163 protein-coding genes, 2 tRNA genes and 5 pseudogenes (2 of these 170 running past the window's edge) are annotated in these 230,686 nt (G+C 72.3%); 99 read left to right on the plus strand and 71 right to left on the minus strand.

Going from position 1 to position 230,686, the window contains the following annotated elements; translation table 11 throughout:
• From JJJ15_RS10045 to JJJ15_RS10070, 5 genes are all read left to right on the plus strand, one after another.
• Positions 1-72, plus strand: partial view of an electron transfer flavoprotein subunit alpha/FixB family protein gene (locus JJJ15_RS10045; RefSeq protein ID WP_200510642.1) — the 3' end only. Its footprint begins 933 nt before the window's first position; the window shows 72 of its 1,005 coding nt (coding positions 934-1,005); the start codon falls outside the window, past its left edge; its stop codon occupies positions 70-72.
• Between the two features lie 21 nt (positions 73-93).
• Positions 94-1,272 carry an AAA family ATPase gene (locus JJJ15_RS10050; protein WP_246742015.1) on the plus strand — a complete coding sequence of 393 codons (1,179 nt, stop codon included), beginning with the start codon at positions 94-96 and terminating at the stop codon, positions 1,270-1,272.
• 140 nt (positions 1,273-1,412) lie between these two features.
• Positions 1,413-4,073: a DUF5682 family protein gene (locus tag JJJ15_RS10055; RefSeq protein WP_246742016.1), complete on the plus strand. Its 2,661-nt coding sequence runs from the start codon at positions 1,413-1,415 to the stop codon at positions 4,071-4,073.
• Positions 4,070-5,344, plus strand: a complete 1,275-nt coding sequence (locus tag JJJ15_RS10065) for a VWA domain-containing protein (protein ID WP_246742017.1) — start codon at positions 4,070-4,072, stop codon at positions 5,342-5,344. Before JJJ15_RS10055 ends, JJJ15_RS10065 begins: the two co-directional genes overlap by 4 nt.
• On the plus strand, positions 5,341-7,485 hold the full coding sequence (locus JJJ15_RS10070) for a hypothetical protein (RefSeq protein ID WP_200510643.1): 2,145 nt from the start codon (positions 5,341-5,343) through the stop codon (positions 7,483-7,485). The genes JJJ15_RS10065 and JJJ15_RS10070 overlap by 4 nt, the downstream gene beginning before the upstream one ends.
• A gap of 132 nt (positions 7,486-7,617) precedes the next feature.
• Here JJJ15_RS10070 and JJJ15_RS10075 read toward each other — a convergent pair whose 3' ends face one another.
• Complete coding sequence (locus tag JJJ15_RS10075) at positions 7,618-9,774, minus strand: hypothetical protein (protein ID WP_200510644.1); 2,157 nt, start codon at positions 9,772-9,774, stop codon at positions 7,618-7,620.
• 414 nt (positions 9,775-10,188) lie between these two features.
• Here JJJ15_RS10075 and JJJ15_RS10080 point away from each other — a divergent pair, with 414 nt between their 5' ends.
• From JJJ15_RS10080 to JJJ15_RS10095, 4 genes are all read left to right on the plus strand, one after another.
• Positions 10,189-12,138, plus strand: coding sequence for a hypothetical protein (locus tag JJJ15_RS10080; RefSeq protein ID WP_106110522.1), 1,950 nt, complete (start codon positions 10,189-10,191; stop codon positions 12,136-12,138).
• Positions 12,087-13,844, plus strand: a complete 1,758-nt coding sequence (locus tag JJJ15_RS10085; protein ID WP_246742020.1) for a DUF4132 domain-containing protein — start codon at positions 12,087-12,089, stop codon at positions 13,842-13,844. The genes JJJ15_RS10080 and JJJ15_RS10085 overlap by 52 nt, the downstream gene beginning before the upstream one ends.
• A gap of 137 nt (positions 13,845-13,981) precedes the next feature.
• Entirely contained in the window at positions 13,982-17,602 is a 3,621-nt protein-coding gene (locus JJJ15_RS10090) for a DUF4132 domain-containing protein (RefSeq protein ID WP_246742021.1), read from the plus strand.
• Positions 17,599-20,859, plus strand: a complete 3,261-nt coding sequence (locus JJJ15_RS10095) for a DUF4132 domain-containing protein (RefSeq protein ID WP_348641474.1) — start codon at positions 17,599-17,601, stop codon at positions 20,857-20,859. Before JJJ15_RS10090 ends, JJJ15_RS10095 begins: the two co-directional genes overlap by 4 nt.
• A 195-nt stretch (positions 20,860-21,054) precedes the next feature.
• On the opposite strand, the gene mnmA is transcribed toward JJJ15_RS10095, so the two are convergent.
• Together mnmA and JJJ15_RS10105 are read right to left on the minus strand one after the other, a co-directional pair.
• Complete coding sequence (gene mnmA / locus JJJ15_RS10100; RefSeq protein WP_200510646.1) at positions 21,055-22,173, minus strand: tRNA 2-thiouridine(34) synthase MnmA; 1,119 nt, start codon at positions 22,171-22,173, stop codon at positions 21,055-21,057.
• A gap of 22 nt (positions 22,174-22,195) precedes the next feature.
• The gene (locus JJJ15_RS10105) at positions 22,196-23,278 is read right to left on the minus strand and encodes an acyltransferase (RefSeq protein WP_200510647.1); all 1,083 of its coding nucleotides are present in this window, start codon (positions 23,276-23,278) and stop codon (positions 22,196-22,198) included.
• 725 nt (positions 23,279-24,003) lie between these two features.
• Between JJJ15_RS10105 and ileS the strand changes: the two genes are divergently transcribed.
• Positions 24,004-27,357 (plus strand): isoleucine--tRNA ligase, encoded by a 3,354-nt coding sequence (ileS, locus tag JJJ15_RS10110; protein ID WP_200510648.1) that lies wholly within the window; start codon positions 24,004-24,006, stop codon positions 27,355-27,357.
• A 280-nt stretch (positions 27,358-27,637) separates the two neighbouring features.
• Here the strand turns inward: ileS and JJJ15_RS10115 are convergent, their stop codons facing one another.
• Positions 27,638-28,132, minus strand: coding sequence for a DUF2505 domain-containing protein (locus tag JJJ15_RS10115; protein WP_106110527.1), 495 nt, complete (start codon positions 28,130-28,132; stop codon positions 27,638-27,640).
• Positions 28,133-28,258: 126 nt separating this feature from the next.
• Here JJJ15_RS10115 and JJJ15_RS10120 point away from each other — a divergent pair, with 126 nt between their 5' ends.
• Positions 28,259-29,722, plus strand: coding sequence for a sensor histidine kinase (locus JJJ15_RS10120; RefSeq protein ID WP_200510649.1), 1,464 nt, complete (start codon positions 28,259-28,261; stop codon positions 29,720-29,722).
• 657 nt (positions 29,723-30,379) lie between these two features.
• Here the strand turns inward: JJJ15_RS10120 and JJJ15_RS10125 are convergent.
• Positions 30,380-30,628, minus strand: a complete 249-nt coding sequence (locus JJJ15_RS10125) for a WhiB family transcriptional regulator (RefSeq protein WP_106110529.1) — start codon at positions 30,626-30,628, stop codon at positions 30,380-30,382.
• Between the two features lie 247 nt (positions 30,629-30,875).
• Positions 30,876-34,808 (minus strand): FtsK/SpoIIIE domain-containing protein, encoded by a 3,933-nt coding sequence (locus JJJ15_RS10130; RefSeq protein ID WP_200510650.1) that lies wholly within the window; start codon positions 34,806-34,808, stop codon positions 30,876-30,878.
• 152 nt (positions 34,809-34,960) lie between these two features.
• Here JJJ15_RS10130 and JJJ15_RS10135 point away from each other — a divergent pair, with 152 nt between their 5' ends.
• Both JJJ15_RS10135 and ligA read left to right on the plus strand, forming a co-directional pair.
• The gene (locus JJJ15_RS10135) at positions 34,961-35,824 is read left to right on the plus strand and encodes an SOS response-associated peptidase (protein WP_200510651.1); all 864 of its coding nucleotides are present in this window, start codon (positions 34,961-34,963) and stop codon (positions 35,822-35,824) included.
• Between the two features lie 519 nt (positions 35,825-36,343).
• A complete protein-coding gene (ligA, locus tag JJJ15_RS10140) occupies positions 36,344-38,770 on the plus strand; it encodes an NAD-dependent DNA ligase LigA (protein WP_246742022.1) in 2,427 nt (808 codons plus the stop codon).
• 268 nt (positions 38,771-39,038) lie between these two features.
• Here the strand turns inward: ligA and JJJ15_RS10145 are convergent, their stop codons facing one another.
• A complete protein-coding gene (locus JJJ15_RS10145) occupies positions 39,039-40,622 on the minus strand; it encodes an LmeA family phospholipid-binding protein (RefSeq protein WP_200510653.1) in 1,584 nt (527 codons plus the stop codon).
• A gap of 929 nt (positions 40,623-41,551) precedes the next feature.
• Here JJJ15_RS10145 and JJJ15_RS13530 point away from each other — a divergent pair.
• From JJJ15_RS13530 to JJJ15_RS10175, 6 genes and pseudogenes are all read left to right on the plus strand, one after another.
• Positions 41,552-41,866, plus strand: a pseudogene (locus tag JJJ15_RS13530) (heme-binding beta-barrel domain-containing protein); the annotation flags it as partial.
• A 123-nt stretch (positions 41,867-41,989) separates the two neighbouring features.
• The gene (locus tag JJJ15_RS13535; protein WP_281433044.1) at positions 41,990-42,550 is read left to right on the plus strand and encodes a heme-binding beta-barrel domain-containing protein; all 561 of its coding nucleotides are present in this window, start codon (positions 41,990-41,992) and stop codon (positions 42,548-42,550) included.
• A gap of 11 nt (positions 42,551-42,561) precedes the next feature.
• On the plus strand, positions 42,562-43,749 hold the full coding sequence (locus JJJ15_RS10160; RefSeq protein WP_200510654.1) for a folate-binding protein YgfZ: 1,188 nt from the start codon (positions 42,562-42,564) through the stop codon (positions 43,747-43,749).
• Positions 43,750-43,792: 43 nt separating this feature from the next.
• Positions 43,793-44,206 carry a DUF2516 family protein gene (locus tag JJJ15_RS10165; RefSeq protein ID WP_200510655.1) on the plus strand — a complete coding sequence of 138 codons (414 nt, stop codon included), beginning with the start codon at positions 43,793-43,795 and terminating at the stop codon, positions 44,204-44,206.
• Positions 44,206-44,664, plus strand: coding sequence for a D-aminoacyl-tRNA deacylase (gene dtd / locus JJJ15_RS10170; protein ID WP_106110535.1), 459 nt, complete (start codon positions 44,206-44,208; stop codon positions 44,662-44,664). Before JJJ15_RS10165 ends, dtd begins: the two co-directional genes overlap by 1 nt.
• Positions 44,665-44,803: 139 nt before the next feature.
• Positions 44,804-45,439: an O-acetyl-ADP-ribose deacetylase gene (locus JJJ15_RS10175; RefSeq protein ID WP_246742024.1), complete on the plus strand. Its 636-nt coding sequence runs from the start codon at positions 44,804-44,806 to the stop codon at positions 45,437-45,439.
• 221 nt (positions 45,440-45,660) lie between these two features.
• On the opposite strand, the gene JJJ15_RS10180 is transcribed toward JJJ15_RS10175, so the two are convergent.
• From JJJ15_RS10180 to JJJ15_RS10190, 3 genes are all read right to left on the minus strand, one after another.
• A complete protein-coding gene (locus tag JJJ15_RS10180) occupies positions 45,661-46,803 on the minus strand; it encodes a permease prefix domain 1-containing protein (protein WP_200510656.1) in 1,143 nt (380 codons plus the stop codon).
• The gene (locus JJJ15_RS10185; protein ID WP_106110538.1) at positions 46,803-47,132 is read right to left on the minus strand and encodes a PadR family transcriptional regulator; all 330 of its coding nucleotides are present in this window, start codon (positions 47,130-47,132) and stop codon (positions 46,803-46,805) included. The genes JJJ15_RS10180 and JJJ15_RS10185 overlap by 1 nt, the downstream gene beginning before the upstream one ends.
• A gap of 305 nt (positions 47,133-47,437) precedes the next feature.
• Positions 47,438-47,587 carry a hypothetical protein gene (locus JJJ15_RS10190; protein WP_200510657.1) on the minus strand — a complete coding sequence of 50 codons (150 nt, stop codon included), beginning with the start codon at positions 47,585-47,587 and terminating at the stop codon, positions 47,438-47,440.
• Positions 47,588-47,906: 319 nt separating this feature from the next.
• On the opposite strand from JJJ15_RS10190, the gene JJJ15_RS10195 reads away from it, so the two are divergent.
• Complete coding sequence (locus JJJ15_RS10195; RefSeq protein WP_106110540.1) at positions 47,907-50,450, plus strand: ATP-dependent Clp protease ATP-binding subunit; 2,544 nt, start codon at positions 47,907-47,909, stop codon at positions 50,448-50,450.
• A gap of 57 nt (positions 50,451-50,507) precedes the next feature.
• Here the strand turns inward: JJJ15_RS10195 and JJJ15_RS10200 are convergent, their stop codons facing one another.
• Entirely contained in the window at positions 50,508-50,717 is a 210-nt protein-coding gene (locus tag JJJ15_RS10200; RefSeq protein WP_200510658.1) for a hypothetical protein, read from the minus strand.
• A gap of 213 nt (positions 50,718-50,930) precedes the next feature.
• Here JJJ15_RS10200 and JJJ15_RS10205 point away from each other — a divergent pair, with 213 nt between their 5' ends.
• The 3 genes and pseudogenes from JJJ15_RS10205 (at position 50,931) to JJJ15_RS10215 (ending at position 53,403) form a co-directional block, all read left to right on the plus strand.
• The gene (locus JJJ15_RS10205) at positions 50,931-52,343 is read left to right on the plus strand and encodes an MFS transporter (protein ID WP_106110542.1); all 1,413 of its coding nucleotides are present in this window, start codon (positions 50,931-50,933) and stop codon (positions 52,341-52,343) included.
• A gap of 28 nt (positions 52,344-52,371) precedes the next feature.
• Positions 52,372-52,821: pseudogene (locus JJJ15_RS10210) on the plus strand (universal stress protein); the annotation flags it as partial.
• A 309-nt stretch (positions 52,822-53,130) separates the two neighbouring features.
• Positions 53,131-53,403 carry a hypothetical protein gene (locus tag JJJ15_RS10215; RefSeq protein WP_246742025.1) on the plus strand — a complete coding sequence of 91 codons (273 nt, stop codon included), beginning with the start codon at positions 53,131-53,133 and terminating at the stop codon, positions 53,401-53,403.
• Between the two features lie 56 nt (positions 53,404-53,459).
• Here the strand turns inward: JJJ15_RS10215 and JJJ15_RS10220 are convergent, their stop codons facing one another.
• Both JJJ15_RS10220 and JJJ15_RS10225 read right to left on the minus strand, forming a co-directional pair.
• The gene (locus JJJ15_RS10220) at positions 53,460-54,389 is read right to left on the minus strand and encodes a TPM domain-containing protein (protein ID WP_200510659.1); all 930 of its coding nucleotides are present in this window, start codon (positions 54,387-54,389) and stop codon (positions 53,460-53,462) included.
• Between the two features lie 9 nt (positions 54,390-54,398).
• On the minus strand, positions 54,399-55,748 hold the full coding sequence (locus JJJ15_RS10225) for a hypothetical protein (protein WP_200510660.1): 1,350 nt from the start codon (positions 55,746-55,748) through the stop codon (positions 54,399-54,401).
• Between the two features lie 404 nt (positions 55,749-56,152).
• On the opposite strand from JJJ15_RS10225, the gene JJJ15_RS13540 reads away from it, so the two are divergent.
• From JJJ15_RS13540 to JJJ15_RS10260, 7 genes are all read left to right on the plus strand, one after another.
• Complete coding sequence (locus JJJ15_RS13540) at positions 56,153-57,457, plus strand: SPFH domain-containing protein (RefSeq protein WP_200510661.1); 1,305 nt, start codon at positions 56,153-56,155, stop codon at positions 57,455-57,457.
• 365 nt (positions 57,458-57,822) lie between these two features.
• Complete coding sequence (gene ppdK, locus JJJ15_RS10235; protein ID WP_200510662.1) at positions 57,823-60,519, plus strand: pyruvate, phosphate dikinase; 2,697 nt, start codon at positions 57,823-57,825, stop codon at positions 60,517-60,519.
• A gap of 144 nt (positions 60,520-60,663) precedes the next feature.
• Positions 60,664-66,657, plus strand: a complete 5,994-nt coding sequence (locus tag JJJ15_RS10240) for an Ig-like domain-containing protein (RefSeq protein WP_246742026.1) — start codon at positions 60,664-60,666, stop codon at positions 66,655-66,657.
• 43 nt (positions 66,658-66,700) lie between these two features.
• Positions 66,701-67,666 (plus strand): MoxR family ATPase, encoded by a 966-nt coding sequence (locus JJJ15_RS10245; protein WP_200510663.1) that lies wholly within the window; start codon positions 66,701-66,703, stop codon positions 67,664-67,666.
• Entirely contained in the window at positions 67,663-68,898 is a 1,236-nt protein-coding gene (locus tag JJJ15_RS13545) for a DUF58 domain-containing protein (protein ID WP_200510664.1), read from the plus strand. Before JJJ15_RS10245 ends, JJJ15_RS13545 begins: the two co-directional genes overlap by 4 nt.
• Positions 68,895-71,927: a transglutaminase domain-containing protein gene (locus JJJ15_RS10255; RefSeq protein ID WP_200510665.1), complete on the plus strand. Its 3,033-nt coding sequence runs from the start codon at positions 68,895-68,897 to the stop codon at positions 71,925-71,927. Before JJJ15_RS13545 ends, JJJ15_RS10255 begins: the two co-directional genes overlap by 4 nt.
• Positions 71,924-73,513 (plus strand): serine/threonine-protein kinase, encoded by a 1,590-nt coding sequence (locus JJJ15_RS10260; RefSeq protein ID WP_200510666.1) that lies wholly within the window; start codon positions 71,924-71,926, stop codon positions 73,511-73,513. Before JJJ15_RS10255 ends, JJJ15_RS10260 begins: the two co-directional genes overlap by 4 nt.
• A gap of 318 nt (positions 73,514-73,831) precedes the next feature.
• Here JJJ15_RS10260 and JJJ15_RS10265 read toward each other — a convergent pair whose 3' ends face one another.
• The 3 genes from JJJ15_RS10265 to eccD form a co-directional block, all read right to left on the minus strand.
• Entirely contained in the window at positions 73,832-75,283 is a 1,452-nt protein-coding gene (locus JJJ15_RS10265; protein ID WP_200510667.1) for a S8 family serine peptidase, read from the minus strand.
• A 236-nt stretch (positions 75,284-75,519) separates the two neighbouring features.
• Positions 75,520-77,028: a type VII secretion protein EccB gene (gene eccB / locus JJJ15_RS10270; protein WP_200510668.1), complete on the minus strand. Its 1,509-nt coding sequence runs from the start codon at positions 77,026-77,028 to the stop codon at positions 75,520-75,522.
• On the minus strand, positions 77,028-78,338 hold the full coding sequence (gene eccD, locus JJJ15_RS10275) for a type VII secretion integral membrane protein EccD (protein WP_200510669.1): 1,311 nt from the start codon (positions 78,336-78,338) through the stop codon (positions 77,028-77,030). The genes eccB and eccD overlap by 1 nt, the downstream gene beginning before the upstream one ends.
• 1,172 nt (positions 78,339-79,510) lie before the next feature.
• Here eccD and JJJ15_RS10280 point away from each other — a divergent pair.
• The 3 genes from JJJ15_RS10280 (at position 79,511) to JJJ15_RS10290 (ending at position 81,120) form a co-directional block, all read left to right on the plus strand.
• Entirely contained in the window at positions 79,511-80,002 is a 492-nt protein-coding gene (locus JJJ15_RS10280) for a hypothetical protein (protein WP_200510670.1), read from the plus strand.
• 496 nt (positions 80,003-80,498) lie between these two features.
• Entirely contained in the window at positions 80,499-80,810 is a 312-nt protein-coding gene (locus JJJ15_RS10285) for a WXG100 family type VII secretion target (RefSeq protein WP_246742027.1), read from the plus strand.
• 25 nt (positions 80,811-80,835) lie between these two features.
• Complete coding sequence (locus tag JJJ15_RS10290) at positions 80,836-81,120, plus strand: WXG100 family type VII secretion target (protein ID WP_106108572.1); 285 nt, start codon at positions 80,836-80,838, stop codon at positions 81,118-81,120.
• A 138-nt stretch (positions 81,121-81,258) separates the two neighbouring features.
• Here JJJ15_RS10290 and JJJ15_RS10295 read toward each other — a convergent pair whose 3' ends face one another.
• Together JJJ15_RS10295 and JJJ15_RS10300 are read right to left on the minus strand one after the other, a co-directional pair.
• Positions 81,259-83,106 (minus strand): FHA domain-containing protein, encoded by a 1,848-nt coding sequence (locus JJJ15_RS10295; protein ID WP_200510672.1) that lies wholly within the window; start codon positions 83,104-83,106, stop codon positions 81,259-81,261.
• Positions 83,103-84,443 (minus strand): hypothetical protein, encoded by a 1,341-nt coding sequence (locus tag JJJ15_RS10300; protein WP_200510673.1) that lies wholly within the window; start codon positions 84,441-84,443, stop codon positions 83,103-83,105. Before JJJ15_RS10300 ends, JJJ15_RS10295 begins: the two co-directional genes overlap by 4 nt.
• Before the next feature lie 157 nt (positions 84,444-84,600).
• On the opposite strand from JJJ15_RS10300, the gene eccCa reads away from it, so the two are divergent.
• Positions 84,601-88,635 carry a type VII secretion protein EccCa gene (gene eccCa, locus JJJ15_RS10305; protein ID WP_106108576.1) on the plus strand — a complete coding sequence of 1,345 codons (4,035 nt, stop codon included), beginning with the start codon at positions 84,601-84,603 and terminating at the stop codon, positions 88,633-88,635.
• Between the two features lie 35 nt (positions 88,636-88,670).
• Here the strand turns inward: eccCa and JJJ15_RS10310 are convergent, their stop codons facing one another.
• From JJJ15_RS10310 to JJJ15_RS10335, 5 genes are all read right to left on the minus strand, one after another.
• The gene (locus JJJ15_RS10310) at positions 88,671-90,122 is read right to left on the minus strand and encodes a hypothetical protein (RefSeq protein WP_200510674.1); all 1,452 of its coding nucleotides are present in this window, start codon (positions 90,120-90,122) and stop codon (positions 88,671-88,673) included.
• Between the two features lie 123 nt (positions 90,123-90,245).
• Positions 90,246-90,734 carry a hypothetical protein gene (locus tag JJJ15_RS10315; protein ID WP_200510675.1) on the minus strand — a complete coding sequence of 163 codons (489 nt, stop codon included), beginning with the start codon at positions 90,732-90,734 and terminating at the stop codon, positions 90,246-90,248.
• Between the two features lie 298 nt (positions 90,735-91,032).
• On the minus strand, positions 91,033-91,383 hold the full coding sequence (locus JJJ15_RS10320) for a hypothetical protein (protein ID WP_200510676.1): 351 nt from the start codon (positions 91,381-91,383) through the stop codon (positions 91,033-91,035).
• 1,047 nt (positions 91,384-92,430) lie between these two features.
• Positions 92,431-93,966 (minus strand): alpha/beta hydrolase, encoded by a 1,536-nt coding sequence (locus tag JJJ15_RS10330; RefSeq protein ID WP_200510678.1) that lies wholly within the window; start codon positions 93,964-93,966, stop codon positions 92,431-92,433.
• A 185-nt stretch (positions 93,967-94,151) separates the two neighbouring features.
• The gene (locus tag JJJ15_RS10335) at positions 94,152-94,529 is read right to left on the minus strand and encodes a hypothetical protein (protein WP_200510679.1); all 378 of its coding nucleotides are present in this window, start codon (positions 94,527-94,529) and stop codon (positions 94,152-94,154) included.
• Between the two features lie 212 nt (positions 94,530-94,741).
• On the opposite strand from JJJ15_RS10335, the gene JJJ15_RS10340 reads away from it, so the two are divergent.
• Both JJJ15_RS10340 and JJJ15_RS10345 read left to right on the plus strand, forming a co-directional pair.
• The gene (locus JJJ15_RS10340) at positions 94,742-95,605 is read left to right on the plus strand and encodes a protein phosphatase 2C domain-containing protein (protein ID WP_106108584.1); all 864 of its coding nucleotides are present in this window, start codon (positions 94,742-94,744) and stop codon (positions 95,603-95,605) included.
• Between the two features lie 1,622 nt (positions 95,606-97,227).
• Positions 97,228-97,608 (plus strand): annotated as a pseudogene (locus JJJ15_RS10345) (FHA domain-containing protein); the annotation flags it as partial.
• A 95-nt stretch (positions 97,609-97,703) separates the two neighbouring features.
• Here JJJ15_RS10345 and JJJ15_RS10350 read toward each other — a convergent pair.
• Positions 97,704-98,048 carry a hypothetical protein gene (locus JJJ15_RS10350; RefSeq protein ID WP_200510680.1) on the minus strand — a complete coding sequence of 115 codons (345 nt, stop codon included), beginning with the start codon at positions 98,046-98,048 and terminating at the stop codon, positions 97,704-97,706.
• Between the two features lie 376 nt (positions 98,049-98,424).
• On the opposite strand from JJJ15_RS10350, the pseudogene JJJ15_RS10355 reads away from it, so the two are divergent.
• Positions 98,425-98,883 (plus strand): annotated as a pseudogene (locus JJJ15_RS10355) (ribonuclease H); the annotation flags it as partial.
• Between the two features lie 438 nt (positions 98,884-99,321).
• On the opposite strand, the gene JJJ15_RS10360 reads toward JJJ15_RS10355, so the two are convergent.
• The 10 genes from JJJ15_RS10360 to JJJ15_RS10410 all read right to left on the minus strand — a co-directional run bounded on the left by JJJ15_RS10360 (position 99,322) and on the right by JJJ15_RS10410 (position 113,015).
• Positions 99,322-99,990 (minus strand): response regulator transcription factor, encoded by a 669-nt coding sequence (locus JJJ15_RS10360; RefSeq protein ID WP_246742028.1) that lies wholly within the window; start codon positions 99,988-99,990, stop codon positions 99,322-99,324.
• On the minus strand, positions 99,987-101,663 hold the full coding sequence (locus tag JJJ15_RS10365; RefSeq protein WP_200510682.1) for a histidine kinase: 1,677 nt from the start codon (positions 101,661-101,663) through the stop codon (positions 99,987-99,989). Before JJJ15_RS10365 ends, JJJ15_RS10360 begins: the two co-directional genes overlap by 4 nt.
• On the minus strand, positions 101,660-102,295 hold the full coding sequence (locus JJJ15_RS10370; protein ID WP_174714732.1) for an ABC transporter permease: 636 nt from the start codon (positions 102,293-102,295) through the stop codon (positions 101,660-101,662). The genes JJJ15_RS10365 and JJJ15_RS10370 overlap by 4 nt, the downstream gene beginning before the upstream one ends.
• A gap of 194 nt (positions 102,296-102,489) precedes the next feature.
• Positions 102,490-103,266, minus strand: coding sequence for an ABC transporter permease (locus JJJ15_RS10375; protein ID WP_200510683.1), 777 nt, complete (start codon positions 103,264-103,266; stop codon positions 102,490-102,492).
• Positions 103,263-104,198, minus strand: coding sequence for an ABC transporter ATP-binding protein (locus JJJ15_RS10380; protein WP_200512041.1), 936 nt, complete (start codon positions 104,196-104,198; stop codon positions 103,263-103,265). The genes JJJ15_RS10375 and JJJ15_RS10380 overlap by 4 nt, the downstream gene beginning before the upstream one ends.
• Before the next feature lie 324 nt (positions 104,199-104,522).
• Positions 104,523-105,707, minus strand: a complete 1,185-nt coding sequence (locus JJJ15_RS10385) for an acetate kinase (protein ID WP_200510684.1) — start codon at positions 105,705-105,707, stop codon at positions 104,523-104,525.
• A gap of 338 nt (positions 105,708-106,045) precedes the next feature.
• The gene (gene pta / locus JJJ15_RS10390; protein WP_106108591.1) at positions 106,046-108,100 is read right to left on the minus strand and encodes a phosphate acetyltransferase; all 2,055 of its coding nucleotides are present in this window, start codon (positions 108,098-108,100) and stop codon (positions 106,046-106,048) included.
• Between the two features lie 537 nt (positions 108,101-108,637).
• A complete protein-coding gene (locus JJJ15_RS13270; protein WP_246742029.1) occupies positions 108,638-109,843 on the minus strand; it encodes an EamA family transporter in 1,206 nt (401 codons plus the stop codon).
• 49 nt (positions 109,844-109,892) lie between these two features.
• The gene (locus JJJ15_RS10405; RefSeq protein ID WP_200510685.1) at positions 109,893-111,203 is read right to left on the minus strand and encodes a LacI family DNA-binding transcriptional regulator; all 1,311 of its coding nucleotides are present in this window, start codon (positions 111,201-111,203) and stop codon (positions 109,893-109,895) included.
• A gap of 150 nt (positions 111,204-111,353) precedes the next feature.
• Entirely contained in the window at positions 111,354-113,015 is a 1,662-nt protein-coding gene (locus JJJ15_RS10410) for an MFS transporter (RefSeq protein WP_200510686.1), read from the minus strand.
• A gap of 186 nt (positions 113,016-113,201) precedes the next feature.
• Between JJJ15_RS10410 and guaA the strand changes: the two genes are divergently transcribed.
• The 5 genes and pseudogenes from guaA (at position 113,202) to JJJ15_RS10430 (ending at position 117,558) form a co-directional block, all read left to right on the plus strand.
• Entirely contained in the window at positions 113,202-114,794 is a 1,593-nt protein-coding gene (gene guaA, locus JJJ15_RS10415; RefSeq protein WP_200510687.1) for a glutamine-hydrolyzing GMP synthase, read from the plus strand.
• 225 nt (positions 114,795-115,019) lie between these two features.
• Positions 115,020-115,247: a type II toxin-antitoxin system prevent-host-death family antitoxin gene (locus tag JJJ15_RS10420; RefSeq protein ID WP_246742030.1), complete on the plus strand. Its 228-nt coding sequence runs from the start codon at positions 115,020-115,022 to the stop codon at positions 115,245-115,247.
• Positions 115,238-115,474: pseudogene (locus JJJ15_RS13610) on the plus strand (type II toxin-antitoxin system VapC family toxin); the annotation flags it as partial. The gene JJJ15_RS10420 and the pseudogene JJJ15_RS13610, both read left to right, overlap by 10 nt.
• 58 nt (positions 115,475-115,532) lie before the next feature.
• A complete protein-coding gene (locus JJJ15_RS10425) occupies positions 115,533-116,138 on the plus strand; it encodes a GrpB family protein (protein ID WP_200510689.1) in 606 nt (201 codons plus the stop codon).
• Positions 116,139-116,400: 262 nt separating this feature from the next.
• Positions 116,401-117,558, plus strand: a complete 1,158-nt coding sequence (locus JJJ15_RS10430) for a DUF2974 domain-containing protein (protein ID WP_246742031.1) — start codon at positions 116,401-116,403, stop codon at positions 117,556-117,558.
• A gap of 170 nt (positions 117,559-117,728) precedes the next feature.
• Here the strand turns inward: JJJ15_RS10430 and JJJ15_RS10435 are convergent, their stop codons facing one another.
• The 4 genes from JJJ15_RS10435 to JJJ15_RS10450 form a co-directional block, all read right to left on the minus strand.
• The gene (locus tag JJJ15_RS10435) at positions 117,729-118,238 is read right to left on the minus strand and encodes a GNAT family protein (protein WP_200510690.1); all 510 of its coding nucleotides are present in this window, start codon (positions 118,236-118,238) and stop codon (positions 117,729-117,731) included.
• A 256-nt stretch (positions 118,239-118,494) separates the two neighbouring features.
• Positions 118,495-119,676: an ABC transporter permease gene (locus JJJ15_RS10440; RefSeq protein ID WP_200510691.1), complete on the minus strand. Its 1,182-nt coding sequence runs from the start codon at positions 119,674-119,676 to the stop codon at positions 118,495-118,497.
• Positions 119,663-120,805 (minus strand): ABC transporter permease, encoded by a 1,143-nt coding sequence (locus JJJ15_RS10445; protein WP_200510692.1) that lies wholly within the window; start codon positions 120,803-120,805, stop codon positions 119,663-119,665. The genes JJJ15_RS10440 and JJJ15_RS10445 overlap by 14 nt, the downstream gene beginning before the upstream one ends.
• A gap of 1 nt (position 120,806) precedes the next feature.
• A complete protein-coding gene (locus JJJ15_RS10450; RefSeq protein ID WP_200510693.1) occupies positions 120,807-121,802 on the minus strand; it encodes an ABC transporter ATP-binding protein in 996 nt (331 codons plus the stop codon).
• Between the two features lie 357 nt (positions 121,803-122,159).
• Here JJJ15_RS10450 and JJJ15_RS10455 point away from each other — a divergent pair, with 357 nt between their 5' ends.
• The 6 genes from JJJ15_RS10455 to JJJ15_RS10480 all read left to right on the plus strand — a co-directional run bounded on the left by JJJ15_RS10455 (position 122,160) and on the right by JJJ15_RS10480 (position 127,547).
• A complete protein-coding gene (locus JJJ15_RS10455) occupies positions 122,160-123,338 on the plus strand; it encodes a histidine kinase (RefSeq protein ID WP_246742032.1) in 1,179 nt (392 codons plus the stop codon).
• 2 nt (positions 123,339-123,340) lie between these two features.
• Positions 123,341-123,982, plus strand: a complete 642-nt coding sequence (locus tag JJJ15_RS10460) for a response regulator transcription factor (RefSeq protein ID WP_200510694.1) — start codon at positions 123,341-123,343, stop codon at positions 123,980-123,982.
• A 363-nt stretch (positions 123,983-124,345) separates the two neighbouring features.
• The gene (locus JJJ15_RS10465; RefSeq protein ID WP_246742033.1) at positions 124,346-125,578 is read left to right on the plus strand and encodes a DUF4143 domain-containing protein; all 1,233 of its coding nucleotides are present in this window, start codon (positions 124,346-124,348) and stop codon (positions 125,576-125,578) included.
• Positions 125,579-125,783: 205 nt separating this feature from the next.
• Positions 125,784-126,803: an aldo/keto reductase gene (locus tag JJJ15_RS10470; RefSeq protein WP_200510696.1), complete on the plus strand. Its 1,020-nt coding sequence runs from the start codon at positions 125,784-125,786 to the stop codon at positions 126,801-126,803.
• A gap of 193 nt (positions 126,804-126,996) precedes the next feature.
• Positions 126,997-127,272, plus strand: a complete 276-nt coding sequence (locus tag JJJ15_RS10475) for a type II toxin-antitoxin system RelB/DinJ family antitoxin (protein WP_200510697.1) — start codon at positions 126,997-126,999, stop codon at positions 127,270-127,272.
• Positions 127,272-127,547 (plus strand): type II toxin-antitoxin system YafQ family toxin, encoded by a 276-nt coding sequence (locus tag JJJ15_RS10480; RefSeq protein ID WP_200510698.1) that lies wholly within the window; start codon positions 127,272-127,274, stop codon positions 127,545-127,547. Before JJJ15_RS10475 ends, JJJ15_RS10480 begins: the two co-directional genes overlap by 1 nt.
• A 68-nt stretch (positions 127,548-127,615) precedes the next feature.
• Here the strand turns inward: JJJ15_RS10480 and JJJ15_RS10485 are convergent, their stop codons facing one another.
• Positions 127,616-128,464: an aldo/keto reductase gene (locus JJJ15_RS10485; protein ID WP_200510699.1), complete on the minus strand. Its 849-nt coding sequence runs from the start codon at positions 128,462-128,464 to the stop codon at positions 127,616-127,618.
• A 35-nt stretch (positions 128,465-128,499) separates the two neighbouring features.
• Entirely contained in the window at positions 128,500-128,829 is a 330-nt protein-coding gene (locus JJJ15_RS10490) for a helix-turn-helix transcriptional regulator (protein ID WP_246742034.1), read from the minus strand.
• A 119-nt stretch (positions 128,830-128,948) separates the two neighbouring features.
• Here JJJ15_RS10490 and JJJ15_RS10495 point away from each other — a divergent pair, with 119 nt between their 5' ends.
• From JJJ15_RS10495 to JJJ15_RS10505, 3 genes are all read left to right on the plus strand, one after another.
• Positions 128,949-130,379 (plus strand): DHA2 family efflux MFS transporter permease subunit, encoded by a 1,431-nt coding sequence (locus JJJ15_RS10495; RefSeq protein WP_106110556.1) that lies wholly within the window; start codon positions 128,949-128,951, stop codon positions 130,377-130,379.
• A 61-nt stretch (positions 130,380-130,440) separates the two neighbouring features.
• Positions 130,441-131,679 carry a low temperature requirement protein A gene (locus tag JJJ15_RS10500; RefSeq protein WP_165271554.1) on the plus strand — a complete coding sequence of 413 codons (1,239 nt, stop codon included), beginning with the start codon at positions 130,441-130,443 and terminating at the stop codon, positions 131,677-131,679.
• A gap of 330 nt (positions 131,680-132,009) precedes the next feature.
• Positions 132,010-132,825, plus strand: a complete 816-nt coding sequence (locus JJJ15_RS10505) for a nucleotidyltransferase domain-containing protein (protein WP_106108607.1) — start codon at positions 132,010-132,012, stop codon at positions 132,823-132,825.
• Positions 132,826-132,906: 81 nt separating this feature from the next.
• Here JJJ15_RS10505 and JJJ15_RS10510 read toward each other — a convergent pair whose 3' ends face one another.
• Positions 132,907-133,122 (minus strand): DUF3107 domain-containing protein, encoded by a 216-nt coding sequence (locus JJJ15_RS10510; RefSeq protein ID WP_106108608.1) that lies wholly within the window; start codon positions 133,120-133,122, stop codon positions 132,907-132,909.
• Positions 133,123-133,459: 337 nt separating this feature from the next.
• Between JJJ15_RS10510 and JJJ15_RS10515 the strand changes: the two genes are divergently transcribed.
• The 3 genes from JJJ15_RS10515 to JJJ15_RS10530 all read left to right on the plus strand — a co-directional run bounded on the left by JJJ15_RS10515 (position 133,460) and on the right by JJJ15_RS10530 (position 141,351).
• Positions 133,460-137,185, plus strand: coding sequence for a PD-(D/E)XK nuclease family protein (locus JJJ15_RS10515; RefSeq protein WP_200510700.1), 3,726 nt, complete (start codon positions 133,460-133,462; stop codon positions 137,183-137,185).
• Positions 137,182-140,931, plus strand: coding sequence for an ATP-dependent DNA helicase (locus JJJ15_RS10520; RefSeq protein ID WP_246742035.1), 3,750 nt, complete (start codon positions 137,182-137,184; stop codon positions 140,929-140,931). The genes JJJ15_RS10515 and JJJ15_RS10520 overlap by 4 nt, the downstream gene beginning before the upstream one ends.
• Positions 140,932-141,054: 123 nt before the next feature.
• Entirely contained in the window at positions 141,055-141,351 is a 297-nt protein-coding gene (locus JJJ15_RS10530) for a MerR family DNA-binding transcriptional regulator (protein ID WP_200510701.1), read from the plus strand.
• Between the two features lie 302 nt (positions 141,352-141,653).
• Here the strand turns inward: JJJ15_RS10530 and JJJ15_RS10535 are convergent, their stop codons facing one another.
• Positions 141,654-142,868, minus strand: coding sequence for a phosphotransferase (locus JJJ15_RS10535; protein ID WP_246742036.1), 1,215 nt, complete (start codon positions 142,866-142,868; stop codon positions 141,654-141,656).
• A gap of 243 nt (positions 142,869-143,111) precedes the next feature.
• Here JJJ15_RS10535 and JJJ15_RS10540 point away from each other — a divergent pair, with 243 nt between their 5' ends.
• The 7 genes from JJJ15_RS10540 to JJJ15_RS13275 all read left to right on the plus strand — a co-directional run bounded on the left by JJJ15_RS10540 (position 143,112) and on the right by JJJ15_RS13275 (position 148,229).
• Entirely contained in the window at positions 143,112-144,374 is a 1,263-nt protein-coding gene (locus JJJ15_RS10540) for an ATPase, T2SS/T4P/T4SS family (protein WP_200510703.1), read from the plus strand.
• Positions 144,374-145,225, plus strand: coding sequence for a type II secretion system F family protein (locus JJJ15_RS10545; RefSeq protein WP_200510704.1), 852 nt, complete (start codon positions 144,374-144,376; stop codon positions 145,223-145,225). Before JJJ15_RS10540 ends, JJJ15_RS10545 begins: the two co-directional genes overlap by 1 nt.
• The gene (locus JJJ15_RS10550) at positions 145,222-146,151 is read left to right on the plus strand and encodes a type II secretion system F family protein (protein ID WP_200510705.1); all 930 of its coding nucleotides are present in this window, start codon (positions 145,222-145,224) and stop codon (positions 146,149-146,151) included. The genes JJJ15_RS10545 and JJJ15_RS10550 overlap by 4 nt, the downstream gene beginning before the upstream one ends.
• 29 nt (positions 146,152-146,180) lie before the next feature.
• Positions 146,181-146,369, plus strand: coding sequence for a hypothetical protein (locus tag JJJ15_RS10555; RefSeq protein WP_200510706.1), 189 nt, complete (start codon positions 146,181-146,183; stop codon positions 146,367-146,369).
• 190 nt (positions 146,370-146,559) lie between these two features.
• On the plus strand, positions 146,560-146,970 hold the full coding sequence (locus JJJ15_RS10560) for a TadE/TadG family type IV pilus assembly protein (RefSeq protein WP_246742037.1): 411 nt from the start codon (positions 146,560-146,562) through the stop codon (positions 146,968-146,970).
• A gap of 140 nt (positions 146,971-147,110) precedes the next feature.
• A complete protein-coding gene (locus JJJ15_RS10565) occupies positions 147,111-147,485 on the plus strand; it encodes a peptidase T4 (RefSeq protein WP_200510707.1) in 375 nt (124 codons plus the stop codon).
• A gap of 588 nt (positions 147,486-148,073) precedes the next feature.
• Positions 148,074-148,229 (plus strand): hypothetical protein, encoded by a 156-nt coding sequence (locus JJJ15_RS13275; RefSeq protein WP_246742038.1) that lies wholly within the window; start codon positions 148,074-148,076, stop codon positions 148,227-148,229.
• Between the two features lie 139 nt (positions 148,230-148,368).
• Here JJJ15_RS13275 and JJJ15_RS10575 read toward each other — a convergent pair whose 3' ends face one another.
• On the minus strand, positions 148,369-148,716 hold the full coding sequence (locus tag JJJ15_RS10575; protein ID WP_200510708.1) for a hypothetical protein: 348 nt from the start codon (positions 148,714-148,716) through the stop codon (positions 148,369-148,371).
• Positions 148,717-148,788: 72 nt separating this feature from the next.
• Here JJJ15_RS10575 and JJJ15_RS10580 point away from each other — a divergent pair, with 72 nt between their 5' ends.
• The 5 genes from JJJ15_RS10580 to JJJ15_RS10600 all read left to right on the plus strand — a co-directional run bounded on the left by JJJ15_RS10580 (position 148,789) and on the right by JJJ15_RS10600 (position 156,597).
• Positions 148,789-149,700, plus strand: coding sequence for a LysR family transcriptional regulator (locus tag JJJ15_RS10580; protein WP_200510709.1), 912 nt, complete (start codon positions 148,789-148,791; stop codon positions 149,698-149,700).
• Between the two features lie 237 nt (positions 149,701-149,937).
• Entirely contained in the window at positions 149,938-151,059 is a 1,122-nt protein-coding gene (gene prfB / locus JJJ15_RS10585) for a peptide chain release factor 2 (RefSeq protein WP_106108619.1), read from the plus strand.
• A gap of 277 nt (positions 151,060-151,336) precedes the next feature.
• On the plus strand, positions 151,337-153,007 hold the full coding sequence (locus JJJ15_RS10590) for a hypothetical protein (protein ID WP_200510710.1): 1,671 nt from the start codon (positions 151,337-151,339) through the stop codon (positions 153,005-153,007).
• 319 nt (positions 153,008-153,326) lie between these two features.
• Positions 153,327-155,009 (plus strand): energy-dependent translational throttle protein EttA, encoded by a 1,683-nt coding sequence (ettA, locus tag JJJ15_RS10595; RefSeq protein ID WP_200510711.1) that lies wholly within the window; start codon positions 153,327-153,329, stop codon positions 155,007-155,009.
• Between the two features lie 835 nt (positions 155,010-155,844).
• Positions 155,845-156,597 carry a hypothetical protein gene (locus tag JJJ15_RS10600; protein WP_200510712.1) on the plus strand — a complete coding sequence of 251 codons (753 nt, stop codon included), beginning with the start codon at positions 155,845-155,847 and terminating at the stop codon, positions 156,595-156,597.
• Between the two features lie 169 nt (positions 156,598-156,766).
• Here the strand turns inward: JJJ15_RS10600 and JJJ15_RS10605 are convergent, their stop codons facing one another.
• The 7 genes from JJJ15_RS10605 to ptsP all read right to left on the minus strand — a co-directional run bounded on the left by JJJ15_RS10605 (position 156,767) and on the right by ptsP (position 166,795).
• Positions 156,767-159,175 (minus strand): ABC transporter permease, encoded by a 2,409-nt coding sequence (locus JJJ15_RS10605; protein ID WP_246742039.1) that lies wholly within the window; start codon positions 159,173-159,175, stop codon positions 156,767-156,769.
• A gap of 2 nt (positions 159,176-159,177) precedes the next feature.
• Positions 159,178-159,948 carry an ABC transporter ATP-binding protein gene (locus JJJ15_RS10610; RefSeq protein ID WP_200510713.1) on the minus strand — a complete coding sequence of 257 codons (771 nt, stop codon included), beginning with the start codon at positions 159,946-159,948 and terminating at the stop codon, positions 159,178-159,180.
• A 212-nt stretch (positions 159,949-160,160) separates the two neighbouring features.
• Entirely contained in the window at positions 160,161-161,438 is a 1,278-nt protein-coding gene (locus JJJ15_RS10615) for a HAMP domain-containing sensor histidine kinase (protein ID WP_200510714.1), read from the minus strand.
• Positions 161,438-162,145 (minus strand): response regulator transcription factor, encoded by a 708-nt coding sequence (locus JJJ15_RS10620; protein WP_200510715.1) that lies wholly within the window; start codon positions 162,143-162,145, stop codon positions 161,438-161,440. Before JJJ15_RS10620 ends, JJJ15_RS10615 begins: the two co-directional genes overlap by 1 nt.
• A gap of 213 nt (positions 162,146-162,358) precedes the next feature.
• Entirely contained in the window at positions 162,359-163,783 is a 1,425-nt protein-coding gene (locus tag JJJ15_RS10625; RefSeq protein ID WP_200510716.1) for an Ig-like domain-containing protein, read from the minus strand.
• A gap of 193 nt (positions 163,784-163,976) precedes the next feature.
• Positions 163,977-165,101: an acyl-CoA thioesterase domain-containing protein gene (locus JJJ15_RS10630; RefSeq protein ID WP_200510717.1), complete on the minus strand. Its 1,125-nt coding sequence runs from the start codon at positions 165,099-165,101 to the stop codon at positions 163,977-163,979.
• Complete coding sequence (ptsP, locus tag JJJ15_RS10635) at positions 165,098-166,795, minus strand: phosphoenolpyruvate--protein phosphotransferase (RefSeq protein ID WP_200510718.1); 1,698 nt, start codon at positions 166,793-166,795, stop codon at positions 165,098-165,100. The genes JJJ15_RS10630 and ptsP overlap by 4 nt, the downstream gene beginning before the upstream one ends.
• A 175-nt stretch (positions 166,796-166,970) precedes the next feature.
• On the opposite strand from ptsP, the gene JJJ15_RS10640 reads away from it, so the two are divergent.
• Together JJJ15_RS10640 and malQ are read left to right on the plus strand one after the other, a co-directional pair.
• Positions 166,971-167,222 (plus strand): PTS glucose/sucrose transporter subunit IIB, encoded by a 252-nt coding sequence (locus tag JJJ15_RS10640; protein ID WP_281433045.1) that lies wholly within the window; start codon positions 166,971-166,973, stop codon positions 167,220-167,222.
• A gap of 8 nt (positions 167,223-167,230) precedes the next feature.
• Positions 167,231-169,447, plus strand: coding sequence for a 4-alpha-glucanotransferase (gene malQ, locus JJJ15_RS10645; protein ID WP_200510719.1), 2,217 nt, complete (start codon positions 167,231-167,233; stop codon positions 169,445-169,447).
• A 90-nt stretch (positions 169,448-169,537) separates the two neighbouring features.
• Here the strand turns inward: malQ and JJJ15_RS10650 are convergent, their stop codons facing one another.
• The 4 genes from JJJ15_RS10650 to JJJ15_RS10665 all read right to left on the minus strand — a co-directional run bounded on the left by JJJ15_RS10650 (position 169,538) and on the right by JJJ15_RS10665 (position 171,412).
• Positions 169,538-169,999, minus strand: coding sequence for a glucose PTS transporter subunit IIA (locus tag JJJ15_RS10650; RefSeq protein WP_106108629.1), 462 nt, complete (start codon positions 169,997-169,999; stop codon positions 169,538-169,540).
• Positions 169,996-170,226, minus strand: a complete 231-nt coding sequence (locus JJJ15_RS10655) for a PTS glucose/sucrose transporter subunit IIB (protein ID WP_106108630.1) — start codon at positions 170,224-170,226, stop codon at positions 169,996-169,998. The genes JJJ15_RS10650 and JJJ15_RS10655 overlap by 4 nt, the downstream gene beginning before the upstream one ends.
• Positions 170,227-170,396: 170 nt before the next feature.
• On the minus strand, positions 170,397-170,651 hold the full coding sequence (locus JJJ15_RS10660; protein WP_106108631.1) for a glucose PTS transporter subunit EIIB: 255 nt from the start codon (positions 170,649-170,651) through the stop codon (positions 170,397-170,399).
• The gene (locus JJJ15_RS10665; RefSeq protein WP_106110560.1) at positions 170,648-171,412 is read right to left on the minus strand and encodes a GntR family transcriptional regulator; all 765 of its coding nucleotides are present in this window, start codon (positions 171,410-171,412) and stop codon (positions 170,648-170,650) included. The genes JJJ15_RS10660 and JJJ15_RS10665 overlap by 4 nt, the downstream gene beginning before the upstream one ends.
• Before the next feature lie 568 nt (positions 171,413-171,980).
• Between JJJ15_RS10665 and JJJ15_RS10670 the strand changes: the two genes are divergently transcribed.
• Positions 171,981-173,342, plus strand: a complete 1,362-nt coding sequence (locus tag JJJ15_RS10670) for a PTS transporter subunit EIIC (RefSeq protein WP_200510720.1) — start codon at positions 171,981-171,983, stop codon at positions 173,340-173,342.
• A 147-nt stretch (positions 173,343-173,489) separates the two neighbouring features.
• Here the strand turns inward: JJJ15_RS10670 and pepN are convergent, their stop codons facing one another.
• Complete coding sequence (pepN, locus tag JJJ15_RS10675; protein ID WP_200510721.1) at positions 173,490-176,084, minus strand: aminopeptidase N; 2,595 nt, start codon at positions 176,082-176,084, stop codon at positions 173,490-173,492.
• A 215-nt stretch (positions 176,085-176,299) separates the two neighbouring features.
• Here pepN and JJJ15_RS10680 point away from each other — a divergent pair, with 215 nt between their 5' ends.
• The 5 genes from JJJ15_RS10680 to JJJ15_RS10700 are packed head-to-tail and all read left to right on the plus strand — an operon-like array spanning position 176,300 to position 179,847.
• The gene (locus JJJ15_RS10680) at positions 176,300-176,659 is read left to right on the plus strand and encodes a PadR family transcriptional regulator (RefSeq protein ID WP_106108634.1); all 360 of its coding nucleotides are present in this window, start codon (positions 176,300-176,302) and stop codon (positions 176,657-176,659) included.
• A complete protein-coding gene (locus JJJ15_RS10685) occupies positions 176,656-177,651 on the plus strand; it encodes a DUF5808 domain-containing protein (protein WP_200510722.1) in 996 nt (331 codons plus the stop codon). Before JJJ15_RS10680 ends, JJJ15_RS10685 begins: the two co-directional genes overlap by 4 nt.
• Before the next feature lie 12 nt (positions 177,652-177,663).
• The gene (locus JJJ15_RS10690; RefSeq protein ID WP_106108636.1) at positions 177,664-177,993 is read left to right on the plus strand and encodes a PLDc N-terminal domain-containing protein; all 330 of its coding nucleotides are present in this window, start codon (positions 177,664-177,666) and stop codon (positions 177,991-177,993) included.
• A complete protein-coding gene (locus JJJ15_RS10695; protein WP_200510723.1) occupies positions 177,990-179,021 on the plus strand; it encodes an ABC transporter ATP-binding protein in 1,032 nt (343 codons plus the stop codon). The genes JJJ15_RS10690 and JJJ15_RS10695 overlap by 4 nt, the downstream gene beginning before the upstream one ends.
• Positions 179,014-179,847, plus strand: a complete 834-nt coding sequence (locus JJJ15_RS10700; RefSeq protein WP_200510724.1) for a hypothetical protein — start codon at positions 179,014-179,016, stop codon at positions 179,845-179,847. The genes JJJ15_RS10695 and JJJ15_RS10700 overlap by 8 nt, the downstream gene beginning before the upstream one ends.
• Positions 179,848-180,135: 288 nt before the next feature.
• On the opposite strand, the gene JJJ15_RS10705 is transcribed toward JJJ15_RS10700, so the two are convergent.
• Positions 180,136-182,376, minus strand: a complete 2,241-nt coding sequence (locus JJJ15_RS10705) for a M13-type metalloendopeptidase (protein WP_200510725.1) — start codon at positions 182,374-182,376, stop codon at positions 180,136-180,138.
• A gap of 85 nt (positions 182,377-182,461) precedes the next feature.
• Here JJJ15_RS10705 and JJJ15_RS10710 point away from each other — a divergent pair, with 85 nt between their 5' ends.
• The 4 genes from JJJ15_RS10710 (at position 182,462) to JJJ15_RS10725 (ending at position 186,578) form a co-directional block, all read left to right on the plus strand.
• Positions 182,462-182,914, plus strand: coding sequence for a ribose-5-phosphate isomerase (locus JJJ15_RS10710; protein ID WP_200510726.1), 453 nt, complete (start codon positions 182,462-182,464; stop codon positions 182,912-182,914).
• 9 nt (positions 182,915-182,923) lie between these two features.
• Positions 182,924-183,961: a DNA-formamidopyrimidine glycosylase family protein gene (locus JJJ15_RS10715; protein ID WP_200510727.1), complete on the plus strand. Its 1,038-nt coding sequence runs from the start codon at positions 182,924-182,926 to the stop codon at positions 183,959-183,961.
• Positions 183,962-185,046: 1,085 nt separating this feature from the next.
• Positions 185,047-185,235 carry a hypothetical protein gene (locus JJJ15_RS10720; protein ID WP_106108642.1) on the plus strand — a complete coding sequence of 63 codons (189 nt, stop codon included), beginning with the start codon at positions 185,047-185,049 and terminating at the stop codon, positions 185,233-185,235.
• Positions 185,236-185,288: 53 nt separating this feature from the next.
• Positions 185,289-186,578 (plus strand): alpha/beta hydrolase, encoded by a 1,290-nt coding sequence (locus JJJ15_RS10725; protein WP_106108643.1) that lies wholly within the window; start codon positions 185,289-185,291, stop codon positions 186,576-186,578.
• Positions 186,579-187,100: 522 nt separating this feature from the next.
• Here JJJ15_RS10725 and epsC read toward each other — a convergent pair.
• From epsC to JJJ15_RS10740, 3 genes are all read right to left on the minus strand, one after another.
• On the minus strand, positions 187,101-187,676 hold the full coding sequence (epsC, locus tag JJJ15_RS10730; RefSeq protein ID WP_200510728.1) for a serine O-acetyltransferase EpsC: 576 nt from the start codon (positions 187,674-187,676) through the stop codon (positions 187,101-187,103).
• Between the two features lie 151 nt (positions 187,677-187,827).
• On the minus strand, positions 187,828-188,766 hold the full coding sequence (gene cysK, locus JJJ15_RS10735) for a cysteine synthase A (RefSeq protein WP_200510729.1): 939 nt from the start codon (positions 188,764-188,766) through the stop codon (positions 187,828-187,830).
• Positions 188,767-189,351: 585 nt separating this feature from the next.
• Positions 189,352-190,044 (minus strand): YigZ family protein, encoded by a 693-nt coding sequence (locus JJJ15_RS10740; RefSeq protein ID WP_200510730.1) that lies wholly within the window; start codon positions 190,042-190,044, stop codon positions 189,352-189,354.
• A 169-nt stretch (positions 190,045-190,213) separates the two neighbouring features.
• Here JJJ15_RS10740 and rpmF point away from each other — a divergent pair, with 169 nt between their 5' ends.
• From rpmF to tig, 5 genes are all read left to right on the plus strand, one after another.
• Positions 190,214-190,378: a 50S ribosomal protein L32 gene (rpmF, locus tag JJJ15_RS10745; protein WP_106108647.1), complete on the plus strand. Its 165-nt coding sequence runs from the start codon at positions 190,214-190,216 to the stop codon at positions 190,376-190,378.
• A gap of 35 nt (positions 190,379-190,413) precedes the next feature.
• Positions 190,414-190,484: transfer RNA gene (locus tag JJJ15_RS10750), tRNA-Gly, on the plus strand.
• Between the two features lie 52 nt (positions 190,485-190,536).
• Positions 190,537-190,610: transfer RNA gene (locus JJJ15_RS10755), tRNA-Pro, on the plus strand.
• Between the two features lie 489 nt (positions 190,611-191,099).
• Positions 191,100-191,324, plus strand: a complete 225-nt coding sequence (locus tag JJJ15_RS10760) for a hypothetical protein (RefSeq protein ID WP_200510731.1) — start codon at positions 191,100-191,102, stop codon at positions 191,322-191,324.
• Positions 191,325-191,729: 405 nt separating this feature from the next.
• On the plus strand, positions 191,730-193,283 hold the full coding sequence (gene tig, locus JJJ15_RS10765; protein WP_200510732.1) for a trigger factor: 1,554 nt from the start codon (positions 191,730-191,732) through the stop codon (positions 193,281-193,283).
• Positions 193,284-193,480: 197 nt separating this feature from the next.
• Here tig and JJJ15_RS10770 read toward each other — a convergent pair whose 3' ends face one another.
• The 5 genes from JJJ15_RS10770 to JJJ15_RS10790 all read right to left on the minus strand — a co-directional run bounded on the left by JJJ15_RS10770 (position 193,481) and on the right by JJJ15_RS10790 (position 197,334).
• Positions 193,481-193,843 carry a cupin domain-containing protein gene (locus JJJ15_RS10770; protein WP_200510733.1) on the minus strand — a complete coding sequence of 121 codons (363 nt, stop codon included), beginning with the start codon at positions 193,841-193,843 and terminating at the stop codon, positions 193,481-193,483.
• Between the two features lie 71 nt (positions 193,844-193,914).
• Positions 193,915-194,685: an ABC transporter permease subunit gene (locus JJJ15_RS10775; protein ID WP_200510734.1), complete on the minus strand. Its 771-nt coding sequence runs from the start codon at positions 194,683-194,685 to the stop codon at positions 193,915-193,917.
• Complete coding sequence (locus JJJ15_RS10780; RefSeq protein WP_200510735.1) at positions 194,685-195,734, minus strand: MqnA/MqnD/SBP family protein; 1,050 nt, start codon at positions 195,732-195,734, stop codon at positions 194,685-194,687. The genes JJJ15_RS10775 and JJJ15_RS10780 overlap by 1 nt, the downstream gene beginning before the upstream one ends.
• A gap of 98 nt (positions 195,735-195,832) precedes the next feature.
• The gene (locus JJJ15_RS10785) at positions 195,833-196,468 is read right to left on the minus strand and encodes an ATP-binding cassette domain-containing protein (protein WP_200510736.1); all 636 of its coding nucleotides are present in this window, start codon (positions 196,466-196,468) and stop codon (positions 195,833-195,835) included.
• Positions 196,465-197,334, minus strand: coding sequence for a class I SAM-dependent methyltransferase (locus JJJ15_RS10790; protein WP_314717760.1), 870 nt, complete (start codon positions 197,332-197,334; stop codon positions 196,465-196,467). Before JJJ15_RS10790 ends, JJJ15_RS10785 begins: the two co-directional genes overlap by 4 nt.
• Positions 197,335-197,646: 312 nt before the next feature.
• Between JJJ15_RS10790 and JJJ15_RS10795 the strand changes: the two genes are divergently transcribed.
• From JJJ15_RS10795 to JJJ15_RS10810, 4 genes are all read left to right on the plus strand, one after another.
• A complete protein-coding gene (locus JJJ15_RS10795; protein ID WP_200510737.1) occupies positions 197,647-198,285 on the plus strand; it encodes an ATP-dependent Clp protease proteolytic subunit in 639 nt (212 codons plus the stop codon).
• 1 nt (position 198,286) lies between these two features.
• Positions 198,287-198,976, plus strand: coding sequence for an ATP-dependent Clp protease proteolytic subunit (locus tag JJJ15_RS10800; RefSeq protein ID WP_200510738.1), 690 nt, complete (start codon positions 198,287-198,289; stop codon positions 198,974-198,976).
• A gap of 159 nt (positions 198,977-199,135) precedes the next feature.
• Positions 199,136-200,428, plus strand: coding sequence for an ATP-dependent Clp protease ATP-binding subunit ClpX (gene clpX / locus JJJ15_RS10805; protein ID WP_106108656.1), 1,293 nt, complete (start codon positions 199,136-199,138; stop codon positions 200,426-200,428).
• Positions 200,429-200,498: 70 nt separating this feature from the next.
• Positions 200,499-200,831, plus strand: coding sequence for a chorismate mutase (locus JJJ15_RS10810; RefSeq protein ID WP_314717833.1), 333 nt, complete (start codon positions 200,499-200,501; stop codon positions 200,829-200,831).
• A gap of 182 nt (positions 200,832-201,013) precedes the next feature.
• Here the strand turns inward: JJJ15_RS10810 and JJJ15_RS10815 are convergent, their stop codons facing one another.
• Both JJJ15_RS10815 and JJJ15_RS10820 read right to left on the minus strand, forming a co-directional pair.
• The gene (locus JJJ15_RS10815) at positions 201,014-202,945 is read right to left on the minus strand and encodes a long-chain fatty acid--CoA ligase (protein ID WP_200510739.1); all 1,932 of its coding nucleotides are present in this window, start codon (positions 202,943-202,945) and stop codon (positions 201,014-201,016) included.
• Between the two features lie 254 nt (positions 202,946-203,199).
• Positions 203,200-205,056: an AMP-dependent synthetase/ligase gene (locus JJJ15_RS10820; RefSeq protein ID WP_200512048.1), complete on the minus strand. Its 1,857-nt coding sequence runs from the start codon at positions 205,054-205,056 to the stop codon at positions 203,200-203,202.
• Between the two features lie 518 nt (positions 205,057-205,574).
• Between JJJ15_RS10820 and JJJ15_RS10825 the strand changes: the two genes are divergently transcribed.
• Positions 205,575-206,711: a diguanylate cyclase gene (locus tag JJJ15_RS10825; protein WP_246742040.1), complete on the plus strand. Its 1,137-nt coding sequence runs from the start codon at positions 205,575-205,577 to the stop codon at positions 206,709-206,711.
• Positions 206,712-206,801: 90 nt separating this feature from the next.
• On the opposite strand, the gene valS is transcribed toward JJJ15_RS10825, so the two are convergent.
• Positions 206,802-209,609 carry a valine--tRNA ligase gene (gene valS, locus JJJ15_RS10830; protein ID WP_200510740.1) on the minus strand — a complete coding sequence of 936 codons (2,808 nt, stop codon included), beginning with the start codon at positions 209,607-209,609 and terminating at the stop codon, positions 206,802-206,804.
• A 177-nt stretch (positions 209,610-209,786) separates the two neighbouring features.
• On the opposite strand from valS, the gene JJJ15_RS10835 reads away from it, so the two are divergent.
• The 7 genes from JJJ15_RS10835 (at position 209,787) to JJJ15_RS10865 (ending at position 219,589) form a co-directional block, all read left to right on the plus strand.
• The gene (locus JJJ15_RS10835; RefSeq protein ID WP_106108660.1) at positions 209,787-210,392 is read left to right on the plus strand and encodes an MptD family putative ECF transporter S component; all 606 of its coding nucleotides are present in this window, start codon (positions 209,787-209,789) and stop codon (positions 210,390-210,392) included.
• A gap of 4 nt (positions 210,393-210,396) precedes the next feature.
• The gene (locus JJJ15_RS10840; RefSeq protein WP_246742041.1) at positions 210,397-211,122 is read left to right on the plus strand and encodes an energy-coupling factor transporter transmembrane component T; all 726 of its coding nucleotides are present in this window, start codon (positions 210,397-210,399) and stop codon (positions 211,120-211,122) included.
• A complete protein-coding gene (locus JJJ15_RS10845) occupies positions 211,119-212,594 on the plus strand; it encodes an ABC transporter ATP-binding protein (RefSeq protein ID WP_200510742.1) in 1,476 nt (491 codons plus the stop codon). The genes JJJ15_RS10840 and JJJ15_RS10845 overlap by 4 nt, the downstream gene beginning before the upstream one ends.
• Positions 212,595-212,676: 82 nt before the next feature.
• A complete protein-coding gene (locus JJJ15_RS10850; RefSeq protein ID WP_200510743.1) occupies positions 212,677-213,354 on the plus strand; it encodes an ECF transporter S component in 678 nt (225 codons plus the stop codon).
• Between the two features lie 61 nt (positions 213,355-213,415).
• Positions 213,416-215,863 carry an ATP-binding cassette domain-containing protein gene (locus tag JJJ15_RS10855; RefSeq protein ID WP_200512049.1) on the plus strand — a complete coding sequence of 816 codons (2,448 nt, stop codon included), beginning with the start codon at positions 213,416-213,418 and terminating at the stop codon, positions 215,861-215,863.
• Positions 215,864-216,037: 174 nt separating this feature from the next.
• Entirely contained in the window at positions 216,038-217,819 is a 1,782-nt protein-coding gene (locus tag JJJ15_RS10860) for an ABC transporter ATP-binding protein (RefSeq protein WP_246742282.1), read from the plus strand.
• A 3-nt stretch (positions 217,820-217,822) separates the two neighbouring features.
• Positions 217,823-219,589, plus strand: a complete 1,767-nt coding sequence (locus JJJ15_RS10865) for an ABC transporter ATP-binding protein (protein ID WP_200510745.1) — start codon at positions 217,823-217,825, stop codon at positions 219,587-219,589.
• 380 nt (positions 219,590-219,969) lie between these two features.
• Here the strand turns inward: JJJ15_RS10865 and proC are convergent, their stop codons facing one another.
• Positions 219,970-220,797 (minus strand): pyrroline-5-carboxylate reductase, encoded by an 828-nt coding sequence (gene proC / locus JJJ15_RS10870; protein ID WP_106108666.1) that lies wholly within the window; start codon positions 220,795-220,797, stop codon positions 219,970-219,972.
• Between the two features lie 139 nt (positions 220,798-220,936).
• Here proC and JJJ15_RS10875 point away from each other — a divergent pair, with 139 nt between their 5' ends.
• On the plus strand, positions 220,937-222,649 hold the full coding sequence (locus JJJ15_RS10875) for an alpha,alpha-phosphotrehalase (protein ID WP_200510746.1): 1,713 nt from the start codon (positions 220,937-220,939) through the stop codon (positions 222,647-222,649).
• 92 nt (positions 222,650-222,741) lie between these two features.
• Positions 222,742-224,802: a PTS glucose transporter subunit IIABC gene (locus JJJ15_RS10880; RefSeq protein WP_106108668.1), complete on the plus strand. Its 2,061-nt coding sequence runs from the start codon at positions 222,742-222,744 to the stop codon at positions 224,800-224,802.
• A 57-nt stretch (positions 224,803-224,859) separates the two neighbouring features.
• Here JJJ15_RS10880 and JJJ15_RS10885 read toward each other — a convergent pair whose 3' ends face one another.
• From JJJ15_RS10885 to JJJ15_RS10895, 3 genes are all read right to left on the minus strand, one after another.
• Positions 224,860-225,600 (minus strand): UTRA domain-containing protein, encoded by a 741-nt coding sequence (locus tag JJJ15_RS10885; RefSeq protein ID WP_200510747.1) that lies wholly within the window; start codon positions 225,598-225,600, stop codon positions 224,860-224,862.
• A gap of 12 nt (positions 225,601-225,612) precedes the next feature.
• Entirely contained in the window at positions 225,613-227,526 is a 1,914-nt protein-coding gene (locus JJJ15_RS10890; protein WP_200510748.1) for a L,D-transpeptidase, read from the minus strand.
• A gap of 223 nt (positions 227,527-227,749) precedes the next feature.
• Entirely contained in the window at positions 227,750-229,366 is a 1,617-nt protein-coding gene (locus JJJ15_RS10895) for a L,D-transpeptidase (protein WP_246742042.1), read from the minus strand.
• A gap of 1,006 nt (positions 229,367-230,372) precedes the next feature.
• On the opposite strand from JJJ15_RS10895, the gene gatC reads away from it, so the two are divergent.
• Positions 230,373-230,669, plus strand: coding sequence for an Asp-tRNA(Asn)/Glu-tRNA(Gln) amidotransferase subunit GatC (gatC, locus tag JJJ15_RS10900; protein ID WP_106108672.1), 297 nt, complete (start codon positions 230,373-230,375; stop codon positions 230,667-230,669).
• A 6-nt stretch (positions 230,670-230,675) separates the two neighbouring features.
• Positions 230,676-230,686: the beginning of an Asp-tRNA(Asn)/Glu-tRNA(Gln) amidotransferase subunit GatA gene (gatA, locus tag JJJ15_RS10905; RefSeq protein WP_200510750.1), read on the plus strand. The gene runs 1,549 nt beyond the window's last position; 11 of the gene's 1,560 nt are visible here — the first part of the coding sequence; its start codon is at positions 230,676-230,678; its stop codon lies beyond the right edge, outside the window.

Here is a 230,686-nt window from a genome sequence, read left to right on the forward strand (position 1 = left end):
TACGGCGTCGTGGGCGACGTGACCGAGGTCGTCCCCCAGCTGGTGGACGAGCTCGTCCGCCTGCGCGGCTGAGCCCGCCACCGGGACGTCGTCGTGCAGCCAGGAGCCCCCGCCCCGCGTCGGGCAGGTACCCCGCCCCGCGGGGCGGGTCGGGGTGCCGGGACGGGGGCCGGGGCAGGCCCCGCCAGGGCCGAGCTGCGCCCGCCCGCCGAGGACCGCTGGGCGGGCGAGCTGGCGGCCCTGGCCGACGCCGACGCCGCTTCCGGCGCCGAGGTCCCCGACGGCTGGAGGCTGTCGCCCCGCTCCGTGCGCGCCTTCGTCGTGGGCGACGAGCGGCTCGGGGTGACCCGCAAGTTCTACGGCGACGACCCCCTGGTGGACCGCGCCGTCGTCACGCTGCTGGGACGCCAGGGGCTCATGCTCGTGGGCGAGCCGGGCACGGCCAAGTCCATGCTCTCCGAGCTGCTCGCCGCGGCGGTCAGCGGGACCTCGACCCTGACCGTCCAGGGCTCGGCGGGCACCACCGAGGACCACGTCCGCTACTCGTGGAACTACGCCCTGCTCATTGCCGAGGGGCCCTCGCGCCGCGCCCTGGTGCCCTCCCCGGTCTACCAGGCCATGGAGTCCGGCCGCCTGGTGCGCTTTGAGGAGATCACCCGCTGCCCGCCCGAGATCCAGGACACCCTCGTGTCGGTCCTGTCCGAGAAGCAGCTCATGGTGCCCGAGCTCGGCGACGGCTTCCGCGTGGCCGCCGCCCCCGGCTTCAATATTATTGCCACCGCCAACCTGCGAGACCGCGGCGTCCACGAGATGAGCGCCGCCCTCAAGCGCCGTTTCAACTTCGAGACGGTGCGCCCTCTTACCGACCGGGCCTTCGAGGCCGAGCTCATCTCCCGGGCCCTGGAGGCCGAGCTCGGTCCCGACCGGGCCCCCATGAGCCCGCAGGTCCTCGACGTGCTGGTCACCACCTTCGCGGACCTGCGCACCGGCACCACCGCCTCCGGTGCCCCGGTCAAGCGCCCCGACGCCGTCATGTCCACCGCCGAGGCCGTCAACGTCGGGGTGGCCGCCTCCATGAGCGCCCGCTACCTGGGTGACGGGTCCGTCCGCGCCTCCGACATCGCCCGCCAGCTGGTGGGCGTGGCCCTCAAGGGCGAGGAGGAGGACGCCCGGCGCATGCGCTTCTACGTCGACTCCGTGGTGCGTGAGCGCGCCCGCACCTCGGCGCACTGGAAGGACTTCCTCACCGCCGCCCGGGGGCTGTGGGGGTGAGGGGGCCGACGGCGGGGCCCGCGGTGTCGCCGACGGCGGTGTCGCCGACGGCGGGGGCGGCGCGGGTAGAGCCCGCCCCTGACGCCGGGCCGGGGCGTGCGCCTCACCCCGCCGGGGTGGGTGGGACGGTCCCGCCCCGAGTGCGCCGCGCCCTGGGCTCCCAGCGCGCCTGGGGGAGGGCCGGGGTCCACCTGGTGCCCGTCCGCCACCACTCCCCAGCCTGCGCCCTGGCCCTGAGCGCGCTGCTGGAGGAGGTCCGCCCCGGCGTCGTCCTCATTGAGGGGCCCGCCGAGTACACCAGCCTGCTGTCCGCCCTCCAGGACCCGGCCACCGTCCCCCCGGTCGCGGTGCTCTCACTGACCGACCACGCCGCCTCCTACTACCCGCTGGCCGAGTTCTCCCCGGAGTGGGTCGCCCTGCGCTGGGCCGGGCGGCACGGTGCCAGGGCCGCCTTCATTGACCGCGGTCCCACCGCCCCCGACGCCGGGCGGGCGGTACGCACCCTGCAGGCCGAGTACCACCTGGCCCGCTCCACCACCCTGGACGCCCTGGCCCGGCGCCTGGGCTGCCGGGACCACGACGAGGTCTGGGAGCAGCTCTTCGAGGACCGGGACACCGCCGACATACGCGCCTGGCGCGGCTTCTTCGCCGACACCCTGGCCTGGTCGGCCCTGGCCCGCCTGGACGCCGGGCGCGAGGTCCTCGACGCCGACTCCACCCACGCCCGTGAGGCGGTCATGGCCGCCGCCGTGCGCCGGCACCTGCCGCAGGCCGACGGCGGGGGCGGCAAGGGCCCGGTGGTCGTCGTCACCGGCGCCTTCCACACCCTGGCCCTCCTGGACGTGCTCGACAACACCCCCGAGGCCGCCTGGCTGCCCGAGCCCGAGACGGGTACCGGCACCCAGGGCTGGCTCATCCGCTACGACTTCGCCCGCCTGGACTCCCTGCGCGGCTACGGGGCCGGCATGCCCTCCCCGGGCCTGTGGCAGCGTGCCTGGCGGGCCCGCACCACCGCCCCGGGGGCCGACGCCGCCCCTGGCGGGCGCCGTGGGACCAAGGGCAGCCGCCCTGGCCCGAACGGTGCCCTCACCGGCCCCCGCGGTTTTGCCACCACCGTGGTCCTCGACGTCGCCTCCGCCCTGCGTGACCAGGGTGAGCCCCTGGGGACCGCCCAGGTGCTCGGTACCGTGGAGCAGGCCCTGGGGCTGGCGGCGCTGCGCGGACGCGCCTGGCCCGGGCGCACCGACCTGCTGGACGCCCTGACCAGCTGCCTGGTCAAGGACGACTCCGGCCTGTCGGGAAGCCTGGGGGCCGCCGTCGCCACCGTCTTCGCCGCCTCCGGACTGGGGCAGGTTCCCCAGGGTACCCCCAGCCCGCCGCTGGTGGCCGAGGTGCGTGAGCGCCTCAGTGCCCTGCGCCTCAACCTCGACGACCCCGTGGAGCACCGCGTCAGCCTGGACACCGCCCGCAGGCCCCGCCACCGCGAGCGCCGCGAGCTGCTGGCCCGCCTGCGCTTTGCCGACGTCGGCCTGGCCCGTCAGGTCGGGGGCGCCGACCTGGTGGCCGGTACCGGCCTGGGGCAGTTTATCGAGGAGTGGGCTTACGCCTGGACCCCCCTGGTGGAGGCCGCCCTGGTGCGTGCCGCCGCCACGGCCCCCACCCTGGAGATCCTGGTGCTCACCCGCCTGGAGGGGCACCTGGAGGGTGAGGTCGGTGCCGGCGACCTGGCCCGGCTCCTGACCGAGACGGCGGTCATGGGGCTGGGGGAGCCGGTGGTGGTGCGGGTGTGCGACGCCCTGGAGACCGCCCTGGCCGAGGTCAGTGACCTGGCCGAGCTCACCGACGTCCTGCACCGCCTGGCCGGCCTCGTGGAGGGCCTGGGGCGCCTGAGCCTGGAGGGGGCCGTCCCGCGCCTGCGCCTCATGCTGGGGCGGGGCACGGCCGCGGCCGCCCGCCTGGTGGGTGAGCTGGTCGGGCTGGAGGACGACGAGGCGGCCGGGGCGGTGGACGCCCTCATTGCCGTGCGTGACCTGCTGGCCCGGCTGACGCGGGTTGCTGGCACTCGTGACAGTGCCGGTGGTGGCGCCTCTAATAATGTGGTCGGCCATGGTGGCGTCTCTAATAGTGACGCTAGTGGCGGCAGCCATTCTAATGGCGGCGGTCATGTCTCTAATGACAGTGCTGGTGATGTCAGTCGTGGTAATGCTTCTGGTAGTACTGCTGGTGGCGGTAATGGTGTTGCTGGTGGTAGTGACGTCCCTAATGGTGTCGGGGCGGTTGACGTGGCCGCCTGGGGGCGTGACGTCGTCCTGCGTGAGGTCGACGCCCTGCGCCGGGATAGGGCCACCGCACCGGTGCTCGTGGGCTGTGCCACCGGTATCGCCTCGACCACCGGGGCCCTGGGCCCCCAGGAGGTGACCGACGCCGTCACCGCGCACCTGAGCCCGGGGGCCGACCCGGCCGCGCTGGCCGACTTCCTCGTGGGGCTGGTGCGCACCTGCCCGGAGGTGGTCCTGCGCGCCCCCGACACCCTGGTGGCCCTGACCCGTACCCTCACCGGCCTGGAGGAGCCCGGGTTCCTGGCGCTCCTGCCCGACCTGCGGCGCGCCTTCACGGTCCTGCGTCCTCTTGAGACGCACCGCCTGGCCGAGCAGGTCGCCGCGCTGACGGCCACCGACGCCTCCCGGATCGACGTGGTGTGGGACGTGGACCCGGCCCAGGCGGAGCTCGGCTGGCAGATCGAGCGTGACCTCGTGGCCTCCCTGGTGCGTGACGGCCTGGGGCAGTGGGTGGGGACGTGAGCGTCGTGAGGCCGCCCGGGGGCGGCGGGCACGCGGCCGACGGCGGTGGGCCCCGCCGCGCCAGCCCGGGCGGGGGTGCCCAGGCTGGCCCGCCTGGCACCCCAGCCGGTAGCGGCGCCCTGGGCGAGGGGATTGACCCCGCCCTGGCGGCGCGCCGCTGGCGCATGGTCCTGGGACGCTACGCCGAGCCCGTCCTGCCGCGCAGCCCCGCCGACACCGGCCTGGACGACACCCTGGGCTACCTCTACGACCGGGAGTACACCGGACGCGGTCACGTCCTGGGCGGGCCGGACCCCTCGGGCCCCGGTGGTGGCGGTGGCCGTGAGGCCTCGGCGCTGCGGGCGGTGGACTGGCTCGACGGCGCCCGCCGCCTGTTCCCCGTCTCCACCCTGGAGCGCCTGGAGCGTGACGCCCTGACCCGCTACGGGCTGACCGACCTGCTGGCCGACCCCGGCGCGGTGGGCTCGGTCAGGACCAGCCCCGAGCTCGGAGCCGCCCTGCTGCGCATTAAGGGCACCATCTCGCCCGCCCTGGCCGACGGGCTGCGGGCGCTGATCGCCCGTGTCGTCGCCGACGTCGTCGAGCGGCTGCGGCCCCCCGTGACGACGGCCCTCAGCGGTGCGCGCCAGCGCCACCGCCGCAGCCTCCGTGCCTCGGCGCGCGACCTCGACTGGCGCCGCACCATTGCCGCGAACCTGGGTCGTACGGACCCGGGCACCGGGCGCGTGCTCGTGACGGACCTGCGTTTCACGGCCCGCCAGCGACGTCGTAACGTGGCCTGGGACATTGTCATCCTGGTGGACCAGTCCGCCTCCATGGCCTCCTCCCTGCTTCACAGCGCCGTCATGGCCTCGATCCTGGCTGCCCTGCCGGGGATGTCGGTACGCCTGGTGCTGTTCGACACCACCGTGGTGGACGTCAGCCACCTGGCCCACGACCCCGTGGAGATCCTCATGACCTCCCAGCTGGGCGGCGGCACCGACATTGCCAACGCCGTCGCCTACGCCGCCTCCCAGGTCACCCAGCCCACCCGCACGGTGCTGGCCCTGGTCAGCGACTTCGAGGAGGGCGGGTCGGTCTCCGCCCTGGTGTCCCACGTGCGGGGGCTGGTGGACTCGGGGGTGAACGTGCTGGGGCTGGCCTCCCTGACCGACGCCGGTGCGCCCTGGTTCGACCGGGCCGTGGCCGACAGGCTCGTGGACGCCGGTATGCGGGTGGCCGCCATGACCCCGGACCGTTTCGCCCAGTGGCTGGCCCAGGTGACCACATGAGCGCCCTGCCGGACTGGGGGGCGCTCTACGCCGCCTTTGACGACGTCGCCCTGGCCGCCCTGGCCAGCCGCGGGCTGGTGCGGCGCGCCCGTGCCGAGGTGGCCGCCGGGCGCGTGGAGGCCCGTGAGACGGACCAGGAGGCGGTCACGGTGGTGGTCGGGCGGCCCGGGGTCGAGGTGGTGCTCACCGCTGACGGCCCGGCGCAGGCACGCTGCCCCTGCCCGGTGGCCGGGGTGTGCGTCCACGTGGTCGCCGCCTGCCTGTGGGCGCGCCAGGCCGTGGCGGGCGGCGCCGGTGCCGCCCCACCCGGTGCCGGGACAGCCGGTGCCGCCCCGCCCGGTGCCGGGACAGCCGGTGCCGGCACCGCTGGCTCCACCGGGACCGCTGGCACGGGCGCACCCGGGAGCGGGCCTGAGGGCGCTGGATCTGAGGGCGCTGGCGCCCCCGCCGGGCCCGAGGCCACCGGATCCGAGGCCACCGGGCCGGGGACGGGTGCGGACGACCCGGTCCTGGCCCAGGTGCTCACCTGGGACCCGGCTGCCGTCTCCCGGAGCCTGGGGGCGGCCGCGGTGCGCCGCGCCACCACCGCCCTGGCCGGCACCGACCCCGCCCGGCTCGCCGCCGACACCCTGGTCGCCCGCGCGCCGGGGCGCCTGAGCGTGTCGTGGCCGGGCTCCCCGCAGGTCGTCGTGGTCGCGGGCCTGGGACCGGCGGGAATGGTCGTCTCCGGCCGCCACTCCCAGGTCGCCCATGCCACCTGGCGCCTCCAGGCCGTGGTGCGCCTGTTCGCCCTCGCGGGCAGGGCCTGGCCGTGGGAGGTCCGGCAGGCCACCCTGAGCGCCGGCCAGCGCCGCCTGCTCACCTCGGTCGCCGCCACCCTTGAGGGCGTCGTGGCCGCCGGGATCTCCCACACCGGGCCCCGCAGCGCCGACGAGCTCAGCAGCCTGGCCCAGGCCGCCCGCCTGGAGGAGGTCCCGCGCCTGGCCCGGCTCCTGACCTCTGCCGCCGGGGCGGTGCGGGCGGTGGCCCGCCGCGACGACGCCGTCCAGGAGGACACCGCGCTCAGCGCCCTGGCCGCCGCCTGGTCCCTGGCCTGGGCCCTGGAGGCCAGTGACGCCGACCCCGCCCTGACCGGGCGCGCCGGTACCGAGCAGGCCCAGCCCGGCCTGCTGGTGCCCCTGGCGGCCACCTGGTGGTCGGCCGTCTCGGGCAGCCGCGGCCTGACCGTCCGCCTCTGGGACGCTGAGAACCACCGGCTGGAGTCGGTGACCACCGGGCGGGCCGCGGGCACCGACCCCACCTTCCGGCGCAGTGAGGACGCCGTGCTGCTGTGGGGCGTCTGCGTGCGGACCCTGCTGGCTGGTCCGCTGCGTCTGACGGGGGCCACCCGGCGGGGTGACGGCACCCTGGCCCCCTCCGCCCGTACCACCGTGACCCGCTGCGGCAGCTACGACGGTATCGACCTGGCCGGGATCGCCCGGGAGCTGGGGGCGCTGCGGCACGGTCCGCAGGCGGCGGGCTTCGAGGCCCCGCCCCCACCGGTCACGCTGCTGCTGACCTGCTCCCCGGGCCTGGGGCGGATCGACCTTGACGAGCTCCACCAGCAGTACGTGTGGCCCGTGCGCGACCTGGCCGGTCGGGACCACCTGCTGCGCCTGGGGGCCGAGGACGCCTCCTGTCGCCTGGTGGCGGCCGTCCTGGCCCGCGACCTCCCGGTGGACGCCGTCGCCCTGGAGGGGGACCGGCCCGCCGGGATACTCGTGCGTGACCGGGGCGTGCCCACCCTGCTCTCACCCACCATCTCCTCGGTGCGGGCCGACGACCCCGGCCTCTACCGCCGTCTGGCCGGGCGCATGGAGCGTCTGCGTTCTGAGGTGCGTACCCTGCCGCCTCCCGAGACGGGGCCGGTTCAGGTCCTGTGCGCCGACGTCCGCGAGACGCTGACGGCGCTGGCGGCCTCCGGGGCGCCGCGTGCGCAGGGGGCGGGTGCGCACGTGCTGGTCACCCGGGCCCGTACGGCCCGTGGCCTCCAGCTCCAGACCCTGGCCGCCGCCCTGGACGAGGTGGAGGCCGGGTGCTCCCCGCAGGCCCTCCTGCGTGCCTGCGCGCTCGTGGACCGGGTGCGGGCGCTGGCACGCTGACGCCGCGCCCCTGCCGGTCCGCCCAGGCAGGGCCGGCAGGGGGCCGGTGCTCCCGCCGCCCCGGGGTGGCCCCGGATCCCTGCTACCGGCGCCAGCTGGCAGTGGGCTCCCTCCCGCCCCGGGTGGCCCCGGTCAGCCGAAGAGGGACCACTGGACGCCGACCACCTGGTAGCTGCCGTACCGGTCGGCCGTGAGCACGAGCCAGACGGGGTAGATGTCGCGGCCGTTGGGGTCGGCCGCCGGCTGCAGCCAGGTGCGGGACGGGTCGTCGCTGGTCACCGGGCAGATAATCGCCCCGGACGGCAGGCTCGTGGCGGGCTCGGGGACGCCGTAGCCCACCCCGGGAGGCCCGGCCAGGGTGCAGCTGACCACCCGGCCCCCGGAGGGGAACAGGAACGAGCGCACCGTGGAGGAGGGGCCGAGGCTGTCGGTGCCCAGGGGCTGGTCGAGCGTGGTGAGCGCCTGGGAGGACACCAGGCCCGAGGCGCTGGCGGCGTCGCCGGAGGCAATGGCGTCGTAGGCGGTCTGGACGTCCTGGGCGGAGGGCACCCGGACGTCCCCCGAGGGCAGGTGGTACAGGGTGCTGGCGAGGACGAAGGATCGGGAGGTCTTGTCCCACTGGACGGTGACCGTGGCGCTGGCGCTGCCGCGGCAGGCGTGGCAGTCGGTGTCACCGGCCACCTTGATACCGGGCACGGTGTACACCAGGGTGTCACCTACCGCACGCAGGTGCGCCACCACCTGGTCGGCGTGGCCGGTGCTGTCCTTGAGCACCAGGTCCACGGACCCCTTGAGGTGCTTGTCGACGTCGTAGACGGCGACCACGTCGGAGACGGTGTTGCCGCCCCCGTAGCACCTCAGGACGGCAATGGTCACCGGCCAGCTGTCCACGACCCCCGACCTGATCGCGCTCATGGTGGCGGTCGGAGGCACCTGCCCGGAGTCGGCGGGCCCGGTGGCCACGCCGTTGACGAAGACCGCCTTGCTGTCGACGAAGACCGCCTTGCTCCCTGGTCCCTGGACCCTGGTCCGGGCGGGGGCGCACCGGTCGGGGACGTCCAGGGCGGAGTTCCTCAGCTCCTCCGGGCTGGGGGCCTTCAGGTCCTTGAAGGGCTCTGTGGCCAGGGCGGGCGTGGGGTCGGACGAGCCGCCGAAGAACATGAGGGAGGCCATGGAGCCGCTGAAGGCCATAATCGTGTTGCCGAAGCCGGCCCACGAGGTCACCGGGCCCTGCACCTGCCACAGGGTGCTGCCGTCCACGGGGTCCAGGGCCACCAGGGCGTCGGGCTGGGCCAGGACCAGGGCGCCCCGCCCGGCCAGCCACCGCGGCGGGTCCTGGGTGCCCAGGGAGTTGAGCCTGCCGGAACCCTGGGGCAGGGTGGCGGACCACCGCAGGGTGGTGCCCTCCACCCCCGCCAGGGTGGTGCCGTCGCTGACCAGCCACACCCGGCGGTTCAGGGGCAGGGGCAGGCCCAGGAGCCTGCGGGGCATGTCGACGCGGGACGCCCACACCGGTACGGAGCCGTCAAGCGTGAGCCCCGTCACGGGCGTCCCTCGGACGCCCAGGGTCCCGTCCGCGCCCACGGCCAGGGGCGTGGTGGCGGAGGCGGAGGGGCCCAGGCGCACGGCAGGAGGTGACATCCAGTCGCTGGGCTCGGTGAGCCCCGTGGACGTACCCGCCCCCGACGAGGCCGCCGTGCTCCCCGAGTTCCCCGGGCTCCCTGTGCCCGCCGTGCTTCCCGTGCCTGCCGTGCTCCCCGGGCCCGACGAGGCCGCTGTGTTCCCCGGGCCCGCCGTGTTTCCCGTGCCCGACGGGGCGGGCGAGCTCGCCCCGGTCATCCCCTCCAGTGCCGGGGCGGCCGACAGCGTGTAGGGGGCGGTGGCCTGATTGACGCCGGCCGTCATGTCGACACGCAGCATCTGGCCGCAGTCCAGGAGCGTCTCGACGCGCTGGCAGCTCAGGGGCGAGCCGACCAGCTCGTCGGGCACGGGCACCTGCCAGTTGGGGTAGGACATCCTGCCGCTGGTGAGGTCGTCAGTACCTATGAGCGCCTCGCGGCCGTCCTGGGCCACCCGCATGACCCTGACGTCCTGGAACCTCACGACGAGGTCGCCCCGGGCGTTGACGGGAACGGGCGTCAGGTCCTGGCCCAGGGCTGACAGGTCCAGCCTGGCCCTCGGGGCAGCAGGAGGCCTGCGGTGGTCCAGGGACGTCCAGGAGCTGACCACCTCCCAGCCGGTGAGCGCCAGCACCAGGGCCACGACCAGGGTCACGACCAGCCGGCGCATGACACGGCGGCTCAGGGGCAGGGTGTACCACCTCGGGCTAGGTTTCGACGCCCTGGGGCGGGGCGGGAGGGCGCCGGGGGCGGGTGGCGCGGGGAACGGCTCGTCATCCGGCGGGAGCGGTGCAGGCGGGGCGAAGTCTAGGGTGTGCTCTGCCCCTGGGCCTGTGGGTGCTGGGGAGGGCGCGGCAGGCATGGGGCCAGCGTAGGACCACATAGGTTAGCTATGACACAAAGTGGTGTATATCACGCTGTGTTTGGGGTCGGACCGGTGGTCGCGGGCCGGACACGCAGCCGGAGGGCCGGACGAGCAGCTGGCCCCGTGCCTGCCCGGGCGCCCGAGACCAGCACGTTATCCTTACCAACCAGGCCCGGCCCCGGAGCCGTGGCCGCACCCGGCTACGACCAACGGACTGTCATGATCGCTTTCCTCCCGGCCTCCGCCCGCAGACTTGTCTCCGACGCCCTGCTGCCCCTCACGGTGGTTGACGCGGGCCTGTGCGCCCGCGCCGTCGACTACGTCCTCAACGGCACGCAGCCCGAGGTCCTGCGGGAGGCCACCACCAAGGGCAGGGACCCCGCCGACTGCCTGGTCCTGGCGACCTCGAACGCCTCCTACACCCACTGGTACGGCCGGACCTGGCTCAGGTCCCTGCAGGAGGAGGCGGGGATCAGGTGGAAGAGGGGGGACGGCTCGGCGGGCCCGCTCCTGACCCGGCGTGACGCCCTCTACCGCGGCAGGAGCGTGCTCCCGGACCAGTGGGTGCGGCTCGGACGCCTCCTGGCCGCCATCCTCCAGGCCGACCCCGTCTACGACCCGCCCGCCCCCCAGCAGGTACCCGGCTGGCTGGACGCCCTGCTCGCGGACGTCGTGTTCACCGTGGACGCCCGGGACGCCGGCTCCACGCCCGAGTCCTGGGCGCGCAAGGTCAGCCAGGAGCGGCCGTCCTGGGACGCCGGGCGCCTGGTGACCCTGCTGCGGCAGGCGGGCTGCCAGGAGGACGACGTCCCCGCCGTCGTCCTCCTGGCAGCCTACTCCGAGTCCACCAGGAAGCCGACCTGGCACCGGAGGCTGTCGGCCGTGGACCTGCCCGGGATCACCAGCTACCTCACCGAGCACGCGCCCGCCCTGCCCGGCCCGCTCCTGGGCAGCCTGCGCCGCCAGGAGCGCCATAACGTGCTCAGGCGTATGGCGGCCAGCCCACAGTGGGCCGCCGCGGGAGCCCACATGGTCGCCGCCGTGGCCGTGGGGGACTGCAAGGAGCTGCGTCGGGAGGCCCTTGACCTGCTCAAGGGCCTGGACGCTACGACCAGGGCCGGTGCGCTGGCCCCGGTCCTGGCCCAGGCCTCGGCGTCACGCTGCCAGGAGTTGGTGGACTTCCTGGACCAGCTCCCCGGCGGCCCCGACCTGCTCACCCGGGTTGCCGAGGAGAACCGGAGGCTGGCCGAGCTGGTGGGCGCGACCCGGGCCCGCCACGACACGCTCGACGCCGCGGGAATCGATGAGCCCCTGGACCTGCCCCCGTTCACCCCCCTGGAGGTAGGGCCGGAGGCCGCACCCGTCAAGGACGAGCTGCGCGCCGCCCTGGAGCAGGTCGCCAGCCGCTCCGACTCACGTCACTCGTGGGTGCGAGGACAGGTCAGGGAGCTGATGGAGGTCGTGGACGAGACGCTGGACGCGCTGGTGGCCGTCGCCGACGGCAGGCGCCACCAGCCGCCCGCGCTGCTGAGCATGTTCAGCGTCCTGTGGTTCATTGAGCACGCCCCGAGCCTGACCTTTGCCCACGCGCTGCGGCTCCGGGCCGTGAAACGCTCCGACCACTGGTACACCGTCCTGCGCCACTACACGGGGCCGGACACCGACCCGCGGGCCGTGGAGGACCTCGTGGCGCGCCTGGACCTGGATCCTGAGGCCGTCCGGGACCTGTACGAGGAGGGCCTGCCCTCCCACGTCTTCTACGCCGTTGACGCCAGGACGTCCTGGCCGTGGTACGCCACCCGCCCCGAGCTGCTGCGCGAGCGGCTCGGGGAGGCCGCCACGGCGCCGCGCGCCCTGGAGATCCTGGCGGCCTTCCCCCGCGTTCCCACCGAGCTGCTGCCCGCGGTCGCCGACGCCGCCGTGGGCCCCTCCAAGGTGGCCCGCCCGCTGGCCCAGGCGGCGCTGCGCTCCCACCCGCGGGTGCGTGAGCTGGCCGAGCAGGGGCTTGCCGCCAGGACGGTCGCGGTGCGTACCTCGGCGGCGGCCTGGGTCGGCTCCCTGGCGCGCCCTGAGTCGGTGCCCGCGCTGCGCACGGCCCTGAGCCGGGAGAAGGGGGCGTGGTACCGGCCGCCCTGCTGGCCGCCCTGGAGGACTGCGGCGCCGACATGACGGAGTTCCTCTCCCCCCAGGCCCTGGGGGCCGAGGCGGCCAAGGGCCTGAGGAGGAAGATCCCCGCCTCACTGTCCTGGTTCGACCCGCTCTCGCTGCCGTCCGTCCGCTGGAAGGGCGGCGACGCCGTCGACCCCCGCACGCTGTGGTGGTGGGTGGTGCTGGCCGACAGGTTGAAGAACCCCTCAGGCCGTGGGCCTGTTGACCTCTACCTGTCCCTCTTGGAGCCCGCCGACGCCGCGGTGCTGGCCGCGCACGTGGTCCGGGCCTGGGTGGTCCAGGACACCGCCCACCCCAGTGCGCAGGACAGCCAGGCGTACGCCCAGACCGCCGGTCGGCAGCGGTACGACCAGGCCCGGCGGTGGCTCGCCAGCTGCCGTACGACCCCCCGGCTGGCGGACTCCCTGCCCCAGGCCGAGGCCGAGGCCGCCGTCGGCCTGGAGGAGCGTGTCGCCCAGGCCTACGCGGAGCACCAGCGCACCTACGTGGGCTCGGCGATCGCCGACAAGGGGCTGCTGGCCTTCGCGGTGAGGATGGACGGGGCCGAGCTGGCCGGGCTGGTGCGCTCCTACATGCGCGACAACCCCGGGCGGCGGGCCCAGTTCGAGATGCTGGTCCGCGCCCTGGCCGCCAACGGGCAGGACGCCGCGCTCCAGGTGCTCCTGAGCGTCGCCCGCCGTCACAGGATGGCCGGCGTCCAGGCCACCGCCACCGCCCTGGCCCAGGAGGTGGCTGACGAACGGGGCTGGAGTGCCCAGGAGCTGGCGGACCGTACTGTGCCGACCGCGGGCTTCGGCTCTGACGGGCTGCTGCGACTGTCCTACGGGGAGCGTGAGTTCGTTGGGCGTCTGGGGTCGGATCTTCGGATTGTGGTCTCTGACGCCTCGGGCAGGCCGGTCAGGTCCCTGCCGGCGCCACGGGTGGATGAGGATCCCGAGGTGGTCAAGGAGGCGCGGAGGCTGCTGCGTGTGGCGCGTAAGGACGCCAAGGCGGTCCTGGCCCTCCAGTCGGCCCGGTTGTACGAGGCCATGTGCGCCTCGCGTACCTGGTCCGGCGCCGACTGGCGGGGGCTGCTGGCTGGTCATCCCCTGGTGGGTCGGCTGGTGACCCGGCTGGTGTGGACCGCCACATCTGGTGAGGGGCTGGTCACATTCCGCCCCACCGGGGACGGGGCGCTCCTGGGGGTCGACGACGTCGAGGTGTCCCTGGGTGAGGGGGCGGTGGTGGGCCTGGCCCACGGCACGGCCCTGGAGCCCGCGCTGGTGGAGGCCTGGCGGGCCCACCTGGCCGACTACCAGGTGGACCCCCTGTTCGACCAGCTGACCGCCACCACGCCCCAGGTCGGCCCGAGGCAGACGGTCCTGGACGACCTCCAGGGGCACGTGACCGACACCCTCGCCTTCCGGGGCGCGGCCACCAGGCGCGGCTACCAGCGCGGGGACGTGGACTCGGGCACCTTCCACGACTACGTCAAGAGGTTCCCCTCCGCGGACCTGACCGCGGTGCTGGGCTTTACCGGCTCCTGGGTGCCCGAGGAGAGCATGCCGTGCGCCACCACCAGCCTGTCCTTTACGCGCAGGGGCCAGGACGTCGGGCTCGCTACCGTGCCGCCCGTCCTGCTGGCTGAGTGCTACGCCGACTACTGCGCTGTGGCGGACCTGGGCCCCTTTGACCCCGACTGGAGGAGGAACGCCAGCCCGTGGTGAGCGCGGGCCGGCTGCTCACCGGGGCCGGGGCCGGTGGCGGGCCCGCCCTGGCGGGGCGGATTCGTGTCGTACCCGGCCGCTACTCTCAGGACATGAGAGCCGCCCCACAGAGGGGTGGGATGGGAAAGGAGAGTGCCGTGACCGGTTTGGCGGCCCGCCAGCTCACCGAGCGTGCCCTTCTGCCGCTCAGGGCGGTTGATACGACCCTGCACACCCGCGCCGTCGACTACGTCCTTGACGGCACCGACCCGCTGCCCGCGGACGTCTCGCTGGCGGACACCCGTCTGCTCCTCGCCGACCCCGGCCGGATCGGGCCGAGGGCGGACCTGGGTGACCAGGAGCGCCGGCGTCTGCACGCGGTCGGCGTGGGCGACCCGAGCCGGCTTGACGACCCGGAGGAGCTCATGGAGTACCCTGTGCGCTCCCTGCGGGCCGTCCTGTACCTGTGGGGGGATCTCGCGCCCGCCCAGTGGGAGCGGTTCGGCCGCCTCCTTGTCGCCCTCGGAGAGGGACCCAACCGGTGCGCCCTAGGGGTTCCCGACTGGCTGTGCGCCCTGCTCAACGACGTCGTCGTGACCGAGCCGTACGTGGACTACATGGCGCCCGAGGGCTACAGGGACGCCAGCGCCCGGCCCCCGGTGTCCGGGCGCTGGAACCCGACGACGGTCGCGGACCTGCTGCAGGCCACCGGCACGGCCCCCGGGCAGGTCCCCGCCGTCGTGCTCCTCGCCTGGCTCGCCGAGGCCACCGGGGTCTCCGCCTGGTACGACGGTCCCGCACAACGCCTGCCGGGTATTGAGGACTACCTGGTCGCCCACGGCGGGCAGGTCCCCGTCAGCACGCTCACGGCACTGTCCGCCCGGGCCAGGACCCGCCTGGTCCAGCGCCTGGGGTCCCACCCGCAGGCCGCCGCGGGGTGCTCCCACCTGCTGGCGGCCCTGGCGGTGGACAGCGCCGCCACCGTACGACGCGCGGCGATCACGGCGCTGGCCGGCCTGCCCACCCAGGTACGCGACCCCGCCCTGGGCGAGGCCCTCGCGACCGCCAGGTCCTCCCGCCTCAAGGATGTCGTCACCTGGCTCGCCTCGGTGCCGGGAGGTGAGCGGATCTTAAGGAAGAGCGCCGAGGCCAACCCCGCCGTGGCCCGCCTGGCCGGTGCGCTGACCGGCCCCGGGGACGGGCACGCCCCTGAAAGCGAGTGGGCCCTCGAGCTGCCCCCCTTCGCCTCCGCCCTGGACGCCCCCTCGGCGGGGCCCGCCAAGGCCGCGCTGCGTGAGCAGATCGACGCCAGGATCGCGCGGCTGGAGGGCGCCACCGGCTCCTCCTACGAGCGGCGTGCGCTGAAGAAGGTCACTGACGCCGACCTCGAGCGCCTGGTGGCGATCGCCGACGGCGTGAGCGAGGGGCCCCTGGGCGTTCTCGATGAGTGGGTGGTCTGGGAGGAGGCGCGTCGGTGCCCCAGGCTGTACCTGCTGCACCTGTGCCGGCTCCAGGCCCGCGCGGCGCACCCGTCCCCGTGGCGGGTCCTGCGCAGTGACTCCACCTGCAGCGACCCGCGCACCCTCGAGCAGGCCCTGCGCGCGGTCGGCGCGCCCACCGGTGAGGACTTCACCCGCATGGTGTGGGAGGCGTACGCCCCCGAGCAGGTCTGGGCGTGGGCGGCCACCCACCTCGACCTGGTGCTCGAGCGCCTGCGTGACACCTCCCAGGCCGCTGACGCCTTGAGGGCCCTGGCGTTCTTCCCCGGTCTGCCCGAGCAGCTCCTGCCGGTGGTGGCGGACATGGCCGTGGGCGGCTCGGCGACCAACCGGCTCCTGGCGCAGAAGGTCCTGCGCACCTACCCCGACGTCCGCGAGCTGGCCGAGCGGTCCCTGGGCGGCGCCGCCCCTGTGCGGGAGGCCGCGGCCCAGTGGCTCGCGGACCTGGGCGACCCGGCGGCGGTGCCCGCGCTGCGCCGGGCCGTCGTCGGGGAGAAGGTGGCCTCCGTGCGGGCCGCGCTCCTGCACGCGCTGGCGGCCTGCGGCGGTGACACCGACGACCTGCTCTCACCGGCGGCCCTGGGGGCCGAGGCCGCCAAGGGCCTGAGGAGGAAGGTACCTGACTCACTGAGCTGGCTCGACCTCGACGCCCTGCCCACGCTGCGGTGGCGCAACGGGAGCACGGTCGCCCCCGACGTCGTGCGCTGGTGGGTGGTGCTGGCCGACAGGCTCAAGGACCCCAGCGGTCACGGCCTGTGGGAGCTCTACCTGGACCGGCTCGACGCCGCCGACGCCGCCGCCCTGGGCTCCCACGTCCTGCACGCCTGGATCGCCCAGGACACCCGGGGGCTGGGTGAGGACGAGTGCCGCTCGCGCGCGCAGGCCGACGGGCGCCGCGAGTACGACGCCGCCCAGCGCTTCCTGGCCAGGGCGAGCAGGCCGGTGGCCAGGATGAGGAGGCCGGAGCAGCTGGAGAGCGCGCGCCAGGAGGCCGCCGTACCCCTGGAGGAGCACGTGGAGCGGGCCCTGCGCTACTACCGGGGGCTGTTTGCGGGCTCGGCCATTGCCGACAAGGGGCTGCTGGCACTGACCGTGCGCATGGACGGGGCCGAGCTGGCGCAGGCCGTGCGCGCCTACGAGCGCCAGGCGCAGCGCCCCCAGGGTGAGCACCGCGCCCAGCTTACGGCCCTGCTGACCGCCCTGGCCGCCAACGGCCACCCCAAGGCCCTGGCCGTGCTGCAGGAGGCCACCAGGCACAAGATGCGCATGGTCCGTCAGGCCGCCGTCGGCCTGGTCGAGCAGGTCGCGCAGTGGCGCGGCTGGAGCGCCCAGGAGCTGGCGGACCGTACTGTGCCGACCGCGGGCTTCGACCCTGACGGGGTGCTGCGCCTGTCCTACGGGGAGCGGGAGTTCACGGGGCGTCTGGACGCGGATCTTCGGATCGTGGTCTCCGACGCCTCAGGCAAGGTCCTCAAGACCCTGCCCGAGGCGCGAGTGAGCGAGGACAGCGTGGTCGTGAACGCCGCCAAGAAGGAGCTGCGTGCTGCCCGTAAGGACGCCCGGGCGGTCCTGGTCCACCAGTCGGCCCGGTTGTACGAGGCCATGTGTGCCTCGCGTACCTGGTCCGGCGCCGACTGGCGGGAGCTGTTGGCGGGCCATCCCCTGGTGGGTCGGCTGGTGACCCGGTTGGTGTGGACCACCACATCTGGTGAGGGGCTGGTTACATTCCGCCCTACTGAGGACGGGGCGCTCCTGGGGGTCGACGACGTCGAGGTGTCCCTGGGTGACGGGGCGGTCGTGGGCCTGGCCCACGGCACGGCCCTGGAGCCCGGGCTGGTGGAGGCCTGGCGGGCCCACCTGGCCGACTACCAGGTGGACCCCCTGTTCGACCAGCTGACCGCCACCACGCCCCAGGCGGTGCACAGCACGGAGCGGATCGATGACCTTCAGGGGCGGCCGACCACGACCTTCACCCTGCGCCAGGGTGCGACCAGGCGCGGCTACCAGCACGGTGAGGCCGTGGACGGCCCCTGGTTCATGGACTACACCAAGGACTTCGCCTCCCTTCACCTGAGAGCGGTCATTAGCTTCTCCGGGGCGGAGTTCCTCGAGCAGGAGGCCCCCTGCACCCTGGGTGACCTGTCCTTCAGCCGCGGACGCCGCCCGGTGCCCCTGGACCAGGTGCCGCCCGTCCTGCTGGCCGAGTGCTACGCCGACTACCGCGCTGTGGCCGAGGCCGCCCCGGTCCGCCGTCGGGGCCGCCGTAGGACGCGCCCGTGAACCCGCTGCCCCGGGCGAGTGACCGGATGACGCGGGCCCTGGGGAGCCTGACCGGCCTGGACGACAGGCTCCAGATGGTGGTCGGCTACCTGACGGACCCGCTCGGCTCGCCCGTGCCCGCCGTCGAGGACAGGCTCAGGCTCGTCCGCGCCGTCCACGACGCCCTGCCGACCACCCCCAACCTGGTCCTGGTCCTGGCTTCCCTCAGCACCGACCGGGCGCAGGCGGTGCGCCGTGCCGCGGTCCAGGCCCTTGAGGACACCGATCCCGCCTTAGGGTCCCAGGGGCTGGGTGCCGAGGCCCAGGCCGCCGCGGGGTCCCAGGGGCCAGCTGTCCTGGGCTCCCAGGGGCTGGGTGCCGAGGCCCAGCCCGCCGCGGGCCGTCAGAGGTTGGGTGCCCTGGGCAGTCAGGAGCTGGCCGCCCTGGGCAGTCAGGGGCTGGGTGCCGCGCTCCGGGTGGCACCGCTCACCCGGGCCGCCGAGGCGCTGGCCCACCTCCTGCGGCGTGAGGGCGGGCAGGAGGTCCTCACCCACCTGGGGGCCGAGCGCCCTGACCTCATGGCCCTGGCCGACGAGCTGCGCGGCCGTGAGCGCGCCCTGGCCGTGGTTCCTGAGGGGGCGCCGGTCCCTCTTCCGCCCGTGACACCCCTGTCCGGGCCGGGCGCGGCACCGGAGGCCAGCGCGGAACCGGCGGCCGACGAGCTGCGACGCGCCCTGGGGTGGGGACCGGGCGCCACCGGCGCCACCAACGGGCCCGGCACCACCGACGAGCCCGGCACCCCAGGGAAGGCGGCCCGGCAGGTGGGTGACGCCGACCTGGACGCCTTCGTGGCCGTCGCCGAGGGGCGTGCCGACCAGCTGCCCGCCTCGGTGCTGGCCCTGGGCGCCTGGTGGGTCGCCCACCAGGTCCCGAGCCTGGGCCTGACCCACCTCACGCGCCTGTTCCTGGCCTGGGGCGAGCGCCTGGAGTGGAGCCTGCTGGCATCCCGCCTGACCTGGGACACCGACCCGCGGGCCGTCCAGGACGCCCTGGAACGCGGCGGCCTGCCACCGTCCCAGGCGCAGGAGGTGGTCACCAGCTGGGTCCTGTACGACGCCGGGCCCGAGGCCACCTGGCCGTGGATCCTCCAGAACCCCGACCTGGCCCTAAGGGCCCTGGGGGAGGACTGGTTCTCGACCAGGGCGGTGCTGCGGGCGCTCACCTACGCCCCCTCCCTGCCCGCCGTGCTCCTGCCCGCCCTGGCGCAGGCCGCCGTAGGACGCTCCGAGGGCAACCGCGCCCTCGCCCAGAGGCTGCTCGCCCGCACTCCCGCGGCCGCCGAGCTCGCCCTCCAGGCCCTGGGCAGCCCGCAGGCCACTACGCGCAGGGCCGGTGCCGCCTGGCTGGCCGACCTGGGACTACCTGGGGGCACAGAGCGCCTGCGCGCCACCTGGGCCGCCGAGGGGGACCAGCTCGTACGCGGTGACATCCTGCGCGCCCTGGTGGCCTACGGCGACGACGTCACCGACATCGTGGCACCCGAGGCCCTGGCGGTGCCCACGCGACGGCCCCGCGTGCCGGTGGCGCTGACCTGGTTCCCCTTCGAGGCCCTGCCGGCCGTGCGCCTGGCCGACGGCACCGCCCTGGACGCCGACGCCGTACGGCGCTGGGTCCTCCTGGCCCACGGCCTGAAGGACCCCGACGGGCGCGGCACGGTCGCCGCCTACCTCAGCCTGCTCGACCCCCGCTCCGCCCGCGAGCTGAGCGCCGTCGTCGTGGAGTCCTGGATCGCCCGCAACCGCGAGCTGGGCAAGGGGGAGAGCCTGAGGACCAAGGGCCTGCTCGCCTTCGCCGTCGGGATGGACGGCGCCCGGCTCGCCGCCGACGCCAGGTCGGCCCTGCTCCGCAACGCCGCCTGGCGGGTCGAGTCCGAGACGGTGCTGACCGCCGTCGCCGCCAACCGGGCGCCCGAGGCCCTCCAGGTGGTGCTCGCCGCGGCCGCGGGCCACCGGCTGCCCCGGGTGCGGGACGCAGCCCGGTCGCTGGCCGAGGCCGCCGCCGCCGAGCACGGCTGGAGCCCCGCGGAGCTCGGCGACCGCACCGTCCCGACCGTCGGCTTCTCCGACGACGGCCTGCTGCACCTGTCCTACGGGGACCGCGAGTTCCTCGGGCGCCTGACCCCCGGGCTGACCATGAGCCTGAGCGACGCCGACGGGCGGCCCCGCAAGACCCTGCCGCCGCCCCGCAAGAGCGAGGATCCCGAGGTCGTGGCCGAGGCCAGGGCGCGCCTGGCCGCGGCGCGCAAGGAGCTGCGCGCCGTCCTGGACACCCAGCGGCGTCGGCTGTACGAGGCCATGTGCGCCGGACGGACCTGGCCGCTGGCCCGGTGGCACGAGCTGCTGGCCACCCACCCGCTTCTCAGGCACCTGGTCGCCCGCCTGGTGTGGATGGCCGACGCCGGGCCCGCCCGGGAGGCCACCGGCCTTAGCGGCCCGGACGGGGCCAGCCGGGAGGCCGGCGAGCGGGGCTCCGTGCCCGACGGCCCGGGCGGTGGGGGTGAGGGCGTAGTCCGGCTTGATGTCACCCAGGACCATGGCGGCGGCCCGGGCGGTGGGGGTGAGGGCCCCGGCGCTGTCCCGGGCGCTACCCCGGGGGTGGCGCGGCCCGTCCGGTCCGCGCTGGAGGCGGGCCGAAGCGGCCTGTCCCGGCGTGGTAGCCGTGAGCAGGGCCCCACTGCCTACTGCCCCCTCTTCCGACCCACCGAGGACGGGGTGCTCCTGGGGGTCGACGACGCGGGCGTCGAGCTGGCTGACGACGTGAGCGTGCGCCTGGCCCACGGCACGCTCCTGGGGCCCGGGCAGGTGGAGGCCTGGCGGGCCCACCTGGCCGACTACCAGGTGGACCCCCTGCTCGACCAGTTCTCGGCCCCCGCCCCCGACGTCGACGCCGGTCAGACGACCATCCAGGACGGTGCCGGGCGGCTTGTTGTGGCACGTGACCTGCGGCGGGCGGCGCAGGCCCGTGGCTATGAGCGCGCCTCGACCAGGTACCGTTACCGGGAGCTCACCAAGGACTTCCCGGACCTGGGACTGCGCAGCGTCATTGACCTCGACGGTGCTGATGCCTGGGACGAGGGGCAGACCACGACCACCGGCACCCTGACCCTGCGTCGCGCAGGCCGCCCGGTGCCCCTGGACCAGGTGCCGCCCGTCCTGCTGGCCGAGTGCTACGCCGACTACCGCGCCGTAGTAGGAACCGCCACCTCCCCCCTTCCGTGAGAACGGTACTTATTCGTCGTGAGAACGGTACTTATTGCCCGCGAGAACGGTACTTGTTCGTGCTGAGAACGGTACCGTTCTCGCGCTCTACCCTCCGCACGGCGTCGCGCACCAGGGCACCGGGCCCAGGCGCCTCAGGCCACGGTCCCCACCAGCAGGTCCCCTCACAGGACGACACCACCGGGCCCAGGCGCCTCAGGCCACGGTGGCCTGGGCCAGGACCTGGTCGCCGGAGTCCCCGCCGTAGACGACGACGGACTGGCCGGCCGCCAGGCCCCGCAGCGGCTCGGCCAGTTTCACGTGCAACTTACCCGCCGCCTCGTCCACCTCCACGCGCGCGGGTGCGGGGCGGCCGTGCGCCCGCACCTGGACGGTGACGTCCTCCCAGCCGCGGGCGCCGTCGAGCGGGCCGGGCCCGGCCAGCAGGACCAGGGCCTCGCCCTCGATGCTGCTGCGGCTGAGCAGCTCGAGCGGGCCGACCACCACCTCGTTGGTGTCCGGGCGGGTGCCCAGCACGTAGCGGGGGCGGCCGTCGGGGGCCGGGCGCTCCAGGCCCAGGCCCCTGCGCTGTCCCACCGTGAAGCCGAAGTAGCCCTGGTGGCGTCCCAGCACCTGCCCGTCGGGGGTCACCAGGTTCCCCTCGCGCACGCCGAGGCTGCGGGCCAGGAAGCCGCGGGTGTCGCCGTCGGCCACGAAGCAGATGTCGTAGGAGTCGGGCTTGGAGGCCACCGGCAGGCCGCGCGCCGCCGCCTCGGCGCGCACCACCGCCTTGGAGGGGGCGTCGCCCAGCGGGAAGAGCGCCCGGGCCAGGCCCGCCCGCCCCGAGACCGCCAGCACGTAGGACTGGTCCTTGGCGGCGTCCGCCGCGCGGCGCAGCCTCAGGCCCTCGGTGCTCCCGGGGGAGCCGGACGCGGCCCCGCCCTCCAGACGCGCGTAGTGCCCGGTGGCCACGGCGTCGAAGCCCAGGGCCAGGGCCCGGGAGAGCAGGGCGTCGAACTTGACCCGCTCGTTGCAGCGCACGCAGGGGTTGGGGGTGCGCCCGGCCTGGTACTCGGACAGGAAGTCGGCCACCACCTGCTCCTCGAACTGCTCGGACAGGTCCCACACGTAGAACGGGATGCCCAGGATCTCGGCGGCCCACCGGGCGTCGGAGGAGTCCTCGATGGAGCAGCAGCCCCGTGAGCCCGAGCGGGTCTGGGCGCGGTGGCGGGTCAGTGCCATGTGGACGCCCACCACCTCGTGCCCGGCGTCCACGGCGCGCGCGGCGGCGACGGCGGAGTCCACCCCGCCGGACAGGGCCGCGAGCACGCGCACGTATCCTCCTCGGGGTCGGTTGTCAGCGGGCGGCCTGGTGGAGGTCGCCCCAGGGGCTGAGGCCGCGCGTCCAGCGCATGGTGGCGCGCTCCACGCCCAGCCAGCTGGCGGTGGCCAGGGCCACGGTGAGCAGGACCGTGACCAGGAGCAGGAGGGCGAACCCGTGGCGGTGCAGGCCCAGCAGGACCAGGAACTGGATGACGGGGAAGTGGAAGATGTACACCCCGTAGGAGATGTCGTGGATCTTGACCAGCGAGGGTGAGGGCAGGACCGCCCCCAGCCACAGCACCACGTAGGCGATCAGGGGGGAGGCCAGCTGCGCCCCGAACTGGTTGGACCAGACGATCAGGGCCACTGCCGCCACCGTGCAGGCCAGTGCCGGCAGGGCCCGCATGGGCAGGTGGTCGCGCAGCTTGTACACCACCGCCCCGCCCAGGAAGTAGGGGAGCATGCTCACCAGCGTCACGAACTCGCTGTTGTTGTACGGGCCGGTGCTGGAGACGGCCACGTGGGTGGCGGCACTGAGCACGAACAGCAGGACCGTGGGCCACGCCCGGGTGCGGGGCAGCTTCCAGGACAGGAAGACGCCGATGACGATGTAGCACCAGAACTCGATGTACAGGCTCCACAGCGAGCCGTTCCAGGTGTCGGCGACGGGCAGGCCCGCCAGGGTGGTGCCGATCCCGTAGGACGAGATCCTCAGCAGGAGGTTGCTGAACATGTAGTTCAGGGGGGTGACCGGGGTCCCCAGGTAGCCGCCGAGGCCGCCGGTGTTGACAACCTGCGCCGCCGGGGCCAGGAGCAGGACCACGAACGCCTGGACCAGGAGGTAGCCGGGGAAGATCCGCACGACCCGGTTCAGCAGGTAGCGCCCGCCGTCGGAGCGCTCCCGTGAGCCGGTGATGAGGAACCCGGACAGGACGAAGAAGCCCACCACGGCCCACTCGCCCAGGCCCTGGCCCTGCCAGGCGATGCCGCTCCCCGCCCCTGACAGGCCGACGGCGTGGGAGTAGAGCACGACGGACGCCAGCAGGAGCCGGACCAGGTTGAGGGAGTTGTCGCGCGACCCCAGGTCACGCGCGGCAAAGAGGCGGGGCGCTAGCACGGGGGCCAGCCTATACGGCGCGCAGGAGCACCGTCACGAGGTCGGGGGCGGTCAGGGGCCCTGGCCGGTGGTGCGGGTTCCGGACTCGGTGGCGCGGACTCCGGCGACGCTCCCCGCCGCCCCGCCGCCAGGTGCCGCCCCCCGCTGGGTGCCACTCCCCGCCGCCGGGTGCCGCCCAGAGGACCGCGGTGACGCCCCAGGGCGTGCCGCCGCCCCCGCCGCCCGCCGCCGGGTGCCGCCCTGCCGCTGGGTGCCGCCCCCGTCGCCAGGTGTGGCCAGGACGACGTCCCGGTGCCACCTACCGGGCTGGCCCGCTGCCCGCCGTCCCCACTACAATCCGGCGGGCAAGGCGCTGACCCGGCTATCACCGGCGAGCCTCCGGAAGAACCGGCCCGCACCCTGGCCCCGAGCCCGGTGCGGGCCCCAGTAGAACCGGACGGGACAGCCCGTCACAGCTGAGAATCAAGCGGTCGTGCACCGCCGGAGCCGGGCTGCCCGGCGGTCCCTGCGACGTCCTCGCCGGGGCCACTCACGGCGGCCCCTTCCTGGTCTGCTGGCCCGCCCCCGGGCGGCGTCCCCGGGCCGGGAGCCGGTGGCGCGCGGCAAACGAGGTGGTACCGCGGTGCACCGCCCGTCGGCCCTGGGGCCGGTGGGCACCGGCGTCGTCCTCGTGGCACCTGGGCGCCCGCCCAGGACGAACGAGACCCTGACGAGCGAGGTACCCCGTGGCTGAGACGGCTCCCACCACCCCCGGCGCCCACACCGGCGCGTCCTTCTACCCCCTGCACCGCCCCGGGCAGTCCGTGCCGGTCTCGCCCTCCTTCCCGGCCATTGAGAAGGACGTCCTGGCCTACTGGAAGGCCGACGGCACCTTCGCCGCCTCCATCGCCAACCGGGCGCAGCCCTGCGACGAGTTCGTCTTCTACGACGGCCCGCCCTTCGCCAACGGCCTGCCCCACTACGGCCACCTGCTGACCGGCTACGTCAAGGACGCCGTGGGCCGCTACCAGACCCAGCGCGGCAAGCGGGTGGAGCGCCGCTTCGGCTGGGACACCCACGGCCTGCCCGCCGAGCTGGAGGCCCAGCGCCTGCTCGGCATTGACGACGTCACCGAGATCACCCGCCCCGGCGGTATCGGCATTGAGCGCTTCAACGCCGAGTGTCGCACCTCCGTGCTGCGCTACACCAAGGAGTGGGAGGACTACGTCACCCGCCAGGCCCGCTGGGTGGACTTCGAGGGCGACTACAAGACCCTCGACCCCACCTACATGGAGAGCGTCATCTGGGCCTTCAAGTCCCTGTACGACAAGGGCCTGGCCTACCAGGGCTACCGCGTCCTGCCCTACTGCTGGCACGACCGCACCCCCTTGAGCAACCACGAGCTCAAGATGGACGACGACGTCTACCAGGACCGCCAGGACAACACCGTCACGGTGGGCCTGCGCCTGACCGCCCCCCTGCTGGCGGACTCCACCACCCCCGAGCTGGTCCTCATCTGGACCACCACCCCCTGGACCCTGCCCTCCAACCTGGCCGTCGCCGTGGGGCCCGACATCACCTACGCCGTCGTGGAGGTCCCCGCCGAGGCGGACTCCCCGGTGGCCGGGCAGCGGGTGGTCCTGGGCGCCGAGCGCCTGGGCGCCTACGCCCGGCACGTCGGCCAGGATCCGGTGGTGGTGGCCACCCTGACCGGCTCCGAGCTCGTGGGGGCCGCCTACCACCCGATCTTCACCTACTTCGACACCCCGGCCAACCGTGCCGAGGGCGGCCTGCTGGGGCCCCGCGCCTGGACGATCGTCCCCGCCGACTACGTCACCACCGAGGACGGCACCGGCCTGGTCCACATCGCCCCCGCCTTCGGTGAGGAGGACATGCTGGTCTGCCAGGCCGCCGGGATCGGCACCGTCATCCCGGTGGACGAGGGCGGCTGCTTCACCGCCGAGGTCCCCGACTACGCCGGGATCCAGGTCTTTGACGCCAACAAGCCGGTGGTGCGCGACCTGCGCGACTCCACCGGCAACCTGGCTGCCACCCCGGCCCGGCACCGCGCGGTCCTGGTGGAGCAGAAGAGCTACGTCCACTCCTACCCGCACTGCTGGCGCTGCCGCAGGCCGCTGATCTACAAGGCCGTGGGCTCCTGGTTCGTGCGCGTGACCGCCATCCGTGACCGCATGGTCGAGCTCAACCAGGAGATCACCTGGGTCCCCGAGCACATTAAGGACGGCATCTTCGGCAAGTGGCTGGCCGGCGCCCGCGACTGGTCCATCTCCCGCAACCGCTTCTGGGGCGCCCCCATCCCGGTGTGGGTCAGCGACGACCCCGACCACCCGCGCACCGACGTCTACGGCTCCTTCGCCGAGCTGGAGCGCGACTTCGGGGTCAAGGTCACCGACCTGCACCGGCCCTTTATCGACACCCTGGTGAGGCCCAACCCGGACGACCCCACGGGGCGGTCCATGATGCGCCGCATCCCCGACGTCCTGGACTGCTGGTTCGAGTCCGGCTCCATGCCCTTCGCCCAGGTGCACTACCCGTTCGAGAACGTCGACTGGTTCGAGTCCCACTACCCGGGGGACTTTATCGTGGAGTACATCGGCCAGACCCGTGGCTGGTTCTACACCCTGCACGTGCTGGCCACGGCCCTGTTCGACCGCCCCGCCTTCACCACCTGCGTGTCCCACGGCGTCCTGCTGGGCAGCGACGGGGCCAAGATGAGCAAGTCCCTGCGCAACTATCCCGACGTCACCACAGTCCTGGACCGTGACGGGGCCGACGCCATGCGCTGGTTCCTGCTCTCCGCCCCGGTCATGCGCGGGGGCGACCTCGTGGTCACCGGCAAGGCCATCCGCGACACCGTGCGCCAGGTGCTGCTGCCGCTGTGGAACGTCTGGTACTTCCTGAGCCTGTACGCGGCCACCGCCGACGACGGCGCCCCCTACGTCAGCCCCGGCGTGGACCTGGGTGACGCGCGCCTGTTCGACGCCCGCCAGCCCGCCGCCCTGCCGGTCATGGACCGCTACGTCCTGGCCGAGGTCAAGTCCGTGGCCGACACCGTGCGCACCCAGATGGACGCCTACGACATCACCGGGGCCTGCTCCACGATCCGCGAGTTCTTGGACGTGCTCACCAACTGGTACCTGCGTACCTCCCGCTCCCGCTTCACCGAGGGCGACAAGCAGGCCTTCGACACCCTGGTCACGGTCCTGCGCACCCTCATGGAGGTCATGGCGCCCCTGGCCCCGCTGACCACCGAGGAGATCTGGCGGGGCCTGACCGGGGGGCGCTCCGTGCACCTGACCGACTGGCCGGTCCTGCCGGACTACGTGGCCGACCCCGCCCTGGTGGCCTCCATGGACGAGGTCCGCTCCGCCGTCTCGGCCGCCCTGGCCCTGCGCAAGGCCCACAAGCTGCGGGTGCGCCAGCCCCTGGCCTCCCTGCTGGTGGCCTCCTCCACCCCCAACACGGGCCTGGAGCCCTTCGCGGGGCTCATTGCCGAGGAGGTCAACGTCAAGCGCGTGGACCTGGTGCGCGCCGCCGAGACCGGCTACACCCTCAGCCAGGAGGTCAGCCTCAACCCGCGCGCCCTCGACCCGGAGGTGCGCCGCCACACCAGCCGGCTCTTCGCCGCCGTCAAGACCGGGCAGTGGACCCTGGTCCAGGCCCCCGACGGCTCCGGTAAGGCGGTGCGGTTCGACGGCGTGGAGGTTGACGGCCGGCCCGTGGTCCTGTGGGGCGAGGCCGTCACCATTACCTCCACCATTGACCTGGACCGGGAGGACCTGGTGGCCGCCATGCTGCCGTCGGGTGCCTTCGTGGTCCTGGACACCGCCCTGGACGACCACCTCCTGGCCGAGGGCTGGGCACGTGACCTGGTGCGCCTGGTCCAGGACGAGCGCAAGGCCGTGGGCCTGCACGTGGCCGACCGCATTGACCTGCTCCTGAGCGTCCCCGGCGCCAAGGAGGCCTGGACCCGCCAGTACGCCGAGTGGATCGGCACCCAGGTGGGCGCCGACAGCGTGGGGGTGGAGGGTGTGGACGCCTCCGAGCCCCGGGCCACCGTCACCAAGGTGGGTTCCTGAGCCTAGGGGCGCCCTACCGCGCCGGGAGCCCGGCCTCAGCAGGGCCCGCGGCCTCCAGGAGATCCGGAGGTGCCCTACCGCGCCGGGAGCCCGGCGGCTCCTGGGCGACTGTCGGCAAGGCTGTCCGCGGCGCCCCACCCCGTTTTGACAGCGGGGTGGGGCGCCGCGCGGGCCCGGCTGGCGGACCGCGTCTGCGGGGACCGGGGTGCTGGGGCAGGGGGAGTGCCAGCGGCGGCCCCTGGGCGGCGGCTCCTCCTAGAACGCCAGGGCAGGCGGGGAGTCAGTGGTCGGCGAGCCAGGCGGCGGCGCGGCGCTCCTCGTCGGCGACGACCTGGTCCACCATGGACAGGGCCTTGGCCTCCAGGCGTCCGCCCACGATCGGGACCTTGACGCTGAGGCTGACCTCGAACCGGACCACCGTGTCCGTCCCCGTGCCGCGCATGGCGGTCGTGGCCCTCACGGACACCGGTGCCCCCTTGAGGAGCACGTCCATCTGCCCGGTGCGGGCGCCGGTGGCCGTCGGGGCGCCCCAGGACTCCCTGAGCCGGAAGCTCACCGGTCCCTTGATAAAGCGTGAAACCGCCGGCGGCAGGGAGCGGGCGGGTACCGAGCCGGAGATCCTGGCCTCCAGGCCCCCGGCGGGGGTGGCGGTCTCCACGGTCGTGGAGGCCTGGGGCAGGCCCGCCACCCGGCTGCGCTGGAACCCCTCGTCCGCCAGCATGGTGGCGACGCGCTCGGGGGAGGCGGGGTAACGCACGGTCAGGGTCTTCCTCATGGCCGCGAATCCTCCCACGTGAGCCTGGGTGCCTGCTGGAGGCGGTGAGCCTGGGTACCCGCCGCCGTATTCGGGCGTTGCCGTTATCGCCGGGACCGTAACGGGGCGCCACCATAGAATAGCTGTGTGTCGTCTCCGTTTCCGGCTACTGTGCGCACCATGGTGGACCTGTCCGCCACCGACCGCGACTGGCTCCACCAGCTCATTGCCGACTGGCAGGTTATTGCCGACCTGAGCGTCTCCGACCTCGTCCTGTGGGCCCGCAACGCCTCCGGGCGCTTTGTGGCCATTGCCCACTCCCGGCCCTCGACGGGCGCCACGGTCCACTCCGAGGACGTCATGGGCCGGCGCATGCCCTCCTCCCGGGAGGCGGTGGCCCTGGAGACCCTCACCAGCGGCCGGCGTCAGGTCGCGGCGGACCCGCTGTGGACCGGGACCGTGGCCGTGCGCGAGGAGTACGTGCCCGTGGTCCGCGACGGTCGCGCCATCGCCGTCATCACCAGGGAGACCGCCGTGGGCGTCATCCGGGGGGGACGCATTATCGACCAGGCCCTGGAGGACGTCGCCGACAGCCTGTGCCTCATGATCGCCGAGGGCAGCTTCCCGATCCAGGGCGCGGGCACCTCGATCCGCCACGGGACCCCGCGCGTGGCCGACGGCGTCGTACGCCTCGACGGGGACGGCGCCATCCTCTACGCCAGCCCCAACGCCCGCTCCGCCCTGCACCGCCTGGGGCTGGACCAGGGCCTGGACCAGGTCCAGCTCGCGGCGGCCATCGCGGACATCATCCCCGAGCGCACCCAGGTTGACGAGACCCTGGCGGTGGTCCTCATGGGGCGCCAGGCCTGGCTCACGGAGGTGGAGGCCGGCGGGGTCTACCTCTCCGTGCGCTCCCTGCCCCTGCTCCAGGCCGGGCAGCGGGCCGGCGCGATCCTCCTGGTGCGTGACGTCACCGAGATACGCCGCCGGGAGCAGGTGCTCCTGAACAAGGACGCCACCATCCGCGAGATCCACCACCGCGTGAAGAACAACCTCCAGACGGTCTCGGCGCTGCTGCGTATGCAGGGGCGCCGGGCCACCAACGAGGAGACGCGCCGGGCCCTGAAGGAGGCCGAGCGGCGGGTGGCGGCAATAGCCACCGTCCACGAGGCCCTGAGCCACAACGTGGACGAGCAGGTGGACTTTGACGAGGTCTTCGCCTCGATCCTGCGGGTGGCGGCGGTCGTGGCCACCCCCGTGGGGCAGGTGACCACCCGCCTGGAGGGACGCTTCGGGATCATTGACGCCGACACCGCCCAGGCGCTGTCCACGGTCCTGGCCGAGCTGGTCACCAACGCCGTCGAGCACGGGCTGGAGAACCGCGACGGCACGGTGACGGTGCAGGCCCACCGCGAGGGCGACGACCTGACCGTCCACGTCATTGACGACGGCGTGGGGGTGCCGCCCTCGGCGATTATGGCCGGCCTGGGTACCCAGATCGTTACCACCCTGGTGCGCGGCGAGCTGAACGGCACGATCGACTGGAGGCCTGCCCCCGGGAAGGGCACCGACGTGGTGGTCTGGGCCCGTCTGGGGCGTGGCCGCCGCTGAGGTTGTCTCCTGGCTGCCCCCGGTGGTGTCCGTTCTCGCGGTAAACAAGTACCGTTCTCGCGAGGAATAAGTACCGTTCTCGCGTCAGGGGCGGGCTGGGGGTTGCCGTCCTGCCGCCGGGACGGAGCCGCGGGCCAGGGGACGGCGGCCTGTGGCTCCGTCTGTGCTAGTGATCCTGTTCACCTACCCATTGAGAAGTGGCGTTTGACGGGGTCGCACGCTTTTCGTCTCCGTTGTGGACGGTTCTATGGGAGTGCCACCAGGTTGCTGGTACAAGTCCGCCTGCCGCGAGGAGGACGGAATCGCGTCACGGATGTGGGCGGTACCGGAATCATCACGGTCGTGACGGGACCGCGGGACCGGATCCGATACGCCCTCGATACAAAGGCGGGCTGCTGGCGGCGAAATCGTCGCCACCGTGACAGGAGCGTCATCCTGGGCGGTCCGTGATGGTGACGAGGCGGCCCGCGACGGTGCGGTCACGACGGAATCACAGGTCGCGGAGGTGCTGGCGATCATCATCGGCGTGACACCGGCACAATCGCGCTTGACAGCAGTACGGCACCGAATCCAGGCCGACGGCGGTGGCGGTCTGGATTCGGTGCCGACGTGCGTGGGGGCAGGACCTGTCGTCCTGGCGGGACCCGTGCCCTGCGCTCAGGAGGAGCGTCGGGCGCGGGCGGCGCGGCGCTTGAGGGAACGGCGCTCGTCCTCGCTCATTCCACCCCACACGCCGGCGTCCTGGCCGTTCTCCAGGGCCCACTTCAGGCAGGTCTCCACGACGTCACAGCGCGCGCAGACCTCCTTGGCCCGGGCGATCTGGGCAATCGCCGGACCCGTGTTGCCCACCGGGAAGAACAGCTCGGGGTCAACGGTGAGACATGCTGCCTGGCTACGCCAGTCCATGAGGCTCTCCTTTTCATGTGTTTCGCGACGTCCTCCGGACGGGGGCACCACACCCCATTGCCGCACCCAAAGGTACGCCTATGCGGTTGGCGAGGTTCCACGGCCGTTTCCTGGGCCTACCATCACATGGTGAGGACAGTGGGGCAAGGGGTGGAACACGGGAACTTGCGTCCGGAGAGTGTCGCGATCCTCACAGCCCGTAATCCTTTTGTTATTGCGGGAAAATGGCGGTGGAGACGGATCCGCCTCAGGAGGCTGGTCCCACGCACTGGAGGGGCGTGACGCTGCGGCGCGAGACGAGTACCCCACGCCCCGGAACGGTCAGGGCCCGGGGGTCCACCGTCCCGTGCAGGCTCAGGTGCGAGACCTGGCTCGCGGGTCCGAGCCCCGGCCAGAGGATGACCAGGTCGGCGCGCTCCTTGAGCGTGGCCAGGGCGCCCCGGTAGGTGCCCACCGCGCCCTGCGTGGTGGCCGAGGCAATGACCTGCCGACCAGCGGCCAGGGCGGCCTCCACCTGCGCCACGACCTGGGGCGGAGCGAGGTCGAGGTCGTCGACGACCAGCGGCTGGTCCGGTCCGTCCGGCCCCGGGTGCTGTGGGCCTTGAGGGGCCGGCTCGTCCGGCCCTGGGTGCTGTGGGGCCGGTGCAGGGGCGCTGCTCCCGGGCGCAGCCGCCTCCGCGCCCGTCCGCGGCCCCGCTGAAGGAGGAACGGCACCCGGGCAGGACCCCGCTCCAGCGGGCTCCGGACGGGACGGCTCCCGGGCGCAGGCCAGCGCCCGTCGCAGGGCCTCCACGCAGCTGGTGCGTCCCGAGCCGGGCGGGCCGACTACCAGGACGCTGCCGCAGGGCGGCTCCAGGGGGCTGGCCGAGTCCCCGCCCAGGGCCCAGGTCCCGGCCGGTACCTGCCCGGGGGTGACCAGGCGCGGCAGGGCCCTGAGCGTGTGGGGCACGGGCCTGCCTGACCTCGGGCCCCCGCCCCGGACCCGGACGCGGGCTCCGCCGCGGTCGGGTAGCAGCACCTGGCAGGCCACGGCGCCACCAGGCTCCAGGACCACGCCCCGCCCGGGGGCGCGGCCGGTGACGGTTCCCCGGGGCAGCCCGGCCAGGGCCGCCTGGGCGGGGTCGCTGGCCCCCAGCACCAGCCGTGTGCGTATCGGGGCGGCCCACCGGGCGCTCGCCGCCTGGATCGCCGCGGTCACCACCAGGCCGGTGCCCGTGGCCGGGGCGGTGCGCACCACCTGCTCCAGGAGCGCCTGCCCCTCGCCGACGCCCAGGGCCTCGTCCACCGCCGTGATGAGCGTCTCGACGTCGTCCAGGCGCAGGACCGAGCCGCGCAGCTGCCCCGCGGCGGCCAGGGACCACAGGCGTGCCAGGCGGCGTGGGTCCTCGGTGCCCACCACCGTGCCCACCCCCACCTCGCCCTCCGACAGCCCGCGGGCGCTGCTCGGCCTGCCGCACAGGTGGACGTCCCACCCCCTGTCAAGCGCCCCCTGGCAGGCGCAGTCCGCCGCCGTCGTCCCCCCGGAGCCCGGTGGGGCGATGACGAGCAGGGGCACGGCCGGGTCCCAGGACCAGGAGCCCAGGCACTGGCGCTCGGGCAGGTCGGTCACCACCAGGGGCACGCCGCTGCCCGACCCCGGGGCGTGGTCCGCGCCCGCTGTGCCGGTAGCGCCCCCCGGCTGGCCCCCGGTGCCCGTGGCCGCCTCCGTGCCAGCTGAGGCGGGGAGGGCGGCTGTGCCCGGGGCGAGCGGGGCGCCAGTCCTGCCTGAGGTGCCAGTCCTGCTCGAGGCGCCGGGTGCGTCAGTCCTGCCCGGGGAGACCAGGGCGCCGGGTGCGTCAGTTCTGCCGAGCGCACCAGCCCTGCCGGGGGTGCCGAGCGCGCCAGTCCTGCCGGGGGAGGAGGACGTGCTGGCAGACGCCTCCCGTCTGGGGGCCTCGTCCTGCGTGTCGGGGCGGAGCACCCGGCTGAGCTCAGCGCGCCCCAGGCGGGTGGGCAGGGGCTCCGCCCACGGCCGCCACGGCGCCGACCAGCCGCTGGCCGCCTCACGGACCTGGGCGACGACGCCAGCCACCTGCTCCTCGGTGCCGCACCAGGGAGCCTGGAGGACCTCGGAGTCCCGGTCGGCCTGCCCGCCGTCCCCACCGCCCTGCCCCGCCCCGGCCACGATCACCCGCCCGGGGTGACGGGGCAGGTGCGCGGCGCCGTCGTGCCCCAGCACCTCACGCGAGTCGGCGGTGTCCAGGACCTTCAGGCAGACCCGCAGGGAGGTGTTGGCGCGGATGGCGGGGGAGACCACCCCGCCGGGGCGCTGGGTGGCCAGGACCAGGTGGATGCCCAGGCTCCGGCCCTGCGCGGCCACCCGGACCAGGGTGTCCAGGACGTCGGGGTGCTCGCAGGCCAGGGTGGCGAACTCGTCCACGACCACCAGGAGCCGGGGCAGGACGGTCCCCGCCGGCAGGCGCGTGACGTCCTTGGCCCCGGCCCGGGTCAGGATCCGCTCGCGTCGGCGCACCTCCGCCTCCAGGGAGGACAGGGCCCGGGCGGTGTCCGCAGGGTCCAGGTCGGTGAGGACCCCGGCGGTGTGCGGCAGGCCACGCAGCGGGGTGAAGGCGCTCCCGCCCTTGTAGTCCACCAGGACCAGGCTGAGCAGGTCCGGTGGGACCGTGCAGGCCAGCTGGAGCAGCCAGGCGGTCAGGAGCTCGGACTTGCCCGACCCGGTGGTCCCCGCCAGGAGTGCGTGCGGGCCGTCCAGGGCCAGGTCCGCGCTCAGGGGTCCGCCCGCCCCCACGCCCAGGACGGCGGACAGGCGGCCTCCGCCCGCCCCCGGGCGCCCCGGCTCCCGCCACCGGGCCGCGATCCGCGTGGCGGTCAGCGGGCACCCGGTCCGGTTCAGACGCACCAGCGCGGGGGCGCCCTGCCCCAGGTCCTCCTCCTGGTCCGGGCAGGTGCCCAGGCAGCCGAGCACGGCCTCCCACCAGCGGTCGGTGAGGACCTGCCCGCCCCAGGCCCGGGGCGTCGGGGCGCCGCGGACGGTCAGGGCGCTGGCGGGCACAGGGCAGTCGGCCGCCGCGGTCACCCGGGCGCTCAGGAGCGCCCCGCCCTCCTGCCAGGAGAGCCGGGCGGTGTCACCGCGGGGGGTCACCTCGACACCTCGGGCCAGGAGCTGGGCCACCCACCAGCGCAGGCTCGTGCGCGCCCCCGGTCCGGTCAGGGCCAGGTGGTCGCCGTCCTCCACGGTGAGCAGGTGACGACGTCGGCGTGTGGCCAGCCAGGCACCCATGACCGCCTGGCCCCCTGTCAGCCAGGTGCGCCGACGCGGGGCGGGCTGCCTACCCGGCGGACCGGGGCTGGCAGGAGGCGTCTGCGGGGCCGCTGCCCGGGCCCGGGCGTCGGACGGGGCCGCCACGGTCCTGGCGGCGACGGCCAGCAGGAGCGCGGCGGGGTCCGGACGGCGTGACCGCCTTCCCCGCCAGCCGGTCAGCCCCTGGGCCGCCCCCGAGCCGCCCCGGCGCCCGCTGGCCCGCCTGCCGCGAGGCAGCAGTCGCATGAGCGTCATGAGGACCATGGGCAGGAAGGAGACCGCCCCCAGCACGCTGCGCCCGCCGCCGTGCACTATGAGGAGCACCGGCCCGGCTATGAACAGGCAGGTGACGCCACCACCCAGGATGGCTCCCAGGCCCGGGCCGCCCGAGGTCGGGACGGGGGCGGCCAGGCTGCTCGGGCGCCGTCGGAGCTCTACGAGGGTGCCGCCCACCCGTAGACGTGCACCGGCCCGGCACGCCCGGGGTCGTGCGGTGAGCCTGCGCCAGCACCGGCGTCGCAGACGGGTGCCGTTGGTGCTGCCGGCGTCGCAGACCAGGACCCGGTCCCCGCGCACCCGGGTCAGGAGGTGGGCGCGTGAGACCTCGGGGTCGGTGACCACCAGGCCCCGGCCGACCGCCCCCGAGCGCGGCACCGGCAGGACCAGGCCGGCGTCGGGCCCGCGCAGGACCGCCAGGTACCACTCGCTGGCCAGCGCCTCCTGACAGGCGCGGGACGGGGAGCGCGGTGGACGGTCCAGCTCCCCCTCCAGGGCGTCCGGGGTGCGGGGGCCGTGGGCACCTCCGGCCCGGCCCCGGTACGGGTCAGGAAGGGTGTCCGGGGTGCGGGGGCCGTGGGCTGGGGCGGCGGTGGGCGACATGCCACCCAGGGTGGGATGGTCGGTGCCGGCGGCGCGATCGCCCGGGCCGGACCTGTGGAGAACCCGGCCGACCCCCTCACCTGTGTGCTGAGTGAGGCCGCATAATCACGCGGATCTGGTGTGTCAAACGATTGCGTGGCACAGTGGTGGGCATGTGCGGCCGCTACGGATCCTGGAGCGCGGGCCCCGTCCTGGCAGAGGCCTTCGGTGCCAGCCCGGCGCCCGAGTGCGACGCCCTGCCCCCGTCCTGGAACCTGGCGCCCGGCAGTGACGTGAGGGTCGTCGTCGAGCGCGCCGCTGCCGGGGCGCCCGGCCGGACCCGCCGTGAGCTGCGCGCGGCCCGCTGGGGGCTCCTGCCGTCCTGGGCCAAGGACCCCCGTCGGGGTGCGCGGGCCTTTAACGCGCGCAGCGAGACCGCCGCCTCCCGGCCCACCTTCCGGGAGGCCATGCGCTCCTTCCGCATTGTGCTGCCTGCCGACTGCTACTACGAGTGGCTGGCTGACGGCGCGCGCAAGCGTCCCTTCGCGGTCAGCGCGGCCGACGGCGGCCCCCTGGCCCTGGCGGGGCTGGCCTCCTGGTGGCGGGTGCCTGCCGCGGGCCCGGGTAGTGCGGGTAGGTCCGATGGGGTGAGTGGCTCCGGCCGGGCTGCCAGGGGCCGGGCCACGACGTCGGGCAGATCGGGAGACGTCGGTGTGCTTGCGGTCGGTGTGCGGCCCGGTGCGGCGCTCCACCGGCATGACGGTGCCCTCTGGCTCCTGACCTGCACCGTCCTGACCCGGCAGGCCGGTGAGGACCTGGCCTGGCTCCACCACCGTGAGCCGGTCGTCCTGGACCGCCGGGAGGTGGCGGCCTGGCTGGACCCCGATATGCGCGACGGCGCGGCAGCCGCCCGGCTGCTGGGCGACCCGCACCCGGAGCTGGTCTGGCACGAGGTCGGCCCGGAGGTGGGCTCCACCCGCTCTGAGGGTCCCCGGCTGGCGGACCCGCTGGCACCGGGCGGTCCCGTCACGTCCTGACACCGCTGGCTTCCGCGAGAACCTACGTCCCGACCGCCTCGGCCGGGGCCTCCTCGGCCAGGGCCCGGTGACGCCTGCGAGAACGTACACACCACTTGCCCCAGCCCCGCAGGTTGCACCGTCGTCGGTGAGCTCCGAGGCCTCCTCCACCTGCTTTCCCGCCCCACAGGTTGCACGAGTTCTTGCAGATCTCACTACTTTCTGCCAGCCCCGTGCACGGCCTCGGGATATCCCGCGCGTCGCCGACTTCTGGTCGCCGGAATTAGCCAGCCCCGTGCACGACCCCGGGATATTCGCATCATCCCGTCAGGCCAGCAGGTCCCTCCTGCAGAAACTCGTGAGATCTGCAAGGACTGGTGCGCTCCGCGGACCAGACCCGTTCTCACGACGAACAAGTACCGTTCTCGCGAGCAATAAGTACCGTTCTCACGACGAACAAGTACCGTTCTCGCGGAGGGGAGGGGAGGGGAGATGCGGGCGGGCGGCGGGGGTGTCGGGGGTATGGGGGAGGATGTCCCCATGAGCCAGCCTGAGCCGCACTCCCTGACCGCCGTCCCCGCACCCGCCCGCGAGCGCTGGGGCGAGCTGGTCCGTGCCGTCGAGACCGCCCGGGACGCCTACTACAATGCCGTGGACGCCCAGAGCCCCGTCTCGGACGCGCAGTACGACCTGCTCTACCGTGAGCTGGAGGAGCTCCAGGCCACCTACCCGGCCCTGGACCTGCCCTCCTCGCCCACGCACTCGGTCGGCGGCCGGGCCGTCACGGACTTCTCCCCGGCCCCGCACCACGAGCGCATGTACTCCCTCCAGGACGTCTTCAGCCTGGAGGAGGTCCAGGAGTGGGCCGACCGGGTGGCTGCCGACACCTCCACCACGGACGCGGACCTGCCCATGACCGCGGAGGTCAAGATCGACGGCGTCGCCGTGGCCCTGACCTACGAGGACGGCCTGCTCACCCGCGCCGCCACCCGCGGGGACGGCACGGTGGGGGAGGACGTCACCGGCAACGTGCGCACCATCGCCTCCGTGCCCCTGGTCCTGTCCGGGGACTCCCACCCCGCGCTCCTGGAGGTCCGCGGCGAGGTCTACCTCCCCGTGGAGGCCTTCCACGTCTTCAATGAGGCGCGCCGCACCGAGAACCTGGCCCGGCAGGCCCGGGGGCGATCTCCCCTGCAGGTCTTCGCCAACCCCCGCAACGCCGCCGCCGGGTCCCTGCGCCAGAAGGACCCGGCCGTCACCGCCTCCCGGCCGCTGGCCTTTATCGCCCACGGGGTGGGGGCCATCGTCCCGGCACCGGGTGAGGACCTGCCTGCCGAGCAGCACCGGTGGTACGAGCTCTTGGCGTCCTGGGGGCTGCCCACCTCCCCCTACAACGGGCTCGTCCGGGGGCGCCAGGAGCGGGAGGCGTTTATCGCCCGCTACGCCGACCACCGCCACGACCTCCTCCACGAGATCGACGGCATTGTCTTCAAGGTGGACTCCCGCGCCCTCCAGGACCGTATGGGGCACACCTCCCGGGTGCCGCGCTGGGCCACCGCCTACAAGTACCCGCCCGAGGAGGTCCGTACCCGGCTGCTGGACATTGACGTCCAGGTGGGCCGTACCGGGCGGGTCACCCCGTTCGGCATTATGGAGCCGGTCCGTGTGGCCGGGTCCACGGTGTCGCGGGCCACCCTGCACAACCCCACCGAGGTGGCCCGCAAGGGGGTGCGCATCGGGGACCTGGTGGTCCTGCGCAAGGCCGGGGACGTCATCCCCGAGATCGTGGCCCCCGTCCTGGAGGTCCGGGACGGCTCCGAGCGCGTCTTCGTCATGCCGGACGCCTGCCCCTCCTGCGGGACCGCCCTGGCCCCCGCCAAGGAGGGGGACGTGGATCTGCGCTGCCCCAACACCCGCTCCTGCCCCGCCCAGCTCACCGAGCGCGTGGCCCACATTGGCTCACGCGGCGCCCTGGACGTCGAGGGCCTGGGGGACGAGGCCGCCACCGCCCTGACCCAGCCCGACGCCGGGCGCGCCCAGGCCCTGGCGGCCCTGGCGGCCGGGCGGGTCCTGGAGACCGAGCGCGCCAGGATCCGGATCCCCGCCAAGGAGCTCCGGGCCCTGCACCCCTCCGCCCGCGTGGAGGCGGCTGAGAGGCTGCTGGAGGCGCGCGGGGTGGGGTCCCAGGCCCCGGTCCTGACCGGGGAGGCCGGGCTGTTCGACCTGACGGTGGAGGACCTGCGCGACGTCATGGTGTGGCGTGAGGTGACCCGTAAGGGTGAGCCCACGGGGGACTGGCGCCTGGCCCGCTTCTTCTGGTCCAAGGAGACCTACGACGCGGCCGGGGCGGTCAAGAGGCCCACGGCTCCCGGCAAGAACGCCACCAGTATGCTCGACCAGCTTGTCACCGCCCGCACCCGCCCCCTGTGGCGGATCCTGGTGGCCCTGTCCGTGCGCCACGTGGGTCCTACGGCGGCCCGCGCCCTGGCGGCGCGTTTTGGCAGCATGGAGGCCCTGTCCGCCGCCACGCTGGAGGAGCTCAGCGAGGTCGACGGCGTGGGGCCCGCTATTGCCGCCTCGTGGACGGACTGGCTGGCGGTGGACTGGCACCGTGAGGTCCTGCGGCGGTGGGAGGCCGCCGGGGTCCGCACGGCCGATGACGTCCCCGCCGGGGCAGGGGCCGCCCAGACCCTGGCCGGGCTCACCGTGGTGGTCACCGGTACCCTGAGCCGCTTCACGCGCGACGGGGCCAAGGAGGCGATTATCTCGCGGGGCGGGAAGGCCTCCGGGAGCGTGTCGAGGCGGACGAGCTACGTGGTCGTGGGGGAGAACGCCGGCTCCAAGGAGGCCAAGGCCCGTGACCTGGGCCTGAGCATCCTGGACGAGGAGGGGTTCGAGCGCCTGCTGGCCAAGGGGCCTCAGGGGCTGGAGGAGCCTGAGCCGCCCGCCCCGGCCGACGCCGGGTGAGCCCCCGGTGCCTGGCCGGTGCTGGCGGGTTAGCCGGTACCGGTAGGGCAGGGCTGGCCGGTACGGTGGGCAGGGCCGGGCCCTGGCGGCCGCCCTGCCGCGGCCGCCCTCGCCTGGAGGTCGGGCCCTGCTGGTGGAGCCCCTGCTTACTGTGGCGGGTGGGGGCGGCTCCTGGAGACAGGCGTCGGTGGTGGTATGGCCCAGCGCCTGACCAGCGGGGACTGGCAACCGGCCCCGCGCACTGGTGGGGTCCATCCCACCAGCGCGCCTAGGAGCTGAGCGACACGTCCTGACCGCTCACGGTGACCCGCAGGCCGGCGTCGGTCACCGTGGCCGAGGTGAAGCGCAGCCCCGGTGGGAGCGAGTCGCTGCCTATGGTGGCGCTGGTCTGGGACATGCCGAGCCACTCCATGGTCGTCTTGCCCATAAAGCTGCCCTCAAGGGGGAGGGGGACGCCGCGCAGGGAGGCCTGGGTGACGGTGACCGTCAGCGCCCCGTCCGGGGTGACGGAGGGCTCCAGGGTCAGGGTGACGTCCCAGGCCAGGACGTGGCCGGTGGCGGTCATGGTCCCGGGGCTGGAGGCTGTCCCCACCGTGCCCGCCGTAATGTCGGCCTTGGGGAAGTCGGTCCTGGTGCGTGCCAGGCGCCCGACCTCGTCCCAGGACAGCGTGCCCTCCACGCTCAGCCTCCTGGCGGGGTAGGGGGAGTCGAGGGCCAGCCCGGTGGCGCGGGCGTCCACCTGGTTCAGGGTCATTGTGCCCGTGCCGTCCGGGGTCTTGGTGGGCAGGGTGACGCTGCTGGCCTGGATGCCTACGGTGCGCAGTCTGCTGGAGAGGACCTGTGGGAGCAGCAGTCCCTCGGTGGTGATCGTGGCGTCGCCCGGAAGCCAGGGAAGGGCCTGGTGGGCGACGCGGTCCAGGGAGCTGCGCACGTAGAGCTCCGCCCCGGTCAGGCCGGCGGCGGCCAGGAGCGCCAGGACGACCAGGGTGATCAGGCTCCGCCTGAGGAGCCGACGCCTGCGTGCAGGGCGTGGGGCGTATACGGGGGGCCCGTCGTCCTCCTCGTCCGGCTGCGCGGGTGCGCGCCGGGGGAGGATGGTGGGAGGGGGCGTGTCGGGGTCCTGGTGGTCCGCGGCCGGGGTCGGCAGGGTGGTGGTGTCCTGCGTGGGTCGGGTGGGGACCTGGAGGACGCTGGTCGCCAGGTCGGCGCGTGGGGTCGAGGTCCTCAGGACGGTGGTGTGCGTCTCGGCAGGTGGGGTCGGGAGGGAGGGCGCGTCGGGCTCCTGGGGCTCTGGGACGGGTTCCTGCACGGGCGGCTCGGCGGGATCCGCCGGGGGGGCGGGTTCCCGGGAGGGCGACGGCTGAGGGACTGCCAGGGTGCGGGGGCCCGAGGTGGGGTCCTGGGGTGGGACGGCGGGTGCCGCGGCGGGGTCGGTGGCGGGTGCCGCGAGCTCCTGGGAGGCCGTGGGCTCCCAGGGGGTGTCCGAGGGGGAGGCAGCCATGGGCGCGGCAGCCGCCTCGCCGACGGCCTCCTGCCCCGTGGCCGGGCTCGCCGCGACGTCGGCTGGGGAAGGCCCCTCGGGCCCGGGGGTGTCACGCTGCCCCGTGCCCAGGTCGTCGGCCCCGGCGGCATTCGAGGGGAGACTGGCCAGGGCCTGCTGACGGCCCCGGCCGGGAGCCTGGGCGGGCTCCTGGGGCGCGACATCCTGGGGGGTGGGTCGGGGGGTGCCGGTGTGCACAGCCTGGGTGTCGGCGGCGACCACCTGGGGGGCGGGCTGGGGACTGGGTGCGGACCGGGGGGTGCCGGGGGCGGGTGCCTGGGTGGGCTCCTCGGGGTACAGCGGGACCGCCATAATGCCCCGGGGCGCGAAGGACGGCGGGGCGGGCGGGTCGGGTAGTGGCTGCGAGACCTGGGGATCCGGCGTGCGGTCCCGGGCGTCGGCGACGGGCGCCCCGGCGGGCGGCTGCGAGGCTGACGCACTACCCTCAGGAGAGGTGCGCGGGGTCGGGGAGGGCCCCTGGGAAGGGGAGGATGGCGTCCCGTGGGCCACGTGGTCCCTGGGAGTGCGCCGGAGAAGGCGGCCAAGCACTGTCATTACTGCCTCTGCATCTGCCATGGTCCTGACCCGCCCTATCCTACGGGGCAGGGCGGCGCCAACGGTGTGTTCGTGGTCATCTTTGCGCGATTCAGGACGGAACCAGCTCGCCGTGAGGACGAGGACTATTCACGCCTTGGCGGCAGGGGCGTCCAGGTTTGTCGCAATCTGAGGATCAGAGCTGACCCCACCCCGCCCCACCGTTTGTACACCTTATGTCCGTGCAGGTCAGGAGCCTGGGTCCGGACGTGGACGAGGGTGGCCCTCGTTCTGATCCTCAGAGTTGCGACAGAACCGGGATCCGGGACAATGGACGACACGCACATAGGCGATTGATTATGTGAAACATCGTATGATTATCTGTAAATCCGTCTCATGGTCCTGGATGGTGCGTGCGCTGCTGGTCTTGGATGGTGCCCGGGTCACCGGGCGCGGTGCCGGCCTTGGACGCAGCCTCCCCGGTGTGGTCGGACGCCGCTCGTGTGTCGAGTCTGGCGTGCGTGTGAGCGTCCAGCCTCCCCGGTGTGGTCGGACGCCGCGGTAGGTGTGCGGTAGGCGTCAGGGGGGCCTGGAGCTCGGGCCGGAGTGCCCCGGGCGGGGCGGGCCCGGGCGTGCGGGCTGGAGAGGCCCTGCAACTCGATGACAGGATCTAGTGGCATCAGCAGGCGGACCCGTAGGCTGGGCCTATGGCATTCACACTTCCTGACGACCTCGCCCCCGAGATCTACCCTCTGGCCTGGCTGGTGGGTACCTGGCGTGGCTACGGCATCCTCACCTACGGGCAGGACGTCCCCGAGCAGGCCGTCTACCAGGAGATGACCTTCGACCACGACGGCGGCCCCTACCTGCGCCAGACCACCACCATCTGGACCGTGGACGCCACCCGCAGCCGCGACCTCGACTTTGAGACGCCCGGCCTGCAGGGCGCCTGCCTGCTGGCCCCCGCCCAGATCTGGTCGACCGAGACCACCTACTGGCGTGCGGTCGGCCAGGAACAGCCCGCGGCCGCGCAGGGTGAGGGGGCGCGCCCCGCCCCGGCGCAGGGCGCCACGCTCCCCGCCGACGGCCCCAGGCCAGCCGCGCCAGGCAAGCCTACCGAGCCCGCTGCGCCCACCGGGAGCACCATGTCAGCTGCACCCGCTGAGCCCACCGTGCCCACTGGGCCCGCCGGGAGCGTTGAGACCACTGAGCCAGCCGGGACCACCGTGCCTGCCAAACCCGTCGAGCCCGCCGGGAGCACCGGGACCAGCGTGACCCCGGGACCCGCCGATAGCGATGACGCACCTGAGGGCACCCGTACCGGCCCCCTGATCCCCGTGACCGCCCTGGAGCTGGTCTCAGCCGACCCCGCCGGGCACGTGGCCGTCTGGGAGGGCTGGATCCGGGGCCCACGGGCCCAGGTGGGCACCCAGGCTGTGGGACGCACCCGTACCAGCGCCCCGGTGACCGAGATGACCCGCATGTTCGGCCTGGTGGGCGGCGACCTCATGTGGACCCAGGACATGGCCGCCTTCGGCGTCCAGGAGCTGCGGACCTACGCCTCCGGGCGTCTGGGCCGCGTGGAGGACCCCGAGGACCCCGCCACCCGTCCCGGCTCCGCCCTGCCGCCCCTCCCGGCCACCGCTCCCGGGGCCTCCGCCCCCGACGCCCCGGCTGGTGCCCCCGACGCCCCGGCCGCCAGGTAAGGAGCCGCCTCATGCACCCCTCACCGCTGCTGGAGCGCGCCGACGCCGTCGCCGGCGCCCCGCAGGACGTGGACGCCACCGTCCCCGCCCACTACGGCTCACCCCTGCCCGAGCAGGCCGCCCTGGTGGCGGGCCTGGCCCTCAGCGCCCTGGCCCGCGACGTCGTCGCTGTCACCGGCCCGGACCGACGCAGCTGGCTGACCACCCTGTCCAGCCAGGTCCTGACCCACCTGGCCCCCGGTGACGGGGGCGTGGAGACCCTGCTCATGGACGCCCAGGGTCATATCACCCACGCCCTGGCCGCCCTGGACGACGGCCAGGTCCTCTGGCTGGTCACGGAGGCGGGCGCCGGCCCCGCGCTCGCGGACTTCCTGGACTCCATGCGCTTTATGCTGCGCGTGGAGGCCACCGACCGCCCCGACGTCCAGGTCCTGGGGGCCATGGGCCAGGGGCTGGAGGCCCTGGAGGAGGCGGCCCGCTCGGTGAACCTGCCCGACCCGCACGCCGGGACGGCCCTGGTCGGCACCTGGCGCGACCCGTGGCCCGGCGTCGTGGAGGGCGGGACGAGCTACGACCTGGGGCGTACGCGCCCGCACCCGGGCCAGGACTACCGTGCGGGGATGGTCCTGGTGCCCCGCGACGCCGTCACCCAGGTGGCTGAGGCGTTCCTGGGCGAGGAGGCCCCGGACGGGCGGCGTCTGGCCGGGGCCCTGGCCTGGGAGGCGCTGCGGGTGGAGGCCGGGCGGCCGCGGGCGGCCCGGGAGGTGGACGCGCGCACCATCGCCCACGAGCTGGACTGGCTGCGCACCGCCGTGCACCTGAACAAGGGCTGCTACCCCGGGCAGGAGACGATCGCGCGCACTCTCAACCTGGGGCGGCCGCCGCGTCGGCTGACCATCCTTCAGCTCGACGGGCTGGGTGGCCGGGCGCCCGTCCCCGGTGCCGTCGTGCGCCTGGGGGAGCGGGCGGTCGGGACGGTCACCAGCGTGGTACGCCACCACGAGTGCGGGCCGATGGCCCTGGCGCTGCTGCGCCGGGGGGTGCCGTCCGACGCCGCCCTGAGCGTGGACCTGGAGGAGCTCGAGGCCGGGGGCGGCCCGGCGCGTGTGGACGCCACCCAGGAGATCCTGGTCGCCCCCGAGGGCCGGGCCCAGGCGAGCCCCGCCCAGCGTCCCGGCGCCGAGCTGCGTAGGCGCTGAGGGCACAGGCTGCTCCCAGGTGCCTTGGCTAGGCTCACGGGCCGTGACCGTACTCGCTCTTATCGCCACCTACGCCACCTACATCGTGGTCTGGTCCTGGTACGCCGCCCAGCTCGTCAGCGTCCTGCTGGGGCTGTGGGCCCTCCTGGACGCCGCCGTCCGCCCGGCCGACCACTTCATTGCCGCCGGCAGGCGCACCAAGGGCTTCTGGCTCGGTGTCACCGGCGCGGCCACCGCCGTCCTGGTCCTGACCGGCAACCTCCTCGACCCCGGGGCCGCCGTGGGCGGCTTCGGCATGCTGGGCCTGCTGGGCGTGACCGCCGCCGCCGTCTACCTGACCGACGTGCGCCCCGCCCTGAACGTCTACAGGCCGGTCCGGGTCCGCTCCCGTCTGCGGGTGGTCCGCGGCACCACCCAGTCCCGGCCGCGACGTCGCCGCGACTGGGGCAGGCGCTAGTGCGCGCCGTCCTCCAGCGGGTCAACCACGCGGCCGTACGTGTCCACCAGGACGGGGCGGACACGGTGGTCGGGCGGATTACGCGCCCGGGCCTGCTGGCGCTGGTGGGGGTCACCCACACCGACGGCGTCGCGCAGGCGGCCAGGATCGCCCGCAAGATCGCTGAGCTGCGCCTCCTTGAGGGGGACGACGCCTCCGGTCCTGAGAGGTCCGTCACCGACCTGGGGGCGCCGGTGCTGGTAGTCTCCCAGTTCACCCTCTACGCCGACGTGCGCAAGGGGCGGCGGCCGTCGTGGAACGGGGCGGCCCCCGGCCCGGTGGCCCAGCCCCTGGTGGACGCCGTGGTGGCGGACCTGCGGGCGCGCGGCCTGGAGGTGGCCACCGGGAGGTTCGGGGCCCGTATGCGGATCGACATGGAGGCTGACGGGCCGGTCACCGTCCTGGTGGAGGCCGACTAGCCCCGACGGTGGGGTGCCGGGCCCCAGGGTGCCTACGCCCGTAGGCGGGCCGGCGCACCAGGGCGGGTGGCACCCGGGTCCCCGTCTGGGGGTACCCTCGGGGACAGGGGAAGCGTCAGAGAGCTTAAGGGGCAGGCACATGGGTATTGAGGCGGTTCTCGGGGACATTACGCTCCAGGAGGTCGACGCGGTCGTCAACGCCGCCAACTCCTCCCTGCTGGGCGGGGGAGGTGTGGACGGGGCCATCCACCGGGCCGCGGGGCCGCGGCTGCTGGAGGCCTGCCGCTCCCTGCGCGCCACGAGGCTGCCCGACGGCCTGCCCGTGGGCCAGGCCGTGGCCACCCCCGGCTTCGACCTGCCCGCCACCTGGGTCATCCACACCGTGGGCCCCAACCGGCACGCCGGGCAGAGCGACCCGGCCCTGCTGCGCTCGGCCTTTGACACCAGCCTGGAGACGGCCCAGGGGCTGGGGTGCTCCAGCGTGGCCCTGCCCGCCGTGTCGGCTGGCGCCTACGGCTGGGACGCCGAGGTGGTGGCCCGCACCGCCGTGGCCAGCGCCCGCGCCCACCTGGGTGGCCCCGGCGCACACGCTGACTCCAGCACGCACGTCGGCTCCGGCGCACACGCCGGCTCCGACCCGGACCGCGCTCCCGACCGCGCCCCCGGTACCGGTACCGGCCAGGGGAGCTCGCTGCGCCTCATCCGCTTTGTGCTGTTCTCCCCGGCCCTGCTGCGGGCCTTTGAGCAGGCCCTGGGGGACCCGGGCGGGCGGTAGGGCTCAACGCGCCCAGGGGAGGAGACGTACAGCCGGGGCCCCCGGGCGGGCTGCCAGCCAGCCGGGGTGGGTCCCCGATACCCGGGCGTTCTCACCCAGGCCGCCGTGCCCTTGAGCGCAAGTGGGTCCCTGACAACCCGGGCGTTCTGTATCCCGTGGCGGGGGCAGACGGGCCCCGGGCAGCCCGGTGCCTGACACGCCCCGGGCGCCCCGGGCTGGCGCTACCTCCAGTCCCTCCTCTGACGGCGGTAGTAGCTGCCGCTGCCCCCGGAGACGAGGGAGACCAGGGCCGCGACCGCACCGAAGAGCACGCCGGCGACCGGCCAGATGATCCAGCAGATGTCCCAGTACCCCAGGAACCCCCAGACCAGGAAGACCGCCGTGACCAGGGGCCAGTAGACGGCGGCGACGGCTCCGACCAGGGCGTTGGACCTGCCCGCGGTGGTGGTCGGCTGCCCCTCCTCGGTGAGGGTCTCGTAGGTGGAGGAGGCCCAGGAGACCGGCAGGAGGACCAGCAGGCCGGTCGCGACGAAGGCGAGGGTCAGGCAGACGCCGACGGCGAGGTAGATGCTGTGGTCGTACCGGCTGCCCAGGACGGCCGCGACCACGGTGGGGACCGGTGAGAGCATGAACAGCCCGACGGCGACCATGAGGGCCCGGGACCGGGGGCCCTCGTTGTCCGCCCGCAGGCGTGAGGCCCAGGCGGAGACCTCCTGGCTCTGCGTGAAGCGACCGTCGATCAGGTGCTCCAGGCCCAGGCCCACGAAGGCCTGGCGGCGACGCAGCAGGAGGAGGACGCCGACGATAATGCCCAGGAGGGTCAGGACCAGGCCGGCCAGGCTGGTCACGTCGTCGGCCGGCCCGGCGTGGTCGTCGGCCAGGCTGGCCAGGAGGATCAGGGGGCAGGGGGACATAATGATTACGGCCACCCCCCAGGCCAGCAGGCGGCTGGTGGACCGGCGGGCCTGGGCCAGGGCCTGGGCCTCGGACAGGGTGACCACGGGGTAGCCGCCGGGGTCCACGGGCGCCCCCTGCGGCACACCCAGCGCCCCTTGCGGCACGCCCGGCGCCCCTGCACCGGGTACGGACCCCGCACCGGGTACGGACCCCGGTACGGCCCCCGCACCACCGGCCTGGGCCGAGCGCAGGTCGGGCAGGATACCCAGGGTGGGGGCGAGCTCCTCGAGGTTGCCGAAGTCGGTGATCACCTGGCCGACGGCCTCGTTGTGGGTCCTGCCCCGGCTGATGGCGTCAGAGTAGGCGTCCTCCATCATGGTGCGGAGCTCGGCCTTGGCCTCCAGGAGACGTGGGGTGGCGGGGTAGGGGGCGAACATGGCGTCGAGGAAGGTGTCTATGGCATCCATCAGTGGTGTCCTTGCGCGAATCTGTCGATAAGGGTCTTGGTGGCCTCCCACTCGGCGAGCTTGTCCGCCAGGTAGGCGGCGCCTGCGTCGGTGAGGCGGTAGTAGGTGCGGGGCTTGCCGGAGGCGGAGACGCTGGCGTAGGAGGACGTCAGCCCGGCGGCCTCCAGGCGCTTGAGCGCGGAGTAGAGGGTGGTCTGCTTCATGGTGTACTCGCCTGCTGAGACCCCGGTAATGGTCCTGGCGAGCTCGTAGGCGTAGGAGGGACGGCGGCGTAGGAGCGTCAGCACAATGAGGTCGATGTAGCCGCGGATGGCGTCGGCGCTGATCACCGCGGGCTCCTTCCGGGTGGTGGTCGGGCTCGTGTCATGGTAGCAACGTACTACGTTACACGTAGTACGTCTAACGAATGCCGTCGTGTCCTGACGGCGGGGAGACCGCGTGGTCACAGGGGCACGGGTGTGCCGTACAGGAGGGCTGTGGTGCGGCCCCGGCGAGGCGGTGGAGCCGCGTGCCGGGCCCATGGGCCTACGTCGCCGCTTCAGCGGGGGCGGGCGGCGTACTCAAGCACCGTCACGCCGTCCTCGTAGGTCTCGAACCAGTCGGTGGTGGCGCCGACGAGGTTGCGGACCCTGCCTCAGCGGGTGAGGGAGCGGTAGACGAGGTCGAGGACGGCGCGCACGTGGTCGGCGACGTACACCTCGCCGACGTCCGGGGGGACCACCAGGCCCTGGTGCTCCAGGTGCTCCTGGCCGCTCCCGATCGCGCCCGCGCGGCGGCCGCCCACGGCACCCAGGCCGTGGCGCCCGCGCCCTGGTGGAGCCGGCCTGGGTACTCGCGCCCTCACGAAACCGGCCTCACGGAGCCGGGCTAAGGGCGCCTGTCCCCGGGCCGGAGGACGGTGAGCCTCCTTGAGCCCAGGTGGCTCAAGGCTGGAACACGCCTACCGCGAACAGCGGCATGAGCCTGCAATCCACGTGGTTAGCCTTGTCAGCGCATGCAGCGCGTCGCCACCGTGGTGACGTCCCGGACCACGTCCGGCTCCGCCGTCGTCCCTGTCCCTGGCGATGAGACCCCAGACCGCATGCGCCGAGGAGAAACTACCGATGTTCGAACGCTTTACCGACCGAGCCCGCCGCGTCGTCGTCCTGGCCCAGGACGAGGCCCGCGCGCTCAACCACAACTACATCGGCACCGAGCACCTCCTCCTCGGCCTCATCCACGAGGGCGAGGGCGTGGCTGCCAAGGCCCTGGAGTCCATGGACATCTCCCTGGACGCCACCCGCACCCAGGTCATTGAGATCATCGGCGAGGGCCAGTCCGCCCCCACCGGGCACATCCCCTTCACCCCCCGGGCCAAGAAGGTCCTGGAGCTGTCCCTGCGCGAGGCCCTCCAGCTGGGGCACAACTACATCGGCACCGAGCACATCCTGCTCGGCCTGCTGCGCGAGGGCGAGGGCGTGGCCGCCCAGGTCCTGGCCAAGCTGGGGGTGGAGCTGCCTGCCGTGCGCCAGACCGTCATGCAGATGCTCTCCGGCTACGACGGCAAGGAGGCGGTCACCGCCGGCGCCCCCTCCAAGGAGGGCCAGCCCTCGGGCAGCGCCATCCTGGACCAGTTCGGCCGCAACCTCACCGCCGCCGCCCGCGAGGGCAAGCTGGACCCGGTCATCGGGCGCAAGAGGGAGATGGAGAGGGTCATGCAGATCCTCTCGCGGCGCACCAAGAACAACCCCGTCCTCATTGGGGAGCCCGGCGTGGGCAAGACCGCCGTCGTGGAGGGCCTGAGCCAGGCCATTGTCCACGGCGACGTCCCCGAGACCCTGCGCGACAAGCAGCTCTACTCCCTGGACATGGGCAGCCTCGTGGCTGGCTCGCGCTACCGCGGCGACTTCGAGGAGCGCCTCAAGAAGGTCCTCAAGGAGGTGCGCACCCGCGGGGACATTATCCTGTTCATTGACGAGATCCACACCCTGGTGGGCGCCGGGGCCGCCGAGGGGGCCGTGGACGCCGCCAGTATCCTCAAGCCCATGCTGGCCCGCGGCGAGCTCCAGACCATCGGGGCCACCACCCTGGAGGAGTACCGCAAGATCGAGAAGGACGCCGCCCTGGAGCGCCGCTTCCAGCCGGTGACCGTGGAGCAGCCCAGTATTGAGGAGACCATTGGCATCCTCACCGGGCTGCGCGACCGCTACGAGGCCTTCCACCGGGTGGTCATCACCGACGACGCCATCCAGGCCGCCGCCAAGCTCGCCGACCGCTACATTAACGACCGCTTCCTGCCCGACAAGGCCATCGACCTCATTGACGAGGCGGGCGCGCGCCTGCGCATCCGCCGTATGACCGCCCCCCAGGCCCTGCGCGACATTGACGACCAGATCGCCGCCGTCAAGCGGGAGAAGGAGAGCGCCATCGACGACCAGGACTTCGAGCGCGCCGCCGCCCTGCGCGACGACGAGCGCCGCCTGGCCGAGAAGCGCGCCGAGAAGGAGAAGGCCTGGAAGGACGGCGACCTGGACCAGGTGGCCGAGGTCGACGAGAACCTGGTCGCCGAGGTGCTGGCCATGACCACGGGCATCCCGGTGGTCAAGCTCACGGAGGCCGAGTCCGCCAAGCTCATCAATATGGAGTCCGAGCTCCACAAGCGCATTATCGGCCAGGACAAGGCCATCCAGGCCGTGTCCAAGTCGATCCGCCGCACCCGGGCGGGCCTGAAGGACCCCAAGCGCCCCGGCGGCTCCTTCATCTTCGCCGGCCCCACCGGCGTGGGCAAGACCGAGCTGGCCAAGGCCCTGGCGGAGTTCCTCTTCGACGACGAGGACGCCCTCATCCAGCTCGACATGTCCGAGTTCGCCGAGAAGCACACGGTCTCGCGCCTCTTCGGGGCGCCCCCCGGCTACGTCGGCTACGACGAGGGCGGCCAGCTCACCGAGAAGGTGCGGCGCCGGCCCTTCTCCGTGGTCCTGTTCGACGAGGTGGAGAAGGCCCACCCGGACATCTTCAACTCCCTGCTCCAGATCCTGGAGGACGGGCACCTGTCCGACGCCCAGGGACGGGTGGTGGACTTCAAGAACACCGTCATTATTATGACCACCAACCTGGGCAGCAAGGACATTGGCAAGTCGGTGGCCACCGGCTTCCAGTCCACCGCCACCGGGGCCATGGACTACGAGGAGATGAAGGCCCACGTCAACCGTGAGCTCAAGCAGCAGTTCCGCCCCGAGTTCCTCAACCGCGTGGACGACCTCATTGTCTTCCCCCAGCTCACCCAGGCCGAGGTCCGCCAGATCGTGGACCTCATGCTGGCCCGGCTGGACAAGCGTCTGGCCGAGCAGGAGATGACCATCGAGCTCACCAAGGCCGCCAAGGACCTCCTGGCCGAGCGCGGCTTCGACCCGGTGCTGGGCGCCCGCCCCCTGCGCCGCGCCATCCAGCGCGATATCGAGGACGCCCTGAGCGAGAAGATCCTCTTCGGGGAGATCGAGCGGGGCCAGAAGGTCCTGGTCGACGCCGTCGGGGAGGGCCTGCTGGGCGAGTTCACCTTCCGGGGGGTGCCCTGGGAGCGCGTGAGCGACGAGCAGGCCGCCATTAACGCCGCCGAGGAGACCGTGGCCTCCGTGGAGGGGGCCGCCGTGGCCGCGGCGGAGGGCTGAGTGCGCTGGCACTCGCGGCGGCCGATGACGGGGGATCCGTCACCGGCCGCCGTCGTCTCAGAAGCTGCCCCCGCCCCCGCCGTGGGTGGCGCCCGAGGAGGAGGTGTGCGTCGAGGAGTCGCTGGAGGACGAGGAGGAGCTGGACTCCCGCTTGGTGCGGGTGACGTACTTGGTGACGAAGCGGTCCTGTCTGCTGGTGATCGCCAGGGAGCCGGGGTCGGACGCACGACGACGACTCTTCGGATTTGAAAGTGCACCACGACACATACCGTGGAATAATCGGATCGTGCGCCTGAACCGAGCTCAGATCGACCCGATGTGGGACTAAAGACATGTCAAACGTCAGCCATGTTGGGTGGATCATTGCCTTGCCACCCCCTGAGACTCCCCGCCGTCCCGCACAGCGCTCTCTCGGACGGGAGGCACGGCATCCGCTTCGGATGGCGCCGACAACCGCAGGACCCAGGACAAGGACGACCTATGGCACAGACCTCCCAGAACGGCGCGGTGGATCTCGCGCACAAGCCCATGATGAGTACGGGCCGGATCCTGCTGATGAACGTCGGCTTCTTCGGCATCCAGTACTCCTTCGGCATGCAGCAGAACGCCATGTCGCCCATCTACCAGTTCCTCGGGGCCTCGGCCGACGAGATCCCCATCCTCAACCTGGCCGGGCCCGTCACCGGCCTGCTCATCCAGCCCCTCATCGGGGCGCTGTCGGACCGGACCTGGAGCGACAAGTGGGGCCGCCGTAAGCCCTTCTTCCTCATCGGCGCCATCGGCTGCTCCATCTTCCTGTTCCTCATGCCCTTCGTGACCGCCGTGTGGATGGCGGTCCTGTGCCTGTGGCTGCTCGACGCCTCGAACAACACGGCCATGGAGCCCTACCGCGCCTTCATCGCCGACCTCCTGCCCGACAAGCAGCTCGCCAAGGGCTTCCTCGCCCAGTCCCTGTTCATCGGCGCCGGCTCGGCCCTGGCCGCCGGCACGCTGGCGGTTCTGGAGAAGATCCTCAGGGGCGCCACCGCCGCGGGCATCCCCTACTGGGTGTTCGGGGCCTTCATGGTGGGCTCGGTGTGCTCCATCGGCTCCGTGCTCATCTCGGTGCTCTCCACCAAGGAGCTGCCGCCCACGCCGGAGGAGCGCGCCGAGCTCGAGCGCAAGAAGAGGGAGGAGGGCCCCTTCGGCTTCGTCAAGGACGTCGGCGTCGCCATTGTCGAGATGCCCCGCGGCCTGAAGAAGATGGCCCTCGTCTACCTCTTCCAGTGGTACGCCATGAACGTCTTCTGGCAGTACTTCGGGCTCATGTGCGCCGTCGCCTACTTCGGCGTCGACATCAATCAGAAGGGCTACGCCGAGACCGATGCCTTCAGTGACGCCTCGAGCTTCGCCGCCGGCCTCATGGTCGTCTACTACATCGCCTGCACGATCGTGGCCCTCTTCCTGGCGCGGCTGGCCAACAAGGTCGGCCCCAAGCACGTCCACACCGCGGCCCTCTTCCTGGCCGCCATCTGCCTCTACCTGCTGACCCGCATCGGCAGTGCCGACAACACGACGGTCCTCTGCCTGCCGATGATCGGCATTGGTGTGGCCTGGGCCTCAATCGTGGGCGTACCCTACGTTATGGCCACCGAGATGATCCGCAAGGAGCGCCGGGGCGTCTACATGGGCGTCATCAACATGATGATCGTCATCCCACAGCTCCTTCAGACCCTCACCTTCGGCTTCATCTACAAGAACCTGCTCGGCAACCACCCTGTCAACGCCCTGCTCTTCGTCGCGGTCTTCCTCGTCATCGCCGGCCTGCTCATCGAGTGGATCGACACCGACAAGGACGCCGACCCGAGGGTGCGCGCCGCCGCTGTGGCTACCACCGAGACCGCCGTCGCCTGACCGGGCGCCACACGAAAGGATGACATCCGTGACCTATACCACTATCGTCGCCGGAGTCGGCAACCTTGAGGAGAACACCCACGTCATCGACCGAGCCTGTGAGATGGCGCGCCTGTGCGACGCCACCCTGCTCCTCGTGGCGGGATTCGATCCCGTCTCGGCCCGGGATAAAGCCCGAGTCGCCGACACCGCGCAGGTCGCCGACGTGCGAGTGAACGAGGTCCAGCTGACCGAGGACGAGGCCTACGCCGTCGTCGAGAAGGCGCGCGACATCGCCGTCGAGCGCGGCGTCGGCCTCGCCCAGGGCGTCGTCGTCGAGGGGACGGCGGTCTCCGCCCTCACCCTCGTCGCCATTGAGACCCAGGCCGATCTCGTCGTCGTCGGATCGCGGGGCGTGGACTCCCTTCTGGGCAGGCTCTTCGGGGCGGTGAGCATCCAGGTGCTGCGCAAGTCCCGGTGCGACGTGCTCGTCGTCGTCGAGCCCGACGCCGCGTCGGACTCCGCCGCCGCCGCTAAGACCGCCGGGAAGCCGGCCGACGCCGACGCCGGGAAGCCGGGCGCCGCCAAGCTCGTCGGGAAGCCGGGCGTCGCCAAGATCGTCGGGAAGCCGGCCGACGCCGACGCCGGGAAGCCGGCCGACGCCGACGCCGGGAAGCCGGGCGCCGCCAAGCTCGTCGGGAAGCCGGGCGCCGCCAAGCTCGTCGGGAAGCCAGCCGGCTGAGCCGGTCCCGGTCCGGCGGCGGGGCGGTCCTGCACGGGACCGCCCCGCCGCCGCTGTGCGGGCGGCGTGCGTGCCCCCGGTCCGGTGCTGGGCGCCCGCCCCCTGCGCCGCGCCATCCAGCGCGATATCGAGGACGCCCTGAGCGAGAAGATCCTCTTCGGGGAGATCGAGCGGGGCCAGAAGGTCCTGGTCGACGCCGTCGGGGAGGGCCTGCTGGGCGAGTTCACCTTCCGGGGGGTGCCCTGGGAGCGCGTGAGCGACGAGCAGGCCGCCATTAACGCCGCCGAGGAGACCGTGGCCTCCGTGGAGGGGGCCGCCGTGGCCGCGGCGGAGGGCTGAGCGCGCTGGCGCGCGGCGGCCGGTGACAGGTTTCCCCGTCACCGGCCGCCGTCGTCTCAGAAGCTGCCCCCGCCCCCGCCGTGGGTGGCGCCCGAGGAGGAGGTGTGCGTCGAGGAGTCGCTGGAGGACGAGGAGGAGCTGGACTCCCGCTTGGTGCGGGTGACGTACTTGGTGACGAAGCGGTCCTGTCTGCTGGTGATCGTCAGGGAGCCGGGGGTCACGTAGCTGCGTGCGTCGGGCTCCAGGCCCTCGTTCCTCATCCTGCGCACGAAGACCAGCTGCACGATCATCCAGCCTGGCCCGACGCCTCCCAGCAGGACGCCGCCGCCGGCTCCCAGCCAGTGCAGGGTCTTCTGCCGGGCGGTCAGGGGGGCGTGGGTGATCGGGCTGCCCGCGCGCGCTGCCTTCATGTAGCGGTCGCACTGCTGGACGAAGAGCGTAGCGGCCCCGTTCCAGTCGCTCTTGCCCAGCGGCTCCTTGAGCCGGGTGCCCAGGGCCTGGATGCCGGCGTCGGTGAAGGTGGTGATGGAGGTGCCGCGGGTGGAGATCCACCAGTCGCGGCTGCCCGGGGCGATGAGCAGCAGGACGCCGCTGCGCTCGGGGCCCAGGCCGTAGCCGTGGTCGTCGAAGTAGTCGTCGGCCCGTGCCATGGGGGTCTTGCCCCCCAGCTCGGCCAGGAGGACCACAATGTCCTGGCCGTAGGTGGCCGAGACCGTGGCGATCCGGTTCTCCAGCTCCTGCTTCTGGGCGGCGGACAGGCGGCCGACCTCGTCCACGACGTGCTCGCTGCCGGCCCGTGCCGGGGCCGCCAGCAGCGTCAGTGCCGTCAGGAGGCTCACGGCCAGGGCCACGAGGGCCCGGGCGGACCGCAGGGCGGCGGGAGACCGTAGGGTGCCGGGAGACCGCAGGGCGGTGAGGGCCCGGGCGTCGGGGGACCGTAGGGCGGCGGGTACCTGGCGGCCCCGCGGGTGCTCGGTGGTGCTCATGGCGCGCTCCTAGATGACGGACAGGTGGACAATGAACCAGCCGATCGTCCCGAACAGCAGGCCCAGGGGGATCATGAAGGCCGCGTACAGGGCGTTGAGCCGCCTGCGGCTGATCGGGAAGGTCCCCACGACCTCCCCGGTCTGCCCGTTGACGGCAAAGGGGTAGCTCTTGCCCGCGTAGCTAATGACAATGAGCCACACCGGCAGCAGGGCGTACCAGGTGGCCGTGTGGTCCACCCTCGTCTCGCAGGACTCCCGCCTCAGGGTGGAGTAGCCGGTGACGGTGCCCTCGACCATCTCCGTCAGGCTCTCGCGGGCGCGGGTGTCCGCGCGCTCCAGGGTGTCCTTGGCCGCGATGTCGTAGGAGGAGGCCACGTACCCTGACAGGTAGGCGGTGGCGAAGGGCCTGGAGGCCTGCACGTCGAAGGGCTCGACGCCCTCGGCGCGGGCCGGCTCCAGCTTGGTGGTGCCGCACACCGGGATCCCCCGGAAGGCGACGGAGCCCTCGCGCACCACGTCGTAGACCTTGGTCTCGGTGTAGTCGTAGTCGGAGTCCGACCAATGACGGTAGTTCTCCGCGTGGAAGCGCAGGGTGCCTGAGGCCTGGCCGTCGTGGAACCAGTAGGGCAGGTAGGCGCCGGTGGCCTCGGTGAGGGTGTGCTCGTCCCGGAAGGCCGGCGGCAGGAGGAACTTGCCCTTGGTGGCCTTCCGGAAGGCGGCGACCATGGCCTTGCGGTCCAGGGCGAAGGGGATGAGGAAGTTCGGGGTCTGGGTGGCCCTGATCCGCGAGGCGGCCACGAAGGTGTTGCCGCAGAAGCCGCAGCGGGTGGCAATGAGGGTCCTGTCGCCCACGATCTCGGCACCGCAGGAGTTGCACACCAGGTGGGACAGCTCCCTCTCCTCGGCCGCGCTCAGCGGGCGGGGGGCCTGCCAGCCGGTGGCCGGTGCCGGTGCAGTACCTGGGGCCGCGCTGCCGGGGGCCAGCACAGTACCTGGGGCCGACCCCTCGCCGGTGGCCGGTGCGGTGGCCGGTGCCGGTGCGGTACCGGGTGCTGGCACGCTGCCGGAGGGCGGCACGGTGCCGTGGCCGGCCGGTGCTCCAGGCCCCGGGGCGGGGGCGCCGGGGCCAGCAGAGGACCCGGGGGCGCCGGGGCTGGTGGTCCCGGGGCCGCCAGCCCCGGGTGGGCCGTACCCGCCGTCGGCCTGCGCGGGTCCCGCACCCGCCTGGGAGCGGGAGAAGGCCTCGACGGACTCCACGCTCGTCCTGGTCCCGCAGTAGTCGCAGCGCATGAGCCCGCTGGCGGGGTCGAACTCGATGGGTGCCGAGCAGGAGGGGCACTTGTACTGGATATCGCTCACTGTGACCTCGATGTGGACGCCTGGTGCCTCCCCCCGGCCGGGCCGCGGGGCCGGTCCCGGCCTCGTGGCCCGGTGCTGACGCGGGTGCACGTGCCCGGCCGGTCCCGCGCCGGGCGCAGGGTTGGCTCGGGAGCAAGGATATAGGGCCTGGACCGCCCCTGTCCCGGCCGCCGCTTGTCTACGTCCTGCGCATACGTCCCGTGCAGTGAACCCGGCGCGCCCTTGTCCCGGGCCTGGCCGGCCGCCGCGTTTGTCCGCCCGTGACCTGACCGGGTATCCTCGCCCCAGGCTGCCGGTGGGTTCACCGGTAGCGTCGGGCCGGGTCCCGGACGCGGGACCTGCTGGCGGCCTGGGGCCGGCGGTGCCGTCGGGCCCGGGACTCGCAGGGAAGGGCGGTTCGCTCTATGGGACTCATTCTGGCGGCGGCTGGCGCGATCGGCGGCAACCTCGGCGACCAGTGGCTCGACGCCATCGAGGCACAGGACATGGGTGAGGGGGTCGTCTTCTGCAAGGGCGCGAAGCTGCGTAGCGACGACCGGCGCTCACACAACCGCCGGGGCACCACCGACGTCATCTCCAACGGCTCCAAGATCCACGTCTACGACCGCCAGGCCATGATGCTGGTCGACGGCGGGCGCATTACCGAGTTCAGTGCCGAGCCCGGCCTGTACACGGTGGACTCCTCCATGATGCCCTCCATGTTCGCGGGGGGCCTGGGGGCCTCGGTCAAGGACGCCTGGGAGCGCTTCAAGTTCGGTGGCGGCACGCCCACCAAGCAGCAGGCCTTCTTCGTCAACCTCCAGGAGATCAAGGGGATCCGCTTCGGCACGCCCAGCGCCCTGAACTACTTCGACTCCTTCTACAACGCCGAGCTGTTCCTGCGGTGCCACGGTACCTTCTCCCTGAAGATCTCCAACCCGATCCTGTTCTACCAGGAGGTGGTGCCCCGCGACGCGACCACCGTGCACATCGACCAGATCAAGGAGCAGTACCTCTCTGAGTTCCTGGAGGCGCTGCAGGCCTCGATCAACCAGATGAGCGTGGACGGGATCCGCATCTCCCAGGTGCCCTCCAAGATGCGCGAGCTCTCCGCGTACATGCGTGACACCCTCGACGCTGACTGGCTGCAGATGCGCGGCATGGAGGTCTGCTCGGTCGGTATCGCCTCGATCACCTACGACGAGGAGTCGCGCAAGCTCATTGACGTGCGCAACCAGGGCGCCATGCTCTCCGACGCCGCCGTGCGCGAGGGCTACGTCCAGGGCGCCGTGGCCCGCGGCCTGGAGGCGGCGGGGTCCAACCCCGGCGGCGCGGGCGTGGCGTTCATGGGCATGGGCGTGGGCATGCAGGCCGGGGGCGGCTTTATGCAGGCCGCCTCGCAGTCCAACCAGGCCCAGATGGCGGCCCAGCAGGCTGGCGGGTACGGCACGGTCCCCCAGGGCGGGCAGGCTGGCCCGGGTGGGCAGGCCGGTCCGGTCTCCCAGGGCGGCCCGGGCGGGCAGGGCGCGGCGCCCCAGGCCCCGGCGGGCGGCGGGAGCTGGACCTGCCCGACCTGCCAGACCACCTCCTCGGGCCGCTTCTGCCCCGGCTGCGGCAACGCCAGGCCCGCGGACCCGGCCGGTGGGGCGGCGTTCTGCCCCAACTGCGGCAACCGCTTCGAGGGCGCCCGCCCCAGGTTCTGCCCCCAGTGCGGCAGCCCGCAGTCCTAAGGGACCGCACTCTCCCGGCCCTGCCCGTACATGCTGGGTAGCCGGATGGGGGTCGGCAGCGCCGCGCCCTCTCCCGGCCCCGCTGGCCGGGACGGCGCCCGGCGCCTCCCCGCCCCGGCGCACTACCCCGGCGCGCCCCCACCCAGCGCATTACCGCCCAGCGCGCCACCGGCCGGCACGCCGTCGTCCGGTGGCGCGCCAGCGGCCCTGCCCGCGTGCCCCGGGCCCCGCACCGGCGTGTCTCGGCCGCAGGCGAACAGGCACCGCGTGGTTTTGTGCCTAGGACTGAGGTCACATTACAGTGTCTGGCGTCCATGTGCCGCGCACTGTGGCGTACCACGTCAGAGCGACCAGAAAGAGCAACGATGCCCAAGTATGTTTACCGGTTCAGTGAGGGAGACAAGGACCAGAAGGACCTCCTGGGCGGCAAGGGGGCGAACCTGGCCGAGATGACCCGTCTGGGCCTGCCCGTGCCCCCCGGCTTCACCGTCACCACGGACGCCTGCCGCGCCTACCTGGCTGACGGCGAGGTCCCCGACGAGCTCGCCGTCCAGGTCACCACCGCGCTGCGTGAGGTCGAGGAGGAGCTGGGCCGTGAGCTCGGCGCCGCGAAGGACCCGCTGCTGGTCTCGGTGCGCTCCGGCGCCAAGTTCTCCATGCCGGGCATGATGGAGACGGTGCTGAACATCGGTCTCAACGACGAGTCCGTCAGGGGCCTGGCCGAAGCCTCCGGCGACGAGCGCTTCGCCTGGGACTCCTACCGGCGCCTGATCCAGATGTTCGGCAAGACCGTCCTGGACGTCGACGGCGAGCACTTTTCCAGGGCTCTGGAGGCCAAGAAGGCGGACCGCGGCGTGGCCCTGGACTACGAGCTGGACGTTGAGGCCCTGACCGAGCTCGTTGAGGAGTACAAGGCGATCGTGGCCGAGCACGCCGGGATCGACTTCCCCCAGGACCCGCGCACCCAGCTGGACATGGCCACCGAGGCCGTCTTCCGCTCCTGGAACACCGAGCGCGCCCACATCTACCGGCGTCGGGAGAAGATCCCCCACGACCTGGGCACCGCCGTCAACGTGTGCACCATGGTCTTCGGCAATATGGGCCAGACCTCGGGCACCGGGGTGTGCTTCACCCGCGACCCCTCCACCGGCCAGAGCGGCGTCTACGGCGACTACCTGGTCAACGCCCAGGGCGAGGACGTGGTGGCCGGTATCCGCAACACCCTGTCCCTGGCGGACCTGGAGCGCCTGGACAAGACCTCCTACGACGAGCTGCGGGCCGCCATGCGCAAGCTGGAGACCCACTACCGCGACCTGTGCGACATCGAGTTCACCATTGAGCGCGGCAGGCTGTGGCTCCTGCAGACCCGCGTGGGCAAGCGCACCGCCGCCGCGGCCTTCCGCGTGGCCACCCAGCTGGTGGACGAGAGGCTCATCACCACCGACGAGGCCCTCACCCGCGTCACCGGCGAGCAGCTCACCCAGCTCATGTTCCCCCAGTTCGACGAGGACTCCGAGCGCGACCTGCTCACCCGCGCCATGCCCGCCTCCCCGGGCGCGGCCGTGGGCTACATCGCCTTTGACAACGACGAGGCCGTCGAGCGCTCCGAGGCCGGGGAGTCGGTCATCCTGGTGCGCCGCGAGACCAACCCGGACGACCTGCCCGGCATGGTGGCCGCCGCCGGCGTGCTCACCGCCCGCGGCGGCAAGACCAGCCACGCCGCCGTCGTGGCCCGCGGCATGGGCAAGACCTGCGTGTGCGGCGCCGAGGACCTGGAGGTCGACGCCGAGGCCAGGACCCTGCGCGTGGCCGGGCACGACCGGGTCCTGGGCCCGGGGGACACCATCGCCCTGGACGGCACCACCGGGGAGGTCTTCCTCGGCGAGGTGGCCGTGGTGGACTCCCCGGTCATGACCTACCTGCGCCGCGGCCTGGAGGAGGCCCTGGACACCGCCGGGGACGTGGACACCCGGGAGCTGGTCACGAGCGTGGACCGGATTATGCGCCACGCCGACAAGCGCCGTCGCCTGGCGGTGCGCGCCAACGCCGACACCCCCGACGACGCCCTCCAGGCCTTCTACCGCGGCGCCCAGGGCGTGGGCCTGTGCCGTACCGAGCACATGTTCCTGGGTGAGCGCAAGCAGTACGTCCAGAACCTCATCCTGGCCTCCGGCCAGGACGAGCGCGAGGCCGCCCTGGCCGCCCTGCTGCCCCTGCAGAAGGGCGACTTCGTCCAGATGTTCGAGACCATGAACGGCAAGCCCATGACGGTGCGCCTCATCGACCCCCCGCTGCACGAGTTCCTGCCCGACCTGACCGAGCTGAGCGTCAAGGTGGCTCTCGACCGCGAGCGCGGCACCCTGGACCCGGCCGACGAGGCCCTCCTGGCCGTGGTGCGGCGCAACCACGAGGCCAACCCCATGCTGGGCCTGCGCGGGGTGCGTCTGCTGCTGACCATGCCCGGGCTCATTGAGCTCCAGGTGCGCGCCATTGCCGAGGCCGCCGTCGAGCGCCTGCGCGCCGGGGGCGACCCGCACCCGGAGATTATGATCCCGCTGGTGGGCTCCGTGCGCGAGCTGCAGATCGTGCGCGAGCGGGTCGAGGCGGTCCTGGCCCAGGTGGGCTCCGAGTCGGGCTACCGGCTGGACTTCCCGATCGGCTGCATGATCGAGCTGCCCCGCGCCGCGGTCTCGGCGGACACGATCGCCCAGGAGGCCGACTTCTTCAGCTTCGGCACCAACGACCTGACCCAGACCACGTGGGGATTCTCACGTGACGACGTCGAGGGCGTCTTCTTCCGGGAGTACCTGGACGCCGGGGTCTTCGGCGTCTCGCCCTTCGAGACGATCGACGAGCGGGGCGTGGGCCGCGTGGTGGAGCTGGGCGTGGAGCGCGCCCGGGGCACCAAGCCCGACATCAAGCTCGGCGTGTGCGGCGAGCACGGCGGGGACCCCGACTCCATCGAGTTCTTCCACCGGGTGGGCCTGGACTACGTCTCCTGCTCGCCCTTCAGGGTGCCGGTGGCGCGCCTGGAGGCCGGGCGCGCGGCGGTCATGGGCTGAGGGACCGGCTGGCCCACCGCGGGTCGGCCGCCCCACCGCGAGGCGGCCGACCCCGGCGTCCTGGTAGGGCCTGTGCCCCGGGGTCGGTGAGTGTGCCACACTTGGCCTCGTTCCCCTGCACCCACTGAGTTCCCCGAGGTGACCATGACCTCCCCCAGGTCCCTGACGGCGCGGCACCTGCCCTCCCTCCTCGTCCTCGCCCTGGTGCTGGGCGTGGGCGTCATGGCCCTGGCCCACCCCGGCGTGCGGACCACGGAGGTGGACGTGGACGACGGCGGCGTCTGGGTGACCAACGAGGCCAAGCAGATGGTCGGCCACCTCAACTACGACTCCCGCACGCTGGACGCCGCCCTGCGCGCCGGGACCATGGACTTCGACATCGGCCAGGCGGGGGAGACCGTCACCTTCTCGGACCTGACGGCGCACTCGGTGGCCCCGGTGCAGGTGGCCGAGGCGGCCCTGGGGGCGGCCACCTCCCTGCCGGGGCGGACCCTGGCCGTCCAGGGCGGGGACCGGGTGGGGCTGCTCGACCCCGACGAGGGCAGCCTGTGGGTGGTCGACGCCCGGTCCCCCGCCGCGGCCCTGACCGAGTCCTCGGCGCTGTCCACGGGCCTGAGGCGGGGTACGGTGAGCGCCGCCCAGGACGGCACGGTCGTGGCGGCCTCCGCGGCGGCGGGGCTCATGGTCACCGTCGCCCCCACCGGCAGCCTCGACTCGGTGCGCACCACCCGCCTCACCGGCCTGGCCCAGGGCGCGAGCCTGTCCCTGACCGTCGTCGGCGACCGGCCGGTGGGCCTGGACGCGGACTCCGGGACCCTGGTCCTGCCTGACGGCTCGGTGCGTGACCTCAGCGCCCAGGGCGTGGGCACGGGCGCCGTCCTGCAGGCCCCCGGGCCCGCCTCCGACTCGGTCCTGGTCTCCACCGGCTCGGCCCTGCTGTCCGTCCCCCTGGACGGCGGGGAGGTCACCACCACCCCGGCCACCGCCGACGGGCGCACCGGCGCCCCGGCCCCTCCCGTGCGCCACCAGGGCTGCGCCTACGCCGCGTGGGCGGGGTCGGGCGCCTACCAGCGGGTGTGCGACGACCCGGGCGCCTCGACCGCCATGGTGGTGGACACCCTCATGGCGGCCAGCAACCAGCTGGTGTTCCGCACCAACCGGACCCGTATCGTCCTGAACGACATCAGCTCGGGCTCGGTGTGGCTGCCCGAGGAGAACATGGTCCTCATGGACGACTGGGACGAGGTGGAGAAGCAGCTGGCCGAGAAGGAGGACCAGGAGGACTCCCCGGAGCAGACCGACCAGATCGCCGACCCCCACCGCAATGAGCAGAACACCCCGCCCGACGCCGTGGACGACTCCTTCGGGGTGCGCCCGGGGCGCACCACCACCCTGCCCGTGCTGCAGAACGACTCCGACGCCGACGGCGACGTCCTGACCGCCACGGCCACCACCACCCCCTCCCTGGGCTCGGTGGCCGCCACCCGGGGCGGGCGGGCCCTGCAGGTCACCGACGTGGAGGAGGACGCCACGGGCTCGACCACCTTCACCTACGAGGCCTCCGACGGGCAGGCCGCGGACACCGCGACTGTCACCGTGACCGTCCACCCCTGGTCGGACAACGAGGGCCCCACCCAGCTGCGTGACCCCTCCCTCCGGCTGGGGGCCGGGGCCCAGACGGACTACAACGTCCTGGCCGACTGGATCGACCCCGACGGCGACCAGGTCTACCTGTCCTCCGCCACCGCCCCGGAGGGGACCGAGGTGCGCTACACCGAGGAGGGCACGGTCTCGGTACGGGACCTGGGCGGCGGGCCGGGGCCCAGGGAGGTCACGGTGGTGGTCTCCGACGGCAGGGCGTCCACCACCGGGACCCTGACCGTGGACGTCCAGGACGCCGGCAACGTGCCCCCCACCGCCAACGCGGACCTCTACGTGGCCCGGGTGGGCGAGCCCCTGACCCTGGAGCCCCTGGCCAACGACACCGACGCCAACGGGGACCCCCTGTCCCTGGTCTCCCTGTCGGTGGCCCCCGCGGGCACCACCCTGACCCCTGACCTGGCGCTGGGCACGGTGAGCCTGACCGCCACCGCCCCGGGCACCCACCAGATCACCTACACGGTCACCGACGGCCCGTCCACCGCCCTGGGGGTCATCCGCGTGGACGTGGTCCCCGTGGACGAGCAGGCGGTGCCCGTGGCCGAGGACGACCTGGCGGTGCTGCCGGCCGGGGGCTCCAGCCTCGTGGCGCCCCTGGGCAACGACTCCGACCCCTCCGGCGGGGTGCTGGTCATCCAGAGCGTGGAGGCCCCCGGCGACGGCCGCCTGGAGGTCACCCTCGTGGACCGCCACCTCCTGCGGGTCTCGGCCCCCTCCGGCCTGGACGCCCCGGCGTCGCTGCGCTACTCGGTGTCCAACGGACAGGCCACCGCCACCGCCTACGTCACCGTGGTGCCCGCCCCCGCCCGGGACGACAAGCGCCCGCCCCAGCTCCAGGCGGACTGGGCCAAGGTGCAGGTCGGTGACGTCGGCAGCGTCAACGTGCTGGCCAACGACACCTCGCCCGCCGGCCTGCCCCTGAGCGTGGACCCCGACCTGGTCTACACCCCCAGCCCGGTGGGGACCCCCTTCGTGACCGGCAACCTGGTGCGCCTGGAGGCGGGCACCTCCCCGGGCACCCTCCAGGTGGCCTACAGCGTCCACGACTCCTCGGGGAACCTGGCCACCTCCACGGTGACCTTCGAGGTCATCGCCTCCGACCAGGCCAACAACGCCCCCCAGCCCCAGGCCCTGACCGCCTGGGCGGTGACGGGGGAGACCACCCGCATCCCCGTGCCCCTGAACGGCACCGACCCCGACGGGGACTCCGTCAGCCTGGTGGGCGTGGCCCAGTCCCCCACCAAGGGCACGGTGGAGCTGGGCACCGGGTGGCTGGAGTACACCCCCGCCCGGGACACCACGGGCACCGACGTCTTCACCTACACCGTCGAGGACAGCCGCGGCAAGCAGGCCTCGGCCCGGGTGCGGGTGGGCATCGCCCCGCCCTCGCAGGTCAACCAGGACCCGGTGGCCCAGGACGACGTCGTACGGGCCCGCCCGGGCCGGCGCCTGTCGGTGCCCGTGACCGCCAACGACATCGACGCCGACGGCGACCCGGTCGCCCTGGTGCCCGGCTCCCTGGAGTCCCCTGTGCTGGCCGCCACGACCACCGGGAACTACGTGAGCGTGACCACCCCCGCCGCCGAGGGCTCCTACCTGGTCTCCTACGGGATCTCCGACGGGCGGGGCGGGGGCGGGCGGGGCACGCTGACGGTCAACGTCTCGGCCGACGCGCCCCTGGCCGCGCCGGTGGCCCGCGACGACAACGTCCTGCTCTCCGAGCTGCCCGAGCACGGCCAGGTGCGTATCGACGTCCTGGCCAACGACGAGGACCCCGACGGCGACCGCTCCTCCCTGAGCGTGACCGCCCACGGCGAGGGGGTGGCGGTGGACGGCTCGAGCCTGCTCATCACCCCCGGCGCCCGGCGCCGCCTGGTGGTCTACACCGTCACCGACGCCGACGGGCTGAGCGCCTCCGCCCTGGTCTCGGTGCCCGGGGCCGACCGCTCCGCCCCGGTCCTGGACGCCACCCGCCTGCCGGTGCGGGTCCGCTCCGGGCAGGACGTGACCCTGGACGTGCGCGACTACGTCCTGGTGCGCCCGGGCCGCAGCGCGCGGGTCACCGACGCCTCCACGCTGGGCGCCTCGGTGGGCGTGGACCCCGGCATACGCCTGTCCGACGAGTACCACCTCACCTTCCGCGTGGCCGCGGACTACTACGGCAAGACCTCGGTGTCCTTCACGGCGCGCGACGGCGCCGCCGAGGACGACTCGGCCACCTCGGCCTCCCTGACCCTGCCGCTGGAGGTGGAGAGCACCCGCAACAACCCGCCCACCCTGCGCCCCACCCTCATACGGGTGGCCGCCGGGGAGGACGCCGTCACCCAGGACCTCTCCCTCATGGTGGACGACCCCGAGGGCGCCGACCCCGCGGGCTTTACCTACCAGGTCTCCGACGTCCCCGCCGGGGTGAGCGCCTCCCTGAGCGGCCACACCCTGTCGGTGCGGGCCGACGCCGGCCAGGCCAAGGGGCCGCTGGGCTCCCTGACGGTGTCCGTGGACGACGGCTCCGGGGCCGTCACGGCCCAGGTGCCCGTCACCCTGGTGGCCTCCACCCGGGCGCTCACCCGGGTCTCCGACGCCGTCATCACGGCCGCCCGCTCCGGGGGCACCGAGGCGGTGGACCTCACCCAGTACACGATCAACCCCTTCCCGGGCACGCCCCTGCGCGTGGTGGGCTCCTCGGTGCAGGTGGGCCAGGGCACGGTCGACCCCCAGGGGACCACCCTGAACATCACCCCCGCCACCGGCTTCCGCGGCCAGATGACGGTCACCTACCGCCTCATGGACGCCACCGGTGACGCCGACCGCGTGGTGGAGGGCCGGGTCCGCCTGGTGGTGCGCGACCGCCCCGAGGCCCCCACGAACGTGCGGGTCTCGGCCGCCGGGGCCGGGCACGCCTTCGTGACCTTCGACCCCGGGGCGGACAACGGCGCCCCGATCACCGGGTTCACCGTCACCGACGCCGCCACCGGCGAGGACTACACCTGCACGGTGGCCTCCTGCGAGCTCACGGGCCTGTCCAACGGGGTGCGCCACTCCTTCACCGTGGTGGCCCACAACGACGTCGGGGACTCCCCGGCATCAGCCGCCTCGCCCGCCGTCCTCATTGACACCGCCCCCGCAGCCCCCGCAGCCCCCGTCGTCGTCCCCTCCGGCAGCGGGAGGGTCACCGTGACCTGGCAGGAGCCGGCCAACGAGGGCTCCGCGATCACCGGCTACACGGTGTCCCTGGCCGGGAGGCAGACCAGGGAGGTGGGCGGCGCCGAGCGCTCGGTGACCTTCGACGGGCTCACCAACGGGCGGACCTACTCGGTGACCGTGACCGCCCACAACAACGCCGAGCAGCCCTCCGGGCCGTCCCCGGCCACCCAGGTGGTCCCCTACGGGCCCCCCGACGCCCCCGTGGTCACCGACGTGACCAGCACCGGGGGTACCGGGGACCACGCCTCGGTCCACGTGGCCTGGACCCTGGGGCGGGACAACGGCCGGGCCTTCACCACCGCCACCGTGGCCGTGGGCACGGTGAGCACCACCGTGCCCGCCACCGACGGGTCGGTCGACCTCAGCGTCCCGGTGGCCGACACCCAGGCGCGGGTCACCGTCCAGGTCTGCACCCAGGCCGGGGACTGCGCCACCTCCCCGGAGCGGTGGGTCCACGTGGTCAGCGCGCCGCCCGCGCCCGACGGCACCCTGGGCGTGGCCCCCACCGGCTCCTACGGGACCCTGAAGGTCTCCGGGGTGTCCCGGGCCGCCGGGGGCGGCTACGGCCTGTCCAGCCTCTTCCTGGAGTACTGCGTGGACGCCGGCTCCTGGAAGGATCTGCCCGATGACGGCGTCGTGAACGTGGGCACCAACGCGCCCGTGAGCCTGTCGGTGCGCCAGCGGGGCGTCAACGCCCAGGGGGTGACCGCCTACTCCACGGTCCTGGGGCCGGTGACCGCCAGCGCCCAGAGCACCCCGTCCCGGCCCGACATCTCAGTGACCAAGGTCACCTCCACCTCCGTCCAGTTCTCCTGGAGCGTGCCGGAGGCCTCCAGCCCCGCCGCCACCGCCTCCGTGGCCGTGGACGGGCAGAGTGTGGCCACCAACCAGGCGGAGACCGGGGCCTACACCGCCACCGGGCTGGAGCCCGGCAAGGATCACGTGATCACGCTCACTCTCACCAACTCCCTGGGCTCCCAGCAGGCCAGCACCACCACCACGACCCTGCCGGCCCTGACCCTGGCCCCCGAGACCTGCCAGGGCGACGAGGCGGGTGCCGGGGTGGACTGCCGCACCTACTCCGTGACCCCCAGCTCCTGGCCCACCTCACTGGGGCAGATGACCTGCACCTTCTCCACCGACCTGCCCGGCGTGCCACCGGTGAGCGCGACCCTGCGCGACGCCACCAGGCGCCGCTCGGGGATCGCGGTGACCTACACCAGCCAGGACGAGCTGACCGAGCACGCGAACGAGCTGGTCTCCTGCACCGGCTGAGCGCCCCTCCTGCCCGCCTCCCACCCATCCTGAAGGACCTCCTATGCCGATCAGTACCGAGGACGCCACCCGCTTCGCCCAGACCTTCGCCGGGCTGGTCGACGGCGTCTCCGTGGCCCTGCTGGACAAGGTACCCACCATCCGCCTGGCCCTGACCACCATGCTCGCTGGCGGCCACCTCCTGCTGGAGGACGCCCCCGGGACCGGCAAGACCGCCCTGGCCCGGGCCATGGCGGCCGTCATATCCGGGTCGCACTCGCGGATCCAGTTCACCCCCGACCTGCTGCCCAGCGACATCACCGGGGTGAGCATGTACGACCAGAAGACGGGGGAGTGGGGCTTCCACGCCGGCCCCGTCTTCGCCCAGATCGTGCTGGCCGACGAGATCAACCGCGCCAGCCCCAAGACCCAGTCCGCCCTCCTGGAGGTCATGGAGGAGTCCCAGGTGACGGTGGGGGGCACCACCTACCCGGCCCCGCGCCCCTTCATGGTCATGGCCACCCAGAACCCGGTCGAGCAGGCCGGCACCTACCCGCTGCCCGAGGCCCAGCTGGACCGCTTCCTCATGCGGACCTCGGTGGGCTACCCCTCACGCACCGCCATGATCGAGGTGCTCGACGGCGCCGCCGCCCCCGACCGCTCCCGGCTGGTCAAGCCCCTGCTCAGCGCCGAGCAGGTCACCGCCCTGGCCTCCCTGGCCGCGGGCAACCACACCGACCGGGCGGTCCTGGACTACGTGGCCGCCCTGGCCGAGGCCACCCGGGACGACGAGTCCTCCCTGCTGGGGGTGTCCACCCGCGGCACCATCGGCATGGTGCGCTGCGCCAGGGTCTGGGCCGCCGCCCAGGGACGCAACTTCGTCCTGCCCGACGACGTCAAGGCCCTGGCGGGCCCGGTGTGGGTCCACCGCGTCGTCGTCGACCCCGACGCCGCCTTCTCCGGGGCCACCGCCCAGGGCGTCATCGCCCGGGCGCTGACCACCGTCCCGGCCCCCGCCGTGGGTGTGTGACGGTGCGGCCGCGCACGCTTACGGGCCGGGCCCGCACGGTGGTGGCCGCGGGCCTGCGGGCCGTGCCCGTGGGACGGCTCCTGGCCCCCCTGGCCGCGGTCACTCCCACCGGCTGGGCCGTGGCCGTCGTGGGCGCGGCTGGGGCCCTGACCGCCTGGGGCGCCGGCTGGGTGGAGGCCGAGGTGGTCGCCTGGTGCTCCCTGGCGGTCCTGGTCATGGCCGTGGCCCAGGTCCTGGTACGCAGCCCGCACGCCATCGCCCTGAGCCTGCCCACCCGGCGCGTGGTCGCCGGGCAGACGGCGGTGGGTGACATGACGGTGACCAACCGACGCTCCCGGCGCAGCGGCGGGGGCGTCATCGAGCTGCCCATTGGCACCGGTGCCGGGCAGTTCCTGGTACCGCCCTTGGGGGCGCGGTCCCAGTGGAACGAGGTCTTCTCCGTGGTCACCCGGCGCCGCGGGGTCATTATGGTCGGCCCGGCCCGTGCGGTGCGCGCTGACGCCCTGGGCCTGGTGCGCCGGGTCACCGTCTGGGGGCGTCCCGAGCCCCTCCACGTCCACCCCCGCACCGTCCACGTGCCCTTTGACGCCACCGGCTTCCAGGCGGACACCGAGGGCGTGACCACGGCCCGCCTGTCCTCCTCCGACGTCTCCTTCCACACCCTGCGCGACTACGAGCCCGGTGACGACCGCCGCCACGTCCACTGGCCCACGACCGCCCGCCTGGGGCGCCTCATTGTGCGCCAGTACGAGGAGACGCGCCGCTCCCACCACCTGGTGGTGGTGGACACCCGTCGCGGCTCGTGGTCCGGGGACGACCTGGAGACGGCCCTGTCCGCGGCCGCCTCCCTGGCCCTGGCGGGCCTGTCCCGCTCCCGGACGGTGTCCCTGCGCAGCTCGGGGGGGTGGGTGCCCACCGGCTCGCCCGTGGGGATGCTGGACGCCCTGGCCGAGCTCGACACCGTGGACGGCCAGCCCCTGGTGGACACGGTGCTCCAGGCCCTGGCCGAGCGGCCCGGGACCTCCGTCCTGACCGTCGTGGTCAGCCCGGCCACCTCCGACGACGAGGCCGCCCGCCTGACCACCCTGGCCCACCCCGACGTGGTCACCGGGATCCTGCGCATACGCCCGCAGGCCGCCTCGCGACGGCGTCGGGCCGGGCAGGGGCGGATCGTGGACTGCCCCGGCCTGGAGGACCTCCCCCGGGTCCTGGCCTCCGGGGGGCTGTCATGAGCCCGACGCCACCGTCCGACTCCCGCGGGCGTACGGCGGGCGCTGCCACGGGCGCCGGGGACGGCCGGGGCACCGGCTCCCGCGGCGCGGCGGGCGCTGCCACGGGCGGGGTGAGCGGTAGCGGCGCGACGGGCGGCGGGGACACGGCCCCGGGCAGGATCTTCCGGGCCCCGGCCCGGCCCCGCCCCTGGTGGCGTCGGGGACGGACGGACCAGGCGCCCCTGTGGCACCTGGGCATCCTGGCGCTCCTGACGGTCCCCACCGTCCTGCTGCACGAGCCGGTCTTCGGCCAGGGGGCGGGGGTGCGGGCCGCGGGCCTGGGGGCGGTCACCGGCCTGCTCGTCGCCGCCGCCGCGAGCCGCTGGCGCTGGGACACCCTGTCCACGCTCGCCGTGGTCCTGGCCTCCCACCTGCTGGTGGGCGGGGCCGCGGCCCTGCCCTCCACGACCCTGGGCGGGGTGGTCCCCACCGGGCGCACCGTCCAGCTCCTGGTGGTCCAGACCGTCCAGTCCTGGAAGGACCTGCTGACCCTCACGCCCCCGGCCAGCGCCTACCTGGGGCCCGCCGTCATGCCCTGGGTCAGCGCCCTGCTGTGCTCCCTGGCCGCGGGCCTGGTCACCGTGCGCCTGCGTCGGCCGGTGCTCGGCACGGTGCCGGTCATGGTCCTGGGCGCGCTCGGGATCGCGTTCGGCCCCTCGGGGAGGACCCCCGCCCCCTGGCCCGTGGCGCTGTGGTACACGGGGGTCCTGGGGTGGTGGGCGTGGGCCGCCCAGCAGCGCCGGTTCGCCTCGGGGGTGGACGTGCGCGTGGGCCGCACCCAGCTGGGGACGACCACCACCAGGGCCACCACCACCCGGGGCTCCCTGGCCGCCGTCCACGCCGGGCGGCGCACGCTCGCCGCCCTGGTGGTCCTGGCCCTGGCGGGGGCGGTGTGCCTGCCCGCCACCACCCTGCTGTGGTCCACCGGGCCGCGCGTGGTGGGCCGCGACGTCATGGCCCCGCCCCTGGACACCCGCCAGTACCCCTCGCCGCTGGCCGCCTACCGCCACTACGAGACGGACCTCAAGGAGGACGTCCTGGTGCGGGTCACCGGCCTTCCCGACGACGCCCGCCTGCGCCTGGGGGCCATGGACGTCTACGACGGGACCACCTTCGCCATGAGCCCGGCGGGCACGCACCGCGACGACGGCTACGTGCCCGTGGGGGACCAGATGCCCGCCACCAGGGCGCCCCAGGGCTCCACGGCGGCCCGGCTGACCGTGTCCACCTCCGGGCTCGTCGGGCCGTGGCTGCCCTCGCTCGGGGCCCCCACCGCCCTGGCCTTCACCGGTGACGGCGCGGCCGGGCAGCAGGACGGCCTGCACCTGGACCGCTGGGCGCAGGCCCTGCTGACCACCGCCCCCGCGGGCCGGCGCGCCTACGAGCTGTCGGCCCAGGTCGGCCCCACCTGGTCCGACGGCCAGCTCCGGGACGTGGGCGCCCCGCCCCCCGCCCAGCGGGACACCCACGTGCCCGCAGGGGTGGCCCTGCTGGCCTCCAAGGTCACGGGCACCGAGCAGACCCCCCTGGGGCGGGCCCGCGCCATTGAACGCTACCTGTCCCAGAACGGCTTCTACTCCGACCAGGACACCGCCGCCTCCCGGCCCGGGCACCGCGCCGACCGCCTCCAGCGGATGATCGAGGCGGACCGGCTCATCGGGGACGACGAGCAGTACGCCGCCCTCATGGCCCTCATGCTGCACTCCCTGGGCGTCAACGCCCGCGTCGTCATGGGCCTGTACCCCCAGGGTAGGGGCGGGGACGTGGACCTGCGCGGGCACGACGTGCACGTGTGGGTCGAGGTGGAGTTCGACGGCGTCGGCTGGCAGGTCTTCGACCCCACCCCGCCGCGCGACCAGACCCCCCAGACGGAGGTCACCAGGCCCCGCTCCGTGCCCCGCCCCCAGGTCCTCCAGCCGCCTGAGCCGCCCGACGAGCCGGTGGAGCTGCCGCCGGCGTCCTCGGATCGGGACGTGGCCCCCGAGGAGGAGGGCGGGGACACCCTCCCCTGGGGCCTGGTGGCCGCGGTGGGTGGCGGCCTCCTGCTCCTGGTGGGGCCCGCGGGCGGGATCGTGCTGCTCAAGGCCCTGCGCCGACGCCGCCGCCGCCAGGGGCCGCCCGCCGCCGCCCTGGCCGGCTCCTGGGACGAGGTCGTGGACCTGGCCACCGACGCCGGGCTGCGGGTGCCCGCCCACCAGACCCGTCAGGAGGCGGCCTGGGCGCTGGCCGACGCCCTGGGCGCGCCCCCCGGGGCGGGCGCGGGGGAGCACGCTGGCGCGGGCGCGGGGGAGCGTGCCAGCGGGGGCAGGCACGGTGACGGCGCGCCCCCCGGTGGGTCGGGTGCCAGCCACGCGCCCCTCGGCGAGGACGCACCACGCCCCGGGGACGCGGCTGCCCCTGACCAGCGGTCTGGGTCAGCACCAGTGGACGCACCACGCCCCGGGGGCGCGGCTGCCAGCGCGGGCACGGGCGCTCAGGAGAGCGCGGCCAGCCAGGGTGAGCGGGCCGACCAGGCCGGCTGGGCACCCGTACCCCGGGACACCGACCTGGGCCCGGACGCGCCCTCGCCTCCCACGACGGCCGCCGTGCCCCCCTGGGACGCCGACCTGGAGGACGTCCCGGTCACGGTGGCGATCGCCCGCCGGGCGGACACCGCCAGCTTCGGGCCGGAGGCTGCCAGCAGGCAGGACGCGGCCGCCGCCTGGCGCGAGGTCGACGCCCTGCGCCGCACCCTGCGCCGCACCGCGCGCCCCCTGACCCGGGTGCGCCGGGCCCTGACCCCGCGCTCGCTGTGGGTCCGCCGCGCCCTGCGCCGCGCGGCCCGCCGCTCCGGGCGCCGCCGTCGCGCCCCCGAGGACCACGGCCTGGGCCCCACCGGGCCTACCGGCCTGGGGCGTCTGCTGGGCCGGGTAGGCGGCCGGGGCGCCCGGAACGTACGACGTCGCGTGCTGCGTACCCTGGTACGCAGCCGCCGGAAGGACACCCCATGACCCACCTTGCCGCGCCCGGGACCACCGCCCCCGCCATTACCGGATACACCTGGGTGAGGGCGCTGGGCTCCGGGGGGTTCGCCGACGTCCACCTGTACCACCAGCTCCTGCCCTCCCGGGACGTGGCGATCAAGGTCGTGCGCAGCCCGGGGGACCAGGCCGGTGTCGAGGAGCTGCGCCGGGAGGCCGACGCCCTGGCCGCCGTGGGCGGTCACCCGGCCGTCGTCGAGCTCCACGGCGTGGGCGTGACCGATGACGCCCGCCCCTACCTGGTCATGGAGTACTGCCCGGTGGCCGACATCGGCGACCAGGTCCGCTCCCGCCCCCTGGCGGTGGACCAGGCCCTGGACATGATGGTCCAGGTCTGCGGGGGCGTGGAGGTGCTGCACCGCTGCGGCCTGGTCCACCGGGACATTAAGCCCGGCAACCTCATGCTGGACGCCTACGGCCGCCCGGTGCTGGGGGACTTCGGGGTGGCCGCGCGGGTCGGGGCCCTGGAGAGCGGCCTGGTGGACGGCTTCTCCGTGCTGTGGGCGCCCCCGGAGCAGCAGGACTCCCAGGCCCACGCCCACCCCACGCAGGACGTGTGGGCGCTGGCGGCCACCACCTGGACCCTGCTCAGCGGGCGCAGCCCCTTTGAGGACCCCCTGGGGGACAACCGGCCCGTGGAGGTGGCCCGCCGGGTGCGTTCGGGGCGGATCCGCGCCCTGGGGCGCCAGGACGCCCCCGGGCTCCTGGAGACGGTCCTGCGTGAGGCGATGGACCTGGATCCGCTGCGGCGCACCGCCTCGGCGGTGGCCCTGGGGGAGGGGCTCCAGGAGGTCCAGCGGCTCATGGGCCGCCCGGTCACCCCCATGCAGCTGGGTGGGGGAGTCGGCGCGGCGGGGGCCGCCGTGCTGGGGGGTGGCCCCGGGGCGGGTGCCTCCGGGGCGGGGGAGGGTACCCGTCTGCACGCGGTGGCCGCGGTCGACGCCGACCGCACCCGCCTGCGCACCCCCAACTTCGACTTCCAGGACCAGGCGGTGGTCCCCCAGCAGGACAGCTGGTCCGAGGAGCCTCAGGCGCAGGCCACGGGCCCGCGTCCCCAGAGCGTGCCGGAGCCGGGGCGGCGCCTGCCCCTGCGGGGCCTGGTCCTGGCGGTGGTGATGGCGGTCATGGCGGCCGGGGTGGGGGTGGCCATGCTGACGGGTGGCGGCAGGTCGGTCCACCTGGCCCCTGCCGGTACCCCGGCGGAGTACTCGGACGGGCCGCAGGAGGCCGTGGACGTCCTGCCCCTGCCGGTGACGGGCCTGACCGGGCAGGTCGAGGGCTCCGAGGTGGTGTGGACCTGGACCGACGGGGTCAAGGCGTCGTCGGCCGCCACGGCGGGGCAGTCGGGGCAGTCGGGGCAGTCGGGGGCCCACCCCGAGGCCCGCTACTTCGTGTACACGGCGACCCGGCCCGGTCAGACGGACCTGACGGAGCGGGCCGAGAAGAACCTGGCCCGCGTCCCGGCGGTGCCGGGGGAGAACTGCGTGGAGGTGCAGGCGGTAGCGGCCAGCGGCCGGCTCTCCCCGGTAGTGCGCCAGTGCGTCCAGGTGCCCTGACACCACCCGCCCCACCCCGCCCCCTCCCTCCGCGAGAACGGTACTTATTCCCCGCGAGAACGGTACTTGTTCGTCGCGAGAACGGTACTTATTGCTCGTGAGAACGGGCCTGGACCGGTACGCCCCAGCTCCGGCCCTCAGAATGCGGCAGGACGCGAGACGGTACGGCCCTCGGCGCTCGCGTCCGGGCGGGTCCGTGGCCTGCCCCCCCAGGCCGGCATTGCCCGGGGACGCGAAGCCGCCGGGCCGGAGCGTGCCCAGCCCGCGCCCAGCCCGTGCCCAGCCCGCGCCCAGACGGCACCTCACCGCGGCACCCCATTAGACCCGCCTGCGCCGGAGGCGGGCCACGGTCAGGACCGTCAGGACCAGGGTGGCGGCCCCGGCACCCAGGGCCGTGAGGACCAGGTGGCGGCGGGGAGCCAGGGTGTCGGTCACCTCCTCGGGGCGGGCCATGAGGACGGGGGCCGGTGGGACCGGGGCCGGGAACCGCGGGTTCGGCGGCCCTACCGTGGTGCCGTCGTTGACAAGGTTGAGGGCGTCGTACGGGGCGAGGAGGCCCCACCCCAGGGTCGTGGAGCGCACCGAGGGCGTGGGCCGCAGGGCGGTGGCCAGGATCCGGTACTCCCAGTCGGCGGGCGACTCCTGGGGATAGGCGGCCGCCACCAGGGCCGCGGCCGCCCCCACGTAGCCGGTGGCGTAGGAGGTCGTCGGCGTCGCCCCGGCGAGCATGCAGTCCCCGCTGCCCATAAAGGTGGTCAGGACACCCGCCCCGGGGGCCGCGACCTCCACGTGCGTGCCGTGGACCACGGCGTCGGAGGGCATGCCGTTGGCGTCCACGGCGGTCACGGACAGGACGGACGGGTACCCGGCGGGGAAGCGGACGGCGGTGGTGTCCTCCTGGGCGTTGGCGTTGCCGGCCGAGGCCACCACCAGGGCCCCTGCCGCCGTGGCGTAGTCCACCGCCGAGCGCAGCGCCTCGACGTCGGAGGGCGTGGACTGGGGGACCACCACGATGACCGCGCCGTGGTCCACCGCCCAGCGGATGCCCTCGGCGGTGCGGGCGGCGTCGGGACCGCGCCCGGCCCTGACGGCCTCGGAGGAGCCGTCCTGGTAGACGCGCACCGGCAGGATGAGGGAGTCGGGGGCCATGCCCACCACGCCTGAGCCGGGGACCGGGCGGGCGGCGATCTGCCCGGCGACGGCGGTGCCGTGCCCGGAGGAGTCCGTGCGCCCGTCGCCGGCGTCGAGCAGGTCGGTGCCGGCGAGGACGGCGTCACCCAGGTGAGTGTTGGAGGCGTCCACCCCGGTGTCCACCACGGCCACGACGACGCCCCCGCGCGACAGGCCCCAGGCCTGGGAGAACCCCAGCTGGGCGACAGCCGGGGGCGGCTGGTTGACCAGGTGCTCGACGCCGGGGACGCACTCGGTGCCGGGCGCGCTGGCCTGGGCCGTGGGCTGGGTCGTGGGCTGGGCGGCGGGTACCATGCCCTGGCCCGACGCGGACCCCTGCCCGCCTGGGAGCGCCCCCTGCCCCAAGCCTGTGGGCTGCCCCGGCACCGCCTGGCCCGGCACAGTCTGCCCCGGTCCTGTGCCCTGGTCGGGGTCCGACGCCGTGGGCTGGGTGGCGGGGTCCGGTCCGGGGTCGTCCGCGGCGGCTGGGGGGAGCGGGGAGGCCAGGAGGGAGCTGGCCAGGACCAGTACCCCGGCGCCCAGGGCCGCCAGGAGGCGGATCCCCCGGTACCCGGTGCGGGGCCAAGGGCCCGCGGGCACTACCTGGAGGTGGTCGTCCGGGCGGCGCGGACCCGGGGCGGAACCGGTGTCATACCCCTGAGCGCTCTGGCCGTCCGGGCGGCGCGGACCCGGGTCTGACGTATGAGCGGGGCGGGTGGTCGCAGGCGGCGTGCCCTCGGGCTGGCCAAGGAGCCCGGACCCGGGCTGGTCTGAGGGACGGGCGCCCAGGCGCAGGAGTCCCAGGTGGTCGTCCGGGCGGCGCGGACCCGGGCGCCTCACTGCGCCCCCACGGTGTCCCAGGCCGCCTGGGCGGTCAGGGCGGTTCCCTCGGGGACCAGGTCGGTCCAGGCGGCGGGGACCGTCACGACGTCGGCGGCGCTCCAGCCCAGGCGGGTGAGCGTGTCGGTGGGGTCCTCCCCCAGCCCGTGGGAGGTGCCGTCGTCGGAGACGAGCACGACCACGCCCAGGCTGCCTCCCGAGGTGGCACGCACCAGTGCCCCCGAGCCGCCCTGGACGGTGACCGGGGGGAGGGACGTCTCTTTGCCGCCAGCTCCTCCAGCACCACCAGTCCCACCAGATCCGCCAGCCCCACCGTTACCACCAGCACCACTGGCCCCGCCAGCCCCAGCCCTGCCAGCACCCCCACCTCCGGCACCCCCGCCGCCACCGGCCCCGTCCGCGGTGGGGGTGGCGGCGGCCGGGCGCAGCGCGTCGCCGGTCTCCATGGACACCAGGCGGGTGGAGGCGCCGTCCTTGCCCAGGACCAGCTGGGCGCAGGGGACGGATCCGGAGGGCACCGGGCTGCCCATGGTGGCCGGCCAGTCGGTGGGGCCGGCACCGGCGGTGTCCACGGTGAGGCCGGAGATGTCGGCGATGGTGGTGCTCAGCGGGTTGGAGGCGAACGTGCTGGCCGACCCCAGGCTCAGCAGGTGCTCGGCGGTGGGGGACAGGGGCGCGATCCGGGAGTCGCCGGTGACCAGGTAGCGGCGGGTGGAGGCGTTGTCCTCCACCTCGATGACGGTGCCCACCACGGCGGAGGACAGCGCCGCCGGCATACCACCCACCACCCGGCCCGAGCCCTCGACCTCCAGGGGGGCCAGGTCCGAGCCGCGCTCGAACACGTTCAGCCAGGCGGCGGTGACCTCGGTGCGCGGGGCCGACTCCAGGCCCAGGGCGAGCAGGACGCCGGAGCTGGCGTCGGGGCTGACGCGGTGGCGCAGGCCCTTGGTGATGACGTAGGTGTCCCCGGCGTTGGTGACCACGGCCACGTCCTGGGCGGTGGTGCCCTGCGGGACACTGGCCACCCACGTGCGCTCGCCCTGGGACGTGGCGCAGGTGAGCCACTGGTCGGAGTGCAGGCTCCCGGCGGCGGGGACGTCGTCGGGCACGCCGGTCAGCCCCACCTGGCTGCCGCGCGGGATGCCGCTGATCACCGAGTCCGGCACCGAGCTGGTCTGGTAGGAGCCTGACTGGGACAGGAGCTTGGCGGAGGTAATATTGGTGACCGGTCGGAGAGTGCCGTTAATAGTGTAGTAACGTGCTCCTGTACCTTTTACTATGACAAGGGTGGAGTTCTGCCAGTTCTCGGGCAGGGTGGGGGAGAACCGCCCGAGCACGGCGGCGACCACCAGGATGACCACGGCGACCACGGCCCCCACCGCCAGGGGGCGCAGGGAGGAACGGTACTCCAGCTCCCGGCCGCCGGGGGTGCCCGAGGCGAAGGCGGTGACCAGACGTCGGCGGTTGAAGCGCTGGCCCTCCAGGACGTCCTTGTTCGACGCCATTACAGCACCCCCCAGATCAGTGCGGCCAGGGGCGGGATGGCCAGGAGGCTGAGCACGCTGACAGTGTCGGCCGCGCGGGTCAGCCAGGGGCGTGTGCGCTCGGAGACCACGTTGGCGGCCAGCAGCAGGACCGCCACGGCGGCCACGGCGCCTACGACGGCGGGCAGCCACCTGGGCTCTCCCAGGGCCACGACTACCGCCGCCAGCAGGGTCAGGAGCATGCCGGTGACCACCCCCATGAGGACCTCGGCGCGTGAGCGCAGGGAGCGGGTGGCCAGCATGAGGGCGACGCCGGTGCACACCAGCAGGGCCAGGCCGCTGGGGTCGGTGAGCAGCAGCGGGGCCAGGACCAGGCAGGCCGTGCAGGACCCGGCCTTGAGGGCCAGGACGAGGGCGTGGGAGTGGGCCACCCGGGCCGCCAGGACCGGGGCGTCCACGGGTGCGGAGGTCGACGCGCCGGTGACCCTGACCGGCACCTGGGCCATGGCGATCCACGGGGCGGCCAGGGACAGGACCACCAGGAGGGTCAGGACCGCGGCGCCCGCCCGGCTGGGTGGGGTGCCGAGCACGCTGGTCAGGGTCCCGGTCGCGGTCAGGGCGCCCCCGACGGTCAGGGGAGCGGCCGTGGTGGGCCACAGGGCGGCGGGCAAGGCCAGGACGCAGGGCGAGGCCAGCAGGACGCCGGTGCCAGCGGCCAGGAGGGTGGAGCCGGTCCAGTCCCCCGGGGCCAGGGCGGTGGCCGCGCAGCCGGCCAGGACGGGGGCGGTGTGGACCAGCGCCAGCGCGCCGGGGAGGGCGGGCACGCGGGCGACGACGCTGGCCCCCAGGGCCACCAGGAGCGCCCCGACGCCGCCGATGACCGCGGTCATGACCGGGTTGGTGGAGCCGGTGGCCAGCAGGATCGCGGCCACGAGCACCAGGGCCGCGGCGGCGTGGGCGGACAGGGCCAGGGAGTCGGAGCGGGTCCAGGGGGCCTGGGTCTCCTCCACGGTGGTGCCGACGGCCTCGACGAGGTCGTCGTAGCGGCGGTCACGGGCCTGGGTGCCAATGGGGCGCAGGGTCAGCAGGGCCCCGGCGCGCACGCCCTGCTGGGGCAGGGAGCGGGACTGGTCGAGCTGGTCACCGGAGGTGGTCAGGACGGTCACGCCCTGGGAGGCGACGGCGGTGTCCAGGCGGAAGTGGGCCTGGAGGAGGCCGGGGAGCAGCTCGGCCAGGGGGACGGCCCCCGGTACGGACAGGTCGATCCGGGTCTCACCGTAGGCGACGGTGATCGGCATGAGGGCTGCGGCCGTCTGGGTCGTGCTGGCCATGACTCCTCCGTGGGGTGGGGATCCTCCGTGGGGCGGGGGCGGGGTAGGCGGTGTCAGACTACCGGGCCGGGACCGCCCTGGCAGGGGTAGGTAGCGGCGGGTCGCACCGGGCTGGTGGGTCGGGAAGGGCGGTCAGGACGGCGGCCGGGCGAGGCCCTGACGCAGCGTCCTGACAGCGCGTCCTCAGGGTCGAGTCACGAGCTGGACGGCGGTGCCCGTCTGTGAGGTGGTGTTGCACATTCATCCTGGGTGTGGCGGCGCGTCGGTGGCGTAGTTTCAACGTTTTGTGCCCCTGGGTGGGGGCTGGCAGAGGGATGAATGTGCAGCGCGGTCGTCGTTGCACATTCATCCCTGCTCCTGGCCCCTGTGCCACCGCGAAGATCCGCGTGATCCAGCCACTCTATGATCGTCGATTGTAAAAAGAATGTGCAACTTCCTCACTGGAGGCCCAGGGGGCCAACCGGTCACGGCCCAAGTGCCAGCGCCGTTCGGAGGCCCTGGAGGACCGGAGCGCGGTGGCCCGCCGCCGGCGCGTCGGCCTCGCTCGCGCCAGCATGGCCGGAGGGCACCTTGTTCCCTGCATTCGGATCTTGTCCTGTTTGCTTGCGCCGTAAGGGGTCAAGGAATTGCGGAATGCTTCTCTCGCGGTATCTGAGATCGTTCGTAGGCACAGCGCGGACAGGACTAGGGGGCGGGCGCGTCCTCCTGGCGGTGCTGGTGCGGGTGGAGGTGGTGTGCTATTGTCTGGCACGTGGGAGCAAAAGGTGATGCCAGCGCGTCGTCACCGGTGAGGAGGAGAATCTCATGGGGGATAGGGGTGCGCCGTACGTCCTCGTGAGGGCGAGGTCGGAGGCGGCGCCGCTCCCGGCTGAGAGGATACCGGTTGGTGTGGTAGCGCGTCTCGCGGGCCGCGAGTCCTGTGCGGTGTGTACGCAGGCGCGCGAGTGGCAGGGAGGGGCGCCGTCCTCGATTCGCACCGGGCGCGTCGGTAACCTGGGCGCCTCGAGGTCGGGTGGGGCACAGGGGGAGGATGTGCTCGTCTCAGGACCACCCTCGGAGAACGGCTCGTTCTACGGGTCCCTGGGGCGTGCCGGACCCGGGTGTCTGGAGAGAGTCTGAGGCGGAGCGCTCGAGCGATTAGGTATTGTTGTGTTCACGCTATAGGTGCTGCCGTGCTGGACCGTCTTGCGCCACGGCTGACGCAGGAGAGGATAAGGTGTTTAAGGATTATGTACGCGTACTCCCTCTTCTTTATAATGTTAATATATGGACTCTTTTCCGTCGTCATTCTGATCAATGTGATTGGAAGTGTCGGGAAAACGCTGTGTTTGATGCTGGAACGTATGCACTTCCGGAATGCCTATGGCCTGTCCGTGCAGCGGATGCTGGCAGAGAGTCCCATTGACCGTACCGAGGTCAGACGGCTGGCTGCTCCCCGGGACCGACGTGCTCAGGTAAAGGCGGCTAAGTACGTGACGACCTGGGATCCCGTTCCATTCGACATCGCTATGCAGTTCGTTTTCCTGCTCTGCGCCCAGCCGCCCTTGTCCCCGTACCCGAACGCTCAGGGCCCCGGCGCGCCTCACCCGGGCACGCCTCAGGATGCCTTCCAGTACCCTGACCCCGGGCGCGAAGAGGGTCCGGCTTGGCCGCGGTCTGACTGAACTCCGCCAGACCCTGACCTCGGGCGTGAAAGGACTGTACGTGCACCGTCCCTTGAGGACCGCGTACCAGGACGCCTGCCTCCGGGCGCGAAGAGGATCCGTTTCAGCAATGAAGGCGGATCTGTCGATAGGACGCCCTTATAAGTGACACCTTATGGTTCGGGAAAACTTATCGACAGCACTGCTCTGAGCTGGTTCAGTGGCATGGGCGGCACGTATGTCAGGGCCTGTAGGTGGTGGCAATCGGAACGTCGCCTGAGGGCCCGGTGGATCCGCTGCCTCCGCAGGTCCTGAGCCTGACCGGGTGCGAGAGGGCCTGAGCGGGTGCGAGAGGGCCTGAGCGGGTGCGAGAGGGGCTCACCGGGCCTCTCGTAGCTCGGTCGTCCTGGTGAAATACTCTGGACACGGCGTCATTCCTTGACTAACCTGGTGGCATCAGCCGGACGCACCTACCCCAGGCGTCGTTCGTACCCCACCCCACCCTATGGAGGACAGTATGGCAGGCATGGTTTCTGCTGCTGAGGGCGCCATTCTCAGGGGCGCCAACACCGTCGCCACCACCCGACAGGAGCTCGACGGACGCATCAAGCAGGTCGAGAGCCAGATTCTCGCAATCGGTTCCAACTGGCAGGGCTCCGCCGCGGTGGCCTTCCAGGCCCTCATGGTCCGTTGGAACGAGGACACCCGCAAGGTCAACAACGCACTCATCCAGTTCGAGGAGAACCTGCGTAGGACCCAGCAGGACTACGACGCCACGGACCAGGACCAGGAGGCCATCTTCAACAAGCTCGCGAGCCGGCTCCGCTGACACCTCACGCAAGGAGAGAAACAAAATGGACCTCAAGGTCAACTACGCCAGCCTCAGCACCGCCTCGACCGACCTGAGCGACGGCGCCAACGGCATCCAGTCCACCCTCGACTCCATGGACGCCGACCTCCGTCAGCTTCAGACCAACTGGGACGGTGAGGCCCAGCAGGCCTACCTTACCGCCAAGCAGCAGTGGACCGAGGGCATGGACGATATGCGTCAGGTGCTCCTCCAGATCAGCCAGCTGGTTGATCAGGCCAACCAGTCCTACAGCTCTACGGACCAGGCCAACGCCGCACGCTTCCAGTGATCCCGGGGCTGTTATTCGGCCCGTGCGAGTCTCAGACCGGACGCCGTCCCGCCTAGGTGGGGCGGCGTCCTCATGTGGGCCGCTGACCCGGGGCGGTCAGAACTACTCTTTTACTAACGGGCCGCGTGAAGCCGCTACTTACTGATTCCGCGGCAGGTCCGTGGTAATCGTCAGCCTGCGTTCGCCCAGAAGGAGGACGGTGCCGAACGGGACCTCAACCCGCTCACCACGAGGAAGGAAATAGCTCGCCCCGTCGCGCATGCGTACGTGGGTGCCGTTGGCTGAGAAGGCGTCCTCCACCCAGACCCCGTGCTTACTGCACCCCACACGCAGGTGAGTGCGGGACAGGGAGCGGGTGGGGTCACTGAGGGTCACCAGACGCTGACCCGGCTCAGAGGTCGACGGTGCCCGCCCCAGGACCAGGACCGTGCCGTCAACAGGAAGACGTTCACCGGAGTCCACCACGAGGTAGGGGATCGGGCCCGCCTGGGTGGGTGCCTGAGCCGGAGGCCGGTGGGCCTGGTCCGCGTCAGGCTCCTCCCGGGGCTCCTGGGCCGCCAGGGGTGCTGCTGCGGGGGAAGACCCTGAGATGGGGGCGGGCGCCGGGTCGAGGGGAGGCGCCGGGTCGGGGGAGGGCTCCCGGGTCGGGGGAGGATCCTGCGGGCTGGGGGCGCTGTGCTCCTGATCGTGGAGTGGGGCCTGCTCCGGCTCGAGGGCGACGTCGTGGTCAGCGGGAACGTCGGCGTCATCGTCAGGAGTCTGCGCGAGGTCAGGGGCGTCGTCCGGTGTGCCGGACGCCGGTGGGGCCTGCTCCGGCTCGGAGGGGGCGTCGTCGGGTGTGCCGGGCGCTGGTGCAGCGGGGGAGGCCGAGGAGGGTGCGCTCACGAGGGGGAGCGGCTGGAGCACCGGCGTCGGCTGCTCGACCGGTTCCGGTAGGGACGGTGCCACCGGGGCCAGCTGCGGTGGCCTCACGGGACCAGGCTGCCGCGCCGCGGGAGCAGGTGGTGTCTCCGCAGGCAGCTGGGCCGCCGGGTCCTGCGGTGCGGGAGCAGCGGGAGGCACGTCCGGCTCCGGCCCTACGACTGGTGCCGGCCCCACGGTTGGCGCTGGCTCTTCATCCGGTACCGGCTCGGGGGACGCTGCTGCCTCAGGACGGGTGGGCGGGGCTGGCGGAGTCGGTGAGAGGGGCTGGGGTACTGGCGAGGGCAGCCCGCCCGGGGTGGGGGACAGCGGCACGACAGGCTCGGGCAGGAAGGGGCGCGCCGCGGGATCCGGGCGCGACGCCGCGGGACCCGGATGGGACGGCGCCACCGGGGCCGTCCTGGGGCTCGCCCAGTCAGGCTCCGGACCCGGTCCCACCTGACCTGGTCCTGTCGGGAAGCCCACCTGACCTGGCCCGGTCTGCTCAGGTCCTGCCCGCCCGGGCCCCAGCCCCGCCAGACCGCCTTCACCTACCGGGCTACCAAGGCCCACCAAGCTGCCAGGCCCCACCGGGCGCCCGGGGTGTGAAGGCCCCTGCCAGGCCAGGGCGGGGGAGGCCTGGGGCTCGGGAACGCCCTGGGAGGTGGGGATATTGACCAGGACCTCCTGGGGCGTGGGGTCGTGGCGCTCACGCAGGTCGACCGCACCCGTCCCCAGCAGCCGGTCCACCCAGTCCCGGCCGTCCCGGCTCAGGGCCACCGTGACCACCGGACCCAGGACCGTCAGCCCCAGGGCCACGAGCAGGGCCTGCCTGGCGAGCGCGGGCCACAGGCCCGGGGCCGTCTGCGTCCCCGCCCGCACCATCGCGGTCCGGGTCGCCAGGGCCCCGGGGGAGCGCCCCGTCACCGCCCGGACCAGGGTGAGCACCGCCAGCGCCTCCACCGCGGTCATGGCCGCCAGCACCTGGGAGTCCAGTAGCGCCCAGCCCACCAGTCCCGCTGCCAGCAGTACCAGGGCGTCCACCAGCAGGGCCAGGAGCCGTGACGTGGCTGAGGCCGGGCTCACGAGGCCACCCGCCGGATGAGGTCGAACAGGCCAGCGGCCACTACCGCTGAGGGCAGCACCACCAGCACGCAGAAGGACTCCAGCAGGTCGGCCACCCGCCCCACCAGGGCCGAGGCCTCGCCCCGGGTGACCAGCAGGCAGCCGCCCACCACCACCAGCCCGGTGGCCAGCAGGACGACGGCGAGCCCCTGGGCGTCCAGCACCCTGGTGACGGCGGGCGAGCGGGAGGCGGCGAGCAGGAGGGCCAGGGCGCTGGCCCGCGGCAGGATCCGTGAGCACCTCTCCCGACGGTTGCGGGGGAACACCGCCATGGCCAGTGTCGCGGTCGCCATGAGGGCGATCGCGCAGCGTCCCGGCCAGGTGGACGTCTCCATGAGCGAGGCGGTCGCCGGGGCGCTGACGCAGGCCAGGAGGCAGAAGACCGTCAGGAGGGTGTCGGCACGCAGGGACGCCTCCCTCAGGGTCCGGTTGACGCGCGGGGCGGTGATCCGTGACGGGGCCCTGACCTCGGGGGCGCGGACGGTCGTGGCGGAGGTGGTGACCAGGGGCAGGTCCAGCAGCTGGGTGTCAGGCACCTTGAGGGCCAGGGCGGGCACGCTCACGCAGGCCAGGACGGCCAGGGCCAGGGCCACCGGCGCCAGGTCCCTCAGCGGGGTGCCCGTCCAGGACAGGGCCAGGGTCAGGGCCGTCACCGCTCCCCACACGGCTGCCAGGGTGCTGGCCACCACGTCACCGCCCAGGAGCCACAGCAGGAGGCAGCCGGTCAGGGCCCCTACGGCCCCTACCGGTGCCAGCAGGGAGGGGGCCAGCGACGAGGCCGGGGTGATCAGGCCCGTGGCAGCCGCACCGAGCAGCAGGCTCAGGACCATGAGGAGCCAGGGGGTCCGCCGGGCCCTCGAGGTGCGCATGAGCGCCAGGATCCCGCCCGCCGTGAGCGCGGCCGCTCCCAGGCGCACCCGGGCTGGCGGCTGCCACACTCCTCTCAGGGGCATGACCACTGTCAGGGCCTCGGCCAGTCCCAGGAGGCCCAGGAGCACGGTCAGGACCAGGACGGGCCGGAACCAGGCGTCCCGGCTCTGACGGGCCGCCGAGCGCTGGGCGCTGGGGGAGGACTCGCGGGAGTCGTTGACGCTCAGGACGACGCCGGAGGGCAGGTCGGCGCCGATGACGCTGCCGGGGTCGGCCGGGACGCCGTCGGAGCGGGTGAGCACGACCCCGTCGGTCAGGTCGATCCTGAGCATGGCCATGAGGCCGGCCACGGTGGTGCCTGACGGTACGGAGACGTCCTGGCGTCCCGTGGTGCCCAGGACGGTGGCGCAGGCCAGAGGTACGGCCATGGGACCTCCGTCCGGTCAGGGAGTAGGAGCAGGGTGGGCTCGCCCTGGGCTGGGTCGGCCGGGGGCTCGCGCTGGTAACGCTAGTATGACTCACCCCGCCCTGCTGACGCTAGGATCACACTGTCGGAGCGCCGTGCCCGTGGACCAGGAGGATGCGATGACAGCCCAACCCGCCCAGAGTGACCCTGCTGGGAAGCCCGAGCTCCCGACCGGGCAGATTCCCCTGACCACCCCGCCTGACCGGGCCGAGCCCGCTGGGGTGGGCAATATCCTGGTCACCGTCATCCCCATGATGGGGTCCATGGGGGTCATGGTCTTTATGGCCATGTCCCAGGGGCAGAACACGCGCATGCTGCTCATGGCCGGGGTCATGGTGGTGGCCATGGTGACCATGGTCGGCTTCAACGTCTACCGGCAGGTCAGTACCCACCACCGCACCGTCGGCAACCTGCGCCGGGAGTACCTGGGCCAGCTGGCGCAGGTACGTGAGACGGTACGGGAGGTGGCCTCCCGCCAGCGCGCCTTCACCAGCTGGTACCTGCCGGACCCGGACGCCCTGGTGCTCATTGCCCAGGACGGCAGGCGGCTGTGGGAGCGGGAGGCCAGCGCGCCCGACCTCCTCAACGTGCGCATGGGCTCCTCCTCCCAGGAGCTGTCCATGGAGCTGGTGAAGCCTGAGCTGCCTGCCCTGGCCAACCCGGACGTGGTCTGCCACTCCGCCATGAGCCGGTTCCTGGCCACCCACTCCAGCCTGGACGACGTGCCCTGCGGCGTCATGCTCAATGAGTTCGGCCTGGTCGAGGTGTGCGGTGAGCCGGACGCCGCCCGGGCCCAGGTACGCGCCATGGTCTGCCACCTGGCCACCTTCGTGTCCCCCGCCCTGCTGCGGGTGGCGGTGCTGTGCGCCCAGGAGCACCGCAGCCAGTGGGAGTGGGTCAAGTGGCTGCCGCACGCCCGGTCCACACAGGTCAGTGACGCCCTGGGCGGGGCCCGCATGGTGACCACGGATCCGGTGGAGCTCGCCGACCTGCTGGGGGAGGACGTCACCACCCGGCCGCCGTTCCAGGTCCGTGACGCCATGACGCCCTGGCCGCACGCCCTGCTGGTGGTCGACGGCGTGGCCCTGCCAGCTGGTACCCGCCTGGGCTCCTCCGAGGGCACGGCCGGGGTGAGCGTGGTGCGCCTCATGACCTCCTGGGGGCCGCTGACCTCCCCGACCACCGTGCGCCTGCTTATGCGCCCCGGCGCCCGGACGGACCAGGGCACCATGGAGGTCGTCTTCAGGGACCGCAAGCCGTCCCTGGCGGTACCCGATGTCGTGGGGGTCGCCCAGGCCGAGGCCGTGGCCCGGCGCATGGCGCCCTGGAGCGAGGAGGAGCGCCCCGACTCCCAGGCCCCGGAGGGCCAGTCCGACCCCAAGCGCTCCGTGGACCTCATGGAGCTGCTGAACATCGGTGATATCCGCGATTTCGACCCGCAGGTCCAGTGGAGGCGGCGGGAGGGGCGCGACCGCCTGCGCGTCCCCTTCGGCGTGACCCCGGAGGGCGCCCCGGTGCTCCTGGACATTAAGGAGTCCGCGCAGATGGGGATGGGGCCCCACGGCCTGCTCATCGGGGCCACCGGCTCGGGCAAGTCGGAGGTGCTGCGCACCCTGGTGCTGGCCATGGCCCTGACCCACCCCCCGGAGCAGCTCAACTTCGTCCTGGTGGACTTCAAGGGCGGGGCCACCTTCGCGGGCATGGCCGACCTGCCGCACGTCTCGGCCATGATCTCCAACCTGGAGTCCGAGCTGGGCCTGGTGGACCGTATGCAGGAGGCCCTGCGCGGGGAGATGGTGCGCCGTCAGGAGCTGCTGCGCCAGGCAGGCAACTACGCCAACGTCTCGGACTACGAGGCGGACCGGCTGGCGGGGCGCCACTCCCTCCCCCCAATGCCTGCCCTGTTCATTATCCTGGACGAGTTCTCCGAGCTGCTGAGCGCCAAGCCGGAGTTCGCTGACCTCTTTGTGGCGATCGGACGCCTGGGGCGCTCCATGTCCATCCACCTCCTGCTGGCCTCCCAGCGCCTGGAGCAGGGGCGCCTGAAGGGACTGGACTCCCACCTGTCCTACCGGATCGGCCTGCGGACCTTCTCCGCCCCGGAGTCCCGTGACGTCCTGGGGGTGCCGGACGCCTACGAGCTGCCGGCGTTCCCCGGCGTGGGCTACCTCAAGCCGGGTACGGACCAGCTGATCCGCTTCCGGGCCTCCTACGTGGCGACTCCCCCGCCGGCCCGCCGGGTGGTCAGCCGGGTGGGGGCAGGTGCCCCGACGGCGGCGATCAAGGTCCTGCCCTTTACCACCACGCCGGTGCTGGAGCTGGAGAGCCCCCCGGCCCCCAGCCAGGAGGAGCCCAGTGCGGTCCCGGTGGTGGCGGGGGACGAGCGCTGGGAGGGCATGACCGAGATCGATATCGCGGTAGCCCGCATGCGAGGTCAGGGCACGCCCGCGCACCAGGTGTGGCTGCCGCCCCTGGAGGTGCCCGACACCATGGACTCCCTCATGCCGGACCTGGCGCTGGTCCCCCGCCTGGGCCTGGTCTCCATGTCCTGGCGTGAGCGGGGGCGCCTGCGGGTGCCGCTGGGTGTGGTGGACCTGCCGCTGGAGCAGAGGCGGGAGGCGCTGGAGGTGGACCTGTCCGGGGCCAACGGCCACGTGGCCGTGGTCGGAGGCCCGCTGACGGGCAAGTCGACGGCGCTGCGCAGCCTGGTCATGGCGCTGAGCCTGACCCACACCCCGCAGGAGGTGCAGTTCTACATTATGGACTTCGGGGGCGGGACCTTCACGGCCTTTGACGGCGCCGCCCACGTGGCGGGCGTGGCCACCCGGGACCGTGTCGACATGGTCAACCGGATGCTCGCGGAGATCGAGGGGATCTTAACGGACCGGGAGCGCTACTTCCGGGCTAACCGGATCGACTCGATCGCCACCTACCGCCAGGGCCGGGCCCAGGGGCGGTTCGACGACGGCTACGGGGACGTCTTCCTGGTGGTGGACGGTTGGGGCAGCCTCAGGGCCGATCTTGACGACGTGGACATGCGTATCCAGAAGATGATGGCGCGGGCCCTGACCTACGGGGTGCACCTGGTGGTCAGCACCCAGCGGTGGAATGACATGCGCCAGCAGATCCAGGACATTGTGAGTACCCGGCTGGAGATGCACCTGGGGGACGCCGGCGAGTCCTGCTTCGGTCGCAAGGTGGCGGAGGCGGTCCCGCAGGAGCGCCCGGGACGGGGCGTGGGAGCGGGCGGGCACCAGATCCTCGTGGCCCTGCCGCGTGCCGACGGCGACCACGACCCGGACACCCTGGGGCAGGGCGTCCGGACCACCCTGGAGCGTATAGCGCAGGCTGCCCCGGCCGGTCTCGGGCCCAGGCTGCGGCTGCTGCCCGAGCGGGTCACCCTGGAGGAGGTCGCCGCCCTGCCCGGCGTGGACCGCCGGGCCCGGGGTCCCCAGGCGCCGATCCTGCTGGGGGTGGAGGAGTCCCGCCTGGGGCCGCTGGTCATGTGGCCGCGCACCGAGCCCTTTATGTACCTCTTCGGTGACTCCAAGTCGGGTAAGACGACCTTCCTGCGCTCGGTGGCCAGGGAGATTACGCGCCTGTGCACGCCCCGGGAGGCCCAGATCTTCGTGGTGGACGTGCGTCGTACGCTGCTGGGGGAGATCCCTGAGGAGTACCTGGCGGGTTACCTGACCACACGCGAGGCCGCCCAGGATCAGATCGGTGGCCTGACGGGTATCTTCAAGGAGCGTATGCCGGGGGACCAGGTGACGAGCGAGCAGCTGCGCCACCGCTCCTGGTGGACGGGACCAGAGGTGTGGATCCTGGTGGACGACTACGACCTGGTGGCCGCGTCCCCGGGTAGCAGCCCGCTGCTGCCCCTGCAGCCGTTCATGGCCCAGGCCCGGGACGTCGGCCTGCACGTCCTGGTGACCCGGCGTATGGGTGGGGCCTCGCGGGCCGCCTACGAGCCGATCCTCCAGGCCATGACCGAGCTGGGGGCCACCGGGATCCTGCTGTCAGGCAGCCCTGACGAGGGCGTGGTCGTCGGTCGGGTCCGCCCGGTGCGCTCAGCGCCGGGCCGGGCCCAGGTGGTCTCCCGGGACCTGGGGCTGGTCATGGCCCAGCTGGCCTGGACCCCTCCGCGGTCCTGAAACGCTTCAGGAGCTGCTGCCGGTGGCCGGGGCCTTCACCACCGGTCGTCCTCCTGGGTCTCAATGGGCTGCAGGTCGTTGAGGCTGCCAGCGCCCTGCGCCTGCCCGTCTACCATCTCGGGGGCGGCGTCCTGCGGGCGCAGGATGTGGCCCTTGCGCTTCCTCTGACGCTTCTTGTCGTCCTTCTTGGTGTCCTGCCCGGTGTGGCCCGCTGCTCCCTTGCCCTTGGAGCCCGCTGTCTTGCCGGAGTCCGTACTCGCCGGGGCTCCGCCCATGAGGGGAGGCACCATCCCCGTTGTTCCTCCCCGAGCGGCCGCCGTGGACGAGGGTGACAGGATGCCCCCGCCGGGGACCCGGGAGAACAGGCCTCCTGCTCCTGTGGCGGACAGGCCGGCCAGGCCGCTCATACCGCTGCGGGCCACGGCGGCGACAGCCCCCGCGCCGATGACGCCGCCCGCCATGGCCAGGTCACCGGCGCTAGTACGGCCGCCGAGGGCCTGACCGAGGAAGCCGGTACGCCAGGCGGGGTCAAAGACGTTGTCCACCGGCGGAGGCAGGTGCCCGCCGACTGGGCCGTCGGAGGTCATACGCTGGTTAACAGGCGTGTGCAGCAGATCCAGTCCCTTGAGCTGCTCGGGGTCTGTAATGGGGTTGCTGCGGCTGCCCGGCTCACCAGGTGCAGGGAAGACCCAGTCACGCATGCTGGTCTCCGGGGTACGGTTGCTCAGGATCGCCCCGCCCAGGGCGGGAGGTGGTGACGTGACCGAGCCCGCCAGGTCCGGGGCGGGCACCGTGCCTCCTGCGCCGCCAGGACCGCCCAGGCCCCCGGGGGAACGGGAACCGCCGGTGTAGGCGGCCCCGTAGCCGGTGTCTGGGCTTCCCCAGGGAGAGTCCCCGGAGGGAGGCGTCAGAAGGTTGGTCGCCTCCGTGGTCATGGTGCTGTTCATGGTGTCGAGGTACTCCTTGGCAAGCCTCTCACGCTCGGCCGACTGCTGCAGAATCAACCCGCACTCGTAGGCTGCGGCTCCTACGATTAATCCCGCAACGACGACCGTACTGAAACCACCGTCTCCGCTAGTGTTGCTGGTGGTGTTAGTGCCGCTAGTCGTGCTGGTATTTCCAGTATCGTTGCCGGTAATAGTATTGCAGTACTCGTTGATGGCACTGTCGGTGGGTAGGGCCTGGGCCTGCACGGCGGCCGTCTTCATTGCCGCGCGGGCGGTGGCGTAGTGGCTCCGGGCGGTCTCCAGGTTCGTCTTGTGCTCCCGGATGCGGCGGATGTAGTCGTTTACCCAGGCGGAGACGGCGACCTCCAGGGGGCCGCCGATAGCAGGGTTGTCAGAGTTCTTCATTGAGTCGAGGATCGCCTGGGCCTTAGTGGCGCACTCCTCAAGAGCATTCAGGGCCGACGTCGCCGCGTCGTTGTCGGCGGAGTCGTCGTAGTTGCTGGGGTCGATAACGGCCATGAGCCGGGAGTAGCTGCTCATACTTCTTGCTTTCTGGGTAAACCTGCGGAGATGGCTTGTAAAGGGAGCGTCAATGTTGTGTGCTCCTGTGGAGCGCTGACCCAGCGGGATCTAGGGTCCGTGTGAGATGCTTGAGTGAGTGCGCTAGTCAGTCGGCTCGGTCGTTTCTATCTCGCCTGGCAGCCCCATGCGAGCCTGTGGGGCGTACAGCGGGCTCTCCGGGGCGTTCATTGGAATGTCGTTCGGGTCGCTATAGTGGATTGACGTGATTATGCGAGGCGGGTTAAGGAGCCTGTTGTCCGACGTGAGCTGCGTGTAGATGGAGCGAAGTTGCTCAACAATGTCCTCTTCGTGGGTGTCGAAGGAGCTTGCAGTCTTGGCCAGAGCGACAGAGAAATCGTCCAGCTCCTTCTGGAGAATGGTCAGGGTGTTCTTCAGGCTGGAAAGGTAGGAGTGGTACTTGCTTCGAAAGTCGGTCGGTCCTGACTCGCTGCCCCACTTACCTTGGGAGAGCTGGTTAATGCTCAGGGTGTCAACATTGGTCTTGGCGTTCTCGGCCTCGGGCACCGCCTCTGTCCTGAAGCGCCCACTGGCGGTGGCGACCTCGTCTGTGTCGATGCTTGTGTCACTCATGGGAACCTCGGCTCGGGGGATAGAGGGGTGAGATGCGTCTTATTGTAGCGTGGGAGTACGCTCCTGAGAAGAGGTTCGGTCTCTCAAAGCGCCCGATCTTGTCGTGGCGTCTCGGCGTATGGTGTTTGCGCAGGTCAGAGCGAGTTTGTGTGATGGTTGCGAGCAGGTGTCGGCGTGTCGTGGCGGGTCTGGACCGGTGGTTGAGCCAACCCAGTTTGTACCTTCGTTTGTACCTTTATCATCTTCCTGCTCTGTGGGCATGAGGTGAGGTGTGGGTCCTCGCTGTCTTCCGGCCAGGTCAGCCAGGGCTAGACGTGAGACCAGGGGCGGGCATGACTGGTGCTGGTGTGGTGGTGGGTGGCCTGTAGCGGGGGATGTCTGTCTCCCACTGGGGCCTGGTGCGGGTTGTGCGCGGGTCGGTCCCATCCCGGCTGGGACGGCACCCGGAGGTGGCGTAGAGGGCCACGCCCCTGTCCCCGTTCAGCCCGAAGTCAACGAAGCCGCCGTTGGTCTCGTCGTGGAGGAACACGCTGTCCTCGTCGTCGTTAGTGATGGTGGTCAGGCCGACCTCGGCGAACATCTCCTTGGCCAGCGCCTTGGCCCACGCCCCGTCAACCGGCATTTCAAAAGCTACAATAGCAGTGGTCATCTCGTAACCACCTCGACAAGACACGATAATGGAGGGGACTCTGACCACGGCCGGGCCGCTGTTGGCCTTTACGATGGTCACGTACTCGCCCATTCTGGTCTCCACCACCTCCTGGTAGGCTTGGATACTCTGACGCTCCTTGAACGGGGCAGACCCGTCCCACCACAGGTGCCGCTCGTCATCGTTACCCGACCTCGCGCACGAGACAGTAGCAACCAAGGCCACCACTATTACCAGGGCCGCCAGGCAGCCACGGACCCGCCTCACTGGTACACCCCCGCCGCGACCCTGGCCATGTCCTCAAGAGCAGGGGGCATCGTAGGCAGGATACGAACCGATGCCGGGGTGATGGTGGGTGTGTGGTTCATAGGTGCTGGCCTCGTTCTGAGTGGAAATCCAGGTGCGGGGACTAAGCCGTTGGTCAGCCTGGACTCGATGATGTGATAGGTGCGGATGGCGGTGCTGGCCTGGGTTGTGGCGTGGGTGTGTGTGAAGGGCGTTGGTAGAGGGGGAGGCTGGCCTCCCACTCCGGTGGGGTGCGAGTAGTGCGCGGGTCGGTCCCATCCCGACTGGGACGGCAACCCGAGACCCCGCTAATGGTTACGCTACCGTCCATGCTTATTATAAGGTCGATATCCCCGCCGTTGATCTTGTCGTGGAAGAAGGCGCTGTCCTCGTCGTCGCCGGTAATGGTGTCCAGGCCTATGGTGGGGAACAGGCGTCCGGCCAGCTCCCTGGCCCGCGAGTACTCCACCGGAAGCTCAAAAGTAATAGAAGCGGTGTACAACTCATAACCTCCACCTTTGCATGGGCTCAGTTCCGAGGGACTAATAAGTGACGTACCTCCGCTGCTGGGGGCGAGTTCTGCCACGAACTCACCCAGCCTGGCCTCCACCACCTCCTGGTACTCCTGGATACTCTGACGCTCCTTGAACGGGGCAGACCCGTCCCACCACAGGCGCCGCTCGTCATCTGACCTCGCGCACGAGACAGTAGCAACCAGGGCCACCACTATTGCCAGGGCCGACAGGCAGTCACGGACCCGCCTCACCGGTACACCCCCACCGCGACCCTGGCCATGTCCTCAAGAGCCTCAGATCCCTCGTTCATGTACGTGCCGTGACGCCCGGTGGGGCTGAACATCCAGCCGCAACCATCCGGCTCCGGCACGTCACCCGAGATATGGGTGACACCGTCAAGATCCATCGGGTCAACACCGAAGTCCTCGTCCGTCCCCATCCCCTGGACAATGTCGTGACTGTCCACCGCCGAGGCGTAGACGTGCCCCGGAGGCAGGTTGTACTCACGCACATCGTGCACTCCTGCACCCGGTGACCCGAACAGGACCAGGTCATCGATCACCCCGGCCCGCACGTGGTCGGCGGCGAAGCCCGCCGTGGTTGACCCGTAGGAGTGCCCCAACACCGTCTGATGGGGCTCACTGGCCCCCGACACCGCCCGCGAGGCGTTAATACCCTCAACAAAGGAACTCAGCCTCTCAGCACCGTCCCTCGCCAGGTCGACCTCAGCGACATCTCCCCAACCGGGCTCAAGGAACCCGGGCGGGGCGTCATAACCAAGCCAGGCAATAGTCGCGGAGGTGTCATTCTTGCCATAAACTTCCATGCGTTTTTTGAGACGCTGAACATTACCCGTGTACTCATCCAGCTTGTCTGCGGGGTTGGTTCCCATGCCGGGCACGAAGGTGGCTACATGATCCGCGGTGTCCACGTCACCAATAGCAACAGCCGCGCGCACCCGCTTAGGTCCTGAGATGTCCAGGACCAGCAGCGAGCGATCGGGATGGGCAGTGAGATTATCTTGGATCTTCTGGAGGTCATCGAGCTTGTTCTTGGCCTTCTCCATCTGCTCCTCTTCCGGATATTTCTGATCAATATTTTTCCTCAGCAACTCGTCGCGATCTTTAACGAATTTGTCGTACTCTGCTTGGGCCGCGGCGAGCTCTACCGAGAGCCGGTTGAGGTTGGCCTGGCTGCGTGAGGCCATGTCGATGCCGTCGAGGTTGCCGATCCACTCGGGGTGCTCGGTGATTATGGCCTGCTTCTCTGCCTGGGTCAGGGACGCCCACCAGAACGCGACCTGGGTGGGCGACCACCCCGCCTGGGGCTGGTTGGGCAGGCCCGGGCTGTGGGTGGTGCTGGTCTCTACGCACGTGTAGGTCCCGTTGGTCAGGGCGTCCAGGCGCTTCCCGTAGGCCTCGTCCACCTCCACCGCCCGCGCCAGCGCCTTGGTCACGAGGCTCTTCAGCTCGTTGGCGTCCCTCTCGGTCAGCGCGGCATGACAGGCGTCCCCCGACGGACCGCGGGAGTCGGTCAGGTCCCCCATGGTCACGTCCCTCTTGGGATAGTCCACGCTGCCGTCGGCATTCAGGGTCAGCTCAGGATGGGTCTGGGCGTACTGGGTGCACTCCAGCACCAGGGTCTGCACGTCACCCACCCCGTCAGCGGCCTCGACCGTGGCCATCATGAGCTCACTGACCTCGTTGACCAGCCGCGTGTGCTTCTTGGTCAGCCCCCGCAGCACCTCCCGGGCCTGGGTCACCGTCAGCCCCCGGGACAGCACCGCCCGCTCCGCCGCCTCAGCGTCCTGACAGGTAGTCAGCAGAGTCGTACGCAGACTACGCAGAGACGACCCCGCACTCGTCAACGCAGACGGATTCCATCTCTGAATATCACTCCACGTCACCATAATTTGTTCCTATCGTCATGAGATCTGAGCGTCTACCGTGTACGTCAATTACGCCCTGCTCATTCCAGGCGGGCTCTTATGGCGAGGAAGGCGGCCGCCTGGCGCTCGGCATCCGTCTGGGGGCGCTCGCCATCCAGCAGGCCCGCGGACTCCAGGCTTGTCTTGGCCTGCTCCTCGCTGGCCCAGTGGGCGTCCGCAGCGGTCTTGACGTCCGTGCTGAAGTCCTTGTACCGCCTCTTGAGGTCGCGGCGCTGGTCGTCCAACGTGGTGACCGCGCTGCTGATCTTGCTGCTGGCGCTGGACGAGCCCGGCATGGACGACTCCGCGTTGCCTACGGCGGCAAAGACGCCGTGGGCGTCCGTCACGTCGGCGTACACGGCGTATATGGACGTGGACAGCTTCTCCAGGTCTCCTTCAATGATCTCAAGGTCAGCCATCGGTCTCAGGCCTCCAGGTAGGGATGGGGTGACGGGGACAACTTCGATGTTACTAATGCCACCACCTTCGTGCAAGAGGATGTCGTACCTGCCGCCGCGGAGCGTGGTCCTGGGACCTTCTTCCTACTCTCCCGCAGGTCCGGTCCAACAGACCATGGCAGACTCGTTCCTGGCTGCCGCGCCACACTGACCGCCCGCACCTAGGAGGGGCCATGGACCTGTCACGACTCGGCCCAATACTCCGTACGCGCTGGGGCGCCGCCACGGACACCGGCCCCGTACGCCCCCAAAACGAGGACTGCTGGCTGGCTGAGCCCCCGCTCCACGCCGTCGCCGACGGCATGGGAGGGCACACCGACGGCGCCCTGGCCTCCTCCACCGCCCTGCGCACCCTGGCCGCCGGCCTGCGGCCCGACGTCCTACCAGGTCGTCGCCCTGACCTGGTAGACCTGGACCGTGCTATCGCCGCTGCCGCCGTCGCCGTCGCCGCCCTGGCCACGCCCGAGGCCCCCTGGACCGCCCCCGGCACCACCCTCACCGGCGTGCTTCCCCTGGAGGGTGCGGACAACCCCCACTGGATCGTCTTCAATATCGGGGACTCCCGTACCTACCTGGTGGCCGGCGGCCAGGTCCGCCAGCTCACCCGCGACCACTCCGCCCGCCAGGAGATCCGGGACCACGGTGTCCTGGCCAGCCCCCTGCCACCCACCAACGTGGTCACCCGTGCCCTGGGTGCGGGGATGCGGGGCCTGCCCGAGGCCGACTACGGCAGGGTGCCGTTGTGCGAGCAGGACCAGATCGTCCTATGCTCCGACGGTGTTCACGCCGTCCTCACCCCTCGCCAGCTGGGGCAGGCCGTCATGAAGGCCCCCGACCCGCAGACAGCCGCCAACACCCTGGTGGACCTCGCGATCACCCACGGCACCCGGGACAACGCCACGGCAGTGGTCATCCAGGTGACCGCCGCCAGCGGGGACGAGGACGTACCACGGGCCGCCCACGCGCGTCGGCTCCTTTCCATCCGCCCCGCACCCATGAAGACGGCCCGCAGGCCACAGGAAGAGAGGGGGCACTGATGCTCCAGCTAGGCAGGTACTCCTACCGAGGTAAAGGTGCCGTCCTGGTCACCGGCCCCTGCGGGGCGGCCCTGGTCCCGCTGGCCTGGACCGGCTCCGCCGAGGAGGCCATGACCGGCCGGGTCCAGGTAGGGGTGTGGGCTAGGGACATAGCCTCCGCCCGCGCCGACGCCTTTATCCTGGACCTCGCTGGCCCCCAGGTCATTGTCAGCCTCATCGGGTCGGCCCGCATCAAGGCCGGGCGCCTGGGGCACGCCGAGCCTGAGGAGTGGTCGCCCCCCGTGTGGGGCAAGCCCATCGACCCCGGGGAGTGGGAGTACCTCGACGTCACCCTCGGGGACACCCAGGACGGTGCCTGGCGCCTCCTGGACGACGACGCCGTCCTGGCCGGGCAGGTGCGGGTCGGCCGGCCCCTGCACGAGATGGTCCAGGCCTGGGGCGCCGACCACACCCCGGCGCCGCTGGACGTGCTAGCCGCCCCCCCGGGCGCGTCCCCGGCCGCGGCCGACGCGCCGGGTCAGGGGGCGCCCGTGCCGCCCCTGACCTCCACGCCACCCCTGACCTCCACCCCGCCCGTGCCGGTGGAGGACGCCCAGCCCCTGGCGGGCTCACCGGGCTCCGCGTCCTCGCTCCCGGTCCTCGGCGCCCCCGCGGGGGCCGCGGCGACCATGGCGCCCCCACCGCCCTCGCCCGCGCAGGTGGCCGGCTCCTCCCCGGCGGCCCCGGGCCCCGCCACCATGGTCATGGACTCCACGCTGCTGGCCTCGGCGACCCCCCTGCCCCAGACCACGGTCATAACCGACCTGGGCGCGGCGCTGGAGGCCGACCGGGCGGCGCCCCCACCGACGTCGTCCGCCCCCTCCCCAGCGCCACCCCCGGCGCCCTCCTCATCGGTGCCGGACCAGCCAGCACCCTCCTCACCCCCGGCCGCGCCCTCGCCGGTGGTCGCGCAGGTCGCGATACCGGAACGGGTCTCCATGCTGGAACGGCTCTCGGCCGACCGGGCCGCCGGACTGGGCCGTTTCTCAGCCTCCCGGCGCGGGCGGGCGGCCTCCCGGCGCGCCGCCTCCAGGCACTCCACACCCTCGGACCCCGCTCCCGCCCCCCAACAGGTGCCGGAGCCCGGACCAGGTACCGGAGCGGGCACCCCCGCGTCGGGCACCCCGCCGCTGGGCACCCCGGTGCCGGGGCATGCGCTCACGCCGGGGCAGGCCGGAGCGGGGGACCCGGCCGCGCAGCGGTCCGCGGCACCCGAGCTGGCCCCCGCTCCCGAGGCCCCCGAGCCGGTCCCCACGCAGGCCCCGGCGTCGCCCACCGCCCCCGACCAGGCGGCAGGGTCCGGCGCCCCTGAGCCCGCCCCCCGGCGACGTCGCCGTGGACGCCACCTGTGGGCCCCCAGCGCGGAGGAGCAGGCGGCCGCCTCCCGTCCGGACCCGGTACCGACCCGGGCGGTCCCCTCCGCGACGCCGTTCTCACCAGCTGCCTCGGACAGGACGGCGGCCCCGGGCTCCTTCGCCTTCTCCGAGCAGGCCGGTACCTCCGCGGAGAACCCCGAGCGCTACGAGGCCACCATGACCCCCGCCATGCTCGCCCAGCTGCACGAGACGCAGGGGGACAACGGCGCCACCGTCATGCGCCACACCCCGAACCTGCCGGCCATGCCCACCGGGTTCCTCATCTACGCCGGGTCCGCCCCCATCGAGGTCGTCCGCGACGTCGTCATCGGGCGCGACCCCGACGCGCGGGCGCTCACCGGCCGCCCCCAGGCGACCGTGCTCCGCGTCCCGAGCCCCGCCGTGGAGATCTCACGGTCCCACTGCGCCGTCATGACCACGGCACCCGGTATCTGGTCGCTCATGGACCTCGGCTCGGCCAACGGCACCATCCTGCGTCACCCCGACGGCACCCGGGACGAGGTGCCGCCCATGCTCACCATGGCCCTGTCCGACGGCGACCGGATCGACCTGGGCGAGGGCGTCACCGTGGAGTTCCGCCTCCGCTGAGCCCTGCCCACCGGTGCCGGGCCCACCGGTTGAGCCCTGTCTACCGGTGCCGGGCCCACCCGGCGGGGACCAGGGCCCCGCGCCGGGGACGGTCCTTACCTGCGCTCCTTCTTGCCCCGGGGCTTGACCAGGTAGGCGGCGGCCACTCCCGGGCCGAGCACCATCGCGGGGTAGCACACGATGAGCAGGACGGGAACGTCCAGGACCAGGAGGAGCAGGAGTATCTCGGAGACCGACGCCACCAGGCAGCAGATCGTCACGTGGATGAGCGCCAGGTGGCGGTCGGGGAGCCCGTTCCGGTTGCGCAGCATGATCAGCCCGGCTGCCGCGATGAAGCCTGCTCGTACCGGCTCCGGGATAACGAAAGCCGCCCACGAACCAACCATGACCTTCACCAAGGCCAGGAAGTACGCGCTGACAATCTGGAAAACGGTCGTCACTATAGCGGTGGTGCAAAAGTGCGGAGAGAACATGGGACCTTCTTTCGGGATGACCACCAGGCACGGTGGGGGAGGTCCGCCTTGGTAGGGGATCGCACCAGGGGCTGTTGTACACCAGGATAACGGCGGGAGACGGGATCGTGGGGATCATTAGCGATAACGGACCGGGGTGTGGCGCGGTCCCGGAGCCCGGCGCGCGGTCCCGGAGCCCGGCCCACAGCCTCGGCGCGCTGGGAGCCAGTGGCGCCACGTGGGTGGAGCCGCCCGGGGCGAGGGCGCGGCCTCAGCACACCGGGAGCCAGTACCCTCAACCATTCCTGGGCCGGCAGCAAGGGCGTGCAGCCTCGGCGCACCGGGAGCCAGTAGGGTGCGGGGTATGACGATCACTGCTGCGGCGGACGGATCCGCCCTGGGCAACCCCGGGCCCGCCGGATGGGCCTGGTACGTGGACGACTCCTGCTGGGCCGCCGGGGGCTGGCCGGAGTCCACGAACAACCGCGGTGAGCTCACCGCCGTCCTGGAGCTGCTGCGGGCCACGGCGCGTTCCGGCCAGGGGGAGGAGCTCCTCATCCAGTGCGACTCCCAGTACGTCATTAACTCCCTGACCAAGTGGCGCCACGGCTGGAAGAGGCGCGGCTGGCGCAAGGCCGACGGCAGGCCCGTCCTCAACGACGACCTCATGCGTGAGCTCGACGCCGCCCTCACCGGGCGGGCCGTGCGCTTTGAGTGGGTGCGCGGGCACGTGGGCCACCCCATGAACGAGGCCGCCGACTCCCGCGCCCGGGCGGCCGCCACCGCCTACCAGCAGGGTAGGGCCGTGCCCGCCGGGCCGGGGTGGACCCGGGGGCCATCGGGCACAGGGGACCAGGGCGTCGCCCCCTCTGCCCCGGGAGCCGGGACTATTGGGACGGCCAGTCCTGCTGGGGCGGCTGGTCCCGTTGGGGTGGCCGGTCCTGTCGGGGCGGCCAGTCCTGCTGGTCCTGCCGGGGCCGCCGGGCAGGCTGGGGTGGCCGAGGTCGTCCCCGGTGCTACTGCCGCCCGTAGGGCCCGTCTGCGCCAGAAGGGCGGCACCCTGTTCTAAGGGGCCGGGCGCGGGCGGGTGTACCGGTGGAACTGGACCCGCGCCGGTGGTCGGGCGCGGGCAGGCCGGTCCGCCCGCCAGCGGCTACCTGTCAGCAGGGCCCGTTCTCACGACGAACAAGTACCGTTCTCACGAGAAACAAGTACCGTTCTCACGGCGAATAAGTACCGTTCTCGCGAGGGGTGGGCGCGCTTACCAGGCGTCACGCATGAGGATGACGAGCTGGACCCGGTCGCGCAGGCCGAGCCGGGCCAGGATGCGGGTGACGTTCTTCTTGACCGAGTCCGGCGCGATGACCAGCTGCTGGGCGATCTCGGCGTTCGTCAGCCCCTGGGCCACGAGCTCGGCCACCTCGCGCTCACGCTGGCTCAGGTGCCTCAGGCGCTGGCGCGCCGCCCGCTGGGCCGGGGTGGCCGGGGGCCGCAGCATGTGCCGGTTGAGCAGCTCGCGGGTCACCCGTGGGGTCAGGACGGCGTCCCCTGAGGCCACCGCCCGCAGCGCCTGGTGGAGATCGGCGGTACGGGTGTCCTTGAGCAGGAAACCCGACGCCCCGGCGGACAGCGCCCCGAAGGCGAACTCGTCCTGGTCGTAGGTGGTCAGCACCAGCGTCCTGACCACGGGGTGGCGGCGGGTGATGACCGCGGTGGCGTCGACCCCGTTGAGGACCGGCATGCGTACGTCCATGAGGACCACGTCCGGCAGCGCCTGGCGGGCCCTGGCGCGGGCCTCCAGCTGGTCGACGGCGTCCTGGCCGTTGACGGCCTGCGCGACCACACGCAGGTCCCCGGCCCGGTTGATCATGAGCGTCAGGCCCATCCGGGCGGCCTTCTGGTCGTCGACGACCATGACGGTGACGCTCATACGTCCTCCTGGTGGCTGACCGGGGCGGGGCCGGTGCGTGCCGGTGGCCGCGCCCTCCAGCGGGGGACGAGCGGCTGCGGTGGGCCAGGCAGGTGCCCGTGGACCGACCGCGTCTCCCATCGGGGGACGACCGCCTGCAGCCTCCAGCCGTCCGGTACGGGCCCGGCGCTCAGGGTACCCCCGTGCTCGGCGACGAGGGCGCGCAGGTGCGCCAGGCCGTGCCCGGTGCCGGTGGCCGCCGCAGGGGCTCCCGGTCCTGTACCCTGCCCGACGCCTGACGCCGGTTCGCGGGGGAGGCCCACCCCCGGTCCCTGGGGGGCCGGGGTGAGCCACCTGGTGCCCTCGCCCGCCCTCGCACCGTCCTGCGCCCCGGGTGCGGCCGGGTGAGCACAGGCCGTACCGTCCTCGTCCCCTGTCCCCTTCCCATCTAGCACGTCCGCCCCCGGAGCGCCTCCGGCCGGGCAGCCGTCGTCGGACACGGTGAGCACGGTGGCCTGCGGGCCGTGGTCCAGGGCCAGGACCACCCTGGTGGCGCCGGTGGCGTGACGCATGACATTGGTCAGGGCCTCGCGTGAGAGCGTGAAGACGAGCCCGCCGAGCCCGGGGTCCTCCGGACGCCGTCCGGTCTCGGCCAGGAGGACGCTCAGGCCGGTGCCGCGCACGGTGGTCAGCAGGGTGTCTATCCGCCCCCACCCGCGCGGGTCGGCGACCTCCTCACCGGGTGCCTCCTCCCGGGCGGTGGGGGCGGGCATCCCACCGCCGAGGCCGGGCCCCGCTTTGTGCGGCACCCCGCCACCGGGTACTCCTCCACCAGCCCGCCCCCACCGGCCTGCCCCGGGGGCGGGCTGGCGGGGGACGCCGTCGGGCGCTCCGCCACCGCCGTCGCACCCCGGGGGCGGTGCCAGGGAGGCGACCGCACTGCGGGTGTCTGCCAGGCCCTCACGGGCCAGTGAGTTGATCATGTCGACGGCCTCGTTGACCATGGCGTCGTCGCTGGCGTCGCGCAGCCCCTCCGACAGGGCGATAATCGCGGTGAGCGCGTGCCCCACCGAGTCGTGGAGCTCGCCGGCCACGCGCGCCTGGCGGCGGGCGGTGTCGCGCTGGGCGGCCAGGCGGTGCCCGGCGGCCTGGGCGGCCAGGCGGGCGTCGGACAGCTCCAGGGCCCGTCGGCGGGCGCGCAGGAGCAGGGCCACGGCGGCCACCACCACCAGGATGAGGAACTTGGAGAGGATCCTCGTCTGGGGCGGCAGGTCGGAGTCAACCAGGGGGTCGGGCCCGCAGGCGCCGAGCACGGCGAGCCCGAGCCCGACCACCCGCTGGAGCGTGCCTGACAGGGAGACCAGGGCGTACACCGAGACCAGGAGCGGGGCGAACATGCCGGCCTGCAGGCCCGGCGGACCCGTGACCGCCATGGCGACGGAGGTCAGGGCCGTCACGGCCAGCGGCCACCGACGTCGTGCCACCAGGCTGAGGACAATGAGCACGTTGACCGCCACCCACAGGCCGGTACCACCTGGTAGGGCGGGCTGGAGGAACCACAGCCGCAGCCAGATGACCAGCTGGTAGAGGCCCACCGCACCCGCTCCGATCCACAGGCCGTCAGTGGAGGTGTGCCAGGCGGCACTGACCTGGTCGAAGAAGGTGCGGTGGGCCGACGGCGGGTCAGCCGTCACGACCTGCGCCTGACGCCGGCGCGCAGGGCCAGGGCCAGGATCCCCACCCAGGCCAGGCAGACGACGCTGGCGGTGAGCACGGAGCCCGGGGAGGCGATGTCACGAGGGGAGTAGCTGGAGCAGGCCAGGGTCAGCAGCCCCATCGGGTCGATGGCGGCCAGGGCGGGTGCGGCCAGGCTCAGCGCCAGGCCGGTGACGGTGATGAGGAACACCGTGGTCATCATAGCGGCGAAGGACTCCAGGACCACGCCCAGCCACATGACCAGGACCTCGATAGCCCACACCGCCAGGGTGACCGGCACGACCCGGGGCAGGTAGCGGGCCAGGTCGGCGGCGTCGAAACCCAGGAGCAGGCCCGTTGCCGTGATCTCACCGACCAGGATGAGGGCGGTGAACAGGGCTGCCTGGAGGGCGTGGAGCAGCTTGCCGACCACCATGACGCCCTCCAGACGGTTGGCGGCCATCCGCTGCCAGTTGCGCCCCGCGTGCTCCCCGGAGGCCGCCTGGGCGGTGAAGGCGGCCACGGCCAGGGGCAGGAACAGCATGGACAGCATGAGCGTGGACTGGGCCCACACGACCTCCCAGGTCGCCTCCTGGGCCTCGAACGCGTCCTGGTAGTCGCGGTACTGCATGTAGCCTATGAGCGCTCCCAGTGAGCACAGGACAACGGTGAGTGGCCAGTACCACCTGTTAGGTGCCTTACGCCTCTCCCAGTACCAGGCGGCACGTACGGAGGGCCTTCGGGCCGCGGCGGGGCCGCCTGGGCGGGGTGCGGGCCCTGCGGCGCTCCTGGCGGTGGGGTACGCGGTAGTCGAGGTGACGGCGCTCATCGGCGGTTCTCCTTGCGGGCGACGGCGAGGTAGGCGACGGCGGTCCAGGCAGCGGCGGTGAGTAGCGCCAGGGAGGCGGTCAGCCAGGGGTGGGGGGACATGGCCATGTCCCCAGTCAGGGGGAACGTGGTCTGGGAGGCCAGGGTGTCAACAGGGTCTGCCGCGGCGCCCAGCCCCCAGGGCGTGAACCAGCCCAGGTACCCCAGGCGCAGGTAGGGCAGGGCGGAGCAGGTCAGCCCGCCTAGGCAGGCGGCCACCACCCCCACCGCCTGCCTGCTCACGCAGGTGGACAGGGCGATCTGCGTGGCCGAGACGGCGATAGCCGAGCCCAGCAGGAGGAGGACGACCGGTCCCAGGGAGGCGTGGTAGGACGGTGTCACCGACAGGCCCATGACCGAGGCGTTCACGACGGCGAACCCGATAACGGCCCCCTCCGCCAGCACCACGGTCAGGCCGACCACCACCAGCTTGCCCCAGAAACGGGTGGTGGCGTGCTGCCCCAGGGCGGTCATCATCTGCCCCATCCGCGCCTCGGTGTCCACCGTCACCAGGCGTGAGGCCAGGATGGCCACCACGACGGGCCCGAACAGGGTAATGAGCTGGAACGCCTCGTGGAGGTTCATGACGGCGACCTTGGCGGAGTCGGGCCCCCTGCCGGCCCTGGTGGCCGCCAGCCCCGAGGACCACAGGACCAGGAGCACGCTGGCGCCCGCGGCCATGAGCCAGTAGTGCTTGCGCCGGATCTTGCGCACCTCCAGGAGCAGCGTGCTCATCGTGCCCTCCCTCCGACACCCGGGGCGGTGCGGGCGTGAGCCGCGTGGGTGGGCTCGGTGAGCTCCAGGAAGGCCTGCTCCAGGGTCCTGCGCACGGTCTGGATCCGGTAGACGGTGGTGCCGCCGGTGACGATGCACGTGATCAGGTGGCCCACGACGTCGTCGGGCAGCATGGGGGTGCGCACGACGCCGTGGACCACCTGGTGCCGGATGCCCTGGGAGGCCAGCAGGGCGTGGACGGCGTCGGGGTCGGAGACGGTGATGTCGATGACGCCCTCCTCCTGGAGCCCGGACAGCGGGCCCTGGTAGCACAGGCGCCCGGCGCAGATAATGCCGACCGTGTCCGCCATCTGCTCGATCTCGGACAGGATGTGGGAGGAGACGATGACGGTCACCCCCTCCTGGCGGGCCAGGTCCATCACGAGGTGGCGGATCTCGGCCACCCCGGCGGGGTCCAGGCCGTTGGTCGGCTCGTCAAGGAGCATGAGCGGGGGGTCGGCCAGGAGCGCCATGGCCAGGCCCAGGCGCTGCTTCATGCCCAGGGAGTACTGCCTGACGAGCTTGGAGCCCTGGTCGGCCAGGTCCACCGTGGCCAGGGCGTGGTCCACCCGTGAGGCGGGCAGGGACAGGTAGGAGGCGACCATGGCCAGGTTCTCCCTGCCCGTCAGGCTGGGGTAGTAGGAGGGGCCCTCAATGAGGGAGCCGATGGTCCCTGGTGCCAGCGGGGTGCGCGGGCCCACCGGGTGGCCTAGGACGCTCATGGTCCCCGAGGTCGGCCGGGTCAGTCCCAGCAGCAGCTTCATGGTGGTGGACTTGCCGGCGCCGTTGGGCCCCAGGAAGCCGTAGATCCCGCCGGCGGGGACCCTCAGGCTCACGGCGTCCACGGCGTTGACGCCGTTGTAGGTCTTGGTCAGCGCGTCGGTGGCCACCACCAGGTCGTCCACCGGGGCGGGGGAGGTGCCGGGTGCTGGGAAGACGCTGGGTGCTGGGGAGTCGCCGCGGCTCCGGGCCGAGGCGGGGCCGGTGGCCGCTGCGGGGCCGCCGACCGCACCGGTCGGCCGGATCCAGGTCGGCGGTGCGGACGGGGCGGGCCTGGACGGCGGGGCTTGTCGGTTAGCTGGTGAGGTGGTCAGTGTGATGCCCATGTCCCTATGCAAGCCCCCGGGTGGTGGCGCCCGCGCCCCCGTGGCCCGGTCTGTCCCCCGTGGGGGACAGACCCGGCCGCTCCTGTCACCCGTGGGTGACAGCCCGGTGGCTCAGACGAGGGTCATGGCCTGGCGGGCGATCTCCAGCTCCTCGTTGGTCGGGTAGACCGTCACCACGATCGAGGACTCGGGCGTGGAGATGGTGCTGGGCCCCTCCACGCGGGTGGCGTTGCGCTCCTCGTCGATCCGCACCCCCAGGTAGGCCAGGCGGTGGCACAGCTCGGCGCGCACCCGTGCGTCGTTCTCCCCGATTCCGGCGGTGAAGGTCAGCGCGTCCAGGCCCCCCATGACCGCGGTGTAGGCGCCCACGTACTTGACCAGGCGGTGGACGTAGACGTCGATGGCGTCGCGGGCGTCCTGGTCCCCGGCGTCAATGAGCTTCCACACCTCGCGCATGTCCTGCTGGCCGGTCAGGCCCTTCATACCGGACTCCCGGTTGAACAGGTGGTCGATCTCGTCAATGGACATGCCGGCCACGCGCACCAGGTGGAACACGGCCGCGGGGTCGATGTCCCCGGTGCGCCCGCCCATGACCAGGCCCTCCAGGGGGGTCAGGCCCATGGAGGTCTCCACGGCGTGACCGTCCACGACGGCGGACACCGAGGCTCCGTTGCCCAGGTGCAGCACGATCTGCTTGAGGTCGTCACGCCCCAGACGCCGGGCGATCTCCTTGGAGACGAACTGGTGGGAGGTGCCGTGCGCGCCGTAGCGGCGGATGGAGTAGCGGTCCGCCACCTCACGGTTGAGGCCGTAGCGGGCCGCCTCCTCGGGCAGGTCCTGGAAGAAGGCCGTGTCGAAGACGGCCACCTGCGGCAGGTCGGGCATGAGCCTGCGGGCCACCGCGATGCCCTTGAGGTGGGCGGGGTTGTGCAGCGGCCCCAGGGGCACCAGCTGCTCAATGAGCTCCACCACCGAGTCGTCAATGAGGGCCGGGCCCGAGAAGTGGCTCCCGCCCTGGACCACCCGGTGGCCCACCGCCACCACGTTGGCCTCCTTGAGGCTGGGGCCCTCCTGGTCGAACAGCCGCAGGACCTCGGCCAGGCCGAAGCCGTGGTCGGGCACGGGCTCGTCAATGACGGTCCTGGCCCCGTCGTGCTTGTGGATGATGGCGCCCACGGCGTCGCCAATACGCTCCACCAGCCCCGAGGCCAGGGAGTCCCCGGAGTCGGGGTCAATGAGCTGGTACTTAATGGAGGAGGATCCGGAGTTAATGACGAGGACGGTCCGGGTGGACATGCAAGGGCCTTTCGTGGCTTGAACGGTGTCTTGGAGGAGCGGACCCCGGGCGGGCCGGGCGCCCGGAGGGCGACCAGCACGGGGTTCGTGCCGAGGGGACGGGCCGGGCGCCCGGGAGGGCGGTGGCGCGACGTCCCAGTCGGGTGCCCCGGGCGTCCCGGGTGGGAGCCCCGGGGCTGCTTGGTGGTGTCCCGGTTCTGGACGCCCCGGGGCCAACTTCTGCGGCGCCGAGCCGAGCCGGACAGAAAGCCCGGTCCCGGGCGCCCGGGAGCCAGCGGGTGGCGGTGCGGGAACCGGCGGGTGCCCGCTGGCCAGCTGGGTGCCCCGGGGCCGGGGCCTCAGCCCTGGGCCTGGACGGCGGTAATGGCGACGGTGTTGATAATGTCCTCCACCAGGGCGCCGCGGGAGAGGTCGTTGACCGGCTTGTTCAGGCCCTGGAGGACCGGGCCGATGGCGATCGCGCCGGACGAGCGCTGCACCGCCTTGTAGCCGATGTTGCCAGACGACAGGTCCGGGAAGATAAAGACGTTGGCTCGCCCGGCCACCGCCGAGCCGGGGGCCTTCTTGGCGGCCACGGTGGGGTCGATGGCGGCGTCGTACTGGATGGGGCCCTCCACGGCCAGGTCAGGGGCCTTGGCGCGCACCAGCTCGGTGGCCTCACGCACCTTGTCCACGTCCGCGCCCTTGCCCGAGGTGCCCGTGGAGAAGGACAGCATGGCCACCCGGGGCTCGACCCCGAACTGGCGGGCGGTGGCCGCGCTGGAGATGGCGATGTCGGCGAGCTGCTCGGCCGTGGGGTCGGGGTTGACGGCGCAGTCGCCGTAGACCAGGACCCGGTCCTCCAGGAGCATGAGGAAGACCGAGGAGACGATGGAGGTGCCGGGCCTGGTCTTAATGATCTGGAAGGAGGGCACGATCGTGTGGGCGGTGGTGTGGGCCGCCCCGGAGACCATGCCGTCGGCGTCGCCCATGTGCACCATCATGGTGCCGAAGTAGGACACGTCCTGGATCTTCTCGCGGGCCTGCTCCAGGGTGACACCCTTCTTGGCCCGCAGGCGCGCGAACTCCTCGGCGTACTTCTCACCCAGCTCGGGGTCGGAGGTGGACACCACGCGGGCGGCGGAGATGTCCAGCCCCAGCTCGGCGGCGCGGGCGCGCACCGCGGTCTCCTCGCCCAGCAGGACGATGTCGGCGATACCCCGGCGGACGATGGCGTCGGCGGCCCGCAGGATCCTGTCGTCGTCGGGCTCAGGCAGGACGATGGTCCTACGATCGGATCGTGCGCGCTCCACCAGCTCGGCCTGGAACATAATGGGGGTGACCACCTCGCTGGGCTCCACCTCCAGGGTGGCCAGGAGGGCGTCCACGTCGGCCTCCTTCTCGAAGGTCGTAATGGCCACGTCCAGCTTGCGCTCCGAGCCGTAGGCCAGCTCCCCGGTGAGCTTGCCAGCCGCCGACGCCGCCTCGAAGGTGTCGTAGGGGGAGGTGATGACCGGCAGGGGTTGGTGGAGCCCCTCCAGGAGGCGGCGGGCGTAGGGGGCCACGCTGAAGCCGCCGTTGAGGACCAGGCCCGCCAGGCTGGGGAAGCCGGTGGAGGCCTGGGCCGCCGCCAGGGAGATGAGGACGGCGGAGCGGTCCGCCGGGACAATGACCAGCTGGCTCTCGGCCAGGCGCTCCAGGACGTGGGAGACGTCCATGGCGGCCACGAGCACGGACTCGGCTTCGCGCTCCAGCAGGGCGGGGTCGCCCACAATGAGGGTGCCGTCCAGGTGGTCCATGACCTCACGCACCGAGGGGGCGGACAGCAGCGGCACCTCCGGCAGGGTGGTGACGGCGACGTCGTCCAGGCCGCCCAGGGTGCGGGCGACGGCGTCGCGGGTGGCCGGGAGGCACTTGTTGGCGACCACCGCCACGGTGCGGGCGTGCTCGGTGGCGATCTCGGCCATGGAGACCTCCACCGAGGAGCGGACCTCCTCGGGGGCCGCGGCGCCGGAGACCACCAGGAGGACCGGGACGCCGAGGTTGGCGGCCACGCGCGCGTTGAGCGCCAGCTCAGGGTTGCCGGCGACGTCGGTGAAGTCCGAGCCGTCGATAATGACGACGTCGTGCTCACGGGCTACCGCCCGGTAGGCGGACACGATCGCGGCCAGGGACTCCTCGGGGTCGGCGTGGTACTCGTCCCAGGTGGTGCCGATGGCGGCGCTGGTGGGCGTGGCGGAGCCCGAGCGGGCCAGGAGGAGGTCGAGGAAGGGGTCGGCCTGACGGCTGGTCACGAAGGGGCGGAAGACACCGACCTTTGCGACGACCTTCGTCAGGGTGGAGACCAGGCCCAGGGCCACGGTGGACTTGCCGGTCCCTGCGGCAGGGGAGGCGATGTAGATGCTTCGCGCCACTTTGCGTCCTTCTCGCTTGTCTTGTGCACGGGGGCTTCCCGAGTGGTCCGGTGCGTCCGACCAGGGCGTGCCCGGAGGGGACGGTCACCGGGCACGATTGTGCCCCCTGCGAGCCGGGCGTGTGACCAAAGGCCCCCATCAGATGGGGTCCGGGCGTGTGGGAACCGGCACAAGGTGGTCAGCGGCCGGGTCTGACGGGCTGGGCGCCCGGCAGTGGCGCGCCCCGCCTCGTAGTTGCACATTCTTTTTACAATCAGCGATCAAGAAACGTTGGGATCACGCGGATCTTTCTGGGGCGTAGGTGTCAGGGACGAGGATGAATGTGCAACAGCGGCACCGTTGCACATTCATCTTGTTCCCGGCCTCTTCCCTGAAGGACAAATCGTTGGAATCACGCCATCGGCCTGGGTCCGCTCCCGGAATGAATGTGCAACTGGCCCCGCACGGGTGCCGGTCCGCCGTGCGGATCGCCGAGGACGGGCGGTCCGCGACGTACCGGCCCCGCACGGGTGCCGGTCCGCCGGTGGCACGGGCCGGTCACAGGAGGAGGACCAGGGTCCCGGCGGTCAGCAGTACCAGGCCCGCCCCGGTGCGCCGGTCGGCCCGCTCGCGCAGCCACAGTGCTGAGAAGGCGGCCGTGACCAGCACCGAGAGCTTGTCGATGGGGACGACGACACTGGCCGGCCCGGCCTGGAGGGCCCGGTAGAAGCACAGCCAGGACGCGCCGGTGGCCAGGCCCGAGGCGGCCAGGAAGACCCAGGAGCGGGACGTGAGCGTCGGGATCTGGCGGGTCGAGCCCGTGGCCAGGACAATGCCCCAGGCCAGGGCCAGGACCACCAGGGTGCGTATGGCCGTGCCCAGGGTGGGGTCCACGCCCTCGATCCCCACCTTGGCCAGGATCGAGGTCAGGGCCGAGAACACCGCGGAGGCCACGGCCCAGGGCAGCCAGTGGGCGTGCCAGGCCAGCGGGGACCACCAGCCCCGGGAGCGCCCCGGAGCCGTCCCGGACGTCTCGGGGGCTGCCCCTGGCGTCTTGGGGGTCGCCCCTAATGGCTCGGGGACTGCCCCGGGTGCCCCGGGAACCGTTCCTGGCTTTGTGGAGGCCGTCCCGGGCGTCTTGGGGGTCGCCCCTGGCGCCCCGGGAGCCGCTCCTTGGCTGGGGACGGCGTGGGTAGCCTGGGCCACTGTGCCCCGGTCTGCGGAGCCCGCCCGCCCCGGGGACGCCGGGCCGGGGGAGCCCGTCCCCGCCAGCTCACCGCCCGCCCGTCCTGCGTCCGTCACGCCCTCCTCGCCGCGCGGGTTCCCGCTGTCCGCCGCCCGACCGCCCGCTGGCTGGATCATGAGCCAGGTGCCCAGGGCCATGAGCACCATCCCGACCCCCTTGGCGGCGTCCAGCGGCTCGTGCAGGAGCAGGGCGGCACCCAGTATGGTCAGGATCGTGGAGGACTTGTCCACCGGGGTCACGCGGATGACGTCACCCAGGGCGATCGCCCGGAAGCCGGTCAGCCAGGCGGCGCCGGTAGCCAGCCCGGAGGCGACCAGGAAGACCCAGGTGCGGGTGGACAGGGACGACATGCTCCCGGCTGTGCCCTGGAGCGCGACCACGAGCCACGCCAGGACGGCGACGACCACCGTGCGCAGGGCCGTGGCCAGGTGGGAGCTGACCCCCTCGATCCCGATCTTGGCCAGGACCGCGGTCAGTCCCGCGAAGAGAGCCGACCCGCAGGCAAGAAGGATCCACATGGCCCTGACGCTACGCCTCAGGCCCTATGGTAAACCTATGTGAGGTTGCTCATATTTTGCCTGGTGCTCTGTCCGCTCCTGGCCCGTCCGGTCGGGTGGGGTGCCGGACACGCGGGCGGGGCGGGAGCGGGGTGCACTCCGGGTCGCTCAGGCGGGCGACGGCGGGCGGTCGCGCGGGCGGGGTGGAGACAGAACCGGCACCAGCAGGTGCGGGGCCATTGGCTCCGGTCACGCGGGCGGGGTCGGTGGACCCGGTGGACCCGGTGGACCCGGTGGGCCTGGTGGCATTGGTCCCGGTCACGGGGGCGGGCGGCCCGGTCGGCGCGGTGGTCCTGCGCAGGACCAGGCGTCCGGGCAGGACCCGCTCGTGGGGGACGCCCCCGCTCTCCAACGCGGCCAGGGCGGCCTGCACAATACCGACGGCGTCCTGGTGGACGGTGGTCAGGCCCAGCGCGCCCGCCGGGGAGTGCCCGGCCTTGGCGTCGTCAAAGCCCGTCAGACCGACGTCCTGGGGGACCCGCAGGTCGGCGGCCCGCAGGACGTGCAGGATCCCCAGGGCCAGGGCGTCGTTGGCACCGACCACGGCAGTGGGCCGGCGCAGGCCCCCCGACGTCGGCCCCAGGGCCAGGAGCACGTCGGCCCCCGCCCGCACGCCGTCGGACTCGTCATAGCCCCCGACACTGACCTCGGTGACCTCCAGGCCCAGGGCGGCGGCCTCCTCGGCGGCGGCCCCCGCCCGCACATCCCCGCTGCGCCGTCCGACCACCCGCGTCACCACCAGGTGACGGTAGCCCTGGCCCGCCAGGTGGCGGACGACCTGGCGCATGGCGGAGGCGTCGTCGGTGTGGACCGAGAAGACCCGCCCCTCCAGGGCCGTGGGCGCGTAGGCCCCTACCACCGCGCAGGGAACCTGGGCCAGCAGGGACACCGCCTCGGCGTCAGGGGCGGCGGAGGAGATGAGCAGGATGCCGCGCACGCGCTGGCGGGTCAGGGTGTGTACCGCCCGTGACAGGGGCACGGTGGCCGATGACATGGTCAGCACCAGGTCCAGGCCCCGGCGGGCCGCCGCGTCGTGGGCGGCGTCCAGCACGCAGGCCGTGAAGGCGTCGTGGCCCTCGAAGATGACGCCAATGAGGGCGGTCGTGCCCGCCCGCAGGCGCCGGGCGTTGAGGTCGGGGGTGTAGCCGAGCTCGGCGGCCGCGGCCAGGACGCGCTCGCGGGTGGTTGGGGAGGCCCCGGGCTTGCCGTTGAGGACGATGGAGACCAGGGCGCGGGAGACGCCAGCGCGACGAGCGACGTCGATCATGCGGGGCGGGCGGTGCTCTCGCGGGACCGTGAGTCTGTGCAGGGGCGGTGGCATGTGGCGATTCTCCCACGCGCCTCGTCGCCGGTTGCCGCGAGTGCCCGGCAGCCGCGAGGGGCCTGGCGCGGACCCGGCCTGGGCGCCGGACCCGCCCAGGTACGGCGCTGCCCGCCTACGCCCGCCTACCCGGCCGGGCGCCGGACCCGCTCAGGCGTAGCGTCGGCGCATCTCCACCTCGATCTCCTCCAGGGACTTGCCGCTGGTCTCGGGCATGATCCTGTAGAGCACCATCGCGATCACCAGGTTGAGGACGCCCAGGAGCGTGTAGGTCGCGGCGCCGCCGAGGTTCTCCATCATCCAGGGGAAGGCTGAGGACAGGGCCGCGTTGGCGATCCACATGCAGAAGATGGCGGTGCCGTTCATGGCGCCACGCACGTTGGTGGGGAAGAGCTCGCCCATCATGGTCCACACCACCGTGCCATTGGAGGACTGCACAATGAGCATGAACACGCCCATGAGCGCCAGGATCGCCCAGGCGGCCCAGGCGGGGGGAGTGGTAGCGGAGGCCATGGCGGGGGCGATCTGGAACCTGAAGATCGCTGCGATGGTGAGCAGGCAGGCACCCACCCCCAGGACGTCGGCGATCAGGATCTGGCGACGGCGGAAGCGCTGGATGATCCAGATCCCCGCGAACGCGCCGACGACGCTCATCACGCCGTTGGCGATCTGCGCCGTAATAGAGGCTGAGGCGGACATTCCCGCGTACTCCAGGACCTTGGGGGCGTAGTACATGACCGTGTTGACGCCTGTGGTCTGGTTGACGATTGCCAGGAAGATTCCTACCGCCAGGAGTTTGCGCAGCCAGGGGGTGGCCAGGACGTGGCGCAGTCCCCGGGCCTGCCCCTCCTGGGTCTGGGCGGCGCGGTGGGAGGCCACCATCTGGGCGAGCTCCTCGGCGACGGGCCCGTCCATGGCCTCGTTGCGCACACGCTTGAGGGAGCCGACGGCCTCCTCCAGGCGGGAGTGGGACAGGTACCAGCGGGAGGTCTCCGGCATGCGGCGGATACCGATCCACAGGGCGAGCGCCGGGATCGTGCACAGGACGAGCATCCAGCGCCAGGCCGAGCCGTTGCCCCCCGAGACGGTGAGCTGCTCCAGGAAGGCGTGGTAGTCCGCGGGGCTCAGGCTGCCCCCCTTGGAGGCCTGGAGGGCGGAGACGGTGTCGAAGGAGTAGGTGCCCGGGGCCAGGTGGCCTGAGGGGTCGGCCGTCACGGTGAGCTCGGGGCCGCCGCTGAGGCGGGAGACGACGGCGTTCATGGTGAAGGCCACGAGCTGGCCGGTGACGATCATGAACTGGTCCACCGCCATGATCGAGCCGCGGATGCGCTTGGGGGCGGTCTCGGCGAGGTAGACGGGCACGGTGGCGCTGGCCCCGCCTACCGCGAACCCCAGGACGAAGCGTGCCAGGTACATGACGGCCAGGTTCGGCGCCGCGGTGGTCCCCAGGGCCCCCGCCACGAAGAGGACGGCCAGGAGCAGGAGGTTGTGCCGGCGCCCCCAGCGGTCGGACATACGGGCCCCCAGGAGCGCCCCGAAGGCCGCCCCCACCAGGAGGAACCCGGCGATCCGCCCCTCCTGGGCGGAGGTCAGGGCCAGCCCGGCCGCCCCGTGGGGCATGTACATGTAGGGCAGGGCCCCGGAGATGACGCCGGTGTCGTAGCCGAAGAGGAAGGAGCCCAGGGTGGCGACGGCGGTAATGGCCAGGACCTTGACCCTCCTGCCGGAGGCGGGGACACGGTCGGCGACCTCGCGCAGCTGGGTGTCGGTGAGGTCGGCCGGGTCGGAGGCCGTCGGGGTGGTTGAGCTCATGGGGGGCCTTTCACGTGGGACCGGGGTAGATCGATCCAGGACGTGGGGAAGTGTAGTGGAGACCCGGGCTGGGGCCCGCCGGCCGGGCAGCCTCATAACCCCCGTTCTCGCGACGAACAAGTACCGTTCTCGCGGCCAATAAGTACCGTTCTCGCGACGGTGGCGACGGCGGCTATCCTGGCCCATGTGACGACCACCCCTGACAGCCCCACCGGCCAGGCCCCCCGGCCCGTCCTCGTGGTGGACTTCGGCGCCCAGTACGCCCAGCTCATTGCCCGCCGCGTGCGCGAGGCCCGCGTCTACTCCGAGATCGTGCCCCACACCATGCCTGTGGCGGACATGCTGGCCAGGCACCCCGCCGCCATTATCCTGTCCGGCGGTCCCTCGTCGGTCTACGCCGACGGCGCCCCCGGCGTGGACCCGGCCCTGTTCGACGCCGGGGTGCCGGTCCTGGGCATCTGCTACGGCTTCCAGGCCATGGCGCAGGCCCTGGGCGGGACCGTGGGGCGCACCGGGACGCGCGAGTACGGGCACACCCCGGCCACCGTCCGGACCGGGAGCTGCCTGTTTGACGCCACCCCCGCCGACCAGGTCGTGTGGATGAGCCACGGCGACGCCGTCCAGGCTGCCCCGGCTGGCTTCACCGTGACCGCCTCGACCTCCCAGACCCCGGTGGCCGCCTTCGAGGACCGCTCCCGTCGTCTCTTCGGCCTCCAGTGGCACCCGGAGGTCCTCCACTCCGAGCACGGCCAGGCCGCCCTGGTCAACTTCCTGCGCCGGGGCGCTGGCATCCCCGGCACCTGGACCCCGGACAGCATTATCGACACCCAGGTGGCCCGCATCCGCGAGCAGGTGGGGCAGGACCACGTCATCTGCGGCCTGAGCGGGGGGGTGGACTCCTCCGTGGCCGCCGCCCTGGTCCACCGGGCCGTCGGCGACCAGCTCACCTGCATCTTCGTGGACCACGGCCTGCTGCGCGCCGGGGAGCGTGAGCAGGTGGAGCACGACTACGCCGAGGGCATGGGCATCCGCGTCATCACCGTGGACGAGACCGAGCGGTTCCTGGCTGCCCTGGAGGGCGTCACCGATCCCGAGGCCAAGCGCAAGATCATTGGCCGGGAGTTCATCCGCTCCTTCGAGGCCGCCCAGCGCCGGGTCGTTGAGGAGGCCTCGGCCGCCGGCGGGAGGATCCGCTTCCTGGTCCAGGGCACGCTCTACCCCGACGTCGTGGAGTCCGGGGGAGGCGAGGGCGCCGCCAACATTAAGAGCCACCACAATGTGGGGGGCCTGCCCGAGGACCTGGACTTTGAGCTCATTGAGCCGCTGCGCACCCTGTTCAAGGACGAGGTGCGTGCCATTGGCCGTGAGCTGGGGGTGCCCGAGAAGATCGTGGCCCGCCAGCCCTTCCCCGGGCCCGGCCTGGGGATCCGGGTCATTGGCGAGGTGACGGCGCAGAACCTGCGCGTGCTGCGGGCCGCCGACGCCATTGTGCGTGAGGAGCTCACGGCCGCCGGGCTCGACGCCGAGATCTGGCAGTGCCCGGTGGTGCTGCTGGCCGGGGTGCGGAGCGTGGGCGTGCAGGGCGACGGGCGCACCTACGGACACCCCGTCGTGCTGCGGCCGGTGAGCAGCGAGGACGCCATGACGGCGGACTGGACGCGCCTGCCCTACGACGTGCTGGCCCGTATCTCCACGCGCATTACCAACTCCGTGCCCGAGGTCAACCGGGTGGTGCTGGACTGCACCTCCAAGCCCCCGGGCACCATTGAGTGGGAGTGAGGGCCCTCGTAAAACCAGGTTAAACATTAAGCGAGGACGTGCTCCGTCACCGCGCCCCAGAATCGCGAGGGCCCCGTAAAACCGGGCTCAGCGTCCAGGAGGTGCGACGCCGGAGCCGTTTGTACGTGGCGCGCAGCGGCGATCGCGCTCAACCTTCGAGCCGGGTTCGAGACCGGTCCTGCTGGTCTTGACCCCCTCGGGCTCGGCTGGGACCATGGAGCCGTGATGAAGCAGTACAACGTGGCTGAGGCCAAGGCGCACCTCTCCGACCTCTTGGCAAGGGTGGAGAGGGGCGAAGAGGTCATGATCGTGCGTGCGGGCAGGTCCGTTGCTCGGCTCGTCGCCGTGGAGGAGCCGAACCGCAGGGTGTTTCCCGCCTACCCGGAGTACGATATCCCCGACGAGATCCTTGATGCTCCGTTGCCCGAGGGCGAACTTGCTCTATGGGAGTAGCGGTGGACGTTCTTCTCGACACCAACGTGGTTGCGCGGCTCCTGGGGACCGCGGGCCGCAGGATCCGTCCCTCTGCGCTCGATGTTCTTTCTCAGCCGCGCCACCGTCTCTGGGTCTCCAGCGTCAGTGCTTACGAACTTATTAACAAGGTACGTCTAGGAAAATGGCCGCAGGCGGAGATGATCGCCTTGGGCTGGATGGACCGGCTATCTGATATTGATGCTCAGCCTCTGGCCCTGGACATGCAGGACATGATCGCAGCCGCCTCCCTGATGTGGGAGCGGCGTGAGAATAACGGAGGAGAGAGGCGTCATGACGAAAAGGTTGCTGGAGATGACGCTCGAGGAGCTCTGGGAGCTGTTCCCCATCGAGCTGACGGAGCACCGCAGCGAGTGGGCGGCACAGTATGCGCAGATGGAGGCGAGGCTTCTGGGGATCCTGCCGAGTCGTGCGGTCGTGCGCATTAGCCACATCGGGAGCACGGCGGTCGCGGGGATCTGGGCCAAACCCATTGTCGACGTACTCGTCGAGATCGAGGAGGGGGAGGAGAAGGACGTCGTCGTCAGGCTCCTTGAGCGCAGTGGCTTTCTCGTGATGAGCAGCGAGGAGCGCCGGGCCTCCCTGAACGCCGGGTACACGGAGGACGGGTTCGCCGACGAGGTATTCCACATCCACCTGCGCTTCGCGGGCGATAATGATGAGCTCTACTTCAGGGACTTCCTCAACGACCACCCGGAGATGGCCAAGGAGTACGAGGCGCTCAAGCTGGGGCTGTGGCACCGGTTCGAGCACGACCGCGATGGCTACACGCAGGCCAAGGGCGACTTCGTGAGACGCGTGACCGGTGCGGCCCGGGCCGCGTACGGCAACAGGTACTCGGAGCGCGCCTGAGGCCTGCCGCCCGCGGTCGTGCACAGCCCGCAGCACTATCGGGCTCGCCAGCACTCCGCGGTCGCCCGGGAGCATTCTCCCGCCTCCGCACCCGAGGGACCACATGGTGCCCGACTGCACGTCCAGGCCCTTGGGCGCCGTCGGGCGGGAGTGGGTAGCGTCGTCGGGGAACCCGGCAGCCGCGCCGCGACGTGCGGACGCCGGGTCCGCAGCGGAGGGGACGGTCCTGAGAGGGGACGGTCCTGATCGGAGGGGCAGTACAGTGAGCCGTACACGGAACATGCTCGACTACGTGCGTACCGAGCTCGACACCTTTGACGGGCGCGGTTTCTGTACCGTTGACAGCCTCGTCCTGTCCTGGCTGGCCTACACCCGCCTCCCGGCCGACGACCCCGCCCTGGCCCCGGCCCTCGGGTGGGAGGGGGTACGCCTGGCCGACCTGTACCGTGCCGAGTACTTTGCCACCTACTACGCCGGCATGTGGGGCGAGGAGCCGGGCCTGGACCTGCTCGCCGCCGTGGCCGCCAGCCCCCGGTTCCGGGACGCACGGGTCATGGGCTACGTGGACGCCACCGACCCCCAGGCCGAGAAGCAGTTCGCGGCCATGACCTTCCGGCTCACCGAGGACCTGTCCTACGTCGCCTTCCGGGGCACGGACGCCTCCCTCGTGGGCTGGAAGGAGGATTTTAACCTCGCCTACCGCTGCCCCGTGCCCTCCCAGGTCGAGGCGGCTCACTACCTCGCCGACGCCGCCGCCCGGGTCGGTGGCGACCTGCTGGTTGGCGGCCACTCCAAGGGCGGCAACCTCGCCGTCTACGCGGCGGCGACGGCCCCGCGTGACGCCAGCGGCCGCGTGACGCGGATCTTCTCCCACGACGGGCCCGGCTTCCTCGCGGAGTTCCTCGCCACCGAGGACTACCGCCGGGTGGAGGGCCGGGTTGAGAAGACGCTTCCCCAGTCCTCGGTGGTCGGGATGCTGCTGGAGCAGCAGGAGGGGTACCGGGTGGTGCGCAGCAACCGTGCCATGATCTGGCAGCACGACCCCTTCTCCTGGGTGGTGGAGGGCTGCGACCTGGTGACCCTCGACGGCCTGACGGCGGACGCCCGCTACCTCAACCGCACCGTGAGCGCCTGGCTGGGCAGCCGCACGGTTAAGGAACGCGAGCGTTTTATTGACACCCTCTACTCGGTGATCGACCTCGGGGACGTGTCGACGACCCACGAGCTGCGGGCGGACTGGCGCCGCAGCATCCACGTGCGGGCCCGCGCCTTCGCGGAGCTCGACGCCGAGACGCGCTCCTTCGTCACCCAGACCCTGACGGCACTGGTGTCCCTGGGGGTGCGGGTCGTCCCGGACCTGCTCGTCGAGGACCTTCAACGGGTGCGCTCAGGCACCTCGGCGGCGGCTCTGGGGGCCTGAGGGCGCGCGACGCCGTCATTCAGGGCAGGGTCGTGGGCCACGAAGGACGTTTTCGCCGGTACCTCCCCGGTACCTCCCCGGCAGAAGGGCCCGAAGAATCCGATGGCGTCATTCTCGGCAACGTAACGAGAGACGTGTTGGTTCCGAAACGGGCGGCGTCAGACGCCGGTTCAGGCGACGTGCTTCATCTCGACGAAGTCGTATTCGCCGCCATTGGTCGCTTGCGTGAAGTGGCGCACGACGTGGAACCCGCTGCCCTCGTACACCTTGATTGCTCGCTGGTTGAATGACGCGACCGAGAGGCGGATCTCCGTGCCCGGGTACTCCTGTTGGATCCAATCCAGATTGCGCCTCATGAAGTCGCGCCCCAGGCCGCGGCCAGTAAGGTCTGGACGCAGCCCCAGCCCGATCTCCACAAAACCGCCCTCGTCTACGACGCCACCGGAAAGAAATCCGATCAGCTGTCCCTGCCGCCGCGCCTGGAGAGAGAACTCCGGCCACAGCGCGGGGGTGATAAACTCTTGGTAGTCGTCCGGGTCCGCCGTCATGTCGTAGAAATCGTAGGGCGGCGGATACTTCCACCCGTCCGCGATCTCCCTGGCGGTCGGCTCGTCCATCGGCAGGTACACGAGCTCGTTATCGGTCTGATCGGGTGGCGCGAGACGCGACTGGTGGTTCATCTTTCTCTCCGGTGTGGGCGAAGGGGAATGGGGGCTTCTGCCGGCGTGCTCGTGCTGGGGGGCAGGCTCGCGCCGGACCCTCGTAGTCCCCGCTGACGCGTCCCTGTCCCGGGGCCGGGCCGGCTCCCCCAGAGCGTCTCCCAGAGCGGGGACCGGGTAGACGAGGTGACGTGCCCCTGTCCCGGGGCCGGGCCGGCTACCCAGGTGGTAGCCGGGCCAGCTACCTGGGTAGCCGGCCCGGCCCCGGGACATATTCTCACAGTGACGAACGCGCCCGGGTGCGTCCCACCGCCAGCCCCACGCTGAAGATGGCCACGGCGAACAGGGCGCACACCCCGCAGTTGGTCAGCAGCGGCAGCACGGTGTCGGCGGAGACGGAGGTCACCTCGGAGGCGCCGGTCATCGCCCTGTTGGCCCAGTACGTGGGGGTGAACCGGGCGACGGTGACCAGGGCGGCGGGCATGAGGTCGGTCGAGATCCACGCCCCGCCCAGGAAGGACATGGCCAGGCCCCCGATATTGGCGATGACGTTCGCCGCGTTCTCCTTCAGCCCCAGCTGGCCCAGGAGGAAGCCCAGCGAGACCGGTACCAGCGTGTAGGCGCCCAGCGCGGCCGCGACCACCCCCAGCAGCGGGGCCGCGGAGACCAGGTACCCCCGGCCGAAGACCGCCACCCCCAGGCAGAGGATCCAGGCCCACCCCATCAGGCCCACCACCAGGCAGGACCCCATGAGCCCCCGGCCGCGCTCCCAGCCGCTGACGGGTGCGGCGGACAGCCGTGAGCGCACGGCCCGGCGCCCCAGCGACGTCATGAGCGTGGAGACGGCCACAATGGCGAAGGCCGTGAGCGGGTAGAGGGAGAACTGGGCGTACACCAGGAGGCTGCGCGGCAGGGGCGTGGCCTCCTGGGGTACCAGCTCGGCGGACGCGGTGTGCTTCATGGCGGCGTCGGCCAGGGCGACGGCCCGGGCGGGGTCGTCGGTGACGGTTCCCAGGTAGGTGCGCACCTGCTCCAGGTAGGAGGTGGTGCGCACGTCCATGAGCGAGCCGGCCGCTGACTCGTAGTTGACGACGGTCTCCAGCGCCGGCGGCTTGCCGCCCTGGCGGGCGGAGGCCTGGAGGGACTGCCCGTAGCCGGCGGGGATAATGAGGATGTAGGAGATGCGGTTCTGGGCGGTGGCGTCCTGCAGCGCCTGCCGGGAGTCCTTCAGGGGCCGGGCCTCACCGACGGACCCCAGGTAGCGGGTCACGCCCCGGGAGACCTCCGAGCCGTCACGGTCGACCACCGCCACGGTGGCGTGCGTGTCGACCACCTCGTCGGCCGTGTCCGTGACGGACAGCCCCATGAGCAGGCCGAACATGGACAGCGTCAGCAGGTACACCAGGATAATGACCCGGTGCGCCGCCACGATCCGCAGTGACGTCCTAAAGGTGCTCATGGCTCATCCTCCTCATACGGACCAGGGCCAGGCCCAGGAACAGGCAGGTCATGCCCACCATCACGGCGCAGTTGCGGGCGAAGGGGGCGAGGCTGTCGTAGTAGAGCAGCCCGTAGAAGCTGTGGGCGGACTGCCACAGCGGGTTGGCCTGCGCCAGCAGGGGGACGTTGTACTCGACGGCGTCGGCCAGCTTCTGGGCCCCGGACCCGTACAGGCCGGTGAACAGGGACAGCAGGCAGGAGATACCGGAGATAATGCCCGTGTTCATCTGCCGGGAGGTCCCCAGCAGCGCCCCGGCCGCGCAGGACAGGAGGCTGGAGACCCCGATGGCCACCAGGCACAGCAGCATGTGGGGCCCGAAGTCCACGCCGACCACCAGCCGTATGAAGGCGAAGGCGACGAGCAGGCAGACCAGGACGCAGACCCACGCGGCGGCCAGCGTGCCGACCAGGATCCTCCACCGGGGCAGGCCCGCCAGGGTCAGGCGCGTCCCCAGGTGGGAGGAGGTGGCCGTGACCCCCTGGACCGCGGTCATGGCCACGGCGGTGCCCATGCCGCAGGCGAAGGCCATTAGCGAGAAGTAGTAGCGGACCTGCGGCTTGACGGTCGACGAGGTCACCTGCGCCCGCTGGGTGAGGACGCTGTCGGTGTCCGGCGGCCCGGCCTGCGCCCCGGCCGTGGCCAGGACCTCGTACTCGGCCCGGGTCTGGGTATAGGAGTCCAGGACCGCGCGCAGCACCATGACCGTGTTGCCCTTGCTGCCGGTGTTGGCCTCCTGGGTCACGTGCAGGACGGGGCTGCCGTCCTCCACGTCGAGGTAGCCGACGGTGTCCCCCTTCCGGGCGGCCTCCTGGGCCTGGTCCGCGGTGGCGTAGGGGGTGGGGTTGAGCAGGTGGCGTTCGCCCTCCTGGGAGACCGTCCTGACCGTGGCGTCCAGGCCGGTGGCGGCGTGGTAGGCGTCGTCCTGCACCACGCCCAGGTTCAGGGGGGTGGCCTGGTAGGACTCGTCCAGGCTGGAGAACATGGCCATAAAGAGACACGACAGGATGACGGGGAAGGCCACGACCCACAGCAGCAGGATCTTGTCGCGCAGGAGCCGGAGCACCTGGTAGGTGAAGACGGAGAGCATGTCAGGCCGCCTCGTCGCGCAGGGCCCGCCCGGTGATCTCCAGGAAGACGTCGTTGAGCGTGGGGGGCTCGGAGGTGATCCGCCCGAAGGTGATCCCGGCCCGGGTCAGCATCCCCAGCACGTCGGAGAGGTTGTGCGCCCCCGGTGAGCACTCGACCACCAGCTCGGGGGCCTGGTAGGAGGCGGTGCGCACGTGCTCCAGGCGGCGCACGTGCTCCAGGACCTCCCTGTCCAGCACGTCGGGGGCGATGACCTCGGCCCGGATGCGCTCACCGACGCCGATCATCTGCTTGAGCTCGTCGGCCGTGCCGGAGGCGACCCGCCGTCCGGCGTCCATAATGACGATCTGGTGGCACAGCTGCTCGACCTCCTCCATGTAGTGGCTGGTGTAGATAATGGTGGCGCCCTGCTCGTTAAGACGCTTAATGCCCTCCAGGATCGCGTTGCGGCTCTGGGGGTCCACGGCGACCGTGGGCTCGTCGAGGATAATGAGCTCAGGGGCGTGGGCGATGCCGCAGGCGATATTGAGCCGGCGCAGCAGGCCGCCGGAGAGCTTGCCCGGCTTGAAGCCCGTGAACTTCTCCAGCTCGACGAAGGCGATCGCCTTCTTCACCAGGCGGCGTCGTCGGGCGCGGTCACGCACGTACAGGGCGCAGAAGGCGTCCACGTTCTGGGCCACGGTGAGCTCGTCGAAGACGGCCACGTCCTGTGGCACGACGCCGATCCGGCGCTTGAGGTCGTAGGAGGTCGCCGTCATGCGCTCCCCGAAGACGCTGATCTCACCCCGGTCGTAGGTCAGCAGCTGGAGCAGGCAGTTAATGGTCGTCGTCTTGCCCGAGCCGTTGGGGCCCAGCAGGCCCAGCACCTCCCCCCGGGCGATCCGCAGGGACAGGCCGTCGACCGCGACCAGCTCCCCGTAGCGCTTGACCAGGGAGTCCACCACCACCGCGTCGCCGGGGGCCGACCCGCCCCGGTCGGGTGCCGTCTCACCGTCCATACCAGCTCCTTAACGCTGCTCGTCGTGCGCCCGCGTGCCTGGGGCTCGCCCTCATGCTCCGCTGGCGCGGTGGGCCGCGGAAGTGCCTGGTGTCATAACGTACGGGGCCGGGGCATGACTTCTGTCATGGGTGTCCGGGCACGTCCGCCGCCGGGCTGGTACGCGGCCCGGCGCGGCAGGCTCCGGGGGTGTGCGGCGGGATCGACTCGGCAAGGTGCGGCGGGCCTGGTGCCGGTACGCGGCCCGGGGCGCCAGCCGGCAGGCCGGCGTGCTGACACTGGCGGCCTCCCGGGCCTGGGACGGTGCGCCCCCGCGTGTGGGCTGTGCCCGTGACCGGGGACGGACCATAATCTCCGCGTGAAGGTTCTGACGGACAAGGGCGTGGTCCTGACAGGCTGTCTCCTGGTGACGGTGCTCCGGGGGCCGGTGGACATGGTGGCCGTGACCTGGCTGCTCCTGGCCGTCATCGCCGCCGGGACGTGCGCGGTGGTGGGGCGGCGGTCGGCGGTCGTCGTCCCCGCCTCCTACCTGCTGCTGGGCGGTCTCACCTCGGCGTCGGTGGCCGGGGCGCCCCTGGCCTTCTACGACCTGGTGCGCGCGGTGCCGGGCTCCCGGCCCGCCCGCCTCCTGGCCCCGGTCTGCGGCGCCGCGCTCCTGGTGGCGGGGCGGCGGGCGGGGCCCCGGTCGTTCTCCCTCGTCGCCGTGGTCGTGGTGGCCCTGTCCGCCACCCTGGCCTTGCGCACCGTCCAGGAGGAGAGGGCGCGTGCCAGCCTGCACGCGGTCAGGGACGACCTGCAGATGAGGATCCTGGCCCTCCAGGCCGTCAACGACCGCCTCCTGGCGACCCAGGACCACGAGGTGCGTGCCGCCGTCCTGGGTGAGCGCACCCGGATCGCCCGCGACATCCACGACGGCGTCGGGCACGTCCTGACCCGCCTCCTGCTCATGGTCAAGGCCCTCCAGGTCACCCACCGGGACGAGGAGGGCCTCGTGGCCGACCTGGCGGGGCTGGACTCCTCGCTGGGCGAGGCGCTGGACTCCATGCGCCGTAGCGTCCACGCGCTGTCGGACCAGGGCGAGGACCTGCCTACCACCCTCAGCGTGCTGGCCTCCCGCTGCGGTATCAGCCAGGTCGGGGTCGACTGCGCCCTGGAGCAGACGCCCCCGGCTGCGGTCAGCCGCTGCGTGGTGGCCGTGGTACGTGAGGCGCTGACCAACGCCGCGCGGCACGGGAAGGCGACCTCGGCACACGTCAAGGTGGTCGACTACCCCGCGTTCTGGCAGGTCACGGTCGATAACGACGGTATCCTGCCGCGGGACGAGGTGCTCGGGACCGCCGGTCCGAACGGCGGCGTGGTACGGGGGAGCAGGGACCTGGGGCCTGGCGCCACGGCCCGCCTCGCCACAGGGGCCGGGTTCCCGCGCACCGGTATGGGGCTGCACTCCATGGCCGAGCGGGTCGAGGCCCTGGGCGGGACGTTGCGGGTCACCCTGCGTCCGCGGTTCACGGTCTTCGTCATGATCCCGAAGGAGTGAGCATGAAGGTCCTTATTGTCGACGACGACACCTTCGTGGCCCAGTCGCTGGCCACTATCCTGTCGGTGGAGCCCGACGTGGAGGTCGTGGGCCTGGGCGCCTCCGGCCCCGAGGCGGTGGAGGGGTACCGCCGGCTGCGCCCCGACGTCCTGCTCCTGGACGTCCAGATGCCCGGCGGCGACGGACTGGGCGCGGCCGAGACGATCCTTAACGAGGACCGGGAGGCGCGCATTGTCTTCCTGACCACCTTCGCCGACGACGAGTACATTGTCCGGGCACTGAGGATGGGGGCGCGCGGCTACCTCATGAAGCAGGACGTGGCCCGTATCGCCCCGGCGCTGCGCTCGGTCATGGCTGGCGTGTGCGTGCTGGAGGGGGACGTGCTCGAGCGCAGCGCGGCCATGGGCCTGGGGAGGCGTCCCGGCCGGGTACCCAGGAGCCCTGTCTTCTCCCCCCTGACCGAGCGCGAGTACCAGGTGGTCGAGGCCGTGGCCCAGGGGCTGGACAACGCGGAGGTGGCGGACCAGCTCTTTATGAGCGCAGGGACGGTGCGCAACCACGTCAGCTCCATCCTGGCCAAGCTGGGGCTGCGCAACCGCACCCAGGTGGCGGTGCTGTACTACCGCTCCGCGCAGTCCGGCTGACTGGCCCTGCGCCCGGTGTCCATGAGCGCGAACATCGTAGGGTACCAACCATTTCCCATCCGACTGCGTCCCGCACCTGCTCTCAGGCTCGCCGCCTCGCCGAGGCCGCGGCGGAGGCGGTGGCGGTGCGGCGGGCCCCGCTCCTGGCCAGACGTCGCGGGCGCCGCGCTCGCCTACCACCCGCTGCGGGAGGGTGGGTGCGGCGCTCGGGCGACGCCACATGGCGGGTTGGGACGACGCCATATGACCGGTTACAATGACGCCACATGACGGATTGGATCGACGCCACATGCCAGGTTGACATGGCGCGGCAAGGGCGTAGGGGAGGGAACCGTGGAGCAGGAGGGCTATCTGCCGAGAGTCGTGGATCGGCTTGTTGACGACATCCTCGGTTACTCGGGGGGCGTCCTCATCGAGGGCGTCCGCGCCTGCGGCAAGACCATGACCGGACGTCGACACGCCTCCTCCGAGATCGCGCTGGACTCCGGGCTGCCGCAGCTGCGGGCCGCCCTGGACGTCGATCCCTCGCTCCTCCTGGTCGGCGACGTGCCGCGTCTTCTTGACGAGTGGCAGATCGAGCCCTCACTGTGGAACCTCGTGCGCAGGGAGATCGACTCCCGTCGTCACCCGGGACAGTTCATCCTCACGGGATCGTCCGTCCCCGCCGAGGACGCCGCGCGGCACTCCGGAGCGCACCGGATCTCACGGATCCGAATGCGGCCCATGACCCTGTTCGAGCGCGGTCGCGGGGACGGCAGCGTCTCCTTGGCGAGTTTGTTCAACGGCGAGGCGCCGGCGCCGGCGCTTAACTCCGGCGCCGGTGTACGCGAGGCCCTGGACGACCTGGTGCACGGAGGATGGCCGGGGGACCTCGATCTGACGACGCCTCAGGCGCAGCGCCGCCTGCGCGACTACGTCGAGGACATTGTCAGTATCGACGTCGGTCGCCTGGACGGCGAACCGCGGCGGGATCCTGTGCGCCTGCGCGCCCTCATGCGCTCCCTCGCCCGGCACGTCGCGACAGAGGCGTCTTTCCGCACCATCGCCAGGGACGTGGCCGGGCAGTCCCTGAGCGCGGAGACCGCCATCGCCTACGTGGGCGCCCTCAGACGCCTCTTCGTCGTCGAGGAGCAGCCGGCCTGGGTGCCGCACCTGCGGTCCCGTTACGTGGTGCGCACGTCGTCGAAGCTGCACTTCGTCGACCCTGCGCTCGCCGCGGCGGTGACGGCGACGTCCTCGGAGCGCCTCCTACAGGACCTGGAGACCGCCGGGCTCTGGTTCGAGTCCCAGGCGGTGCAGCACCTGCGGATCTTCTCCGAGATGTGCGGCGGACGCCTCTACCACTACCGGGACAAGGCGGGGAAGGAGGCGGACGCCATTGTGGAGCTGGACGACGGGCGCTGGGCCGCCTTCGAGGTCAAGCTGGGGCAGCGCCAGATCCCGGCGGCGCAGACCTCGCTCGCTGCCTTCGTGGCCGATATCGACACTGCACGGACCCCTCCTCCGGCACTCACCGCCGTCATTACCGCCGACGGACCCGTGATGACGCTCCCCGACGGCGTCGTCACCTTCCCGCTCAAGGCGCTGGGGCCGTGAGCGGGCCGGGGACGGCCGCCTGGACCCAGGTCGTGCGTGGGCCGGAAAAGGCTCAGGGCGCGGGCCCGGCCGGGTGGGACGCCTCCTTACAGCGAAAGGGAGCCGCTGAGGCTGGGCGCCGGCGTCGGACCGCACCCCGGGCGGCCTCCAGGGTGGCTCTGGCAGGGCCTGGCCGGGGTCGGTGCCGGGCACCCATACTGGCGTCATGCAGTACACGACACTTGGCACCACAGGCATTACGATCCCGCGGCTGTGCATCGGGGGCATGAGCTTCGGCAAGGTCTTCCCGGACTTCCACCAGTGGGTCATTGACCAGCCCTCCACCCAGGCCGTCATCGCCCGCGCGCTCGAGCTCGGCGTCACCTTTATCGACACCGCCAACGTCTACGCCCACGGCACCAGCGAGGAGTACATCGGGCAGTCCCTGAGGAACCTCGGCGTCGCGCGCCAGGACGTGGTGCTGGCCTCCAAGGTCTATTTCAATGAGGGGCACCTGAGCGCCGAGGCCATTGAGCGGGAGATCACGGGCACGCTCCGGCGCCTGGGCACCGACTACCTCGACCTGTACATTATCCACCGCTTCGACTACTCCACCCCCGTGGAGGAGACCATGGAGGCCCTGGACCGCCTCGTGCGCGACGGCCGCGTACGGGCCCTGGGCGCCTCCGCCATGTACGCCTACCAGCTGCACAACCTGCAGGTGGCGGCGGACGCCCACGGCTGGACCCGCTTCGCCAGCATGCAGAACCACTACAACCTCCTCTACCGCGAGGACGAGCGGGAGATGATCCCCGTGGTCGAGCAGTACGGCATGTCCCTGACCCCCTACAGCCCGCTCGCCTCCGGGCACCTGACCCGCCCCACCTGGGACTCGCCGTCCGTGCGCTCGACGACGGACGGCACCATGCGCGCCAAGTACGACCGCGACCGCGAGATCGACATGCCCGTCATCGAGCGCGTCGCCGAGGTCGCCGCCAGGCACGAGGTGCCCATGGCCGACGTCGCGCTGGCCTGGCACTGGGCCAGGGGCGTGGCCGCCCCCATTGTCGGCTGCTCGCGGCCGAGCCGCGTCGACGACGCCGTGCGCGCCCTGGATCTGACCCTCACCGCCGAGGAGGTCGCCTACCTGGAGGAGCCCTACGTGCCCCACGAGCTCGTCGGCCCGCTCGCCCGACCCGGGGAGAAGGCCCTCGCCGGGACGGCGGTGCGCACGACGCGCCGCTAGGGGCCGCCGGGGCGCCGCTAGGGGCCGGCGGTGCGCCGCTTCACCTCCCAGGACCTGGTCCAGGGCCGCTGACATCCTGGTGAGGCGGCGTCCCGGGTCCGGGCGGTGCCGGGCCTCACGAGCCCGTACCACATCGTGTTACGCCATGATACGATGAGCATGCTGATGCAGTGAGGTGTGGGCGGGAGACCTGATGGCGACTAAGACCCTCAATGTCAAGATCGACGACGACGACAAGCGTCTATTTGTTGAGCTCACTCATCAGATGGGGACAACCCCGTCACATGCGGTGCGCATGTTCGTGCGCGCGTTCAATGAGTTCAAGGGCTTCCCCTTCGACACGTCCCGTCCATACGTCATGAGTGCCGAGGCCCGGCAGGCCTACGACGAGGTTGACGCAGAGATCTCCGCGGGCACCGCCAGGCGCTACGGGAGCGTCGCAGACTTGCGCAATGACCTGGACCTGTAGTGCTCGACATCGTCATCTCGAGTAAATGCAGGAAGGACCTCAAGCGGGCTAGAAGACGCGGCCTCGACATGGATGCCTTCTTCGCGGTGGTTGAGATGCTTCGACGTCGCGAGACGCTACCTGTCCGTTATCGGGATCATGCGCTCACGGCCGACCGGGCTGGACTGAGGGACTGCCACATCCGGCCCGACTGGGTGCTGATCTACCAGATCAGGGAGACGGAGCTGGTCCTGGTCCTGGTGGAGACTGGAAGTCACGCCGACTTGGTCCTGTGATCGCGCCGGGGCCCGGCGCGATCGGCCGCGCGGGTCAGGCGGGGCCAAATAGCTGGGGTGGCTGCACCTCACGCCTGCCGGGAGTAGTCCATGACGGTGGTGACGAAGGCCGGCGGCTCGTCGGGCACCTGGTAGTAGGGCCGCTGCGGCAGGGCGTTAATGGCGGCCACCTCCTCCCCGGTCAGCGTGAAGTCGAAGATGTCGAGGTTGTCCGCCATGTGCTGCGGGTTGAGCGTCTTGGGGAAGGTGACATTGCCCTCCTGGAGGTGCCAGCGCAGCACGACCTGGGCGGCGGTCTTGCCGTACCTGGCGGCGGGCCCGGTCAGGGCGGGCTCGGCCAGGAGCGTCCTGTCCCCGTGGCCGAGCGGGTACCAGGCCTCGAAGACGATGCCGGTGTCCGCCAGAGCGGCCTTGAGGGCGTGCTGGTTCCAGTACGGGTGGGCCTCCACCTGGAGGACGGCCGGGACGATCCGGGCGACGTCGAGGATCTCGTGGACCTTCGCGGCGGAGAAGTTCGACAGGCCGATGGAGCGGACCTTGCCCGCCTCGACCGCCTCCTCCATGGCCCTCCAGGCGGAGACGTACTCACCGTAGGGCTGGTGGAGGAGCAGCAGGTCGACGTAGTCCGTGCCCAGGCGCTCCAGGGTGGCGTCAATGTCCTTGCCGCACTGGGCGTAGGGGTAGCTCTGTGGGAAGAGCTTGGAGGTAATGAAGAGGTCCTCGCGCGCGACCGGGCTGCTGGCAACGACCCGGCCGACGGCGACCTCGTTGAAGTAGGCGTTGGCGGTGTCAATGTGCCTGTAGCCGGCGGCGATCGCCTCGGGCAGGTGCGCGGCGACCTCGGCCGACGTCATCTGGAAGACGCCGTAGCCCAGGACCGGGATCGTGTGGCCGTCGTTCATGGTGAGGGACTGCATCCGGGGCTCCTTTGGTGTGCGCGCTGTCTGACGTATCAGTCTTCACCGCGTAGCGACTGTTGTAAAACGCCGGGCTCGGTCGGGGCGGGCCCGGCGTCCGTGGCGGTGCCGTCCGCCCCGGACGATGGCGCCGGACCCTGCGGCCCGGCGTCGTCGGGCGCCGTCAGCAGCGCGTCGACGCTCGTCCCCAGCAGCGCCGCCAGGCGGGGCAGCGTGGCCACGTCCGGGTAGTTGATGTCGTTCTCCCACTTGCTGACCGCCTGCGGGGTCACCCCCATGCGCTGGGCGAGCCGTTCCTGGGTCATCCCCCGCGCCAGCCGCAGCCGTGCGATATTGCGTCCCACCGAGTTCATCTGCTGGTTCATCTGCGTCTCCTTGCTGTCCGTGCCGTCTGCCGGCCGCCGTCGGGCGGCGTGCCGGACTCGGGGACGCGGTAGGGCGGGAACGCCGGGCACCGACGGTGCCGGTGGAGGACAATGGCGCCGTGCCCACCTTTGAACGCAGGCTCGACGCCCGCCTCGTTATCGCCGTCGTCGCCGTCGGCATCACCTCCTTCGCCGGGGTCGTGGTCGAGACCGCCATGAACATCGCCTTCCCGGCCCTCATGAAGGAGTTCGGCGTCTCCACCTCCACCGTCCAGTGGGTCACCACCGGCTACCTCCTGGTCCTGGCGGCGATTATGCCGGTCTCCTCCTTCCTCCACCGGCGCCTGCGCACCAGGACCCTGTTCGCCCTGGCCATGGCGGCCTTCCTGGCTGGCACGGTCATGTGCGCCGCCGCCCCGCACTTCTCCCTGCTCGTCCTCGGCCGCCTCGTCCAGGGCGTGGGCACCGGCATAGCCCTGCCGCTCATGTTCAACATGGTCCTGGAGCAGGTGCCCCTGGAGCACCTGGGCACCATGATGGGCGTGGCCACCCTCATTACCGCCGTCGCCCCCGCCGTCGGGCCCTCCTTCGGCGGCTACCTCATTGGCGCCCTCGGCTGGAGGTCGGTGTTTATCGTCCTGCTGCCCTTCCTGGTCATCGCCGCCGTCCTGGGCCTGCTGACCATCCGGCAGGCCACCCGGCCCCGGTCCGACGCCGTCTTCAGCCCCCTGCAGTTCCTGGTCATGGCCGCCGGCTTCACCGCCCTGGTGCTGGCCACGAACGCCGCCGGGCAGACGGGGTGGACCAGCCCCCGGGTCCTGGGGCTGCTCGCCCTGGCGCTCGTCCTCGTCGCCGCCTTCTGCGTCCTGTCGTCCCGCTCCGAGCGCCCGCTCATCCGCATCCGGATCTTCGCCGACCGCACCTACACCCTCAGCGTGGTCTACGTCGTCCTCATCCAGGCGGTCGTGCTCGCCCTGGGCTACCTCATCCCCTACTACGCCCAGGTCAGCGCCTCCATGGGCTCCTTCGCCGCCGGGTGCCTCCTGCTGCCCGGCTGCGTCCTGGGCGCGTGCCTGACCCCCCTGGGCGGCCGTGTCCTGGACCGGCTGGGCCCGGCCCGCCCCATCCTGACCGGTGCCGTCTGCGGCGTGCTCGCCATGGCCCTGTTCGCCGCCGTCGGCGTGGACGTCCCCGCCCCCTGGCTCGCCCTCGTCTACGTCATTATGCCGCTGTGCCAGGGGCTGTCGGTGTCCAACTCCATGACCAACGGCCTACGCTCCCTGCCCGACCACCTCCAGGCCGACGGCAACGCCGCCTTCAACACCATCCAGCAGCTCGGCGGCGCCGTCGGCACGGCCGTGGCCACCGCCGTGGTCAACGCCGCCCAGAGCGCGGACCCTGACGACCTGGCCGCCGCCACCCGCAGCGGTACGCACACGGGGTTCGTCGTGCTCCTCGTCCTGGCCGTCCTCGCCCTGGCCGCCGCGGCCAGTGTCTTCGTCAGCCCCGTCGCCGACCGTCGTACTGCGCGCGGGGCCCGCCACGGTTAGAGTGCCTCGGGTCTGCTCCGCGGAGAGTCCGACGAGAGTCCGACGGGAGAGGAGCCCCGCCTTGAGCCAGCCCAGCCGTGAGAACGACGACCCCGGGACCGCCGGCCGCACGCCGCCTGCCGGCTCCGCGCCCGCCCCGGCCCCCGCGCTGCCGCCCTCCGCCCACCAGGCGGTGACCTTCCTCGAGCTCTTCTTCGACCTGGTGTGGGTCTTCGCGATCTCCCAGCTCTCCGAGCACCTCCTGGAGCACCAGACGTGGCGCGGGGCGGGCCAGACCCTCGTCATGACCCTGGCCATGTTCGTCATCTGGTCCTTCACCGCCTACGAGTCCACCATGGTCCTGGCCCGCAAGGACGAGGCCCGCTGGGTCGTGCTGGCGGTCATGGCCGGGGGACTGGTGATGAACGCCTCGATCAGCGGCGCCTTCGAGGACGCCTCGTGGGCCTTCGTGGTTCCCCTGGTGCTCATCCAGGTGGGCCGCAGCGCCATGACCCGCACCCACGACGTCTACGCCTCGCTGCGCCGCCACCGCGTCTCCGTGATCATCTGGGCCGTCGTCTCCGCGGTGCCCTGGGGCCTGGGGGCCCTGGCCGAGCCGGAGCACCGTCTGCTCTGGTGGCTGGCTGCCGTGGTGATCGACGTCGTCGGCATGTGGAGCGTGCACCCCGTGCCCGGGCGCCACCACCGGGACTTCTCCGAGGTGCGCTTCGACGTCGAGCACCAGGTCGAGCGCTGCCGCCTGTTCCTCATTATCTGCCTGGGGGAGGGCGTGCTCACCACCGGGCGCTCCATCGCCGCGGACCCGCAGGACCCTGCGCGGCTGGCCGCGGGGCTGGCCGCGTTCGCGGTGCTCGTCGGCGTGTGGTACCTGTTCTTCGGCACGGGGACGGACGAGGTCGACGCCCGGCTCGTGGCCGAGCACGGCGAGCTGGCCATGGGCAGGCTGGCCACGAACGGTCAGCAGGTGCTGGTCATCGGGCTCATCGCCTTCGCGGTGAGCGCCGAGATCGTTGTCGCCGATCCCCACGAGCCGCTCACGGCGGCCGCCGCCGCCCTGCTGGCGGGTGGGATCGTCATCTGCCTGGTGGCCTTCTGGGGCTTCCTGGCGCTCCTGACCGGGCGCCGCCTCTGGCCGCCTCTGGCCGCGGGGGCCGCGGGGCTGGGTGGCGTCGTCGCCGTCTGCTGGGCGGCCGCCCTGCCCGGCGTGCTCGTCATGGCGGCCACGGCGGTCTGCCTGGCAGGTACCGGCATGTGGTACAAGCGTGACGCGGCTGACGCCATGCGCACAGTGGGTGCGTGAGAGCCTGCCCGAGGATCCGCCCGGCCTCCGCCCACTGTCTGCGACGCGATCGCCGCGCCCACGCCGCCTACCCGCTTCCCTCCCTGCCCGCCGTGCGGCTACCCGACGGCGGGCGGCGGGTCTCGGCCCCGGGGCGGCGGACGTCGGGGCCGGGGCGGCCGGGCGGTAGCTCCCTAGCGCGCCCGGCGGGGGCGAGGGCTAGGCGGCTAGGCAGCGGGGGCAGGCAGCGGGGCCTGAGCCGGGCGGCGATGCGGCCGGGCGCGCGGGCGGCGGGGGTCGTGCGATAATGTCGCCTGCCCCTCGCAGCAGTCAGACCCAGGAGGCGCTCCCGTGCCGTCCGACCCGTATCCCGCCGACCTGCGCTCCGCCAGTCCCGACGCCGTCGCCCACGCCGTCCGCCACGAGCTCGACCTCCTTGAGGAGGCCGAGGGGGCGCGGGTCCTGCTAGCCGTGGAGTCCGGCAGCCGGGCCTGGGGCTTTGAGTCCCCCGACTCCGACTTCGACGTCCGCCTCGTCTACGTCCGTCCCGTGGAGCACTACCTGCGCCTGGATCCGGTGCGTGACGTCCTGGAGTGGCGGCTCGACGAGGTCCTCGACGTCAGCGGCTGGGACCTGGACAAGTCCCTGCGCCTGGCGCGCGGGGCCAACCCCTCCTTCTTCGAGTGGCTCGCCTCCCCGGTCATCTACGACGAGGACCCCGCCTTCGCCGCCGTGCGCGACCTGGCCGCCGAGTGCTTCTCACCGGCCGCCTCCGCCCGCCACTACCTGAGCATGGCCACCGGCCAGCTCGTCGCCTGCCAGGGTGAGACGGTGCCCCTCAAGAAGTACCTGTACACGGTGCGCGCGCTCCTGGCCGCCCGCTGGGTGGTGGCCGAGCGCAGGCCCGCCCCCATGCGTCTCAAGGACCTGGTTGACGCCGGGCTCGAGGGCCCCGTACGCGGGCCCCTTAAGGACGTCCTGGCGGACAAGGCCGTCTCAGGGGAGCGTGACGGGCACCCGCGCGTCCCGGAGCTCGACGCCTGGCTGCAGACCACCCTCGCCGAGCTGACCGACGTCGTCGCCGACCTCGCGACCGCACCCAAGGTGCCCTGGGAACGTCTCAACGAGGTCTTCCTCGCCGTGGTGCGCTCCGCCCAGGCCGGGTGAGCCGGGGTAGCGCCCGGGCGGCCGGGGTACCACGAGCGGTAAGGACCTCAGGGCACCCGGGCGGCCCCTGCCGGCGCGGTCTCAGATGCCGAAGCCGACGCGCCGGGGCTCGGCCTCCCCGATCTCCACGTAGGCCAGTGAGCCCGCGGGCACGAAGACCTTGCGACCCTTGTCGTCGCTCAGGGTGATGTTGGCGGTGGCGGCGTTGGCCAGGGAGGAGAGGATCTCGTTCTGGGAGGCTGAGGTCTCCAGGGTGAGCTCGCGGGTGGAGTGCTTAATACCGAGGGTGACCTGCATGGGACGGGGCTCCTGTTCGTCGGGAGGGTGGACGGGCTGCCGCCGATCCTATGCCGTTTATACCCGGGTAGGGGATCTGGCCCCGCCTGACACGCGGTGGGCGAACCCGGCGGCCGTACGCAGCGGGTTGTGCTCGAGCGTGTACCGATCGGCATGGAGGTGGTCACGGCGGCCCGTACGTGCGGGTTGTGCGGGTGACCACGCAGTTAGGTGGGATCCGCAATGGTGCGGCCCCGGTCCGCCCCTGCCCGGTGCTGGCCCTGCACGGCCCCTGCCCGGTGCCGGTGGCCGTGGGGCCCGGCGGGGCGGGGTCGGCGCCCCGTGGTTCCATGGGCACATGACCCCCGACGCCGCCCCGCACGCCCCCCGGCTCCTGCCGGCCCTGCCCGTGCCCGGCCTGCCCGAGCCTGACGACTCCCAGGCCGTGGTCCTGGAGCACGTCCGGGCAGGCGGGAACCTGGTGGTCCTGGGCGCCCCCGGCACCGGGAAGACCAGCCTGGCCCTGCGCCTGCTGGTGCGTGCCGTCGATGAGGGCAGGGACGCCGTCCTGCTGACCCCCACGCGCGTGCGGGCCAGCGTCCTGCGTGGCCGGGCGGCCCACCTCCTGCGGGCCCGGGGTGTCCAGGGCGGTACCGTGCGTGTGCGCACCCCCGCGGCCCTGGCCCTGAGCGTCCTGACCACCTCCCTCACGCAGCGTCCCGCCCCCCTGCCCGCCCCCGTGCTGCTGGCCGGGGCGGAGGAGGACGCCGCCCTGGCCTCCCTTATCCGCCCCGAGGACTGGCCCGGTCTGCCGCCCGAGACCCTGACCTCCCGGGCCTTCCGCTCCCAGCTGCGCGACCTGCTGGCGCGCGCCGGGGAGCTGGGTGTGGGTGCCCAGGAGCTCGCCGCCCTGGGGCAGGATCTGGACGTGCCCGTCTGGGGGCCTGCCAGCGGGCTGCTGCGTCTGTGGGACGCCCAGGGTCGTCCCAGCGCCCGCAGGCGCGCCCAGACCCGGCGGATGGACACCGCCCGCCTCCAGGACCGTGCCCGGGAGGCCCTGGGCACCTGGGAGGCCGACGGCGTCATGGAACCGCGTCCCGTGCCCGACCTGGTCGTGGTGGACGACTACCAGGACTGCACCGCGGCCACCGCCCGCCTCCTGGGCACCCTGGCGGTCCCCGACGCCCTCGGGCACGCCGCCCAGGTCATCGTCCTGGGCAACCCGGACACCGCTGTCGAGACCTTCCGCGGGGGCACTCCCAGCCTGCTGTCGTCCGCCCAGGAGGGCGCCAGCCTGGGGGCCGCCCGCCTGGTCCTGGGCACCGTCCACCGTGGGGGTCCTGCCCTGGCGGAGGCCGTCGCGGCGCAGGCCGCCCGGGTCCCCGTGGTCGGGGCGACCGGGTACCGCCAGGCGCGGGCCGTCCAGGAGACCGTGGAGGAGAGCGTGGAGGAGCCGGGCGGGCCGGTGATCGGCGCCAGCGTGACGGACGCCGCCCCGGCGGGGCCCTCGGTCGTCCTGGCCTCCAGCCCCGCCCAGGAGGCCACCCACGTGGCGCGGATCCTGCGTGGCGAGCACATCCACCACGCCACGGGCTGGGACCAGATGGCCGTCATCGTCCGCAGCACCGCCCAGGCCCAGGCGGTGGCCCGCGACCTGCGCCGACGGGGGGTTCCCCTGGCGTCACGGACCCCCGCGGTCCTCCTGCGCACCGAGCCCGCCGCCCGCGCCCTGACAGAGGTGGTCCGGGCGGCCCTGGACGGGGACCTCGGTCAGGACGGCCAGATCCCCCTCCCGGAGGCCGTCCAGCTCCTCCTGACCGGTCCCCTCATTGGCCTGAGCCCTCTTGACCTGCGCAGGCTACGACGTCGGATCCGCGTCTGGGCGGAGGGGCCAGCTTCCCGGCTGGGGGAGCAGGCCGCGAGCGCCCAGGCCCAGGGTGCCCAGGCCCAGGGCACCCAGGCGGGAGGCGCCCGGTCGGGAGGCCGGCGGGGGGAGCTGGGCCCGGGTGCCGGGAGGGTCACGCTCCCGGGGCTCGTGGGCGACCTGGAGTCCGCCCGCCAGCTGGTGGAGGACCTGGGCCGGGAGTCGGTGGCCGCCCAGGCCGCCGACCTGCTGCGGGCCGCCCAGGTGGTGTCGGCGCTACGTGAGGTCCTGGGCTTGGGCTCCCCCCCTGCGGACGGTGCCCGGGGGCCGGAGGCGGGGGGGCGCTCTCCCGGTGGGGAGCTCCCGGACGACGTCGCGGCGAGGCACCCAGGAGCGCCCGGACAGGCCGACGGGCAGCGCCCCGACCCCACCGGGGGGTCCTCGGACGCCAGTACCCGGGCAGGAGGCCGTGGACGGGCCCCGCGTGACGTCGAGGCCCTCCTGTGGGCCGCCTGGGACGCCTCCGGGCGCGCCGAGGCCTGGCGGGCCCTGGCCCTGGATGAGGGTGGTGGACGCGGTCTCCTGGCTGAGGCCGCTGAGCACCACCTTGACGTGGTCACCGCTCTGTTCAAGCGGGCGGAGGTCTGGTCCGAGCGCTACCCCGGGGTGGACGGCGCCGTCTTCCTGGCCGAGCTGGACAGTGAGCTCGTCCCCTCCGACTCGGTGGCCCCCCAGGGGCGGCGCCCCGCCGGTGTGGCGGTCCTCACCCCGGCCGCTGCCGCCGGGGAGCAGTGGGAGGTCGTCGTGGTCATGGGCCTGGAGCGTGACGTCTGGCCCGACCTGCGCCTGCGCGACTCCCTGACCCGCTCGGGCCTGCTGGTGGACGCGGTGACCGGGCGCCTGCCCCTGCGCCCCGACGGCAGCCTGGACCCGGGGGCGGATCCGGCCTCCGCCCGCGCCCAGGTGCGTGGGGACGAGCGCCGTATGCTCGTGGCCGCCATGTCGCGGGCCTCACGCAGGCTCGTCCTGACGGCCACCTCCGACGTCGAGCACGCCCCCTCCTCCTTCCTCCTGGAGGTGGCCGCCAGCGCCGGGCTGCCTGTCACGGACGTCGACGGCGCCCCCCTGACCAGCCCGGACGCCGGTGACCTCACCCTGCGTGGGCTCGTGGGCGAGCTGCGTCAGGCGGCCGTACGCGGGGCCCTGGACAGCGCCACCCCCGCTGAGCGCGCCCGGGGGACGGCCGCCGTCACCCTCCTGGCCGACCTGGCCCGCAGGGGTGTCCCCGGCGCCTCGCCCACCACCTGGCTCGACGTGGCCGGCCCCACCTCCACCAGCCCCCTGACCGCCCTGGACCAGCGGGTGCGGGTGAGCCCCTCGGACGTGGAGAGCCTGTCCACCTGCCCCCTGCGCTGGTTCCTGTCCCGGCACGGGGGCGACCGGCCGGCCTCCGGGGCCCAGCACCTGGGCAGTCTCGTGCACGCCCTGGCCGAGCAGGCCGAGCGTGAGCACCTGCGGGGCCCGGCGCTGCGGGCCCGGGCCGAGGAGCTCCTGCCCGGGCTCGGCTACCCCCAGACCTGGCTGGGGCGGGTCCAGCAGCGCCGTGTCCGGGAGATGGTGGGGCGCCTGGACGCCTACCTGGCGGACTGTGACGCCCTGGGGGTCACTGCGCAGGTCGAGCTGCCCGTCAGGGCGGACACCGTCCTGGCTCCCGGGGACCTTAGCGAGGACCTGGGGGGCTACCTGGAGGACCTCCTGGCGCTCACGGGGGCGGGCGCGGGTCTGCGCCTGCGGATCGCAGGGCGTGTTGACCGCCTGGAGCGCCGGGCGGACGGCAGCGTGCGCGTCATCGACCTCAAGACCGGGCGCCTGGTACCCTCCTCGCCCGAGCGCCACCCCCAGCTGGCCACCTACCGGCTGGCCCTGGAGGCCCTGGGGCGGGTGGTGGGTGGCGGGGCCCTGGTCCTGCTGGGCAAGGAGCCGGGCAGGCGCTCCGGGGAGGGCTACGTGCTGGCCCCCGCCGGGGGGGCCCTGGATCCCAGTCCCGTACAGGACCCGGACACCGGTGAGAGCCAGCCCTGGGCCCAGGACCTCCTGGCCGCCGCCGCCCTGGGGAGCCTGGGGCCCCTCTACGAGGCCCGCAGCGGTGACCACTGCCGCAACTGCGCCGTCAAGGACTCCTGCCCCGTGCGCAGCGAGGGAAAGCGGGTGACCCAGTGAGCCCTCTGAGCCCCACCCACCTGGCCCGGGCCCTGGGCGTCCACGTCCCCACCGCCGAGCAGGCCGCCGTCATCGCCCACCCGCTGGCGCCCCTGCTGGTGGTGGCCGGGGCCGGCTCGGGCAAGACCGCCACCATGGCGCAGCGGGTCGTCTACCTGGTGGCCACCGGCCAGGTCCGTCCCGACCAGGTGCTGGGCCTGACCTTCACCCGCAAGGCCACCGCCGAGCTGGACGAGCGCGTGTCCTCCCGCCTGGAGGCCCTGGCCCGTGCGGGCCTGGTGGATCCGCAGGTGGCCGACGGCGCCCCCACCATCGCCACCTACAACTCCTTCGCCGGCACCCTGGTGCGTGACCACGGGCTGCTCATTGGCGTCGACCCCGACACCACCCTCATCACCCAGGCGCGCAGCTGGCAGATCGTCGAGACGCTCCTGCGTGAGCGCACCGCGCCCCTGCCCGAGGAAGGCCTGGAGCACAACACCACCGCGGTCCTGCTGCTGTCCGACGCCCTGAGCCAGAACCTCCTGAGCGCCGACCAGGCCGCCGAGGACCTGGAGGACCTGGCCGGGCTCCTGGAGGACCTGGCCGGTGTCAGGGGCTGCAAGACCCTCATCGGCCGGGGCCCGGCCGCCATGCGCGAGTGGCTCGAGCTGCTGGACGTGGTGCGGGCCCTGACGCAGTACAAGCGCTCCCACGGCCTGCTCGACTTCGGCGACCAGATCGCCCTGGCCTGCCGGGTCGCCCAGGAGGTCCCGGAGGCCGTCGCCCAGGTCCGCGCCCAGTACCCGGCGATCCTCCTGGACGAGTTCCAGGACACCTCCGTGGCCCAGATCCGTCTGCTGTCCGCGCTCTTCGCCGACTCGGGGGTCACCGCCGTGGGGGACCCGCACCAGGCCATCTACGGGTGGCGGGGGGCCAGCGCCGCCGCCCTGGACACCTTCCACGCGCGCTTCAACCCCACCGGGAGCGCCGCCGTGGCCACCGGCGCGCAGGCGGCGCAGGCGGCTCCCGTCCTCCAGCTGTCCACCTCCTGGCGCAACGACGCCGCCGTCCTGGAGGCTGCCAACGTGGTCTCCTCCCCGCTGCGCCACCCCCAGACCCTGCCCGGGGACCCGCCCGGGGAGCACATTGCCGTGGCCGAGCTCACGCCTCGCCCGCGTCACCTGGGGCTGGCTCAGGGCGCCGTCCACGCGGCCTTCCTCCAGGACCCGCTCGAGGAGGCCCAGCACGTGGCCCGGTTCCTGGCCGAGCGCTGGGGCCCCGGCGCCCGCATGGCGGTCCTGACCCGCACCCGCGCCCAGATGGCCCCCGTGGCCGCCGAGCTGGAGGCCCAGGGCCTGCCCTATGTCGTCGTGGGCCTGGGGGGCATGCTCAGCGTCCCCGAGGTGGAGGACGTCCGCTCCCTCCTGGTCCTGGCCGCCGACCCCGAGCGGGGCGACCGGCTCATGCGCCTGCTCACCGAGCAGGATCTGGGGGCCAGCGACCTGGCTGCCCTGGCCGCCCTGGCCCGGGAGGTCACCCGCGCCCCCGGGGAGACCCCCGTGGGGCCGACCGACGCCCTACCAGGAGGACAGGTCACCCTCGCCCCCGGGGAGACCGGCCCCCAAGGGCCTGACGGCAGCCAGGGGCCCCAGAGGCCCGACGGCTCCCAGGGGCCCGACGCCGACCCTCAGCCTGACGTCCCCCTCCTGGTCGAGGCCCTGGAGACCGTGCTGCGCTGGGAGGAGGCCGGTGAGCCCGGGCAGGTCGTGGGCCTGAGCGAGGCCGGGCGTCGCGTGGCCCTGCGCACCGCCCGCGCCCTGCGTCGGGTCCGCGCGAGCCTGACCCTGCCCGTCCCCGAGCTCGTGGTGGTGGCTGAGCAGGCCCTGGACCTGGATCTGGAGATCGCCGCCCGGGTGGGCAACCCCCTGGGGCACCGTGCCCTGGACGCCTTCCAGGACACCGCCGCCAGGTACGTCGCCGACGCCCAGGATCCCACCCTGAGCGGGTTCCTGGAGTGGCTGGACCTGGCGCAGGCGCGCGAGGACGGCCTGGCCGCCCCCGAGACCGAGCCCGTCCCCGGGGCCGTCCAGATCCTGACCGTCCACGCCGCCAAGGGCCTGGAGTGGGACGTGGTGGCCGTCCCGGGCCTCAACGAGCAGGTCTTCCCCTCCTACCGCTCCAGGATCCAGCCCGGGCGCCACGTGGTGGAGACCGGCTGGATGGCCAGCACCTCCGTCTTCCCCTACCCGCTGCGGGCCGACGCCCAGGATCTGCCGCCCTTCACCGTGGGGGAGCTGGACCCGGGTGCCGGTAAGGAGCTCGTGACGGACACGGTCCTGGCCTACCGCACCGCCCTGGGACGCCAGGTCGTGCGCGAGGAGAGGCGCCTGGCCTACGTGGCCCTCACCCGCGCCCGCCACGAGCTGCTCCTGACCGGCTCGCACCTGGCCAAGTCCGCCACCAGGCCGCGGCCCGCCTCCCGGTTCCTCGACGAGCTGCGCCGTCGGGACCTCCTGCGCCCCTACGGGCGCGGCTGGGTCGACTACGACCCGGACCGGCCCAACCCCCTGGCCTCGCAGCACCACAGCGGCACCTGGCCCCTGGGGGCCCCGCCGGACCACCTGCCCGGCGTGGACGGCCGCGCCGTCGAGGCGCTGCGCAGGGCAGGGGGCCCCCAGGCGCGGGGGATACGTGGCGGTGGTCTCAGTGACGACGGCGTCGCTGACCGCCGCGGCTCCGTCCAGGCGGCCCGGCGTCAGGCCGCCCGCGCCGTCGCCGCCGCCATGGCGGCGGGAGCAGACGGGGGCGCCGGGGCCAACGGGGCCAGGGCCCCGGGACCGGGCTCGCCTGCTCAGGGCGCGCCCGCCACCCCGGGAGCGCCCGCCGTCCCGGGTGCTCCGGACGCTTCGGGCGCGACCAGGCCGTCCCCCGCCCCGGGTGGCCCGGTAGCCGGCTCCGCCCCGGCCGACCCGGCCCCGTCCTGCTCGGAGGCCCTCCCGGCCCCGTCCGGCCCTGTCCCGTGCGGGGCCCCGGCCAGCTCGGGTCCGTACGGCCCGGGGTCCTACGACCCCGCCCCGGCCGACCCGGTGGTTCGGCGCTGGTACCTGGAGGCCGAGCTGCTGCTGGCCGAGCGGGAGCAGGCCCGTCGGGCCGTGCCCGAGCTGCACCTGCCCGCCCACCTGGCGGCTACCCGGCTGGACGACCTGCGCACCGACCCCGAGCGCTTCGCCCTGGACCTGCGCCGCCCCCTGCCTGCCCGGCCGCGGGCCTCCGGGCGCCTGGGGACGGTCTTCCACGAGGCCGTCGCCCAGCGCCTGAGCGCCCACGCGGCCCTCATGAGCCTGGAGGAGGCCGGGGTCCCCGACTCGGTGCCGCCCGCCGACCGCCGGAGGATCGAGCGCTGGCTGGAGGTGGCCGAGCACCTGCCCCTGCTGGCCCCCTACCGCCTCTACGACACCGAGGTCGACCGTGAGCTGACGGTGGGGGGCACCACCCTGCGCTGCCGCATGGACGCCGTCTTTAAGGGGGCGGACTCCACCTGGCTCATTGTGGACTGGAAGACGGGGCGTCTGCGGGTGCCGGTGGACCAGCTCAGCGTCTACGTCCACGCCTGGGCCGCCTCCCAGGGGGTGCCCACCGGGGCGGTGCGCGCCGCCTACGTCTACGTCAGCGCCCCCGGCGGCCTGGTCGAGGAGCTGAGCCCCGCCGACCTGCTGCCCCTGGAGGCCATTACCCGCCTCCTGGCCCCCTCCACCCGCCCCTGACATCGTGAGAACGGTACTTGTTCCTCGCGAGAACGGTACTTGTTCGTCGTGAGAACGGGGCACCCGGGTACGACCCGTCCCGGCCCTTGACCCTGACACTGTGGCAGGTAGGAGGGTGGGCCCATGACCACACCGGCACCCGCCCCGCCCCCGCGGTGGAGCATCGGCCAGTTCTCCCGGATGACGCGCCTGAGCGCCAGGCGGCTGAGGCACTACGACGCCGTCGGCCTGCTCAGGCCCGCCTACATCGACCCCTTCACGGGCTACCGGTACTACTCCGACCCTGAACTTCACCAGGCCATGGGGGAGCGGGGGCTGAAGAGCACCAGGCCCAGCTTCGAGCGCTACCTCGTGGGGCCGGCCCGCACCTCCGACCAGTCCGCCTGGCGCACCGAGGTCTGCTTCCCCGTCGTCGCCTGAGGGAGCAAGGGATCCGGTTGGTGAGCCGGGGCGGACCGCCTCCCGGCCGCCTGAGGGCCCGGAGGCCTCCCCGGATCCGGCTGGTGCCAGGGGACCGCTCCTGGGCGCTGGCAATGGGGTGGGGGTGGGGCCGCGTACTGAAGGGGTGGGGCTGCGTACCGTCGGGCACGAAGACGGCCCCGTAGGAAGTCGGTCGGTGAGGGGAACCTCGCTGTTCCGCACCTGTGGTCGTGCGTCTGACGGTGACCGGTCGCCTCGGGTGCCCGGGGCAGCTGGCGGAGGGCCTCAGTGCCCGGTGAGTCCTAGTGCCCGGTACGTCCTGCCGTCAGGTCCTCGCTCCGCACCAGGTGCAGCGTGGGCCCGGACCCGCGGCCCCTGTCCTGGTCCTGGCGCCCCGCCCCGGGCGGGTCGACGGCGCGCGCCGGGCGCCTCCCGCCCTCCCTGCCCTCCTCCACCTGGACCATGGCGACCTCGGCGGTGACCTGGTCCGGCTCGGCGTGCTCCTTCTCCCCGGGTACCGGGGCCAGGCGCGGGGAGGAGTGCTCCACCAGGGGCTCGGCGCCCACCTGGTCGTCCAGGTCCTGGAGCATGGCGATGGCGTCGTCGATAATGTCGTCGTCCTCCGAGCGCACCCCGTGCATGAGCCAGCGCGCCAGGCTCAGCTCGCTGACCAGCTCGGCGCGGTGGCGCAGGTGCTTGTCCGAGCCCTCACGGCGGGCCACGTCGTAGGCGTCCTCGATCGAGTCCAGGCAGTCCACGGGCGCGGCGGAGTATACCCAGGCCATGTCCTCGGCCGGATCGCCCACGTGCGCCTGGGACAGGCCCCGCAGGGCGACCACGGCGCCGCCGGCTGTCAGCACGTTCTCCTCCGCCAGGTCCCCGTGGACCACCACGGGGCGGAAGCGCCACAGCGCCGTGTCCTTCAGGGTGTTCTCCCAGCGCACCAGCAGCGTGGGCGGGACGTGTCCGGTGCCCCGGGCCTCCTCCACCAGGGTCAGCCAGCGCCGGCGCACGTCCTCGGCGTCGTAGACGGGCAGGCCGGCCTCGGAGACGACCGTGGTGGGCAGCTCGTGGAGCTCGCCCAGCGCCCGCCCCAGCCCGGCCGAGAGCCCCGGGCCGGGGTGGAGTGCGTCCACGGAGATAGGGCGGCCCTCCAGGTGGGAGCGGACCTGCACGTACGTCGTGCTGCCGCGCAGCACCCCGCCGGGGCGGGCCACGTCGAAGCTGAGGTGGCCGTTGTCGACCTGCCAGCCCATGCGGCGCAGGACCTCCGCCTCGGCCTCCAGGGCGGCACCGGTGACGTCGTCGCTGGTCTCCAGGACCTCCCAGTGGCGCCCCTGGGTGTCGATGAGGCCGGTGACCTCCAGGTCCTTGGAGTGCTCCTGAGGCAGGGCGAGCCTGGCGGGGTCAAGCCCCGGCACCGCGACCGCGGCAAGAGCCGCCAGGCGCAGCATGGTGGCCCGGTGCGAGCTCGACCCAGCCTTGGGGTCGGGCTGGTCAGGGGTGGAGGAAGACATACCACCACCGTAGGCGAAGGACGGCCTGACGTCGTAGCTGCCGCGCGGACAGGCCCTGCTCGACGTCGTTTCTCCACAATCTGAGACAAACTGCTGGCGTCCGGCGCCTCCCATGATCTAAGATGCTCAGGTGCGCTTGCTCACCGTTGAGCGGTCTCTGTATTGCTCATCCCAGTTCGGACTCCGGACCCTGAACAACCTCACACCCTGTTCCCATCCTCTTCTCAGACCCAGCGAGGCCCCATGGACGCGGTCACCGTGCTGCACACAGAGATCCGGGAGCTGGTACGCCGCCGCGGCGTCGACCCGCTCACCGAGCCCGAGGTGCTGAGCGCCCTCGTGGACGAGGCCCGCGCCGACTACCTCTCCCGGGCCGACGCCGGGCTCGTCCCCCCGCTCACCGACCCCGAGGCCGCCAGCGCCTACGTCCTGGACTCCCTGGCGGGGCTCGGACCGCTCCAGCCCTACCTGGAGGACGAGTCGGTCGAGGAGATCTGGGTGAACTCCGCCAGCCGCGTGTTCGTGGCCCGCTCCGGGCGCCCCGAGCTGACCACCACCATCCTGGAGGACGAGGACCTGCGCGTCCTGGTGGAGCGCATGCTGCGCTCCACCGGGCGCCGCCTGGACCTGGCCAGCCCCTTCGTGGACGCCCAGCTCCCCGGCGGGGAGAGACTCCACGTGGTCATCCCGCCCATTACCGCCGGGACCTGGGCGGTCAACATCCGTAAGCACACCGCCCGGGCCACCCGCACCAGCGACCTGGTGTCCCTGGGCTCCCTGACCGCCCAGGCCGCCGCCTTCCTCGACGCCGCCGTCGCCTCGGGCCTGAACATCCTGGTCTCGGGGGCCACCCAGGCCGGCAAGACCACCCTGGTGCGGGCCCTGGCCGGGGCCATCCCCGCCGGGCAGCGCGTCATCACCTGCGAGGAGGTCTTCGAGCTGGCCCTGCGCAACCGTGACTGCGTGGCCATGCAGACCCGCTCGGCCAACCTGGAGGGGGTCGGGGAGATCACCCTGCGGCGCCTGGTCAAGGAGGCCCTGCGCATGCGCCCCGACCGCCTCCTCATCGGGGAGGTGCGGGAGGCCGAGGCCCTGGACCTGCTCATCGCCATGAACTCCGGCCTGCCGGCCATGTCCACTCTCCACGCCAACTCCGCCCGGGAGGCCGTCACCAAGATCTGCACCCTGCCGCTGCTGGCCGGGGAGAACATCTCCCCGCACTTCGTGGTCCCCACCGTGGCCAGCGCCATCGACCTGGTGGTCCACCTCGACCTGGACGTCTCCGGGCACCGCACCGTGCGGGAGGTGGCCGCCCTGTCCGGGCGCGTGGAGAACGGCGTGGTGGAGATAACCGACGTCTTCCACCGTGACGAGCGTGACCGCCTGGTGCGCGGTCCCGGCGCCCCCCACGACCCCCGGCGCTTCGCCCGCGCCGGCTACGACCTGCCCACCCTGCTGGCGCCGCCCGCACCCCGCCCGGCGTCGCTGGCCCGGGAGTGGTTCTAGTGGGCGCCCTGTCCGGCCTCATGGGAGGCATCGGCCTGGTCCTGGTGTGGATGGCCTGCACCAGCGAGCCGCCCCGGTGGCGCTCGGAGCGCTCCCGGCGCCTGTCCGACCTCCTGGTCCAGGCGGGGGTGGGGCGTACCAGCCCAGCGGTGTTCGTGGTCGGCAGCCTCGTCCTGGGACTGGTGGTGCTCCTGGTCTTCCTAGGGGTCTCGCGGGCCTGGCCCATTGCGGTGGCCTTCGGCGTCATCGCCCTGGCCGCCCCCTACGCCCTGGTCTCCGCCCGGGCCCGCGCCCGCCGCACCCGGTTGCGCGAGATCTGGCCCGAGACCGTGGACACCCTGGTCTCCGGGGTCCGTGCGGGCATGAGCCTGCCCGAGGCGCTGGGCAACCTGGGGGCGCGCGGCCCCGAGGCGGTGCGCGCCGAGTTCACCGCCTTCTCCGTGGACTACGCCTCCACCGCCCGCTTCGACACCTGCCTGGACCGGCTCAAGGCGCGCTTCGCCGACCCGGTGGCCGACCGCATTGTGGAGGCGCTGCGCCTGGCCCACGAGGTCGGCGGCACCGACCTGACGGTCCTGCTGCGCAACCTGGCCCGGATGCTGCGTGAGGACATGCGCACCCGCGGGGAGCTGGAGGCCCGCCAGTCCTGGACCGTCAACGGCGCCCGGGTGGCCGTGGCCGCCCCCTGGCTGGTCCTGGCCCTGCTGTCCACCCGTCCCGAGGCGGCCAGGGCCTACGCCACCGCCGCCGGCGCCACGGTCCTGGGGGCCGGGGCGCTGGCCAGTGTGGTGGCCTACCGCCTCATGCTGCGCCTGGGGCGGCTTCCCGAGGAGGAGAGGATTCTCAGATGAGCCCAGTCACCGCTGGCGCGCTCGCGGCCCTGTCCGCGGTCCTGGGGGTACTCCTCCTGGTCTCGGTCTACCGAGGGCGGCGCCCTGGCCTGGTCGAGCGGGTGGCCCCCTACGTCCACCAGCGTCAGGTCACCTCCACGCTCCTGACGGCGGCCCCGGTGGCGGACGGGCACACCGTCTCCTCCCGCCTCCTGTCGCTGCTCCTGGGCGGGGGCCACCTGCTGGAGGCCATCGGCTCCTCGTCGGCCTCGGTCCGACGGCGTCTGGCACGCACAGGATCGTCCCTGGGCTACGACGAGTTCCGCCTCCAGCAGGTCCTGACCGCGGGGGCGGCTCTGGGCCTGACCGCGGCGGCGGGCCTGGCCCTGTCCCTGGTGCACGAGGTGTCCTTCCCCGCCCTGGTCCTGGCCTGCCTCCTGGCGGCGCTGGGGGGTGCGGCCGCCAGGGACTGGTGGCTGAGCCGGACGGTGGAGCGGCGTCGCAGCCGGATCGAGGCCCAGCTGCCCGACGTCGTCGAGCTCCTGGCCCTGGTGGTCGGTGCGGGTCAGGGGCCGGTGGCCGCGATCGAGCGGGTGGTGGCCCTGGGCCGGGGGGACCTCGTCGACGAGCTGGCCCTGACCCTGGCCGACGTGCGCAGCGGCACGGTGCTGACCACCGCCCTGGTCCACTTGGAGGACCGGGTCGCCTCCCTGCACGTCACCCGCCTGTCCGAGGCGATCGCGGTGGCCCTGGAGCGTGGCACCCCGCTCGCGGAGGTCCTGCGCGCCCAGGCGGCGGACGCCCGTGAGGCCTCCCGGCGCGCCCTCATGGAGGAGGGCGGGAAGCGGGAGATCGCCCAGATGGTGCCCGTGGTCTTCCTGGTCCTGCCCGTCACCGTCCTGTTCGCCCTCTTCCCGGGCCTGTTCGTCCTCAGGCTCGGAGTCTGACCGTGCTCAGCTATGACTAAGGAGATGCCATGACCACTATCACTGCCCGTTTGCGCGCCCTTGTCGCCGACCTGCGTCAGGAGCGCGGCGACGTCCCCGGCTGGGTGCTCGTCACCCTCATGACCGCGGGCCTCGTGGTCACCCTGTGGGCGGTGGCCGGCCCGGCCCTCACCCAGGTCTTCCAGACCGCCATCTCCAAGGTCACCGGTGCTATCTGAGGGCTGGCGGCCGCCTACGGGGCGGGGCCACGTGGGCGGCCCCCGGCTCGTGGTAGGCGGTGGGGAGGGCGTGCCGGTGCCTGCGCGGCGCCTGCGCCTCCCTGCTCGGCACCCGTCCGGTCGACGCCGGGCGGCCCGGCACCTGGCGGCCCGGCGCCTGCCACGTCGCCCGCCGGGTAGCCCGGGCCGGGTGCGGGGCCAGCTGGGGGAGGAGTCCGGCTCCGCCGTCGTGGACTTCGTCCTGGTGGGGGTCCTGGTGGTGGTCGTCTCGGTGGCCCTGCTCCAGCTGGTGCTGGGCCTCCACGTGCGCAACGTGCTGACCGACGCCGCCGGGGAGGGGGCCCGTCGCGCCGCCCTGGTGGGTGGTACCAGCGCGGAGGCCGAGGCGCGGGTACGGGCGCTGGTCGGTGCCGCCCTGGCCGACGACTACGTCGACTCGGTGTCGGTGACCCGTACCCAGGTCCAGGGCGTGGCCGTGGTCGAGGTCGAGGTGGGGGCGCCCCTGCCGGTCCTGGGACTGCTGGGACCCCGGGGCACGCTGACGGTGACCGGTCACGCCGTGGACGAGGCGGCCCTGACGGGCAAGGCCCCCGCACCATGAGGCGCCCCGGTCAGGCAGGTGGTCCGCGGCCAGCAGGTGGCCTGCGGCCTGCACCCGGTCCACGGCCTGCACCTGAGGGGCCCCGCGCCCTCCTGCCCGGCAGGTCGCGCAAGGCCCTGCGCGAGGAGGGCAGTGCCCCGGTGGAGTTCATCGGCTGGGCGCTCCTGCTGGTGGTCCCCGTGGTCTACCTGGTCGTGGCCCTGGCCCAGGTCCAGGCGGCCTCCTTCGCCGTGGCCCAGGCCGCCGACGCCGCCAGCCGGATCCTGGAGGTCGACGCCAGCCCCCAGGCCCAGGAGCGCGCCCGGTTCGCCGTCGCGCTGGCCCTGGCCGACCAGCACGTGCCCGCCCAGGAGGCACTGACGGTCCAGTGCGCCCCGGCGGGGTGCGCCCACGGCGTCGTGGTACGGGTCGAGGTGGGGGTCGACCTGCCCCTGCTGTCCGGGATCGGGCGGCAGGCCGTACGGGTGGACACCACCCGCAGCGTCGACCTGGCCCAGTACGGGGGCGGCTCGTGAGGCCTCCGGCGCGCGGCCGGGCGGGGGTCCCGGCGCACCGGGAGGCGAGCCCGGCCCGTGCCGATGAGCGCCGGGGCGTGCAGGGGGTCCCGGCGCACCGGGAGGTGGGACGTGCCGTCCAGGTGGAGCCGGTCAGGGGGCCGGGCGTACGCCCGGTGCCGGAGGCTGTGCGCCGTCGCCGGGTGGTAGGCACCTGGTGGGCCGGCCTCCGGCGCCTGGGGGCGGTGCGGTGGCGACGGCGGGGCGGGCGGGTGGCTCCTGTCGGGCCCGCGCAGCGCCTGGCGGGCGAGGAGGGACAGGTCCTCCTCCTGGGGGTCGGGACGGTCGCCCTGGTGGCGGCCCTCCTGCTGGTGGTGGCGACCGCCACCTCGGTCTACCTGGATCTCAAGCACCTGACCTCGTTGGCGGACTCCGCCGCCGCGGCGGCCGCCGACTCGGTGGACTACTCCTCCTACTACCTACTACGGCAGCGGGGTCAGCCCGGGTGCCCCCGGGGCTCTGACCGACCAGGTCGTTATCGAGACGGCCCAGGAGGACCTGGGCTCCCAGCTCCGGGCGCAGGACGGTCGTGCCGGCGGCCTGAGCGACGTGCGTATTAGCCAGGCCTACGCCCAGGACGCGGGTACCGCCGTCGTCACCCTGACGGCCCGCTCCCAGCCGCCCTTCCTGCCCTGGGGGATCCTGCCCTCGGGGGGCTTCACCCTCACGGCCACCGGCTCGGCCGCCGTCACCAGCCGGCCGTGAGCCGGGGCGGCCAGCAGACTGGCACCGTCGCGAGAACGGTACTTATTGCTCGCGAGAACGGTACTTGTTCTTCGTGAGAACGGTACTTATTGCTCGCGAGAACGGTACCGTCGGCCCACTGCGAGGGGAGGGGCCGGGGCTAGGCGGCCTCGGTGAGCTCCTTGCGCGCCAGGTGGTGGTGGGGCAGGACCCGCTGGCGCAGGGCGGTGCCGCGGCGTCGGGCCACCTCGGCGATGTAGCGCCGTTTGACGGTCAGGAGGATGTTGACCCCCACCGCCACGTAGAAGGCGTTGGCAATGACGCTGGGCCAGGCGCCGGTGGCGGCGCAGTTGATGATCAGCAGGACCGATCCGGTGAGGTTGAGGAACTGGTAGCGCAGCGAGTCGCCGGCCAACGTGCCCTTGGAGACCAGGAAGTAGGCCACCAGGAGCTCGGTCGCGCCGATCCAGCCGCCAATGGCGACCAGGGAGGTCAGGATGCCGTTCACGGGATCCAGTGTGGGGCCCGGTGGAGTGAAGAGCAATTGTATCTTGCTCAATAGGGGATGTAGTTTTCCTTCATGAACCTCTCGCCCCACCGCATGGCCGTCCTGCTGGCGGTGCAGCGCTCGGGGGGCGTGGTGGCCGCCGCGGACCTGCTGCACATTAGCCCCTCCGCCGTGTCCCAGCAGGTCAGGGCCCTGGAGCGGGAGAGCGGGGCCCGGCTGCTGGACCGTACCCCCACCGGGGCGGTCCTGACCCCGGCGGGCAGGGTGCTGACCGCGGCCGCTGAGCGCATTGAGGACGAGCTCGCCGCCGCCACCCGGGAGCTGGTCGCCCTGGACGGCTCCACCCCCACCGGGCTGGTGCGGGTGGGCTCCTTCGCCACCGCCGTGCGCGCCCTCCTGCTGCCCCTCATGGCCTGCCTCCAGGACGACCACCCGGGCCTGGAGATGGTGGTCGAGGAGGTCGAGGAGCGTTCCGCCCTGACCCGGCTGCGTCGCGGTGAGCTCGACCTCGTCCTGCTGGAGCGCGACGAGCGCACGCCCGCCGCCGCCGCGCGGGGCACCACGGACGTGCCCCTGCTGGACGAGTCCTGGATCGTGGTGGTCCCGCCCGGGCAGAGCGCCCCCACCAGCCTGGCCGAGCTGGTCCGGGCCTCCTGGATCGACCTGGAGCCGGACACCGCCGGCGCCTTCGCCCTCCTGCGTCTCTCACGCCAGCTCGGCACCCCCCTGACCCTGCGGCACGTGGGCTACGACTACGACGTCGTCCTGGCCATGGTGGCCCAGGGCCTGGGGTACGCCCTGCTGCCCGAGCTCGCCGTGCGCGGGGGCCACGTGCCCGACGGCGTCGGCGTCGTCCGGCTGCCCGGCCTGGGCACCCGCCAGCTCGTCGTGCGCCACCGCTCCAGCCGTAGTGAGCCCAGCCCGGCCACGCGCGCGGTCCTGACCGAGCTGCTGGCGGTCGCCTCCAGCCTCGACCTGGGCTGAGGAGCCGACCCGGGCGCGAGCGAGGCTCCCGCGCCGTCCGCCCGCCTCAGGGGCACCCCAGGTACCCGGGCGCGGGCAGCGAGGCCGGCACACAGGGGAAGGGGGCCGTCCCGTACCCTCGGGACCCGGGGTGGGGCGGGCGCGGTAGCAATGGGACACGGGCCGCCCCGTACCCTCGGGAGCCGCGCAACCACGCGGATCCGTGGGACGGGCCCACCCTGCCGTAGACTGCCGCCCGTGGCCACTGACTTTCCTGCTGAGATCGAGCGACTCCGACACACCTACGCCTCCATTGCCGCCGTAAGCGATCCGCAGGTCCTGCGCGCACGCATTGCCGAGCTCTCCGAGCAGGCCGCTGCCCCCAACCTCTGGGACGACCCGGAGGCGGCCCAGGTGGTCACCTCCGCCCTGTCCCACACCCAGGCCGAGCTGAGTCGCGTGGAGACCCTGGGCTCACGCATTGACGACCTGGAGACCATGCTGGAGCTGGCCGCGATGGAGGAGGGCGAGGAGGCCGCCGCCATCCTGGCCGAGGCCGAGACCGACCTGGCCGCCGTCTCCAAGGACGTCTCCGAGCTGGAGATCCGCACCCTGCTGAGCGGGGAGTACGACCCGCGCGACGCCGTCGTCACCATCCGCTCCGGCGCCGGGGGTGTGGACGCCGCGGACTTCGCCGAGATGCTCCTGCGCATGTACCTGCGGTGGGCCGAGCGCCACGGCCACCCCGTCAAGGTCCTCAACACCTCCTATGCCGAGGAGGCGGGCCTGAAGTCCGTGACCTTCGAGGTCCACGCCCCCTACGCCTACGGTACGCTGAGCGTGGAGGGTGGCACCCACCGCCTGGTGCGCATCAGCCCCTTTGACAACCAGGGTCGCCGCCAGACCTCCTTCGCGGCCGTGGAGGTCATCCCGCTCATTGAGTCCACCGACCACATTGACGTCCCCGAGTCGGACATCCGCGTGGACGTCTTCCGGTCCTCGGGCCCGGGGGGGCAGAGCGTCAACACCACCGACTCCGCCGTGCGTATCACCCACATCCCCACCGGCCTGGTGGTCTCCATGCAGGACGAGAAGTCCCAGATCCAGAACCGAGCCGCCGCCATGCGCGTGCTCCAGTCGCGCCTGCTGCTGCTCAAGCAGCAGGAGGAGGACGCCAAGAAGAAGGAGCTGGCCGGGGACGTCAAGGCCTCCTGGGGCGACCAGATGCGCTCCTACGTGCTCAACCCCTACCAGATGGTCAAGGACCTGCGCACCGGCTACGAGGTGGGCAACCCCGACTCGGTGTTCGACGGCGACATTGACGGCTTTATTGACGCCGGCATCCGCTGGCGCAGGCAGCAGGAGCGCGCCGGGGCCTGAGTGCGTGCCCGCACCCGCGGGCCTGGCCCGTCGCACGTCGTCCGACGGTAAGGCGTCGTCCAGGTACCCGCGCCCCGCGCACGCCAGGCTCACCCCCTCGTGGGCCTGGCCCGTCATGCGGCCCCCTCCGGCTCCAGGCCGACGACGCCCGGCAACCCCTCGCAGGCCGTCACCTGGCAGGCCCATGGGCCTGCGGGCTGGCCTGAGGGGGAGCCGGAGGTGTCGGGGTGTACCATCGCCTGGTGCGGGCTGGCGGCGTGTTTATGAGGAGGTCCCGGTGCCAGAGGACAAGGACGAGGACGCCACCAGGCGGGCGCCAGCGAACGAGGACGTGCTGCCAGCGCTGGTGCTGGTGGAGCCCGGTATCGCGCTCCTTCTGGGTGACCGACCGGCGGAGGACTTCGCTGACTGCGGTATTCACCTCCTGGAGGAGCGGGAGCGGGATAAATGGTCTGAGCTGTTGAACGTAATGTCACTCGCCTCAGGTGGTGCGAATGCTATCGCCCAGGGGACGAGGGCCGCGCTCAGCGTCCAGGGGCTGGTGAGGCTCGCGCCGGAGACCGTGGCCGCCCTCGAGGGCGGCATGACGCCCCTGACGTCAGGCGGCTGGAACCTCGGGTCGCTTACCACCGGGGGGAGGATAGCCGCACAGGTGCGCTGGCTGCCCGCGACAGGCGCGCAGGCCGCACTGACGCTGTCATCCGTCACCCCTGCGCTGGCGCTGTGCGCCATGGGGTTTCAGCTCATGTCGATCTCAAAGCGGGTGGACAAGAGCATTGCCGTCATTGAGGAGCTAGAGGAGAACCTGCGTCAGGAGCGGCTGCGGGAGTGCCGCAGCATGTGTGTCGAGGTTCGTAATACCGTCACCGAGGCTTACTCGTTCCGCTCCGTGGACAGTAAGATGTACAAAAAGCTCGACGACATGCTGCGGCACCTCAGGTCCGAGCGGGACGCATGCCTCGACGCCGTCTCGAAGCATTACGCCAGGACGGAGGACCTGCAGTCGGGCAGAAGGTACGTGCTCGAGCGGCAGGACGAGATCTACAAGGACATCTGTCTCTTGGTGGCGGTGCAGGAGGCGAAGTACAGGGCCGACATGCTGTGCTGCGCTCACGTGGCACAGGAGGGCAAGACGGACGAGCACGTCAGGAGGCTTGAGACGAGGCTAGGGAACGCAGAGGACGAGAACGGCAGGGCGGCGGCAGATATTCAGGACGTTCTTTACGGGCTGGGGCGTCGTGTCGGCCTAATGACCGAGCTTCCGGACAAGAGCCACCCTAAGCACGGCAGCAAAAATGACGCTGATATCGTGCTCGAGAACCTGCTGAGCGGCATCGAGAGGGTAATGGGTGATATAGGTGGGGCGAGGTTCCCGGACCTCCCTGGCGCCCAGGTCGTGTCGGGGGAGGAGAATGACAGGAGCCACGAGCGCAGGGTGCTGCGGTGGATCCTTGAGCGGGACGAGAGGCTGTGGGTCATGTCGCCGGTCAGGAAGGTGACCGCGGACAGCCCTCTGGGCGTAGTGTCAGGGGTGGTGCAGTGGGTGGCGGACGCGACCGACAGGTCCGGTATTGTCGTGGTCACGTCGAAGCGTGTTCTTTTCTGGGGGTCTCGGAACAAACTGGTGGTCAAGGGGTCCCTCGACCACGAGGTCCCTCTCGCTGACGTACGCTACATGCGTCTCACGGAGGAGGGAGACACCCTGGAGCTCGAAGTACTCACCGGGAACCGCGGCAACGACCTCCGCCTGTCATTCAGCAGCAGCGACCGTGAGGCCGCGACGCGCATTGCTGACATCCTTGCTACCGTCATGCACATTCCTGACAGTGAGGTCAAGGAGGATCCTCTTGTGGTCGAGGCGAACGAGGAGCTCCAGAAGGTCGAGGCGGCGCCGCGTACGAGCCTGGTCACCGCCAGCCGGCGACGGGGGCCTGCTGAGGGCGTGTAGCCGAGATTGTGCCGCCTGTCCCCGGTAAGGGACCTCTGGCGGGAGGTGTCCCGGAGCCGCGGCCCCAGGCGCGGCCCGCGTTTAGCGCCCGGCTCAATTAGCTGTCACCGTGGTCTGCCCCTGGCGGGTGGCCCGTGTACCCGGCGATACAGGCGCGGCCCGCGTGCACGGCCTCACGTCCGCGTCCTTCGCCATCGCCCGCCCGCTCCCCTAGGCTTGGGCCCGGTGCGCGCGGGACCGGACGGACGGCCGGGTACGGCGTCGGCGGTCTCGCCGCGCAGGCATCCACCACTCACCCCACGAAAGGCACGGCGAAGCAGTGGCTGAGTACATCTACCAGATGGTCAAGGCGCGCAAGGCCCACGGCGACAAGGTCATCCTCGACGACGTCACCATGGCCTTCCTGCCCGGCGCCAAGATCGGCATGGTCGGCCCCAACGGCGCCGGCAAGTCCTCCATCCTCAAGATCATGGCCGGCATTGACCAGCCCTCCAACGGCGAGGCCCGCCTGAGCCCCGGCTACAGCGTCGGCATCCTCCTCCAGGAGCCACCCCTTAATGAGGACAAGACGGTGCTCGGCAACGTCGAGGAGGGCGTGGCCGCGATCAAGTCCAAGCTGGACCGCTTCAACGAGATCTCCGCCCTCATGGCCGAGCCCGACGCCGACTTCGACACCCTCCTGGCCGAGATGGGCACCCTCCAGGACGCCCTGGACGCCGCGGGCGCCTGGGACCTGGACTCCCAGCTGGAGCAGGCCATGGACGCCCTGCGCTGCCCCCCGCCGGACGCCCAGGTGGCGCACCTCTCCGGTGGTGAGCGCCGCCGCGTCGCCCTGTGCAAGCTGCTCCTCCAGGCCCCCGACCTGCTCCTGCTGGACGAGCCCACCAACCACCTCGACGCCGAGAGCGTCCTGTGGCTGGAGCAGCACCTGGCCAGCTACAAGGGCGCCGTCATCGCCGTCACCCACGACCGCTACTTCCTGGACCACGTGGCCCAGTGGATCGCCGAGGTCGACCGCGGCCACCTCTACCCCTACGAGGGCAACTACTCCACCTACCTGGAGACCAAGGAGAAGCGCCTGGAGGTCCAGGGCAAGAAGGACGCCAAGCTCGCCAAGCGCCTCAAGGAGGAGCTGGAGTGGGTGCGCTCCTCGGCCAAGGGCCGTCAGGCCAAGTCCAAGGCCCGTCTGGCCCGCTACGAGGAGATGGCCGCCGAGGCCGAGCGCACCCGCAAGCTCGACTTTGAGGAGATCCAGATTCCGCCCGGCCCGCGCCTGGGGAACACGGTGCTCGAGGCCAGCCACCTGCGCAAGGGATTTGACGGGCGCACCCTTGTTGACGACTTGTCCTTCACTCTGCCGCGCAACGGTATTGTCGGCGTCGTCGGCCCCAATGGCGTGGGTAAGACCACCCTGTTCAAGACCATTGTGGGCCTGGAGGAGCTCGACGGCGGCGTCCTCAAGGTCGGCCAGACCGTCAAGCTGTCCTACGTGGACCAGACCCGCGCCGGGATCGACCCCAGGAAGACCCTGTGGGAGGTCGTCTCCGACGGCCTGGACTACATTAAGGTCGGCAACGTGGAGATGCCCTCACGCGCCTACGTGGCCTCCTTCGGCTTCAAGGGCGCCGACCAGCAGAAGCCCGCCGGGGTGCTCTCCGGCGGGGAGCGCAACCGCCTCAACCTGGCCCTGACCCTCAAGCAGGGCGGCAACCTCATCCTCCTGGACGAGCCCACCAACGACCTGGACGTGGAGACCCTGGGCTCCCTGGAGAAGGCGCTCCTGGAGTTCCCCGGCTGCGCCGTGGTCATTACCCACGACCGCTGGTTCCTGGACCGCGTGGCCACCCACATCCTGGCCTGGGAGGGCACGGAGGAGAACCCGGCCAGCTGGTACTGGTTCGAGGGCAACTTCGCCTCCTACGAGGAGAACAAGGTCAAGCGCCTGGGTGCCGAGGCCGCCCGCCCCCACCGCGTCACCTACCGCAAGCTCACACGCGATTGAGCCGAAGGCCAAGACCGCTCGCGGTCTTGGCTGAGGCGATTGAGCGTGTTGGAGGCGGAGCCGAGCACACGCGATTGAGCCGAAGGCCAAGGCCGCTCGCGGTCTTGGCTGAGGCGATTGAGCGTGTTGGAGGCGGAGCCGAGCACGCGCCGATTGAGCCGAAGGCCAAGGCCGCTCGCGGTCTTGGCTGAGGCGATTGAGCGTGTTGGAGGCCGCAGGCTGAACACACGTCGATTGAGCCGAGTGAAGCCGCGAGCGGCCCTGGACGGCCGCAGGCCGTAGCCGGGGACTGGTGGCGGGCAGGCCCCTGCCCCCGGCCCTGCCCGCGCTCTTACGCGGGTGGGGCGCCGGTCGCCCCGCCCCTGCCGGGGCGGCCACCCGCCGCGGTGGCAGGCGGGTGATCCCCTGGTCTTCGCATACGTCATGCGTCGTCTATACTTTTAGCCAAAGTACAGATATGGACGTAAGGTTTTGATCATGCTGGGTGGTGCCCTGATGCTACCGAATAGGTGCCCCCGATCGACAGGTCATGACTCATAGCCGCGGACCCGGGCCGTGTCCATAACGATGCCAAACTATAACAAATGTGAAGAGCGCAATGACCGCAGATCGGGGAAGATAGGTAGGTCGGGACACAACCGTTGAAAGGAGTCCCCATGCCCGCCCGTCTCACCTACCGTGGACCTGCCTCACCCCCGCCAGGCGGCCCGCCCGCTGGCGTGGCAGCTCGACCAGCAGATCAAGCAGCCGCACCTCCACCAGGCGGCCCGCCCTCCGGGGCGCTGACCCGGCCTGGGCCCAGCCGTTGCGTGGCGCGTACGCCGAGGGGCCGCTCATGAGGCCCCGGACGCAGCAGGACCAGGGCGTACGTCCTACCAGGCCCTGGACGCGCAGGCAGCAGCTACGCCTCGCCGCCGCCAGGACCGACCGGGGAAGGTACCACCTTGAGGCCATGATCCAGGTGCGGAACAGCAAGAGGATCTGCGACCGTGCCGGGGAGCTCCTGGGGCAGCTGGCAGGGTGGATGCGGGTCATGAGCGCGTCGGACGACCTTAATGACCTGGCTGACAGGTCTGTTGACCTGATCCTGGAGGCCAGGTGGTACATGGGGCACGTCGCGACGGTCAACGACAGGACGCTGCTCGGCGCCAGGAGGATGACGGTCAGGCGGGCCGTGGGGGCGCTGTGCCGTTCGGAGGCGGCTTACGCGGGCCTGGACCTTGAGGGCGACTTGCCTAACCTGACTGAGCTGACGAAACTCATCGGGGAGCTCCCAGCGGCCATGTTCATAATGGCGCTCCGGGACATGGTGTACTCCGCGGCGAGGGTCGCGCCTCGTGGATCCCAGATCGTCGTCGAGGCGCCTGTCGACAATGAGCAGATCGAGCTGAACGTGTTCTTCTATGTCGATGAGGGCCACACGGTTGACAGGCCGTCCCGGCTCCTCCAGAGCGATACGCGCCTGATCTATCTTGGTCGCGCCCTGGAACGTATCGGGGGGAGCCTGGAGTACGCGGACTTCAATGAGCAGAAGTTCCTCGACGTGGTGTTCCCGCGTGATGCTGACGACTCCCCGGTGACGCCCTGACGGTCCTTGCCCCGGCAGGGGCCAGGGCGCAGGCGCCTGTCGCACGGCGGGCGCCTGACGGGCACACTGCTCGTCCGGCTGCCGGTAGTCGGCCTCTCACCACCCGTCAGGGTGGTGCCCCCAGAGGATCGGGGCGCCACCCTGACGGGAGGTAAGGGGCGAGCCGTCGCTACTCCGTGAGCAGGCAGTAGGCGGTGACCTTCCTGACGGGGCGGGTGGCGGCCACGGTCGCCGCCACGGCGGTGAGCAGCACCACGGCCCCTACAGCCAGGGTGGGCCACAACGGGATCCCTACCGTGATCTTCCTGATCCCGACCCCGCTGAGCATGACCTCCAGCAGTGGCATGACCAGCACCCCGCCCGCGACGCAGCCCAGCACGGTACCCAGGACCAGGGGCGGGAGTATGGTCCAGCGCACCTGGGCCGCCGCCTGCCGCGAGGTCATGCCCAGGGCCTTGAGCAGACCTGAGGTGCGGCGGGACCGGGCCACCAGGGAGGTGGTCATGAGCGCCACCACCAGGACCACCACGAGGCCGGTGAACACCATGAGGGTGCGCGACAGAAGCGGGACCACGGACGTGTAGCTCTCCAACTGAACCGCCATGGCGTCGCGTATGTTGAGCACCTGGACGGTGGGGCCCAGCTCATCCTGCAGCGTCCTGGTCACCGCCTCGGAGCTGGTGCCCGGGGCCGTGAAGACGCCGACGTCGTTCAGCTGCGCGTCGGGCACGAGCTCCTGGTAGGCCTGACGGGTCAGGATCGCAAAGCTCCCACCGTTGACCACACCGCTGGCCAGGCCTGTGACCAGGAACTCCTTCTTGGTGCCGCTGTGGGTCATGGTCCAGGTGCCGCCGACCCGGACCCCAGGGCGCTGCAGGCCTGGGCCCAGGACGACCTCGTTGGCGTGACGGGCGGGCCGTCCCTCGTAGACGGGGTTGACAGGAAGATCCTCCACCCGGTCCACGGCAATGAGGAGGATACCCGTGCCGTTGACCCTCTCGGAGTGCTGGGAGTAGGGCAGCGCGCTGGCTACGCCGTCGGTCTGCCGGATTTGGGCCATGACCTGGTCCAGGTCGCCCGGCGACTGCGTCGTGACGGTGACGTCCGGGAAGACGCCGCCCAGGAGCAGTGACAGGGCGTTGTCCCGGTCCGCGAGCGTCCCCAGACCCGAGGCGGAGAAGACCGAGGCCGTGGTGCAGGCACCGGTCACCACCAGGATGAGTAGCGCGCGCCCCGGTGCTGCCAGCACCTTCTTGAGGCCGAGCAGTACGACCAGTGGCCCGTGCACGCGCTCCAGGGGCAGACGGGCGCGGGCGAAGGAGTGGTCGGCCTGGCCGCCGCGCAGCGCCTCCACCACGCTCATGCGGCTGGCGCGCCGTGCGGCCAGGGCCCCGCCCACCCAGACCAGGAGGCCCAGCACGGCCGTGCACACCAGGAGCAGTCCGAGGTCGAACCGTGCTCTCCAGGTGATCCCGGCCTGGGCGCGCAGGAGCGAGGACAGGTAGGGCAGGACGGCGTAGCCCAGGGCGGCTCCGACCACCCCGCCCGCAGCGGCGACCAGCGTCAGGCAGAGCACCATGGGGCGCATCACCCCGCCCGTGGTGAACCCCGTGGCCCGTAGCGCGCCCACCGTCGCCAGGTCCTCGCGGACGGCGCTGCGTAGCATAGAGGTCAGTATGAGCAGCGCCATGACCGTGATCATGGAGGAGAAGAGCAGGATGACCACGGACGTCAGGCTCACTGATATCTGGTTGGCCATGGACACGGTCGTCCGGGTCATGTCCCAGGTTGCGGTCACGTCCAGGTGCGTGAGGACGTCGCTGACGACCGTGTCGTCCCCGGCGGCGTCGGTCCGTACCTTGATGAGTGTGAACGGCACCCAGCCGGGTGCCCGGTTCAGCTGTCGTGCGCCAGCGGCCTCACCGTCAGCGGCGGCTTGCAGGCCGGCCACGTGCTCACGCGCCTGGGACTCCAGCTGCCGGTAGCTGCTACCGGGTACCCCCAGCCACAGCAGGCCGATCGCAGGCATCCCCCCGTAGGTGGACTCCGTGAACCCCTGGATGTGGAAGGTGCGCTCACCCGCGGGGGAGGTGAGCACCAGCGCGTCACCGAGCTTATAGCCGCCGGAGGCCTGGAACGTGGCGGGCACCCAGACGGGGTCCTCCACGGGGTCGGTGAGCTGGGAGACGACGTCCCACCGCCCCATCTGCGGGGTGGAGTCAATGTCGTAGAAGAGGAACCTGGACGGCAGGGTCGAGCCGGCGTAGGGGATCGAGCCCAGCACGCCCACCATGGAGCTGGTTTCTACCTCGCGCACACGCGGCTCTGAGCGCAGGGCGGCTGTGACGGCGTCGGCCTGCTCACCCTGCGGTATGAGGGTGGCGTCGTCGGGGGAGTTCCACTCATCCGCCTTGTGCTCCAGGTACGCGCTGTGCTGGGTCATCATGACCAGCCCGACGTTCATGAGCAGCCCGGAGACGAGGGACAGGACCGTCATGGCCCCCACCAGGCCCGGGTGCTTGCGGAGGGTGCGGCGGACCAGCAGCGGCCAGGGGCGTGCCGTCAGAGACCTCAGCACCCTCACCACCCCATCTCGGTCAGGAAGGAGGTGAGGGCCTGGGTACGCTCGGTCCTGCCGGACAGGGAGCACTCGTGGGAGACGTGGCCGTCACGCAGGTAGAGGACGCGCTCGGCGCGGGCGGCGGAGCGTACGTCGTGGGTGACCATGACAATGGTCTGACCATCTGCGTGCACGTCGCTGAGCAGGTCCAGGACGGCGGCGGACTGCTCGGAGCCCAGCTGGCCGGTGGGCTCGTCGGCGAAGACCACGGCGGGCCGGTTCATCAGGGCCCGGGCGATGGCCACGCGCTGCGCCTCCCCGCCCGAGAGCATGGTGGGTACCTTGGTCCAGTCTCTCTCAGGCAGGTTGACGCGCTCCAGCAGCGAGCGGGCCCTGTCAGCCAGGGCCCCGCGGTCCCGGCTGACCAGCAGGCCCACGACCAGGAGGTTCTCCAGGACGGTCAGGGAGTCCAGCAGGTGCGCCTGCTGGAACACGAAGCCGCAGTGGCCGCGGCGGAAGCGGGCCAGGGCGTCCTCGCCCAGGGCGGTCAAATCCGTGCCGTCCAGCCTCACCGTGCCCAGGGTAGGACGGTCCAGCCCAGACAGGGCGTACAGGAGCGTGGACTTGCCCGCGCCCGAGGGGCCCATGACCACGGTGAAGGAGCCCGCGGTGATCTCCAGGTCCAGGTTGCGCAGCACGTGCTGCTGGGCCCCGCCCACCGAGAAGCTCTTGGAGAGCTTGTCGGTGGTGATAACGGCGCTGTCAGGGTCCTCTGGTGGTGTCGGTGGCACAGGTGCTCCTCTCGTAACGGGGTCGACGCTATGGGAGGCAGCACGGGTAAGTCCTTACGAAAGCCCTACGTTTTGCCTGCGATCGGCGACTGGTGCCAGCGCCGTCAGCAGCCCGAGCGGGTCCAGGGGACCAGGCCCCTGGTGCGCTGGCGGCGGGCAGGACCGGAGTGCGCCGCTGTAGGACGCCGGCTGGCCCCCTGGTAGCCACCGGGTCAGGCCAGCGGCAGGTAGAGCGTTATCGCCAGGCCACCTGTACCAGGCAGGCTCGCCTCAATGTGCCCGCCCATGCGCTCCATGAGCTGGGCGCAGGTGAACAGGCCGAGCCCCTGGCCGGGGACGCCCACGGCACCCCGGCCACGCTGCCCCCGGGCAAAGATCAGGCTGGTCTCGTCGGGGGCGACGCCGGGGCCGGCGTCGGTCAGGACCAGGCGCAGGCAGTCCGTCTCGAGGCCGCCGGTCAGGCGGATGGGCGTGCCCGCGTACTTGTAGGAGTTCTGCACGACATTGTCAATGACCTGCGCCAGGCGCAGGCGGTCGGCACGTACCAGCACCTGGGGCAGGTCGGTGGCCTCCACGAGCTGACGGTGGTCGGCCTGGCGCACCAGGGCGACCACCTCGCGGCTGCTCAGGTCCGCAGGGCTCACGCTCAGGGCGTCCACCTGGCTGGAGTGGGCCCGGAACAGGTCACTGATCAGGGCGTCCACCTGGTGGCCCTTGGAGCGGACCACCTCCAGGCGCTCACGGGCAGGGGAGTCCTCGGTGAGCTGGAGGAGCTCGGCGGTGGCGCAGATCGTGGCCACGGGCGTGCGCAGGTCGTGGCCGATCTGGGCGATGAGGGCCTCCTTGGAGGCCTGCGCGTCCGCCTCGCGCTGGCGTGAGGCGGCCAGCTCGGTGCGCAGCAGGTCAAAGCTCTGCGTCCAGGCCCCGAAGGCGTTGGCCCGGTCCATCTCCAGCGGGGCGGACAGGTCCCCTCCCGCCACCCGCGCGGCAAAGCGCTCCAGACGCTTAAAGGGGAGGAGTACCCGGACGCCCAGCCAGCCCACCAGGGCCAGGACCAGGACCAGGGTCAGGACCAGGGTGGCCGTGCCCGCCCGGGCCAGGGCACGCTGGTGGGCGGCCACGGCGGTGGTGTACCCGTCGTCGAGCCAGACCCAGGCCACGGTACGCCCGTCCACGACCACGGGACTGGTCAGCGGACGGTGCTCGCCCGTCCACTGCATGACCCCGAGCCCGCTGTACCCCACCGGCGCGGCCCCGGGGCCGAGGGGCACCGGGGCTCCTGCGGCGTCCACCACCCTTAGTGCGTCGGCCATGCCGTCCAGTCCAGCTGCCTCAGGGTGGGGCCAGGCGGCTGCCAGGCGCTGGACGACGTCGTTGATCCTGGCGGTGTCCGCACCGGGGGCCTGGCGGGTGCCGAGCAGGGCCAGGGTGCACGTCCCCGTGACCAGGACGGCCACCAGCAGGGCCACGGGGACGGACAGGCGGCGCACTAGCGGGCCTCGAACAGGTAGCCGCGCCCCCACACCGTGTGGATGTAGGTGGGGGACTCGGGTGTCTTCTCAATCCGGGCCCTCAGACGGCGTACGTGCACCGTCAGGGTGCCCGGGGTAGTGAACTCGTCACCCCACACCGAGCGGATAATCTCCTCCTTGGTGCACACCGTGCCGCGCCTGGACACCAGGTGGGCCAGGATCCGGTCCTCCAGCGTGGTCAGGTGCAGCTCGTGCCCCGCCAGGTAGGTGCGGCCGGTGGACAGCTCCACCCGCAGGCGCCCGTCGTCAAAGTCCGCCCTCACCCGGCCGGGGGCTCCCCGGCCGGTGGGGCCGGTGGCGCCGCCACGTTCCAGGGCCCGGCGGACCTTGGCCAGGAGGACGGCCAGGGAGAAGGGCTTGGTGACGAAGTCGTCGGCCCCCAGGGACAGGCCGTGTACCTGGTCCACGTCGGTGCCGCGGGCCGAGACGAAGATAACCGGTACCTGCCTGTCCCGCAGGTGCCGGCACAGCTCGAACCCGCTCATACCGGGCAGGTTGACGTCGAGCAGGGCGACGCCGGGCGCCTGGGGGCTCAGGTGGCGCAGGGCGGACTCCGCGTCAGGGCAGCTGAGCACGTGCAGGCCGAAGGCCTCCAGGTAGTCGCGGGTGACGGCGGCGAGGTCCACCTCGTCCTCGACCAGCAGGACGTCCACGGGTGCGCTCATGGTGGCAGTCTCCCACCACGGCCCCACCAGCCAGGGGCGTCTCCGTTTACCGTGTCGCGCCCCCGGCCCCGGAGCCCGCGCGGCCCCCACTCAGCTCCGCAGCGTAGCCCGCTACGCTCTCCCGGCCCCGGAGCCCGCGCGCAGGCGAAAGTACGCACAAGGGTGGGGCGGGGACCTCACGGTCCCCGCCCCACCCACGTTGGGAGCCGGTGGTCAGCGGTTGCCGCGGACCCGGCGGGCGATGAGGAACGCGCCCCCACCCAGCAGCGCCACGACCGCAATGACCGCGGGCACCAGGGTGGCACCGGTCTTGGCCAGGCCAGAAGCAGGCTTGGTGGCCGGTGCGGCGGGCTGCTCGGCGGCGGGGGCCGCAGGCTGTTCGGCGGCAGGCTGCTCAGCGGCCGGGGCCGGTGCGGCGGGCTGCTCGGCGGCAGGCTGCTCAGGAGCCGGGGCGGCGGGGGGGGCCGCGGCGTTCTTCTCAGCCGGGGGCTGGACCTGCTCGGGGGGCAGGGCGGGAGCCACGGCGGGAGGGTTCTCGACCTGGGCGGGCAGGACACCGAAGCCCTGACCGCCACCGTTGCGGGTGCTCACGGTCGCCTCGGCGTGGAAGGTCTTGTCACCCAGGGTCAGCGTGGCCGAGTCCGTCCAGCTGCCGGGGCCGGAGAACTTCATGGGGACGTAGACGCGGGCGAACTGGCCCGCGGGGACGGTCACGGTCCCGGAGACCTCGGTCTCGCTGCAGCTGGTGACCGTGGCGGTGGCCGCCTTGGCGGTGTCGTACTTGGGGTCGCCCCACTTGGTCCGGCCCTCGTAGGACCAGGACAGGAGCCCCTCCTTGCTGGCCTTGTCGCAGTCAAAGGCCTGGTCGGAGTTGGTGGTCTTGTCCGTCCACTCAAAGGTCTTGGAGGTCTCGCCAGCGGCCATCTCGGGGGTCAGGCCGGGGGTCTGGACGACGACGCTACCCGGACGGGTGCCGTCCTCCCCGGGGGCGAGGGCCCAGCCGAACTTGCCCATGGCCGTGGGCAGGCCCTCGCAGTCGGGCCCGCACTCGCCGACCGGGACCGTGGCGTCAATCTCCTTGTCGTTGGTGTTGAACTTCAGGGTCTCGGTGGAGTTGGGCGTAATGGAGGCGTCAATGGTGGCCTCCACCCAGCCCGTGATCTCGACCTTCTCCTTGCCCTTGACGTAGTCGGACAGCTTGACGGACAGGTATCCGCCGTCGCTCTTGTCGTAGGTCATAGTGGCCACGATCGGCCTGTCCTCGTTGGCCGAGCGGTCCTGCGCGGCGGTGCCTTCCGGCTTCTCCCTGAGGTTCCAGGTGGTCCCCAGGTCGAAGTGGAGGCTCTCAGGCGCCTTGATCTTGTACTCCTGGCCCGCGCAGTGGCCGCTGGACAGGTTGTAGGTGTACTGCAGCTTGACCCGGTTCCAGGCGGTGACCTTGTTCTCCTCGGACACGTCCTTGTCGTCCTTGAGGACGGTGACGGAGGTGGGGACCTCGGTGGTGGGGGTGCAGGAAGTGGAGTCCGCGGGTTCGGGGTCGGCGGCGCTCGCCGCCGGCGTCAGCGCCGAGGTCGGGACGACCACGGCCGCGGCGAGCGCGAGCACGGACAGGGCTCGCGTCAAGGTTGGGCAGGACATAAGGGGACTCTCCAGGCAAATCGTGGGTGGCGGTCCCTCCCCCCTGGCGGAGGGTGCGGACCGGGGTCTACCGGGCGCACAGGCCTCTCGGGGCAGGGTCCCAGGGGACCTACCGTGATTTCAGGACGGTTACATCGTAACGCCAATGTGACCAGTAGACGAGACCTAACCGCAAGCAGTTCCGTTGGGCGCGTCACCCTGCCTGGGCGTCCTGGGGGTCCTGGGCGTCGACCCTGACCTGCCAGCGGCCCCCGACGTCCTGCCCGGCGCCGGGCACCCGGACCATGCCCTCCTGGCCGATGGTGGACAGCAGGCGCCCGGCGCGGTCGTAGACCCGGGCGCGGCCCATGGCCCGGCCCCCCTGGGAGGTGGGGGAGTCCTGGACCACCAGCAGCCAGTCGTTGGCGTCCACGTCCCGGTGGAACCACTGGGCGTGGTCCAGGGTCGCCAGGCTCATGCCCCGGGTGCGCCAGGACAGCCCCCTGCTGCGCAGGGCCGGCTCCAGCATGACCTGGTCGCAGACGTAGGTCAGCAGCGCCCGGTGGACCGTCTGCGTGGCACTGTCGGGTACCTTCCCGCGGGCGCGCAGCCACAGCTGCTGGCGGTCCCGCCGTACCGCGTCCGGACGCAGGTAGATACCGCCCTGCACGTGGCGTACGTCAAAGGCCGCGGTGCGCCCCAGGAACCTGGCCGCCGGGTGGTTGACGGAGCGGAAGATCTCAATGGCGCTGGGCAGGTCCTCGGGCGGGGGCACCACCGGGGGCGGGATCTGGACGTCCTCGCCCTCCTGGGGAAGCTGGTAGGAGGAGATCATGGCCAGCAGGACCTCACCGTCCTGGACGGCGGTGGTACGGCGCTGGGAGAAGGAGCGTCCGTCGTGGAGCCGTTCCACGTGGAACTCGATCGGCTCCTTGAGCCTGCCGCCGCGCAGGAAGTAGGCGTGCAGCGAGTGCGGCTCGCGCACCGGCAGCGGGGCCCCGGCCCGGGCCGCCTCCGGCCGGGCGCCCGGCCCGCTCGGGGCGCCCTGGTGCGGCCCCGCCCCGGGGGCCGGAGTCGCGACCGCCAGGTCATCGGCGGGGTGCGGCCCCGCCCCGGGGGCCGAGGCGGGGCCGCCGGCCCCCGCCTCACGCGGGAGGGTCGCCGCCGCCGCCAGGAGCCCCTGGGCCATGACCTGCCCGCCGTAGACATGCCCGGAGAGCTGGGGCAGGCTCCGCCCCACGAAGACGTCTACCCCGTCGCCCTCCGCCAGGGCGAGCACCCGGGTCACCGAGCCCAGGGGCTCCTCGCTGGCGAAGGGGACGGGGTAGGACGTGGTCACAGGGCGAGCTCCTCCAGGATCGGCAGCTCGGCGCGGACGGTGTTGCGCGCCTCCTCGGCGGTGCCGGCGCTCGTGGCCAGCCCCGCCAGGCGCTGGCAGTCCTCGAAGGTCACGGACTTCAGGACGGCGTCCACGTCGGGCAGGGCGCGGGCGGTCATGGACAGGCTGGCCACGCCCAGACCCACCAGGACGACGGCGAGGGCCGGGTCGGCCGCCGCCTCACCGCAGACGCCCACCGGGCGCCCGTGCACGGCGGCGCCGTCACAGGCGGTCTTGATCAGGCGCAGGACGGCCGGCTGCCACCCGGTGGACAGGTCCGCCAGGGAGGACAGCAGGCGGTCGGCGGCCATGACGTACTGGGTCAGGTCGTTGGTGCCGATGGAGGCGAAGTCCGCGTGCTCGAAGAGCTTGTCCGCCATGAGGGCGGCCGAGGGGACCTCGATCATCATGCCGGCGATCTTGAGCCCGTGGGCGCGGGCCTGGTCGGTGAAGGCCTTGGCCTCGTCCTTGGTGGAGATCATGGGGGCCATGACCCACACCTTGGCGTCGGTGACGGCCTCCGCCTTGGCCAGGGCCTGGAGCTGGTGCTCCAGGACCTCGGGGTCGCGGCGGGTGGTGCGGTAGGCGCGCACGCCCAGGGCGGGGTTGGCCTCGGTGGCGTCGGTGAGGAAGGGCAGGGGCTTGTCCGCGCCGGCGTCCAGGGTGCGGACCACCACCTTCTTGCCCGGGAAGGCCTCCAGGACGCCCTTGTAGGCCTCGACCTGGGCCTCGATGGTGGGCTCCTCGGGCTGGTCCAGGAAGCAGAACTCGGTGCGGAACAGGCCCACGCCCATGGCCCCGGCCGCGGCGGCGGAGCGGGCCCCGGCGGCGTCGCCCACGTTGGCGAGCAGCTGGACCTCGCGGCCGTCCTTGGTGGCGCCGTCACCGCGGAAGACCCGCACGCGGCTGGCCAGCTCCTTGGCCCGGCGCAGGGCCTCCTCGCTGGGGCTGACCGTGATCTGGCCCTTGGTGCCGTCCACCAGGACGATGTCGCCGTCGTGGAGCTGGTCGGTCACCTCCGAGCCGGTGCCCACGATCGCGGGCATGCCCAGGGCGCGGGCCAGGATGGCGGTGTGGGAGGTGGGGCCGCCCTCGGAGGTGATAAAGGCGACAACCTTCTCCGGGTCCAGCAGGGCGGTGTCGGCCGGGGCCAGGTCCTCGGCCACCAGGACGAAGGGCTCAGGGAGCACCGGGATACCGGGCATGGGGGCGTCGGTGAGGACCGCCACAATGCGGTCGCGCACGTCCGCTACGTCGCGGGTGCGCTCGGCCATGTAGCCCCCCAGGGACTTCAGCATGGCGGCCAGGGTGCCGGCGGCCTCCCAGACGGCGCGCTCGGGCACCAGGCGGCGCTCGCGGATCATGGCCTGGGCGGAGGAGGTCAGGGTGGGGTCGGCGGCCATCTGCGCCGTCGTCTCCAGGAGGGTCCGCCCCTCTCCCTTGGCCTGGGCCGCTGAGAGCTCCAGGTTCTTCTTGACCCTCTGGGCGGCCGCGGCGACGCGGTCGCACTCCTCCTCCAGGTTCTTGCTGGGTTCCAGGGTGGCGATCTCGGGCTCGATGATTCCGGGTGCCATGCGTGCGACGGGGCCCGCGACGAGGCCCGGGCTCACGCCGATCCCGGTCAAGGAGGTGGGGGTTGCGTCTGACAATGCCATGCGATGCTCCTGTGGCCGCGGCGGGTGTGGGTTAGGACCCATTGTGCATGGTCGGAGCCGAAAATGTGCAACCTGCGCCACACTGTGACGAATCGCGGGCCGCGAACACGCTCCCGGCGGCGCCCTGAGGTGTAGGGACGTAACCCTCTGTGATAGAGTGATCTCGCACACTGGTCTGAAGAGCTCGGAGAGGAACGCCATGAGTACCGCAGCGGATATCGTCACAGGTCTGGGTGGGGCTGACAACATCACGGACCTGGAGCCCTGCATCACCCGCCTGCGGGTGGAGGTCAAGGACCAGGAGAAGGTGGACGAGGAGGCGCTGCGCGCCACGGGCGCCTTCGGCGTGGTGCGCTCCGAGCGTGTCGTCCAGGTCGTCGTCGGCCCGACTGCCGACGCCCTCGCGGCTGAGATCGCCGCCCTGTGACCATGGACATGACGCAGACCGTCGTGCCCGACGCCGGCCCCGTGCGGCACGAGGCCAACGAGGCCCTGCGTCGCCTGGCCGAGGCCCACGGCGTCTCCACCGAGTACTGGGACTACCAGGGGCACTACGCCGCCCCCTCCCAGGAGACCCTGGAGGCCGTGCTGGCCGCCATGGGGGTGCGGGCCTCCACGCAGGAGGAGATCGCCACCTCCCTGAAGGAGGTCGAGCTGGCCCCCTGGCGGCGTGTGCTGCCCCCCAGCGTCGTGGTACGCGGGGGCGCCTCCCACGTCCTGGTGGTCCACGTGCCCGACGGCGCCGTGGTACGGGCCAAGGTGGACCTGGAGGACGGCGGGGTCAGGCGCCTGGCCCAGGCCGAGGACTGGACCCCCGCCCCCGCCCGGGAGGTGGACGGTGTCCTGACCAGCCAGGCCTCCTTCGTCCTGCCCAAGGACCTGCCCCTGGGGTGGCACCGCATTGTCGCCGAGGTCGACACCGGCCGGGGGCTCGGCCCCCACACGGGCTCCTGCCCCCTGGTCGTCACCCCGGACCACCTGGATCTCCCCCTCAGCCTGGGGGAGCGGGGGTGGGGTGTCATGGCCCAGCTGTACTCGGTGCGCTCGCGGGGGTCCTGGGGGGTGGGGGACGCCGCCGACCTCACCGAGCTGCTCAGCTTCCTGGGGGACGAGGGGGCCGACTTCCTCCTCATCAACCCCCTCCACGCGGCCGAGCCCACCGGGCACATGACGCCCTCGCCCTACCTGCCGGTGACGCGCCGCTTCGTCAACCCCCTCTACATCCGTCCCGAGCAGATCCTCGAGGTCGCCGAGCTCCCCGGCCCGCAGCGCTCGCTGGTGAGCTGGGGGGCGGAGGAGGCGCGCGCCGCCAACCACGGCGCCGACCCCATTGACCGCGACGCCAGCTGGAAGGCCAAGCGCGAGGCCCTGGAGGTGATATTTGCCACAGGACGTTCCCGGTCCCGGCAACGCGACTTTGATCGCTTCCGCGCCGAGCAGGGGCCCGGCCTGGAGCGCTTCGCCCTGTGGTGCGCGCTGAGCGAGAAGTACGGGGACATGCGCCAGTGGCCCGCCACGCTGCGGGACGCCAGCAGCGCCTACGTGGCCATGGAGGCCCGCACCTTAAGCGAGCGGATCGACTTCTACGCCTGGCTCCAGTGGGTGGTGGACGAGCAGCTGGGGCGGGCCCAGCGCCAGGCCGTGGCCTCGGGGATGGCCCTGGGCGTCATGGACGACCTCGCCGTGGGCACCCACCCCCGCGGGGCGGACGTGTGGGCCGACCCCCAGGCGTTCGCCCCGGGGGTGACCGTGGGCGCGCCCCCGGACATGTACAGCCAGAAGGGGCAGAACTGGTCCCAGCCGCCGTGGAGCCCCACCTACCTGGCCCGCAGCGCCTACGCCCCCCTGCGGGACATGGTGCGCACCGTCCTGCGCCACGCAGGCGCCCTGCGGGTGGACCACATTATGGGCCTGTTCCGCCTGTGGTGGATCCCCGACGGCATGGGTGCCGGCCAGGGCGCCTACGTCCGCTACGACCACGAGGCCATGGTGGGGGTCCTCCTGCTGGAGGCCTACCGGGCGGGGGCCGTCATTATCGGCGAGGACCTGGGCACGGTCGAGCCCTGGGCCCGGGACTACCTGACCAGCCGGGGCATCCTGGGCACCTCGGTGCTGTGGTTCGAGAAGCAGGGCGACGGCTGGCCCACCCAGCCGGAGGCCTACCGCCGCCTGGCCCTGTCCACGGTCAACACCCACGACCTGCCCCCGACGGCGGGCTACCTGGCCGACGAGCACGTCACCCTGCGTGAGCGCCTGGGCCTGCTGACCCAGGACATTGACGAGGTCCGTACCGACTCGCGTATCGAGCGCGACCGGATGATGGCCCGCCTGCGCGAGCACGGCCTGCTGGGGGAGCGGCCCAGCGAGCGGCAGGTCGTCGAGGCCCTCTACCGCTACGTCCTGCGCACACCCTCGGTCCTGGTGGGGATCGCCCTGGTCGACGGCGTCGGGGAGAGGCGTGCCCAGAACCTGCCGGGCACGGACCAGGAGTACCCCAACTGGAGGATGCCCCTGGCGGACGGCAGCGGCGAGGTGGTCCTGGTGGAGGACCTGCCCGGTAACGCACGCCTGTCCAGCCTGCTGTCCGCGGTGCGCCAGGAGCTGGGGCGCGGGCCCCGGTGGGGCCGGGACCTGCCGGTGCCCCCGGTGTAGGGGCCACGGCGCCGGCTACCGGGCCCGGTCCTCAACAGGGAGTCGGGGCGGGGATCCCCACCCGGGGATCCCCGCCCCGACTCCCTAAGGTCAGTCCCAGGTCACCAGGGCGTCCCCGGCGGCGACCTGCGTGCCGGGTGCGGTGAGCCCCAGCGTGGTCTCCTCGGCCTCCAGGAGGATGACGGGGACCACCGGGTCCAGGCCCCTGGCCTGGACCGCGTCCGGGTCCCAGGTGACCATGGGGTCGCCGACGGACACCGTGGCGCCCTCCGCGGTGTGGACGGTGAAGCCCTCCCCGGCCAGGGACACCGTGTCCAGGCCCAGGTGGACCAGGACGCCGCGCCCCCGGGGGCTGGTGACCACGAAGGCGTGCGGGTGGACCTTGGCGACCGTGCCGTCGATGGGGGACACGGCCGTGACCTGGCCGGGCCCGCCCGTCCTCGGGTCCAGGGCCAGGCCGGGCCCGACGATCTTGGCGGAGAAGACCGGGTCCGGGACGTCCTCGACGGCCAGCACCCGGCCGGGCAGGGGCGCGCGGACGACCAGGCTCATCGGAGGTCCTCGATGTCCTCCGCGATCGTGTCCGCGTTGGGGCCGACGACGACCTGGACGGCGTCGCCCACGCGCACGACGCCGTGGGCGCCGGCGGCCTTGAGTGCCTGGTCGTCCACGAGGGAGACGTCCTCCAGCTCGCAGCGGAGCCGGGTGATACAGGGCTCGATCTCGATAATGTTGTCGAACCCGCCGAGGGCGTCGACGATGCTCTGTGCCTGGGACATGGAAGTCTCCTTAGCGTCTGGGTTGCGTCAGTGCCGGCTGGGACCGGGAGCCGGGCGTCCTCGCCCGACAGTGGTCCATACCAGTCCACATCCTAGCGTGGTCACGGTGCGTGCGCACCTGCCGGGGCCTCAGGGCGTCGGTGCCCCGCAGGGCGCCGGGGGCTTCCCCCTCAGGGCGCCGGGGTCTCCTCGCCCCAGATGAGGTCCGCCAGGTCCGAGGCGATGGTGTCCGCGTTGGGGCCCACGACGACCTGGACCACGTGCCCCGCGGCGGTGACCCCGTGGGCGCCGGTGCCCCGCAGGGCGGCGCGGTCCACGGCACCGGGGTCGTGGACCTCCGTGCGCAGCCGGGTGATGCACGGTTCGATGGTGTCGATGTTCTCCGCGCCTCCCAGCGCGGCGACCAGTCGATCGAGGTTGATCATGAGGCGCTCCTGGTGTCTGGTGCGGTTCTGGGGCGGGTGGTGCGACCTGTGGGCTGGGGGGCCGACACCGGGACCCACAGGGTGTACCGGTCGGCACGGTACAGGGAGCGGGAGTAGTCCACGACGTGGTGCTCGTGGAAGGTGCGCCGGGTGATGTCCAGGGCGGGCGCCCCGACGGTCACGCCCAACAGGGTGGCCTCCTCGCGGGTGACCACGTGGCCCGCGATGACGTCCTCGCCCCACTGGGGGTCGAACCCCGCCGCCGTCAGGCTGGAGTACACCGAGGCGGGCGGGCCGGGCTCCAGGAGCGCGGGCAGCAGGTGGGCCGGGATCCAGTTCTCCTCGATGGCCATGGGGATGGAGTCCGCCGTCAGCAGGCGGCGCAGGTGGTGGGTGGGGGCGGCGGGCTCGGCCTCCAGGGCCTGGGCGACCACCGGCGGGGCGGGGGCCGTCTCCATGGTCAGGACGACGACGCCGGGCGTCATGCCGCGGCGGCGCATCTCCTCGCTGAAGGAGGTCAGGCGGGGCTGGAGGTCCAGCTTGGGGGGCGCCACGAAGGTGCCCCTGCCCTGGTGGCGCTCCAGGACGCCGTCGACAATGAGGGTGTCAATGGCCTGGCGCACCGTCATGCGGGAGACGGAGAAGGTCTCGCACAGCTCGCGCTCGGAGGGCAGCGGGGCGCCGGGCTCCAGGCCCTGGGCGATCAGGCCGAGGAGGTACTCGCGGACTCGTAGGTACTTGGAGGTGGGGCGTCTGGGCATCATCACCATTGTCCTCCCGGCGGGCGGGGAGGGTGTCGGGACGGGTGGGGCCGGGCCGACCAGGCGGCGTCTGGTCCGTACCACCGTACCGGAGAGGACCGGGGGCGTGGGCACGGAGCCAGCCTGGTCCGTACCACTGTGCCCGACTGCGAGCAGCCGGGGCGGTACGGCTGACGCGATCGCCGCCGTCCCTCCGCGGGACCGGTCCTGACCGGCTCTGACCAGCCCAGATAGGCGGCCCCTGGCTTCCCGGGCCCCGGTGCCGGCGGCCCCGTGCCCCGGAGCCGGGCTCCGCCAGCCCGCCCTCCGGGGCCCGATAGTGGACCAGGTGGTCTACCGGAGGACGCAGAGGAAAGCAAAAAAGTGAGATATCCCACGTTATTAATGACTAATCTTGTCGTTATCTAGTCGTTAGGGTGCACGGCCGCTTGACATGTACAGCGAGATCGGCTTTGCTGGAAGCAGTGGTCCAGACATGTTCGACGCCGAGCGGTCCGGACCCGCCGTCCCCGAGGGCGGTTCCCACTGGCGTGGCGCAGGTGCCGCGCCGTCCCGAACGGAGAACAACGTGACAACAAGGAAAAAGGGCGGCGTCTTCGCGGTCGCCCAGCGGCTCGGTCGCTCGTTGATGCTGCCGATCGCGACCCTGCCCGCCGCAGGCCTCCTCCTGCGCCTGGGGCAGGACGACATGCTCGGCAAGGACGGTCTGTCCTCCCCGCTGCCCTGGCTGGAGCCCGTGGCCAAGGTCCTGGCCGCCGCCGGTGGCGCGGTCTTCGACAACCTGCCCCTCATCTTCGCCGTGGGCGTGGCCATCGGCTTCGCCAGGAAGTCGGACGGATCCACCGGTGTGGCGGGCCTGTTCGGCTACCTGGTGCTCAAGGGCGTGCTCGGCGCCCTGGCCCCCTACTGGGGTGCCGCCCCCAAGGAGGGCGAGGACCCGGTCATTAACTACGGGGTGCTGGCCGGTATCATTATCGGTGTCGTGGCCGCCCTGCTGTGGCAGAGGTACTACCGTATCAAGCTGCCTGACTGGCTGGCCTTCTTCGGCGGGCGCCGCTTCGTCCCGATCGTCACCTCAATGGCCGCCATTGTCGTGGCCCTGGTGCTGGGCGCCGTCTACCCGGCCTTTAACTGGCTCATTAACGAGCAGCTCGGCGGCTGGCTCATGCGCGCGGGTACCGAGGGCGGCGCCGCCGGCGCCCTGGCCGTCCTCGTCTTCGGTACCATTAACCGCCTGCTCATCCCCCTCGGCCTGCACCACCTGCTCAACTCCGTGCCGTGGTTCCAGCTCGGCAACTGCACCAACGCCAAGGGCGAGACCATGCACGGCGACCTGACCTGCTTCTTCAACGGCGTGGACGGCACCAACGCCTGGACCGGCGGCTTTATGACCGGCTTCTTCCCCATTATGATGTTCGCCCTGCCGGCCGCGGCCCTGGCCATCTGGCACACCGCCAGGTCCTCCAAGCGCAAGGCCACCGGGGCCCTCATGGTCTCCGTGGCCCTCATGGTCTCCGTGGCCCTGACCGCCTTCCTCACCGGCGTCACCGAGCCCCTGGAGTACGCCTTCGCCTACGTGGCCTTCCCGCTCTACGCCGTCCACGCGGTGCTCACCGGCACCTCGCTGGCGGTGGTCAACGAGCTGGGCATCAAGGACGGCTTCTCCTTCTCGGCCGGCGCGATCGACTACGCGCTCAACTTCGGCAAGTCCGCCGAGCTCTCCGGCGGCGTCCTCAACGGCCCCGTCCTGCTGGCGGTTATCGGCCTGGTCTACGCCGTCATCTACTACTTCCTCTTCCGGTTCCTCATTGTCAGGTTCGACTTCAGGACCCCCGGGCGTGAGGAGGACGACGTGGACGCCTTCACCACCGCCCAGGCCCAGGCCGCTGAGCGCACCGGCAAGAACGCCGAGGCTGCTCGCAGGGCCTGACCTCGCCGTGCCCGTAGGGGCCTGCGTCCACCGTCGGGCCCAAGAGCCTCGGGGCCTGCCCGCCAAGGGCCTTGAGCACGTGCGCGGGGCCGGATCCGCTGATCCGGCCCCGCGCACGTCCGCCCCCGGGAACGGGGCGGGGATACCTCAGAGGATGGTGCGCGGCACGGAGGCCGCCTGGGCGGCGGCCACCCGGCGGGTGTCGTCCAGGTTCTCCGTCACAATGCGACGCAGGGCCGCGGGGGCGCCGGCGTGGGAGGCCAGCCAGTCCTCCAGCAGGCCCGTGGCCGCCTCCGCCTCCGCGCCCTCCTGGCCCACCGCCGCCAGCGGCCACAGCCCCGACAGCAGGTTCTCCGCCATGTGGAAGGTCCGGGAGGACCAGATGCCGTCCACGATCTGCGGGTAGCGTCCCAGGAAGGGCACCAGGAGGGCCGGGTCGCCCTCCACGGTGGCCAGGCCGCGCAGGACCTTGGCCTGGGTCTCGTTGGGCATGTCCGCGTCCTCCACCAGGGCCGTCCAGGTGGCCTCCTTGGCCTGCTCGGTCGGGACGGTGGCCCGAGCCTGGGCGGCGCGCTCACGGCCGGTGGTGGTCACGTCGCGCGCCTCCTCGGCGGCGATCTGCTCCTCGCCGTAGCGTCCCGAGGCCACCAGGCCGGTCAGGAGCTCCCAGCGCAGGTCCTGGTCAATGGTCAGGCCCACCAGGGTCTCCCCGCCGGTCAGGAGGGCCTCGACGGCGTCGACCTGCTCGGTGGTGGAGGCGTGGGCGGCCGCGGCCCGCACCAGCTGGAGCTGCTTGTCGCTGCCGGCGGCGGCCGTGCGGGCCAGGTGCAGGACCTTGCGGGCGGCCTCGGCGCGGGCGGTGGGACGCACCTGGGCGGGCAGGTAGAGCCCCAGGCAGGTCGAGACCCGGGCCAGGAGCCCCTGGACCACCGAGGAGTGCTCCTCCACCCGCAGGGCCGACAGGGCGGCGTCCAGGTAGTCCTGGGCCGAGGCCTCGGCGTCGCGCACCATGTCCCAGGCGGCGGCCAGGACGATGGAGCGGGGCAGGGACTCGGTGAAGGCGTCCACCCGCTCCAGGCCGGTGGCCAGGGAGGCCTCGTCCAGGCGGACCTTGGCGTAGGTGAGGTCGTCCTCGTTGAGCACGATGACGTCGGCCCGCCGGGTGCCCACGAGCTCGGGCACCGGCGTGCGCTCCCCGTCCACGTCCAGCTCCACGCGCCCGGTGCGCACCAGGGAGGTGGCGCCGTCGGCCTCCCGGAGGCTGTAGGAGCCGATGGCCAGGCGGTGGGGGCGCAGCGTGGCGGGGGAGCCGGCGGGGATCTCCTGGAGGACGGCGAAGGAGGTGATGACCCCCTGGTCGTCGGTGACCACCTCGGGACGCAGGGTGGTCACCCCGGCCTCCTGCAGCCACAGCCTGGTCCAGGCGCCCAGGTCGCGCCCGCTGGTGGCCTCCAGCTCGGCCAGCAGGTCGGTCAGGGTGGCGTTGGCGTAGGCGTGGGCGGCCAGGTAGCGCTTGATCCCGGCGAAGAAGTTGTCCCGGCCCACGTAGCCCACCAGGGCGGCCAGCACGGCGGCCCCCTTGGCGTAGGTGATGCCGTCGAAGTTGACCTCCACGTCGTGCAGGTCGTTGATCTCGGCGGCCACCGGGTGGGTGGAGGAGAGCTGGTCCTGGTTGTAGGCCCAGGCCTTCTCAATGGTCTGGAAGGTGGTCCAGGCGTCGGTGAAGCGGGTGGTCTCGGCCACGGCGAGGGTGGAGGTGTACTCGGCGAAGGACTCATTGAGCCACAGGTCGTTCCACCACCTCATGGTCACCAGGTCGCCGAACCACATGTGGGCCAGCTCGTGCAGGACGGTCACGGCCCGCCTCTCCACACGCGCCTGGACGGGCCGGGAGCGGAAGACGTAGTCGTCGCGGTGGGTCACGCACCCGGCGTTCTCCATGGCGCCCGCGTTGAACTCCGGCACGAAGATCTGGTCGTACTTGGCGAAGGCGTAGGGGGTGCCGAAGAGCTCCTCGTAGTAGGCCAGGCCCTTGCGGGTCATCTCCAGGATCTCCTCGGCGTCCAGGTACTCGGCCAGGGAGGCGCGGCAGTAGACGCCCAGGGGCACCACGCGGCCGTCGTCGGCCCGGTACTCGCTGGTGACGCCCGTGTAGGGGCCGGCCACGACGGCGGTGACGTAGGAGCTGAGCCGCTCGGTGGGGGCGAAGGCGAAGGTGTGGGCCCCCTCGGCGGCCGGGGTGGGCTCGGGCGTGGGGGAGTTGGACAGGACGGTCCACTCCTGGGGGGTGGTGACCGTGAAGGTGAAGGAGGCCTTGAGGTCGGGCTGCTCGAAGACGGCGTAGACACGGCGGGAGTCGGGGACCTCGAACTGGGTGTAGAGGTAGGTGGCGCCGTCAGCGGGGTCGGTGAAGCGGTGGAGGCCCTCGCCGGTGTGCATGTAGGCGCAGTCGGCCACGACGGTGAGCTCGTTGTCCTGCTCCAGGCCCGTCAGCGCGATGCGCGAGTCGGCGTAGACCTGGGCGGGGTCCAGGCGGCGGCCGTTGAGGGTGATCTCGTGGACGGCCGGGGCAATGAGGTCAATGAAGGTGGAGGCTCCCGGCGTGGCGGAGAAGCGGGCGGTCGTGATGGAGCGGAAGGTGTCCTCACCACTGGTGAGGTCCAAGGTAACGTCGTAGGACCCGGTGCGCACGAGGGCGGCACGCTCTGCCGCCTCGACGCGGGTCAGGTTCTGCCCTGGCATGGGGGGCTCCTGTCTGCAGATGGTTGTGGGCAAGGATTATGCGATTGGTCAGCGGGCGGACCCGGGTGGGCCAGGGTCTACCCGCAGGTTCTACCTCCCGGTGTGGCCGGGCTGGGGTGATTGTCTCACTGGTGCGGGCGCACGGACCACGTCTCTGTTGACGCCAGGTACCATGTAGTGCATACTAGTTGGTGTCACAAGGAAGGAGGTCGGACATGGCACGTCCTCAGGAGTCACAGCTCCGCAAGGGCGCGCTCGAGCTCGCCGTCCTGGCACTCATCGCCCGTTCCGAGCCCACCGGCGCCTACGGGGGCGCCCTCGTCGAGCAGCTCGCGGCCCGCCCCACCCTCGCCGCGCCCCAGGGCACCGTCTACCCGCTCCTGTCCCGCCTGCGTCAGCAGGGGACCGTCGAGACCACCTGGCAGGAGTCGCCCACCGGCCCGCCCCGCCGCTACTACCGCCTCACGCCCGACGGCGTCCGGCGCCTGAGCGCCCAGCGCTCCACCTGGCAGGCCCTGACCTCGGACATGGCGGCCGTCCTGCGGGACCCCGCCGGAAAGGACACGCAGTCATGAGCACCACCCCGCGCGACCGCCACGACCCCCGCGGTACCACGAGCCCGGACGCCACGGGGCCGGCGCCCCGCACGCAGGCAGGGGAGACGGCCCAGGCGCCCGCCACGGCACCAGGCCGCCCGGCGGCACCGGACCCGCTGAGCGACTACGTCGCCCAGGTCCGCGCCCACCTCGGCGCGGCCGCGCCCGCCCTCGCCGAGGACCTGGCCGAGCTCGACGCCTCCCTGCGTGAGACCGCGGACAGCCAGGGGTACCAGACGGCCCTGGCCGCCTACGGACCTGCCGCCGACTACGCCGCCGCCCTCAGGGGCAGCAGGGCGGCCGACGACCAGGCCGACCGCCCGGGGGAGCGCCCCCCGGTACGCCGCGTGCTCGGCGTGCCCACCGCCCTCAGCCCGCGGGGACTGGTCCACCGTGCCGCCCGGAGCTTCTCACCGGCCGACCCCCTCCTGGTGCCCCGCGCCTACGGGATCGGCTGGGACGTCAACCTCGGGGCCCTGGCCGTGCGCGCCGGCCTGGCCCACCCCGACGACCTCGACGACGACCTGGACCTGGCCCCCGCCCAGATGACGGCCCTGAGCCTGGTCCCCGCCCTCCTGGCCCTGGGCGTCGCCGCGACGGGCACGCACTGGGCGCCCCGCGGCCCGCGGCAGGGACGTGCTGGCCGGGCCCCGGCAGATGGCAGGGGGCCAGCCGTCGCCCTTCTGCCGCCCGCGCTCGCGGCCGCCGCCCTGGGTGCGGTCGACGTCCTGGGTGGCGCGTCCCTGCCCCAGCGTCTGGGGCACGCGGTCACCTCCGTGCTCCTGACCGGCGTCGGGGTCGCCGGGGCGCTCCAGCGCCGCCCCGGGGCCCGCTCCGCCCGCCTCACGCAGGCGGGGGTGGTGGCCGCCGCCGGTGCCCTGGCAGGCGGAGCCGCCGTCCTGACCCTGCGTGCCGCCGTGCACCGTGCCGTGCACGCCCAGCGCCCGCCCGCCCAGTCCACCCGCTCATGAGAGGAAACCACCATGTCACCTGTCCTGCTGCCTGATGTCCTGCTGCCTGAGGCCGCGGGCCTGTCCCAGCCCAGCGGCCCCGTGCTCGCCGTGCTCGTCGTCGCCGTCGTCGTGGAGGTGGGGCTGGCGGCCACGGCCCTGTGGCGCTGGTGGCGCACGCCCACTGAGCGCCTGAGCGCCAACCGCTGGGTCTGGCTGGCCCTCATTGTGCTGCTGTCCCTGGTCGGTCCCCTGGCCTTCCTGGCCGCCGGGCGCCGCCCCGCACCCGCGACTGACCCCCGTAGGGCGGGGGCCGTACGCGCCGACGACGCCGTCGCCGCCCTCTACGGGAGCGAGCGGTGAGCACCCTGGCCGCCCTGGTCACCCGGGGCCTGACCAAGCGTTACAAGGAGCGTACGGTCGTGGACCACCTGGACCTGCGGGTTCCCCAGGGCAGCGTCTTCGGCTTCCTGGGGCGCAACGGCGCGGGCAAGACCACGACCATCCGCATGGCCCTGGGGCTGGCCCGCCCCAGTGGTGGGAGCGTGGAGATCCTGGGGCACGACGCCAACGGGGCCCTGGCCCCCGGGGTGGTCGGCTACCTTCCCGACGTCCCCGGCTTCCGTCCCTGGATGAGGGCCGGTGAGGTCCTGGCCCACGCCGGGCGCGTGGCGGGCCTGGAGGGGGTGGCGCTACGACGTCGCACCGCCACCCTGCTGGACCTGGCGGGACTGACGGGGGTGGACCAGCCGGTGGGCGCCTACTCCCGGGGCATGCGCCAGCGCCTGGGCCTGGCCCGCGCCCTGGTGAGCGCCCCGCGCCTGCTCATTATGGACGAGCCGACCTCCGCCCTGGACCCGGTGGGACGCAGGGAGGTCCTCGACCTCATTGCCACCCTGCACGGGCGCACCACCGTCCTGCTGTCCACCCACCTGCTCGACGACGCCGAGCGGGTCTGTGACGAGGTCGCCGTCATCGACCACGGGCGCCTGCTCCTGACCGGGGCGACGGCGGACCTGGTGGAGGGGGCGCGGGCCACCAGTGTGGAGGTCGAGACCGTGGACGACGCTGCGCCCCTGGCCGGGCTCCTGGCGCACCAGCCCTGGGCGCAGGAGGTGGAGTCCGAGGGCGCCCGCCTGCGCCTGCGCACCCGGGACCCCCAGACCGCGCACCGTCGGCTCCCGGGCCTCCTGGAGGCGGCCGGGTGCGGGCTGGTCTGCCTGGGCTCCACACGCCACGGCCTGGAGGAGGTCTTCCTGCGGGCCGTCGGGCAGGCGGGTCCCGGTGAGGTCGATGACGCCCGGTCCTCCGGGACGGGGGCCCAGGCGCGCTCGGCAGGTCCCGGTGAGGTCGATGACGCGGCGGTCGGAGGGAGGGTCGGTCATGAGTGAGCGTCCTGGGGAGCGTCCTGGGGAGCGTCCTGGGGGGCGCCGCCACGGTTTCCTCCGTGCCTTTGCCGAGCTCCTGCGTCTTGAGCTGGCCGGGGTGAGGCGGACCTGGCGCGGTCCGGTGCTGCTCGGGGCGGCCCTGGTGACCGGGGTCGGCTCCCCGGTGGTGGCCTGGCTCGTCCCCGACCTGCTGGCCAGCACCCTGGGCCAGGCGGCTGCGGGCGCCCTGCCCGTCCCGGTGGTGGCCGACGCCTGGGCCCAGTGGGTCAAGAACGCCTCCTCCCTGCTGCTGGTGGTCCTGGTCGTCGTGGCGGCCTCGGCGATCGCGGGGGAGCGGGGCAACGGCGTGGCCCCGGCCGAGCTGGCCGGGCAGGGCCCGCGGGGTCGGGACGTCTACGTCCTGGCCAAGACCACGGCGGTGGGGCTGAGCGCCCTGGCCGCGGCGGTGGTGAGCGCCCTGGCCTGCGCGGCGGTGGCGACGGCCCTCTTTGAGGGGGTCACCGGGGCGGACCTGGCCCGGGGCGCGGCGGCGGCGGGCCTGTGGTGCCTGGGGGCGCTGGTCGCCCTGGGCCTGACCCTCTTGGTGTCGGCCTGCTCGCGTGCCGCCGTGCTGCCTGCCGCCGTGGGGGTGGTGTTCTCGCTGCTGGGCCAGCTCCTGGCCCTGTGGGGGCCCCTGGCCCGCTGGAGCCCCCTGGGACTGGTCCCCATGGCCTCCTCGCTGGCATCCTCCTGGGACGCCCTGGTCTGGGGCCCGGTGTGGACAGGGGGTGCGGCCCTGGTGCTCCTGGTGGCCGGGACGGTGGTGGCGCTGCGTCGTGCCGAGCTGTGAGGGCAGGGCCGGTCGCCGCCAGCACGGCGGGAGACCACGGGGCGGCACTCCCCGCCCCGTGGCGCCGTTACGGCAGTGCTCGGGGCCGGGGGCGCTGCTACGGCTACCCCTGCTGAGGGTACCGCGGCGGTCTACGCCCCGCGCCGGGGCGGTGCCCAGGGCCTCAACCGGCTCCGGCCGGGCCGGGGCCAGCGGCGGGCCGCGCCGCCGGGGCCCTATCCTCCACTGAAGGGGTTCCTCTGCCTCCGGGTATGCCTCCGAGTATCCCGGGGGCGCGTCGCCGGGGCCCTACCAGATGGTGACCCGCTTGTCGGGGTCCAGCCACAGGGCGTCGTCGGGGCCCACGCCGAAGGTCTCGTAGAAGGCGTCCGTGTTGCGTACGATCCCGTTGCAGCGGAACTCCGCGGGAGAGTGGGGGTCGATGGTGAGCAGCAGCTCGGCGTAGTCGGGGCGCTGCTTGGAGCGCCAGGCCCGGGCCCAGGAGTAGAAGAAGCGTTCCAGGCCGGTCAGGCCGTCGATGACGGGGGCCTGGTCGAAGGAGGTGAGGCCCTCCCGGGCCAGGGCCAGGCCGTAGGCCTTTAGCGCGATGCCGAGCCCTCCCAGGTCCCCGATGTTCTCCCCGATGGTCAGGGCGCCGTTGACGTGGGGGGCCTGCTCCCCCTTGGCCGCGTACCTGTGGGCCAGGACCGTCGGGGTGTAGGCGTCGTACTGGGCGATCAGCTCCCTGGTGCGCGCCGTGAACGCGTCGTGGTCCTCCTGGGTCCACCAGTTGGTCACCTTGCCGGTGCCGTCGAAGGTGGAGCCCTGGTCGTCGAAGCCGTGACCGATCTCGTGACCGATGACCGCGCCGATCGCACCGTAGTTGACGGCGGCGTCGGCCTGGGGGTCGAAGAAGGGCGGCTGGAGGATGGCCGCGGGGAAGACGATCTCGTTCATGGTGGGGTTGTAGTAGGCGTTGACCGTCTGCGGCGTCATGTGCCACTCCTCGCGGTCCACCGGCCCCTCCAGCTTGCGCAGTGAGCGGGCCAGCTCCACGTCCTCCACGGAGCGCACCGAGGCCAGCACGTCACCGGGGGTGACCTCGACCGCGGAGTAGTCCCTCCAGCGGCTCGGGTAGCCGATCTTCGGGTTGAACTGGGCGAGCTTGGCCAGCGCCTGCTCCCGGGTGGCCTGGCTCATCCAGTCCAGGGCCGAGATCGACTGGCGGTAGGCCTCAATGAGGTCGGCGACCAGGAGCTCCATGGCCTCCTTGTGCTCCGGGGGGAAGTGGCGCTCCACGTAGAGTTCGCCGACCGCCTCCCCCAGGCAGCCCTCGACCAGGCTCACGCCCCGCTTCCACCGGGGGCGCAGCTCGTCGGTGCCCTGGAGGGTACGCCCGTAGAAGTCGAAGTTCTCCTTCACGAAGGCGTCGGAGAGCAGCGTGGCCCGGTTGTGCACCACGTGCCAGACCGCCCAGGCGCGCAGGTCCTCCAGGTCCGTGGTGTCCCAGACACCGGCCAGGTGGGGGAGGTAGTCGGGCTGGGTGACAATGACCTCGTCCAGGAAGGTGGTCTGCTCCACCCCGACTGCCGCGGCCCGCTCCCGCACCCCCCGGCGCCAGGGCTCCCAGGGGAAGCCCGGGGCGGAGGCGGTCAGCTCCTCCCAGGTCATGGGGTTGTTCATGGCCTCGATGTCACGGGTGCGCACCCGGTCCCAGTGCCCCTTGGCCAGGGCGGTCTCCACCGCCATGACCTTGCGGGCCAGGGACATCGGGTCATGGTCCGCCGTGCCCGACGGCGTCGTCCCGTCTGTCCCGTCCGCCCTGGCTGCCCCGCCCACCCTGTCTGCTCTGGCTGCCCCGTCTGCTCTGGCTGCCCCGTCTGCCCCGCCTGCGGCCAGGTGGGCGGCCAGGCCGACGAGGTCCAGCATCCGGGACACGTGCGTCACGTAGGCGGCACGGACGTCGGCCTGGTCCTCCTCACGGTAGTAGGACTCGTCAGGCAGTCCGATGCCGGACTGGCCCATCCACGTGGTGTAGTGGTCAGGGTCGTTGAGGTCGTTGGACACCTCGGCATCCACCGCCCCCGTGAAGCCAGCTGGTCCCCACCCCAGCACCGCGGCCAGCTCCTCCTTGCTGGTGGCCGACATGACCGGCACCAGGTCCGCCTCCAGGGGCGCGGCGCCCAGCACCTCAATGTCCTCCTCGTCCATGAAGGAGGCGTACAGGGAGCCGATCTTCTCCCGGACCGTGCCCGCCACCGGCTCCTCCCCGCCGGCGCGCACGGTCGCGACCACCGCCGCGGTGAGGTCCTGTGCCGCCTCCTCAATGACCTCGCGGCACGCGGCCTCGGCCTCGTCGCGCAGGACGGTGAAGACCCCCGTGGCGGCGCGGTCGGCGGGGATCTCCGCGTCGCGCAGCCAGCCGCCGTTGACGTGACGGAAGAGGTCGTCCTGGACACGCACGGCGGGGTCCGCCGCGGCGGTCTCGTAGACGCCCGCCAGGACCGGGGCGGGCGTGTCCGGGGCGTGGGTCGCGTTCATTGCGGTCATGGGCGCACGCTATCGCGGGAGCCGCAGGGCCCCGCCGAGGGCTGCCGGGCTGCGCGAAGGTGTTCGCGTGAGGCACAATCAACCCATGCGTATTCACGTAGCGGCAGATCACGCTGGATTCGACCTCAAGACGGCGGTCACCGAGCACCTGACGGCCCTGGGCCACGAGGTCGTGGACCACGGCGCCCACGTCTACGACCCCCAGGACGACTACCCGGCCTTCTGCCTCGAGGCTGCCCAGGCGGTCGTGGCCGACCCCGGCAGCCTGGGACTGGTCATCGGGGGCTCGGGCAACGGCGAGCAGATCGCCGCCAACAAGGTCCTGGGCGTCCGGGCGGCGCTGGCCTGGTCGGTGCAGACCGCCCGCCTGGCCCGGGAGCACAACGACGCCAACGTGATGGGCCTCGGTGCCCGGATGCACCCCCGCGCCGAGGCCCTGGCCATTGTCGACGCCTTTATCACCGAGCCCTTCAGCGCCGATGAGCGCCACCAGCGCCGGATCGGCCAGCTGACCGCCTACGACGCCGCCCGCGGCTGAGCGGCCGCCGTGCCCGAGGGACACACCGTCCACCGTCTGGCCTCCGCGCTCACCGAGCTCTACGGCGGGCAGCGCCTGCGCGCCAGCTCGCCCCAGGGCCGCTTCGCCGCCGGGGCGCAGCGCCTTGACGGCCAGGTGCTCCTGGGCGCCCAGGCGCACGGCAAGCACCTCTTCGTGGCCTTCGCCCCCCGGGCGGACGCGGACCCGCAGGACCCGGACGTCACCTGGCTGCGCGTCCACCTGGGCCTGTACGGCTCCTGGTCCTTCGACGGCGACGCGGAGTTCACCGCCCCGCACTCCATCGGGGCGCCCCGGCGCAGGGTGGGGGAGCGCGGGGAGCACGCCCTGCCCTCTGCCGGCGGACGCGGGCGCAGCGGGGGCTCGGCCCTGTCCGGACTGCGCGGCGGGCAGGAGGCCGCTGGCACCGCGGCGGACGGCAGCACCCCGGCGGGACCCGTGGCGGCCCCGCCCGCCGGGCAGTGGGTCCTGCCCGCTCCCCGCGGGGCCGTGCGGCTCAGGCTCCTGGGTGAGCACGGGGTGGCCGACCTGACCGGCCCGGCGGCCTGCGAGCTCCTGGACGCCGACGGCGTGGCCGCGGTGCACGCCCGCCTCGGGCCGGACCCCCTGCGCGCGGACGGGGACGTGGAGGCCTTCGTGGAGGGGGTGCGACGGCGTCGTAAGGACATTGGTGAGCTCCTCATGGACCAGTCCGTCCTGGCCGGGGCGGGCAATATCTACCGCGCCGAGACCCTGTTCCGGGTGGGGGTGAGCCCCTTCCGCCCCGGCAGCGCCGTCTCCGCCAGGAGGCTGCGGGCCATCTGGGAGGACCTGGTCCCGCTCATGGAGTACGGGGCCGCCACCGGCTTTATCACCACCGTGGACGAGGCCGACGTCCCCGACCCCCTGCCTGAGGGGGACCAGGAGGCGGCGCGCTGGTACGTCTACCACCGCACCGGCCGCCCCTGCCTGCGCTGCGCCACCCCGGTGGCGGCCAAGGACGTCGCCGGACGGCGCCTCTTCTGGTGCCCCCGCTGCCAGGCCCGCTGATCGGTCACCAGGCCCGTACCGGTCACCAGGCCCGCTGACCGGTTGCCGGGTCCGCTGATCAGCTGCCCCAGGCCCATTGTTGACTGGTTGCCAGGTCCGCTGATTGGTTGCCAGACCCGCTGACCGGTCCGGCGGTAGACGGCGCCCCGCCCCGCCCGCCTCTCTGTCCGTGAGAACGGTACTTATTGCTCGCGAGAACGGTACTTGTTGCTCGTGAGAACGGTATTTGTTTGCCGTGAGAACGGGGGGGGGTGCTTGCAGTGGTCCTGTCTGGGCTGGTTGGTGGGTGCGCCGGGTGGTCTTCTGGGCGTGCTGTCCGCGTGGTGCCGGGGATGGCGGGGCGGGCTCGTCCCGGGAGACGCCGGGTCCCGGGCCGCCACCACCTCCGGCCAGGCGCTCGCGGCGGCTCGTCCTGGGAGGCGCCGGGCCCCGTCTGCTCTGCCGGTGCGCCCGCGCGCCGGACCGAGTGGAGGTGAACGCGCTCTGGGGCAGGTAGACGCCATCTCGCGGGTATGAACGCGCTTCTGTGCAGGTAAACGCCAGCTAGAATGGCGTTCACCCAACCAAAAGCGCGTTCATCTACCTAAAGACACGTTCACCCGACTCAGAGCGCGTTCACCTGAGGGCGTATGGCCCCACCACAGTTGGGTCCCACCACTGCCGCCGTCCCCGACCGGGGTCGCCACTCGCGGCCACTACGCATGGTTTCATGCCGCACCCACGCCAGGCCGCCACCTGCATGCGACGGTCCTAACCCCACCACAGCCGGGCCCCGTCTGCTCTGCCGGTGCGCCCGCGCGCCGGACCGAGTGGAGGTGAACGCGCTCTGGGGCAGGTAGACGCCATATCACGGGAATAAACGCGCTTTCGTGCTGGTGAACGCTAGCTTGAATGGCGTTCACCTGACCAAAAGCACGTTCATCTACCTCAAGACACGTTCACCCGACTCAGAGCGCGTTTACCAACATCGGGACACGTTCACCTACACAAAAGCGCGTTCACCTGGGGGTGCGCGAGCCCAGCTACCCGGTGCCCGCACGCCCGACAAGCAGCCTGCTGCGCAAGCAAGAGGGGGCAGTGCCTCTGTGGAGGCCCCGTACGCGCACTCGGGGACGCTCGATGAATGCGAGGCCGTCTGGGTGCCCGGCACGCACGCGCACTGGGAGTGGTCAGAGATGGTCGAGGTGGTCCTCTTCGACCTGCTTCCCCACCCCGTGCACCCAGGAGCGGTGGAGGCCATCACGCCCGCCGGGAGCGGGGGCGTGCCGGGGTGAGACGAGGATGCTGTCTGGCACGCCCGCCGGGAGCGGTCGTCTAGAGTGCGCTCATGACCACACCCCTGAGCACCACCGCCTGGTCGGCCGCCACCGCTGGTCTGCTCACCCGCGACCACCGCCTGACCGTCCCCCTGGACCGTAGCGGGGCCGGGGACCGGGCGCCCGACGGTAGGACCACCATCACCGTCTACGCCCGGGAGGTCGCGTGCGCGGGGGCCGACCCGCTGAGCAGGCCACCACTGGTCTTCCTCCAGGGCGGTCCCGGGTTCGAGGCCCCCCGCCCCAGCCCCGACGCCGGCCTGGGCTGGGTGGGCGCCCTGCTGGAGCACTACCGTCTCATCCTCATCGACCAGCGCGGTACTGGCGCCTCCACCCCCGTTGACCACCCCGACGCCGCAGGGGACGCGGCCGCCACCGCCCGCCTGCTCACCCACCTGCGTGCCGACGAGATCGTCGAGGACTGCGAGGACCTGCGCCGTGCCCTGGGCCTGGAGCGCTGGAGCGTCCTAGGGCAGTCCTTCGGCGGCTTCTGCACCACCCGCTACCTGTCAGCCCACGCCTCCAGCCTGGAGCAGGCCTACCTCACCGGGGGCCTGCCCGCCGTCGGGCACGGCATCGAGGAGGTCTACGCCCTGACCTACGAGGCCATGCGGGTCAGGAGCGAGGAGTACTACGACCGCTACCCCACTGACCGGGACCGTGTGGCCGCCCTCATGGAGGCTGCTGGGCGCGGGGAGGTCCTCACCCCGGGCGGGCACCCGGTGGGTCCCGAGCGCCTGCGCGGCGTCGGCATCTGCCTGGGTGCCAGCGGCGGCATGGACTCCCTGCACCACTTCCTGGAGGCCGACCCCGCCTCGGCACGCTTCCGCCACGACCTGGCCGGGATGCTGCCCTTCAGCGCCCGCAACCCGCTGTACGCCGTCGTCCACGAGTCCTGCTGGGCCGACGGCGGGGTCAGCGCCTGGGCCGCTGAGCGCACCCTCCCGGCAGAGTTCGACGACGACCCCACCCTGCTCACCGGCGAGCACGTCAGCCACGCCCACCTGGCTGAGGACCCCCTGCTGGCCCCCTGGCTGGAGGTGGCCGACCTCCTGGCCGGGCACGAGTGGCCCCGCCTGTACGATCCGGTCGCCCTGCGCTCCACCCGGGTGCGTGGGGCGGCGGCCGTCTACGCGCGCGACGTCTTCGTGCCCATGGTCTACTCCCTCCAGACCGCCGCCCTCGTACCAGGGCTGAGGACCTGGGTGACCAGCGAGTACGAGCACAACGGCTCACGGGCCTCCGGCGGGGCCGTCTTCACCCGCCTGCACGCCCTGGCCACGGGCGCCGTCGTCCGCTGACCCGCCCTGGTGCCCGGCCCGGTGCCGGGGCGCGCAGGCCAGGGCACCAGGGCCCGCTTCTGAGCCTGCTCGCGCGGGGGCTCCGTTCGGGTGCGCGGGCCGGGGTGGTGCCCGACCAGCTGGAGGTGGCGCATGACCAAGCTCCGCCCGTGCGCGCCAGGGCTGGTCCCCGGTGCGCCGGGGACGCGCCAGGGCCGGGACGTCCCAGCCCTGTTCCGCCAGGCTGGTCCCAGGCGCGCCGAGGACGCGCACGATCTGGCGGATCTGCCGCATCGCGCTCTGGGCGCTGGTCCCCGGTGCGCCGGGGACGCGCGGTGAGCACCGCTCCGCCCGGGTGTGCGGGCCGGGGTGGATTGCCGGAACGCGGCGCGCATGAGTTGCAGGGCTCCGCCCAGGCGCGCGGGTCGGGGCTACATGGTGTGGCCGGCGGGGACTGAGGTCACGGGCTCCACCCAGGCGAGCAGGCCGAGGCCAAGACGAACACGTCCCGCAGCCGTAATGTCGGGGGTTCCACCCGGAGGCTCAGATGTAGATGGTGGGGTCCATCATGAGGTCAGGGTCGGTCTTGGGGTCACGCACGCGGCTGGGCACGCCCACGGCCACGTGCCCCTCCGGGACGTTCTTGACCAGGACCGCGTTGGCGCCGATCTTGGCGCCGTCGGAGACCACGACCGGGCCCAGGACCTTGGCCCCCGCCCCGATCTGGACGTTGTTGCCAATGGTGGGGTGACGCTTGCCCGGGCTCATGGAGACCCCGCCCAGGGTGACGCCGTGGAACATGAGGACGTCGTCGCCCACCTCCGCGGTCTCACCAATGACCACGCCCATGCCGTGGTCGATAAAGAAACGGTCGCCGATACGGGCGGCCGGGTGGATCTCAATGCCGGTGACATTGCGGGCCGCCTGGGAGACGAACCGCGCGGCAAAGTGGTGGCCCGAGCGCCACAGGCGGTTGGCGGCCCGGTAGGCCCACAGGGCGTGGACCCCCGGGTACAGGAGGGCCACCTCCAGACTGGAGTGGGCGGCGGGGTCGCGTCGACGGGCGGTGGCAAGGTCCTCACGGGCCTGGTCGATGAAGGAGCGTCTCTTGTCTGTCATGGTGCCCTTAAGGCCGGAGGGTGGTGGTTGGTGGGGCGCGGACGGCGCGCGGGTGCGGCCTGGCGGTTCTCCCGGCGGCGGGCGCAGCAGGCCGCCCAGGTCAAACACCGACGGCGGCGCCCCTGTTCCCGGGGCGCCGCCGTCGTGGCACTTAGTTGAGGTACTCGGAGTACAGGGGGGTGGACAGGTAGCGCTCACCGGTGTCCGGCAGGACCGTGACAATGGTCTTGCCCTCCAGCTCCGGGCGGCGCGCCAGCTTGCTGGCGGCGACCAGGGCCGCCCCGGAGGAGATCCCCACCAGCAGGCCCTCCTCGGCGGCGGCCCGGCGGGCGTAGGTCAGGGCGTCCTCGCTGGTGACGTGCAGCAGCTCGTCCCAAATCCCCTGGTCCAGGATCTCGGGGACGACGTTGGGGCCCAGGCCCTGGATCTTGTGCGGGGCGGCGCGGCCCTCGCTGAGCAGCGGGGACTCGGCGGGCTCGACGCCGTAGATCCTGACCCCGGGGACCTTCTCCCGCAGGACGGTGCCCACGCCGGTCAGGGTGCCGCCGGTGCCGATGCCGGCCACGAAGGCGTCCACGGCGCCACCGGTCGCCTCCAGGATCTCCCGGGCGGTGGTCTCCCGGTGGATCCGGGGGTTGGCGGGGTTGCTGAACTGGGAGGCCAGGACGGAGTTGGGGGTGGCGGCCTGGATCTCCTCGGCCCGCTTGACCGCGCCGGCCACCCCGCCCTCGGTGGTCAGGACGAGCTCGGCACCGAAGGCGCGCATAATGGCCCGCCGCTCCTTGGACATGGTCTCGGGCATGGTGATGATGACCCGGTAGCCCAGGGCCGCGCCCACCATGGCCAGGCCGACGCCGGTGTTGCCGGACGTGGCCTCGATAATGGTGCCGCCGGGCCGCAGGGCCCCGGAGTCCTCCGCGGCCCGGACGATGGACAGGGCGATACGGTCCTTGACGCTTCCGGCGGGCTCGAAGGCCTCGACCTTGGCCAGGACGGTGGCCGGGGCGCCGTCGGTGACGCGGTTAATGCGTACCAGGGGGGTGGAGCCGACGAGCTCGGTGACGTCGGCGGCGATCGGGGGGTGTGCCATGGTGGTGTCCTAACGGTGGTGGGGGTGCTGTCGGTGGCAGGGGTAGCTCAGGGTGACGGGGCAGGGCCCCGGGTGTGCGGTGACGGGGCAGGGCCCCGGGTGTGCGGAGGCTCGGGTCGCGACCGAGGGGGTAGGGGGGCACCGGGTGCGCAGGGACCTGGGAGCGTGCTCAGGACCTTAGGGGGACGGTGCCGTGGCGCCGGGCGGACGCGCTGCGACGCGCGCCCAGGATCATGGCCTGGCGCCCTACCGACACAGGCAGGAACAGGGCATCTCACGCATGACGGTCATGGTCGCCATGGGGTGCTCCTCTCCTGCGGGGCGGCGCCGGTGGCGCCGCGCTTAGGAGGACCCTACCTGTCCGGGGCGGTGGTCCGTCAAGTCCAGGCCGTCCCGTCCTCTACCGGAACGGTCCTTGGCCCGTCGTGAGGACGGGGTGCTCAGGGCTCCCCTCGGGGTGCGGACCGGGGGGGCGTGCGGTTGCCCTAAGTGGCCTCTCGTCCGTCTGCCGTCCCGGGTCCCGCCCGCGCCCTGCCGCGAGGATCCCGGGCGCGGACGCCTCCGGGGCGGTCGTCCCCTCCGCGGCTACTGCGGGACGGGCAGCTCGGTCAGGCGGCTCCCGGCCGCCTCCAGGAGCGCTGTACCCCCTGTGAGGGAGGAGACGATCTCGGGCAGGGTGCCGCCGTCGTCCTGCGTGGTGGACAGGGTCAGGACGGCGTGGGTGGGGCCCCAGACGGTCTCCTCCACACTGGCCGGGCAGGGCCCCTGCGTCCCGGCGCACAGGCGGCGCAGCTCGGACTCCAGGCGTCCGGCCTGGGCCACGGGTACGCGCAGGTCCCACAGGAAGCGGGTGGCCAGCCTCACGCGCCGGGCGGCCGCCAGTACCTGGGAGGTGGCCTGGGAGTAGGCGCGTACCAGACCGCCCGTGCCCAGCAGGACGCCGCCGAAGTAACGGGTCACGACCACGGTGGCGCCTACCAGGGTGCTGGCGCGCAGGACCTCCAGCATGGGCTGGCCCGCGGTGCCGGCGGGCTCCCCGTCGTCGCTGGAACGCTCCGTGGTCGGGGCGCCCAGACCGCTGGGCCCGGGGACGACCAGGGCCGAGCAGTGGTGGCGGGCGTCGGGGTAGGCGGCGCGGACGGAGGTGATAAAGGCACGGGCGTCCTGCTCGGTGTCGGTCCGGGCGGCGCGGGCCAGGAAGCGTGAGCGCCTGACCTCCAGCTCGGTCTCAGGCTGCTCGCCGGGGGCCAGGGTGAGGACGGTGGGGGAGGTGGCCATGGGCCGATCGTCGCAGATCCTGGGCCGCGCTCGTCACAGATGAGGGGAGGGATCTCACACGGCGGGAGGCGGTGGGGGCTGGCACCGGGCTGGTAGGAGCCGTTAAGGTGTCCTCTGGTCCAGTTTCCGAGGGATCGGACGATCCAGATACTTTGAGAGGAGCGGGTTCATGGCAGTCCCGAAGCGGAAGATGTCCCGCAGCAACACCCGCAAACGTCGTTCGCAGTGGAGGGCCCAGCTGACCGAGCTCAACACCGTGCGCGTCAGGGGCCGGGAGATCACCGTCCCCCGTCGTCTGGTCCGCGCCTACAAGGAGGGCCTCCTGGAGTTCTGAGACCACCGCGACAGGGGGCGGCGCCCTCTGCCACTGCGGGTGTAGCTCAATGGTAGAGCCTCTGCCTTCCAAGCAGATTGCGCGGGTTCGATTCCCGTCACCCGCTCTGAGCAGCCCAGGGCCACCGGGGGTGTCCTGGTGGCCCTGGGCGCCTAATACGGGGTGTGGCGTAGCTTGGTAGCGCGCCTGCTTTGGGAGCAGGAGATCGTGGGTTCAAATCCCGCCACCCCGACTGCTGACTGCTTTACGCGCTTGCCTGGATAAACCCGGTCGTCGGCTGCGCAGCTGACTAATACGGACGGCTCAGATGCGTACCACGTCAGTGGTTTGCGACGGCGCGGACCAGCCCCTCAGCCCTGGGCCTGTCTGGCCTGTGCCCGCTCGGCCCGTGCCCGCTCAATCCGGCGGGCCTCGGCGTTGCGGGCGACCGAGATAATGGTTTCCTCCTTAGTCACGGGGACGCGATCCAGCCGACCGCAAACGGGCCAGTTGCTCAGTTCCTCGTCGCCGGCGCGACAGGCCGATCCGGTGGCTGACAGGACTGGGACCACCGTGACCCGTACGTGAGTCTACTCCTCATCTGCTAAGGGCTTTCCATTGGTGTCGGTAGCAGGGGCGAGTATGGGGCGCACCAGCCCACCGCGCCCCCGTCCCGCCGTCGTCCGCGACCTGGCGGGACGGGGCCACCACGTGGAACAGCCAGCACCTCTTAGGAGGAACCGTGACCCGCCCCTGCCCCACCCCGTCCAAGGTCGGTTATGCCAACCGCGAGCAGGCCCAGGCGGCCCTGCGGCGACTGAGACGGAGCGCCCGGGTCGCTCAGCGCCGGGGGCGGCGGGGCCGGCGTTTCCCCAGCCTCCCGGTGCGTGCCTACCAGTGCCCCTGTGGCTCCTGGCACCTGACCCGCAAGCCCCTGTCCCGCGAGGAGGTGGCCCGCTCGTCGTAGGGCTGAGGCTGTGGTGGGCCAGTGCGCCCTGGCCCGCTCGTAACCGATGTCAATGGGACCGTGGGCGCGATTAGTCGGCCCCGGCACGAGCCAGCCCCGGGTGCGGGGAGTCGGCCCGGACGTACACGCACCACCAGGCGACCGCCTGGAGCTGGCCCCAGGTGCAGGGAGGCCGCCACAGGGTTTTACCGGGGACAAGAGCCAGCTGCGAGCCGGCCCCGGGTGCAGGGAGGCCGCCAACACGGTACGGCGCACCACCGGGCGACCGCTCCCCAGGGCGTCAGGTCTCGAGGTTCGCGCCCGGCGCCGCGGATGCCATAGGATGCGGGAGATCGGCGCCGGCGCGGCGTCCGCCGGACCCCGGCGTCCATCACCCACCACTTCCACCACTTCGGAGTAAGCCCCGTGAAGAGCACTGTCGAGAACCTTGACCCCGCGCGCATTAAGCTGACCGTGGAGGTCCCCTACGAGGAGCTCAAGCCGAGCCTCGACGCCGCCTACAAGGAGATCGGCTCCCAGGTCCAGGTCCCCGGCTTCCGCAGGGGCCACGTTCCCGCCCCGGTGATCGACCAGCGTGTCGGCCGCGCCGCGGTGATCCAGGAGGCCGTGAACAAGGCTCTTCCGGACTTCTACCGGCAGGCCGTCACCGAGGCCGGGCGCGTCCCCCTGATGCAGCCTGAGGTTGAGATCACCGACCTGCCCAATGTCACCGGACCCCAGGGCGGCCAGTTCGTCTTCAGCGCCGAGGTCACCGTCCGTCCCCTTGTCGACCTCCCTGAGCTGGAGGACTTGTCGGTCTCCGTGTCCTCTGTCACGGTCGACGAGGCGGACGTGGACGACGAGGTCGACACCCTGCGTATGCGCTTCGGGTCACTGCACCCTGTGGTGCGCGAGGTCCGCCTCGGGGACTTCGTCACCCTCGACCTCAGGGCCGTCATTGACGACGAGGAGGTCGACTCCGCCTCAGGGGTCTCCTACGAGGTGCTCGGTACGGACAGCATGCTCAAGGGCATGGACGCCGTCCTCCTGGACATGCAGCTCGACGAGTCCGCCACCTTCACCACCCACCTGGCCGGGGGCGAGCACGAGGGGGAGGAGGCTGAGGTCACGGTCACTGTCACCGCCGTCAAGGAGCGCGAGCTGCCCGAGGTCGACGAGGAGTTCGTCCAGATGGCCTCCGAGTTCGACACCGTGGACGAGCTCCGTGAGGACCTGCGTCGCCAGGTCATTGAGCGGAGGAACGCCGACCAGGCCATCGAGGCCCGTGACGCCCTCCTGGAGGTGCTGCGCCAGGCCGTCGAGGTGGAGGCCCCTGCGGCCCTGGTCGACGAGGAGGTCAAGCACCACCTGTCCGCCGAGGGCAAGGACGGCGACGAGGAGCACGCCAAGGAGATCCGCGAGGACGTCGCCTCGACGGTGCGTGACCAGATTATCCTCGACGTCCTCGCTGAGAGCCTGGAGGTCAAGGTCAGCCAGGACGAGCTCATCGACTTCCTGGTCCAGACCGCCCAGCAGTACGGCATGGAGCCCATGAAGTTCATTGAGGGCGCCCAGAAGGCCGGCCAGATCCCCGCCTTCGTCGCCGAGATCGCCCGCAACAAGTCCCTGGCCATGGCCCTGCGCCACGTCGAGGTCAAGGACTCCGACGGCCAGGTCCTGGACCTGACCGAGTTCATTGGCTCCGACGAGCTCGACGCCGCTGGCGCTCACCAGCCCGCGCCCGACGAGGCCGCGTCGGACCAGCCCGCGCCTGCCGGGGCCGATGAGTTCACCGTGGACGCCGAGTTCGCGGAGTCCGCCGAGTCGGCCGACAGCGCTGAGTCCGCCGAGTCGGCCGACAGCGCGGAGTCGGCTGAGTCGGCCCAGAGCGCGGAGTCGGCTGAGTCGGCCCAGAGCGCTGAGTCCGCCGAGTCGGCCGAGTCCGCTGACAGCGCCGCCTCCGCCGCGAGCGCCGAGTGAGCCGGGCCCGCTGAGCCCCCGCGCGCCTCGGCCCCTTACCCGTCGTCCACTCAATAGTGTCGGGCCCCGCACCGTCTTGCCGGTGCGGGGCCCTCGTCTTGCGGGGTTTGCCGCCCGGCCCCGGGGCGCCCCACGGCAGCGGGGCGGAGGGGCCGTGCTGGTCCCCCTCCGCCCCGCCGGCTGGCCCAGGCGTCGTCTCAGCCCTGGTGCGCGCCGACGGCGTCGTTGTCCACGTCCACCATGACCAGCTGCATGCGGCAGGCGGTGACCGCGGTCAGGGCGTGGCGGTCGTTCGGCGCCAGGTAGATGACGTCACCGGCCCCCATGCGCTCGGTGCGCTCGCCGATGGAGAAGTCCATCTCGCCCTCCAGGAGGGTGACGACGACGGCCCGGGGAGAGGCGTGCTCGGTGAGCTGCTGGCCGGCGTCGAAGGTGAAGACGACGGTGCGCAGCACGTCGTTGTTGACCACGACGCGCGAGGTCGTGGCCTCCTCGCTAATGGGCAGGGCCTCGTTCAGGCCCAGGCAGAAGAGGGACTCGGTGACAGGCGTCATAGGCATAGTGGTTCCTTTCAATGACGTACTTGTACTTCAGGCATGGTGCAGATTGTCTGACGTGTTCCCCGGAGCTGCTACCTCCAGGGGCGGGCCAGCCGACGCCTCAGCGGTCCCAGGACGCACAGCTCCAGGACGAGCGTGAGCGCCGCCATGACCACGGACAGGGCGAACACGTCGTCCGTGTCCAGGTTGGTCCGCGCCCGTTGGACCATGGCGCCCAGGCCCGTGGTGGTGCTCAGCAGCTCGGACATGACGGTGACCCGCACGCTCTGGCCCACGGCCACGGTCAGGGCCGAGAGTACCGGTGGGGCGACGGCGGGCAGGATGATCCGGCGCACCGTCCAGGACCGGCCCCTGGCGAACACCCGCGCCATCTCCAGCAGGTCGGCGTCCACGCTGGCCACGGTGTCGCGCACGGTGGTGGTCAGCAGCGGCAGGGTCACCAGGGCCACCACCAGGACCACGACCTCGGCGGTGGGGCCGAGCCAGACCATGCCGACCACCACGATGACGATCGGCGGCACGGACAGGAGCACCTGCACCCAGGAGTCCAGCAGCTCACGCAGCCACGTCCAGGTGCCCATGGCCCAGCCCAGGGGCAGCCCGACCAGGCACGACAGTCCCAGCCCGGTGGCGCCGCGCCCTATGGTCAGCACCAGGGCGTCACCCAGGCGCCCCCGGCCAGCCAGGTCGAGCAGCGCGGCCCAGGTGGCCTGGGGGCTGGGCAGCACGTAGGCGGGCTGGGAGCGGGCCACCAGGTGCCAGACGAGGACCGCCAGGGCGATGCCCGCCCACCACAGGGCGACGGCGCGCAGCCGCTGGGTGCGGGACCGCGGCTCGTGCATTAGCGCGGGTCGGCGACGTAGAAGTCCTTCGCCGGCAGGGACCCTCCGATAATGTCGGGGCTGAGGGTGGACAGCCTGGTGTAGAAGTCCTCCAGGTCGCCCTGGGCCGCGGCGGCGGGGACGATCTCCAGCTGGAGGCGGGGGATGACCTCCTTGACCACCGGCACCGGCACGTTGTTGGCCTCCGAGATCGCCTGCACCGTCGCGTCGGACATGGCGTTGACGTCGGCCACGGCGGCCTCTAGCTCGTTCAGGACGGCGCCCACGAGCTCGGGGTGGGAGTCGGTCAGGCTCTGGGGCATGACCAGGCCCGCCATGGGGAAGCGGGCCTTGCCGCCGGTGACCTCGGCCCACAGCTCCTGGAGGTTGACCGTGCGCTCCAGGGCCTTGCCCTGCTGCTTGGCCTTGGCCAGGGAGGCGCTGGCGGCGTGCTCGGGCAGGACGGCGTACTCGACCTCCCCGGCCATCAGGGCGCTGAGCGCCTCCTGGCCCTCGGTGTAGGGCGTGATGGTCAGGTCGGTGTCGGCGTTCCACCCCTTCTGCCCGAGCAGGTAGCGGAAGACCAGGTCGGGCATGTTATTGGGCATGGGCACGCCCACGGTCTTGCCGCGCAGCGCCTCCAGGCCCTGGGCGGAGGAGCCGGCGGGGCCGATGACGTAGAGCATGCCCCACACCTGCATGGCGACCAGGCGCAGCGGTACGCCCTTGTTGAACAGGTTGGCCGCCACGTAGGAGGGGGTCGCTGCCAGGTCCGTCTCGCCGTTGACGAGCAGGGACTTGAGCACGTCGGCACTGGCCCAGTTGTCCTTCTTGACCTGCCCGACGACGGCGTCGAGGTTGCCGTAGGTGCCGAAGGAGGTCATGGGGGCGGCGTAGGCCAGGGTGGTGGGGGTGTGCACACGCAGGACGTCGAGGACCTTGGCCCCGGAGGCCTCGGTGGAGGGGTCCGCGCTGCCGGATCCGGACGGGGAGTCGGAGGAGCAGGCGGCCAGGGCCCCCGGGGTCAGCAGGCCGAGCCCGGCCAGGGCCAGGAGGGAGCGGCGCTTCATGGTGTGTTTCCTTTCGCGAGGTGGTGCCGGTTGGCGGTAGACGGTGGTCGGGTGGGTGGTGCGGGCAGGGGCCGGGGCCGCGGGGAGGCAGTGAGGACTCAGGTGTCCAGGTGCCAGGTGCCAGGCGGGCCGTCCAGGTGCAGGTGGAGGTGGGAGACCTCCTCGGCCTCCTGCGGGTCGTGCGTGACCCACACGGTCACCACGTCCTGGTCGGCCAGGAGCGCCATGAGGTCGGCCCGCAGGGAGGCGGCCAGGGGCCGGTCCAGGGCGGAGAAGGGCTCGTCCACCAGCAGCAGGGTGGGTGAGGCGGCCAGTGCCCGGGCAATGGCCACCCTCTGACGCATGCCGCCGGACAGGCGCGCCGGGGGCAGGTGGCCCGCCGAGGCCAGGCCCACCCGCTCCAGCCACTGCACGGCCGCCAGGTCCGGGGCGGGGCCGTCCACAATGAGGGAGATATTGCGGTGCGCGGAGTACCAGGGCAGCAGCCGGGGCTCCTGGAACACCTGGGACAGGCGGCCGTCGGGGCGCCTGACGCTGCCGGCGTCGGTGGGTGACAGGCCGGAGACGGCGCGCAGGAGCGTGGTCTTGCCCGCGCCCGAGGGGCCGGTGACGGCCAGGGTCTGGCCGGGACGGACCGTGAGCGACAGGTCCTCCACCAGGGTCAGGCCGCGGCGCACCATGGTGACGTGGTCCAGGACCAGGTCGGTGGCGGCCTCCGGGGCCGGGGCGCTCATGCTTGGGGCCTCCGGGCCACCATGCCCACGGCGCTGAGCAGCTCGCCCTGCAGCTGGAAGGCCTGGCGCATGGCCCGTACCCGGTCGCGGGCCCCGGGGGTGCGACGCACATTGCGCCAGAAGCGGGCGGCGCCCAGCAGGCCCTCGTCCTGGACGAGGCGGCCCGGCTCCAGCAGGTGCATGGGGGCGGTGCCGGTCCACTCCACGACCAGCCCGGCGTCGGTGAGCAGGTCCTTCCAGGCCTCCAGCGGCAGCGGGCGGGCGCCGACCCTGATGGTGCGAGAGAGCTCCTTGCGGGCCGCCTCGAGCTCGGCGGGGGAGCGGTCCCCGCGCAGTGCCAGCTCGTGGATGGCGTAGCGGCCCCCCGGGGCCAGGAGGCGCACGGCCTCGGCGACTATCTCACGCTTGTGCTCGTCGGACTGGATAGTGAGCATGGCCTCGCCCACCACCAGGTCGGCGCTGGCGGCGGGCAGGCCCGTGGCGGCGGCGTCGGCCACCACGTACTCGGCCCCGGGGTGGCGCTCCAGGACGGCGGCCACCTGCTTGCGGCCCTCGGGGTTGGGGTCCACGCCGTGGTAGGAGGAGGGGTGGCGGGCCAGCAGCAGCTCGGCGGTGCGGCCCACGCCCGGGCCGAGCTCGACCACGCGCTCCCCGGGCGCCAGGGCGGCCGCAGCGAGCATGCGGCGGGTCAGGTCGATGCCACCGGGGCGCAGGACCCGTTTGCCCAGGCGGGCCAGGAGCCAGTGGCCCTGCATGCGGGACGCCTCGGGGGCCGTACGCTGTCCGTGGCCCTGACCTGCTGGGTGCGGGGGCGTGGCTCCCGGGCCGGGGCCGCTGTCCCGGGGCGGGTCCTGTGTGACGTCCATGTACTTTGATCCTGTTTCCTCCGGCATAAATCAGTGAGATCAGGCTATCCTCTTCCTGTCCCCGGCGCCAGGGGCCAGTTCGTGCCAGCTGGGGCGACGCCGGTCCCCCGGGGCTGGGACGTAGGTGCCGGGCCAGTTCGTGGCCGGGGCGACGCCGGTCCCTGGGCCCCTTCCTGGGCGCCGCCGCGGGCCGCCGGCGCCCCGCAGCCGGCGCCGCGGCCCCATGCGCCCACGGCGAAAGGCCGGGACAGCGGGCATACCGGCTCCGTCGCCGGGGTTAAGTTGGGCACCAAGCACAACGAGAGGACTTTCGTGAGCGAGCACTCTGCGGCCGGGAGCACCCCGGCGGCCGAGGGACCCGGCAACGGCCTGGCCCTGACCGACTCCATCTACAACCGCCTCCTGAAGGAGCGCATCATCTGGCTCGGCTCCGAGGTGCGTGACGACAACGCCAACGCCATCTGCGCCCAGATGCTGCTCCTGGCCGCCGAGGACCCCGAACGGGACATCTACCTCTACATCAACAGCCCCGGCGGCTCGGTGACCGCCGGCATGGCCATCTACGACACCATGCAGTACGTCCAGCCCGACGTCGTCACCGTGGCCACGGGGCTGGCCGCCTCCATGGGGCAGTTCCTGCTGAGCGCCGGGGCCCGGGGCAAGCGCTACATCACCCCCCACGCCCGCGTCCTCATGCACCAGCCCTCCGGCGGGGCGGGCGGCAGCGCCACCGACATCCGCATTAACGCCGACCTCATTATCGCCATGAAGCACGAGCTGGCCCAGATCACGGCGGCCGACACCGGGCACACCGTGGAGGAGATCCTGGCCGACTCCGACCGCGACCACTGGTTCAGCGCCACCGAGGCCCTGGAGTACGGCTTCGTGGACCACATTGTGAGCTCCAGCCGCGAGATCGGCCAGCAGGCCCAGAGCAACGGGGAGAACTGACATGAGCACCCGCCCCTACTTCGACGCCGTCACCCGGCAGACGGGCGCCGCCGGCACCGCCGGCCCCCTGCCCGTCTCGCGCTACGTGCTGCCCCAGTTCGAGGAGCGCACCGCCTACGGCTTCAAGCGCCAGGACCCCTACGCCAAGCTCTTCGAGGACCGCATCGTCTTCATGGGCGTCCAGGTCGACGACGCCAGTGCCGACGACATTATGGCCCAGCTCCTGGTCCTGGAGTCCCAGGACCCCGACGGGCTGATCACCATGTACATTAACAGCCCCGGCGGCTCCTTCACGGCACTGACGGCCATCTACGACACCATGCAGTACATTAAGCCGCAGGTGCAGACCGTGTGCCTGGGGCAGGCCGCCTCCGCCGCCGCGGTGCTGCTGGCCGCCGGCAGCCCCGGCAAGCGCCTGGCCCTGCCCAACGCCCGGGTCCTCATCCACCAGCCCGCCATGGAGGGCATGCACGGCCAGGCCAGCGACATCGAGATCGTCGCCGACGAGATCGACCGCATGCGCGCCTGGCTGGAGGACACCCTGGCCGCCCACACCGGCCAGGACCGCGACAAGGTCCACAAGGACCTGGAGCGCGACAAGATCCTCACCGCCCAGGCGGCCCAGGAGTACGGGATCGTGGACCAGGTGCTTGCCTCGCGCAAGGCCCTGCCCTCGCCCCACGCATCCTGACCCACCGGCCCGGCCCTGAGGCCCGACGGCGCGGTGACGCCGTCGGACCTCGAGGCCCTCCAGTGGCGTGTATGACACATTTGAGGTGAAGTTGCTGACTTTTTGGGCCTGCTGGCCATAGGCTGAGGCCCCCGCCCTGACGCACGAATCGGAGGAACCGTGCCACGCAATGCTGAGAGCGTCGACCTACTCAAGTGCTCCTTCTGCGGCAAGAGTCAGAAGCAGGTGCGCAAGCTGATCGCGGGCCCCGGCGTCTACATCTGCGACGAGTGCATTGAGCTGTGCAACGAGATCGTGGACGAGGAGCTGAGCGAGAACGGTGCCGGCGTCCCCCTGGAGCTGCCCAAGCCGCGGGAGATCTTCGACTTCCTGGAGGAGTACGTCATCGGCCAGGAGGCCGCCAAACGGGCCATGAGCGTGGCCGTCTACAACCACTACAAGCGGGTCCAGGTCCGCGAGCGCGCCGTGGGGGAGGGGGAGGGCCTGGAGCTGGGCAAGTCCAACATCCTCCTCCTGGGCCCCACCGGCACCGGCAAGACCCACCTGGCCCGCACCCTGGCCAAGATGCTCGACGTGCCCTTCTGCATCGTGGACGCCACCGCCCTGACCGAGGCCGGCTACGTGGGCGAGGACGTGGAGAACATCCTGGTCAAGCTCATCCAGGCCGCTGACGGGGACATCAAGCGGGCCGAGAAGGGGATTATCTACATCGACGAGATCGACAAGATCGGCCGCAAGGCGGAGTCGGCCTCCATCACCCGCGACGTCTCCGGTGAGGGGGTGCAGCAGGCCCTCCTGAAGATCATCGAGGGCACGACGGCGTCGGTGCCCCCCACGGGCGGGCGCAAGCACCCCAACCAGGAGTTCCAGGAGATCGACACCACCAACATCCTCTTTATCGCGGCCGGGGCCTTCGCCGGGATCGAGGAGATCGTGCGCCAGCGCCAGCGCAAGGAGGCCGGCGCCCAGCTCATGGGGTTCGGTGCCACCCTGGCCTCGGACTCCGCCAAGGACGTCTTCACCGAGCCGGTACGTCCCGAGGACCTGCACAAGTTCGGCATGATCCCGGAGTTCATCGGCCGTCTGCCCGTCATCGCCACCGTCCAGGACCTGGGCGTGCCCGAGCTGGTGCGGGTGATGACCGAGCCCAAGAACGCGCTCGTCAGCCAGTACCAGTACCTGTTCAGCCTCGACGGGGTGGAGCTGACCTTCACCGACGAAGCCATCCAGGCGGTGGCCCGTCTGGCCCTGGAGCGCAAGACCGGGGCCAGGGGGCTGACCTCCATCGTGGAGGAGATCCTGGGGCAGGCCATGTTCGAGGTCCCCTCCATGCCGGAGGTGGGGCGCGTGGTCGTGGACGTCGACGCCGTCCGGGGCGGGGGGGCTCCCCGCTACGAGGCCGGGCCGGGGGTCCTGGCCGCCACCTCCAAGCGGGCGCGACGGAGCGCCTGATGGGACCGTGCGCCCCGGGGGCGTGGTCCCGGTGAGGGCGGACGACCCGCAGGGGCCGGGATCGGCCCAGCTGGTCGGCACCGCCGAGCAGGTGGAGCGGGGTGTGCCGGGGGTGCCCCCTGAGCTGGCCCGCTACCGGGCCACCATTGACAACCTCGACGCCGCCCTGGTCCACCTCCTGGCCGAGCGCTTCCGCTGCACCCAGCTGGTGGGGCACCTCAAGGCCGAGCTGGACCTGCCGCCCTCGGATCCGGGGCGGGAGCGGCGCCAGGTGGCGCGGCTGCGGGCCCTGGCCGCGGACTCCGGGCTGGATCCGGTCTTCGCGGAGAAGTTCTTCGCCTTTATAGTCGCCGAGGTCATCCGCCACCACGAGGCGATCAGGGACGGACAGGACCACGACTAGGCCGGCGTCCGGCCCGGGGCTGGCATGACGGTGTTACGTAAGGAGGCGGCCGCGCAGCCGGACCCGCCCTCGGTCATGGCGACGAGGACGCAGCCGGACCCGCCCGGCGGTCAGCTGGGGGAGTCCACCGGAGTGGACCTGGACGTCGACCGGACCCGCCCGGCGGGGGACCGTAGGCGGGCTCAGCGCGGCGGCAGGGCGTAGAGCTCCTCGATCTGCGCGGCGTAGCGCTCCTGGGCCTGGGCCCGGCGCACCTTCAGGGAGGGGGTCAGCAGGCCGTTGGCCACGGTGAAGTCCGTGGGCAGGATGGTGAAGGTGCGGATTGACTCCGCCCGCGAGACCGCCTCGTTGGCCCGGGCCACCGCCCGCTCCAGGGCGGCACGCACCCGGGGGTCGGCCGCGGCGGCCACCACGTCCATGTCCTCCAGGCCGTGGTTGGCCAGCCACAGGGGCAGCATCTCGGCGTCCAGCGTGATCAGGGCCCCGATGCAGGGGCGGTTGTCACCCACCACGAGGACCTGGCTGACCAGGGGGTGGCCACGCAGGCGGTCCTCCAGGACCGCCGGGGCCACGTTCTTGCCGCCGGCAGTGACAATAATCTCCTTCTTGCGGCCGGTAATGCGCAGGAAGCCGTGCCTGTCAAAGGTGCCGATGTCCCCGCTGCGGAACCAGCGCTCGGTGGCCGGGGCCCCGTCGCCCTCCTGGGCGCGTGCGGCGCCGGAGGGTGCGCGGTCAGCGGGCTCGGCGGGCAGCTCCACGAGGGACTCGGCGGTGGCGGCGGGGTTGTCGTGGTAGCGCGTGAACAGGCCGATGCCCCGGATGAGGATCTCCCCGTCCTCGGCCAGGCGCACCTGGGTGCCGGGCATGGGCCCGCCCACGGTGCCGATGACCATGGTGGCGGGCTGGGCCACGGTGGCGGGGGCCGCCGTCTCGGTCAGGCCGTAGCCCTCCAGGACGGTGACGCCCGCGCCGCGGTAGAAGTGGCCCAGGCGCTCGCCCAGGGGCCCGCCGCCGCTGACGACGTGGGTGACCTTGCCCCCCAGGATGCGGCGCAGGGCGGAGAAGACCGGACGGTCGAACAGCCGGTGCTGGACGCGCAGGGTCCGGCTGGGGCCCTGGGGGGTGTCCAGGGCCCGGGAGTAGGCGATCGCGGTCTTGGCGGCCGTGCGGAAGATCTTCTGCTGGAGCCCGGAGGTGCGGGCGTCGGCCGCGTTGTAGATCTTCTCGAAGACGCGGGGCACCGCCAGGATGAAGCTGGGCCGGAAGGTCTCCAGGTCCGAGACCAGGTTCTTAATGTCGGGTGCGTGCCCCATGACGCCGTAGGGCGAGCAGACGATCGCGATCTGGACGAACCGGCCCAGCACGTGCGCCAGGGGCAGGAAGAGCAGGAGGCGCACCGCCTCGTGGCCCAGGATCTCGGGCAGGTGGACGACCGTGTTGACGCTCAGGTGCACCAGGTTGCCGTGGGTGAGCTCGACGCCCTTGGGGCGTCCGGTGGTCCCGGAGGTGTAGACGATGGTGGCCAGGTCCGAGCTGGTCAGCGCTCCCGTGCGGGCGTCGAGCTCGGCGTGGTCCACGCTCTTGCCGGCCGCGATGAGCTCGGTGACGCCCTCGCGGGCGACATTGAGGATCTGCAGGTCGGTCAGGGCGGGGCTGGTACGACGCAGGGCCTCGACCATGCGCTCCATGGACTCGTCCTCCACGGCGATGAGGCTGACCCCGGCGTCGGTGAGGATCCACTCGGCCTGCTCGGCCGAGGAGGTCTCGTAGACGGGGACGACGACCAGGCCCGCCTCCCAGGCGGCGAAGTCCAGGAGGGTCCACTCGTAGCTCGTGTGGCTCATAATGGACAGCCGGTCCCCCGGCCGCAGGCCGCAGGCCACCAGCCCGGCGGCCACCTCACGCACCTGGGCGCGGAAGCTGGAGGCGCTCATGGTCCTCCAGGTGCGCCCCAGCGCGGCCTTGCGGCACACCAGGGGGCCCTGCGGGTTGCGGCGCTCACGCTCTGCCAGGGCCCAGGGCGCGGTCATCCCCTGGTGGACCGGTACCAGCAGCGGGGTGGAGTACACGGGGCCGGGGCCGGTGGGCGTGGGGTCACTGGGGATGGAGGTCATGGGGCCATTGTCTGACGCCCGGCAGGCCCGGTGCACCTACGTGGTGCTGTGACCCTGGCCTACTGCCAAGCCGCGCGGGGACCCTTCTGCCGGACGCGCCGTGGCACCGGCGCCCGCGCACCCGGCTACGGGGCACGGCCTCAGCCCAGAGGGCACCAGATGGTGCTGGCGCCCGCGCACCCGGCTACGGGTGCGGGCCCCGGCCCGGTCGGGTCGGGGCCCGCGTCGAATCGGACCGGGTAGCCGCCGGGCCGCTAGTCCTGCGGCCCCCTGCGCGTGGACTTGTAGATGTCGGCGATCGTCTCGGCGTGGGCCTTGACCACGGCGGCGCGCTTGACCTTGTAGGAGGGGGTCAGCAGCCCGTTGGCCTCGGTGAAGTCGGTGGTCAGGACCCGGTAGGCGCGGATGGACTCGGCGCGTGAGACGACCCGGTTGGCGCGGGCCACGGCCTTGTCCAGGGCGGCGAGCACCTGCGGGTTGGTCGCCGCCTGGGCCACGTCCATCTCCGGCAGGCCGTGGTTGGCCAGCCACTGGGGCAGCATCTCGGCGTCCAGGGTGATGAGCGCGGAGATGAAGGGCTCCCGGTCCCCGACCACGAGGACCTGGCTGACCAGGGGGTGGCCGCGCAGGCGGTCCTCCAGGACCGCCGGGGCCACGTTCTTGCCCCCGGCGGTGACAATGAGCTCCTTCTTGCGGCCGGTAATGCGCAGCCAGCCGTCGTCGTCCAGGCTGCCGATGTCCCCGGTGCGGAACCACCCGTCAGGGGTGAAGGACTCGGCGGTGGCCTCGGGGTTGTTGTGGTAGCGGGGGAAGACCCCGATGCCGCGGACCTCGACCTCGCCGTCGGGGCTGATCCTGGTCTCGTTGCCGCACACCGGCGGGCCCACGGTGCCGATCTTGTTGACGGTGTCCAGGTTGACGTGGGCGGGGCCGATGGTCTCGGTCAGGCCGTAGCCCTCCAGGATGACCAGGCCGATGCCGCGGTAGAAGTGGCCCAGGCGCTCGCCCAGGGGGCCGCCCCCGGAGATGGCGTAGCGGGCGTTGGGGCCCAGCAGGGCGCGCAGACGACGGTAGACGAGGCGGTCGGCCAGGTGGTGGGAGGCCCGCAGGCCGGTCCCGGGCCCCTGGGGGGTGTCCAGGGCCCGGGAGTAGGCGATGGCCACCTTGGCCGCCCAGCGGAAGGTCTTGAGCCTCAGGCCGCTGCCGGCCTTGGCGTCCGCGGCGTTGTAGATCTTCTCCAGGACCCGGGGGACGGCCAGGACGTAGGTGGGGGCGAAGGCGGCCAGGTCCGGCAGGAGGGTCTTGACGTCGGGGGTGTGCCCCAGCACCCCCTGCCCGGCGATCGCCAGCAGCTGGAGGAACCGGGCGTAGGAGTGGGCCAGGGGCAGGAACAGCAGCAGGCGCGTGCCCGGGGAGTTGAGGAGCTGGGGGAGCCAGCGCACGCCGTTCCAGGCCAGGCCCGCGGCGTTGGCGTGGGTGATGACCACGCCCTTGGGGCGCCCGGTGGTGCCCGAGGTGTAGATAATGGAGTAGACGTCGTCCTTGGTCAGGGCGTTGGAGCGCTCGTCCACCTGGGAGAGCGTGACCTCCCGGCCGGCCGCGGTAATGGCGGCCAGGGCGTCCCGCTCCAGGACCAGGACGGGGGCCTGGGCGGCCTCGGGGCAGGTGGCGGCCAGGGACCGGGCCCCGGTGCGCACCACCTCGGCGTGGGCGGCGGACTCGACGACGAGGAGGCGCACCTGGGCGTCCTGGAGGATCCAGGCCACCTGGTCGGCCGAGTCGGTCTCGTAGATCGGCACCGAGACCAGGCCGGCCCTGGCGATCGCCATGTCCAGCAGCGACCAGTCGAAGGAGGTCCGCGCCATGAGCGCCACGCTGGCCCCCGGCTCCAGGCCCATGCCGATCAGCCCGGCGGCCAGGCGGGTGACCTCCTTGCCGAAGGCCTGGGCGCTGACCCTGGTCCAGCTGTCGCCGAGCTGGGACTTGCGCTCGATGAGGGTGGCCTCGGGCAGGCGGGCCACCCGGTCCGCCAGGAGCCAGGGCACCGTCCAGGTGGGGTCGGGCTCCTGGGACAGGGGGCTGGAGGACACGCCGTGAAGGAGTCGGGGCATCTGGTCCGCCGGGCGCGGGGCGGCGGCGGGGGAGGAGGGGGACGGAGTCACCCGGCCATTGTGCCAAACGCGCCTCGGCCGCGTCCGCCGCCGGGGTAGTGGTAGGTGCCCGTGATGTGTCCCTGAACACATGTGATGGCAGTCAGACGGAGGACGGGCTGGGGATGATACCGCCTGCGCGGCAGGATCCGGCGTTGACACGCAGATGCGTTTTTCCTCGGCAGACACTAGACTCCCTCACGAGTCGCCGCGCCTGGTCCGAGTGCTCCTTCTGACCTGCTCTGAGGCGAGATAAGTCCTTCCCCTAGCAGTGAGATGTAACTATGGAAACGCAGATCGGATATGAGCGCCTGTTTGATCCACAGGACATCTTCTTCTCTACCACAGACACCAAGGGTGTCATTAAGAACACGAACACTACGTTTGATGTTCTTTCAAGATATTCACGCGATCGTCTTGTCGGGTCGCCCCACAACATCATCCGGCACCAGGACATGCCCGGTGGTGTCTTCCGTCTCATGTGGGATGACCTACTGGCCAACAAGCCGGTGTGCGCCTATGTCATCAACCGTGCCGCCGACAACCTAGACTACCGGGTCTTCGCCACCATCGTGCCCCTGCACGACGGGTTCCTGTCGGTGCGCTGCCGCCCCATGGACACCGCCACCCAGTCCGCCGTGGAGGACATCTACCGCCGCGTACGGGGCAAGGAGAGGTCCCTGGCCAACCAGGGCGCCTCCCGGCGGCAGGTCGCCGAGTTCGGTGCCCGCGAGCTCACCTCCGAGCTGGAGGCCCTGGGGATGACCTCCCTGCACGACCTGACCCTGGTCAGCCTACCGCGGGAGGTGGCCGCCCTGGTGCGTCAGGGCGTGCGGGTACCGGCCGCGGCCGGCGCCCACGGCCCCGTGCCCCGGGTCCTCAGCACGGCGGCGACCATTGAGCGCGACACCAACGCCCTGGTGTTCCAGCTCGACGAGTACCTGCGTCTACTGGGGACCATGGAGCAGGCCCAGGGCACGCTCAACGACGTCACCGGGCGGATTCGCCGCATTGAGACCCTGGTCTCCCATGACGTCGCCTCCTTCTCCCGCTCCAGGAGCCAGAGCCTGGCCACGCAGATCACCGAGCTGGCCGGCAGCGCCGGCGTCGGGCTCAAGGGCCTGCCCCGGCGTCTCCAGGCCATGCGCTCCGCCGTGCTCCAACTACGTTTCTCGGTGGCGCTCATGCGGCTGCTGACGCTCATGGTGGGGCGCTTCGCGGCCTCCACCCTCAACGGCTCCGAGCAGGGGGCGGTCCAGTCCCTGACCGACCTGTGCGAGGCCCTGGACACCGGCTTCGCAGGGCTCGCCCCGGTGGTGCGCTCCGTGCGCAACCAGGCCGCCGAGCTCGACGACGTCATCCGCGGGGTCACCTCCAGCCTGGACCGCTGCGCCCGCCGGCTGGGGCAGTGGGTGGACCTGGGGGGTGCCACCACCGGACGGGCCGCCCTGGAGGAGGTCACCGCCCTGACCCAGCAGGGCTTCCCGGAGGTACGCACCCTGTCCCGGCTCGCCGCCGAGTGCCGTAGCACCGACCTGCCCTACAGCGAGGAGGTCATTGTCCAGCGCCTGAACGTGATCCGCTCCGCCCTGGCCGAGCTCCAGGGCGTCCGCTAAGGACCTCGGGAACCGGCGGGGGCCGGGACGCGGCTCGCGTCCCGGCCCCCCGCCGTCTTCAGGTCGGCCGCCCGGCGGGGCTGGGGGAGGTCAGGCCTTCTTGCGCGCGGGGGCCTGGCCCAGCTCGACGGCGGTGACCACCGGTGCCGCTCCCGCCTCCGCCGTCGTGGAGACCTCGAAGCTGCCGGTGACCTTGGCGGCCTCGGTCAGGTCGGCGCGCACCGCCCCAACGGCCTCCTCGTACTCGGGGGCCACCACCAGGCGCACCGAGAGGATCGGCGTCCTCTGACTGGTCTTGGCCTCCGACTTGACCTTGCGCAGGGCCGCCAGGGCCGCCCCGGCGCGGGCCACCAGGGTGGCGTCGGCGTCGCCCGCGGCCGCTCGCAGGCCACCGGCCTCGGGCCAGGCGGAGCGGTGCACGCTGCCGGTGCGGTACCAGCTCCACACCTCCTCGGTGACAAAGGGCAGGAAGGGGGCCAGCAGGCGCACGAAGGTGTCCACCGCGATCGCCAGGGCGGCGCGCGCCGACCGCACCGCGGCGGCCTCGTGCGTGCCCCCGAGGTCGTTGGCCCGGTCCTTGACCAGCTCGATGTAGTCGTCGCAGAAGGTCCAGAAGAGGGACTCGGTGGCCTCCAGGGCGCGGGCGTGCTCAAAGCGCTCGAAGGCCGCGGTGGCGGTGGCCACCACGTCGGCCAGGGCCGCCAGGACCGCCCGGTCGATCGGCTCGGTGACCACCGAGGCGTCCAGGCAGGGGGCGGGTGCGGCGGCCCGGGCCTCCTCGTCGGCGTCCCAGGGGATCCCCATGGACAGGGCGAACTTCGAAGCGTTGAGCAGCTTGATCGCCAGGCGCCGGCCGACCTTGATCTGGGACTCCTCAAAGGCCGCGTCCAGGCCCAGGCGGGCCGAGGCCGCCCAGTAGCGCACCGCGTCCGAGCCGTACCTCTCCAGCAGGTCCATGGGCGTGACCACGTTGCCCTTGGACTTGGACATCTTCTTGTGGTCCGAGTCCAGGATCCACCCCGAGAGCCCGGCGTGGCGCCACGGCAGGGCGCCGAACTCCAGGTCCGCGCGCACCACCGAGGTGAACAGCCAGGTGCGGATAATGTCCTGGCCCTGGGGGCGCAGGTCCATGGGGTAGGTGCGGGTGAACAGGTCGTCGTCGGTCAGCCACCCGCAGGCCAGCTGGGGGGACAGGGAGGAGGTGGCCCAGGTGTCCATAATGTCGAGCTCGCCCACGAAGCCGCCGGGCACGCCCCTCTGGTCCTCGGTGTAGCCGGGCGGGGTGTCGGAGGAGGGGTCCACCGGCAGGGCGGACTCCTTAGGGGTGATAACGGCGTCGTAGTCGACCTCGCCGTCGTCGCCCACCCGGTACCACAGGGGGAAGGGCACGCCGAAGAAGCGCTGGCGGGAGATGAGCCAGTCGTTGTTCAGGCCCCCCACCCAGTTCTCGTAGCGCACGCGCATGAAGTCGGGGTGGAAGTCCAGCTCGCGGCCCCGGGCCAGCAGCTCGGCGCGCAGGTCGGCGCCGCTCGCCGGGTTGGTCCACTGCCTGCCGCCGTTGCGGATGTACCACTGGCGGGAGGTGACGATCTCCAGGGGCTTGTCGCCCTTCTCGAAGAAGTTCGTCTGGCGCGTCGTCGCCGTGGGCTCGCCGCGCATCTCACCGGTGGCGGCCAGCTCGGCCACCAGGGCCTTGCGGGCCGAGAAGGTGGTCTTGCCGGCCATGGCGGCGTAGGCCTCGCGGCCAGCCGGGGAGGTGATCCACTCCGGGGTCTCGGTCTCGATGCGCCCGTCCCTGCGCAGGACGGCCCGCAGCGGCAGGCCCAGGTCCCGCCACCAGTCAATGTCCGTGGTGTCCCCGAAGGTGCAGCACATGGCGATCCCGGCGCCCTTGTCCATCTCGGCGGCGGGGTGGGCCAGGACCGGGATCTCGACGCCGAAGACCGGGGAGGCCACCGTGGTGCCGAACAGGGGCTGGTAGCGCTCGTCGTCGGGGTGGGCCACTAGGGCCACGCAGGCGGGCAGCAGCTCGGGGCGGGTGGTCTCGATGCACACGTCCACGTCGTTCTCCACCGGGGCGCCCGCGGCCCGGGCGGCCGCGGCGGCGTCCGCGTCCACAATGTGGAAGGCCAGGCGGTGGTAGAAGCCCGGGTACTCCCGGGACTCCAGCTCGGCCTGGGCCACGGCGGTCTGGAAGGTGACGTCCCACAGGCCGGGGGCCTGGGCCTGGTAGGCCTCGCCACGGGCCAGGTTGCGCAGGAAGGCGGTCTGGGCCACCGTGCGGGCCCGCTTGCCGATGGTCTGGTAGGTGTGCGACCAGTCCACGCTCAGGCCCAGGCGGCGCCACAGGGCCTCGAACTGCCTCTCGTCCTCCACCGTCAGGCGCTCGCACAGCTCGACGAAGTTGCGCCGCGAGACCGGCACCTGGTCGCGGGCCTTGACGGACCTGCCCTCACCGCCGGCGAAGGGGGGGGTGAAGTCCGGGTCGTAGGGCAGGGAGGGGTCGCAGCGCACCCCGAAGTAGTTCTGCACCCGGCGCTCGGTGGGCAGGCCGTTGTCGTCCCAGCCCATGGGGTAGAAGACCGCCTTGCCGCGCATGCGCTGGAAGCGGGCCACGGTGTCGGTGTGGGTGTAGGAGAAGACGTGGCCCACGTGCAGGGAGCCGGAGACCGTGGGCGGCGGGGTGTCGATGGAGAAGACCTCGTGGCGCTTAGCGCCGCGGTCGAAGGCGTAGGTGCCCTCCTCCTCCCAGCGCCCTCCCCAGGTGGTCTCCAGGCCGTCGGCGGAGGCCCTGGCCGGGACGCGGGGGCTGTGGACCTGCGAGGGCAGGAGGAAGGGCGGGGTCGCGGCGTCGGCAGGGCTTCCGGACGCGGCCGAGGTGGCAGCAGGCTCAGACATGGGGCCGATTCTGTCACGGCTTCGTACATGAGCACGTCGGGCGGTCCCGGACCCCGGGGTCGCACTATGTGAGGTGGACTACGTCCTAGGAGCCGAAGACGGCGATAGGATAGACGCACCTAAGCTGTCCCTGAACCCGTGTTCCCTGGCGGGTCGTTACCGGAAAGGACTTGCGACGTGATCGTGGGCTCTGCCACACACAACCGTATTACCTCCCCACGTAACCTCATTAATGTCGGCGTCTTCACTGCGGTCTACTTCGTGGTCCTCTTCGCCGGCGGCATGCTCGGCATCCTCAACCCGGTCATGGTGCTCCTGGGGGCGCTGGCCGGGACCGTCGTCAACGCCATGGTCTGCATGCTCTACGTGGCCAAGACCCGGGCCCTGGGCGCCTACACCCTCCTGGGCCTGGTCATCGGCCTCCTCATGGTGGCCACCGGGCACGCCTGGGTCACCCCGATCCTGTCCACGGGGCTCGGCCTCCTGGCGGACCTCGTCACCCGGGCCGGCGGGTACACGAGGACCTCCACCAACGCCCTGGGGTTCGCGGTGTTCTCCGTGTGGTGCGTCGGGCCGGTCCTGCCCGTCCTGTGGGGCTCGGAGGAGTACTTCGCCGACATGGCCAGGCGTATGGGGCAGGACTACGCCGACACCTTCCGCGAGCTGGCCACGCCGGCCGTCATCGGCGGCTGGGTCGTGCTGGTGTTCCTGGTCGCCTTCGGCTGCGCGCTGGTGGGCGTGCGGGTCCTGCACAAGCACTTTGAGCGGGCCGGGGTCGCCTGAGACCGTGTCCGCTCTCCCCTCCGCCCTGGCCGTCCCCGCGACCGTACGGGTCGCGGCCGACCCCCGCAGCAAGTTCCTCCTGGTCCTGGTGGCCAATGTCATGCTCATGTCGGCGGGGTCGACCCGGGTGCTCTGGCTCGTCCTCGTGGTCGTCGTGGTCCTGGCGCTCCTGGACCTGCGGGTACGTGTCGCCGTGACCCTGGTGGCGGTCAACTCCCTGCTCTGGGTCCTCTCGGAGCTGCCCCGGGTGTGGCACCACGGGGCGGCCGTCGCGGTAGGCCTGCTGGTCTACTGGCTCCTGCGATTCGGGCTGTCCATCGCCCTGGGCACCTGGTTCGTGGCCACCACCCGCGTCAGCGAGCTGACCGCCGCCATGAACGCCATGAGGCTGCCCCGCTTCCTGACCATCCCCCTGGCCGTCCTCTTCCGCTTCCTGCCGGTGGTCATTGACGAGGCCCACGGCGTCGTGGAGGCCATGAGCCTGCGCGGCTACACCGGCTCCTACCTCTGGCGCCACCCCGTGGACGGCCTCGAGAAGCTCGTGGTCCCGGTCCTGACGGCCTGTGCCCGGACCGCCGACGAGCTCTCCGCCGCCGCCCTCATACGGGGCCTGGGCGTCAGCGCCCGCCCCACCGTGGTGAACCGGCCCCGCTTCCGGGTGGCCGACGCCGTCCTGGTCGCCCTGGTGGCGGGCCTCGTGGCCTACCGCTTCTGGGGGGTGTGGTCATGACCGTCAGCATTGACTCGGTCTCCTACGCCTACACCACCGGCGCGCAGGTGCTCACCGGCGTCTCCCTGGCCCCCGCGGCGGGCTCCCTGACGCTGGTGTGCGGTGCGTCCGGCTCGGGCAAGTCCACCCTGGTGCGCCTGGTCAACGGCCTCGTACCGCACTTCCACCACGGCCGGCGCGACGGCGAGGTCCTGGTGGAGGGGCGCGAGGTCGCCGACACCCCCATTGAGCAGATGGGGCGCGTGACGGCCACCGTCTTCCAGGACCCCGCCACCCAGTTCTTCACCACCACGGTGGCTGACGAGCTGGCCTTCGCGCCCCAGAACTACCAGGTCCCCGCCCAGGAGATCCGACGGCGTCGGCTCCGGGCCGTGGAGGAGCTCGGTATCGAGGACCTCCTGGGGCGCGACCTCAAGGGCCTGTCCGGGGGGCAGCTCCAGAAGGTCGCCTGCGCCCAGGCCCTGGTCCAGGACACCCCGGTCGTCCTGCTGGACGAGCCCACGTCCAACCTCGACCCCTGGGCCATTGAGGACGTGCGCGCCGCCGTGGCGCGCCTCAGGGAGCTGGGGCGCACCGTCGTCGTGGCCGAGCACCGCGTCTACTTCCTGGAGGGACTGGCCGACGAGGTCGTCCTCATGCAGGACGGTCGGGTCGCCAGGCGCATGAGCGGGGCCGAGTTCTACGCCATGGGCGAGGAGCGGCGCTCCCTGGGGCTGCGCACCCTGGAGCGTCCCGAGCTGCGCGTCCCGGTCACGCCGGTGGCGGCCCTGCGCGACGGCGGGCCCGGTGACGGCGGTACCGTGCCAGGTGCCGACGGTGCCGTACCGGGCACCGGGGCCGCGCCGGGCACCGGGGCCGCCGCCCGCCCCGCCGGCCCCGGGGAGGGACGGACCGGCGGCGCCCAGGGAGGTCAGGGCCTGCTCGTTGAGGACCTCGTGGTCGAGCGCGGTGGGCGCAGGATCCTGGACATCGCCTCCCTGCGCTTTCCCGCTGGCGCCATCACCGGCGTGACCGGGGTCAACGGCATTGGCAAGACCACCCTGGCCCGCGCCGTCTGCCGCCTCCAGCGCGCCCGCCGAGGGGCGCGCGTGACCCTGGACGGCCAGGAGCTCAGGCACGGACAGGCCTTCCTGGTCATGCAGGACGTCCACCGCCAGCTCTTTGCCGAGTCCGTCTCCCAGGAGGCCAGCGCCCCCCAGCTGGAGCGCCTGGACCTGGCCGGCCTGGCCGAGCGCCACCCCCTGTCCCTGAGCGGGGGACAGAAGCAGCGGCTCGTCATCGCCACCGCCGTGGACCAGGACGCCCGCGTCATCGTCCTCGACGAGCCCACCTCCGGGGTGGACTACCGCCACCTGCTGACCATTGCCGCTGAGCTACGGTCCCTGGCCGATGAGGGGCGCGTGGTGGTGGTGATCAGCCACGACATCGAGTTCCTCAACGAGTGCGCCGACCACGTCATTGAGATCACCTAAACTTTGAATGATAATCATTTGCATATAGTATGGCGGTACGACCGCCCCAGCCACGACCCAGCAGTTCAGGAGGACAAGGAAGATGAGCAGCAGCACCCCGGCAACGGAGCGGCCCGACGTCGTACAGGCACAGCAGGCCGGGCCGCCCGACCCGGACTCGCAGGAGCGCCCCGTCATACGCTCCTCTGCCCGCAGCGGCCTGGCCGACTCGGCCCTGGGCACCCGCAACCTCATGACGCTGGCCGCGCTGTCGGTGGTGTCCATGATCCTCCTGATACCCCTGAACTACCTCGCCCCGGCAGCAGGCGCCGCCCCCGACGTCGTGCTGACGGGCTGCGCGATCATGGGCCTGTGGGTGATCCCCTACCTGCTGCCCGCCACCGTGGTGCGCAGGCCCGGAGCCGTCCTCATCGCCGCCGCCATTATGGGCATTATCAGCGCCTTCGTTACGCCGTCCGGCCCGGGTGCGGTACTCGGCAACGTCCTGGGCGGGCTCTTTATCGAGATCCCCCTGGCCCTGATGCTCTACCGCAAGTGGACCTGGTGGTCCTTCCTCATCTCAGCGGCCACCTTCGGATTCATCAACAGCCTCCTCTACATCGGCATGCTCAAGGTCGCCACCGGTGCCGCCTACCCGGTCCTGGCCAGCGCGGTCGCCGTGGCCTCCGCACTGGTCGGCGGCGGTATCACCATCCTGCTCACCCACCTGCTCAACCGTGCCGGCGTCGGCATCGACCACCGGGCCAAGGGCCGTGCCTGACGGCGCCTCGTCCACGGCTCCCTGCGCGAGCGCGGCACCAGGCGGCCAGGCCCCCAGCCTGGTGGAGGTGGAGGGCCTGAGCGTCCACTACCTGGGGTACGAGGACTGGGTGCTGGACTCAGTGGACCTGACCCACCTGCACGGGCAGGTCACCGCCGTCATCGGGCCCTCCGGCTGCGGGAAGACCACCCTGGTGCGCGCCCTGTGCGGGCTCGTCCCGCACTGCCTGCCCTCGGAGTACGCCGGCAGCCTGCGCCTGGCCGGGACCGAGGTCGCTGACGCCACCGTCAGCTTCCTGGCCACGCACGTCGCCTACGTGGGGCAGAACCCCGACGCCTCCGTGGTCACCCGCACCGTCCACGACGACGTCGCCTTCCCCCTGCAGAACCTGTGCCTGCCCCGCAGCGAGATCACGGCCCGCGTGGAGGAGTCGCTGCGCACCGTGGGGCTGCTGGGGCGCGTCTGGGACGACCCGTGGCAGCTCTCGGGAGGGCAGCGCCAGCGCCTGGCGGTGGCCGTGGCCCTGGCCATGCGCCCGCAGCTGCTGGTCCTGGACGAGCCCACCAGCGTCATCGACGCCACCGGACGGGACGGGTTCTACCGGCTCGTCTCCGCCATGGCCGAGGAGGGCACGGGAGTGATCGTCATCGACCACGACCTGGATCCCGTGCTGCCGGTCGTCGACCAGGTCCTGGCGCTGGACGCCCGGGGCCGCACTATCGCCCTGGGCACGCCGCGCGAGGTCTTCACGGGGCACCGTCAGGAGCTCGAGGACGTCGGGGTGTGGATGCCCCGGGCCCTGCGGCGCGTCCCGCGGCCGACGGACGCCGAGCCGCCGCTGACCTGCGCGGAGGCGGGCATCACCCTGCCGGTGCTCGCCGACCTGTGCTCGCCCGACGGCGTGCGCTACCTGGAGAGGGGCGAGGACGGCTGGCACGAGACGGCGGCCATAGACACCGTCGCCCCCACCGCGCGGCCTGTCGGCGCCGGCGCTGACGGCGGTGCCAGCGGCGGCGCCAGCGCCCCTGATGGTGGTGCCCCTGACGGTGGCGCCCCCGACGGTGGCACCGGCGGCGGGACGGGGGAGGGTACCGGGGCGCCGGGACGCGACGGGGCGCGCGTGGAGCTCGTCGACATGGAGGTCCCCGGGCGCTCCCCGGCCGTCTCGATGAGGCTGGGGGGCGGTGAGCTGGTGGCGCTGGTGGGCCCCAACGGGGCGGGCAAGTCCTCCCTCCTGTCCGCCCTGGCCGGGCTGGTCCCCCTGACCGCCACCCGGGCGCGCGTGCACGGCAGGCAGGTGCGGCGCGGCAGGCACCTGGTGGGCTACGTCTTCCAGAACCCCGAGCACCAGTTCGTGGCCACCACGGTCCGCAAGGAGCTCGAGGTCGGCGGCACCCCGGCCGGGCGTGTCGACCAGCTCCTGGAGCAGTTCCACCTGACGTCGCACGCCGACCAGCACCCGCTCACGCTCTCCGGGGGCCAGGCGCGCAGGCTCTCGGTGGCCACCATGGTCAGCGAGGACCGCGACGTCATCGTCCTGGACGAGCCCACCTACGGGCAGGACCGGGCCAACACCGTCGAGCTCATGGGGTTCATCGAGCAGCTGCGCGCCCAGGGCCGCACCGTCATTATGGCCACCCACGACCTGGAGCTGGCCCAGGAGCACTGCACCCACGTCGTCGCCCTGCCGCAGCCCGCCGGGGCCGGGCGTGCGGGGGACCCCGTGCGGCCCGCCGGCGGGGACCCGGGTGCGCCAGCGGCAGGTGGCGTGGCGGTGCCGCCCAGGCCGCAGCCGCGCCGGGGCCTGCTGACCGGGCTCAACCCCCTGACCCTGTTCGTCGCCGTCGTCCCTGTCATTGTCATGCTCTTCGCCCTGAAGGACCACCGGGTCAACCTGGCGGTCCTGGTGACGGCGAGCGTCCTCATGACCGCCGCACGGGCCCCGCGCACCCGCACACTCGTCTCGGTCCTGGGCTCCTGGGCCGTCACGGGGCTCATGCTGTGGATCTTCGGCAACGGGCTCCGCTCCGGCCCCGAGACGCAGGTCTACGACATGGGCAGCGCCGTGGCCGCCGGGACCGGGATCGGGGCCATGGTCTCCCTGGTGCTGCTCTCCGGTATCTCCACCGACGCCGAGGCCCTTATCCGCACGCTGACGGCCACCTTCCGCATGCCCTACCGGATCGGGTCCGCGGGGACGGCGGCCACCGCCTTTATCGCCCGGTTCCACGGGGACCTCACCGTGCTGCGCACGGCCCGCGCCCTGCGAGGTGTCGGCCGTGCCTGGGGGCCGGCGGCCCCGGTGGTGCGCTGGACGGGCTCGATCCTGCCGCTAATGATCCTGGCGATCCAGCACGCTGAACGTGTGGCCCTGTCCATGGACTCGCGCGCCTTCGGGGCGCACAGGGGGCGCACCGAGCTGAGGGACGAGCCCTGGCGCCGGCGCGACTGGGCCGTGGTGGCCTGCACCTGGCTGGTCACCGCGATCACGTGGAGGACCGTGGGATGAGGGCTCCTACGCCCTCTTGAGGACACTGAGACGGAACGGCAAAGGAACGGAAAAGGAGAGTCGACCATGCCAGCAGCTACAGGACGACCACAGGAGTCCCCCGGGGCGGGCTCGCCGGGTGAGGGGACCAGGACGGTCACCGTCAGCGACCTCATTAGGCCGGCGCGGGGGGCGATGATCCTCTCCGGCGTCCTGACCGCCGTCGGGGCGGTGCTGTCCATCGTGCCCTTCGTGGCCCTGCGGAACCTGGCCGCCATCTGGCTGAGGGAGTCGGACGCCCAGGGGCTCGCGGCCCGGCCCTGGACGTGGGCGGTGGTCGCCGTCGGGTCGCTCTTCGTCGCCCAGCTGCTCTACCTCACGGGCCTGGGCGTCACCCACCTGGCCGAGGCCAGGCTGCGCCACCACCTGCGGGTCCGTGTGGTGGAGGCCCTCAGCCGCCTGCCGCTGGGGCGCGTGGCCGCCATCCCCCACGGCACCATACGCAAGATGGTGTGCGACGACACCACCGCTATCCACACCCTCGTGGCCCACATGCCCGGGGACACCACCAACGCCGTGGTCATGGCCCTGGCGGGGACGGCCTACCTGCTGTGGACCGACTGGGCGCTGACCCTGGCCCTGCTGGGGGTGTGGCTCCTGGCCCTGGCCGCCGTCATGCCCGCCATGCGCGGCCTGAGCGGTATCACCGACCGCTTCGGGAAGGCGCAGACGGACCTGGCCGCCGCCACCGTCGAGATGATCGAGGGTATTAAGGAGGTCAAGGGCTTCCAGGCCACCGACCTGAGCCGTACCCGCTTCAACGCCGCTCGGAGGCACTTCTCCGACATCTCCTACGAGTGGGTCACGAGCTCGGGGCGGCCCATGAGCCTCATGGCGGCGGTGCTGCGCCCGGCCACCGTGTTCGCCACCGTGGCGCCCCTGGCGGTGCTCTTCGTGTGGCAGGGCTGGACCCAGCTGTCCGCCACCCTGCCCTTCTTCCTGGTGGCCCTGGGGCTGCCCGAGGGCATGGTCACGTTCATCAACCTCATGCAGCACGCCTACGAGTCGCGTATGGCAGCCCAGGACACCGCCGAGCTGCTCTCCCAGGCGCCCATGCCCGAGGGCGGCTTCGACGCCGACGACGGCCCCGCCCCGGGGAGGGTGGAGGTGGATGACGTCACCTTCTCCTACGAGCCCGGCTCCCCGGTGCTCAAGGGCGTGTCCCTCACGGCCGAGCCCGGCACCGTCACCGCCCTGGTGGGCCCCTCCGGGGGCGGGAAGTCCACCCTGGCCCGTCTCATTGCCCGCTTCTACGACGTCGACGCCGGCGCCGTGCGCGTCTCCGGCGTCGACGTGCGCGAGGCCACCTTCCCCTGGCTGTTCTCCCGGGTGGCGATCGTGCTGCAGGACGTGGCCCTGTCCCACGACACCGTGCACGACAACATCGCCCTGGGCCGGCCCGGGGCCACCCGCGAGCAGGTGGAGGCGGCGGCCCGGGCCGCCTGCGTCCACGAGCGCATTACGCGCCTGCCCCACGGCTACGACACGGTCCTGGGCGAGGCGGGCGGGTTCCTCTCCGGGGGCGAGCGCCAGCGGGTCACCCTGGCCCGCGCCTACCTCCAGGACGCCCCCGTCCTGGTCCTGGACGAGGCCACCGCCCAGGCCGACCCCGCCTCCGAGCGCGACATCCACCAGGCCCTGTCCCGCCTGGCGGCCGGACGCACCGTCATTATCATCGCCCACCGCCTGTCCACCGTGCGCGACGCCGACCAGATCCTCGTCATTGACGACGGACGGGTGGCCGAGCGCGGCCGCCACGAGGAGCTCCTGGCTGCGGACGGCCGCTACGCCGCCATGTGGCGCAGCCAGGACCTGGGCCCGGCGTCGCCCGGTAGCCCCGCCCCGGCTCCCGCCCCCGTCACGGCGCCTGCGCGCCCCCGCCCCACCCGTCCCGACACCGCCCCGCAGGAGGACTGAAGTATGTGGAAGATGCTGCTGCGCCTGGTAGACGCCCGCCAGATGCGGGTCCTTACCGCCTGGTTCGTGACCTCCGCCGTGCTCCAGGGCGTCACCCTGGCCCTCATGATCCCCTTCCTGCGGGCCCTGTACTCCGGCTCCGGCGTGGGCCCCTGGCTCGCGGTGGTGGTGGTCCTGGGGGTGGTCACCCTGGTGGTGGACACCACCGCCATGTACCGCTCCTACCGGGTCAGCGTCTACGAGGTCTGTGACACCATGATCGACCGGGTGGCCGAGCACGTCCTGACCCTGCCCCTGGGGTGGTTCACCCCCGCGCGGGAGGCCGCCGTGGTCAACGCCACCTCCAAGGAGGTCAACACCCTCTCCCACCTGGCCTCCATCGTCATCCCCAACCTGTGCAACGCCTTTATCGTGCCGCTGGTCATGCTGGTGGCCACCGCCTTCGTCGAGTGGCCCCTGGCCCTGATCATGGCGCTCACGATCATCCCCCTGCTGCTCATCTGGCGGCTCATGGGCACTGCGACCACCCGTGCCAACGAGCTGGAGGACACCGCCTCCGCCGCGGCCGCCGGCCGCTTGGTGGAGTTCGCCCGCCTCCAGCCGGTGCTGCGCGCCACCGGCGTCACCCGTACCGGGTGGGAGCCGGTGCGGACCACCCTGGAGGAGGACTCCCGGGCCACCCTGACCGGCCTGCGTGTCAAGGGGCGCCCGGGCCAGCTCTTCAACCTGGTCGTCAACGTCTCCTTCGCCCTGGTCCTGGCCCTGGGCATGTCGCGCGTGAGCGGCCACCGGCTCGACGTCGTCGCCTACCTGGCGATTATGGCCGTGACCGCCCGCATGCTGCTGCCCCTGACCAAGGCCGCGCTGTTCGCCTCCGAGGCCGACAACGCCAAGGTCGCCCTGAGCTCCATGAGCAGCCTGCTGGACGCCCAGCCCCTGCCCGACCCCGCTCCCGGGACCGAGGCCCGCCCCGAGGGCACCGGCATCACCCTGTCCGGGGTCTCCTTCTCCTACGACCCGGGCCGCCCCGTCCTGGCCGACGTCTCCCTGAGCGCCCCGCAGGGCCGTGTCACCGCCCTGGTGGGGCCCTCGGGGGCCGGCAAGTCCACGGTCCTGCGCCTGGCCGCCCGCTTCTGGGACGTCGACGGCGGGGCGGTGACCATTGGCGGGGCGGACGTGCGCACCCTGGGCGCCACCCAGGTCATGGCCCTGACCTCCATGGTCTTCCAGGACGTCTACCTGTTCGACACCACCATCCGCGAGAACCTGCGCATAGCCAGGCCCGAGGCCACCGACGCCGAGCTGGCCGAGGCGGCCCGACGGGCCCGGCTGGACCGGGTCATTAGCGCGCTGCCACACGGGTGGGACACGAACGTGGGCCCCGGGGGGCTGAGCCTGTCCGGGGGCGAGCGCCAGAGGGTCTCCATCGCCCGCGCCTTCGTGAAGGACGCCCCCGTCCTCCTGCTCGACGAGATCACCTCGGCCCTGGACGGCGAGAACGAGTCCGCCATTACCGAGGTCGTCCGCGAGCTCTCCCGGGGCCGCACCGTGCTGGTGGTGGCGCACCGCCTGTCCACGGTCCGCCAGGCCGACGAGGTCGTCTTCCTGGAGCCGGGCCCGGACGGGGCCCGGGTGGCCCAGCGCGGCACGCCCCAGGAGCTGGCCGAGACGCCCGGGCCCTTCCGGGACTTCGTCGAGGCCTCCCAGGACTCCTCACGCTGGCAGCTGGTGCACGCACCGGGCCAGCCACGCCCCGGCACCTCCCGCTAGGCCCGCCCACCCTCCCGCCCTCCGTGAGAACGGTACTTATTGCTCGCGAGAACGGTACTTGTTCGCGCTGAGAACGGTACTTGTTCTTCGTGAGAACGGGAGGGCTGCCGGGTACCTGTCGAGTCCGCCGCGACCGACGTCGTGCACGCCGGTCTCCGGGTGGCCCCCCCGGTACCCGCTGGCCGTGGGAACGGGGGGACGCAGCGCCGTCGGCGGCGTCCTGCCTGGTACCCGCTGGCCGTGGCCCCGTGGTGGACTCCGCCCACCGGTTGAGGCCTGCCCCCGGTACCCGCTGGCCGTGGGAACGGGGGCGTGGGCGCCGGGCTCGCGTCAGGCGCCGGGCGTCTCAGGTGCTGGGCGTCTCAGGTGCTGGGCTCGCGTCAGGCGCCGAGCTCGCGGTCCCGTGCCACGGTGGCCTGGACGGCGCGGATGAGGGCGTCGGAGAACCCGGCCCGCTCCAGGGCCACCAGCCCCGCCACCGTGGTCCCCCCGGGGGAGCACACCGAGTCCACCAGGTCGGCCGGGCTCCGCCCCGACCCGGTGGAGGCCCGTCGGTCCGCCTCCGCCTGGACCATGAGGGCCGTGCCCAGGACGGCCTGGGTGACGATCTCCACCGCCTGGGCCTTGGGCATCCCCTCCAGGAGCCCTCCCCGGGCGAGCGCCTCGATGAGGGTCAGCACGAACGCGGGGGAGGAGCTGGCCAGGGACACGAAGGCGGGGAGGTCCCTCTCCTCCAGGACCACGGTGCGTCCCACCAGGTCCGTAAGGGCGCGGACCTGCTCCACGTCCCGCGCCTCAGCCCGGCTCCCGGCGGTCAGGGCGGTCATGGACTGACCCACGGCGGCCGCCATATTGGGCATGGCCCGGACCACCCGCGTACCCGTCGGCAGCAGGGCCTCCAGGCGCGCCGTGGACAGCCCGGCGGCGAGGGAGACGACCAGCGGCTGGTGGGAGGCGACGGCGTCGTGCACCTGCGCGGCCACGACGGGGACCACGTGCGGCTTGACCGCCAGGACCACCACGGCGCTGGTGGACACCAGCTCGGGGCCGCTGGCGGCCAGGCGCACGCCGACCTCCTGGGCCAGCGTCGCGGCGGAGGAGCGGGCGCTGGTGACAGCGAGGTCACAGGGGGGTATGCCCGCCGCCACGGCGCCGCGCACGATCGCGCCCGCCATGTTGCCGGCTCCGATGAATCCGTAGGTCGTCATGAGCGGAGCCTAGCCGCTCCCCGGTGCGCGGGAGGCTACCTCCTCACAGCGATATATGATTCATCACACAATAATATGTGTATACAAGCTCGCCCTCGGCGGGCATCCTTGTGTGCACAAGCTGTTGAGAGGATGTCTCATGCCTGCCAGCCCCGCGACCCGCCCCTTCCGGTCCAGCGTCGTCTACCAGATCTATCCCAAGTCCTTCCGCGACTCCACGGGGAACGGGGTGGGCGACCTGCGCGGCGTCATCGAGAAGGTCCCCTACATTGCCTCCCTGGGGGTGGACCACGTCTGGTTCAACCCCTTCTTCCCCTCACCGGGCCGGGACAACGGCTACGACATCTCCGACTACCGCGCCATCGACCCCGCCATGGGCACCATGGAGGACTTCGACGAGCTCGTCGCCGCGCTCGCGGAGAAGGGGATCGGCGTCATCCTGGACATGGTCCTCAACCACACCTCCACCGCCCACGAGTGGTTCCAGCGCGCCCTGGCGGGCGACCCCGTCTACCAGGACTACTACATCCTGCGCCCCGCCAAGGAGGATGGGAGCCTGCCCACCAACTGGGTCTCGAAGTTCGGCGGCCCGGCCTGGGAGCGCTTCGGGGACACCGACCACTACTACCTTCACCTCTTCGACCGCACCCAGGCCGACCTCAACTGGCACAACCCCGCCGTGCGCGCCCAGGCCGCCGGGATCGTCAACTTCTGGCGCGAGCGGGGGGTGCGCGGCTTCCGGTTCGACGTCATCAACCTCATTGGCAAGGACGAGGAGCTGCGTGACGCCCCCCCGGGCACCGACGACCGTGCCATGTACACCGACGGCCCCCTGGTCCACGACTACCTGCGTGAGCTCGCCGCCGCCAGCTTCGGGGCCGACGAGGCCGGTATCACCGTGGGGGAGATGTCGTCGACCACCATCGAGGCCTGCGTGGGCTACTCGCGCCCCGAGAACCACGAGCTGAGCATGGTCTTCAGCTTCCACCACCTCAAGGTGGACTACGACCAGGGACGCAAGTGGACCGACGTCCCCGCCGACCTGCCCGCCCTCAAGCGGATCCTCAGTGACTGGGCCCTGGGCATGCAGGAGGGGGGTGGGTGGAACGCCCTGTTCTGGAACAACCACGACCAGCCCCGGGCCGTTAACCGCTTCGGTGACCCTGGGCGCTACCGCGCCGAGTCCGCCACCATGCTGGCCACCGCCGTCCACCTGCTGCGGGGTACCCCCTACGTCTACATGGGCGAGGAGATCGGTATGACCGACCCCGCCTACACCTCCATCGAGGACTACGTGGACGTCGAGGCGCGCAACGCCTACGCCGAGCTCCTCGCCGAGGGCCGGACCCCGCAGGAGGCCTTCCGGATCGTGCACCGCAAGGCCCGGGACAACTCCCGCACCCCCATGGCCTGGGACGCCAGCGCCACCGCGGGCTTCACCACCGGTACCCCCTGGCTGCGCCCCACCGGCCAGGAGGCCGTCAACGTCGAGCGCGAGGAGCGCGAGGGCTCGATCCTGCCCTACTACCGCAAGCTGATCAGCCTGCGTCACGAGCTGCCCCTCATTGCCGAGGGCGCCTACGCCCCCTGGGAGCAGGACAACCCCGACGTCCTGGCCTACACGCGCACCCACGAGGGCGACCGGCTCCTGGTCCTGTGCAACCTGCGGGGCACCGACAGTGAGGTCACCCTGCCTGAGGGCCTTGAGACGGCCGAGGTCCTCATTGCCAACCACGCCGACGCCGACGCCTGGGTCGCCGCACACCGCGCCGTCCGTCCGCGCCCCAGCGCCCTGCCGCTGCGCCCCTACGAGGCCATTGCCCTGCTGGAGCGAGCCGAGCCTGCCGCCTGACGCCTTAGGCAGGGCGCGGGAGCGGCCCCGTACCGCCAGCCCACCGCCACCTTCCTTCCTGACTGATGTACCCCCTCCCCGAAAGGACCAGCATGACCACCGCACCTGAGCGGCAGGTACGCCTCGCGGCGCCTGTCTCCGGGACCACGATCCCGCTCGCGGACATCCCCGATCCCGTCTTCTCCTCCGGGGCCGTCGGCGACGGCTTCGGCGTCGAGCCCGACGCCGGCCAGGTGGTGGCGCCCGTTGACGGCACCGTCACGCTCGTGGCCGCCACCGGGCACGCCATCGGGCTCAAGACCGACTCCGGCCTGGAGGTCCTGCTCCACCTCGGGGTGGACACCGTGGAGCTCAAGGGAGCGCCCTTCAGGATGACCGTGAGCGCCGGCGACCGCGTGCGCAGCGGCCAGCCCCTGGGCACCATGGACCTCAAGGCGGTCACCGCCGCGGGCAAGGCCACCACCGCCATCGTGGTCCTGACCAACAGCACCACCCACCTCGCCGGGCTCGAGGTCACCCCCGGGCACGTCGCAGCGGGCGGACCCGCCGCCACCGCGACCCTGAAGGACACCAGCACCGAGCCTGCCGCCGAGGCCGTCGCGACGACGGGACGCACCGACGGGCGGACCGGCTTCGACGCCACCGCCGCGGACATTATCGCCGGGGTCGGCGGGGCGGACAACGTAGCCAGCGTCATCCACTGCATCACCCGGGTGCGCTTCTACCTCAAGGACGCCTCCCTGGCCAATGACGACGTCGTGTCCAACCTGGACGGCGTCATTGACGTCGCCAAGGCCGGCGGGCAGTACCAGGTGGTCATCGGCGCCGACGTCGTGGACGTCTACGACGCCATTGTCAGCCAGCTTCCCGCAGGCGCCGCCGGGGACGCCGACGAGGCCGCCGAGCCCGTGGAGCGGCCCACCACCCCCCTGGGCTGGGTCAAGTACGGCTTCTCCTCCCTCATCGGCGTCATCACCGGCTCCATGATCCCGGTGATCGGCGTCCTGGCTGCCTCCGGTATCCTCAAGGGCATCCTGGCGCTCCTCACCCAGTTCAAGGTCGTGGAGAGCGCCAGTGACACCTACCAGATCATCTCGGCCATGGCCGACTCGATGTTCTACTTCCTGCCCATTATCATCGGCTTCACCGCCGCCAAGCGCCTGGGCTCCGACCCCATTATCGTGGCCATTATCGGCGGCGTGCTCGCCTACCCCTCGCTCGCGCACATGTCGAACCCGGAGTACATCGTCAAGTCCGGCGATGACCCTGCGGGGTTCACGGCGCCTTACCACATCGTCAGGCAGATCGGCAACACGATCTTCAACACCGACTTCTTTGGTATCCCGGTCTCCCTGCCGCAGACCAACGCCTACGCCTACTCGATCTTCCCCATTATCGTGGCCGCCTGGCTGGCTGCCAGGATCGAGCCCTGGCTCAAGATGTGGATCCCGGCGGTCATCCGTTCCATCTTCGCGCCGCTGCTGGAGATCTTCATTGTCTCCACCCTGGTCCTGGTGGTCTTCGGCCCCATTGTCATGGCCATCTCCGGGGCCATCGCCACCGGGGTGACGGCTGTTCTTAAGCTGAGCTACCCCGTGGCCGGGCTCATTATCGGCGGGTTCTACCAGTGCCTGGTCATCTTCGGCCTGCACTGGGCGGTCATCCCGATTATCTCCCAGCAGATCGCCGACCCCGGCTACTCCCCGCTCAACGCCATCGTCTCGGCCACCATGATCGCCCAGGGCGGCGGCGCCCTGGCGGTGTGGATCAAGACCCGCAACCGCCGTATCAAGCGTATGGCCGGGCCAGCCACCATCTCCGCCATGTGCGGTGTCACCGAGCCCGCCATGTACGGCCTCAACCTCAAGTACGGCCGCATCTTCCTGACCGCCTCTATCGGCGGCGCCGTGGGAGGGCTCATCACCGGCCTGTTCAACGTCAATATGTGGGGCTTCACCGGCGCCTTCGTGGGCTTCCCCTCGTTCGTGAACCCCAAGGGTATTGACAGCTCCTTCACGGGCTTCTGGATCGCCTCCTTCGCGGCCCTGGTGGTGGCGTTCCTGTGCACCTACTTCTTCGGCTTCTCCGAGTCCGACCTCGAGGGCGGCAAGGAGGTCAAGAAGGTGCGTCTGGGCAAGCGTGAGCCCAACTAGCCAGACCGTCCCCTGAGGGTATGTGGCGGGGCGTGAGCACCAGCTCTCGCCCCGCCACTACCTCTGCCTGCGTGGTGCCGGCATCCGCTTGGCAGTGGCCTGGAAGGAGAAGTCCACGGGGGAGTGCCTTGAGACCGTGTACTCAAAGAGGGTCCCGGAGGAGTCGAAGGTCGAGGAGGTCACCACCGCCACGCAGTCCATACCCGCCAGGTGGATGAACTGACGGTCCTCAGGCGTGGCGCGCTCCACCATAATCGTGCGGGACGCGCTCGCCACGACCACCTTGAGGTCCTCCTCCAGATAGGAGTAGATGGAGGACTCCACCACCTGACGGGTCAGGCCCGGTACCACCACGGTCAGGAAGCAGCTGGTGTCCACAATGAGGGGCACGTTGTCCAGCAGCCGCAGGCGCCTGACCACGGTAATGTCCGCCCCCCGGGCCATACCGGAGCGCTCGGCGAGCGCGGCGTCCACCCGGGTGCGCTCCAGGGAGATGAGGTGGGTGGCCAGGTCCAGGTGGTTGCGGCGGGCCGCCTCACGCATGGACTCAATGCCGCCGATGAGGAAGGTGGAGGTCTGACGCCTCCGGTGGATCACCAGGACCCCGCGCCCCTGCATCGCCTGGATATAGCCCTCACCGGCCAGGAGCGTGAGCGCCTTGCGCACCGTGTTGCGGGTGCACCCGAACTCCGCCGCCAGCTGGTTCTCACTGGGCAGCAGCGACTGGAAGGGGTAGGCCCCCGTCTCAATGCGCTCCTGCAGCGTGGCGAAGATGTGGTGGTACTTGGCCTGCGGCACAGGGTCCTCTTATCAGTAGTGAGAGACCACCGGGGTCCCGATCTCGTCCCAGTCGTAGAACCACTTGGCTTCGCTGACCGGCAGGTTGATGCACCCGTGGGAGCCGCCCGGGCCCGACCACCCGAAGGTGTGCTGCCAGGGGGCGCCGTGGAGGGCGTAGGACTCGTGCCAGTAGGACACCCAGGGCACGCCCCTGGCGCAGTAGGGCCAGCCGGGTGTGCAGCCCATGTCCTGGGCAGCGTACTTGAGGTACACCGCGTAGGTGCCGGTGACCGTGGGGTGGTCGGGCGACCCCGGCACCATGGGTACCGGGCCGTGGACGACGCTGGAGCCCTCGTAGGCGGTCGTGGTGGCCTTGGACAGGTCGATGTCGATCCACTTCTCCCCGGGTGCCGCCGGGTAGGCCAGGTCCTGGGCGCCGTAGTCAATGAGCTTGTCCTGCCAGGCCGCGGTGTCGGTAGCCGTCTCCAGGGTGCCGGAGTAGTCGGTACCGGCCTCCAGGGCCGCCGCCGCGGCAGTGGCCAGCGCCTCCGCATTGGAGACGTGGCGCCCGTCCTGGGCCTGGACGGGTACTGCGGCCACGTTCCCGGAAGGGTCCACGTAGCGCTTGCCCGTGACCGAGTCCACGTTCAGGAAGGCGGCCTTGGTACGGATCCAGCTCTCCACCTCGGAGACGTCCACCGACAGGGTGGGGGCGGTGTGGGGGTGGGAGGTGGTGACCACCCAGGAGGCCTTGGTGGGCAGGTCGGCGGTCAGGGAGGCCTCCTCGGGCCCGGTGAGGGTCACGGAGTGGGCCACCATGCTGTTGGCGCTCCGGGCGACGGCCGCCGCCATCTCGTCGGTGACCTCCGGGGTGACGGTCGCCAGTGACAGGCTCACCTTGGTGCCCGACAGGGTGGAGGCCGCGGTGTCCACCGCCGTCTGGAGGGCCTGGGTGTCCAGTCCGACGCCCTCGCTGCCGGGGACCACCTCGAAGGTCTCCCCGTCATCGGCCAGGGCCAGGTCCGCGTTACGGGCCCTGGTACGGCCCTCGGGCACCAGGGACTGGGCGTAGTCGGCCGTGACCATGGGGTCGGTGGCGGTCACGACGTCGATTGACGTGGGGCTGACCAGCGCGGTCAGGCGGTGGAGGACCGAGCTGCTCGGGGCGATGGCGGCCTGTGCCGTGGCCTCGGCGTCGACCGTGGTACCCAGCTGGGCCAGGCTCGCCGTGGCCGAGACGTCGCCGGTCACGGAGACGGTGACCGACTCCGCCCGACTGCGCACCAGGGTGGCGATCTCCTCACGGCTCATTCCCGAGACGTCGATCCCGGCCACCGTGGTGTGCGGGGCGGCGACGTCGGCGTAGTAGCTCGCGTACGCGTAGCCTCCGGCCCCGATCCCCAGGAGCAGGGCGGCCGCCGAGGCCCACAGGATCCGACGCCGGGGCGCACGGAGGAGGCCGAGGAGACCGGAGTGGCGGTCTGGTCCTGCTTCCGGCTCTGCCTGGGCTGGTGGCTCTGACGGGGCGGGCTCGTCCTGAGTTGGTGGCTCTGACGGGGCGGGCTCGTCCTGGGTTGGTGACTCCGCCTGGTCGGGGCGCTCCGTCTGGGTGGACGGCTCCGATGAGTCGGGCTCTGCCTGGGCAGGTGGCTCCGCCTGGGCGGGCTCGTTCTGAGCGGGTGGCTCTGACGGGTCAGGCTCGTCCTGGGTGGGTGGCTCCGTCTGGTCAGACTGCTCCGCCGGGTCAGGCTCGTCCTGGGTGGGTGGCTCCGTCTGGTCAGACTGCTCCGGCGAGTCGGGGCCCTGGTCAGGCTGCTCCGCCTGGGCAGGTGGTTCCGCCTGGTCGGGGTGCTCGTCCTGTGGTGCGCTGGCCTCGGCCACCGGGTCCTCGGGGGTGGCGACCGAGTCCTGCGGACAAAGAAGTGGGGTGGAAACGTCGTCCATGCCGCATCAGGCTCCTTGCAGAGAAGTGGGGAAGGGGGCGTGAGACATACTAATTCACTGGGGAGACGTCTAGGGACCAGGATCTGGTACCAGAACTCTCCCCCTGATGTGGCGTCCGGCGCAGAGCGGCAGGTCAGTCGGCAATCGAGATAAGACCGTGAGAAAAACGTGACGGGACCGTGATATACGATCGCGGTCCCGTCATGTCCAGGCGGCAGGAGGCTCAGTAGTGGGAGACCACGGTGGTGCCGATCGTGGCCCAGTCGTAGATCCACTTGGCCTCGCCCACCGGCATATTGAGGCAGCCGTGGGAGCCGGAGAAGCCGAAGCTGGAGCGCGACGGGGCGCCGTGGAGGGCGTAGCCCTCGTAGAAGTAGCTGATCCAGGGGATGCCCTCGGCCTCGTAGGGGGTGCCGTCCGCGTTCTGCCCACGCATGGTCTGCGTGGCGTTCTGGAGGTAGATGTGGTACGTGCCGGTCACCGTGGGGGTCTCCGGGGCGCCGTCCACGATGGACACGGGGCCACGCACGACGGTGGCCCCCTCGTAGGCGGTGACCGTCTTGTTCGAGAGGTTGATGTCGATCCACTTCTCGCCCACGGCGGCCGGGTAGACCAGGTTCTCCGCGCCGTCGGCGATCTTCCGCTCCTCCCAGGTGGCCTCGATCGTCTTGGTGGTGAAGGAGCCGGTGTATGCCTTACCCGAGCCCAGGGCGTTGGTAATGGCCGAGGCCACGTCCGCGGAGTTGGACACGGTGGTGCCGTCCTTGGCCTCCACGGCGGTGGCGACCACCTCCCCGCGGGAGTTGACGTTGCGCTGGCCCTTGACCGGCTCGGCATTGACCTCGTCGGCCTGCTCGTTTACCCACGTGGTCACCTTGGCGTTGTCCACGCCCAGGGTCGGGGGGTTGTCGCCGCTCTGGGAGACCGTGATCCAGGAGGCCTTGGTGGAGGCGTCAGCGGTGAAGGACTCCTCCTCGGTCTTCTTCTGGTCCCCGGAGCCGGTCGTGGTGGTGGCGGTGATGGTCACGTCCTGGGACACCCAGGAGTTCGCTTTGTCCGCGACCGCCTGGGCGTCGGCGTCGGAGACCTTCGGGGGGGCCGTGACGAAGCTGACGGACACGTCCGTGGAGGTCAGGGAGGTGGCGGCCTGCTCGGCCGCGGTACGCAACGTGGAGGCGTCAATGCTCACGCCCTCGGAGCCAGGGCTGACCTCAAAGGTCTCGTCGTCCTCGCCCAGGGTCACCCCGGCGTTGTGGGCCGCCGTCTTGTCGGAGGGGATGAGGGAGCTGGCGTAGGTGGCAGCGGTGTCCTCCTGGGTGGTGGTAGCCACCGTCACTGGGTGGTCGGAGAACAGGCCGACCAGGCGGGAGCCGAAGGAGGCACTGGGCTTCAGGGCGGCGTCAGCCACTGCCTCGGCGTCCACTGTGACGCCGAGATCCGTCAGGGAGGCGGTGGCGGTGGCGTCGCCGGAGACCTTCACGGTCACGGCGTCGGCCTTGGAGTTGACCAGGTCGACGATCTGCTGACGGTTCATGCCCGACACGTCCGTCCCGGCCACCGTGGTACCTGGTAGGGCCAGGTCGGAGTAGTGCGAGGCGTAGGCGTAGCCGCCCACAGCGGCAGTGCCCAGGAGCAGGAGGGCCGCCGCCGCGGTCCACAGCGGCCAGCGACGACGCCGGTCCCGGGCAGGGGCTGGAGCAGGGTGGTAGGACGCCTCGGGGCCGGGGGTGGGGACGACCTCGGGAGGGACGGGGGGCGGGGGCGTCACGACGTCGTCCTGGGGGCCCGCCTCGTCAGCGGTTGGAGCGGTCGGGGCGCTGGTGAGCGCGTTGAACTGCACGGAGATCCTTGATCCGGGTGGGCACGTCGTACAGGGGACGGCGTGCCCAACCTTGTCCACAATCCAATGGCCCGCCGACGTGCGAGCCGTAGGTTCCATCACACCGGTGAGTCGCTGAGTTGTCAATGGAGAACACGGTGATTCTCTCTGTGAGATCGGGCAAAAGTAGTCGGGGACGGGGCGGTGCGGCGCTCCAGGGCGGTAGGTAAGCGCCCCTTGCGTCCTCTGGGAGGTGTTTCCTGCCGGGACGGGGCTGGTGGTCTGGCTGGGGGCCGCCTACCGGCAGGCGTCGGTCGTTTCCTACCGGGACGGGGCTGAATGGTGCTGCTGCTCTCCTGGCGTCCTCGGGGGTGGTGGTCGCGCTCCTCGACGAGACAGCCCAGGCGCCACGCCGGGCCCTTCACCGCTCGAGCTCGCGGACAGCGCCCGCGCGGAGCGCTGGTGCCTGCCGACCACGGAGGCGCTGGCCCCACCCAGGTGTGGACCTGCGGCCGCCGACACGCCGCGGGCGAGCCCGCCCGTGGCCAGCTCCACCCAGGCGTGGGCTCGCGCCAGCCATGCTGCCGGACCGCCACCTGCTCCGTGTCAACCCCGCCCAGGCGCGGACCCGCGGTCCAGCCCCTCAGAGCAGGACGGTCTTGGTCCTGCCAGCCCCGCCCAGGCGCGGACCTGTGCCCGTGCGCGGAGCGCTGGCGTCCCCCCGAGGACGGCCTGAGGCCCATCTTCGGGCGACCCACGCACCGGACGGGCAGCCCCTGTGTACGGAGCTGTCCTGGCGATCAGGACCTCTACGTGTGAGGCAGGTCCGTAGCCCCTGCAATACGGGTCCGTCCCCGCGAACCTCACGGCTACCCCGGCGCCAGCCACCATAGCTCCTGCAATACGAGGCCTGGTCTGGTGCCGCCCAGGGGCAGGAGGAGCATCACGACCCCAGGCGCCCTCGTGCCGCTACGGCTCCGGTGCCGCCTAGGGGCGAGGCGGGGCCGGGCGCGGATACACTGCCGCCATGTCCACCATCTCCACCGACGAGGTAGCCCGCGTCGCGGCGCTCGCACGGGTGGCGCTGAGCCAGGAGGAGGTGACGCGCCTGGCAGGTGAGCTGGACGCCGTCGCCTCGTCCTTCGCCCGGGTCACCAGCGTGGTCACGCCCGACCTGCCTGCCACCTCCCACCCGGTCCCCCTGACCAACGTGCTCCGCCAGGACGTTCCCGGCCCCACCCTGGACGTCGACGAGCTCCTTGCCGGTGCCCCAGCAGCCGAGGACTCCATGTTCCTCGTGCCCCAGATCCTCGGGGAGGAGTAAGGACCGATGACCTCTTC

This window comes from Actinomyces sp. HMT897, assembly GCF_016626125.1.
Lineage (GTDB): Bacteria > Actinomycetota > Actinomycetes > Actinomycetales > Actinomycetaceae > Actinomyces.

Excerpts from the sequence above, each read along its gene's own strand:
- JJJ15_RS10070 (WP_200510643.1), top strand. The coding sequence starts at position 5,341 with ATGAGCGCCCTGCCGGACTGGGGGGCGCTCTACGCCGCCTTTGACGAC.
- JJJ15_RS10075 (WP_200510644.1), bottom strand. The coding sequence starts at position 9,774 with ATGCGCCGGCTGGTCGTGACCCTGGTCGTGGCCCTGGTGCTGGCGCTC.
- JJJ15_RS10080 (WP_106110522.1), top strand. The coding sequence starts at position 10,189 with ATGATCGCTTTCCTCCCGGCCTCCGCCCGCAGACTTGTCTCCGACGCC.
- JJJ15_RS10115 (WP_106110527.1), bottom strand. The coding sequence starts at position 28,132 with ATGAGGAAGACCCTGACCGTGCGTTACCCCGCCTCCCCCGAGCGCGTC.
- JJJ15_RS10125 (WP_106110529.1), bottom strand. The coding sequence starts at position 30,628 with ATGGACTGGCGTAGCCAGGCAGCATGTCTCACCGTTGACCCCGAGCTG.
- JJJ15_RS10130 (WP_200510650.1), bottom strand. The coding sequence starts at position 34,808 with ATGTCGCCCACCGCCGCCCCAGCCCACGGCCCCCGCACCCCGGACACC.
- JJJ15_RS10135 (WP_200510651.1), top strand. The coding sequence starts at position 34,961 with ATGTGCGGCCGCTACGGATCCTGGAGCGCGGGCCCCGTCCTGGCAGAG.
- ligA (WP_246742022.1), top strand. The coding sequence starts at position 36,344 with ATGAGCCAGCCTGAGCCGCACTCCCTGACCGCCGTCCCCGCACCCGCC.
- JJJ15_RS10145 (WP_200510653.1), bottom strand. The coding sequence starts at position 40,622 with ATGGCGGTCCCGCTGTACCCCGAGGAGCCCACCCAGGCACCCGCCCCC.
- JJJ15_RS13535 (WP_281433044.1), top strand. The coding sequence starts at position 41,990 with ATGTCAGCTGCACCCGCTGAGCCCACCGTGCCCACTGGGCCCGCCGGG.
- JJJ15_RS10160 (WP_200510654.1), top strand. The coding sequence starts at position 42,562 with ATGCACCCCTCACCGCTGCTGGAGCGCGCCGACGCCGTCGCCGGCGCC.
- JJJ15_RS10175 (WP_246742024.1), top strand. The coding sequence starts at position 44,804 with ATGGGTATTGAGGCGGTTCTCGGGGACATTACGCTCCAGGAGGTCGAC.
- JJJ15_RS10180 (WP_200510656.1), bottom strand. The coding sequence starts at position 46,803 with ATGGATGCCATAGACACCTTCCTCGACGCCATGTTCGCCCCCTACCCC.
- JJJ15_RS10195 (WP_106110540.1), top strand. The coding sequence starts at position 47,907 with ATGTTCGAACGCTTTACCGACCGAGCCCGCCGCGTCGTCGTCCTGGCC.
- JJJ15_RS10200 (WP_200510658.1), bottom strand. The coding sequence starts at position 50,717 with ATGTGTCGTGGTGCACTTTCAAATCCGAAGAGTCGTCGTCGTGCGTCC.
- JJJ15_RS10205 (WP_106110542.1), top strand. The coding sequence starts at position 50,931 with ATGGCACAGACCTCCCAGAACGGCGCGGTGGATCTCGCGCACAAGCCC.
- JJJ15_RS10220 (WP_200510659.1), bottom strand. The coding sequence starts at position 54,389 with ATGAGCACCACCGAGCACCCGCGGGGCCGCCAGGTACCCGCCGCCCTA.
- JJJ15_RS13540 (WP_200510661.1), top strand. The coding sequence starts at position 56,153 with ATGGGACTCATTCTGGCGGCGGCTGGCGCGATCGGCGGCAACCTCGGC.
- ppdK (WP_200510662.1), top strand. The coding sequence starts at position 57,823 with ATGCCCAAGTATGTTTACCGGTTCAGTGAGGGAGACAAGGACCAGAAG.
- JJJ15_RS10240 (WP_246742026.1), top strand. The coding sequence starts at position 60,664 with ATGACCTCCCCCAGGTCCCTGACGGCGCGGCACCTGCCCTCCCTCCTC.
- JJJ15_RS10245 (WP_200510663.1), top strand. The coding sequence starts at position 66,701 with ATGCCGATCAGTACCGAGGACGCCACCCGCTTCGCCCAGACCTTCGCC.
- JJJ15_RS10255 (WP_200510665.1), top strand. The coding sequence starts at position 68,895 with ATGAGCCCGACGCCACCGTCCGACTCCCGCGGGCGTACGGCGGGCGCT.
- JJJ15_RS10260 (WP_200510666.1), top strand. The coding sequence starts at position 71,924 with ATGACCCACCTTGCCGCGCCCGGGACCACCGCCCCCGCCATTACCGGA.
- eccB (WP_200510668.1), bottom strand. The coding sequence starts at position 77,028 with ATGGCGTCGAACAAGGACGTCCTGGAGGGCCAGCGCTTCAACCGCCGA.
- eccD (WP_200510669.1), bottom strand. The coding sequence starts at position 78,338 with ATGGCCAGCACGACCCAGACGGCCGCAGCCCTCATGCCGATCACCGTC.
- JJJ15_RS10285 (WP_246742027.1), top strand. The coding sequence starts at position 80,499 with ATGGCAGGCATGGTTTCTGCTGCTGAGGGCGCCATTCTCAGGGGCGCC.
- JJJ15_RS10290 (WP_106108572.1), top strand. The coding sequence starts at position 80,836 with ATGGACCTCAAGGTCAACTACGCCAGCCTCAGCACCGCCTCGACCGAC.
- JJJ15_RS10300 (WP_200510673.1), bottom strand. The coding sequence starts at position 84,443 with ATGGCCGTACCTCTGGCCTGCGCCACCGTCCTGGGCACCACGGGACGC.
- eccCa (WP_106108576.1), top strand. The coding sequence starts at position 84,601 with ATGACAGCCCAACCCGCCCAGAGTGACCCTGCTGGGAAGCCCGAGCTC.
- JJJ15_RS10310 (WP_200510674.1), bottom strand. The coding sequence starts at position 90,122 with ATGAGCAGCTACTCCCGGCTCATGGCCGTTATCGACCCCAGCAACTAC.
- JJJ15_RS10315 (WP_200510675.1), bottom strand. The coding sequence starts at position 90,734 with ATGAGTGACACAAGCATCGACACAGACGAGGTCGCCACCGCCAGTGGG.
- JJJ15_RS10320 (WP_200510676.1), bottom strand. The coding sequence starts at position 91,383 with ATGACCACTGCTATTGTAGCTTTTGAAATGCCGGTTGACGGGGCGTGG.
- JJJ15_RS10335 (WP_200510679.1), bottom strand. The coding sequence starts at position 94,529 with ATGGCTGACCTTGAGATCATTGAAGGAGACCTGGAGAAGCTGTCCACG.
- JJJ15_RS10340 (WP_106108584.1), top strand. The coding sequence starts at position 94,742 with ATGGACCTGTCACGACTCGGCCCAATACTCCGTACGCGCTGGGGCGCC.
- JJJ15_RS10360 (WP_246742028.1), bottom strand. The coding sequence starts at position 99,990 with ATGAGCGTCACCGTCATGGTCGTCGACGACCAGAAGGCCGCCCGGATG.
- JJJ15_RS10370 (WP_174714732.1), bottom strand. The coding sequence starts at position 102,295 with ATGCAGTACCGCGACTACCAGGACGCGTTCGAGGCCCAGGAGGCGACC.
- JJJ15_RS10375 (WP_200510683.1), bottom strand. The coding sequence starts at position 103,266 with ATGAGCACGCTGCTCCTGGAGGTGCGCAAGATCCGGCGCAAGCACTAC.
- JJJ15_RS10385 (WP_200510684.1), bottom strand. The coding sequence starts at position 105,707 with ATGTCCACCCGGACCGTCCTCGTCATTAACTCCGGATCCTCCTCCATT.
- JJJ15_RS13270 (WP_246742029.1), bottom strand. The coding sequence starts at position 109,843 with ATGTGGATCCTTCTTGCCTGCGGGTCGGCTCTCTTCGCGGGACTGACC.
- JJJ15_RS10405 (WP_200510685.1), bottom strand. The coding sequence starts at position 111,203 with ATGCCACCGCCCCTGCACAGACTCACGGTCCCGCGAGAGCACCGCCCG.
- JJJ15_RS10410 (WP_200510686.1), bottom strand. The coding sequence starts at position 113,015 with ATGAGCTCAACCACCCCGACGGCCTCCGACCCGGCCGACCTCACCGAC.
- JJJ15_RS10420 (WP_246742030.1), top strand. The coding sequence starts at position 115,020 with ATGAAGCAGTACAACGTGGCTGAGGCCAAGGCGCACCTCTCCGACCTC.
- JJJ15_RS10435 (WP_200510690.1), bottom strand. The coding sequence starts at position 118,238 with ATGAACCACCAGTCGCGTCTCGCGCCACCCGATCAGACCGATAACGAG.
- JJJ15_RS10440 (WP_200510691.1), bottom strand. The coding sequence starts at position 119,676 with ATGAGCACCTTTAGGACGTCACTGCGGATCGTGGCGGCGCACCGGGTC.
- JJJ15_RS10445 (WP_200510692.1), bottom strand. The coding sequence starts at position 120,805 with ATGCTCTCCGTCTTCACCTACCAGGTGCTCCGGCTCCTGCGCGACAAG.
- JJJ15_RS10450 (WP_200510693.1), bottom strand. The coding sequence starts at position 121,802 with ATGGACGGTGAGACGGCACCCGACCGGGGCGGGTCGGCCCCCGGCGAC.
- JJJ15_RS10460 (WP_200510694.1), top strand. The coding sequence starts at position 123,341 with ATGAAGGTCCTTATTGTCGACGACGACACCTTCGTGGCCCAGTCGCTG.
- JJJ15_RS10470 (WP_200510696.1), top strand. The coding sequence starts at position 125,784 with ATGCAGTACACGACACTTGGCACCACAGGCATTACGATCCCGCGGCTG.
- JJJ15_RS10475 (WP_200510697.1), top strand. The coding sequence starts at position 126,997 with ATGGCGACTAAGACCCTCAATGTCAAGATCGACGACGACGACAAGCGT.
- JJJ15_RS10485 (WP_200510699.1), bottom strand. The coding sequence starts at position 128,464 with ATGCAGTCCCTCACCATGAACGACGGCCACACGATCCCGGTCCTGGGC.
- JJJ15_RS10490 (WP_246742034.1), bottom strand. The coding sequence starts at position 128,829 with ATGAACCAGCAGATGAACTCGGTGGGACGCAATATCGCACGGCTGCGG.
- JJJ15_RS10510 (WP_106108608.1), bottom strand. The coding sequence starts at position 133,122 with ATGCAGGTCACCCTCGGTATTAAGCACTCCACCCGCGAGCTCACCCTG.
- JJJ15_RS10515 (WP_200510700.1), top strand. The coding sequence starts at position 133,460 with ATGACCCCCGACGCCGCCCCGCACGCCCCCCGGCTCCTGCCGGCCCTG.
- JJJ15_RS10530 (WP_200510701.1), top strand. The coding sequence starts at position 141,055 with ATGACCACACCGGCACCCGCCCCGCCCCCGCGGTGGAGCATCGGCCAG.
- JJJ15_RS10535 (WP_246742036.1), bottom strand. The coding sequence starts at position 142,868 with ATGTCTTCCTCCACCCCTGACCAGCCCGACCCCAAGGCTGGGTCGAGC.
- JJJ15_RS10540 (WP_200510703.1), top strand. The coding sequence starts at position 143,112 with ATGGACGCGGTCACCGTGCTGCACACAGAGATCCGGGAGCTGGTACGC.
- JJJ15_RS10550 (WP_200510705.1), top strand. The coding sequence starts at position 145,222 with ATGAGCCCAGTCACCGCTGGCGCGCTCGCGGCCCTGTCCGCGGTCCTG.
- JJJ15_RS10555 (WP_200510706.1), top strand. The coding sequence starts at position 146,181 with ATGACCACTATCACTGCCCGTTTGCGCGCCCTTGTCGCCGACCTGCGT.
- JJJ15_RS10580 (WP_200510709.1), top strand. The coding sequence starts at position 148,789 with ATGAACCTCTCGCCCCACCGCATGGCCGTCCTGCTGGCGGTGCAGCGC.
- JJJ15_RS10600 (WP_200510712.1), top strand. The coding sequence starts at position 155,845 with ATGAGGCCCCGGACGCAGCAGGACCAGGGCGTACGTCCTACCAGGCCC.
- JJJ15_RS10620 (WP_200510715.1), bottom strand. The coding sequence starts at position 162,145 with ATGAGCGCACCCGTGGACGTCCTGCTGGTCGAGGACGAGGTGGACCTC.
- JJJ15_RS10625 (WP_200510716.1), bottom strand. The coding sequence starts at position 163,783 with ATGTCCTGCCCAACCTTGACGCGAGCCCTGTCCGTGCTCGCGCTCGCC.
- ptsP (WP_200510718.1), bottom strand. The coding sequence starts at position 166,795 with ATGGCATTGTCAGACGCAACCCCCACCTCCTTGACCGGGATCGGCGTG.
- malQ (WP_200510719.1), top strand. The coding sequence starts at position 167,231 with ATGACGCAGACCGTCGTGCCCGACGCCGGCCCCGTGCGGCACGAGGCC.
- JJJ15_RS10650 (WP_106108629.1), bottom strand. The coding sequence starts at position 169,999 with ATGAGCCTGGTCGTCCGCGCGCCCCTGCCCGGCCGGGTGCTGGCCGTC.
- JJJ15_RS10655 (WP_106108630.1), bottom strand. The coding sequence starts at position 170,226 with ATGTCCCAGGCACAGAGCATCGTCGACGCCCTCGGCGGGTTCGACAAC.
- JJJ15_RS10660 (WP_106108631.1), bottom strand. The coding sequence starts at position 170,651 with ATGATCAACCTCGATCGACTGGTCGCCGCGCTGGGAGGCGCGGAGAAC.
- JJJ15_RS10665 (WP_106110560.1), bottom strand. The coding sequence starts at position 171,412 with ATGCCCAGACGCCCCACCTCCAAGTACCTACGAGTCCGCGAGTACCTC.
- pepN (WP_200510721.1), bottom strand. The coding sequence starts at position 176,084 with ATGCCAGGGCAGAACCTGACCCGCGTCGAGGCGGCAGAGCGTGCCGCC.
- JJJ15_RS10680 (WP_106108634.1), top strand. The coding sequence starts at position 176,300 with ATGGCACGTCCTCAGGAGTCACAGCTCCGCAAGGGCGCGCTCGAGCTC.
- JJJ15_RS10685 (WP_200510722.1), top strand. The coding sequence starts at position 176,656 with ATGAGCACCACCCCGCGCGACCGCCACGACCCCCGCGGTACCACGAGC.
- JJJ15_RS10690 (WP_106108636.1), top strand. The coding sequence starts at position 177,664 with ATGTCACCTGTCCTGCTGCCTGATGTCCTGCTGCCTGAGGCCGCGGGC.
- JJJ15_RS10700 (WP_200510724.1), top strand. The coding sequence starts at position 179,014 with ATGAGTGAGCGTCCTGGGGAGCGTCCTGGGGAGCGTCCTGGGGGGCGC.
- JJJ15_RS10705 (WP_200510725.1), bottom strand. The coding sequence starts at position 182,376 with ATGACCGCAATGAACGCGACCCACGCCCCGGACACGCCCGCCCCGGTC.
- JJJ15_RS10710 (WP_200510726.1), top strand. The coding sequence starts at position 182,462 with ATGCGTATTCACGTAGCGGCAGATCACGCTGGATTCGACCTCAAGACG.
- JJJ15_RS10725 (WP_106108643.1), top strand. The coding sequence starts at position 185,289 with ATGACCACACCCCTGAGCACCACCGCCTGGTCGGCCGCCACCGCTGGT.
- epsC (WP_200510728.1), bottom strand. The coding sequence starts at position 187,676 with ATGACAGACAAGAGACGCTCCTTCATCGACCAGGCCCGTGAGGACCTT.
- cysK (WP_200510729.1), bottom strand. The coding sequence starts at position 188,766 with ATGGCACACCCCCCGATCGCCGCCGACGTCACCGAGCTCGTCGGCTCC.
- JJJ15_RS10740 (WP_200510730.1), bottom strand. The coding sequence starts at position 190,044 with ATGGCCACCTCCCCCACCGTCCTCACCCTGGCCCCCGGCGAGCAGCCT.
- rpmF (WP_106108647.1), top strand. The coding sequence starts at position 190,214 with ATGGCAGTCCCGAAGCGGAAGATGTCCCGCAGCAACACCCGCAAACGT.
- JJJ15_RS10770 (WP_200510733.1), bottom strand. The coding sequence starts at position 193,843 with ATGCCTATGACGCCTGTCACCGAGTCCCTCTTCTGCCTGGGCCTGAAC.
- JJJ15_RS10775 (WP_200510734.1), bottom strand. The coding sequence starts at position 194,685 with ATGCACGAGCCGCGGTCCCGCACCCAGCGGCTGCGCGCCGTCGCCCTG.
- JJJ15_RS10780 (WP_200510735.1), bottom strand. The coding sequence starts at position 195,734 with ATGAAGCGCCGCTCCCTCCTGGCCCTGGCCGGGCTCGGCCTGCTGACC.
- JJJ15_RS10785 (WP_200510736.1), bottom strand. The coding sequence starts at position 196,468 with ATGAGCGCCCCGGCCCCGGAGGCCGCCACCGACCTGGTCCTGGACCAC.
- JJJ15_RS10790 (WP_314717760.1), bottom strand. The coding sequence starts at position 197,334 with ATGGACGTCACACAGGACCCGCCCCGGGACAGCGGCCCCGGCCCGGGA.
- JJJ15_RS10800 (WP_200510738.1), top strand. The coding sequence starts at position 198,287 with ATGAGCACCCGCCCCTACTTCGACGCCGTCACCCGGCAGACGGGCGCC.
- JJJ15_RS10815 (WP_200510739.1), bottom strand. The coding sequence starts at position 202,945 with ATGACCTCCATCCCCAGTGACCCCACGCCCACCGGCCCCGGCCCCGTG.
- JJJ15_RS10820 (WP_200512048.1), bottom strand. The coding sequence starts at position 205,056 with ATGCCCCGACTCCTTCACGGCGTGTCCTCCAGCCCCCTGTCCCAGGAG.
- JJJ15_RS10825 (WP_246742040.1), top strand. The coding sequence starts at position 205,575 with ATGTGGGATGACCTACTGGCCAACAAGCCGGTGTGCGCCTATGTCATC.
- valS (WP_200510740.1), bottom strand. The coding sequence starts at position 209,609 with ATGTCTGAGCCTGCTGCCACCTCGGCCGCGTCCGGAAGCCCTGCCGAC.
- JJJ15_RS10845 (WP_200510742.1), top strand. The coding sequence starts at position 211,119 with ATGACCGTCAGCATTGACTCGGTCTCCTACGCCTACACCACCGGCGCG.
- JJJ15_RS10850 (WP_200510743.1), top strand. The coding sequence starts at position 212,677 with ATGAGCAGCAGCACCCCGGCAACGGAGCGGCCCGACGTCGTACAGGCA.
- JJJ15_RS10860 (WP_246742282.1), top strand. The coding sequence starts at position 216,038 with ATGATCCTCTCCGGCGTCCTGACCGCCGTCGGGGCGGTGCTGTCCATC.
- JJJ15_RS10865 (WP_200510745.1), top strand. The coding sequence starts at position 217,823 with ATGTGGAAGATGCTGCTGCGCCTGGTAGACGCCCGCCAGATGCGGGTC.
- proC (WP_106108666.1), bottom strand. The coding sequence starts at position 220,797 with ATGACGACCTACGGATTCATCGGAGCCGGCAACATGGCGGGCGCGATC.
- JJJ15_RS10875 (WP_200510746.1), top strand. The coding sequence starts at position 220,937 with ATGCCTGCCAGCCCCGCGACCCGCCCCTTCCGGTCCAGCGTCGTCTAC.
- JJJ15_RS10880 (WP_106108668.1), top strand. The coding sequence starts at position 222,742 with ATGACCACCGCACCTGAGCGGCAGGTACGCCTCGCGGCGCCTGTCTCC.
- JJJ15_RS10890 (WP_200510748.1), bottom strand. The coding sequence starts at position 227,526 with ATGGACGACGTTTCCACCCCACTTCTTTGTCCGCAGGACTCGGTCGCC.
- gatC (WP_106108672.1), top strand. The coding sequence starts at position 230,373 with ATGTCCACCATCTCCACCGACGAGGTAGCCCGCGTCGCGGCGCTCGCA.